This is a genomic window from Chitinophaga rupis (assembly GCF_900109685.1).
In the GTDB taxonomy this organism is placed as follows: Bacteria; Bacteroidota; Bacteroidia; order Chitinophagales; family Chitinophagaceae; genus Chitinophaga; species Chitinophaga rupis.
This window is the reverse complement of the sequence record NZ_FOBB01000002.1, coordinates 366,085-596,770: the sequence shown is the minus strand read 5'-3', so window position 1 is coordinate 596,770 and position 230,686 is coordinate 366,085. Positions and strand designations below refer to the sequence as shown.

General features: G+C 48.5%; 158 protein-coding genes, 1 tRNA gene and 1 pseudogene (1 of these 160 cut by a window edge). 69 read left to right on the top strand and 91 right to left on the bottom strand.

The features are described from left to right. Positions 1 to 706 carry the end of a TPM domain-containing protein gene (locus BMZ54_RS09530; protein WP_089909776.1) on the top strand. 800 nt of this gene lie to the left of the window's left edge, so only the last 706 of its 1,506 coding nucleotides appear in the window; the start codon falls outside the window, past its left edge; it ends in the stop codon at positions 704 to 706. 11 nt (positions 707 to 717) lie between these two features. Here the strand turns inward: BMZ54_RS09530 and BMZ54_RS09525 are convergent, their stop codons facing one another. Next, positions 718 to 2,250 carry a family 43 glycosylhydrolase gene (locus BMZ54_RS09525; protein ID WP_089909774.1) on the bottom strand — a complete coding sequence of 511 codons (1,533 nt, stop codon included), beginning with the start codon at positions 2,248 to 2,250 and terminating at the stop codon, positions 718 to 720. A 138-nt stretch (positions 2,251 to 2,388) separates the two neighbouring features. Here BMZ54_RS09525 and BMZ54_RS09520 point away from each other — a divergent pair, with 138 nt between their 5' ends. Both BMZ54_RS09520 and BMZ54_RS09515 read left to right on the top strand, forming a co-directional pair. Next, positions 2,389 to 7,260, top strand: a complete 4,872-nt coding sequence (locus BMZ54_RS09520; protein WP_089909770.1) for an Ig-like domain-containing protein — start codon at positions 2,389 to 2,391, stop codon at positions 7,258 to 7,260. Between the two features lie 12 nt (positions 7,261 to 7,272). Next, positions 7,273 to 8,331 carry a PorP/SprF family type IX secretion system membrane protein gene (locus BMZ54_RS09515; protein WP_089909767.1) on the top strand — a complete coding sequence of 353 codons (1,059 nt, stop codon included), beginning with the start codon at positions 7,273 to 7,275 and terminating at the stop codon, positions 8,329 to 8,331. Positions 8,332 to 8,394: 63 nt separating this feature from the next. On the opposite strand, the gene BMZ54_RS09510 is transcribed toward BMZ54_RS09515, so the two are convergent. Further along, complete coding sequence (locus BMZ54_RS09510; protein ID WP_238386538.1) at positions 8,395 to 9,180, bottom strand: alpha/beta fold hydrolase; 786 nt, start codon at positions 9,178 to 9,180, stop codon at positions 8,395 to 8,397. Between the two features lie 838 nt (positions 9,181 to 10,018). On the opposite strand from BMZ54_RS09510, the gene BMZ54_RS09500 reads away from it, so the two are divergent. Together BMZ54_RS09500 and BMZ54_RS09495 are read left to right on the top strand one after the other, a co-directional pair. Then, positions 10,019 to 10,846 (top strand): SAM hydrolase/SAM-dependent halogenase family protein, encoded by an 828-nt coding sequence (locus BMZ54_RS09500; RefSeq protein WP_089909759.1) that lies wholly within the window; start codon positions 10,019 to 10,021, stop codon positions 10,844 to 10,846. A 603-nt stretch (positions 10,847 to 11,449) separates the two neighbouring features. After that, on the top strand, positions 11,450 to 14,656 hold the full coding sequence (locus BMZ54_RS09495; protein WP_089909757.1) for a glycosyltransferase family 117 protein: 3,207 nt from the start codon (positions 11,450 to 11,452) through the stop codon (positions 14,654 to 14,656). A 191-nt stretch (positions 14,657 to 14,847) separates the two neighbouring features. On the opposite strand, the gene BMZ54_RS09490 is transcribed toward BMZ54_RS09495, so the two are convergent. The 3 genes from BMZ54_RS09490 to BMZ54_RS09480 form a co-directional block, all read right to left on the bottom strand. After that, positions 14,848 to 15,696, bottom strand: a complete 849-nt coding sequence (locus BMZ54_RS09490; RefSeq protein WP_089909753.1) for a sugar phosphate isomerase/epimerase family protein — start codon at positions 15,694 to 15,696, stop codon at positions 14,848 to 14,850. A gap of 392 nt (positions 15,697 to 16,088) precedes the next feature. After that, positions 16,089 to 16,895, bottom strand: coding sequence for an AraC family transcriptional regulator (locus BMZ54_RS09485; protein WP_089909750.1), 807 nt, complete (start codon positions 16,893 to 16,895; stop codon positions 16,089 to 16,091). Positions 16,896 to 16,962: 67 nt separating this feature from the next. Next, positions 16,963 to 17,991: an SDR family NAD(P)-dependent oxidoreductase gene (locus BMZ54_RS09480; protein ID WP_238386537.1), complete on the bottom strand. Its 1,029-nt coding sequence runs from the start codon at positions 17,989 to 17,991 to the stop codon at positions 16,963 to 16,965. A gap of 703 nt (positions 17,992 to 18,694) precedes the next feature. On the opposite strand from BMZ54_RS09480, the gene BMZ54_RS09470 reads away from it, so the two are divergent. The 5 genes from BMZ54_RS09470 to BMZ54_RS09445 all read left to right on the top strand — a co-directional run bounded on the left by BMZ54_RS09470 (position 18,695) and on the right by BMZ54_RS09445 (position 24,743). Then, positions 18,695 to 19,789: a vWA domain-containing protein gene (locus BMZ54_RS09470; protein ID WP_089909745.1), complete on the top strand. Its 1,095-nt coding sequence runs from the start codon at positions 18,695 to 18,697 to the stop codon at positions 19,787 to 19,789. A 100-nt stretch (positions 19,790 to 19,889) separates the two neighbouring features. Beyond that, the gene (locus BMZ54_RS09465) at positions 19,890 to 21,401 is read left to right on the top strand and encodes a magnesium chelatase ATPase subunit I (protein ID WP_089909742.1); all 1,512 of its coding nucleotides are present in this window, start codon (positions 19,890 to 19,892) and stop codon (positions 21,399 to 21,401) included. A gap of 210 nt (positions 21,402 to 21,611) precedes the next feature. Beyond that, positions 21,612 to 22,376, top strand: coding sequence for a MerR family transcriptional regulator (locus BMZ54_RS09460; RefSeq protein WP_089909739.1), 765 nt, complete (start codon positions 21,612 to 21,614; stop codon positions 22,374 to 22,376). Positions 22,377 to 22,608: 232 nt separating this feature from the next. Then, a complete protein-coding gene (locus BMZ54_RS09450) occupies positions 22,609 to 23,907 on the top strand; it encodes a Gfo/Idh/MocA family protein (RefSeq protein ID WP_089909732.1) in 1,299 nt (432 codons plus the stop codon). 98 nt (positions 23,908 to 24,005) lie between these two features. Next, positions 24,006 to 24,743: a 3-keto-disaccharide hydrolase gene (locus BMZ54_RS09445; protein WP_089909729.1), complete on the top strand. Its 738-nt coding sequence runs from the start codon at positions 24,006 to 24,008 to the stop codon at positions 24,741 to 24,743. On the opposite strand, the gene BMZ54_RS09440 is transcribed toward BMZ54_RS09445, so the two are convergent. Both BMZ54_RS09440 and BMZ54_RS09435 read right to left on the bottom strand, forming a co-directional pair. After that, a complete protein-coding gene (locus BMZ54_RS09440) occupies positions 24,738 to 25,232 on the bottom strand; it encodes a GNAT family N-acetyltransferase (protein ID WP_089909726.1) in 495 nt (164 codons plus the stop codon). The genes BMZ54_RS09445 and BMZ54_RS09440 overlap by 6 nt on opposite strands. Positions 25,233 to 25,307: 75 nt before the next feature. After that, a tRNA-Cys gene (locus tag BMZ54_RS09435) sits at positions 25,308 to 25,378 on the bottom strand. Between the two features lie 181 nt (positions 25,379 to 25,559). Here BMZ54_RS09435 and BMZ54_RS09430 point away from each other — a divergent pair. Both BMZ54_RS09430 and dapF read left to right on the top strand, forming a co-directional pair. After that, positions 25,560 to 26,438, top strand: coding sequence for a nucleoside phosphorylase (locus tag BMZ54_RS09430; RefSeq protein ID WP_089909722.1), 879 nt, complete (start codon positions 25,560 to 25,562; stop codon positions 26,436 to 26,438). 314 nt (positions 26,439 to 26,752) lie between these two features. Then, a complete protein-coding gene (gene dapF, locus BMZ54_RS09425; protein WP_089909719.1) occupies positions 26,753 to 27,535 on the top strand; it encodes a diaminopimelate epimerase in 783 nt (260 codons plus the stop codon). Positions 27,536 to 27,652: 117 nt separating this feature from the next. Here the strand turns inward: dapF and BMZ54_RS33545 are convergent. Continuing rightward, a pseudogene (locus tag BMZ54_RS33545) lies at positions 27,653 to 27,760 on the bottom strand (hypothetical protein); the annotation flags it as partial. Here BMZ54_RS33545 and BMZ54_RS09420 point away from each other — a divergent pair. From BMZ54_RS09420 to BMZ54_RS09405, 4 genes are all read left to right on the top strand, one after another. Further along, on the top strand, positions 27,711 to 28,607 hold the full coding sequence (locus tag BMZ54_RS09420; RefSeq protein ID WP_368669998.1) for a magnesium transporter CorA family protein: 897 nt from the start codon (positions 27,711 to 27,713) through the stop codon (positions 28,605 to 28,607). The pseudogene BMZ54_RS33545 and the gene BMZ54_RS09420 overlap by 50 nt on opposite strands. A gap of 34 nt (positions 28,608 to 28,641) precedes the next feature. Beyond that, positions 28,642 to 29,091, top strand: coding sequence for an NUDIX domain-containing protein (locus BMZ54_RS09415; protein WP_089909713.1), 450 nt, complete (start codon positions 28,642 to 28,644; stop codon positions 29,089 to 29,091). A gap of 368 nt (positions 29,092 to 29,459) precedes the next feature. Then, the gene (locus BMZ54_RS09410) at positions 29,460 to 32,624 is read left to right on the top strand and encodes a SusC/RagA family TonB-linked outer membrane protein (RefSeq protein WP_089909710.1); all 3,165 of its coding nucleotides are present in this window, start codon (positions 29,460 to 29,462) and stop codon (positions 32,622 to 32,624) included. A 24-nt stretch (positions 32,625 to 32,648) separates the two neighbouring features. Beyond that, entirely contained in the window at positions 32,649 to 34,325 is a 1,677-nt protein-coding gene (locus BMZ54_RS09405) for a RagB/SusD family nutrient uptake outer membrane protein (protein WP_089909707.1), read from the top strand. 165 nt (positions 34,326 to 34,490) lie between these two features. Here the strand turns inward: BMZ54_RS09405 and BMZ54_RS09400 are convergent, their stop codons facing one another. From BMZ54_RS09400 to BMZ54_RS09390, 3 genes are read right to left on the bottom strand one after another with little or no spacing between them, the layout of a single operon-like run. Further along, positions 34,491 to 35,234, bottom strand: coding sequence for a class I SAM-dependent methyltransferase (locus BMZ54_RS09400; protein ID WP_089909704.1), 744 nt, complete (start codon positions 35,232 to 35,234; stop codon positions 34,491 to 34,493). 51 nt (positions 35,235 to 35,285) lie between these two features. Then, positions 35,286 to 36,068, bottom strand: a complete 783-nt coding sequence (locus BMZ54_RS09395) for a queuosine precursor transporter (protein WP_089909700.1) — start codon at positions 36,066 to 36,068, stop codon at positions 35,286 to 35,288. Continuing rightward, positions 36,065 to 36,322 (bottom strand): hypothetical protein, encoded by a 258-nt coding sequence (locus tag BMZ54_RS09390; protein ID WP_143080949.1) that lies wholly within the window; start codon positions 36,320 to 36,322, stop codon positions 36,065 to 36,067. Before BMZ54_RS09390 ends, BMZ54_RS09395 begins: the two co-directional genes overlap by 4 nt. 259 nt (positions 36,323 to 36,581) lie before the next feature. Between BMZ54_RS09390 and BMZ54_RS09385 the strand changes: the two genes are divergently transcribed. Together BMZ54_RS09385 and BMZ54_RS09380 are read left to right on the top strand one after the other, a co-directional pair. Continuing rightward, on the top strand, positions 36,582 to 39,098 hold the full coding sequence (locus BMZ54_RS09385) for a YfhO family protein (RefSeq protein ID WP_089909692.1): 2,517 nt from the start codon (positions 36,582 to 36,584) through the stop codon (positions 39,096 to 39,098). After that, complete coding sequence (locus tag BMZ54_RS09380) at positions 39,095 to 40,225, top strand: glycosyltransferase (RefSeq protein WP_089909689.1); 1,131 nt, start codon at positions 39,095 to 39,097, stop codon at positions 40,223 to 40,225. Before BMZ54_RS09385 ends, BMZ54_RS09380 begins: the two co-directional genes overlap by 4 nt. Before the next feature lie 8 nt (positions 40,226 to 40,233). On the opposite strand, the gene BMZ54_RS09375 is transcribed toward BMZ54_RS09380, so the two are convergent. The 4 genes from BMZ54_RS09375 to BMZ54_RS09360 form a co-directional block, all read right to left on the bottom strand. Continuing rightward, positions 40,234 to 41,061 carry a class I SAM-dependent methyltransferase gene (locus tag BMZ54_RS09375; RefSeq protein WP_089909685.1) on the bottom strand — a complete coding sequence of 276 codons (828 nt, stop codon included), beginning with the start codon at positions 41,059 to 41,061 and terminating at the stop codon, positions 40,234 to 40,236. 90 nt (positions 41,062 to 41,151) lie between these two features. Continuing rightward, a complete protein-coding gene (locus tag BMZ54_RS09370; protein WP_089909683.1) occupies positions 41,152 to 42,156 on the bottom strand; it encodes a glycosyltransferase family 2 protein in 1,005 nt (334 codons plus the stop codon). Between the two features lie 5 nt (positions 42,157 to 42,161). Further along, positions 42,162 to 43,109, bottom strand: coding sequence for a glycosyltransferase family 2 protein (locus BMZ54_RS09365; protein ID WP_089909679.1), 948 nt, complete (start codon positions 43,107 to 43,109; stop codon positions 42,162 to 42,164). Further along, on the bottom strand, positions 43,106 to 43,999 hold the full coding sequence (locus BMZ54_RS09360) for a glycosyltransferase (protein ID WP_162277506.1): 894 nt from the start codon (positions 43,997 to 43,999) through the stop codon (positions 43,106 to 43,108). The genes BMZ54_RS09365 and BMZ54_RS09360 overlap by 4 nt, the downstream gene beginning before the upstream one ends. A gap of 92 nt (positions 44,000 to 44,091) precedes the next feature. Here BMZ54_RS09360 and BMZ54_RS09355 point away from each other — a divergent pair, with 92 nt between their 5' ends. After that, a complete protein-coding gene (locus tag BMZ54_RS09355; RefSeq protein WP_089909673.1) occupies positions 44,092 to 45,594 on the top strand; it encodes a lipopolysaccharide biosynthesis protein in 1,503 nt (500 codons plus the stop codon). Between the two features lie 2 nt (positions 45,595 to 45,596). Here BMZ54_RS09355 and BMZ54_RS09350 read toward each other — a convergent pair whose 3' ends face one another. From BMZ54_RS09350 to BMZ54_RS09335, 4 genes are all read right to left on the bottom strand, one after another. Then, entirely contained in the window at positions 45,597 to 46,328 is a 732-nt protein-coding gene (locus BMZ54_RS09350) for a class I SAM-dependent methyltransferase (RefSeq protein WP_089909670.1), read from the bottom strand. Next, a complete protein-coding gene (locus tag BMZ54_RS09345) occupies positions 46,318 to 47,079 on the bottom strand; it encodes a methyltransferase domain-containing protein (protein ID WP_089909667.1) in 762 nt (253 codons plus the stop codon). Before BMZ54_RS09345 ends, BMZ54_RS09350 begins: the two co-directional genes overlap by 11 nt. Beyond that, complete coding sequence (locus BMZ54_RS09340) at positions 47,072 to 47,914, bottom strand: glycosyltransferase family 2 protein (RefSeq protein ID WP_089909664.1); 843 nt, start codon at positions 47,912 to 47,914, stop codon at positions 47,072 to 47,074. Before BMZ54_RS09340 ends, BMZ54_RS09345 begins: the two co-directional genes overlap by 8 nt. A gap of 105 nt (positions 47,915 to 48,019) precedes the next feature. Next, entirely contained in the window at positions 48,020 to 48,691 is a 672-nt protein-coding gene (locus BMZ54_RS09335; RefSeq protein WP_089909661.1) for an NlpC/P60 family protein, read from the bottom strand. A 196-nt stretch (positions 48,692 to 48,887) separates the two neighbouring features. Here BMZ54_RS09335 and dnaE point away from each other — a divergent pair, with 196 nt between their 5' ends. The 3 genes from dnaE (at position 48,888) to BMZ54_RS09320 (ending at position 54,307) form a co-directional block, all read left to right on the top strand. Then, entirely contained in the window at positions 48,888 to 52,529 is a 3,642-nt protein-coding gene (gene dnaE, locus BMZ54_RS09330; RefSeq protein WP_089909658.1) for a DNA polymerase III subunit alpha, read from the top strand. Between the two features lie 256 nt (positions 52,530 to 52,785). Beyond that, the gene (gene trxA / locus BMZ54_RS09325) at positions 52,786 to 53,103 is read left to right on the top strand and encodes a thioredoxin (RefSeq protein WP_089909655.1); all 318 of its coding nucleotides are present in this window, start codon (positions 52,786 to 52,788) and stop codon (positions 53,101 to 53,103) included. 151 nt (positions 53,104 to 53,254) lie between these two features. Next, positions 53,255 to 54,307, top strand: coding sequence for a class I fructose-bisphosphate aldolase (locus BMZ54_RS09320; RefSeq protein ID WP_089909652.1), 1,053 nt, complete (start codon positions 53,255 to 53,257; stop codon positions 54,305 to 54,307). A 4-nt stretch (positions 54,308 to 54,311) separates the two neighbouring features. On the opposite strand, the gene BMZ54_RS09315 is transcribed toward BMZ54_RS09320, so the two are convergent. Both BMZ54_RS09315 and BMZ54_RS09310 read right to left on the bottom strand, forming a co-directional pair. Further along, positions 54,312 to 58,184 (bottom strand): T9SS type B sorting domain-containing protein, encoded by a 3,873-nt coding sequence (locus BMZ54_RS09315; protein ID WP_089909648.1) that lies wholly within the window; start codon positions 58,182 to 58,184, stop codon positions 54,312 to 54,314. An 87-nt stretch (positions 58,185 to 58,271) separates the two neighbouring features. Then, on the bottom strand, positions 58,272 to 59,360 hold the full coding sequence (locus tag BMZ54_RS09310; RefSeq protein ID WP_089909645.1) for a glycosyltransferase family protein: 1,089 nt from the start codon (positions 59,358 to 59,360) through the stop codon (positions 58,272 to 58,274). 164 nt (positions 59,361 to 59,524) lie between these two features. Here BMZ54_RS09310 and BMZ54_RS09305 point away from each other — a divergent pair, with 164 nt between their 5' ends. The 3 genes from BMZ54_RS09305 (at position 59,525) to mqnE (ending at position 64,656) form a co-directional block, all read left to right on the top strand. Then, positions 59,525 to 61,216: a nucleoside transporter C-terminal domain-containing protein gene (locus tag BMZ54_RS09305; protein WP_089909642.1), complete on the top strand. Its 1,692-nt coding sequence runs from the start codon at positions 59,525 to 59,527 to the stop codon at positions 61,214 to 61,216. 144 nt (positions 61,217 to 61,360) lie between these two features. Then, a complete protein-coding gene (locus BMZ54_RS09300; protein WP_089909639.1) occupies positions 61,361 to 63,475 on the top strand; it encodes a M43 family zinc metalloprotease in 2,115 nt (704 codons plus the stop codon). A gap of 2 nt (positions 63,476 to 63,477) precedes the next feature. Continuing rightward, positions 63,478 to 64,656 carry an aminofutalosine synthase MqnE gene (gene mqnE / locus BMZ54_RS09295; RefSeq protein WP_238386536.1) on the top strand — a complete coding sequence of 393 codons (1,179 nt, stop codon included), beginning with the start codon at positions 63,478 to 63,480 and terminating at the stop codon, positions 64,654 to 64,656. Positions 64,657 to 64,829: 173 nt separating this feature from the next. On the opposite strand, the gene BMZ54_RS09290 is transcribed toward mqnE, so the two are convergent. After that, entirely contained in the window at positions 64,830 to 66,119 is a 1,290-nt protein-coding gene (locus BMZ54_RS09290) for a Gfo/Idh/MocA family protein (protein ID WP_089909633.1), read from the bottom strand. Positions 66,120 to 66,242: 123 nt separating this feature from the next. Here BMZ54_RS09290 and BMZ54_RS09285 point away from each other — a divergent pair, with 123 nt between their 5' ends. Beyond that, complete coding sequence (locus BMZ54_RS09285; protein ID WP_089909628.1) at positions 66,243 to 66,791, top strand: DUF192 domain-containing protein; 549 nt, start codon at positions 66,243 to 66,245, stop codon at positions 66,789 to 66,791. 107 nt (positions 66,792 to 66,898) lie between these two features. On the opposite strand, the gene BMZ54_RS09280 is transcribed toward BMZ54_RS09285, so the two are convergent. From BMZ54_RS09280 to smc, 4 genes are all read right to left on the bottom strand, one after another. Beyond that, positions 66,899 to 69,202, bottom strand: coding sequence for a DUF7133 domain-containing protein (locus BMZ54_RS09280; RefSeq protein WP_089909623.1), 2,304 nt, complete (start codon positions 69,200 to 69,202; stop codon positions 66,899 to 66,901). Positions 69,203 to 69,325: 123 nt separating this feature from the next. After that, on the bottom strand, positions 69,326 to 69,790 hold the full coding sequence (locus BMZ54_RS09275) for an RES family NAD+ phosphorylase (RefSeq protein WP_089909620.1): 465 nt from the start codon (positions 69,788 to 69,790) through the stop codon (positions 69,326 to 69,328). Between the two features lie 8 nt (positions 69,791 to 69,798). Continuing rightward, positions 69,799 to 70,308, bottom strand: coding sequence for an antitoxin Xre-like helix-turn-helix domain-containing protein (locus BMZ54_RS09270; protein ID WP_089909617.1), 510 nt, complete (start codon positions 70,306 to 70,308; stop codon positions 69,799 to 69,801). A gap of 68 nt (positions 70,309 to 70,376) precedes the next feature. After that, on the bottom strand, positions 70,377 to 73,907 hold the full coding sequence (gene smc / locus BMZ54_RS09265) for a chromosome segregation protein SMC (protein WP_089909614.1): 3,531 nt from the start codon (positions 73,905 to 73,907) through the stop codon (positions 70,377 to 70,379). Positions 73,908 to 74,288: 381 nt separating this feature from the next. Between smc and BMZ54_RS09260 the strand changes: the two genes are divergently transcribed. From BMZ54_RS09260 to BMZ54_RS09250, 3 genes are all read left to right on the top strand, one after another. Then, positions 74,289 to 76,727 (top strand): TonB-dependent receptor domain-containing protein, encoded by a 2,439-nt coding sequence (locus tag BMZ54_RS09260; RefSeq protein WP_089909611.1) that lies wholly within the window; start codon positions 74,289 to 74,291, stop codon positions 76,725 to 76,727. A 428-nt stretch (positions 76,728 to 77,155) separates the two neighbouring features. Beyond that, complete coding sequence (locus BMZ54_RS09255) at positions 77,156 to 79,369, top strand: FUSC family protein (RefSeq protein ID WP_089909608.1); 2,214 nt, start codon at positions 77,156 to 77,158, stop codon at positions 79,367 to 79,369. Positions 79,370 to 79,443: 74 nt separating this feature from the next. Beyond that, entirely contained in the window at positions 79,444 to 79,623 is a 180-nt protein-coding gene (locus BMZ54_RS09250) for a DUF3606 domain-containing protein (protein WP_089909605.1), read from the top strand. Here the strand turns inward: BMZ54_RS09250 and bshC are convergent. Next, positions 79,612 to 81,231: a bacillithiol biosynthesis cysteine-adding enzyme BshC gene (gene bshC / locus BMZ54_RS09245; protein WP_089909602.1), complete on the bottom strand. Its 1,620-nt coding sequence runs from the start codon at positions 81,229 to 81,231 to the stop codon at positions 79,612 to 79,614. The genes BMZ54_RS09250 and bshC overlap by 12 nt on opposite strands. Positions 81,232 to 81,458: 227 nt before the next feature. Here bshC and BMZ54_RS09240 point away from each other — a divergent pair, with 227 nt between their 5' ends. Beyond that, complete coding sequence (locus BMZ54_RS09240) at positions 81,459 to 82,493, top strand: glycosyltransferase family 4 protein (RefSeq protein WP_089909599.1); 1,035 nt, start codon at positions 81,459 to 81,461, stop codon at positions 82,491 to 82,493. Positions 82,494 to 82,563: 70 nt separating this feature from the next. Here BMZ54_RS09240 and BMZ54_RS09235 read toward each other — a convergent pair whose 3' ends face one another. The 3 genes from BMZ54_RS09235 to BMZ54_RS09225 all read right to left on the bottom strand — a co-directional run bounded on the left by BMZ54_RS09235 (position 82,564) and on the right by BMZ54_RS09225 (position 87,046). Then, entirely contained in the window at positions 82,564 to 84,030 is a 1,467-nt protein-coding gene (locus BMZ54_RS09235) for a glycoside hydrolase family 130 protein (RefSeq protein ID WP_089909596.1), read from the bottom strand. Positions 84,031 to 84,178: 148 nt separating this feature from the next. Further along, on the bottom strand, positions 84,179 to 85,450 hold the full coding sequence (locus BMZ54_RS09230; RefSeq protein ID WP_089909593.1) for a glucose-1-phosphate adenylyltransferase: 1,272 nt from the start codon (positions 85,448 to 85,450) through the stop codon (positions 84,179 to 84,181). Positions 85,451 to 85,615: 165 nt separating this feature from the next. Further along, a complete protein-coding gene (locus tag BMZ54_RS09225) occupies positions 85,616 to 87,046 on the bottom strand; it encodes a glycogen synthase (RefSeq protein WP_089909590.1) in 1,431 nt (476 codons plus the stop codon). Between the two features lie 76 nt (positions 87,047 to 87,122). Here BMZ54_RS09225 and BMZ54_RS09220 point away from each other — a divergent pair, with 76 nt between their 5' ends. The 4 genes from BMZ54_RS09220 to idi all read left to right on the top strand — a co-directional run bounded on the left by BMZ54_RS09220 (position 87,123) and on the right by idi (position 93,229). Next, positions 87,123 to 88,028 (top strand): DUF72 domain-containing protein, encoded by a 906-nt coding sequence (locus tag BMZ54_RS09220; RefSeq protein ID WP_089909586.1) that lies wholly within the window; start codon positions 87,123 to 87,125, stop codon positions 88,026 to 88,028. A 262-nt stretch (positions 88,029 to 88,290) separates the two neighbouring features. Further along, entirely contained in the window at positions 88,291 to 91,221 is a 2,931-nt protein-coding gene (locus BMZ54_RS09215) for an FAD-binding and (Fe-S)-binding domain-containing protein (protein WP_089909583.1), read from the top strand. 134 nt (positions 91,222 to 91,355) lie between these two features. Further along, positions 91,356 to 92,675, top strand: a complete 1,320-nt coding sequence (locus tag BMZ54_RS09210; protein WP_089909580.1) for a PA2928 family protein — start codon at positions 91,356 to 91,358, stop codon at positions 92,673 to 92,675. 41 nt (positions 92,676 to 92,716) lie between these two features. After that, entirely contained in the window at positions 92,717 to 93,229 is a 513-nt protein-coding gene (idi, locus tag BMZ54_RS09205) for an isopentenyl-diphosphate Delta-isomerase (protein WP_089909577.1), read from the top strand. A gap of 74 nt (positions 93,230 to 93,303) precedes the next feature. Here idi and BMZ54_RS09200 read toward each other — a convergent pair whose 3' ends face one another. Together BMZ54_RS09200 and BMZ54_RS09195 are read right to left on the bottom strand one after the other, a co-directional pair. Then, entirely contained in the window at positions 93,304 to 94,185 is an 882-nt protein-coding gene (locus BMZ54_RS09200; RefSeq protein WP_089909574.1) for an inositol oxygenase family protein, read from the bottom strand. Between the two features lie 364 nt (positions 94,186 to 94,549). After that, the gene (locus BMZ54_RS09195) at positions 94,550 to 96,181 is read right to left on the bottom strand and encodes a sodium/sugar symporter (protein ID WP_089909571.1); all 1,632 of its coding nucleotides are present in this window, start codon (positions 96,179 to 96,181) and stop codon (positions 94,550 to 94,552) included. Between the two features lie 113 nt (positions 96,182 to 96,294). Between BMZ54_RS09195 and BMZ54_RS09190 the strand changes: the two genes are divergently transcribed. Then, entirely contained in the window at positions 96,295 to 97,332 is a 1,038-nt protein-coding gene (locus BMZ54_RS09190; protein WP_162277505.1) for a DUF2157 domain-containing protein, read from the top strand. Between the two features lie 188 nt (positions 97,333 to 97,520). Here the strand turns inward: BMZ54_RS09190 and BMZ54_RS09185 are convergent, their stop codons facing one another. Continuing rightward, complete coding sequence (locus tag BMZ54_RS09185) at positions 97,521 to 98,486, bottom strand: terpene synthase family protein (RefSeq protein WP_143080947.1); 966 nt, start codon at positions 98,484 to 98,486, stop codon at positions 97,521 to 97,523. Between the two features lie 654 nt (positions 98,487 to 99,140). Here BMZ54_RS09185 and BMZ54_RS09175 point away from each other — a divergent pair. Next, positions 99,141 to 99,614, top strand: a complete 474-nt coding sequence (locus BMZ54_RS09175) for a GAF domain-containing protein (RefSeq protein WP_089909559.1) — start codon at positions 99,141 to 99,143, stop codon at positions 99,612 to 99,614. 28 nt (positions 99,615 to 99,642) lie between these two features. Here BMZ54_RS09175 and BMZ54_RS09170 read toward each other — a convergent pair whose 3' ends face one another. Further along, the gene (locus BMZ54_RS09170) at positions 99,643 to 101,235 is read right to left on the bottom strand and encodes a T9SS type B sorting domain-containing protein (protein WP_089909556.1); all 1,593 of its coding nucleotides are present in this window, start codon (positions 101,233 to 101,235) and stop codon (positions 99,643 to 99,645) included. Between the two features lie 253 nt (positions 101,236 to 101,488). Between BMZ54_RS09170 and BMZ54_RS09165 the strand changes: the two genes are divergently transcribed. Then, positions 101,489 to 102,184, top strand: a complete 696-nt coding sequence (locus tag BMZ54_RS09165; protein WP_143080946.1) for a tyrosine-protein phosphatase — start codon at positions 101,489 to 101,491, stop codon at positions 102,182 to 102,184. Here the strand turns inward: BMZ54_RS09165 and BMZ54_RS09160 are convergent. The 17 genes from BMZ54_RS09160 to BMZ54_RS09080 all read right to left on the bottom strand — a co-directional run bounded on the left by BMZ54_RS09160 (position 102,181) and on the right by BMZ54_RS09080 (position 125,825). Further along, positions 102,181 to 103,743 carry an ArnT family glycosyltransferase gene (locus BMZ54_RS09160; RefSeq protein WP_162277504.1) on the bottom strand — a complete coding sequence of 521 codons (1,563 nt, stop codon included), beginning with the start codon at positions 103,741 to 103,743 and terminating at the stop codon, positions 102,181 to 102,183. The two genes, BMZ54_RS09165 and BMZ54_RS09160, sit on opposite strands and share 4 nt — an antisense overlap. Before the next feature lie 65 nt (positions 103,744 to 103,808). Next, positions 103,809 to 104,939 (bottom strand): DegT/DnrJ/EryC1/StrS family aminotransferase, encoded by a 1,131-nt coding sequence (locus tag BMZ54_RS09155; protein WP_089909546.1) that lies wholly within the window; start codon positions 104,937 to 104,939, stop codon positions 103,809 to 103,811. 28 nt (positions 104,940 to 104,967) lie between these two features. After that, positions 104,968 to 105,585 (bottom strand): acetyltransferase, encoded by a 618-nt coding sequence (locus BMZ54_RS09150; protein ID WP_202909192.1) that lies wholly within the window; start codon positions 105,583 to 105,585, stop codon positions 104,968 to 104,970. Beyond that, positions 105,582 to 106,196 (bottom strand): sugar transferase, encoded by a 615-nt coding sequence (locus tag BMZ54_RS09145; RefSeq protein WP_089909543.1) that lies wholly within the window; start codon positions 106,194 to 106,196, stop codon positions 105,582 to 105,584. The genes BMZ54_RS09150 and BMZ54_RS09145 overlap by 4 nt, the downstream gene beginning before the upstream one ends. Further along, the gene (locus BMZ54_RS09140) at positions 106,183 to 107,448 is read right to left on the bottom strand and encodes a glycosyltransferase family 4 protein (protein WP_089909535.1); all 1,266 of its coding nucleotides are present in this window, start codon (positions 107,446 to 107,448) and stop codon (positions 106,183 to 106,185) included. Before BMZ54_RS09140 ends, BMZ54_RS09145 begins: the two co-directional genes overlap by 14 nt. Next, complete coding sequence (locus BMZ54_RS09135; protein ID WP_089909532.1) at positions 107,445 to 109,340, bottom strand: alginate lyase family protein; 1,896 nt, start codon at positions 109,338 to 109,340, stop codon at positions 107,445 to 107,447. Before BMZ54_RS09135 ends, BMZ54_RS09140 begins: the two co-directional genes overlap by 4 nt. After that, on the bottom strand, positions 109,337 to 110,455 hold the full coding sequence (gene wecB, locus BMZ54_RS09130) for a non-hydrolyzing UDP-N-acetylglucosamine 2-epimerase (protein WP_089911846.1): 1,119 nt from the start codon (positions 110,453 to 110,455) through the stop codon (positions 109,337 to 109,339). Before wecB ends, BMZ54_RS09135 begins: the two co-directional genes overlap by 4 nt. 13 nt (positions 110,456 to 110,468) lie before the next feature. Continuing rightward, a complete protein-coding gene (locus BMZ54_RS09125) occupies positions 110,469 to 112,640 on the bottom strand; it encodes a bi-domain-containing oxidoreductase (RefSeq protein WP_089909529.1) in 2,172 nt (723 codons plus the stop codon). Next, complete coding sequence (locus BMZ54_RS09120) at positions 112,615 to 113,751, bottom strand: glycosyltransferase (protein WP_089909526.1); 1,137 nt, start codon at positions 113,749 to 113,751, stop codon at positions 112,615 to 112,617. The genes BMZ54_RS09125 and BMZ54_RS09120 overlap by 26 nt, the downstream gene beginning before the upstream one ends. Before the next feature lie 38 nt (positions 113,752 to 113,789). Next, positions 113,790 to 115,106 carry a chondroitinase-B domain-containing protein gene (locus BMZ54_RS09115; protein ID WP_162277503.1) on the bottom strand — a complete coding sequence of 439 codons (1,317 nt, stop codon included), beginning with the start codon at positions 115,104 to 115,106 and terminating at the stop codon, positions 113,790 to 113,792. A 91-nt stretch (positions 115,107 to 115,197) separates the two neighbouring features. Further along, entirely contained in the window at positions 115,198 to 116,274 is a 1,077-nt protein-coding gene (locus BMZ54_RS09110; protein ID WP_089909520.1) for a glycosyltransferase family 4 protein, read from the bottom strand. A gap of 2 nt (positions 116,275 to 116,276) precedes the next feature. Next, positions 116,277 to 117,545: a hypothetical protein gene (locus BMZ54_RS09105; RefSeq protein ID WP_143080945.1), complete on the bottom strand. Its 1,269-nt coding sequence runs from the start codon at positions 117,543 to 117,545 to the stop codon at positions 116,277 to 116,279. 154 nt (positions 117,546 to 117,699) lie between these two features. Further along, positions 117,700 to 119,265 carry an oligosaccharide flippase family protein gene (locus BMZ54_RS09100; protein ID WP_089909514.1) on the bottom strand — a complete coding sequence of 522 codons (1,566 nt, stop codon included), beginning with the start codon at positions 119,263 to 119,265 and terminating at the stop codon, positions 117,700 to 117,702. Between the two features lie 14 nt (positions 119,266 to 119,279). Then, positions 119,280 to 120,599, bottom strand: a complete 1,320-nt coding sequence (locus tag BMZ54_RS09095; RefSeq protein WP_089909511.1) for a nucleotide sugar dehydrogenase — start codon at positions 120,597 to 120,599, stop codon at positions 119,280 to 119,282. A gap of 21 nt (positions 120,600 to 120,620) precedes the next feature. After that, a complete protein-coding gene (locus tag BMZ54_RS09090; RefSeq protein WP_089909509.1) occupies positions 120,621 to 123,014 on the bottom strand; it encodes a GumC family protein in 2,394 nt (797 codons plus the stop codon). A 3-nt stretch (positions 123,015 to 123,017) separates the two neighbouring features. Then, positions 123,018 to 123,824 carry a polysaccharide biosynthesis/export family protein gene (locus BMZ54_RS09085; protein ID WP_238386535.1) on the bottom strand — a complete coding sequence of 269 codons (807 nt, stop codon included), beginning with the start codon at positions 123,822 to 123,824 and terminating at the stop codon, positions 123,018 to 123,020. A 75-nt stretch (positions 123,825 to 123,899) separates the two neighbouring features. Further along, the gene (locus tag BMZ54_RS09080) at positions 123,900 to 125,825 is read right to left on the bottom strand and encodes a polysaccharide biosynthesis protein (protein WP_089909502.1); all 1,926 of its coding nucleotides are present in this window, start codon (positions 125,823 to 125,825) and stop codon (positions 123,900 to 123,902) included. 1,063 nt (positions 125,826 to 126,888) lie between these two features. Here BMZ54_RS09080 and BMZ54_RS09075 point away from each other — a divergent pair. Beyond that, positions 126,889 to 127,911 (top strand): GntR family transcriptional regulator, encoded by a 1,023-nt coding sequence (locus BMZ54_RS09075; protein WP_089909499.1) that lies wholly within the window; start codon positions 126,889 to 126,891, stop codon positions 127,909 to 127,911. A 558-nt stretch (positions 127,912 to 128,469) separates the two neighbouring features. Here BMZ54_RS09075 and rhaM read toward each other — a convergent pair. The 10 genes from rhaM to BMZ54_RS33520 all read right to left on the bottom strand — a co-directional run bounded on the left by rhaM (position 128,470) and on the right by BMZ54_RS33520 (position 142,036). After that, positions 128,470 to 128,781 (bottom strand): L-rhamnose mutarotase, encoded by a 312-nt coding sequence (gene rhaM / locus BMZ54_RS09070; RefSeq protein WP_089909496.1) that lies wholly within the window; start codon positions 128,779 to 128,781, stop codon positions 128,470 to 128,472. A gap of 128 nt (positions 128,782 to 128,909) precedes the next feature. Further along, on the bottom strand, positions 128,910 to 129,500 hold the full coding sequence (locus BMZ54_RS09065; protein ID WP_089909493.1) for a LutC/YkgG family protein: 591 nt from the start codon (positions 129,498 to 129,500) through the stop codon (positions 128,910 to 128,912). Then, positions 129,497 to 130,867 carry a lactate utilization protein B gene (locus BMZ54_RS09060; protein ID WP_089909490.1) on the bottom strand — a complete coding sequence of 457 codons (1,371 nt, stop codon included), beginning with the start codon at positions 130,865 to 130,867 and terminating at the stop codon, positions 129,497 to 129,499. The genes BMZ54_RS09065 and BMZ54_RS09060 overlap by 4 nt, the downstream gene beginning before the upstream one ends. A 131-nt stretch (positions 130,868 to 130,998) precedes the next feature. Beyond that, the gene (locus BMZ54_RS09055) at positions 130,999 to 131,733 is read right to left on the bottom strand and encodes a (Fe-S)-binding protein (protein ID WP_089911843.1); all 735 of its coding nucleotides are present in this window, start codon (positions 131,731 to 131,733) and stop codon (positions 130,999 to 131,001) included. A 186-nt stretch (positions 131,734 to 131,919) separates the two neighbouring features. Further along, positions 131,920 to 133,296: an FGGY-family carbohydrate kinase gene (locus tag BMZ54_RS09050; RefSeq protein ID WP_089909487.1), complete on the bottom strand. Its 1,377-nt coding sequence runs from the start codon at positions 133,294 to 133,296 to the stop codon at positions 131,920 to 131,922. Between the two features lie 201 nt (positions 133,297 to 133,497). Beyond that, the gene (locus BMZ54_RS09045; protein ID WP_089909484.1) at positions 133,498 to 134,772 is read right to left on the bottom strand and encodes a sugar isomerase; all 1,275 of its coding nucleotides are present in this window, start codon (positions 134,770 to 134,772) and stop codon (positions 133,498 to 133,500) included. A gap of 114 nt (positions 134,773 to 134,886) precedes the next feature. Next, a complete protein-coding gene (locus tag BMZ54_RS09040; RefSeq protein ID WP_089909482.1) occupies positions 134,887 to 137,010 on the bottom strand; it encodes a bifunctional aldolase/short-chain dehydrogenase in 2,124 nt (707 codons plus the stop codon). A gap of 135 nt (positions 137,011 to 137,145) precedes the next feature. Next, complete coding sequence (gene rhaT, locus BMZ54_RS09035; protein ID WP_089909479.1) at positions 137,146 to 138,204, bottom strand: L-rhamnose/proton symporter RhaT; 1,059 nt, start codon at positions 138,202 to 138,204, stop codon at positions 137,146 to 137,148. A gap of 260 nt (positions 138,205 to 138,464) precedes the next feature. Then, the gene (locus tag BMZ54_RS09030) at positions 138,465 to 139,475 is read right to left on the bottom strand and encodes an LLM class flavin-dependent oxidoreductase (RefSeq protein WP_089909476.1); all 1,011 of its coding nucleotides are present in this window, start codon (positions 139,473 to 139,475) and stop codon (positions 138,465 to 138,467) included. A 362-nt stretch (positions 139,476 to 139,837) separates the two neighbouring features. Further along, positions 139,838 to 142,036 (bottom strand): helix-turn-helix domain-containing protein, encoded by a 2,199-nt coding sequence (locus BMZ54_RS33520; RefSeq protein WP_089909473.1) that lies wholly within the window; start codon positions 142,034 to 142,036, stop codon positions 139,838 to 139,840. Positions 142,037 to 142,423: 387 nt separating this feature from the next. On the opposite strand from BMZ54_RS33520, the gene BMZ54_RS09020 reads away from it, so the two are divergent. Further along, the gene (locus BMZ54_RS09020; protein WP_089909470.1) at positions 142,424 to 143,467 is read left to right on the top strand and encodes a helix-turn-helix transcriptional regulator; all 1,044 of its coding nucleotides are present in this window, start codon (positions 142,424 to 142,426) and stop codon (positions 143,465 to 143,467) included. A 251-nt stretch (positions 143,468 to 143,718) separates the two neighbouring features. Here the strand turns inward: BMZ54_RS09020 and BMZ54_RS09015 are convergent, their stop codons facing one another. The 6 genes from BMZ54_RS09015 to xylA form a co-directional block, all read right to left on the bottom strand. Further along, positions 143,719 to 145,617 carry an SPFH domain-containing protein gene (locus BMZ54_RS09015; protein WP_089911840.1) on the bottom strand — a complete coding sequence of 633 codons (1,899 nt, stop codon included), beginning with the start codon at positions 145,615 to 145,617 and terminating at the stop codon, positions 143,719 to 143,721. A gap of 455 nt (positions 145,618 to 146,072) precedes the next feature. Beyond that, positions 146,073 to 147,146 (bottom strand): hypothetical protein, encoded by a 1,074-nt coding sequence (locus tag BMZ54_RS09010; RefSeq protein WP_089909468.1) that lies wholly within the window; start codon positions 147,144 to 147,146, stop codon positions 146,073 to 146,075. Positions 147,147 to 147,211: 65 nt separating this feature from the next. Next, the gene (locus BMZ54_RS09005) at positions 147,212 to 147,469 is read right to left on the bottom strand and encodes a hypothetical protein (protein WP_089909465.1); all 258 of its coding nucleotides are present in this window, start codon (positions 147,467 to 147,469) and stop codon (positions 147,212 to 147,214) included. A 279-nt stretch (positions 147,470 to 147,748) separates the two neighbouring features. Beyond that, positions 147,749 to 149,194, bottom strand: a complete 1,446-nt coding sequence (locus tag BMZ54_RS09000) for a RagB/SusD family nutrient uptake outer membrane protein (protein ID WP_089909462.1) — start codon at positions 149,192 to 149,194, stop codon at positions 147,749 to 147,751. A gap of 12 nt (positions 149,195 to 149,206) precedes the next feature. Further along, entirely contained in the window at positions 149,207 to 152,470 is a 3,264-nt protein-coding gene (locus tag BMZ54_RS08995; RefSeq protein WP_162277502.1) for a SusC/RagA family TonB-linked outer membrane protein, read from the bottom strand. 443 nt (positions 152,471 to 152,913) lie between these two features. Beyond that, positions 152,914 to 154,245 carry a xylose isomerase gene (xylA, locus tag BMZ54_RS08990; protein WP_089909456.1) on the bottom strand — a complete coding sequence of 444 codons (1,332 nt, stop codon included), beginning with the start codon at positions 154,243 to 154,245 and terminating at the stop codon, positions 152,914 to 152,916. Between the two features lie 128 nt (positions 154,246 to 154,373). On the opposite strand from xylA, the gene BMZ54_RS08985 reads away from it, so the two are divergent. The 3 genes from BMZ54_RS08985 (at position 154,374) to BMZ54_RS08975 (ending at position 156,907) form a co-directional block, all read left to right on the top strand. Continuing rightward, the gene (locus BMZ54_RS08985; protein WP_089909452.1) at positions 154,374 to 155,396 is read left to right on the top strand and encodes a LacI family DNA-binding transcriptional regulator; all 1,023 of its coding nucleotides are present in this window, start codon (positions 154,374 to 154,376) and stop codon (positions 155,394 to 155,396) included. Between the two features lie 272 nt (positions 155,397 to 155,668). After that, the gene (locus BMZ54_RS08980; RefSeq protein ID WP_089909450.1) at positions 155,669 to 156,505 is read left to right on the top strand and encodes a sulfite exporter TauE/SafE family protein; all 837 of its coding nucleotides are present in this window, start codon (positions 155,669 to 155,671) and stop codon (positions 156,503 to 156,505) included. 3 nt (positions 156,506 to 156,508) lie between these two features. Beyond that, a complete protein-coding gene (locus BMZ54_RS08975) occupies positions 156,509 to 156,907 on the top strand; it encodes a DUF1634 domain-containing protein (protein WP_089909447.1) in 399 nt (132 codons plus the stop codon). A gap of 25 nt (positions 156,908 to 156,932) precedes the next feature. Here the strand turns inward: BMZ54_RS08975 and BMZ54_RS08970 are convergent, their stop codons facing one another. The 7 genes from BMZ54_RS08970 to BMZ54_RS08940 all read right to left on the bottom strand — a co-directional run bounded on the left by BMZ54_RS08970 (position 156,933) and on the right by BMZ54_RS08940 (position 167,501). Then, positions 156,933 to 159,152 (bottom strand): alpha-N-acetylglucosaminidase, encoded by a 2,220-nt coding sequence (locus tag BMZ54_RS08970; RefSeq protein ID WP_089909444.1) that lies wholly within the window; start codon positions 159,150 to 159,152, stop codon positions 156,933 to 156,935. A gap of 147 nt (positions 159,153 to 159,299) precedes the next feature. Further along, positions 159,300 to 160,880 carry a DHA2 family efflux MFS transporter permease subunit gene (locus tag BMZ54_RS08965; RefSeq protein WP_089909440.1) on the bottom strand — a complete coding sequence of 527 codons (1,581 nt, stop codon included), beginning with the start codon at positions 160,878 to 160,880 and terminating at the stop codon, positions 159,300 to 159,302. 19 nt (positions 160,881 to 160,899) lie between these two features. Further along, positions 160,900 to 162,039 carry an HlyD family secretion protein gene (locus BMZ54_RS08960; RefSeq protein ID WP_089909437.1) on the bottom strand — a complete coding sequence of 380 codons (1,140 nt, stop codon included), beginning with the start codon at positions 162,037 to 162,039 and terminating at the stop codon, positions 160,900 to 160,902. Between the two features lie 54 nt (positions 162,040 to 162,093). Beyond that, on the bottom strand, positions 162,094 to 163,434 hold the full coding sequence (locus BMZ54_RS08955; RefSeq protein ID WP_089909430.1) for a TolC family protein: 1,341 nt from the start codon (positions 163,432 to 163,434) through the stop codon (positions 162,094 to 162,096). Continuing rightward, positions 163,424 to 164,065, bottom strand: coding sequence for a TetR/AcrR family transcriptional regulator (locus BMZ54_RS08950; protein WP_089909427.1), 642 nt, complete (start codon positions 164,063 to 164,065; stop codon positions 163,424 to 163,426). The genes BMZ54_RS08955 and BMZ54_RS08950 overlap by 11 nt, the downstream gene beginning before the upstream one ends. 364 nt (positions 164,066 to 164,429) lie before the next feature. Beyond that, complete coding sequence (locus tag BMZ54_RS08945; protein WP_089909424.1) at positions 164,430 to 165,800, bottom strand: tryptophanase; 1,371 nt, start codon at positions 165,798 to 165,800, stop codon at positions 164,430 to 164,432. Between the two features lie 243 nt (positions 165,801 to 166,043). Further along, a complete protein-coding gene (locus BMZ54_RS08940; RefSeq protein ID WP_089909420.1) occupies positions 166,044 to 167,501 on the bottom strand; it encodes a baeRF7 domain-containing protein in 1,458 nt (485 codons plus the stop codon). 82 nt (positions 167,502 to 167,583) lie between these two features. Between BMZ54_RS08940 and BMZ54_RS08935 the strand changes: the two genes are divergently transcribed. After that, positions 167,584 to 168,669 (top strand): mechanosensitive ion channel family protein, encoded by a 1,086-nt coding sequence (locus BMZ54_RS08935; RefSeq protein WP_089909416.1) that lies wholly within the window; start codon positions 167,584 to 167,586, stop codon positions 168,667 to 168,669. Positions 168,670 to 168,855: 186 nt separating this feature from the next. Here BMZ54_RS08935 and BMZ54_RS08930 read toward each other — a convergent pair whose 3' ends face one another. The 9 genes from BMZ54_RS08930 to BMZ54_RS08890 form a co-directional block, all read right to left on the bottom strand. Further along, complete coding sequence (locus tag BMZ54_RS08930; RefSeq protein ID WP_089909413.1) at positions 168,856 to 169,383, bottom strand: DUF3347 domain-containing protein; 528 nt, start codon at positions 169,381 to 169,383, stop codon at positions 168,856 to 168,858. Positions 169,384 to 169,412: 29 nt separating this feature from the next. After that, positions 169,413 to 170,612: an efflux RND transporter periplasmic adaptor subunit gene (locus BMZ54_RS08925; RefSeq protein ID WP_089909410.1), complete on the bottom strand. Its 1,200-nt coding sequence runs from the start codon at positions 170,610 to 170,612 to the stop codon at positions 169,413 to 169,415. A 1-nt stretch (position 170,613) separates the two neighbouring features. Next, positions 170,614 to 171,807, bottom strand: a complete 1,194-nt coding sequence (locus BMZ54_RS08920) for an efflux RND transporter periplasmic adaptor subunit (RefSeq protein WP_089909407.1) — start codon at positions 171,805 to 171,807, stop codon at positions 170,614 to 170,616. Beyond that, positions 171,785 to 173,038: a TolC family protein gene (locus BMZ54_RS08915; RefSeq protein WP_202909191.1), complete on the bottom strand. Its 1,254-nt coding sequence runs from the start codon at positions 173,036 to 173,038 to the stop codon at positions 171,785 to 171,787. The genes BMZ54_RS08920 and BMZ54_RS08915 overlap by 23 nt, the downstream gene beginning before the upstream one ends. Next, positions 173,022 to 174,947 carry an efflux RND transporter permease subunit gene (locus BMZ54_RS33470; RefSeq protein WP_089909401.1) on the bottom strand — a complete coding sequence of 642 codons (1,926 nt, stop codon included), beginning with the start codon at positions 174,945 to 174,947 and terminating at the stop codon, positions 173,022 to 173,024. Before BMZ54_RS33470 ends, BMZ54_RS08915 begins: the two co-directional genes overlap by 17 nt. Positions 174,948 to 174,949: 2 nt before the next feature. Continuing rightward, positions 174,950 to 176,236: an efflux RND transporter permease subunit gene (locus tag BMZ54_RS33465; RefSeq protein ID WP_089909398.1), complete on the bottom strand. Its 1,287-nt coding sequence runs from the start codon at positions 176,234 to 176,236 to the stop codon at positions 174,950 to 174,952. Between the two features lie 87 nt (positions 176,237 to 176,323). After that, positions 176,324 to 176,728, bottom strand: a complete 405-nt coding sequence (locus tag BMZ54_RS08900; RefSeq protein ID WP_089909395.1) for an HYC_CC_PP family protein — start codon at positions 176,726 to 176,728, stop codon at positions 176,324 to 176,326. Between the two features lie 71 nt (positions 176,729 to 176,799). Further along, on the bottom strand, positions 176,800 to 177,012 hold the full coding sequence (locus tag BMZ54_RS08895; protein ID WP_089909392.1) for a heavy-metal-associated domain-containing protein: 213 nt from the start codon (positions 177,010 to 177,012) through the stop codon (positions 176,800 to 176,802). A 12-nt stretch (positions 177,013 to 177,024) separates the two neighbouring features. Then, positions 177,025 to 179,286, bottom strand: coding sequence for a heavy metal translocating P-type ATPase (locus tag BMZ54_RS08890; RefSeq protein WP_089909389.1), 2,262 nt, complete (start codon positions 179,284 to 179,286; stop codon positions 177,025 to 177,027). Between the two features lie 134 nt (positions 179,287 to 179,420). On the opposite strand from BMZ54_RS08890, the gene parS reads away from it, so the two are divergent. Together parS and BMZ54_RS08880 are read left to right on the top strand one after the other, a co-directional pair. Then, complete coding sequence (parS, locus tag BMZ54_RS08885) at positions 179,421 to 180,092, top strand: type II RES/Xre toxin-antitoxin system antitoxin (RefSeq protein WP_089909387.1); 672 nt, start codon at positions 179,421 to 179,423, stop codon at positions 180,090 to 180,092. A 57-nt stretch (positions 180,093 to 180,149) separates the two neighbouring features. Then, positions 180,150 to 180,629, top strand: coding sequence for an RES family NAD+ phosphorylase (locus BMZ54_RS08880; protein WP_089909384.1), 480 nt, complete (start codon positions 180,150 to 180,152; stop codon positions 180,627 to 180,629). Here BMZ54_RS08880 and BMZ54_RS08875 read toward each other — a convergent pair. Both BMZ54_RS08875 and BMZ54_RS08870 read right to left on the bottom strand, forming a co-directional pair. Beyond that, entirely contained in the window at positions 180,626 to 181,201 is a 576-nt protein-coding gene (locus BMZ54_RS08875) for an AraC family transcriptional regulator (protein ID WP_202909190.1), read from the bottom strand. The genes BMZ54_RS08880 and BMZ54_RS08875 overlap by 4 nt on opposite strands. A gap of 256 nt (positions 181,202 to 181,457) precedes the next feature. Then, positions 181,458 to 182,783 carry a sugar porter family MFS transporter gene (locus BMZ54_RS08870; RefSeq protein WP_089909378.1) on the bottom strand — a complete coding sequence of 442 codons (1,326 nt, stop codon included), beginning with the start codon at positions 182,781 to 182,783 and terminating at the stop codon, positions 181,458 to 181,460. 180 nt (positions 182,784 to 182,963) lie between these two features. Between BMZ54_RS08870 and BMZ54_RS08865 the strand changes: the two genes are divergently transcribed. The 22 genes from BMZ54_RS08865 to BMZ54_RS08760 all read left to right on the top strand — a co-directional run bounded on the left by BMZ54_RS08865 (position 182,964) and on the right by BMZ54_RS08760 (position 214,177). Further along, on the top strand, positions 182,964 to 183,518 hold the full coding sequence (locus BMZ54_RS08865) for a TetR/AcrR family transcriptional regulator (RefSeq protein ID WP_089909375.1): 555 nt from the start codon (positions 182,964 to 182,966) through the stop codon (positions 183,516 to 183,518). Between the two features lie 60 nt (positions 183,519 to 183,578). After that, positions 183,579 to 184,823 carry a beta-ketoacyl-ACP synthase II gene (gene fabF / locus BMZ54_RS08860; protein WP_089909372.1) on the top strand — a complete coding sequence of 415 codons (1,245 nt, stop codon included), beginning with the start codon at positions 183,579 to 183,581 and terminating at the stop codon, positions 184,821 to 184,823. A 664-nt stretch (positions 184,824 to 185,487) separates the two neighbouring features. Next, positions 185,488 to 186,102, top strand: coding sequence for a Pvc16 family protein (locus tag BMZ54_RS08855; RefSeq protein ID WP_089909369.1), 615 nt, complete (start codon positions 185,488 to 185,490; stop codon positions 186,100 to 186,102). A 12-nt stretch (positions 186,103 to 186,114) separates the two neighbouring features. Next, entirely contained in the window at positions 186,115 to 187,302 is a 1,188-nt protein-coding gene (locus tag BMZ54_RS08850; protein WP_089909367.1) for a hypothetical protein, read from the top strand. A gap of 11 nt (positions 187,303 to 187,313) precedes the next feature. After that, positions 187,314 to 188,756, top strand: a complete 1,443-nt coding sequence (locus BMZ54_RS08845) for a phage tail sheath family protein (RefSeq protein WP_089909364.1) — start codon at positions 187,314 to 187,316, stop codon at positions 188,754 to 188,756. Positions 188,757 to 188,812: 56 nt separating this feature from the next. Continuing rightward, the gene (locus tag BMZ54_RS08840) at positions 188,813 to 189,244 is read left to right on the top strand and encodes a phage tail protein (protein WP_089909360.1); all 432 of its coding nucleotides are present in this window, start codon (positions 188,813 to 188,815) and stop codon (positions 189,242 to 189,244) included. 3 nt (positions 189,245 to 189,247) lie between these two features. After that, positions 189,248 to 189,736 carry a phage tail protein gene (locus BMZ54_RS08835; protein WP_089909357.1) on the top strand — a complete coding sequence of 163 codons (489 nt, stop codon included), beginning with the start codon at positions 189,248 to 189,250 and terminating at the stop codon, positions 189,734 to 189,736. A 376-nt stretch (positions 189,737 to 190,112) separates the two neighbouring features. Next, on the top strand, positions 190,113 to 190,409 hold the full coding sequence (locus BMZ54_RS08830) for a DUF5908 family protein (RefSeq protein ID WP_089909354.1): 297 nt from the start codon (positions 190,113 to 190,115) through the stop codon (positions 190,407 to 190,409). Continuing rightward, positions 190,409 to 191,116, top strand: coding sequence for a CIS tube protein (locus BMZ54_RS08825; protein WP_089909351.1), 708 nt, complete (start codon positions 190,409 to 190,411; stop codon positions 191,114 to 191,116). The genes BMZ54_RS08830 and BMZ54_RS08825 overlap by 1 nt, the downstream gene beginning before the upstream one ends. Before the next feature lie 4 nt (positions 191,117 to 191,120). Beyond that, positions 191,121 to 192,764 carry a type VI secretion system tip protein VgrG gene (vgrG, locus tag BMZ54_RS08820; protein ID WP_089909347.1) on the top strand — a complete coding sequence of 548 codons (1,644 nt, stop codon included), beginning with the start codon at positions 191,121 to 191,123 and terminating at the stop codon, positions 192,762 to 192,764. 137 nt (positions 192,765 to 192,901) lie between these two features. Continuing rightward, complete coding sequence (locus BMZ54_RS08815; RefSeq protein ID WP_089909343.1) at positions 192,902 to 193,195, top strand: PAAR domain-containing protein; 294 nt, start codon at positions 192,902 to 192,904, stop codon at positions 193,193 to 193,195. Positions 193,196 to 193,227: 32 nt separating this feature from the next. Further along, a complete protein-coding gene (locus BMZ54_RS08810) occupies positions 193,228 to 193,656 on the top strand; it encodes a GPW/gp25 family protein (protein WP_089909340.1) in 429 nt (142 codons plus the stop codon). A gap of 59 nt (positions 193,657 to 193,715) precedes the next feature. Continuing rightward, entirely contained in the window at positions 193,716 to 198,548 is a 4,833-nt protein-coding gene (locus BMZ54_RS33150; RefSeq protein ID WP_202909189.1) for a histone H1-like repetitive region-containing protein, read from the top strand. Positions 198,549 to 198,568: 20 nt separating this feature from the next. After that, the gene (locus BMZ54_RS08800; RefSeq protein WP_089909338.1) at positions 198,569 to 202,108 is read left to right on the top strand and encodes a hypothetical protein; all 3,540 of its coding nucleotides are present in this window, start codon (positions 198,569 to 198,571) and stop codon (positions 202,106 to 202,108) included. A gap of 44 nt (positions 202,109 to 202,152) precedes the next feature. Beyond that, on the top strand, positions 202,153 to 203,547 hold the full coding sequence (locus tag BMZ54_RS08795; protein WP_089909335.1) for a contractile injection system tape measure protein: 1,395 nt from the start codon (positions 202,153 to 202,155) through the stop codon (positions 203,545 to 203,547). Between the two features lie 219 nt (positions 203,548 to 203,766). Continuing rightward, positions 203,767 to 205,155, top strand: a complete 1,389-nt coding sequence (locus BMZ54_RS08790; protein ID WP_202909188.1) for an ATP-binding protein — start codon at positions 203,767 to 203,769, stop codon at positions 205,153 to 205,155. 10 nt (positions 205,156 to 205,165) lie between these two features. Then, the gene (locus BMZ54_RS08785; RefSeq protein WP_162277501.1) at positions 205,166 to 206,536 is read left to right on the top strand and encodes an eCIS core domain-containing protein; all 1,371 of its coding nucleotides are present in this window, start codon (positions 205,166 to 205,168) and stop codon (positions 206,534 to 206,536) included. Positions 206,537 to 206,605: 69 nt separating this feature from the next. Beyond that, positions 206,606 to 206,884 (top strand): hypothetical protein, encoded by a 279-nt coding sequence (locus tag BMZ54_RS08780; protein WP_089909329.1) that lies wholly within the window; start codon positions 206,606 to 206,608, stop codon positions 206,882 to 206,884. A gap of 148 nt (positions 206,885 to 207,032) precedes the next feature. After that, a complete protein-coding gene (locus tag BMZ54_RS08775) occupies positions 207,033 to 207,977 on the top strand; it encodes an eCIS core domain-containing protein (RefSeq protein ID WP_089909325.1) in 945 nt (314 codons plus the stop codon). 16 nt (positions 207,978 to 207,993) lie between these two features. Beyond that, positions 207,994 to 209,943, top strand: coding sequence for an eCIS core domain-containing protein (locus BMZ54_RS08770; protein WP_089909323.1), 1,950 nt, complete (start codon positions 207,994 to 207,996; stop codon positions 209,941 to 209,943). Positions 209,944 to 209,955: 12 nt separating this feature from the next. Then, on the top strand, positions 209,956 to 212,535 hold the full coding sequence (locus BMZ54_RS08765; protein WP_089909320.1) for an eCIS core domain-containing protein: 2,580 nt from the start codon (positions 209,956 to 209,958) through the stop codon (positions 212,533 to 212,535). A 25-nt stretch (positions 212,536 to 212,560) separates the two neighbouring features. Continuing rightward, positions 212,561 to 214,177: a hypothetical protein gene (locus BMZ54_RS08760; protein WP_089909318.1), complete on the top strand. Its 1,617-nt coding sequence runs from the start codon at positions 212,561 to 212,563 to the stop codon at positions 214,175 to 214,177. A gap of 3 nt (positions 214,178 to 214,180) precedes the next feature. On the opposite strand, the gene BMZ54_RS08755 is transcribed toward BMZ54_RS08760, so the two are convergent. The 3 genes from BMZ54_RS08755 to fdhA all read right to left on the bottom strand — a co-directional run bounded on the left by BMZ54_RS08755 (position 214,181) and on the right by fdhA (position 217,201). After that, entirely contained in the window at positions 214,181 to 215,443 is a 1,263-nt protein-coding gene (locus BMZ54_RS08755) for a hypothetical protein (protein ID WP_143080944.1), read from the bottom strand. A 63-nt stretch (positions 215,444 to 215,506) separates the two neighbouring features. Then, positions 215,507 to 215,908 carry a GlcG/HbpS family heme-binding protein gene (locus BMZ54_RS08750; RefSeq protein WP_089909312.1) on the bottom strand — a complete coding sequence of 134 codons (402 nt, stop codon included), beginning with the start codon at positions 215,906 to 215,908 and terminating at the stop codon, positions 215,507 to 215,509. A gap of 102 nt (positions 215,909 to 216,010) precedes the next feature. Beyond that, complete coding sequence (gene fdhA / locus BMZ54_RS08745; RefSeq protein WP_089911830.1) at positions 216,011 to 217,201, bottom strand: formaldehyde dehydrogenase, glutathione-independent; 1,191 nt, start codon at positions 217,199 to 217,201, stop codon at positions 216,011 to 216,013. A gap of 152 nt (positions 217,202 to 217,353) precedes the next feature. On the opposite strand from fdhA, the gene BMZ54_RS08740 reads away from it, so the two are divergent. Beyond that, on the top strand, positions 217,354 to 218,286 hold the full coding sequence (locus BMZ54_RS08740) for a helix-turn-helix domain-containing protein (protein ID WP_089909309.1): 933 nt from the start codon (positions 217,354 to 217,356) through the stop codon (positions 218,284 to 218,286). A 155-nt stretch (positions 218,287 to 218,441) separates the two neighbouring features. Next, complete coding sequence (locus BMZ54_RS08735) at positions 218,442 to 219,434, top strand: zinc metalloprotease (protein WP_089909305.1); 993 nt, start codon at positions 218,442 to 218,444, stop codon at positions 219,432 to 219,434. Positions 219,435 to 219,465: 31 nt separating this feature from the next. Here BMZ54_RS08735 and BMZ54_RS08730 read toward each other — a convergent pair whose 3' ends face one another. Genes BMZ54_RS08730 through BMZ54_RS33145 form a run of 3 tightly spaced genes read right to left on the bottom strand, consistent with a single transcriptional unit; the run spans position 219,466 to position 230,686 of the window. Continuing rightward, positions 219,466 to 221,547 carry an OmpA family protein gene (locus tag BMZ54_RS08730; protein WP_162277500.1) on the bottom strand — a complete coding sequence of 694 codons (2,082 nt, stop codon included), beginning with the start codon at positions 221,545 to 221,547 and terminating at the stop codon, positions 219,466 to 219,468. A gap of 26 nt (positions 221,548 to 221,573) precedes the next feature. Beyond that, complete coding sequence (locus BMZ54_RS08725; RefSeq protein ID WP_089909300.1) at positions 221,574 to 222,542, bottom strand: PorP/SprF family type IX secretion system membrane protein; 969 nt, start codon at positions 222,540 to 222,542, stop codon at positions 221,574 to 221,576. 20 nt (positions 222,543 to 222,562) lie between these two features. Next, positions 222,563 to 230,686, bottom strand: a complete 8,124-nt coding sequence (locus BMZ54_RS33145; protein WP_262487580.1) for a tandem-95 repeat protein — start codon at positions 230,684 to 230,686, stop codon at positions 222,563 to 222,565.

The window sequence follows — 230,686 nt, the reverse complement described above, 5'->3', positions numbered from 1 at the left end:
TTTTGGGTTTCCCACAGTGGCGCTGATCCTTTATTTGGATTGGGTATTGTTCTTTTGTGCCTATGCGGTCATTGTGCGCCTTAAAGCGGCCCGCAGGCTTAAGAACAGCGACCGGCATGAAAGCTATCTTACCTGGAAAACAGCTGAAAAAAGCCTGCTGTTAAGCGTGCTTTTTCCGGTACCCATGTTCTTCTACTCCCGCTGGTTGCAGCGGCGCTTATACCAGCTGCGCTCCACACCGTATCAATGCAGCAGCTGCAATAAGGATATGAAGCGGCTGAGTGAAAAAGCAGATGACCAGTTCCTGGAAAAATACCAGGTAATAGAAGAAAAGCTCCACTCCGTTGATTATGATGTATGGCAGTGCAAAGACTGCCATACACAGCAAATACTGGCGTATGATATCGAATCCGCCAAAGCCACTGTCTGCCCGCAATGCCATCACAAAACGCTGACGGCCGGGAAAAGGGAAGTACAGCAGGCTGCCACCATTAACAACGCAGGCTGGGGCTTGCAGCTTTTTGCATGCGATGCTTGTGGTTATAAGAACAAAGAAAAGTATAACATCCCGGCCATCAGTACTTCCAGCAGCTCCTCATCGTCTTCCGGTATTTCATTCGGCTCTTCGTCGTCTGATTCTTCTTCTTCTTCAGGCAGCTGGGGTGGCGGCTCTTCCGGTGGCGGCGGCGCAGGCAGCAGCTGGTAAGGAAAAGCGCTTTAAGGAATGATCTGCCATAGCTCAGCATCATACTGGTTCTCATACCACTGTTCCAGCTTGGTACCCGGCGTTTGATTGCTGTAGGGAACATTCAATGCCATCAGGCTTCTGCGGTTTATGAGCTTAAAGTACCCGTTGCCCATATCCTGCACCCGCCAATGCTGCGCTATGTTGTTATTATCCGTCCACTGGATCAGGATATTCCCCGCGTTTAATGATCCTCCTGCATCATCCAGGCATAAATTGGAAGCAACGGATTTGATCTTATAATACCCGTTACCCAGGCTAATGAAGTTCCATTGCTGTGCAGTATTGCCATAGTCCGTCCACTGCTGTATCTGTGTGCCCGCAGTGGTAGTGCCGCTGGGTACATCTACACACTGGCTGGTAACTTTCGACTTAATTTTATAAACCCCGTTAGCAATAGGCATGGCATAGCTGCTGCCGATGGAAGGTGAAGGAATGGGGATGCCTTTTTCAATAGGGTATCCGAAATAAGGAATGTCGCCATCCCAGGAAAATTGCTGCGTCATTACTCTCCTGTCCCAGCCGGAACCATCACTGTTAGCGGAATGATATACGATCCAGGATTGAATACCATCCGGCGACTTTACAAAAGAAGCATGTCCCGGACCATACACATTACCGAACCTGGAAAATGCAGGCGTATTGGGTTTGTTCCAGGATGCTTTTGTTAGCAGATCGCCATTGGTGCAGGTAAGGCGCCCCAGGCAATAATCATTTGTCCAGCTGCCGCTTGCGGAGTAAATAATGTTTACCGTATTGCCGCTTATGAGCGGAGTAGGGCCTTCATTCACCGTAGGTGAGCCTACTTTTTCCCAGGCATAATCCGGTCTTGAGATCTCCACTCTTTCGCCGGAAATAGTGTATGGATTGCTCATGCGGGCAATGTATATCAGCTGCGAAACGTTATTAGTACCTTCCCAGCCCGACCATACAAAATATTGCTGGCCGTTGAAGTCAAAAGGCGATCCGTCTATAGCCCAGCGGTCTGTGGTGGCACTTAATTTGGCTTTAAAATTATAAGCGCCGTCCAGGGGATCATTAGCGTTCGAGCCGCCCTCTAATACATACATCCGGTGGTTGGCATTATTACCATCGTCCGCAGCAAAATACACATACCATCTTCCACTGCGGTAATGCAGCTCCGGCGCCCACAGGTTACCGGAATACATGGTACCGCCTGGCGGGGTGAAAATATATGTTTTTGCGGGCAGCAGAATATCCTGTAAGGTTGCGGATTTCGTGATCCATAAACGGCCGCCGTCAGATCCGCAATAGTAATAATAGCCGCCTACCCTGATCACCCAGGGATCGTAATAGCTGCCATTATCTATGGAAGGCAAGGCGTTGGTAAAAATGGGCGAAGCACTCAAGGCTGTATTAGCGCTTTCTATAGCCGCGGAGCCGGATAACTTTTCCAATGCCGGGTTGGATGGTTTTTCACAACGCTGGAATAATAATACGATGACGGGTAAAGCGCATAGGTGTAACAACTGAGTAGTTTTCATAGCGTGGGTTTTGTTGGGTTATAAAGATTGGGTTTTCCCAATATTACGCTATGTAGGCCAGAATAAGTAGGTTTAATCAATAAACAAAACCCTCTCCACTGTTGTTATTCTTTAACCCCTAACAGGCAACAGAGTACTATGCGTTCATTACTCCCCAACTTTTGTTTACGCTCCAACAAATTAGGTTTAATTGTTTTCTATAATATATATTTTTTACTAATTACAAACCTCACCCATGCCCAGGCGCCTACCATAACCTCCTTTTCACCTGCCACCATTTGTCCGGGCCAGCCGGTTACCATCACCGGAACAAATTTCACCGGCGCCACCCAGGTAAAATTCAGCACTACCAATGCCGTTAGTTTTACCGTAAACAGTGCTACCAGTATAACCGCTACTGTCTCAGACCAGGCTACCAATGGGCCCATAACCGTGACCGTTCCCCCCAATACAGCTACCAGCACCGGCACCTTAACCGTACTACCTGCACCTAAACCGGTTTTAAAAGACATCAGCACCGTAGATGATCCTTTTACCAATTGTGATGGCAATGCCACCTACAAGCTCACTGTAAGTAATAATTCTGTTGTCACAGGTACAGGCAACACTTATGAAATTAACTGGGGCGATAACACACCCGTTTTTACACAAACAGACTGGCCCACAGCAGCGCAAATTTCCCATACCTATACCACACAGGGTTTTTTCCCGTTAACGCTCACTATTACGCAGGCAAACGGCTGTACCCAAAGCGTTGTTTACCAGTTCTATAATGGCAAAAATCCACTAGCCAGCTTTACCACCACTTCCTCTACCACCGGCTTATGCGCGCCGGCCGATGTGGAATTCCAGATCGGTAACTGGTTTAATAATACACCCGGCACTACGTACGATATTGATTTTGGCGACGGTACGCCGCATGCTATTTTAACGCATCCATTGGAGGCCACAAACATTACGCATTTATTAACGCACAGGTACAATACATCCTCCTGCCCTTCTCCTGATTTTACAGCAACGTTAAAAGCCATCAACGGGTGTTTTACCACCACCTATACGCTTAACCAGATCATTATAAGGCTGAAGCCTGTTGCCGATTTTGATGCGCCACCTTCACCCGTATGTATTAATACGCCGGTTTGTTTTACCAATAAAACAGTGGGTGGCTATAACGGTAACGGCTGTAGCAGAATAAGCACTTTTCTATGGGATTTTGGAGATCATACTACTTCCACTTTAGAAGATCCGCCCTGCCATACCTACGCCACTCCCGGTACTTATACCGTTAAGCTAACGGCAGCCAATACCGGCTGTGGCGCCAGCACTAAAATAAAAACAGTAACCGTTAACCCCATTTCCCCGCCACCTACGGTTGCAGCTCCCTCCCCGGTTTACTGCCAGGGCCAGCCCGCAGCGCAGCTTAACGCCAATGGTACCGGCCTGTTATGGTATACCAGCGCTACAGGCGGTACAGGATCGGCTACCGCGCCTACACCATCCACCAATGTTCCCGGCACGCAAACCTGGTATGTAAGCCAAACACTTCCCGCTCATTGTGAAAGCGCGCGCGTGCCTGTTTCTGTGATTGTAAATGCAATGCCCGCCGCGCCGGGTGTAGCTACCCCCGTGCAGCTTTGTCTTAATCAAATAGCTACTCCGCTTACAGCCACAGGTACAGGTTTATTATGGTACACCGCCGCTACCGGTGGTACAGGTTCACCCACTGCTCCCACACCATCAACAGCTGCAGTGGGCAGCACCACTTACTACGTAAGCCAAACCATCAATAATTGTGAAGGTCCGCGTGCGGCCATTACTGTTACTGTTAACGCATTGGCCACAGCGCCGGGTGTTACCTCTCCTGTTACTTATTGTCAAAACCAAACGGCCGTTCCTTTAACTGCAAATGGAACCGGCTTGTTATGGTATACTACTCCTACTGGTGGCGTAGGCTCAGCTACTGCTCCCACACCTTCAACAGCCACTCCCGGTAGCACCACATGGTATGTAAGCCAGGTTACCGGCTGCGGTGAAGGGCCCAGGGCATCTATCACGGTAGTAGTGAATGTAAGTCCCACAGCAGCTATTTCCTATACCCCGTCCATATTCTGTAATATCAATACGCCACCGGTTGCAGTAACGCATACCGGTGCAGCCGGGGGCACGTATTCAGTAACACCCGCGGGGTTAACCATAGATCCAAGCACAGGTACCATCAGCCCTACCGGCGCTACCGCCGGCGTATATACAATCAGGTATACTATTCCCGGTACAGGAGGCTGCACGGATTATATTACCACGGCAACGGTTACGGTGAATGGCGCGCCGGCAGCCACTATCAGCTATCCGCCCATTTGTACGGCAGATGCAGCCACCCCTGTAACCCTTACCGGCAGTGCCGGCGGTACTTTCAGCTCCACCGCAGGGTTAACTATCAATGCAGCAACAGGTGTTATTACGCCCGCTACCAGTACACCCGGCAATTATACGGTAACCTATACCATTGCAGCGGCTGCGCCATGCCCGGGCCTTGTAACAACAACCCAGGTTACGGTTACCCGCGCACCGTCAGCTACCATTTCCTATACGCCGGCTACCCTGTGTAATGTGGCTAATACGCCCGCTACGCCTAACTTACCGGTAGCCGTAATACGTACCGGAACGCAGGGCGGTACTTATACCATTACACCGGCAATAGGTTTACCCATCATTTCAACATCAGGTATTATTAATCCTGCAGGGGCTATCGCAGGCGTATATACGATCAAATATACCGTAGCAGGTACCGGCGGCTGCGCAGATTTCAGCACCACAACAACGGTTACCGTAAACAATACACCAACGGCCACTATCAGCTATGCAGGCTCTCCGTATTGCGGCAGCATCGCTGTTCCACAACCGGTTTCACTATCAGGTACCGCGGGCGGCGTCTTTAGCTCCACTGCAGGCCTGTCCATTAATGTAGCCACCGGCGCTATTGATCCGTCTTTGAGCGCAGCAGGTACTTACACAGTAACGTATACCATTGCAGCTGCACCTCCCTGTCCGGGTTATGTTACCACCACCACAGTGCAGATAGAGGAAAGCCCGGTAATAACTTTTCCAACACCCGCGCAATCCATTTGCTCCGGTGAAACAGCCGTGTTTACACCTGCTTCCACCGTTGCCGGCACTACCTATACATGGGCCGTTGTAGGGCCATTGCCCACAAACGTGGCTGGTACCAGCGCAGGCACAGCATCCGGACCCAATCCTCTTATTACTTTATCATTTACAAATACCGGTGCTGCCAGCCAGGTGCTCACCGTGCGGGTAATACCTGTCAACCCCGCGCAAAAGCCCTGTGCCGGCGCACCTTACGACCTGCTGCTAACCGTAAAGCCGGCCACGCCTGCACCACTTACCGATACCGCGCATTTCTGCATGGCAGCTCCTCCGGCCGCTTTACACGTAAATGCCTTACCAGGCACCACGCTTAAATGGTATGATCAAAACGGGGGGCTGTTAAATGCGGCGCCGGTTATCAGCACAGCTGCAACTGCACAGTTCACATATTATGTAAGCCAAACAAACAGTTATGGATGCGAAAGTCCAAAGTCGAAGATCATAGCCATCGTGCATCCTACAGTTAAAATTGTAAGTACATCCTTTACCAATCCCACTGCCTGCGGCGTACCATCAGGCGCGGTTGTATTAAATATAAAGGATCTGAATAACGGCGCAGTACCCAATATTCCGGTAGTGGTTCATTACAACAAATTCCAGCTGGCGCAAACATTTACCGGCAGTACAGATGCCGCCGGCAACATTACCATCCCGTTAACAGCAGGTACTTATTCCAACATGTATGTGGAAACAACCGGCAGCTGCAACTCGCAAAAAATACCGGACGTATTTATCTTAAGGGATCCCTCCCCGCCTGCAGCGCCCGTGGCAGGTTATAACCCGCCCTTATGTACGGAAATGCCCTTAACGCTTACTGCGCTCTCTGCTACCAGTGAGCAGGCGGGCCCTATTGATTATGTTTGGGCAGGACCGGCCTTTGGCCCTTATGCAGATACGGTGCGCAATACCGTGGTCACCTTCCCTTCCGCCACGCAGGCAGATGCGGGCACGTATGCAGTATATGCCATGCAAAACAACTGTATCTCATCGGCGGCAAGCTTTGAGGTGCTTATTAAGCAATCACCTGCCAAACCGGTCATTACTACCAGAACACCCTTGTGTGTGGGCGATGATCTTGTGCTGCAGGCTTCCAGCTCCATTCCGGGTAATGCAGCGATTAATTATGTATGGAAAGGTCCGGGACGCGGATTCCCGGTTAATGGGCCCAATGCCGCCATTAACAGCGTAAAAGTTGAAGATGCAGGCATCTATACCATAACAGTCAGCTCCCCTGAAACAGGCTGCAGCGCAAGCACGGATACGCTGATACAAATAGGCGGCTACCCTGTTGTAAAATTTGCGCAGGATACGCTTACGCTGCCTACCGGCTACCGCTTACCACTGGATCCGGTAATTACCAACGCTACCGATCCCGGTATCCTGCCCATAAAATCCTACACCTGGACGCCCCTGCAGGACCTGGATTGTAATAATGACACCTGTTCCGCACCTATAGCCAATATAAAGAATGATGTTTGTTATAACGTAACGGTTACTAACGTATACGGCTGTACCGGAAGCGATAAGCTGTGCATAAAAGTATTTTGCCAAAGCTCGCAGGTGTTTATCCCCAATGCATTTGCACCGAATGGAAATGTGCCGGAAAACAGGAAGCTGATGGTAAGGGCCACCGGCATTAATGCGGTTAAATCATTCAGGATCTTTAACCGCTGGGGAAAGATGCTGTTTGAAAGAAGCAATTTTGCGCCCAACAGCGCGGACTTTGGATGGGATGGCCGGGTGAACGGAAAGCTGGCAGATACCGGTGTGTACATCTACACCGTAGAGGTGATCTGCGAAAACGGCGTCCCTTATACATTCAAAGGCAATGTTACATTACTCTAAAACAACTTATTTATGAAACGGTATTATAAAACAGGTTGTTTACTCCTTATAAGCTGCCGGCTTATTTTAACAGCAGCTGCGCAGGATGTTGGTTTCTCCCAGTTCTATGACCAACCCTTGCTACGCAACCCCGCATTAGCCGGCATCTTTGAAGGCGATGTAAGAATTACAGCATCTTACCGTAACCAGTGGCAAAGCGTTACCATCCCCTACCGCACGTTTGCATTAAGCTCGGAAGTTAAGTTCACGCCCGGATTTATGAGCGATGATAACCTTACCATTGGCCTGCAGCTTATGCGCGATGTGGCAGGCACTTCGGAGTTCAGCACCACGCAAATACTACCGGCAGTTAACTACAGCTTCCCGCTCAGCAGGGAACATAACTCCTATTTATCCGTAGCTTTTATGGGCGGGTTAATGCAGCAGCGGTTTGATCCCAGTAAGCTGGTAATGAACGACCAGTTTGTGGCCGGCAGCAATGGCACCTTCAGTATTCTGCCATCTTCCCGCCAGGTCTTTAACAATACCAGCGTTAACTATTTCGATTTCTCCACCGGCATAAGCTATAATGGTGTTATAAAAGAGCAAACAGATTATTTTGCCGGCATCGGTTTATTCCATCTTAAAAGGCCACAGGTAGGCTTTTACGACGGCCACACCATTACCCTGAACAGGAAGCTGGCCCTTAATGCCGGCCTTTCAACCCCCACCGGCGAAAAAGACCGGTTCATTATTTATGCAGATTATTTCAAACAATTTGGCGAACGTTTTGCGCCCGTAGGCATCAGCTCCATGCAGGCAGGGGTAATGTTAAGTCATGATTTTTTTGGAGATGAGCAGCAGATCATTACCGGCGGTATACTTTATCGTATGAGCGATGCCGTTATACCCGTGATACAGCTGCAGCTGTTCAATTTTATGGTAGGTATGAGCTACGATGTGAACATCGATAAGCTGGCCACCGCATCAAAATACCGCGGTGGATTGGAGCTGGTATTATCCTACCGCGGTTTCCTGAACACGCGGCAAAGCGAGCGCCGGCAAACCCTCTGTCCTAACTTCCGCCGGTAAAAAAAGAAGCGCATCACCACAGTTTCCTGTCGTAATGCGCTTTTTATTGCAGGATGTTATGCATCATTTTTTCAGGAACTCCACGATCATACCCGTTACCAGTGCCGGTATTGCGCTATTTGGGTCCGGTGCGCAGATCTCTCCTATATACTCTCCATGCCCGCCGGGCAGTATGGCCAGCTGCGCATGCGTTAGCAAACGGGATAATGCCAGCGCAGATTCAGGAAGTATTACATCGGCATCAGCATTCAGCACTAACGTTGGCGCCTGTATGGCTTTTATATCTGCATCGCTGATGTCTTTAAAGGTCAGCATCCGGTTACGGTCCCGCTCAAACATGGCCTGTAATCCTTTGGGGTCCGGGTTGGCTTTCAGGTAAGCTTCTTTCAGCAAAGGAGGCATATTATCCAGCGTAGCATGTTGCATACCGTCAAAAAAGCCAGGCACTAAACCGGCGCGATTATAAGCGGCAGAAGCCAGCACCAGTTTGTTCACCACTTCCGGGTGACGTATAGCCAGCTCCAGGGCCGATGTGCCCCCATTGCTAAAGCCCATAACATCCGCCTTCGGTATCTGCAGCTGCTTCAGTAACACCGCTACATCATCCGCATCCTCTGCAAAACCAAACGGGCGGTCAGCATCCAGTGTATGTCCATGCGCCTGCAGCTCTATAGCAATTACCTGCTGGGTTTTAGCCAGCTCCGGCAATATTCTGCCAAAGGTTGATTCAATGGTAGATCCGCCGCCATGTAATAAAACCAGCGGTTTACCGCTGCCATGGATCTCGTAATACATCTGTAACCCGTTCACTGCTGCGTAACGGCCTGTAGGTTGCTGCTGTGCGTTCATTTGTAAATGTGTTATGATCAGTAAAAATAGAGTTATTATTCTTGGCATTGTTATAGCGTTTTCGATAGCACAAACTTACACCGGGGCGCTTAATAATGCAGGTCGCAGGTACGTCAATTTACAGGGTGAATTGCGTCAGGCATGCGTTAAACACTGTTAATGTTTGCCTGCCCTTAACAATAAATAACACTCCCAATGCCGGTCTGGCACAGTTTTGTCATTTACTATAGCGAAACCAAAAAGTAGAAACCGCCTGCAGACGTTCCACTTTGAGCTATTCATCACATTCAAAACTTATAAGCATGAAACCATTAAAATATTTCATCATCGCCGTAGTACTTATTGCAGGATTCAGCAGCTGCATGATTGAAAGCAGAGGACCGGGTTATTATCATCCCCGTCCGCATTATCATCACCATTATCACGGGCACGGATATTACCGGTAGGCACCATTAATAAAAAAAGCCGGGATGCTATCGCATTCCGGCTTTTTACAATCATTACAGGATGGTAGGATGAAAATAAAAAGAAACCAGCAGAAGAAGCTTCCACCTTCCACTGCTAACAGCTAACTGCCAACAGCTAATTACATACATCCGTTCACGTAATACCATATATCCGGCACATTCCTTGCTACTTCCATCCCTCACTTTCATCAGCAGGCGGGCGCCAGCAAGGGCCGGCGACCGCACCTAAATACCCACAGTGCATTACTTACCGCTAATTGCAATTGGTAATCACCATTTTTTACCTTTCTTTGCACTTAGTTTTGAGTAAACCCCGGCCTGGCCGGGGAAAAGCTGGGAATTATAAGAACAGGAATACGGATTGATTGTACATGTCCATTATCACGCTCACATCAGACATCGGTTATCAGGATTACCTCGTAGGTGCCATCAAAGGGCAGCTGTGGCAGGACTGTCCGGGTTGTCACGTGGCGGATATCACCCATCACATCTCCCCCTTTAACTTACCGCAGGCCACCTATATCTGCAAAAGCGCCTTTGCCTGGTACCCGCCCGCTACCTTTCATATTGTGCTCATTAACCTGTTTGACCGTAAGGCAGATCATGTGTTGCTGGCTGAATGGAACGGGCAATACATTGGATGCGCGGATAACGGCCTGATCTCCATGATCACCGGCGGCCAGGCCATTAAAGTGCTGAAGCTGCAGCTGGACAGCACCAAACCAAAGAACACCTTTACCATTATACAGCGTTTTACCCAGGCATTAAAGGGTATTCAGAACGGGCAGCCCTGGGAGCAGCTGGGCACACCCGCTACGGATGTTACCATTAAGAACAACCTGCAGCCCCTTACCGGCGATGATTATATTGAAGGACAGATTATTCACATCGACAATTTCGAGAATGTAGTAGTGAACATTACACGCCAGCAGTTTGAAGAACAACGCAGGCAGCGTAAGTTCAAGATCTTCTTCCGCCGGGATGAGGTCATTAACCAGCTCTCCGAAACCTATGCCGATGTAGCGGAAGGCCAGAAGCTGGCCCTGTTCAATGCCGCCGGTTACCTGGAAATTGCCATCAATAAAGGCAATGCCGCCGGCCTGTTTGGACTGCAAAGCTTTGGCCGTGACCAGCTTACGCAATCCGGCGGTTACCAGCACCTCTCTTTTTACCAAACGGTACGTATTATTTTTGAATGATCCGGTACTTAGCGCTAACTGATCTTCACCAGCCTTAACACAAAAACAATACAGGCTACTTTCCCTAACGGCCGCTATACTTCAAACCACACTCACTTCATTTAACCTCCATGCCCAATTTCACAGATCCAGCTTTCTGCCCCAAAAATCACGTTTTCAGTACTACCCACTGATTACCAACCATTTCCCTGCTTTCAAAACCCCGTAATGGCGCTGCAACCCGTGCGCAACCCGTGCGCAATTCGGGTGCAACTAGGGTCCTTCCCTCCTAAAACACCCCTTTTTCCCTACTGACATCCCTGTGCAACTCCTCCCCCCTACATAAAACCCTACCCATTCCCCACCCCATCTCTTACTTTACCTTTCTTTTCCAACAAAACATCATCCTCCTACCCCCTGACTGCCCACTGCCCACTGCCCACTGCCAACTACCTCCCACCCCTGACTGCCAACTGCAAACTGCCAGCTGCCAACTTTCCCCGACCATGGTTCGTCGACTATTTTTCATACATAAAAAGATATTATATAAAAAGTTAAATCTGTTTCGCTAAATACCATAATTTGCTACTTTTTCTATTTTTGTCGGAATTTAAACCCAACGTAATGAATTTTAAACGGACGAATAACATTGTAGGCTGGGTAATTTGTATAATAGCCTGCACTGTGTATATCATGACAATGGAAGCTACCGGCAGTTTATGGGACTGCGGTGAGTTCATTTCCAGCGCTTACAAAGTGCAGGTGCCTCACCCTCCCGGAGCCCCGTTGTTCGTGTTGCTGGGAAGATTGTTCACTATGTTCCTGAAACCCTCTGAAGCTGCCCTGGGCGTAAACCTCATGTCGGCCCTTTCCAGCGGTTTCACTATCCTTTTCCTTTTCTGGACCATCACCCACTTTGCCCGCCGTTTAATGGTAGCTCCCGGTGAAGTGATCAGCAGCGAAAAAATGATCGCTATCATGGGCGCCGGCATCGTTGGCGCTTTAGCTTATACCTTCTCAGATTCTTTCTGGTTCTCCGCCGTTGAAGGCGAAGTATATGCCATGTCATCCCTGTTCACCGCCCTGGTATTCTGGGCCATCCTGAAATGGGAGCATGAAGCAGATGAACTCTATGCCGATCGCTGGATCGTGTTCATCGCCTTTATGATGGGCCTTTCCATTGGCGTACACTTACTGAACCTGTTAACCATTCCGGCCATCGTAATGGTATACTACTTTAAACGTTACAAGGTAACCGCCTGGGGCACTTTCTGGGCCTTCATAGTAGGTTGCGCCGTAACCGGCCTGGTACAGAAGTTCATTATCCAGGATACCATCAAGGCATCCGGCTATATGGATGTATTCTTTGTAAATACCCTGGGCATGCCCTTCTTCACGGGTTTTGCCTTTTATTTTATAGCGCTGGTAGTGGTGCTGCTGTTAGGTTACCGCAATGCAAAGCTGGGCCTCTATGCCCCGCTTATCCTGGTAGCCTCCGTGATCATCATCCCAGCATTTAATACTACCGATGGTGGTGGCGTTATCCTGGTAAAGCTGGTGGTAGCCGCCGCTGTGCTGCTGATACCGTATTTCCTGAAGCTGGCAGGCGTAAAAACAAACGCCCCATCCACCCTGCATTTCAGCAAGCTCACTATTTCGTGTATCCTCTTCCTGTTACTGGGTTACTCCACTTACATTACTACTATGGTGCGCTCAACCGCCAACCCGTCTGTAGATATGTATAATGTGGACAATCCCATTTCCCTGGTAGGTTACCTGGGCCGCGAGCAGTATGGCGATTTCCCGCTGGTATATGGACAGGTGTTCACCGCCCGCCCCACCGAGTACAAAGAAACCGGTAACGTATATGCCCGTGGAAAAGATAAATATGAAATAGCCGGCAAAAAGGTAGAACCTGTATATGCCGCCGATGATAAAATGCTGTTCCCCCGCGTATGGGACGGCAGCAACGACCAGGGCCACGCGGATTACTACCGCACTTACCTGGGCCTGCAGCAGGGCGAAAAACCCTCCTTTGCAGATAACATTAAGTTCTTCCTGGGATACCAGGTGAATTTCATGTACTTCCGCTACTTCATGTGGAACTTTGCAGGAAAACAGAACGATACCCAGGGTTATGGCAACGTGCGCGATGGCAACTGGATCTCCGGTATCCCCTTCCTGGACAACTTCCTCTATGGCGATCAGTCCAACATGCCGGACAGCTTAAAGGATAACAAGGCCCACAACCGCCTGTTCTTCCTGCCGCTGATCCTGGGCATTATTGGCTTATTATACCATTATAAGAAACACCGCAGGGATAGCCTGATCGTAGGCCTGCTCTTTTTCTTTACCGGTTTTGCAATTGTTATTTACCTGAACCAGGCTGGTAACCAGCCCCGCGAACGTGATTACGCTTACGTAGGCTCCTTCTATGCCTTTGCAATATGGATAGGGCTGGGCGTATTATCTGTATATGAGTTCTTTAAGGAAAAGCTTAAACAGCCAAAGATCTCCGCACCGCTGGCATCTGCCCTGTGTATACTGGCCGTACCGGTATTAATGGGCAGCCAGGAATGGAATGACCACGACCGCTCTACCAAAACCGTAGCCCGCGACGTGGCCAAAGATTACCTGGAATCCTGCGCACCCAACGCCATCCTGTTCACCGTAGGTGATAACGATACTTATCCTTTATGGTATGCCCAGGAAGTGGAAAATATCCGCCCTGATGTACGCGTGATCAACCTGAGCCTGTTGGGCGTAGACTGGTACATAGATCAGCAGCGCCAGAAAGTGAACCAGAGCGATCCCGTGCCCATGACCTGGAGCGCCGACAAATACCGCGGCGAGAACCGCAACTACATCCGCTTCTACGATGCAGGTGTGTTCCCGCAGGATAAATTCTACAACCTGAAAGAAGTAATGGCCTTCATGGCATCCGATGATCCCCGCGCTAAGCTCAGCACCACAGATGGCAGCCAGGAAAACTTCCTGCCCACTCAAAAGTTGTTCATACCGGTGAATGTAGCCGCCGTGATCAAATCCGGTGTAGTGGATATTAAGGATAGCGCCAAAGTACAACCGCAGCTGCCCTTCCAGGTATCTAAAAGCTACCTGCTGAAGAACGACCTGGCTGTATACGATATCATTGCCGCTAACGACTGGAAACGCCCCATCTATTTCACCAGCCCCACAGACCTGGGCCTGAATGATTATTTGCAGATGGATGGTTTAACCTACCGCCTGGTGCCCATGCATAAGGAGCCTAACAACGATATGCTGGGCGCGGATTTCAATGTAAATTCACCGGTGATGTACAAGAACCTGATGACGAAGTTTGACTTCGGCGGCGCCAACACCAGCACCACTTACTTTGACGAGCCTAACCGCAAGCTGCTGCAGTACCTCCGCAACGCCTATACGCGTTTAGGAACCGTACTGGCGCAGGATGGTGCAAAAGACTCTGCGCTCACCGTGCTGAATAAGGCAGACAAGAACCTGCTGGAAAGTACTTTCCCGTATGCCATGACAGCCCCCAACAACATGCATAACTATAGCTCTCTGCAAACAGCATATGCATATTACCTGGCCGGCGATGCGAAGAAAGCCAATGAAATTGCAGCTAAGATCACCCGCGATTGTCAGCAGCAGCTGCAGTACTACCGCTCCCTGCCCTCCGGCAAGTTAAGCAACGATCTGCAGCACGATGGCCAGCTCGCCGAACAGTTCATTTCCCTGCTGCAACGCATGAAGAACGACTTTGGCGACAGCACCAAACAACGTGAGCTACCCGGCAGTATCAATACTGTACCGGATAGCGGGAAGTAGTTAATTCGTAATACACACAAATACAAAAGCGGAAGGTTTGAAGCAGGCATCAATCGCCTTTAACTTCAAACCTTCCGCTTTTTATGTAATTATCAACTATTTACCTTACCTGATTACAACCCAATCATTCCCTTCTCTCCAATCTCCGCTGCATTCAATTCGTAATTCGTAATTGAATAATTCGTAATTGGCTACAACCTCGCCACCTGCGCCTTCCAAAACTCCGCGCTTGCCTTCACTTCTGGTACACTATTCTCCCAGTGGTATTCATACTCCGCAGACATATTCCCTTTAAAATGCTGCTTTTTCAGCTCTTTCAGCACACCAACAATATTGCTGTGTCCCTGTCCCCAGATCACATCATGGGCTTTGGGTGATTTTTCGCTCATATCTTTCAGGTGCAGGCTCAGTACATGGCCTTGTAGTTTTTTAATACACTCAACGGGGTCCAGGCCGGAGCGTACCCAGTGGCCAATATCAGCACAGGCGCCAAACAGCGGGCTTCTGCCCTGTATAGCTGCCAGCACGCTGTCGGGGGTCCAGTAATGGGCCGGTTTCGGGTGGTCGTGGATCGCTACTTTGATCTTGTATTGATCGCACAGTTTGGAGATCAGGTCCCAGTGCTCATTCTTGGGTTCAGCAGTGATCACCTTTATGCCCATATCTTTGGCGAAGTCAAACATCTGCTGCCATTCTGCTTCATTCTGGGGCGATACCACGCCGTATGCCACCAGGGTTTTATGTTTCTTTTTAAATAATGCTTTCAGTTGCTCGCGGCGGGAAGCCGGCATTTTAAAATCTGTGGTACCTTCAATACCATCGCCGATCTGCTGGCTGGAGTAACATTCTACATACTGTATACCGCAGCTGTCCATTTTGTCCAGCGCTTCTGCCAGGGTAAAACGGTTAAAGGTATAGGCCTGTGCGCTCAGCTGCCATCCCATATCATCTGCTTTAGCCTGTGCATGGGCCGGTTGCCAGGCTGCTCCTGTGGTGGTGAGGGCCCCCGCCAGCAGGAACACGTTCATCAGTTTTTTCATGCTTTTTAAATATTTGTTTAGTTAGATAGTTGAAAAATAATGGCTTTTGCCCAACAATGCAAGGGAATTAATTCACGCCCCCCTCGCAAAACCCTCTCACCCACCTACTTCCAATCAATCCCCTTCCAATCAATCCCCCTCCAATCCCCTTCATCTCTTTCCATCTCCTTCCATCCCCCACCGCTCAAATCTTCGCTGCATTATAATTCGCTGCATTATAATTCGTAATTATTCATAGTCTTAATTATTTTCAATGGCATTCCCCGCTAGGCGGGGCAGGCTATGCCCCGCTTTGGCGGTGTCGTAATTGACAATTCGTAATTTAACCCATCTCCCCAAACCGCCAACCGCCAACCGCCAACTGCCAACTGCCAACTGCCAAAAGCTAACAGCTAACTCCCAACCACCTCCGTAGGCGAATACCCAAAATGCTTCTTGAATGCAAAGGAAAAATGCGAGAGGTTTTCAAATCCTGCTTCCAGGTAAATATCCGCCGGTTTGCGGGCTTTCTCGCTCAGCTGATAGTGGGCCAGCTCCAGCCGCTTTTGCGTTAGCCACCGCTGCGGGCTTACAGCGAACGCCTTTTTGAAGTCCGTTTTAAAAGTAGTGAGACTGCGGCCGGTAAAGTAGGCGAACTTCAGCAGCGGCATGTTAAACATAAAGTTCTTCTCCATAAAATCAACCAGGTCTATCTTACCAGGCAAAGAAAAATTTGCCAGGCACCGGTCTATGGTATTGTCCAGCGTACGCAGAATGGTGATCGCTTCTTCCAGTTTCACAGATACGATCGCCGGCGGAATCCCTTCTTCCAGCTCAAAGTACGGGAGCAGTGAGCCGAAAAAACTTTCCAGCAAAGGGTGCGTCCCATAGCTCCTGATACCATGGCCCTGGCAGGGCGTTAGCACAGGCTCATGGCGGGTATAGTAGGCTTTCAGGCGTTCTTCCCGGAGGCTGATAGTGATCGATTTGTAAGGTTGGCCGTCTTTAGAATATTTGATGAACGTTGCCAGCTGGTTACGGGGACAGAACCAGGTATCCCCCGGCTTTAAAATATAGGTTTGATCGGCAATAATAACCTTTACCTCACCGGATATGAGGTGGCCAAACGAGTGGTCACCCGAAAGCAGGTCGAGCTTGAGATACTTATCCTGGATACAGGGCAGCATAATCTCTTCTGAAGCAGTCCAGTATATAGACATGATATAGCTTTTGATATTACAAAGGAACGCATCAATCCTCATTGAAAGATGCGTTCCTTAAAGTAGTTTATTCCGCAGCGAATTTAATGCCGGTTAATTGCTCGCTCAGCGCCCAGAGCTTTTGGGCTTTTTCCGCATCAACGGCTTCCGGTAGTACGCCTTTCGTCAATACGAATTTTTCCGGATTGTAGCCTTTCCATTCCTTATCCAGCAGCGCTACCTCAGTATCTTCACAATAAACACCGCCAATGTTCGCCAGCTGAGGGCTGGTGGCGCACCAAATGGTAGTAGAGGCGCCCTCTTCCATGTTTTTGTAACCGTTATAAGGATCGTGCCGGAAACTGCCATCTTCATTATAGATCCCGAAAGCGCTTAATGTTTCATGGGATAGGTCACGGCCCAGGTCAGTTCCTGGTATGTTGCCCGGATGCAGGCTATAGGACCTTATTCCAGCGGACTGCGCACGTTTATCCAGTTCTACCGTAAAAAGGATATTCGCTGTTTTTGCACGGGCATAGGAAGCTGAAGGGTCGTAAGGCTGATGCTCAAAATTAGGATCATCCAGGTCAAGGGACGCCATATGATGCCCCCAGGACGAAACATTCACCACCCGGGCTCCGTTTGCGTTCTTTAAAGCCGGCCACAGGCGGGCTGTAAACTGAAAATGTCCCAGGTGATTGGTGGAGAACTGTGATTCATAACCACGGGCATCGCGGCGCAAAGGCGTTAACATAACACCCGCATTGTTGATCAGCAGCTGTAATGGTTTATGCAGCGCCAGGAACTGATCCGCAAAGGCATTGATCGAGGCCGGATCCATCAGGTCCATTTCCAATATGGTCACATTAGGTATTCCGGCAAGGTTCTTCGCAGCCTTTTCAGGGCTCCGGGCCGGTACATACACCGCTGCCCCGGCTGCAACCAGGGCCTTTACCGTTTCTACGCCAATACCCGCATAGCCGCCTGTTACAATAGCTGTTTTTCCGCTAAGGTCTATACCTTTGATAACGTCCATGGCAGTGGATGCCGCGTCAAATCCCGAACCTATGGGCTGTTGTAAAGTGCCGTAATAATTATTTGCTTTAGTTTCCATCATTTTAATGATTTTATAAAAGCAAAGTTCACACATTAATGTGCCGGGCTGGTTTGTTCAAAAGGCGAAATTTACTTTGTTCAAAAGGCCGCCGCGGTCATATCCCTATTCTATCATTCATATCCCTATTCTATCATAAAGGTCAAACTTTAACTTAGCTATCCAGTCCCGCCCCAATCACAAAAGCCTGGCTTAACTGCCAGCTATTCTAACCATTCGCTTCAATCTTCCCAAACTGCCAACTGCTAACTGCCAACCGCTAACTGCTTCTCTATCCCACCTTCCCTTCCCTCCACTCCAATCTTCCCCCGACTGCCCACTGCCAACTGCCAACTGCCAACTTCTCCGCCACTCTCAATCTCCGCCACGCCACTCTCAATCTCCACCACATTAATTATTAATTCATCATCCCCCAGACTGCCAACTGCCAACTGCCCACTGCCAACTGCTATCTCCCAACTGACTCTTTTTTTCCGTAATTTTAGAAAATGAAAACGGAGATGCATTAAAAACGGAAAAAAGACACTACACGAAGGCAACCAAAGCGCCTTCTCTTACGAAATCATTAAAAATTCAATTTACACGATCGTCTTCACGCTCTAAAAAGAACGGAACCCACAGATCTCACGAAAGCACTTCGATCTATGGATCTCCCTGAAGACCAATCACTACGGTGCATTAATCATAGGATGAAATCAAAATTCAGATGAGAGGATTACAATTTTCCAGGTTTGTGCCTGGTGAAGATGACAAATCGCCCTTTGAGAAGCTCCTGAACCTTTTTACACAGTTGCTTACTTATACCAGCGGCGATGTTACGGAAGCCCTCCAATGGCTTACAGAGCTGGATAAAGAATATAACCTGACCAACGAAGAATATGGTATAGGCGATTTTATACAGGAGCTGAAAGACAAAGGCTATATCCGTGAAAATGAAGAGAGCGGTCAGATCAGCATTACCGCCAAAACCGAACAGGATATCCGCAAAAAAGCCCTGGAAGAGATCTTCGGCAAGCTGAAGAAATCTACCATGGGGGATCATAATATCCGTAAATCCGGCCAGGGCGATGAGCTGAATGCAGACACCCGCTCCTACCAGTTCGGCGATCCGCTGGAACAGATAGATGTTACGGACTCCCTCCGCAATGCGCAGATCAACCACGGCATTGAAGCCTTTTCCATTAACCAGGATGACCTGGTGATAAAGGAAACCGACTTCAAAACACAAACCAGCACCGCGCTTATGATCGATATCTCACACTCCATGATCCTGTACGGCGAGGACCGCATTACCCCCGCCAAAAAAGTGGCCATGGCGCTGAGTGAGCTGATCACCACCCGCTATCCCAAGGATACGCTGGATATTATTGTGTTTGGGAACGATGCCTGGCAAATAGAGATCAAAGACCTGCCTTACCTGCAGGTAGGCCCTTACCATACCAATACAGTAGCCGGCCTGGAGCTGGCCATGGACATCCTGCGCCGCCGCCGCAACCCGAACAAGCAGATCTTTATGATCACAGATGGTAAGCCCACCTGCCTGAAGAACGGGAAGCAGTACTATAAGAACAGCTTTGGCCTGGACCGCAAGATCCTGAACCGTACGCTGAACCTGGCCGCACAATGTAAAAAGCTGAAAATACCCATCACCACCTTCATGGTAGCCTCCGATCCCTGGCTGCAGAAATTTGTGACGGAATTTACAGAAACCAACAACGGTAAGGCCTTTTTCTCCGGCCTCGACAAACTGGGACAGTTCCTGTTCTACGACTTTGAAAGCGGGAAAAAGAAAATGCTGTAATTAGCACACATCAATTTTAACACACCATTAATACCGGGATACACTATTATTGTAGCAGTACCCGACTATTAATTATTAATTCTTCATTATTAATTATTGTATGAATACGAACATAAGAACGCTGGGAGAACTGAAAAAGAGCGGCTATAAACCTAAGACAGTAAAGGAAGAGATCAGGCAAAACCTCATTCGTAAACTGCAACAGAAAGAAAATACCTTCCCCGGCATCATCGGTTATGATGATACGGTAATACCCGATACGGAAAGAGCCCTGCTATCACGCCACAACATTTTATTCCTGGGACTGCGCGGCCAGGCCAAAACAAGGATGGCCCGCCAGATGATAGAGCTGCTGGATGAATACATTCCCATTATAGCAGGATCAGAAGTGAATGATAATCCTTTCGAGCCCCTGTCACGCTACGGCCGCGACCTGGTAGCGGAAAAAGGCGATCAAACGCCTATTGAATGGCTCTCCCGCGATGCCCGCTACGGCGAAAAGCTGGCCACGCCGGATGTATCCGTAGCAGACCTTATCGGCGATATAGATCCCATTAAAGCAGCTAACCTGAAGCTGAGCTATGCAGATGAGCGCGTGATCCACTTCGGCATCATTCCCCGCTCCAACCGCGGCATCTTTGTGATCAACGAGCTGCCCGATCTGCAGGCCCGCATACAGGTAGCCCTGTTCAACATTCTCCAGGAAGGCGATATACAGATCAGGGGCTTCAAAGTGCGCATGCCGCTGGATATCCTGTTCGTATTCACCGCTAACCCGGAAGATTATACGAACCGCGGCGCCATCGTAACACCGCTGAAAGACCGTATAGAAAGCCAGATCGTAACCCACTATCCAAAAACAGTGGAAAACTCCTTGCTGATCACGGAACAGGAAGCCGATGTGCACGACGAGCAGAAAGGAAAAGTACATCTATCCGACCTGGTAAAACGCCTCATAGAGCAGGTAGCATTTGAAGCCCGCAACAGTGAGTACGTGGATAAAAAGAGCGGCGTATCCGCCCGCTTAACCATTGCCGCATATGAAAATGCAGTAAGCGCCGGCGAACGCAGGGCCATCATCAATAAAGAAAAGGAAACGCACGTTCGTATAGCCGACCTGCAGGGCATTGTACCTGCCATTACCGGCAAAATAGAGCTGGTGTATGAAGGGGAGCAGGAAGGCCCGCTGCAGGTAGCATTTAACCTGCTGGACAAAGCCATGCGTACCTTGTTCTCCAACTACTTCCCGAACCCGGATTCATTTAAAAAGCGTAGCAAACAGGCAGCCGCAGCCCAGGAAAACCCTTACCGCACCGTTATTCAATGGTTCGATAAAGGAAATACGGTGAACCTGCTGCAGGATGTAAGCGATAAGCAATATGAAACTGCGCTCCAGAAAGTAGATGGCCTGAAAGATCTTATCAAGACCAAGTTCCCGCACACCAATGGCAAAGAGCAGCTGCTGCTCATGGAATTTGTGCTGCATGGTCTGGCCGCCTACTCTCTCATCAGCAAAAAGATGGTGGAGAACGAAACCCGCTTCAGCGACCTGCTTGGCACCATGATGAACTTCACCATGGGCAACGAAGAACAGGAAGAAGATACTTTTTAACATGTGCCACATAAATCAAATGTCCTGCACCAACCCTGCAGGACATTTTTTTTACCCCATCCCCATCCGCCCCAATCTCCGCCGCATTCCCCTTTTTACCTTTTACTTTTTTACTTTTTACTTCCATTCCCAAAAAAAGTACCCCCTCCCTCTTGACCCTTACCTTACGTCATACCCTACCTTTGTTCCGGAAAGGTATAAATCCAAACGATGGACAACTATTCTGTAAAAAAGCTCTCTAAGCTGGCAGGTGTCAGCGTGCGCACCTTACACCTGTACGATAAGATGGGCCTGTTAAAACCTTCTGTCCGTACCGAGGCCAGGTACCGGCTCTATGGCGAAAAAGAATTGCTGCGTTTGCAGCAGATCCTCTTTTACAGGGAACTTGATTTTCCTTTAAAAGACATCTTAACCCTTCTCGATGATCCTGCATTTGATCTGGTGCAGGCTTTGGAAGGGCACAGGAAAGCGCTGTTAGCGAGGAAGGAAAGGATAAACACATTGGTTGGTACCATAGAAAAAACATTGGTAACACTAAAAAACAACACTATGTTACAGGTAGAAGATCTATACGAAGGAATACCCCGGGAAAAAATGATGGCCTATAGAACAGAAGCCATGTCTAAATGGGGTGAGGGTACCATTTTAGAGGTAGAAGACACATTGCGCAGCTTCAGTAAGCAGGAGATGGAAACATTGAAAACGGAGCTGAATGACATCACCACCCGCTTGGCCGCCCTCATGTCCGGCGACCCTGAAAGTGATGAAGTGCAGCAATGCATTGCCCGGCGCTACCAGATCATACTCCGGCTCACCGGCGGAAAAATAGCCCTGGGCAAGCTGGAATACTTCAGAAAACTGGCTGAGCTCTATGTAGCAGATAACCGCTATACGCCCGTAGATGGCTTACCCAGTAAGGAGCTGGCCCTCTTTCTGCAAAAAGCTACAGAGCATTACATTAAAAATCAAAAGTAAAAGGTAAAAAGTAAAAACAATAAAGAGGCCCTCCTCCCGCTAATGCGAATGTCCTGCACTAACCCTGCAGGACATTTTTTTTCCCCCACCCTTAAAGGAGGGTATTCATTTGTTTCATTCAGGTTCTTATTTCTTGCATTTTTACTTTTTACGTTCTCCCTTTTTGCTTTTTGCTGTTGCATTTGCTATCTTGTCTTGCTAACCTTTCCACGAACTAACACAACACACCGTTATGAACAATTCCCGACGAGATTTCATCCGCTCCGCCTCCACCATGATGGCCGCGGCAGCCATGCCATCCGCATTAAATGCATTTCCGAAATTAGTGGCCCCCAGCGACCGCCTGAATGTAGCCGCTATCGGCATCAATGGCATGGGCTGGGCCGACCTCACTGCCATGCTCAAAAACCCGGCAGCACAGTGTGTAGCCCTCTGCGATGTAGATAAGAATGTGCTGGACAAACGCGCCGCTGAGCTGGCCCAGAAAGGCATTAAGGTAAAAACGTATAGTGATTACCGTAAGCTGCTGGAAAGTAAGGATATTGATGCCGTTATCATTGGCACACCAGACCATTGGCACGCCCTGCAAATGACAGAGGCCTGCGCCGCAGGAAAAGACGTGTATGTGGAAAAGCCAATCGGCAACTCCATAGCCGAATGTAATGCCATGGTAGCCGCGCAGGAGCGCCACCAGCGCGTTGTACAGGTAGGCCAGTGGCAACGCAGCCAGCAGCACTTTAAAGATGCCATTGACTTTGTGTACTCCGGCAAGCTGGGCCAGGTACGCCTGGTAAAAGCCTGGGCATATATGGGCTGGATGAAGTCCATTCCCAAAAAGCCCGACGGTACCCCACCCGCTGGTGTAGACTATGCCATGTGGCTGGGCCCTGCGCTGAAACGGCCTTTTAACCCTAACCGCTTTCACTTCAACTTCCGCTGGTACTGGGATTATGCCGGTGGCCTCATGACTGACTGGGGCGTGCACCTGCTGGATTATGCGTTCTTAGGCATGAAAGCACAGCGTCCGAAATCTATCATGGCCGCAGGCGGTAAGTTCGCTTACCCGGATGATGCAGCCGAAACACCGGACACCCTCACTACCGTATATGAATTTGATGGGTTCAACATTCAGTGGGAACACGCCATTGGTATTGATGGTGGCCCCTATGGCCGCGATCATGGTATAGCCTTCATTGGCAATAACGGTACCCTGGTGCTGGACCGCGGCGGCTGGGAAGTGATCCCTGAAAAGGATAAGATGGAAGCCGTGCCACGCAAACCCAAGGTAGATGATGGTTTGGACCTTCACACCAAAAACTTTGTAGAGGTAATTAAATCGCGCAAGTTCAGCGATTTGCATACTCCTATACAAGCTGGTGCCAACGTTGCCATTAATGCCCAGATGGGTAACATTGCCTTTAAAACCGGCAAAAAGATCTATTGGGATGCCGCCAATAACCGCTTTAAAGATGAAGAAGCCAACAAGTTCCTGGCTGCACAGTATCACAACGGTTATAACATTCCGAAATAATATACAAATGTGCAGATGTGCAGCGGTGCAATAGAGCCGGCTGCATGTCTGCACATTAACCCATCATCTGCATATCTGCACATCAAAAAATTGATTCCATGTTCCGCACAATTCTTGCACTCACTACCTTATTTGCTATCAGCGCACACGCACAAAACAATACGCAAATGAAGCCTGAAGAAACCGAAGTATGGGAGCCCGTGCCCAAAGTAGTTACACCCGGTACTTCCACCAATACCGCCCCCGGCGATGCTATCATCCTGTTCGATGGTAAGAACCTGGATCAATGGACAAACGATAAAGGCGGCCCAGCTGCCTGGGAATTAAAGAACGGTATAGTAACCGTAGTAAAAGGCGCCGGCACCATTCAAACCAAAGAAAAGTTTGAAGATTTTCAGCTGCATATAGAATGGCGTACACCCGAAAAAGTAGTAGGCGAAAGCCAGGGCCGTGGCAACAGCGGCATTTTTATGCAGGGCTTATATGAGCTGCAGGTATTGGATAACTATAATAACCGTACCTACTCCAACGGGCAGGCCGGCAGCTTTTATAAACAAAAAATTCCTTTGGTAAATGTGTGTAAGAAACCCGGTGAATGGCAAACCTATGATGTAATATGGACTGCACCGCGCTTTAACAGCGATGGCTCATTGAAATCGCCTGCACGTGCTACCGTATTGCAGAATGGAGTGTTGGTACAGAATAATGTGGAGCTGGAGGGAGGAACATTATATATCGGGAAGCCGGCTTATAAACAACATGGTCCCGGCCCCATCATCCTGCAGGATCATGGTAACCCGGTAAGCTACCGGAATATCTGGATCAGAACCTTATAACGCCGCAGTATCCCCTTCCAGCGGCATAGACAGGTATACGGCGTTGCTGATAGGATTGTCGTAATAAGCGGCAATAGGCTGAAATCCCAGGGAGGTGTACAGGTCAATGGCAGGCCGCATATGCGCCAGTGTGTCCAGCAGCATACGGTGGTAACCCAGCGCTTTACCTGCTTCCACTGCTTTTGCGGCCAGCTGTTTACCAATACCGCGTCCTTTATAGGCATCGCGTACGAATAAACGCTTCATTTCGCAGGTAGTGTTATCAAAACGGCGTACCGCCACACAACCCGCTGCATGGCCGTCAACCTTGGCCATAAACAAAGCTCCGATAGGTGCGGCGTAATTATCAGGAAGCGCCAGCAATTCCTCCTCAAAACGCTGAAAGCTCAGGTCCACGCTTAACCACGATGCATACTCGCGGAAAAGGGATTTCACCTGCTCCAGTTCTTCAGCGCTGCTTTTCTCAGTTATTTGAATAATTTCCAGCATACTGATTTTTAAGTTTGTAATATTCCGTAAACGCAAAAAGCCTCCTGAGTTTCAGAAGGCTTTTTATCCGGAGTGAGGTACCGAGCAGATTCGAACTGCTGTAAAAGGTTTTGCAGACCTCTGCCTAGCCACTCGGCCACGGTACCATTTTCCTTTTATCTTAGTCCTCTCCGCCTCAGGCGAACGCGGAACCGTCGATTTTTGTAGGACTGCAAAGGTAGTGTTTTTTATATATTAATCAAATAAAAATTGACAAATATGTACCGTCCCATCATCCCCCGCAACTAGCAGCAGATCACTTACATTTGCAGCATAATTCAGTAACCCATGCAAGATCGTATAGCAGAATCAGAGTTCATCCTCAACAGCCGCGGCGCCGTGTACCACCTGGATGTAAGGCCCGAAGAACTGGCCACCACCATCATTACCGTAGGAGACCCGGACCGGGTGCAGCAGGTAAGCCAGCACTTTGATAAGGTAGAGCACAGGTCTAACCACCGCGAGTTTGTAACCCATACCGGCTATATCGGCAGCAAACGCCTCAGCGTAGTATCTACCGGCATTGGTACGGATAATATTGATATTGTGCTCAATGAGCTGGATGCGCTGGCCAACATTGACTTTAACACCCGCTTTATAAAACAAACACCGGTACGCCTGCAGATCATTCGCCTGGGTACCTCCGGTGCATTAAATGAGCATATACCCGTAGATGCTTATGTGGTATCTTCTTTTGGTTTAGGGCTCGATAATCTGCTGCCCTGGTATGAGCTGGAAAATACGGCCGATGAAAAGGCCATGCTGGTAGCTTTCAGCCAACAGGTAACTTTACGGCCCGGCAGCGCTAATCCGTACCTGGCAGCAGCATCCACAGACCTGTCCAAGCATTTCCAGGAAGGTTATCATACAGGCATTACCGTTACCTGCCCGGGATTTTATGCACCCCAGGGCCGTGCGCTCAGGGGCCGCCTCTCCCACCCGCAGCTGCTTGAACAGCTTACCGGTTTCGGGTTTGAATCACACCGCATTACCAACTTTGAAATGGAAACCGCCGGCATCTACGGCCTGGGGCGTGTTTTAGGGCATGATTGTTTATCCATCAGTACCATTGTAGCCAACCGTATCCGCCAGGAATTCAGCAAAGACGGCGCTGCAGCGGTACAGCGGATGATTGAGAAGTCAGTGGAGATTATTGCGGAGATTTAATTACGAATTATTTAATTACGACACCACCAAAGCTGGGCATAGCCTGCCCCGCCCAGCGGGGAATGCCATTGAAAATAATTAAGACTATGAATAATTACGAATTATGGAAGTACTTCATTATCAGCAGTAGGTCGTAATACTCATTAACACAAAGCGGAAAGTTTGAAGCAGTCTACCCACGCAGCTTCAAACTTTCCGCTTTCATTATCATTTAATCATCCGCTTTCCCTTCTCCTCCCCAATCTCCGCTGCATTCAATTCGTAATTGAATAATTCGTAATTCTTACCCGGGCAATTCGTAATTTTGCTCCGCTATGACTCTCCACTTCTACAAATACCAGGGCACCGGCAATGATTTCGTGATCATGGACAACCGCGACGGCCGTTATGATGCGCTCACTAACCAGCAGGTTCACGACCTGTGCCACCGGCGTTTTGGTATTGGCGCTGATGGCCTGATGCTGCTCAACACCCAGCCCGGCTACGACTTTGGCATGAAGTATTACAATGCCGACGGTAATGAAAGCAGCATGTGCGGCAACGGTGGCCGCTGCCTCACCGCATTTGCCCGTAAAATGGGCCTTACGCAGGAAAAGCTACGCTTCCTGGCCGTTGATGGCCCGCATGAAGCCACTATGACCGGCGATAGCTGGGTGAACCTGAAAATGCAGGATGTGGATTCTGTAGAACATGGCCCCCTTTATTTTTACCTCAATACCGGCTCACCCCACTTTGTAAAGTTCGTGAACGATGTGCAGTCCCTGGACGTATTTACAGAAGGCCGCCAGATCCGGTATAACGACCGCTTTGCCGCGGAAGGCACCAATGTGAACTTTGTACAGGAACAGGATAAAGGCATTTTTGTACGCACCTACGAACGCGGGGTGGAAGATGAAACCTACTCCTGCGGCACCGGGGTTACCGCCGCCGCCCTTACCGCCGCCGGACCGGAAACAAAGGAATACCGCATACCCGTACAAACCCTGGGTGGCAGCCTGGAAGTACGGTTCACCAAAACCGGCGAACGCACTTTTAAGGATATCTGGCTCTGCGGCCCCGCTACCCTCGTATTTGAAGGCGACATAACAATAAGTTAGTTGGCAGCCTGCAGCTGGCAGTCACGAAATAATCCCAGACTGCCCACTGCCAACTCTTTACTGCCCACGCCCAGCTGCAGGCCATAATTTCATAACTTCCGCCTTATAATATTTATACTACCTTTGCGCCCGGATGATCCAATACTTCATAAATAAGGACGGTAAAACTATCGAGATCAATGATGCCGAAAACGGCGCCTGGGTGAATATTGCCCCGCCTTTGAAGCAGGCAGAATTTGAGCAGCTGTCCGAAGAGCTGGATATTCCGCTGGACTTCCTCACGGATTCACTGGATATAGATGAAAAGTCCCGCTTTGAGCTGGAGGATGATGTAAAGCTGATCGTGATCAAAACCCCTACGGAAAACAATTCTATCAACGAAAGCGATGCCTATTACATCACCATCCCCATTGTGATCATCCTTACCCATAACCAGATCCTTACCGTAAACTCTTTCGATAATGCCGCCATTAAAAAGTTCCTGAACACCTTCCATAACCGCCATCCTGAAAAACGGAACATGATGGTGTTAAAGATCTTTGAAAAGGTGGTAATGAACTTCCTGGATTACCTGAAGGAGATTAACCAGCGGCGCAACCAGCTGGAACAAAAGCTGTACGACAGTAACCGTAATGAGGAGCTGCTATACCTGATGCGGATCCAGAAAAGCCTGGTATACTTTGTAACAGCCCTGCGCAGCAATGAGCTGGTGTTAATGAAGCTGGCACGCACCAATTTCCTGGGCCTGAATGATGATGAGAAGGAATTTCTGAATGACCTGATCGTAGATACTTCCCAGGCATTGGAAATGGCCAACGTATATACCAACATCTTAAGCAGTACTATGGATGCTTTTGCCAGCATCATTTCCAATAACCTGAACCTGGTAATGAAACGTTTAACCTCCATTACCATTGTGCTTACCTTTCCCGTATTGGTATCCAGCATTTATGGCATGAACGTGGATATCCCCTACCAGCACTCCCCGCATGCATTCTACATCCCCGTAATACTCTCCATCGTGATCTCCGTGATCATGAGCTGGTATTTCATGAAGAAGAAGTGGTTTTAATTATATTTACGGGAACAAAACACAAGTATTAATTATGAGCTGTTTCAACGTGCGCGTGTACGGTATTATGATCAATGAACAAAAGCAGGTGCTGGTAAGCGATGAATACATCCGCGGTGGCTATTACACCAAGTTTCCCGGTGGTGGGCTTGAGTTTGGCGAAGGCACGCTGGAATGCATCATCCGCGAATGGCAGGAAGAGCTGAGCCAGCAGGTGGAAGTAGTAGAACATATCTACACTACAGACTTTTTCCAGATCTCCGCATTCGACGGCACTACGCAGATCATCTCTATCTATTATCTTGTAAAACCTATCTCCCCCTTTACCGCACCTATTTTAAACCAGCCCTTTGACTTTGAGATCCCCGAAGGCGTTACAGAAGTAGAAGGCGTACGCTGGATCAACTGGGATGAATTTAATGCCGCCACCGTAACCCTGCCCATCGATAAAGTAGTGGCCGACCTGGTAAAAGTTAAATATTAATATAGGCGTTCCGGTAAATCTTTACTTCCATCTCCCATTCTCTTTTCCCTTCCATCCGGCCGCATTCAATTCCCGGTTCTCCCAACCTTTGCAATACCTCCTCCCCGGAGCACCCAATTCGTAATTCGTAATTGATAATTCGTAATTATTTCGTGTAGCACTAGCTGTTACCCGGCATCCTTCCGGTCCCCTATCCTCCTTTGTTCTAACCTTTTTCTATCCCTGCTCCTAACATATTAATAAAAATAATATTAATACTTCACCAATAAATTAACTACTTTTCAATAGAAGACACACTAGAAAACTATATTCTCGTAAACCGTTCTATGTCAATCTAATCAACCAAAATCCAACTAAAATTCTATCACATGCTGAAAACTCTAATGTTATCCTTTTTAGCGTTATTGTGGGGCGGAATTAACTCTTATGGACAAAAAACCACCATTTCCGGGAAAGTTATCGATGAATCAGGAGCCGCAGTTATTGGGGCCACCATCGTCGAAAAAGGTACCAAAACAGGTACCATCACCATGCCCGATGGCACATTTAAAATTTCCGCCAGGCCAGCCACAAAACTAATCGTATCAGCTATCGGTTTCACCTCCCAGGAGGTAACAGCAACCGGCAACCTCACCGTACAGCTGCACCTGGATACCAAATCCCTGGGTGAAATTGTAGTTACCGGTGTAGGCGTAGCCACCAGCAAAAAGAAGCTGGCATTTGCCGTGGAATCCGTAACAGCCGACAAGCTGCCACAGGCCCCTACCGCGTCGGTAGACCAGGCCCTGGTAGGTAAGATCGCCGGCGCACAGATCTCCAGCACCAGCGGGGTGCCCGGCGCACAAACCAACATCCTGCTGCGCGGTATCAACACCATTAATGCATTGGGCCGCGGCACCACTCCCATGATCCTGCTGGATGGTATTCAGCTGAGCGCCACCAGCTTAAACAGCATTGACCTCAACGCCATAGAGCGGGTGGAAGTGGTGCAGGGCGCCGCCGCCGCCACCATTTATGGCGCACAGGGCGCCAATGGCGTAATACAGCTGTTCTCTAAAAAAGGCAAGGCCGGGAAAATGAACGTTGACGTATCTTCCAGCGTATCCCGCAACGAAGTGCTGAATGTTGGCGATCTGCGTAAATCCAGGTTCAATAACTTTAAAACCAATGCAGCCGGTGAAGTAGTAGGCTCCTCCGGAACGCCGCTCAGCTGGGATCCTAACACCGGCATTTACAAGGAGAACATCATCTACAATTCACTGGACCCTAACGGCAAGGCAGATAAGCCTTATGACAAGAACCTGAAGTATTATGACCATTTCAAAATGTTCTTCAAGCCCACTACAACCTACAACACCTCCGTAGTAGTATCCGGCGGCAGTGAAAAAATGGATTACGCCTTTGCCGTATCCAACAATCACCAGGAAAGTATTTTCAAAAATAACGGCGCCTACGACCGCAGTAATTTTTCCGTGAACGTAGGCACAGAACTGTATAAGGGATTGAAGTTCCGCAGCGTTACCCAGCTCATTTACACCAAGAACACCATAGAGAACCAGAACGTGATCTATGCCATCAACAACGCCCGTCCCTTTGCTAATTATGACGATGTAATGAGCGATGGCAACTACTCCTATTATTATGGAGATGCCGTTGGGGTAAATGCAAATAACCCCAACTATAACGCCCAGTACACGGATGCTACGGGCAATAAGGTAGACATCATACAAACATTTAACCTGAACTATAAGCTGCCGAAGTTCCTGGAGCTGGATGCCAAATACGGCATTAACTACCAGCGTAACGACTCTACCTTTATTTACGGCGATCAGTCGGATAACCTGAACGTCATCAATCAGCGGGGCTGGTTATCCAACTATAATAATACCGATGCTACCGGGGAAATGACGAAATATAATGTAAGTGTGTTCTTCCAGCATTTCACCGGCACCGCTACTTTTAACACCGATTTCCAGAAGGATTTTAACCTGGGCCTCCCCATAAGAACCTCCACTACAGCAGCTTTCGACTGGCGTTATAATACCTTCAAACAATACATCACGCACGGAGAAGGCACGCCCTCCTTTGCACCGCATACCTTAAAGGATTACGCCACCCGTAATATTGATATGGACCTGAAAGAGCCGTTTGTAACCTTCGGCTACCTCGTGAACCAGCGTATTGAATGGGGTGATATTGCCGGTATTTCCGGGGGCTTCAGAAGCGATTATTCCTCCGCCTTCGGTAAAGGTTCTAAACCCTTTACCTTCCCCCGTGGCGATGCTTATGTAAGATTATCGTCTATGAACTTCTGGCAGGATGGCGGCGTAGGCGGCATTATCACAGAGTTTAAGCTGCGCGCCGCCTATGGCGAAGCCGGCATACAACCCGGGCCTTTTCAGCGCTATACAGTGCTAACACCCCGCAGTGTAGGCGCCGGCAGCGTGCTGTATCCCGGTACTGCACAACGCAATCCTAACCTGGATGTGGAAGTATCCAAAGAATTTGAAGCCGGTACAGACCTGTCTTTCAACATCCTGAAAGGCAGCTGGCTGCAGAATGCAGGCCTCTCCGTTACTTACTGGAAACGCAGCACCAACAACGCCATTTATGATACAGATGCACCCGCATCATCCGGTACAGGAACATTGGTAGATAATGCCTTTTCCCTGGAATCCAAAGGCTGGCAGGCATCCCTGAACATCGGTGTATTATCCACCCAGAATTTCTCCTGGGATTTCACTACCAATTTCAGCAGGCAGTCATCTGAAATAACAGCAGTAAGCGGCAACCCGGTAGTGATCATTTCCTCAGCAGGCAGCACCAACTATGTGCTGGCGCCGGGTTTAAAGGTGGGGCAGATCTTTGGCAACAAAGCCCTCCACTCCCTGGAAGACAGAGATGCCAGCGGCAACCTTTATATAGCTGAAGCAGATAAAGGCAGCTACGAAGTAGCCAGCAATGGGTATGTAGTAAACAAGGCCACCAAACAGCCCGTATTCTCACCGGAAAAAGTAAGCTTTGGTGATCCTAACCCTAAGTTCAACACCTCATTCATCAACTACTTTTCCTTTAAAGACTTTGTAACCTTCTCCATGCAATGGGACTGGATCAATGGCAGCCACCTGTATAACCAGACCAAGGAATGGATGTACCGTGATGGTATTCACAGCGATTACGAGAAGCCCATTACCATTAATGGTGAAACCGGCGCCTGGACAGCCTTTTACCGTGGCGTATACCAGGCCCAGGGGAACAACGGCACCAAGGATTATTTCTATGAGGACGCCTCTTTTATGCGTTTACGGAACCTGTCCGTAGGCTTTGACTTTGCCCGGTTCTTTAAAATAAAAGGTATCCGGAAAATACAGCTGGTATTAACCGGCCGCAACCTGGTTACCTTCACTGATTACACGGGTATGGACCCGGAGATCAGCTCCGGCAATGCCAACTCACCCTGGGACCGCGGTACAGACCACAACACCATGCCTAACTATAAGTCTTACCAGGTAGGCCTGAATCTTGGTTTCTAACGTCAACACCTAAACGCAAAAATTATGACTATCAATAAACAAACAAAATATATACCGCTGGTAATATCCCTGTGCTGCATGCTGGCCTGTAAAAGTCAGCTGGATATCAATGATCCTAACCAGCCCTCACCGGGAAGCGCCGCCACAGAAAAGGGCATTGTAGCCCTGGGCCAGGGCATTTATGTAAGCGGGTTTTATGATCTTAAGTATTATGATGCGGTAATAGGCCGCTTCTGGTCAGGCGCCATAGGCTTTCAGGAGCAAATGGGCGATGTAATAGGCATGGAATCCGCCAACGAATACATGAACCAGTTAGGCTGCCCGGATAAGGTTACGCTGGACGATGGCACCGTAGTACCCAGCCCCGGCTTTCCCTCCAAACAGCTGCAGCTCATACGCGCCATCAACAGTAATGCTGAAGCAGGCTCCAACCCGCTCTTTTACGAATGGGCTTACATGTACCAGCTCAATAAGAACTGTAACCTGGTGCTGGCCGCGCTGGATGAGGTGGAGTTCAGCGGCGATGCAGCCACCAAAAAGAATGTGGTAAAAGCCTGGGCCTACTGGTGGAAAGGGTATGTGTATTCCCGCATTGGCTCCCTTTATTACGCCGGCATCATTAACGACAACCTGGGTGTTGCAGATGATCCTAAAACCACTAACAACAACTACGTATCCAAAGAAACCATGATAGCCGCAGCCAACGCTAAGCTGGATACGGCCGCACAATTACTGACCGGCCTTTCTGCCGGGGCAGATTATAATGCCGTGCTCAGTAAGCTGATCCCGGCGTTTTACCAGGTAGGTAAAGGCGGCGTGCTTACCCCGGATATGTGGATCCGTAACATTAATACCCTCAAAGCCCGCAACCTGCTGGTAAATACCACGGTAGATGCCATGCCCGCCACCCGCTGGGACAGCATTCTTACCCTTACCAACAATGGCATACAGCAGAATGATTTTGTATTCACCGGCCGCTCAGACCAGCTGGGCGATATTATTGCCGCATCAGATGGCACCGTAGCAGCCAGGGTTACCAGCACAGATCCGGGTGGCAATGGCTACAGCATCAGCGAGCGCTTAATACAGGATTTTAAACCCGGCGACAAACGCCTGGATAACAATTTTGAAACCGGCACCACCTGGATCGGTAATGCTGACCGTGGTAACTCCTTTAACACCAACCACGCGCTGATCGATGGTGGTAAAAAAATGAGCGGTGTAATTGTATATAGCAATACCGGCGTAGGTGCAACAGAAATGTACCTGGCCGGCAGCTGGGAAGAAAATGAGCTGATGAAAGCAGAAGCCACTATGTACAAAGATAATTTCAGCCCCGCCGCTATTATATCAGGCATGGCGTTGATTGATGCAGTACGGAATGCACAGGGCGCCGGCTTAGCGCCCACCGTGGCCGCTACCGCAGCTGCTGCCAAAGAGGAGCTGCGTAAGGAAAGAAGGATAGGCCTGTTGTTCCGCGCCCTCTCCTTCTACGACGCCCGCCGCTGGAAAGTGATCGATCCCGTATCCAAAGGCGGGGGCCGTACCGGCTGTGTGGTGATAGACCGCTCCGGCAACATTAACACCAATGCAACTATAGATTACAGCTTCCTGGATTACTGGGATGTTCCGGATAATGAAGTAGCTAACAACCCGCCGGGCCCCGGCGCCGCACCGGTAAAAAATCCCCGTACGGAGTGAGGAATTAATAATTAAGCATGAATAATTAATAATAAAGAGGGCGATACTTCAATTGAAATATCGCCCTCTTTATTATGCTGGTTGCAGAAAATGCATTTCAACAGTGTACCAGCCCTGCGGCATAACACCAAACATCCGCTGCATTCCATTATTAATTATTCATTCTTAATTTTTCTGCGCCACCGTGATCAAATGGAACGGCGCTCCATCCTGCTGGTGCAGCGTGGTAAAGCCGCATACCTCCAGCATTTGTTTCATCAGCTCCAGGCTGAATACATGATGATGCGCGCGGCGGTACCGGATGTTTTGCTGTATCTGGCTGGCCAGCTCTTCACGCGTGCCTTCCTTTTCATCCATTACATGCAGGCGTATAATCTCGTCAAAATGCGTGGTATCATCTTCACCTACATTGTTTTTATAATCCTGCTGCAAATGTTCCAGTGTAGTATAGGGCCGGTTAATATCAAAGGTATGGCGCTTATCCGGCAGCACCAGCACCAGCTGCCCGCCGGGCTTTAGTACCCGCTTCCATTCATACAGGGCTTTCAGCGGGTTAGCCACATGTTCCAGGCAATGGCAGGATAGTACAAAGTCGTAGCTGTTATCTGCAATGCCCTGCAGGTCTGTGGCCTCGCGTATGAACTGGTAGCCGGTTTTGTTATAGTAGTGAAAGTTGTTGCCCTCCTGTATCTGCCCTTCCCAAATAGTATTGGTGCTGAAGTTAGCACCGTCTATCTGCGCTGCAAACAGGTATACCGGAAAATATCCCTTTACTGCAAACAGCGCACTGGGCCCGCCAATTTCAATCCCCTTCTTACCGCGCAGCTGCGCACTGTAATTGATCAGCTTTCGCTTGGCCGGTCTTTTGATGTAAGATACCCAGGTGGTGATTGCATCTTTTAATTGCATGTTGTTGTGTTATGTCTTAAATATATATTACACGCCTGCAAAAATTATTCCTTACTCCTCGCTAAGCCCCATGGCGCTGGCTTTCATCTTAGCGGTGGTTTCCTTGCCCAGGTAATGTTCTATCCGTTTTTCCAGTAAATAGATCAGAGGTGTAAGTACAATAGCCATGGTGAATTTGTATATATAGTTCACCAGGCAAATGGCCAGCACCTGCTGCCATGTCCAGTTATTCCCCAGTTTAAACGCAATGTACAGCACAATAAAGCTATCCACCAGCTGCGATACAATGGTAGACCCGGTGGCCCGCAGCCAGATATGTTTATCGCCCGTGCGTTTTTTAATACGGTGAAATACGGTAACATCCACTATCTGGCTTACCAGAAAGGCAATAACGCTGCCCGCAATGATCCACATACCCTGCCCAAAGATCCCGGTAAAGGCCGTTTGCATATTCGGCAGGCCATCAGCCGTTTTGCTGCCTATCCAGAAATCAGCCGGGGGCACTTCAATAGCCAGGAAAAACATCAGGAAAGCATACAGGATCAGCGCTACAGCCGTATAGGAAATGCGGCGCACCGCTTTAGGACCGTAATATTCATTCACCACATCCGTCATTACAAACTCCAGCGGCCATAACAATACCCCACAGGTAAGGTTAAACGATAATCCGCTTTGCCCGAAAATGGTAAAAGTATGTACCGGCAGGCCCAGTAAGCGTTCCAGGGAAAAGATCTTACCGCCTATACATTCCGCTATCAGCGCGTTGGCCACAAAAAAACAGGAGAAAATGACAAACAGCTTGGTGGGCCGGTCTTTCAGAAGATGATTGATCATACCAGTATTTGAACTAATAATATTGACAGGTTAAGGATCAGCAGGTAACCGGGTAGCTCCCCCCAGCTTATCTTGCGCAGCAGCAGTAATACAATGGCCAGCACACTGCTCAGCATATTGGCCCAGGGCGCCACCAGGATCCCCAGTACAATCACGGAATTGAAAAGCCACGCAAAGCGCTCCCCATGCTCTGTAATACGCAACAGCCACACTGCGAGGTAGCAAAGATTGCATATAAAAACGAATTTCAACAAAATTTTAACGAAGCGCATGCAGCGAAAATAGTAATATTAGTGAATAGTCGATAGCCGACGGTCCATAGTCCATGGCATAGTACGTATATCAGGGCTGCGTGCAATGATAATACAATAGCCCACAGTCCATTACTCGAACAACTTTAGGCCACGCACTATGCAATGGACCATGGACTATGGACCATGGACCATTGACTAACAACTATGAACTTTAAATAATATATTTGCTACTTATCTGTTTTAAAAGATTACCATAAATATGAAGAATAACTGGCTGAAAACGCTTTTGCCGCACATTATAGTAGTGGTGGCATTTCTGGTACTGGCAGTGCTGTATTGCAAACCCGCCCTGGATGGCAAAGTATTAGGCCAAAGCGATGTAATTCAATGGAAAGGCATGGCCAAAGAATCATTGGATTACAAGGAAAAACATGGTATTACCCCCCTGTGGACAACCAGCATGTTCGGTGGTATGCCCACTTACCAGATCTCTTCTGAAAGCCCTTACAACTATGGGCAGATCATCCCTATGATATTAACACTCAACCTGCCTAAACCTATTAACGTATTGTTCCTGGCAGCGTTAACTTTTTATATTTTATGCATTGTGCTGAGGGTAAATCCCTGGATAGGTTTCATTGGCGCAGTAGCGTATGCCTATTCCAGTTATATGCCCATCATCCTCTCAGCAGGGCATGATACCAAATCCGTTGCACTGGCCTATTTACCGGGCGTAATAGCCGGTATAATGCTGGTGCTCAGGCGGCAATACCTCTTAGGCGCCGGCCTCACCGCATTATTTTTAGGTTATTTTATAGAAGCCAATCACCTGCAGATCACCTATTACTTCTTTTTACTACTGGCCGTTATTGCCATCGTATTTGCAGTGATCACCATCCGTGAAAAAGATTATAAGCACCTGTTCATCTCCTCCGGAGTAGTGCTGGCAGCCGTATTGGTAGGTATGAGCTATAACGCCATGCGTTTGTGGACCACCTACGAATATTCGCATGCCAGTAACCGGGGCGGTAAGTCGGAATTGTCGCCGCTGCCCGGGCAGGAAGGAAATAAAACAGCCGGCGGGCTGGATAAAGACTATGCCTTCCAGTGGAGCTATGGCAAGTTTGAAACCTTTACCCTGATAGCGCCTAATATTTACGGCGGCAGCTCCGGCGGCGAATTAAGTACCAGCTCAGAAACTTATAAGCAGCTTACCGGCATTGGCGTACCCGCCGTGCAGGCCGAAAATATGATCAAACACTACCCTTTATACTGGGGCGATCAGTCCCTTTTGGGCACCAGCGGCCCCGTATACCTGGGTATTGTGGTGTGCTTCCTGGCCATACTGGCGCTGTTCCTCATAAAATCCTGGCATAAGTGGTGGCTGGTAGCAGTAACCGTGTTTGGTATTTTCCTGGCCTGGGGCAGCAACTTTGCTGCTTTCAACTATTTCCTGTTTGATCATTTACCTTTTTACAGCAAGTTCCGCGCACCTTCACAGGCGCTCATTTTCCCGCAGCTCACTTTTGCAGTGCTGGCAGTAATGGGGTTAAATGAGCTCATCACCAGTCAGCTGCCTAAAGCAGAGCTGTTGAAAAAACTGAAGTTCACCGGTATGATCACCGGCGGCATACTGGTATTATTGCTGCTGGCATCCACCTCCCTGTCTTACACCAACTTTTCCAATAATCCCGAAACACCCGGTACAGATAACCAGTTCCAGTCACAGCTTGCACAAATGGCGCGGGGCGATAATGCGATCGTGGAAAGTATGATGAAAGCCCTCCGTGAAGACCGTGCTACCCTGTACCGCAATGATGTGATCCGCTCCCTGGTCCTGACCGGCCTCATATTCGGCCTGTTATGGCTTTTCCTGTCAGGTAAGCTGAATAAGAATTTACTCATAGGCGGCGCAGTAGTGTTAGTGCTGTTTGACCTGTTGCAGGTAGATAAGCGTTACCTGAGCAGTGATGATTTTATGGATGAAGCCAGCTATGGCGATCCATTCCAGCCCACAGCAGCCGACCAGCAAATATTACAGGATAAAGATCCCTACTACCGGGTATTTAACCTTACCTCTCCCAATGGTCCGTTTAACGATGCCATGACCTCCTACTTCCATAAAAGCATAGGCGGTTATCACGCAGCCAAGCTGCAGCTGTACTTGGACCTGATCGAACGCCAGATCAGCAAGAACAACATACAGGTGCTGAACATGCTCAATACCAAGTACGTAATTCAGGCCGGCCAGAACGGGCAGCCAACCGCAGCCCGCAACCCGGATGCGCTGGGCAATGCCTGGTTTGTAAAACATATTCAATGGGTGCCGAATGCAGATGCTGAAATGAGTGCAATGGACCACTTTGATCCGAAAGATACCGTGATAATAGACCAGCGTTATAAAGCAAATGTGAAAGGCGAACCGGTGTATGATTCCGCCGCCAGCATTCATTTAATTGCCAATAACCTGAACACCATCTCTTATGAATACAACGCGGCCACACCACAGTTTGCCGTGTTCTCTGAAGTGTATTATGAAAAAGGCTGGAACGCCTTTATAGACGGCCAGAAGGTGCCCTATGCCCGCGTGAACTACGCGCTGCGTGGAATGCTGGTACCTGCCGGTAAGCACACCATTGAGTTTAGGTTTGAACCGGTATCTTATTACGCAGGTATTAAAATATCCCTGGTCAGCTTTGTAGTGATGATGGTGCTTATTATCGGCTCGTTTGCATTGTACATAATACAGCAGCGCAAAAAAGCGGTTCCGGCATGATGCATGTATTGAGTATCGCGCCGTACCCATACCTGCCAGCCAGGCAAGGGGGCGAGTTATTCATAGCCGGTTATTATGCAGCCCTGGCGCACTATTGCCGGCTTACCGTGGTATCTGTGCAGGCCAACCAGGCCGAAGGACCTTTGCCTTATGCACTATGGCCGCTGTTTACCAATAGCCGTACCCGTTATCTTAATGTTTTCTATGCAGGTCAGCTGGCAAAAGCCATCCGGCAAAAAAATGTGCAGCTGCTGCAAATAGAGCATCCTTATATGGGATGGATGGCAGTATGGCTGCAGGCCCGCACCGGCCGCAGGTTTGTAGTACACTCCCACAATATAGAGGCAGCCCGTTTCCGCAGCATGGGCAAAAAGTGGTGGTCACTGTTATGGGCCTACGAAAAATGGGTACACCGCAAAGCAGCCCACAGCTTTTTCATTAGCCGGGAAGATGCTGATACCGCCATTCGTGAATATGGCCTGGATCCGCAAAAGGTAAGCGTAGCCCCTTACGGCATTACAGCGCCACCGGCCGTTACAGACCACACTGCCTTGCGCGAACAGGTTTGCAGCCGCCATAATATACCATCCAACAGCACTATTTTTTACTTTAACGGGGCGCTGGGCTACCAGCCTAACCAGCAGGCCGTGCGCAAAATATTAACGGATATAGACCCCTTGCTGCAAAAAACAGCAGCTTCCCCTTATGTAATACTCATTAGCGGCAAAGGTTTACCAGCTGAGCTGATAGCCCAGGTAAAGGCTACCAATGGCCGTATTATTTACACCGGTTTTGTAAATGATATCGGGGAGTACTTTGCGGCAGCAGATGTATTTATTAACCCGGTATTGGAAGGTGGCGGCGTAAAAACCAAGGTGCTGGAAGCATTGGCGTACCACAAAACCGTAGTATCTACCGCCAGCGGGGCCATAGGCGTAAATACAAACGTATGTGGCAATAAGCTGCAGGTAGCGGCAGATAATGACTGGCAGCAGTTCATAACGCTTATGCTGCAGCAAAATAATACAGCGGAAGCTACTCCCCCTTCATTCTTTGAATATTACAGCAATACTAATATTGCAGGGGATGCTTCCGCTGTGATGCAGGCCCTTATAGCCCGCCCTTAATAATATGTTTAGTGTTTTATAGCTACGAACATGGTACGGTTGTAATACTGCGTATAGTTTTCGCGGAACAGGTCACCGGTGTAGTCAAATTGCTCAAATACACTGTTAAACCCGGCGGCGTGCATTGCTTTGGTAAGCTCTTTTTTCGTTAACCAGAAAGAGCGGTGGTTGTTATAGGAAGCCCACAGCAGCTTTTCGATCTTCTCTTTTTTAGTGCCCGGGGTCCATTCCTTAAACCAGCGGCCCTTATAACCTTCATTCTCTGTAATAGGCGACAGGCGGTAGTTATACTGGTGTTCAAATAAGCTGGTACGTTTCTGGATAGGCGCTATAAAATATTTGTTTAAAGGTCCCAGCCGGTAACGTACATCCCTTTCCGGTGCAAAATGCGTATTTAACAGCAGCATTTTGGTGGTACACTCGCTGATCAGCTTCAGGAACGCTGCCGGATCGTTCAGGTGGTATAGCAGGCCATAACAAAGTGTAATATCAAACTTACCGTAGTTAGCCATGTTCCGCACATCATCCTGCGCAAAGTTTAAGTTGGGAAGGCCCAGGTTATCCTTTACATAGTTGCAATTCTCTATGTTCTCAGCTCTTGCTTCAATACCCAGGCTGTCAAAACCCATTCTCGCAAATTCAGCAGCATAGCCGCCTTCCAGGCAGCCCAGGTCTACCACGCGCATCTTGCTTCTGTCGCCTGCTGTTGGGGGAATAAAGAGATCAACGGTCTTTTTTATGGATGACCAAACAGCGCTGTCCGACAATAAAATGGAATCATCTCCCATGGTTTTTTGGCCGTTGTTCAGCAAAATGTTGTGTGCGGTGAATTTCATAGATGTTTTAAATGGATTATTGTTGGCTACTATTAAATGTTATTACTAACTACATATAAATCAAAGATACAATATTTACTAAATACTCAATTACAACACTTTATAAAAGTGCGGCTTATTGCGTATAATAGTGGGAGCCATGGCCCACAGCCGGCCTACGTTCCCTGCCAGCTGCCCTGTTTTGGGCCATAGCTTAAACGGGTTGCGTAACCTGGCTGCATTGGCTATAAAGCTGCATATAAAGGCCACCGGCACGGCAAAAGTATAATTAAATAACAGTATAAAGAACCATAATACCCCGTACTGCTTGCGCACCCGCAGGTGGTTGGAGAGCATCAGCTGAAAACCTTTACGGCTATACAGGTCATAATAACCTTTATCATTGGTTTCAAAAGCAGCATTGGCGCTTTCACCCTGCAGGTGTATCACATGCAGGTCGCCATACACCACCAGCTGCCCCACCTTTTTAATACGGCTGCACCATTCCGTTTCCTCCGCATACAAAAAAAAGTCTTCATCCATCAGTCCCGCTTTTTCAACGGTGCTTTTTTTCACCATCAGGTAAGCGCCATTGATCCAGTCCACCACCTGCTCTGTTTCAGCAACGCGTACATTGGGTACTTTGGTTTGCAGCGCATAGCCCAGCCAGCGCAGAAACCCGCCCCAGTAAGGCAATGGCAGCAGGTGATTTAATCCCCCTTTCATAAAGTAATTACCGGTTATCTGCGGGCTGCCGTCAGGGTTTAACAGCTGCACCGCGCAGGCAGCGTAGTCGGAAGCGCGGAAGCGGCTTACACAACCATCCAGCGCATGATCCAGTACAATAGTATCAGGGTTCAGCAGCAGCAGCATATCGCCATGGGCTATACGTAAACCGGCATTATTGCCCCGGGAAAACCCGGCGTTGTAGCCCATTTGCAGCCAGCGTACCTGCGGGTATTGCTGCAGTATCACCTGCTCGCTGTTATCCTGCGAATCATTATCCACCACAATAATTTCGTAGCTGATAGCGGTAGTTTGCTGTATAATGGATTGTATGCAGTCCAGTATCAGGGCGGCGCTTTTATAATTAACAATTATAATTGAAAGGTCCATACTGGTTATAGCCTTTTACGGAATAAATAGGAGAAGGTCATCAGCAGCTTGGATATAACGCCTATCCGCAGCACACGCAGGGGAAACTGCCTTTGTAAAGTGATCATTTGCCGCACGGGAGAGGGAATATCCCCTTCCAGGCCGGATGAGCGCAGGTCTGCCACCTGCCTTATTTCCAGGTTGCGCAGCATACGCCAGAAAAAATCATACACGTAAATATTATTCAGCGCCTTTAAAGAGAATTTACGCAGTAAATAAAAGTTCTCCGGTATCTCCACCTCCCGCACCCGAAAGCAGTCGCGCGTGATCTGCTCCCCGCTGATGCCTACATTCACCAGCACTTCATCTATATACACAAACTTCGGGTTGGCCTGTAATACCTGCATATAAAAATCAATATCCACCACCCAGCGGGTCTTTACATCATACCGGTAGGCCGGTTTGTTGCGGTGCATAATAACGCTGGGCGGTCCTATAAAATTGCGTTGGAACAGGTTCACCGGCGATTGCTGTAACAGCCGCTGGTAAAAGGCATTACAATGCACATCCTCAATATCACCGGTTTGCAGGTAATGGTTGCTGTAGGCGGTATATACAAAATCGCAGTCAGGGTTGGCATCCAGCGCAGCAGCCATTTTTTCCAGGGCCTGCGGGTGCGCCAGCCAGTCGTCATCATGTAATATCTTTATATAGGCGCCGCGGGCTTTATCGTAGCAGGTATTCCAGTTGGCCGGCATGCCATGCGCGGGGGTATTCTTATAATACTGTATGGGCAGCTGCTGCTGGAACTGTTGCACCACCTGGTGCACACTTTCATCCGGGCTGTCGTCCGTAATAATTACTTCCCAGCTGCTGCACTGCTGCGTAGCCAGCGATGCCAGCGCCCGCAGCAGGAACTCGGGGTTCTTATATGCCGGTATGCAAACAGATATTTTAATATTGCTATTGGTCATGATCTCCTTTCCAGTGTTTTTTTAATCGGGTACAACAGCAGCTTGGCTACATCTGTCCAGCGGCCCGGTTGTTTCCAGGCGCCTGCAGCCAGTATCCACTTGCAGCGTACCGCTTCGCTTATCGGCTCTTTCATTAAACGGTTTAACCAGTAGCTGGTTACTTTTTTTTCTGCGGTGGCTACAGCCGCCTCCCCCGCTGCGCCCGGCGCCAGGGCCGGTAAAGGCACCTGGTTAATATGGCGGTGAAAATGTATGGCATGATTGATCCAGGCTTCGCCAAAGCTGCCCATAGAATCATGCAACAGGTCTATATCAAACACCACGCCTGTCATATAACGCTGGGATACGCGCAGGCTGATGTCCAGGTCATAAAAATGAAACCCCGGCAGCTTTTCCTCGTTAAAAGGGTATTGCTGCCACACAGTTTTACGCATGCACAGCCACACGCCGTCCAGGGTACGCACACTTACCAGGTTATCCGGCTGCCCTGCCGGGTGCAGGTATACCCGCTGCGGTGCGCCGCTTTTGCCTGCCTGGAAAATATTGCAGCAGTCAAATGCCGGCTGCCCCGTAGCCCAGCCGGAAATGGCCGCGCTTTTATACCGGCTGCCGGCCAGCCCTATAAGGCCCAGGGCCTCCTGCTGCGCAAAATGTGCGGCCGTTCTTACTCCCCACTCTGGGGTTAAAAAGGTCACATCATCATGCACAAAGCACAAAATATCATACGCTGCCACCGCAGCCCCGGTATTATAACCTTTACAAATGCCCCCCAATTCCTTCGCATTGGTGATCACCAGTATTTCATACGGCACACCAATGGTGGCCGCTATATTGGCTTTTACCTTTTCAATGCGGCCATTGTCGGCAGAACAGATGATAACAGAGATCATAATAACAGTACAATAAATTCCAAAAAGCTTAAAAATACAAACTTTCCTATAATGCATGATTTTTGCCATCTTTACAACCAAGCAACAGGAAAATGGGCATAATCAGGAAACAAAGTATTACTTCCTCCTTTATTATATACACCGGCTTTTTTATAGGCGCAATTAATACCTGGCTTTTTACAACCGGCCACTATTTTACCGCGGCAGAATACGGCTTAATAGGCATTCTGCTGAATATAGCACAATACTTCTTTGCGTTGGCCAACCTGGGCACCATTCCTGTATTATACCGCTTTTATCCTTATTACCGCGATAATCTTCCCCTGGAAAAGCGCGACCTGTTTGGCAAAGCTGTCATTATAGCCATTGTTGGTTTTGTAGCGGTATGCCTGTGCTCTTTCCTGTTTAAAGACCTGGTAGTAACCAAGTTCGGTACAAACTCCCCCCTGCTCATAAAATATTTTTATACCATTTATCCCCTCAGCTTATTCCTGTTACTATTTTCCTTGCTGGAAGCACAGGCCTGGAACCACTTTGCATCCGTAGCTGCTAACTTTCAGAAAGAGCTGGTGATGCGGCTGTTCACCTCTTTCCTTATTATCCTGTTCCTGTTCAAGGTATTGAACTACGAAGGTTTTATAAACCTGTTCTCATTCGTATATGCATTTATTTTCCTGGGGCTGCTGATCTACCTGTACCGCAAAGGACAGATCTCCTTTACGCTGAAAACCAGCGTGGTTACCCGCCGCCTGCGTAAAAAAATGCTTTCCCTGGGCACTTTCGTTTATATCGTGGCTTTATTTACCATACTGGCTAAGAACTTCGACAACTTTATTATCAGTAGCGTGCTGGGACTTGCACAAAACGGCATCTTTACGTTTGCCTCTTACATTACCTCTACCATGGAAGGGCCGCAGCGTGGCCTCATAGCGGTTTCTGTGCCTGTTATTGCACAGGCCTGGAAGGATAAGGACATGAAACGGATAGAAAGCATTTACCGCAAAACCGCATTGAACATGCTCCTGTTCTCCTGCTTCCTGTTTGGCTTAATATGGCTCAACTATCACAATGCTTTCGAGATCCTGAATATTAACCGCTCTTACCTGGAAGGACAAAACGTATTGCTCTTACTTGGCCTTACCAAAATAGTGGAGCTGGGCACCGGCGTAAATGCACAGATCATTGTAACCTCCCGCTACTGGAAAGTAGACCTGGTTACCACCGCTGCGCTGCTTTGTATCTTAATACCGCTCAATTACCTGCTCATTAAAAGATATGGTATTGACGGTTCTGCAGCTGCTTCGCTGATAGCCTACATCATCTTTAACCTCATACGCTATGTATTCATATGGGTGAAGTTTAAGATGCAGCCTTTTACCTGGCGCAATGCCGCAGTGATCGTTATTACTGTAATTGGTTATTGGGCGGCACATTCCCTTATAAAAATGCCGTCTGTCCTGCTGGATGCAATTGTGCAATCCACCGTGTATGTGGTTGTTTGCGCAGCCCTCATCATCCCCTTAAGGGTATCAGATGATCTGAACCGCCTGTATGCACTGGGCCTGGAACGTGTGAAAAGAGTATTGGGAAGATAAGCCTACAGCGGCTTACGCGCCACTATAATATAATTCAGCGTAAACACATCATCGAAATAACGCTTATCCAGCCAGATGAAGAAACGGTTATAGGGCACGATGAGCTTTAAACGGAGGAACAGCAGCTTAATAATGCGGGACCTTAAGGTGCGGTATTTGCGGGTAGAGAGTAATACATTTAACCATAGCTGGCTGATAGCCGCCCATTTACCCCCATTGGATTTGATCTTTATAACCTCAAACCCGTATTTTTCAAAAAGGAATTTAAGGCCATGTTTGGAGAACCGGAAAAAGTCGTACGGCTCTTCATGCAGCTCCCAGTTAAAAGGAGCCGTGAAAATAGCATGTCCGCCTGGTTTTAATACCCGGAAAGATTCCTTTACCATTCCATGATGGTCGGCCACATGCTCTATTACCTGGGTTGAAAAAACGGTATCAAAAGCCTGGTCCCCATAACATAATTCATTAGCCGGGCACAGGTTATCTACTACATTTAAGCTGCTTTGCACAATATCACAGCCTATGTAGCTGCTTACACTGTTTTTGAACAGCTCTTCATAGGGTTTGTTGCCGCAGCCTATATCCAGCAGCTGCCCGCTGGCGTATTGAGTGGCCGCTTCCGCAATATCATGGCGTATAAAATGAAGCACCAGGTGGTACGGATTGGTAACGGATGATATGCTGGTGCTGGAGAGCCGCTCTATGCCTGCTTCCCGGGAAGTATCAGTCTGCATTTTTCTTCAGATATTTACGTTTGAACATATACCACTTCCAGTTCAGGAATCCCCAGGTGCTGCGCGTTAGGTTTATATGGCGGGTTTTCTTATCCAGTAATGCGGGATGTATACGGGTCAGGTACTGCGGGTTCGTGATCTCCGCTGTTTGCTGCAGCGCAGGGTAGCGGCTTAAAGCCTCCTTTTTTACATACAGCAGGGTGTTTTGCTGGTACCAGTATTCAACGCCTTCCTTTTTCCATAATAAGGGGCGCATAATATCAACCGGCACATAGCCCTGTTCTACAAAAAGCTGCGCCCAGTATTCAGGATATTGCTCGTTAATATGATAAGTACCTTCCTGCCCCGGTATGGCTGCAGAGAACAGCACCACATCGCTGAGAGAAGTAAGCGTGCCTACAAACTGCCGCGCGCAGCTATCCGGTAAATGCTCTCCCACTTCCATGGAAATAGCCAGGTCGTACCGCCGCCCTAAGGATAGCGGCTGCTTCAGGTCTTTGAATAAAACCTTATCTGCCGGCACTTTCAGCGTTTCCGGCTTTACATAGGGGCCTTCCACACCCTGGTAATCCTGTATGTGCAGCTCCTCGCTCACTACTTTCAGCCATACGCCGCTGCCGCAGCCCACATCTATTATGCTTTGCGGATGAATAAAACCGTTTACGATCGGTAATACACGCTGTGCTGAGGAATAGGAGTTCTTTTCCAGCAGATCAAAAAAACGGTCATCATATTTTTGTGCCTCAATCATAGAGAAATCCTTTATACATTTTGTTATCCCTCAGTAATCGGTTATAGTAAGCAGGAAAGAATTTCTGCAAAAAGAACCGTTTTGCATATCTCCAGGGCTTTTTCTTAATGCGGTATAATAACAGCTGCTGGCCAAATGCAAAATCCAGCTGCTCCGGGTATTTTTTAATGAAATATTCCTCAATAGCATTTTGCTTGGCAATGTTGGCATTCAGTGTTCTGATCATAGACTGCTGGTTCACACGATAGTCAAACAGCACTTCCTCCACATAATGAAAACGGTACCCCTTAAAAGCTATCCGCAGCCACAGGTCCCAATCCTCGCAGCCCATTATCTTCATATTATCATAATAGCCCACTTCTTCCACAACAGACCGGCGTACTACGGCACAGGCATCAATAAAATTTCCTAACATTAAGCGCTGCAGGTTAAAAGGCCCCGGTTTCCAAATGCCCTTTCTGTCCCCAAAATATTGCGCATCTCCATACACCACCGCCACATCAGGATGCTGATCTAAAATGTTAATGCCGTGAGTAAGGTAAGCGGGATAAATGCAGTTGTCGGCATCCAGCGGTAAAAGGTAACGGCCTTTGGAAGCGCGTATGCCCGTGTTACGGGCAGCGCCCAGGCCCTGGTTTTCCTGGAATATCACATGGTACCCCTGGTTGCTGAGCTCCCGCAGGTAGGTATTGGTAGCAGCGTCTGTAGATCCATCATTGACAATGATCAGCTCATACAGGTCAGCATCACAGGCAACCAGGCTTTTAAGCGCGTCTTGTAAAAAATGCCCCTGGTTATAGCAGGGTATAATAATCGATACTATTGGATTGCCCATGTTTGCTAGCACGGTTTTATACAGCAGTCCCGCTGTTCTGCCACAGTTCCGGATTTCAAAAGTAAAAGTTAAAAGCAGACTATACAAATTTCCGGCCAGTTAGCCCTACTCCACCCTGCCTCCGCCTGTATAATACTTTGTCCAATACGTTTCATTCAGGTCGCTGATCATTACACCCGCGCTGGTAGAAGCATGTACAAAACGGTCATGATCCAGGTACACGCCTACATGCGATACCCGCTTCTTTTGCCCGATGCTGAAGAACACCAGGTCACCCTCCTGCAGCTCACTGCGGGAGCGCAGCTTTTTTGTTTGCTCATACATTTGCTGGGAAGTGCCGGTAAAGCTTTCGCGGAAAACAACAGATAGCAGCGTGCTTACAAAAGCAGAACAATCCACCCCGTCCTTGTCCTTACCACCCAGGCGATATGGCGTGCCCCACCAGTCTTCAATAAAACCGTACAGGCGGTAATTATTCACCGTTTCCACCGCTACATCCAGCAGCTGGGCATATTTGAACTGCCAGGCCTGCGCATTTTCAATATAGGTGCTGCCCGCAGTGAAAGCGCTGCTGTTTAAGCTAGCATACCCGCCGCCTTTAGCGTAAGTGGAGCTGCCGCCCCGGTTCATGCTAATGCCATCCAGGAACTGCACATTTTGCTTATTGGCCGTGGTAGCGGATTTACCGCCGGCCGGTTTTCGTAAAGAGGAACAGGAACTTAATACCCCTACACCCATGAACAACATTACCCAAAAAGTTCCTTTGCTAAAACCCATAAGCCTTTATTAAAAATTTTCGCCAAGTTAATGATAAAATCCTAATATGTTAATACCTATGCCATACTGCCGGCAGGCAGCATACATTCTCAACTCCGCTAAACGCAGGTTTGTGGAAAAACATTTCATGCCGTGACAATTTTTTATAGGAATTTTACACCCAGGAGTAACAAACCAGGACAGACCAGATTAGCACATGCAATTCTCTCACTTACACGTACATACGCAATATTCCCTGTTGGATGGGGCCGCAGATATTAAATCACTGTATAAGAAAGCAATGGCCGGCAATATGCCCGCCCTGGCCATTACAGACCATGGTAACATGTTTGGCGTATTCCAGTTTGTGGCAGAGGCATATAACAATAAGCTGAACCCGGCAGACCCAAAGGATAAACGCCTGAAAGTAAAGCCCATTGTAGGCTGCGAGTTTTACGTAGTAGACCATCGCCACAAACGCGCCTTTACCCGGGAAGAAAAAGATATCCGCTACCACCAGGTGCTGCTGGCCAAAAATGAGCAGGGCTACCGCAACCTCATTAAACTATGCTCTTTAGGTTATATTGAAGGGCTGTACGGTAAATATCCCCGTATTGATAAAGAGCTGATCCTGCAGTACCACGAAGGGCTGATAGCCACCACCTGCTGCCTGGGCGCCTCCGTACCTAAAACCATCCTCAAAAAAGGGGAAGAAGCCGGCGAAGAGGAATTTAAATGGTGGCTGAATATTTTCGGAGAGGATTTCTACGTGGAAATGCAGCGCCACGGCATCCCGGAGCAGGAGAAAGTGAACGAGGTGCTGCTGCGCTACGCCAAAAAGCACAACGTAAAGATCATTGCCTCCAACGATTCCCATTACGTAGACCAGGAAGATGCCAATGCGCACGACATCCTGCTGTGTATAAACACTGGCGAAAAGAAAGCCACTCCTACCATGAAGGAGTTTTCTGATGATGATGTATCTGTAAAGAACAAACGCTTCGCATTCTATAACGATCAGTTCTATTTCAAGACCACGGAAGAGATGAGTAAGCTCTTTCATGATCTGCCACAGGCCATTGACAATACCAATGAAATAGTAGATAAGGTAGAGCTGCTGGACCTGAAAAAAGATATCCTGCTGCCCAACTTTCCCATACCCAAGGAGTTTTTTACGCAGGATCAGTACCTGCGCCACATTACCATGGAAGGCGCCCGCCAGCGTTACCAGGAGTGGACGCCGGAAATTGAGGAACGCATCAACTTTGAGCTGCAGGTAATTGAGAACATGGGTTTTGCCGGTTACTTCCTCATTGTATCCGACTTTATTAAAGCCGGCCGCGACCTCGGAGTGTTCATAGGCCCGGGCCGCGGTTCTGCCGCCGGTTCCGCAGTAGCCTATTGCATTGGCATTACCAATATAGATCCCATTAAGTATAACCTCCTGTTCGAACGTTTCCTGAACCCGGAACGTAAGAGCATGCCCGATATTGATACGGACTTTGACGATGAAGGCCGGCAAAAGGTAATTGACTACGTAGTACAGAAATACGGCCGTAACCAGGTAGCGCAGATCATTACCTACGGTACCATGGCCGCTAAAATGAGTATCAAGGACGTAGCCCGCGTAATGGACCTGCCACTGCCGGAAAGTAACGCCCTGGCCAAGCTGGTGCCGGAAAAACCGGGTATTCAGCTGGACCGTATCTTCAATGCTCCCATTGACGGCAGTGAAAAAAGCCTGTCAGAAAAAGAAGGCCTGGGCGGCGAAGAGCTGGAAAATGTGAAAAAGCTGCGGGAGCTGATCAAAGGCGATGACCTGGCCGGCGAAGTGCTGCGCGAAGCCTGCGTGCTGGAAGGTTCTGTACGTAACACGGGTATCCATGCCGCCGGTATTATCATTGCCCCCAGGGACCTGTCAGAGCTGATACCCGTATCCACCGCCAAGGATTCTGACCTGCTGGTAACCCAATTTGAAGGCAGCATTATTGAAAGCGCCGGCGTAATTAAAATGGACTTCCTGGGGCTGAAAACCCTTACCATTATTAAGGGTGCGCTGGAAATGATCAAACAGAACCATGGAGTTGAAATAGATATTGATAGCATTCCGCTGGACGATCAAAAAACCTATGAGCTGTACCAAAAGGGTGAAACCAACGGTACATTCCAGTTTGAGTCGCCCGGCATGCAAAAATACCTCCGCGAGCTGAAGCCCGATAGGTTTGATGACCTGATAGCCATGAACGCCCTGTACCGCCCGGGGCCGCTGGAGTACATTCCTACCTTTATACGCCGTAAGCACGGCCTGGAGCCCGTGCAGTACGATCTGGCGGATATGGAGGAATATCTGAACGATACCTACGGTATTACCGTGTACCAGGAACAGGTGATGCTGCTGAGCCAGAAGCTGGCCGGCTTCTCCAAAGGAGATGCGGACATACTGCGTAAGGCCATGGGTAAAAAGCAAAAGGCTGTGCTGGATAAAATGAAATCCCAGTTCATGGCCGGCTGTGCGGAAAGGGGCCACGATCCCAAGATGTGCGATAAGGTATGGACGGACTGGGAAGCATTTGCCTCTTACGCATTCAACAAATCCCACTCCACCTGTTACGCCTTTGTGGCTTACCAGACCGCTTACCTGAAAGCTCACTACCCTGCGGAATATATGTCGGCGGTGCTGAACAACGCCAGCAACATTGAAAAGATCACCTTCTTTATGGAAGAGTGTAAACGTATGGGCCTGGATGTATTGCCGCCGGATGTGAACGAATCCTTCAAAGGTTTTGCAGTAAATAAAAAAGGGCAGGTACGCTTTGGCCTGGCCGGCTTAAAAGGCGTAGGTGAAAATGCTATTGAGAACCTGCTGGAAGAACGCAGGCAGAACGGCCCCTACACCAGCGTATTTGATATGATCAAGCGGGTGAACCAGCGGGCGGTGAACAAAAAATCACTGGAAGCCCTGGCCATGTCAGGCGCCCTGGACTGCTTCCCGGCCCTGCACCGTGCGCAGTATTTCCATAAGCTGGAAAATGAAACCATGACCGGCCTGGATAAGATCATAAAATTCGGTAACCAGGTATCTGCCGGCTCATCATCCGCAGGCAGCCTGTTTGGCGATGAGGATATGCCGGATGTGGAACCACCTAAGATCCCACCCTGCGATCCCTGGCCGCTGATCCTGAAGCTGAATAATGAGCGGGATGTAACAGGCATTTACATATCCGGCCATCCGCTGGATGATTACCGCTTTGAAAGCAAATACTACCACATGAATGCCGTATCGGAGCTGGTGGAGTACCAGTCGGAGCTTACCATGCCCGGCGGCGGTGGTAAAGGCAAGGAACGCAATTTCCGCCTGGCAGTATATGTAACCAATGCGCAGGAAAGGATCTCCCGTAATAACCGCCAGTTTGGTATTATGACCATTGAGGATTATAGCGGTAAGTTTGAATTTGCCTTGTGGAGCGAGGATTTTATCCGGTTTGCGCCTTACCTCAAAAGCGGCCTGTGCTTATTCATAAACGGGGGCTTTAAAGCAAAACGCTTTAATGATGCAGAGTACGAGTTTAAGGTAACCAGCATGCAGCTGCTGCAGGAAGTAAAGAAAACGCATACTAAACAGGTATACCTTACCACCATGCCCAAGTTCATAACGCGGGAAGTAGTGGATTTCCTGTGCGATAATGCCGCTAAATACCCCGGTAACAGCGAGTTATACCTGCAGCTGATAGACCGGGATAATGAGTGGGCCGTAAAGCTGCACACCTTTAACCGGCATATTGAGATGAATGACGAGTTGGCGCAGTTTTTGGCCAAACAACCTGACATTGAGATCTATATAGAAACGCCCGGTAGATAGTTACTAATGTTACAACCATTAGGTTATCACCTGGTTAAGTAAACAGGCAGCTGATAAGCAATACCGGCATAGATACAATCAATAAGTAGGGTGTCAAAAATGCAGTAACTTGCGCCTTGGATTGAAAATTGAAGTAGTAGAATACTGTAAAGATGAGGCAATGGAACACGGGAAAGGGTATCATTCAAACACTGAACATTAGACTTCTTGCTTCAATCCTTTAATTTGAAATCATATAACTTTAAATATATCAAATATGGCTTTAGAATTCACTGATTCAAACTTTCAGACAGAAGTACTGACCTCCGATAAATTAAGTGTAGTTGATTTTTGGGCTGAATGGTGTGGTCCTTGTCGCGCTATAGGTCCGGTTATTGAAGATCTGTCTAAAGATTACGCCGGTAAGGTAAATGTAGGTAAGGTAAATGTGGACCACAATCCGCAGTTATCTATCAACTACGGTATTACCAGCATACCTGCCATCCTGTTCATTAAAGACGGTCAGGTAGTAGACAAGCAGGTAGGCGCGGCTCCCCGCTCAGTACTGGAAAAGAAAATACAGTCACACCTGTAATAGTTTATTCTATATAAACGCATAAGAAAGCGCTCCGGTTATCCGGGGCGCTTTTGTTTTTTACGGGTGCCGCCCCTTCAGAGCGTAGCACACATCCTTTGGGGAAACGGATCAATTTTTGCGGCCTTCTCCCCTGTAAAACAATCTCCCCATGCAACTCACCCAACATTTCCCCGAACAGGAATTAAAAGACCTGCTGGAACATACCTGCCAGGCCATTCCCAGAGATCAGCTGCACCTTCCCGGCCCGGATGCTGTAGAGCGGCTGTTCCTGCCCAGCAACCGCCCCCCGCAGGTATTACGTAACCTGGCAGCCCTGTACGGCCATGGGCGCCTGGCCGGCACCGGCTATGCCTCCATACTCCCGGTTGACCAGGATATTGAACACAGCGCAGGCAGCGCCTTTGCCCCCAATCCCATTTACTTTGACCCGGAAAACATTCTGAAGCTGGCGGTAGAAGGCGGCTGCAATGCTGTAGCCACCACCTTTGGACACCTGGCTTTATTTTCCCGCACCTATGCGCATAAAATACCCTTTATTGTAAAGCTCAATCATAACGAGCTGCTCTCCTACCCCAATAAATACGACCAGGTATTGTTTGGCACCGTAAAAGATGCCTGGAACCTGGGCGCAGCTGCCGTAGGCGCTACCATTTACTTTGGCAGCCAGGAATCTACCCGGCAGATCGTGGAAATAGCGCAGGCCTTTGAAGAAGCGCACAGCCTGGGGCTGCCGACCATTTTATGGTGCTACCTGCGTAATAAGGCCTTTGTAAAAGATGGTAAGGACTATCATACCGCCGCCGACCTCACGGGCCAGGCCATCCACATTGGCGCCACCATACAGGCGGATCTGGTAAAGCAAAAGCTCCCGGATCTGAACGGCGGTTTTACCGCTTTGCAGTTTGGCAAATCGCACCCGGCTATGTACGATAAGCTTACTACCAGCCATCCCATTGACCTGTGCCGCTACCAGGTGCTGAACGGGTATGCAGGCCGTATTGGCCTCATTAATTCCGGTGGGGAATCCAAAGGGGAAAAGGATCTTACGGAAGCCCTGCGCGCTGCCATCATCAACAAACGCGCCGGCGGCACAGGGCTTATCTTAGGCCGCAAAGCATTTCAGTGCCCGTTCAAAGAAGGGGTTGAGCTGCTGAATGCTGTGCAGGATGTGTATTTGAATAAGGAGGTTACGGTTGCGTGAAAAATTATCGTATAAGCGTAAACGTGCCCTTCTGCATCAGCACATTTTTCTCACTCCCGTAATACGCATACTGCACCATATACACATAAGCGCCCATTGGCTGCAGAACGTCCCTGTAGCGGCCATCCCAGCCGGTTTTCATATCAAAGGTATCATACAGCAGCTGCCCCCAGCGGTTATAGATCTGCAGGTGGTAGCTGCTCGCACCTTTTACTTTAGGGCGGAACACATCGTTCTTACCATCCCCGTTCGGGGTAAAGGCATTAGGCACATACACGGAAAGGTTGTAAGACAATAATATATTCACGGTATCTGCCGGTACACAGTTCTTACCGGTTACCGTACTCACAATATACCTGGTGGGATGCATGGGCTGTGCAACCGGCGCAGCGCAGTTGGTGCAGCTCAGTCCTTCAGCGGGCGTCCATATGTAATCCGGTGCATTCACCGCCACCAGCTGTATGGATTCACCGATATTAATGGTAATATCCTTGTTCAGGATAGTTACCGGCGGCAGGTCCAGGTTATTGATCCGTATAGTAGTATCAGCGGTACAGCCACGGGCATCTGTAACCTGCAGCGTATAATCCCCTTCACCCAGGTTATTCATTAAAGTGCTGTTAACCGGCGCGCTGTTCCAATACACGTCATAAGGCGGAGTACCGCCGTTCAGGCGTATATCGGCGCTACCATTCTGCCGCCTGCACAGCTCATCTTCTTTTGTTACCTGCAGGGCTACCGCAACAGGATCAATAAGCGTTACCAGGAAGCTATCTATACAAACCCCGTTATTGGTATACACCGTATAAGCGCCGCCACCCAGGTTGTTAAAGGTATTACCCGTTTGGTAAGGTGCTCCATTAATGGCGTATTCAAACGGCGGCACTCCCTGCTGCACCTGCACACTGATCATACCATCTGCCACGCCCGCACAGCTGGGCATCATCATGCTGCCGGTAGTATTTAAAATACGGTTAGGGTCTACACTTACGGTTACCGGCTGCGATACTTCACAGCCCAGCTGATCCTGCACCCGTACCGTATAATTGCCGGCCTGCAGGTTATCAAAAGTATTGCTGCTTACAGGGCCGCTTGCATCCAGGTAATAGCTGTACGGCTGCGTACCCCCGGTAGGCGTTAGTACAATGCTGCCGGTAGGCCGGTTACAGTCAATAGCTGTTACTACCGGGTTTAATTGCATTACCTTGCTCATATTCACCACTATATCATCCTGCGTGGTACAGCCGCCGTTATTCACGGTTACACTATAGGTGCCGGATTGGTTAACGGTAATTTTTTGCGTGCCTGCGCCGGTGCTCCACTGGTAGCGCAAACCTGCGCCTGCACCGGCATCCAGCTCTACATCCGTACCATCGCACACGGTTTGGTCAGTACCCAGGTTCACTACCGGCGGCGCCATTACCACAATGGTTTTACAGAACACGCTTGGGGAAGGCAGCAGCTCATCCGCAAGCAGGTTAATGGTATAAGTGCCCGGTGTATTATAGCTGATCGCCGGGGGCTGTTGTAATGTGGATGATGGAATGCTGGCATTATTACAACCGCTGAACACCAGCCTTGAAATGGTATTGTTATCTACATTGGTAACAAAGGCATACAGGCCGTTGCCTTCACGGAACAAGGTGGAAATACTATGCGGAAAGCTCATGCCTCCACTGCTGCCTAATGATACGCCGGATACTGCACCGGTAATACTTCCCTGGAAATCTATCCTCAGCAGGTCACTGGTCACTTCATTTACAGCCAGGGCATAGGTTCTGCCACAATCATGCAGTACACACAGGTCGCGCGGTTGGTTCAGCACCCCGTCCGGGTTACCCAGGTTCACCGCAGCAGGTGTATTCAGTAACGATGCGCCAAAATCCAGGCGGGTAAGCGAATTATTATTGCGGTTAGTGATCAGCACATACCAGTTGCCGCTTTCCTGCAGGGTAAAAATACCGGTGGGAAAATCCAGGTTGCCCAGGTTACCCAGGTTAGTGCCTGCCGGCGGGTTCTGGAAGCTGGTACCAAAATCAAAACGGGTAATAGTATTGTTATAGGCATTCACGGTAAGCCCATACCAGTGGCTGCCTTCCTGGAAAGTGTACAGGTCTGCAGGGTAGTTCAGGTTGCCGATATTGCCCCAGTCAGTGGCTGTAGGCGAAGGGTTAGCCAGCGAAGTGCCAAGGTCCACTTTCACAATCTTCGCATTGCTATTTATTCCACCCAGAATAATAATATGCCAGCCATCTGCATCCTGCACAATCTGCACCCCTTCTGTATTAATAGGGATGATATTACCAAAGTTGCCCAGGTTGGTAGGGGTAGGCGTGTTTAACAGGCTGGTGCCAAAATCAAGTCTGATAAGATTATTGAGCCCATTGTTGGTTACAAAGCCGTAATAGTTATTGCCTTCTTTGGCAGTTGCAATAAATACCGGCCTGTCAAGGTTACCACCCATGCCACCCAGGTTGGTGATCTGCGGCGCATTATACAGGCTGCCGGAGCAAAAGTTCCAGTAATAGGTGCTGGCGTTAGTGGAGGTATTGGTAATATTCACCGGCGCATTTACACACACGGTATCCGGCGCTGTAAAGCTGGCAGCAGCGGGCGTTATAGGCCGGGGCAGCACTTCAATGGTTTTACAGAAGGCGCCCTGTGTGGCTAAGCCCTCATCTGTAATGAGGTTAATTGTATAGGTACCCGGGGCGTTGTAAGAATAGGATAGCGGCTGTTGCAGCGTGGACGACGGCACACTGGCATTGGTACAGCTGGCGAACACTATGCGCGATAGACTGTTTGCATAGGCATCTAGCACAAACGCATACAGATTATTATTTTCCCGGAAAGCGCTGGAAATGGAGTGCAGGAACTGGAAGCCGTTCACACCCGTACCGGTAGCTGTTGGTGTACCGGTAATACCGGTATTAAAATCTATACGCACCACTTCTGCACGCCCGGCATCCATCACCAGCCCAAATGCTTTTCCGCAATCATGTATAACGGAAATATCCCGGGGGGCCTGCAGAAAGTTTAACCCGCCTATGTTTACGCCGGTAGGCGTATTACTAAAAGAGGCGCCAAAATCCAGGCGGCTAAGGCTACCGGTTTGATTGGTTACAAAAATATAGCGGTTACCGTTATCCTGTATGGCGCATACCCCGGTTGGCTGCGACAGGTTACCTACATTACCCAGGTTTACACCCACAGGCGCAGCGGTAAAGGAAGTACCAAAATCAAAACGGGTGATAGTGTGATCGCCCGCATTCACCGTAAAGCCGTACCAGGTGCTGCCTTCCTGTATCATAAACAGGTCATGCGGTACATTCATGGCGCCTATATTTCCAAAATTAATACCAGTGGGGCTGGCGTTGGATAAGGAAGGGCCAAAATCTATGCGGGCAATGGTAGAGTTGGCAGGATCGCCCCCCACTATAACCACATGCCAGCCGCTGGCGTCCTGCGCTATCTGCACCCCTTCTGTAAAGGTGGGCACCGTACCGCCTACAGTACCTAAATTTTGTATAGTGGGCGTATTCAGTAAGCTGCTACCAAACATATATTTCAGCAGGGTACCGTTATGGTTAGCTACAAACGCATAATAATCAGTTCCGTCTTTGGCCGTAGCTAAAAATACCGGGGTAGATAGCTGCCCGCCCGGGTTACCAAAATTGGTTACCTGTGGCGCATTGTACAAACTGCCGGAGCAAAAGTTCCAGAAATAAGTAGTGGCACCGGTGGTGGTATTGGTGATGTTAACAGGGTCGTTTACATAAACCGTATTAGGGGCTGTAAAAGAGGTTTGGGCCTGTACATACGTATGGGTTAATAGGCAGCACAATACAGTGCTGACCAAGGCAAGGGATATTCGCATTTCTAATTAAATGACTACGTGTACTCTATAGCTTACAAAAGTAACGTTTTCAGTCATACAGCGCAAATATCACATATATTATATGCATTATGCCTTCTCCACCAAGGCCAGGTAACGCCTCTGTTGCTCGTCCAGCGTAAATTTAGGATCAGCGCTTATACCGGCGCGTTTATCCTTCAGCAGGTCCGGGTTGGCGGCAATAGCCTTCAGCATACCAGCCAGGTCCGGCACCTGGTAGAACAGCGCATGCTGCGCCAGATCACCCCAGCTGCTAAAGGATTGCTCCATTAACAGGGGTATGCCGTATCCGAAAGAGAGGTTATAGGCGCCGGAAATACGTGTAGTTAAATACTCCCCGAACTTATGCACACCCGGGTGCAGCAGCGGCAGTATAAGGTCTGTTTGCTGCATCCAGGCATCAAATACTGTCTGCGGTACCAGCTCCGGCCCAAAGGTAACCAGCTGCTTCCGCTGCTGTGGCGGCAAGGCGGCCAGCTGCGCTGCAATGTCCGGGTCGCGCTCCGGATAAAAGCCGCCCAGGAAAATGATCTTCATATTGGCCGGCAGCCCGTTCTGCTTAACCTGTTCCAGCAGGCCGGTATAGTTCCGGCGGCTGCTTTCAATACTGCCCGGTACACTTACCCAGCATTCCCCGGGCTGTTTGGATACAGGCGTGCCCGTATGAGGAAAAAATACCGGGTAAAAGCTGCCTACTGTAGTGCCTTTTCTCGCATGTATATGGGGCAGCAGCGCATCATTCAGCACAAAGAACTTTTTCACTTTCAAACCCACTATCTGCCGCATGGTAAAGCTGTTATTGAGCTTGCGGGCATTATGCACCACCCCGGTAATATTAATACGGGTAAATAATAAGCGCAGCACCAGATCGCGCACCAGGGATATTTCCGTGGTATTGATCACCAGTTGGCTGATATTATGCTCCTTTAAATATTTTTTAACCTGGGGCACTACCTGTCCGCGGGCATGGGTAGTATCATGCAGCTGGTGCCCGCTAATGCCTTCCATTTTCTCCAGTTCCGGCCACAGGTGCCGGTTACAGATCACATGCACTTCATAGGCCGGCTGCAGGAAAAGCACCTGCGCATACAGGCATTCTACATGCGATCCGCCCAGTTCCAGTAATACGATCTTCTTTTTTCCCGTTTGATGGTGCATATGGTTCCCCTGAAATAGTTAGTCCCGCAAAGGTGAAGAAAATATGTAAAAAAACGTCCATACCTACACTTTTATGTAAAAACTTTATTCCCGGCAATAACTTAATTGCTGAAACACGTATTTTCCCTTTTATTTGCTGCTTATTTGCTTAACTCTATCTAAATATGTCTTTTCACTGGTATAATCTGATGCGCGGCGGCATAGGCATGCTTTTCCTGGTTGTTGTGTGTTTTCTGCTTAGTAATAACAAACGGGCTATTGACTGGAAGCTGGTAGGCATGGGCATTTTTGCCCAGGTAATGTTTGCCATGGGCGTGCTCAACACCCGTATTGGCGATCAGCCGGTGTTCTGGCTGGCCTTCGGGATCATTGTGATCTATATGATCGTGAACCGCATCAGGAAGATGAAAGAGCCGGTGGAAGCTGAAAATGCGGTAGATGATCATGGAAACCCTGTGGTGGTGAACAGCAAACGCCTGGAGGCCGATGCTGCCAGCATTGCGCTGTCCCTGGCCTGCCTGGTAGTGTTCTTTTTCGGCATTATCCGCTGCACGCAATTTAAGCTCCCTAATTTATCCATCACCCTCAGCATTGGTATTTTGTGGGCGCTCATCTGGCTGCTGTACAAAAAGAACAAGATAGAGCTGATCAAATGGACCATTCTGGCCGTTTGCCTGCTGCTTACCATATCCGTGTATACTAAATTATGTGCGCCGGATATCTTTAAGATCATCCTGGAAAAAGTATCCGGCTCTTTCGTGGACCTCATTAACCTGAGCCACAAAGGCACGGAGTTCATTTTCGGTAACCTGGCCGATCCCAATGGCAGCTGGGCCTACGTATTTGCCGTACAGGTGCTGCCTAACATTATTTTCTTTGCCGCATTATCCTCCATCCTGTATTACCTGGGCGTTTTACAGAAGATCGTATATGTGTTCGCGTACCTGCTTAATAAGCTGAAAATTTCCGGGGCGGAAAGCTTATCCACCGCCGCTAATATCTTCCTGGGGCAAACAGAAGCCCCGCTGATGATACGCCCTTACCTGGAAGCTATGAACCGCTCAGAGATACTCTGTATCATGATCGGGGGTATGGCCAACACCGCCGGCAGTGTGCTGGCAGCCTATGTAGGCATGTTAGGCGGTACGGATATTGATCAGCAGCACTACTTTGCCCTGCACATGCTTAGCCAGTCTATCATGAGCGCACCGGCCGCCATTGTGGTATCCAAAATATTATTCCCGCAAACGCATGATGATGAAATATCCAAAGAGTTAAAGATCCCCAAGGAAAAACTGGGAGATAACTTTCTGGATGCCCTTTCACTGGGTACTACCGATGGCCTGAAGCTGGCCGTGAACGTGGGCGCCATGCTGCTGGTATTTACTGCCATGATGTATGTAGCCAATGCCCTTATGGGATGGGTAGGTAATATTACCAGCCTGAATACGCAGGTAGCCGCCGCCACCCATGGCCGTTACCAGGAGCTGTCCCTGCAAATGATACTGGGTTATGTGTTTGCGCCGGTGGCATGGTTAATTGGCGTGGCGCAGCAGGACATGGTTTCCATTGGGCAGCTGCTGGGCGAAAAAACCATTCTGAACGAGTTTGTAGCCTATATATCATTGGGCAACATGAAGGCAGCCAATGCCATTCATGACCCCAAATCCTTGCTCATAGCCACTTATGCGCTATGTGGCTTTGCAAACTTTGCATCTATAGGCATCCAGATCGGCGGCATTAGCCAGCTGGCGCCTAACCAGCGCAGGAACCTTACGGAGCTGGGTGTGAAATCACTCATAGGCGGTACCATTGCCTGCCTGATGTGCGGTTGTATTGCGGGTGCATTAATTTAATCTCGGACAACTGTCGTTTCATCGATTCTTGCAGTAAGGTTCACATTTAAGATTGTATATTGCTGTAAAGCAAATCACCAAAAATAGCAACAATTGCGCACGCCGGCCCTCCTACTCCTATGCTTATTAGTGTATCTGTTACCGTTGCAGGCACAACGTACCTGCGCTACGGAAGATGCTATCCGTAATAAGATCCAGCAATATCCTTACCTACAGCAGCAGCACGATGCTATGGAACAGCGCCTGATTAAGGCAGTGAGCCTGAAAAAACAACAGGCCATCCTGCTCAAAGGCACGGCAGAACCGGTGGTGAACATCCCCGTAGTAGTGCATGTAGTGCTCTCTAACCCCGCCCTGGTTACCGATGCGCAGATCGCTACACAAATACAGGTCTTAAACGAAGATTATACCGGCGCCAACGCGGATACCAGCGCAGTACCCGCTGCATGGAAAGCCATTATCGGTAATTCCGCCATCAATTTTTGTTTGGCGCAGCGCACGCCGGATGGGGACCCCTCCAACGGCATTGTGCGTGTAACCACTACCCATGGCCCGTTTGATGCAGGCTCCAACTCCGCCTACGAAGTAAAATACAGCGCCACCGGCGGCTCTGATGCCTGGGACGCAGACCGTTACCTGAACATCTGGGTATGTAATTTGGGCAATGGCTACCTGGGCGTAGCCACCCCGCCGGACAATACCTTCCCGGCTGCAGAACAGGGCGTGGTGGTCTTATACACCGCTTTTGGCACCACCGGCAGCGCTACCGGCGCCTTTGCCGGCGGCCGCACCGCCACACATGAAATAGGCCACTACTTTGGCTTACGCCATATCTGGGGAGATGATGATGGCGATGGCGTAGCCCGCTGCACCGATGATGATGGTATTGACGACACGCCCAAGCAGGCCAAACGCACCTACGGCTGCCCCGGTTTCCCGCAAACAGATATTTGCAGCAGCACCGCACCGGGCTTCATGTTCATGAACTATATGGACTATACGGACGATGCCTGCATGCACCTGTTCACCGCCGACCAGGCCACCCGTATGCGCTATGTGCTGGACAACGTCCGCACTTCCCTGCTTACCTCCGATGGCTGTACGCCGGTGAACCTGAAAGGCAATGATGCAGGGGTAACTACCATCAACTCACCCTTAGGACAAATATGCAGCACTGGTTTTACACCGGCAGTAATGCTGAAGAACAGGGGCTCCCAAACACTTACCAGCGTACAGATCACGTACCGGGTAGATGGCGGCGCCCCGCAAACCTTTAACTGGACCGGCAGCCTGCCCCTGTTACAACAGGTAAGGGTACAATTACCTGCCGGTACTGCCGGTACAGGCTCCCATATCATTACCGCCTATACCTCCCTGCCTAATGGCGTGGCAGATGAAGCGCCGGAAAATGACACCGCAGCCGCCAGCTTCCGGTATTTTACGCCGGCCAGCCTACCCTTGTCAGAAGGATTTGAAACCGCCACCTTCCCACCCGCCAACGGCTGGGACCTGTGGAACCCTGATAATGGTTTTACCTGGGAACTTACCCGCGATGCGGCAAAGGCTGGCAGTCAATCCATTGTAATGCGTAACCTGGGTTATAACACCAATGGCGCCATAGATGACCTGTATACACCGGTGATCAATGCACAGGGTTTTGATTCCGTATTCCTGTTCTTTGACGTAGCCGCTGCCGTGCAAACCAGCCTGAATGCAGTAAATAATCCCTGGGATTCCCTGCAGGTGCTGGTAACTACGGATTGCGGGCAAACGTTGAATAGTGTATATAGCAAATGGGGGCCTAACCTGGTAACCCACACCACGCCTATCTCTACCGAGTTTATACCCACAGCAGCCGAGTGGCGCAGGGATTCGGTGAACCTTACCTCCTTTATCCCGGCCGGCCAGTTCCGGGTGGTATTCCGCAACATTTCCAATTTCGAGAATAATATTTACCTGGATAATATCAACATCGTCACTAAAGCCACCAATACCTTCCTGAAGGAACAGGGCTTTACCGTAACCCCCAATCCCTTTAATACACAGGTATTTGTAACGTTCCTGGAAGCGCCTGACGACCTGGATGCCATTGCTATTTACAATACCCAGGGGCAGCTGGTTACCCGGCAGCAGGGTACAGCCATCAATAGCAGCAACCGCTTCACCTTCGATTTGGTAAATGAGCCAAATGGTGTTTATTTTGTAAAATTAATTTACAGGAATAGGACCAAGACCGTTAAAATAATTAAAGCTAGATGACGATGAGAACGACAGAATATCCTGCTGTAAGTATGCTGCTGCAGCAACCCAACCTGGATACAGACCTGAAAAAGATAGGAGAAAAAGTGCTGGCCCAGCAGCGGATCACACCGGAAGAGGGCATTATCCTGTTTGAAAAAGGGGACGTAACATTTTTAGGCGCCCTGGCCAACCAGATGAGGGAACGCCTGCACGGGCACAAAACCTACTTTAACCGCAACTTTCATATAGAGCCTACCAACGTTTGCATTTTCACCTGCAAGTTCTGCGCATACTCCCGCTCCTACAAACACAAGGAAGAAGGCTGGGAGCTCAGCACAGAACAAATGCTGGACATAGTAAAAGGCTATGATGGCAAACCCGTAACAGAAGTACATATTGTAGGTGGGGTACATCCTAAAATGAATATGGATTTCTTCTGTGACCTGATGCGCAAAATAAAGGCCCACCGCCCGGATCTGCACATTAAAGGTTTTACCGCCGTGGAGCTGGATTATATGTTCCGCAAGGCAAAGGTAAGCGTAGAAGAAGGCATGCGTATTATGAACGAAGCCGGCCTGCAATCCATGCCAGGCGGCGGTGCAGAGATCTTTGCACCGGAGATCCGTTCACAGATCTGCCATGATAAGGTAGACGCAGAAGGCTGGCTAAACATTCACCGCACTGCACACAATTTAGGCATGCACACCAATGCCACTATGCTGTATGGCCACATAGAACAATACCACCACCGCATAGATCATATGGAACGCCTGCGCCAGCTGCAGGATGAGACCCATGGCTTCAACACCTTCATACCGCTGAAGTTCCGTAACAAGGATAATGAAATGTCGCATGTAAGGGAATCCGGTATTATTGAGGATCTGAAGATGTATGCCGTAGCGCGTTTGTATATGGATAACTTCCCCCACCTGAAAGCCTACTGGCCTATGCTGGGCAGAAGCACTTCACAGCTCACCTTATCTTTTGGGGTAAATGACCTGGACGGCACTATTGACGATACTACCAAGATATACTCTATGGCCGGTGCGGAAGAACAAAACCCTTCCCTGAACACCGCGCAGCTGGCCATGCTTATTAAACAGGCCGGCCGCCGCCCCGTAGAACGCGATACCGTGTACAACGAGATCAAAGACTACACGGATGAGGTATTTACAGAAGAAGAGCTGGCGAAGAATTAATTATTAATTACGAATTGTCAATTACGAATTAAGTACTCCGCATAGAGAAATCAACCGGAAAAGCAAATTATACAAAACGCTTAATGTTCAACGTGAAGGCATACATTCCTCGTTCAACATTAAGCGTTTTACATTTGGCCCAATTCGTAATTCGTAATTGAATAATTCGTAATTCACACCGGGTATTCCCACTCTCCCCTGTATTTCCTTTGCAACAGCTTATTCGCTTCTTCATCATTTTTAATCAGCTGCTGTTCCCCGTCCCACTCAATACTACGGCCTAATTTATAAGACAGCATACCCAGCAGGCTCATATTGGTAGAGCGTTGCCCAATGGCAATATCACATACCGGTGAATGGTTTTGCTGAACAGATTGCATAAAATCAGCCCAAAGCTCCGGGATGTTCTGATCATCAGGCTTATGCAGCACCGGCGCTTCGTGAATAATGGATTTGTTCTTGTCAGATGGGTAGAACGTCCAGCCATCCAGCCAGCCCATATGAAAAGTGCCCTCTGTGCCGTAAAAATAACAGCCTACATTGCTCTTTTCCGCTTCATTGCCGGCATACATGCGGTGCTCCCAGGTAGCGGTAAAGGATTCAAATTCAAAGATCACATTCTGCGTATCCGGTGCATCGGTATTATCTTTTTTAATGAACCGGTTGGCGGAGGAGAACACTTTGCGCGGATACTTTTCCTCTGTCCACCACAGGATCTGATCCATCCAGTGGATGCCCCAGTCGCCTAGCTGCCCGTTGGCATAATCCAGGTATTGCCGGAAACCTTTGGGGTGAATGGTAGGGTTGTAGGGATGTAAAGGGGCCGGTCCGCACCACATATCCCAGTTCAGGCCCTGCGGCACGCTTTCATCTGCCACTTTTTTACCTTCTTCCCCGCCGTAATGCACAAAAGCCCGTACCATGCCTATTTTCCCGGCTTTGCCGGATTTCAGAAAGTTAATACCGGAAATATTATGCGGCGATACCCGGCGGTGCGTGCCCACCTGTACCACCCGGTTATATTGGCGTGCCGCTTTAACCATAGCCTTCCCTTCGTTAATGGTATGGCAGATGGGCTTTTCCACGTACACATGCGCCCCCTGCTGCATGGCTGCAATGGCAATAAGCGGGTGCCAGTGGTCGGGCGTAGCCACGATCACAACTTCTGGTTTTTCTTTATGCAGCAGCTCACGGTAATCCCTATACGTTTTAGGTCTATCAGACGTAAGGGTATTAATAACTGTGAGCGCAGCATTGGCCTGCCGTTCATCCACATCGCAGATGGCTGTCAGCTTACAGCCGCCATGCTGCAGGGCGCTGCGTAAAATATTCATGCCCCACCAGCCGGAGCCAATGAGCGCCAGCTTATAGGGCGCTGTACGTTGTAAGGATGATAACAAGGGTAATGCGGAGTAAGCAACTCCTGCCTGTGCAGTGTTTTTGAGGAATGATCTGCGATGCATATGTGTGGAATTTTAGTAAGCAGAAGGCTTAAAGCATAAAGCTAAAAGCAGGGATCCAGGGCTTTCTGCTTTGCGCTTTTAGCTTTCAGCTTAAAAATAAAAAACTTTCCTAACTTCAGGGTCATGAGACCTGTAAAAATGCTGATAACTACTTCTAAATGGATCTTCAACGTGGCTTTTTGCCTGTACATTGCCGGATGTGGCAACCGTACCGCCAATAACACAGCCACCACTACTACCACCGATACATCCACGGTGGCTGCTCCCACAGATAATGGACCCCAGTTCAAAAAAGAGGGCGAGCTGTATTTTATTGGTAAGGCCAAGAACGATACCCTCCACAAGATAGATATGGAGGTAGCCGAAACAGACGATGAAAGAGCCCAGGGCCTGATGCGCCGCAGATCCATGACCGACGGGCAGGGTATGCTGTTCATTTTTACCGAAGCTGCCGAACAATCTTTTTGGATGAAGGATACCTACATTTCCCTGGATATTATTTATGTAGATGATAAAAAGGAGATCGTATCCATCCAGAAATACACGACTCCGCAGTCAGAAGAAAGCCTGCCTTCCTTCAAAAAGGCGCAGTACGTAGTAGAAGTAAATGCTGGTTTCTGCGATAAGTACCATATAGGCTTTGGAGATAAGATCGCATTCAGCAAAAACTAATTATGCTGAACGCTGAACGCCGAACGCATAATGCATTTGGCGGCAAGCCTGCACTAAACATAACATAATCGGCGTTCAGCGTTTTGCATTAAGCGTTCAGCGTAAAACTACTTCAGCTCCTCCGCCGTAAACCCTTTCTCCCGGCCCTTATACTGCTGCCGTACTTTCTGTATATCCTGCGCTGTTAACGGCTCCGCTTTATTACTCCAGGCATTACGGATAAAGCTGATCACTTCCGCAATATCACTATCAGAAAATTCATCGTTGCTGCCAATACCCGGCATTTCCCCGCTTACTTCCGGCGCTTTGTACACTTTGCCATTTACATTCACGGGACCACTCAGGCCAAACAATACAATCGCGGCTACCTTATGCTTATCACCCTTTACCCATTGCGATTCATTTAATGGTGGCGCCAGGGATTGAATACCGTTACCATCATCCCCATGGCAGGTTTGACAAACTGTTTTAAAGATCTTGGCCCCTCTGGGGTAGGCTTTCACTAAACCTTCATTCAGCTTGGCTTTACGCTTGTTATCAATATCCTTTAATACCTTTTGCAGGCGTTTGTGTATCAATAAGGTAGTATCTGCATTCCAGCTGCTCACCTGCTCCAGCAGCTGCTGTTCATGGCCGGCATTGTTCCCGATCAGCGCATCTGCTACATAACGGTCATTGGCATAAGCGTGTAAGAGCTGTGTTTGCAGCTGGCCTGCTGCCGCAGCATTCAGGCGTTGTATGTAAGGCAGCAGCATAGCCACAGAAGGCGCCTGTAATACGCTTTGCTGTAAAGGAGTGATCAGCTGTAATACCCGGTTCACCTGTTGTGGTGTAATAACAGCCGGCATCGCGGCCAGCGCCTGCACGCGCAGGTAAGGGTTCTTATTCTTTAATACTGCTGCTACATCTTCTACCTGCAGCTGGCCTAAACCTTCCAGGGTCCACATAGCATGCAGCAGGCCCCAGGGCTGTTTAATGGTATCCTGCTGTAAGCGGGCCCGCAGCTGCGGTACCAGCGTGGTATAGTGGTGGTCTATGATCATTTGCTGCGCACGGTCACGCACCCAGCCATTCGGATGGTCTAACAGTTCCAGTAGCTTCGCCGGATCATCTGGTAACGTTACCGGCTGTACGTTATTAGCCTTGGCGGGTATTACCCGGTAAATACGGCCGCAGTTCAGCGGTTGTGTAAGGTTGCGGCTCTTGATCTCGTTCTTCAGGTAAGGCGTAAGGTAAGTTTTGTGCTGTATAATACCGCGGTACATATCCAGTATATACATTGCCCCATCCGGACCTGTGTACAGGCTCACGGGCCTGAAACGCTCGTCTGTGCTGGCCAGGAACTCATGCCCGGCATAGGCCTGCTTACCGGTAACAATATATCCGCTATCCTGCAGCAGGTTACGTTTAATAAGGTTGGCAGAAGGTTCTGCTACAAAAGCATTGCCATCATAAGCCTCGCCAAACAATCCGCCGCGGTATACCAGGGGGCCGCAGGCAGCAGTAAAATTCACCAGTCGCAGGCTGTCATCCAGCACGCCCTTCATGTAGCCGCGGTTCACACCTGGTGTAGGACGTATGGGGTACACCCGGTTATCTGGTACAATATGTTCATCAAAACCAGCCACGGTACGCTGTGCAGTGTTATTGGCGCCCAGGCCCGGACTAAAATAATCCCCCAGTAAATTCTCAGAATTGTTGTTGTAAAACAAGCGGCCGTAGTTATCCTGCGTAATGCCCCACTGCCCGCGGAAGTGGGTGTGCTCTATCAGCCATTTATTTCCGGCCTTACGGTAACGCTTATCTGATTTTGCGTTGTAGATCCAGTTGTCCATGGCCCGTAAAAGCCCGTTGGGCTGGTGTTCTACGTTACCGCCTTCAGTATACTTATCATCCACCAGTATTTTTTTACCGGCATGGTCTCCATTGTTCTCAACATACCACAGCTTGGGCGGCTCTGCTATCAGTACGCCATTTTCTATCAGGCAAATAGCACGGGGCAGCACCAGTGAATCCATGAACTCTTTACGGCTATCCACTACCCCATCTTTATTAGTATCTTCCAGTATCACCACTTTACCATTACGCATATCTTCGCCGGTGCCTGAGGTGTCCGGCATGTATCCCATCATTTCCAGCACCCACATACGGCCCTTTTCGTCAAAGGTCATGGCCACAGGCACGGATACCTGTGGTTCTGCTGCTACCAGCTGCACTTTAAAGCCCTCTTCCACCTGGATATGTTCCAGGGAAGCTTTGGCGTCCAGTACAGGCGATTCCGCAAACTTTTCCCGCATGGCCAGGGAATCCGTTTGGTGCTTATCTTTTTTTTCTGAAGTGTTAGGCTGACAAGAAATAATACATATTGCCCCAGCGGCTAATAAGCTGTAAGAGAGTAACCAGTTTTTCATTCCGCGCTGCTATTTATTTACATCGATTGCAAAAAACTAAAATAAGGTACGTCGGAGGAATATGCAAATTTAGGGGTTGGGAAAATGATGGGAGGTAGAATGGCGGGATATAGGCAGGAGGATCTATGCTCCCTTTAATATTTCTTCAATCCTTGGGTCCGGGATATAACCGGTTACTTCAACCAGCTTTATTTTATTATAGTCCGGGTGATTGGCGTTGAGCACATAATTAAATTCCTGGGGTATGATGGCAGAAGGCACTTTCAATACAGGATACTTCGCCTCATCATACCAGCGGTTACCCAGGGGCTGGCATTTCGAGTAGTCCAGTACATCATTCCAGCCTGCTGCTAATTCTGCAGCGGTAATAGTTTGAATTTTAAGGGAAGATGGAATATCAATGACCATAATGCGGTAATCATCATTAAACCCCTCTCCCTGCCTTCTGACAAGGTTTTCCAGTACAGCCAGCGCCACAGAGCCGGCGGCATATATCACTGCTTTACCAGCCGCTGCCCAGCGGCCATTTGCTTTGGAAGGATTCAGATCTTTGGAGAACTCTTTATAAGCAATTCTAAATACTCTCATTACCCGGGTTAAATAACATCACCGTATGCCAGGCGTTTTAGCTCATCCATGATCAGCTCTACACCTCCGGTAGTTTTCAGGAAATCTTCCGGCTTTTGTGGTTTGCCGAAAAAAGGTTTTTCTAACCAGCGTTTAAAGGGTTCTAAGCCACCAAATATTTTTTCTCCCAACTCAAAAAGTGAAATGATCTTTAACAGATGCTCACCCTGATTAGGGTCTAGTGGCTCCTTATCGGCCAGTTTATTTTTTATGGTTTTGGTAGATATATTCATGGCTGCTGCCAATTCATTCCTGGAAATATTAGCCAGGTCAACAAACTTAATAAAGGTATCTGCATAAACGCCGCTAAGCGCAGCAGTAACTAACTGATAATTGTTTCTCAGGTCAATATCCTGGAAGGCTTGCTGGATCCTGGAAACATCAGTAGCCGGCAAAGCCCCTTCCCCACTTTCTTTTATGCTTGCAACAGGCGGCATTTTGGTATGCGTGGTGCTGCTTGCTTTCATTGCTTTTGCCATAACCTTTTAATTCCCTTCAAAGATAGGAATTTTTTCCTGTCCTCCAAAGAATTTTTTCCACTTTCCTGCTAATTCAAGCTCCTGAAATCCACCGGCACCAGCTTACTTACTCCTGGCTCCTGCATGGTTACCCCATAAATAACATCCACTGCTGCCATTGTTTGCTTGTTATGCGTAACAATAATGAACTGTGAGTTATCAGAGAACTTGCGGATCATGTTGGTGAACTTGCCTACGTTGGCATCATCCAGCGGGGCGTCCACCTCATCCAGGATACAGAATGGTGCGGGTTTGATCAGGTAAATGGCAAACAGCAGCGCGGTAGCCGTCAGGGTTTTTTCACCACCGGAAAGCTGGGTAATGGCGGCCGGGCGTTTACCTTTCGGTTTGGCAATGATCTCAATACCGGTTTCGGCCAGGTTCTCCGGCTCATTCAGGATCAGATCGCACTGGTCTTCTTCGGTGAACAGGGCCTTGAATACGCGGATGAAGTTTTCCTTCACGGTATTAAAAGTATCCAGGAACTTCTGGTTGGCGGTTGATTCTACTTCCTGGATCGTAGCCATCAGGGATTCCTTGGCAGCCACCAGGTCGTTCTTTTGTTCCAGGATGAACTCATAGCGCTTTTTCATTTCCTGGAAAGCCTCAATGGCCGTGGGATTTATCTCACCCATATTTTCCAGGCGCTTTTTCAAACGTTCTGCGCTGCCCTGCAGCTCTTCTACAGGCAGGGTGCTGCTGCGTGCATCATCCAGGATCTCGTCCAGGTTCACTTTAAACTCCACGCTCAGCCTTTCCTTCATGGAGGCCAGCTGCAGCTTCAGCTCATTCACTTTATCCTTAATGGTGTTCAGCATCTGCTCCAGCTGCTCTTTGGCACGCTGGCGGGCACGCAGGGCGCTTTCCTTTTCCTGCAGCTGGTTACGGAAGTTGTAGTACTCCTGGTCTTTTTCGTTCAGGGCCTTTTCTTCTTCTTCCTTCTTGCGGAACAGCTCTACCAGTCCGTCATCTGCAACACTCAGCTTATCTTCTGCTGCGGCAATGTTAGCCACAGCATCTTCAAGCTGTGATTTATTATTGGTGATCTGCACATGCAGGTCGCTCAATTGTTTGCGTTTAAAGTCCAGCTCCTGCTTCAGCCCCTGTACCTTGCTCTGCTGGCGGGTGTGCTGCAGGTTCTGGTTGTTGAACTGTACATTCGCCTGGTTGTACTGTTGCTCTGCTTCCTGGGAAGCCCGGTCGGCAGCTACAATACTGTCGTGCAGGGCATGTACCCTTTCGTTCAGACCTTCCAGTTCGTCCTTCACACCGGCAATGCTTTGCTGGTTGGTTTCCAGCGACTGCTGCATTTCTGCCAGGCGTTTGTCGCCGGATTCTATCAGGTGATGGAAGTTCTCAATACGGTTCTGCAGGCCAAACAGCTGGTTATTCAGCTGGTTGATCTTTTCACGGGCCGCATTAATATTATTTTCATTCAGCTGGCTGTTATAGCCTAATACTTCATTGTGTTTGTCCTGCAGCTGCTGGCGCAGATTGCTCACCACTATTTCCAGCGCTTTGATCTCCGCATCCAGCTTTTCCAGGTTTTTGGCGCGGCCCAGCTTCTTACCTTCAAACAAACCTACAGAACCACCGCTGAAGCTATATTTGCCGCGGTACATACGGCCGCTCTTTTCCACGATCAGCACATCCTGATCCGGCATCTGGCCAAAATCCAGCGCAGCCACATCATCCGCCACAAATACTTTACCCAGCAGGTAATTACCTAAGCCTTTATAACGTTCGTCTATTTCCACTACTTCCAGCGCCGGTATGGTGCCGGGAGGGGTGAACAGCTGTCCGCCCTGGTGGTGGAACTGGTCCAGTATAAAGAAGTTGGCCTTTCCTTTTTTGTTGAGGTCCAGCAGGCGTATGGCCTGTATGGCTTCCTCCGCGTTATTCACTACGTAGTAGTTCAGGTAAGGCTCCAGCAGGTTTTCTATACAGGTGCGGTAATCTTCCTTACAGAAAAATATATCACTCAGAATGGGCGCCTTATTATTCCAGTCGCTGTTCTTTTTCAGGAACTTAATACTTTCCGGGTAACCTTCCAGGCTGTCTACCAGGGATTTTAACAGGTCGTATTCGTTCTTCTTGGAGTCCAGGGTACGGTTCTCATCCGTCAGCTTATCACGCAGGCCTTCAATATCAGACTGGGTGGCCAGGATCTTGCCTTTGGTCTCTTCCTGGAAACGGATCATATCTTCCAGGTTGGCTTTGCCATCTTCCAGGGTTTCCTGCAGGCCGCTCTTTTCTTCTTCCAGCTGTTGTATCTGCGCCTGCCGGTTCGTTTTTTCTTCCTGCAGCTGCTGTATGCTGCGCTGCAGGTTCTGTACGGAGGTATCGGCTACAGCTACTTTCTTTTCTGCTTCAAACTGCTGGCGTTGCCATTGCTGCTGGTCGCGGCGCAGGGTTTCCAGGCTTTGTTTTTTCTGGTTGAAAAGCTCTTTCTTTTCATCTACCATTTCGTGCAGGGTTTCCAGTTCATCCTGCATGGTGTCAAATACTTCCTGCTCTTCTTCCGCCTGCTTTTCCGTACGTTCAATGGATTCTGATAATCCCTGCAGCTGCCCTTCGGCATTGTTCAGGAAATCGCTCAGGTTCTTTTCACGTTCCCGCAGGTAGGTCAGTTGCTGGGTGGCCAGGTTCTTATCATTTTCCCGGGTACGTACGGTGGCCAGTACTTCATTAAATGATTTCTGCAATACCTGCAGCTCCCGCTCTTTGGCTACAAAGTGCAGCTTATCTTCTTCAACGGCCGCTTCTTCGGTAGCAATTTCTGCTTCCAGCGCCATTTTACGGTCTGTTTCTGTTTGCTGTTGTTCGGAAAGGTCTTTAAAGGTGATGTTGAACCCTTCCAGGGCGGCTTTGGCCAGCTCTATGCTGATCTCCCGGTACTCTTTCTTTACCTCGTAATAACGTTCTGCTTTTTTAGCCTGGCTTTCCAGCGTTTTTAGGTTGTTGTTGATCTCAAACAACAGGTCTTCAATACGGTTCAGGTCACCCTCCGTAGCATCCAGCTTTGTTTTGGCTTCTTTTTTACGGGTTTTGTAGATGGAGATGCCCGCTGCCTGTTCCAGCATGCGGCGGCGGCTGTTTTCCTTGTCCTTGATAATATCATCCACCATGCCCAGCTCAATAATGGCGTAAGAATCGGTGCTTACGCCGGTATCCATGAACAGGTTGTGGATGTCTTTCAAACGGCAGGCTACATCATTGAGCCTGTACTCACTATCGCCGTTCTTATAAAATTTACGTGTAATGGTAACCGTGGTAAATTCGGTGGGCAGCACATTTCGTGTATTCTCAAAGGTGAGGCTCACTTCGGCCATACCACTGGCGGAGCGGCTTTTGGAACCGTTAAATACCAGGCCGGCCTGGTTCTCTGAACGCAGGTTACTGATCTTGTGTTCCCCTATCACCCACCGGATGGAGTCAATGATATTACTTTTGCCGCAGCCGTTCGGTCCTATTACACCTGTGATCCCCTCGTCAAAATTTAAAACGGTTTTGTCGGCAAAACTTTTGAAGCCTTTGATTTCTAATGTTTTTAAACGCACAGTTGCTCCGGGTTTATTTTTTTAAAGCTGTCAAAGATAACTACGATTCACATATTGCCTACACGTAATTTGTGCAAATGAATTAGTAATTTAACAGCGTAAGCCGGATTAAACCGTTTTTTTTATACACAGTTGTGTATAAATCCTTTGAAAATCAATCAAAATACACTGGTTTACAATTTATTATAATGGAATGCTCGACTTTTACTTAAACCCTTGACCAACGGCCTGGCTGAGTAACTGGTTAACAATTGAACGATTATTTTTAATTTGCCGGTGCTTATACTGTAGAAAGATTGTAGACCCGATGAAAAACCTGAGAAAGACCCTTGCATAACCGAAATCTAAACGGAACATGTACGCCAACATGCAACACCCATTATGAAAAATGGTACCCTAACCCTGCTGACCGCAATACTGTCATGCCCTTTGCTTGTCCATGCCCAAAAACCCGCATCCCTGCACATTACCGGCCAGGTGGCGGATAGCGCTTCCCGCAAACCCATTGGTTACGCCACCGTTACCTTATTAAAAGCTGCCAGCCTGCAGCCGGTACTGAATACCCTTACGGATGAACAGGGGCGTTTTACCATTTCCCGCCTCAGCGCCGGCCGTTACCAGCTGGGTATCAGCAGCACCGGGTATGCCGCCCGCATCCTGGAAGCTTTTACACTGGATTCCCTGCACCCGTATTATGCCTCGCCGCCCCTGTACCTGCCTGCCGCCCCACAGCAGCTAAAGGCCGTAACAGTAGCGGGGCAAAAACCCTTGCTGGAAGTAAAGGACGACCGGCTGGTATATAACGTGGAAAATGACCTGAACAAAGACCAGCTAACCGCTGCTGAAATGCTGCGCCGCGTACCTATAGTAACAGTAGACCCGGAAGGCAACGTACAGCTTAAAGGCAGCAGCAGCTTTAAAATACTGCTGAACGGTAAAAGCACCGCTATGCTGGCCAAAAATCCTAAAGAGGCCTTGCGCGCTTTTCCGGCCAGTGTGATCAAAAGTATAGAGGTGATTTCCCAGCCCTCTGCAAAATATGATGCAGAAGGCGCAGCCGGTATCATTAATATTATTACCAGGCATACTATTAATGGCTACAATGGTAACCTGTATGCCAATGATAACAGCCGTGGGTTTGCAGGCGCAGGCGGCTCCCTGAATGCCCGCATAGGCCAGGTAGGCGTGGCAGCCTACGCAGGCGCCAGCTACTTCCGCAACAAAGGCCGCTCAGAAGGCTTGCGGGAAAACTACCTGTATGGCAACCAAAGCACGCTGATACAGAACGGCAACAGCATCTTTGACGGCACCTATTACTTTGGTAACCTGGAGCTGAGCTATGACCTGGACAGCACCAGCAGCCTGAGTGTGTATGGCAATGTGAACATCAGCTACAACAGCAACAATGCCCCGCAGCAGGTGAAGCTCTATGACGAAAGGCAAAAGCTGGAACAAACCGGCAGCTACACCAGCTATACAAACTATAAAAGCCAGAGCTATGACCTGGGGCTGGATTATCAGAAAAGGTTCCGGCAGCCGGACCAAACCCTGAGCCTGTCCTTAAACCGGAATAACGGCAATAATGACCAGCAATCTGATAACCAACAGCTGAATGTGCCGGGCGGTTATACAGGTTTCAGCAATACCAATGATGAGCGTAATACTGAAACCACCCTTCAGCTGGACTATTCCCAGCCACTACCCCATGGTCAAAAACTGGAAACCGGGGCCAAAGCTATTTTACGCACTATTGAAAGCAGCTACCAGCAGCAGGGTGAAATGAGCATTACCCGTGATCCTGCGAACCCTGACCGGAATAATACTTTTAACTACCGGCAAAATGTGCTGGCAGCGTATACCACCTATGCCTTCAAAATAAAGAACCGGGTGAATGTGCTGCTAGGCGCCCGCCTGGAACACACGCATATTAATGCACATTTTATTGCTAATGACACTTCCTTACGTACTGATTATCTGAATTTTATACCAACAGCCAATATTACCCTTCCTTTACCCTACATGCAGGCTGTAAGCCTTTCTTACAGCCGCCGCCTGCAACGCCCCTGGGTATGGAACCTGAACCCCTATGTAAATGATAATGACCCGAATAACATTACTTATGGTAACCCCGGCCTGCAACCGGAGCTGAACCACTCCTTTGGATTGAACTATAATATCCTCTTTAAGGGCATACGCCTGCTGGCCGGTATGGATTACACCTTTACCCATAAAGCCATGGAAAGTTACGTAGCCATAGATACCGCAAGCGGCATTACTGCTACCACTTATGCCAACATAGGCCGGCGCAGCGCTACAGGTTTTAACCTGAATGTAAGCGTTCAGCCCCTGCCACGCCTGAGCCTGAGCGGCAATATACGCATCCAGTATACCAGCCTGCAAAGCCGTAATGGTACAGGCCTGCATAATACGGGGTGGAGCGCTAACAGCTTTGTTAACCTTGACTATGACCTGGGTAAAGGATTTAAAACAGAGGCCTCCTTTTACCTGAACAGCAGCCAGCCCGTTTTGCAGGGCCGTACCCCTGGTTATATTACCAATAGCTTTACCCTGCGTAAAAGCCTGTTTCACCAGCGGGCCGCCGTAAACCTTACGCTGGACCAACCCTTCCAGAAAGAAATAGCCTGGAGGAACGTGATCCATGATCCATCCTTTTACCGTTCCAACACCTTTTACTACCCCGTACGCGCCATCCGTATTGGTTTTGGCTGGAAGTTCGGCCAGCTGAAGGAGTCGGTGACACGTAAAAAAGGTGTGAAGAATGATGATGTGAAACAACAGGAAAGCGGCAGCAAGCCCTAGGCTTGCTGTAATTACGAATCATCAATTACAAATTACGACTCCGCAAGATGGGGTACAGCCTGCCCCGCCCAGCGGGGATGCCAGATTATAAGAGAATGCTGAATGCTTAACGCCGAACGCTAAACGCTTAATGCAGCGTATAGTGGAAATATATCCGGGCTTTGTGGTTATATTTTATATCAATCCTTTAATGTTCAATATATTGTGAACTTCATCAGGCGCTGGCTTTGAGCATTCGGCGATAAGCGTTAAGCATCCAGCATTAAGCCTTCAGCGTTCCGCATTAACTCCTACCTTTGCATATCGAATTAAAATAGGGGGACAGCAAATCGCGGTACTCAATTCGTAATTATTCATAATCATAATTATTTTCAATGGCATTCATGCCCCGCTTTGGCGGGGTCGTAATTGACAATCCGTAATTACCCATGCGTTGGCTTACAGAAATTAAGAGTTTTATATTAAGCTACCATTTCAGCAATGGGCTTCGTACAACCATCAGCGTAGTAGTGCCTTCGCTGGTATGCCTGAGTATGGGCCAGCTGATAATGGGTATTGCCATTTCTACGGGTGCATTATGCGCCGCCCTGTCAGACCAGCCGGGCACCTTTATCCATAAACGGAACGGCGCATTCATCAGCATTGCCTTAATTTTCCTGACAGCCCTGGGCACGGGGCTGGCATCGCCCTACCCTTATATTATGGCCCCCTGGATCATTGTCTGCTGTTTTTTCTTCAGCATGCTGCTGGTCTATGGCAACCGGGGCGGCAATATAGGCATAGCCTGTTTGCTGGTAATGATCATTATGCTGGGCGATCCACAGGAAAACCTCACGGAAACCCTGCACTACAGCGGGCTGGTGCTGCTGGGCGGCCTGTGGCACGGGCTGCTGGCGCTGGTGCTTTGGCAAATACGCCCTTACCTGAATGTACAGCAAACGTTAGGGGAATGCATACTGGAAACAGCCCGCTACCTGGAGCTGCGCGCCGGTTTTTATGTAAAGGATGCGGATATTGATGAAACCTATAAATCCGTACTGGAACAACAGGTGCTGGTTAATGAGAAACAGGAAGCAGTGCGTGAGCTGCTGCTCAAAAGGCGCTCCGCCCAGCAGGGTACCAGCAGCATCAGCAAAAGCATGGTGCTCATTTTCCTGGACCTGGTAGACCTGCAGGAGCAGATCATGGCTTCGCAGATCGATTATAAAGCGCTGCAACAGAACTTCGGGGAACAAAATATCCTGGAAAAATTCCATCACCTTATCCTGGAATATGCACAGGAGCTGAAAGATATAGGCCTTGCCGTTATGGCCGGGCAGCGTTCCATGCCCCACGCCAACCTGCGGCACGATATTGAAAAGGTACAGCAGGCCGTTGGGGAGATCCGTAAAACCCTGCCCACCCTGCGGGAGCGCACCCGCCTTATTACCCTCACCAACATTCTGGGCAACCTGCAGGATATGGCAGAGCGCATGTATAACCTGCACCGCCTTACCCGCCTAGAACGACTGAAAGATACTACCATTGACCCGCGGTTAGAGCTATCCCGCTTTACCACCAGCAACCGGTACGATTTTGAGACCTTCCGTGATAACCTTACTTTTCAATCGCACATTTTCCGGCATGCCGTACGCGTAAGCCTGGCTACTGTAACAGGCTATATACTGGGGCTGCTGTTACACCTGGACCGCGTGTACTGGATCCTGCTCACCATAGTGGTGATCCTGAAGCCAGGTTTCGGATTAACGAAGTCACGTAGCTACCAGCGTATAATCGGCACCGTTATAGGCGCTTTGTTTGCCATAACCGTATTATTGCTTACCAGCAATCCCACCACCATTTTTATTATTATGCTGGTGTGCATACTGGGCGCTTATACGTTTATGACGTACCAGTACACCATCAGCGTGATCTTTACCACACCCTTTGTTATTTTCCTGCTGCATTTCCTGCACCCGGCCGACTTGCGGTATGCCACCCAGCGGGTGCTGGATACCTTTATTGGCGGCAGCCTGGCTTTTGTGGCCAACCTTATCCTGTGGCCCAGCTGGGAGCATAAGTACCTGCCCAGCTACATGGAGAAAATGATAACGGCCAACAAACAATATTTTGAGCAGGTTATAAAGCTTTACACCAACCTGCAAATGTCCGTTACGGAATACAAGCTGGCCCGTAAAGACACCTATGTACATACCGCCAACCTCATGGCGGCCTTTCAGCGTATGTTAAGCGAACCTAAGAGCCAGCAGAAAAATACTTCCAAACTGTACCACTTTGTGGTATTGAACCACACCCTTACCTCCCGTATTGCTGCGCTGGCAGCCTATGGCCTGGGCCAAAGCGTGCGTTTTCCGCGACCGGAGTACCAGCTGATAGCCCATTACCTGCTGCAGTACATGGACCAGATCATACAGCTTACTCAGCAACCCGGCGCAGCCCTGCCGGAACTACCCGGCAATATTGAAGCTTTTGAAACACTGGATATTCATGTGGAAAGTCTTATCCAGCAACGGCAAACAGAGATCAACCAGGGAAAGGGGGAAACGCCGGTACGGGATGAGATGCTGGAAACCAAGCAGGTGCGCGACCAGCTGCACGGTATCCTGGTAGTGCTGAAAGATATGAAGAAAGCTATGAGCTAAGCGTTGTCATCCGCAACCCGCAGGCATTGTATTTGTACGCATACAGGTATTCAACAACCTAAAAAGAACTGATCATGCCTGACAATAATGCCACAAGCTTCCAGGATCTTAAAATTATTGATCCGTTGAGGGATGACCATGTAGAGTACCTTTCAGAAGAGCTGAAGGTTACCAAGGAAGAGATCCTGAAAACAATAAACGAGGTAGGAGAAAAAAGGGAGGATATTGAGAATGCCATCCGGTCAAGGCAATAGCTCCTTATTATCCTGCTCATAAATGATCTGCAGCTGGTCGGATAAAGGCTGCATATTAGCCAGTATCCTGTCAAACAGTGCGCTGCCTTCATGAATATACCAGGGCATAAAGTTCTCTTTGCGCTCCTGCAGGGAGTTAGCGGGAAATAATTTATCGCGCAGCTGCCTGATCTGGTCTGTTTGCCAGGCAAACTTTTTCTTCTCTGCCCGCAGGAATTTATGTTCCAGGCGTCCAATGCTTTTAATAGCTTTTTGCCTTTCAGCGCCCACGCTGGATACCAGTGTTACATCTATACTGCGCGCTTTAGCTTCCAGCTCATCAAACAGCTGTTCCAGCGCATCATATTCCTTTTTCAATACCAGCGAGGCATTGGTACGCTGCAGCACAAAATTATTTACCAGCTCATTTACATTGCCAAACAGGTCTTTAATACATAAGCCCAGGTTCTGCAGCCATTTTCGTGACACCGCATCTACCAGTAAAAAGGAATTGCGCATCACCAGCATAGGGTACGGCACACGGTAATGGGCAAATAAAGCCTGCAGCTCAAGCCAGTAAGCAATTTCACCGCCACCGCCAATAAAGGCAATATTGGGTAAAATGGTTTCCTGCAACATCCCGCGCAGGATCACATTAGGGCTAAAACGCTCCGGGTGGTTGTACAGCTCTTCTTCCAGCTGCGTAGCAGTGAATGCAATATTGGAGTGTAAAACCTTCCACTGCTCCCCTTCTTTTACAATCCGTTCCCGGCTGTTATCCGTAAGGTAGAACAGGTTTATTTCCCGGGGATTGGCCTGTACTTTATAATGTTGTGATATTTTCTCAATGGTATCGCTTACCAGCTTATAGGAGGTTTGGTGTAACAGCTCCTCTTTCATAACCGGTATGTACTGTTTTTTAAACAGCGGGGTATCGGGTATCAGCACTACCAGTCCAAAGCGGCCAAATAAGGCATTTACCAGGTACAGGGTAGCCTTCTGAATGTCATCATGCTGCCCGTAGGCATTTCGTAACAGCTGCACCAGCTCTTCTGCATGTTTACCATAGCCCAGCAGGGACTCTATCTGCACAATCAGCTCCTCCAGCCCTTCGGGACGCATACGCCCTACGGCGCCGGCCTGCGTGGTAGGCCAGGTAAGCGTTTTACCGTTCAGGTAAATGCTGCCCAGTTCATCCAGGTCATTATCCTCACTCCCCATGTAATACACCGGCACAAAATTGTACTGGGGGCGTTGCTGTTTAAAATCAGCCGCCAGCTTTACGGTTTGTAAGATCTTATAAACAAAATAAAGGTAACCGGTAAAAATATTGGGTTGGTGGGCCGTACAAATGCTAAAGGTGCCTGGCTGCTCCAGCAGGCGAATGTTTTCTTTTACTGCGTCATGCACCTCTAAACCGGCATATTGCGCCTGCAGGGCCATCACCAGCACATCCCTTTGCAGGGGCTGCGCTTTTTTAGCGTGTATCAGCGCATCCAGGTCGGCATGCAGTGGCGGGTGCGTATAAAAAGATCGGATATGCGGATGTTCTGCCAAAAAATCGAGTACCAGTTGGCTGAAATAGCCGGTTTCACTGTAGGGTACACTGTTGCATACTGATTGATCCATGCTCCTTACTTCCTTTGAAGGCACGAAGGTATAATAAATTACGAATTAGGAATTACGAATTACGATGAACGGTGAGAGGCGGGGACAAAATGATGAATAATTGCGCTTATATTGAGAGTTGGTACGAAACGTGCTAAACCTAATTCATATTTTCTTAGTCAATTTCTTACTCGTAGTCCTCATTCGTAATTCGTAATTGAATAATTCGTAATTGAAATCTGTAATTCATGAAAATTGCAATACTCTCTCCCGTGGCCTGGCGTACACCTCCCCAACATTACGGCCCCTGGGAACAAATGGCTTCTAACCTGGCAGAAGGGTTAGTAGCTAAAGGTCAGGAAGTTACTTTGTTTGCCACCGCCAATTCCGTTACCGGCGGTACCCTGGCTGCTATTTGCCCGCAGGGCTATGAAGAGGATAAAACGCTGGACGCCAAAGTACAGGAGTGTATGCATATCAGTTACTTAATGGAGCAGGCCGGGGAATTTGACATTATCCATAACCACTTTGATTTTTTGCCCCTTACCTGGTCGCGGTTAATACCTACGCCTATGGTTACCACTATCCATGGCTTTTCCTCTCCCAGGATCATTCCCGTATATGCCCGGTTTAACGATGTAAACCATTATGTATCCATCAGCTATGCCAACCGCAGCCCGGAGCTGCAATACGCCGCCAATATATATAATGGTATACGCACCGCGGAATTTTCACTGGAAACCCAACCGGAGGACTATCTGCTGTATTTTGGGCGCATTCATCCTGATAAAGGCACGTTTGACGCGATACAGATTGCCCTGGCTACCAACCACCGCCTGGTAATTGCCGGTATTATACAGGATGAAGGATATTACCGGGAAAAGGTGCAGCCATTCATTGACGGGAAAGAAGTGGTATTTGTAGGCGCAGTGGGCGGGGAAGAACGCAACCGGGTATTAGGCCGCGCCAAAGCCCTGCTGCACCCTATTTATTTTGAAGAGCCTTTTGGCCTCAGCGTAGCAGAAGCCATGTTATGCGGCACGCCTGTAATTGCCTACCAGCGCGGTTCTATGCCGGAGCTTATCCAGCATGGCAAAACAGGTTTCCTGGTAAATAATATGCAGCAGGCTATTAACAGCATAAAATCGCTGCATACTATTGACCGTACCTATTGCCATACCTACGCCAAAGCGCAGTTCAGCCAGGAAAAAATGGTGGAAGCTTATCTTGCCTTATATGAACAGATCCTTAATGGTAAAACACCCGCTTCAACCCCACAGTAGCGCCACCAGGCGCGCCCTTCATCCCACAATCCCATCTCCACATCCAAAACCCACCGGCATATCCGCACATTTATCCATCCTGTTTAATCCTGTTCAGCAAATGCTCCAGGTTTACCGTGGCAAAACCGGTGGCATAATCAGAAAGGCCGTAAGGGATGATCAGCTCCTGGTTATGGATCATAGATCCGCAGGAGTATAATACATTGGGCACATAGCCTTCTCTTTCTTCCTTGGTTGGCACCAGCAGCGGTTCTTTCAGGCGGCCTATTTCTTCTTTAGGATCATTGAGGTCCAGCAGGCTGGCGCCTATACAATAGGTACGCATAGGCCCTACCCCATGGGTGATCAGCAGCCACCCTTCTGAGGTTTCAATGGGCGATCCGCAGTTGCCGATCTGTACAAACTCCCAGGGATACTTCGGTGTTTGCAGGATCTCCGGATTTTCCCAGATGTTGATCTTATCGGAGTACATGATATAGTTATTAATACCGTCAATACGGGATAACATCACATACTTACCATTGATCCTGCGGGGAAACAGCGCCAGGTTCTTGTTCTGCGCACCCTCGCCATACAGCGGCAATATTTTAAAGTTGTAAAAATCTTTGGTTTGCAGCAGCTTGGGCTGAATGGTGATACCATCATACGCTGTGTAAGTGGCGTAATAGATAATATCGCCATTGTTATCGGCAAACTTTACAAAGCGGGCATCTTCAATGCCACGCGTTTCAGACTCTGAATAAGGAAATATGATACGGTCAGAGATATCTGTATCCAGTGAAAAGTTCACTTCGTAGTAAGAATCTGCCAGCCATAACAGCCTTTCCAATGCCTTTTTGATCAGGTGATCTACCTGGTAACGCTGCTGCATATCACGGATCACGCGTTTCAGCGACAGGTATTCAAATGTATCTGACAGGCTGCTCTGCACTTCCCGCATCACGGAGTCCGGCAGGCGAATGGATACCGCATTCTGGAAAAAGCCCTGTTTCTGGTAAAGGGAGTTACGGATGATATCTGCCTCCTCTACATAGTTACCCGGTGGGGTCAGAAAGATCTCGTTGTCCCGGTTAATAACCCCATGGCGGAACGCAATGGAGGAAATATGGCCCTCACCTACTGCGCGGAAGCTGATGATCACGCGTTTTTCTCCTTCTTCCAGCCCGCTCTGGTCCAGGTCTTCGATCAGGGAAGGATTAAAGAACGCAGCCGATTCAATGGAATATTCATTGGTAAAATAAGAGCCGATCAGCAGTCGCTTTTTGTAATCCACCTCATCATAGTTGATGCCCTGGGAGGTGAACAGGTGTTTTACCCGGTCGCAATGCTTTTCAAAGATCCGGGTTACGTTACGGTGGCGGCGGGAGAACTCGCGGAGCAAAGGTGTGAGCGTGGCGGCAACTTCTACGTCTGTCATACCGCCTACCTGGCTTATAATGGCTTTGGCCCGGGCATCGCCGTTAAAGAAAAAGCGTGCTACTACTCTCTTTAGATCAGGATAGATTTTCGTGTTTTGTCGTTCTATGGTCAGTCGCATACTTCGCTTTTATTGCTGCAATTTTTTATAATGAAGGTGTAAAGGTACTAATACAAAAATGTGCAAATAAATATGCGCGTAATTATATTATCAATTCCGCGCAAATTCATTTGCACAACACATAAGCAAAGATGGCCCTATCGGCCGCCTAGATCACAAATCCATCCTCCAATACCATACCCTTTTTTATTACCACGATCCCATCCTTCACGGTATATTTTTCAAACTCGCCATCCGGCAGGCGGTCTCCCACATTGATCTTCACCCCGTTGCCAATGCTGCAGTTCTTATCTATAATAGCGTTATTGATATGACAATCATCTCCAATGCCCATGGGTGGATGGCCTTTTGCCCTGGCTCTCTCCAGCTCTTCCAGCGTTTGGTAGTAATCGCTCCCCATTATGTAACAGTTTGTGATCACAGATCCACGCCCTATACGGTTACGGATTCCTACTACACAACGTTCCAGCGTACTGTCCAATATAATACAACCGTCTGAAATAACGGTTTTATTCAGCCTGGCAGATATCTTGGCCGGCGGCAGCATACGTGCCCTGGAATATATAGTATGTGATTCATCAAACAGGTTAAACTTGGGGATGTCATCCGTTAACCCGATGTTGGCTTCCCAGAAAGAGCAAATGTTACCAATGTCTGTCCAGTACCCGGTGTATTGATAGCTTATTACTTTATAGTCCGCATTAATGGCATACGGGATCAGCTCTTTACCAAAGTCGGTGGAGGTTTCCTGCCCGTTCAGCAGATCGTACAGCACCTGCCGGCTGAACAGGTAAATACCCATACTAGCCAGGTAAATGCGGCCTTCTGCCTGCATTTCCTCGCTCACAGGCGATGACCAGGGGCCTAACACATCCTGCTTGGGCTTTTCTGTAAAGGAAGTGATCAATCCCTTGGGGTCTGTTTTTAAGATCCCAAAGTCGGAGGCATCCTTGGCGCTTACCGGTATGGTGGCAATGGTGATCTCCGAGCCGGATTCTACGTGAAACTGCAGCATGTCCCGGAAATCCATCTGGTACAGCTGGTCACCGGAGAGGATGAGCACATATTCAAATTCAAAATTATCAATATGGTGCAGGCACTGCCTTACCGCATCTGCCGTACCCTGATACCAGGTGGGGTTATCAGGGGTTTGCTCTGCGGCCAGTATATCCACAAAAGCCTTGCTGAAATGGCTGAAGTGATAGGTATTTTTAATATGCTTGTTTAAAGAAGCAGAGTTATACTGCGTCAGCACAAAAATACGGTTCATATCAGCATTCAGGCAGTTGGAAATAGGTATATCCACCAGCCGGTACTTACCGGCCAGGGGTACTGCCGGCTTTGAACGGCGGCGTGTAAGGGGATACAGCCTTGTTCCGGCTCCTCCGCCCAATATCAGGGAAATGATTGCGTTAGACATATATTATGTTCAATTTTTCATTGTAAGCAAGTGGCTGGCGGTCAACGGTTCAAAGGTAATGCTTAATGCTGAACGCTTATACTTCGATAGCTAAACTGATCAATAAAGGCTTATGCATTGAACATATAATCGCTTCAATCAGCGTTAAGCCTTCTGCATTAGGCGTTAAGCTTTCTGCGTTAGGCTTAAATAAACATCCAGATATTCCTGTGCTGCGCTGTCCCATGAATGATCCAGCTGCATGCTGTATTGTCGTATATGCTGCAGGGTTATAACCTCCTGATCTTCGTACAAGGATACTGCCCGGCCTATTGCCCTGCATACATCCCATACTGCTGCATGTATAAAACGTATGCCAAAACCGTTTTTATCGCCAATATCCGTAACCGTATCCTTTAATCCGCCTACACTTCTTACAATGGGTACTGTGCCATAACGCAGGGCATAGAGCTGGTTAAGCCCGCAGGGCTCTACACGGGAGGGCATCAGCAGAAAATCGCTGCCGGCATAAATACGGTGTGATAAAGATTCGCTATAACCGATATATACATTAAGGTGATCTTCTACATATTGCCGGGTTTGCTGTAGAGACCATTCCACATGGGGGTCCCCGCTTCCCAGTACCAGGAAATTCACCCGGCCCGTCAGCTCATACAGGGAACGGCCAATAATATCCGGTAACAGGTCGGCGCCCTTTTCCCCCACCAGCCTTCCAATAAAGGAGATCAGCGGCAAAGAAGGGTCTAATCCAAACTCACGGCACAGGGCCTGCTTATTTTCCTCTTTACCGGTTACCAGCGTAGAGGCGTCATAGTTAGCCGTTAACATAGGGTCTGTTGCAGGGTCCCATACCTTGGTATCAATACCGTTCAAAATACCTATACACTTGCCGCGCTCATAGTTAAAAAGGCTTTCCAGGCCCGCGGCGGAGTTAAACATCTCTTCCAGGTAATTGGGCGATACGGTGGTTACCCGCCAGGCGCATTTAATAGCTGCTGCCAGGGGGTTAATGGCGCCGGCCCAATCCAGCAGGCCGCCTTTCCAGGAATCAAAGGAAGGCAGCAGGTATTGCCGGTCCCAGCCAAACTGGCCCTGGTACTGTGCATTATGAATTGTTATAACTGAAGGCACATTTTTAAGCCGGGCATACTTATACCCATTGCTCATCAGAAAGGGAATTAACCCGGTATGGTGGTCATGGCAATGTATCACATCGGGGCTATGCCGCCACTCGTTGATCCAGTCCAGCGTAGCTATCTGAAAAGCTAAAAAACGTTCTGTATCGTTGTAATACCCGTACACACCGGTTGTATCCAGCAGGCCGGGAACGTCTACCAGGTAAAGGTCAAAACCTAAAGTGTTGTGCTTTTCTTTCCAGACATTAAAGTGGTACCAGTAAGGCCCCAGGAACATGCCGGCCTGGTGTACGATCTCTAATTCGTGGGTTTCAAAAAAACGGGTTCTATATGCGGGCATCACTACTTTTGCATAACAGCCCGCCTCAAACTGATATTTGGGCAGGGCGCCCACCACATCCCCCAATCCTCCAACCTTGGCTACCGGGTAACATTCCGCGCTAACGTGTATAACTTCCATGCTATTTATTTATTGATACATACTTTTAAGTTACCTTAGAAAAACTATAAAAACAAAGAACTCTCAAAATTAATTTATGGACTTTGGACGTGTAGACGAGGCCCTGCTGAACGACCTGGATTTCAAGTTGGCCGCAGAGCCTGTTTTTAACAAAAAAGTACTGAAAGGCCAGCCGGCAAAGAAGCCGCAAATATATGTAGGCTGCGCCAAATGGGGCCGTAAAGAATGGATCGGTAAGATCTATCCCAAAGGCACCAAGGAGGCTAACTTCCTGGATGAATATGTGCACCACTACAACAGCATTGAGCTAAATGCTACCCATTACAAGATCTATGAACCGGATGCCATCCGCAAATGGGATGCAAAGGCCAGTGGGCATAAATTCAAGTTCTGCCCTAAAGTGCCGCAGGCTATTAGCCATTACAGCCAGCTAACCAATGCCGGCCCGCAAACCACCGCTTTCCTGGAAGGGGTGCTGGCGTTTGAAGAACACCTGGGGCCTATTTTTTTGCAGGTAAGCGATAAGTTCTCCCCCAACCGGAAAGACCAGCTTTTTCAATACCTGGACTCGCTTCCCAAGGACCTGCAATGGTTCGTGGAAGTGCGGCACCCGCAATGGTTCAGTGATGAAGGCATTTGGATGGAGCTGCTGCAAACCCTGCAGAAGCTAAAGGTAGGCCTGCTGATCACCGATACCTCCGGCCGGCGCGACTGTGCGCATATGCACCTGACCGTACCCAGCGCATTTATCCGTTTTGTGGGCAACAGCCTGCACCCCACGGATTACACCCGTATTGATGACTGGGTGAACCGTATCCGCTACTGGCTGGAGCATGGACTGAAGGAGCTGTACTTTTTTATGCATATGCACGATGAAGCCTACTCCCCGGAACTAAGCGTGTACCTGGCGGATAAGATGAAGGAGGTATGCGGGATTGAGATTATAAGGCCGAAGTTTGTGAATGATAATAAACTGTTTTAAATACGAATTGTCAATTACGAATTACGATCCCGTCGAAGCGGGACATGAATGCCATTGAAAGTAATTATGATATGAATAATTACGAATTGGGTGGGAAATATTAGAGTGCCGGTTTTTACATGGTAAGTAAAGAAGCGTTAGATATTTTTTATTTCCATTTGCATTTTTTTGAAAAAATTCTATCATGTTGTGTACCTCATTCGTAATTCGTAATTGATAATTCGTAATTATTCATAATTTCGCGGCGGAATAATGGTCTGATATGCGAGATAAGCTCCGGCAACTGGCCCTGGAACTGGAGGGCGCCCTTTATGATGATGATACGATGCGTACCTTATATGCCACGGATGCTTCGGCATACCGTGAGCTGCCCCTGGCAGTAGCCATTCCGGCGCATGAAAAAGATATAAAACGCCTGATCACCTTTGCCCGTGAAAACAAAACCTCCCTGATACCCCGTACAGCCGGTACTTCGCTGGCAGGCCAGGTGGTAGGCAACGGTATTATAGTAGATGTATCCAAGAATTTTACCCGCATACTGGAAATAAACCCGGAGGAAAAATGGGTGCGCGTGCAGCCCGGCGTGGTGCGCGATGAGCTGAACATGTTCCTGAAACCTTACGGCTTTTATTTCGGACCCGAAACCTCTACTGCCAACCGCGCCATGATAGGCGGTATGGTGGGCAATAACTCCTGCGGCTCCAACTCCGTAGTATATGGCAGCACCCGCGAGCATTTGCTGGAAGTAAAGGCTTTGCTGAGCGATGGTTCTGAAGCAGTGTTCAACACCATTTCCCCGGATGAATTTCATGCCCGCTGTGAACGCGGCGATGGTTCCCTGGAAACCAAAGTTTACCAGCAGATCCGCTCCATCTTAGGCAACCACTCTAACCAGGAGGAGATCCGCCGGCAGTTCCCCAAGAAAAGCATTACCCGCCGTAATACCGGCTATGCGGTAGACCTGCTGCTGGAAACAGCACCTTTTACCGCCGGCACAGAAGATTTTAACTTTTGTAAGCTCATTGCCGGTTCAGAAGGCACGCTGGCCTTTTTAACAGAAATAAAGCTCAACATCTCTCCCCTGCCGCCTAAAGAAACCGGGCTGCTGTGCGTACATTTTAATACCATCGACGAATCACTGCGGGCTAATATTATTGCCATGCAATACAAGCCCAGCGCCAGTGAGCTGATAGACCATTATATACTGGAGTGTACCAAGGATAATATTGAACAAAGCAAGAACCGCTTTTTTGTACAGGGCGATCCCGGCGCCATCCTGGTAGTAGAGTTCCTCCGCAACACCCGCGAGGAAATAACGGAAATAGCTACACGCTTACAGCAGGAGCTGCAGGCGGCCGGTTTAGGTTACCACTTTCCGCTGCTGTTCGGGGAGGATACCAAAAAGATCTGGACCCTGCGCAAAGCCGGCCTGGGCCTGCTCAGCAACCTGCCGGGCGATGAAAAGGCCGTGCCGGTGATAGAGGATACCGCCATTGCCATTGAGGACCTGCCGGAATATATTCGCCAATTCAATGAGATCTTAAAAAAATACAACCTCTACGCCGTGCATTATGCACATGCCGGCAGCGGGGAAATACATTTACGCCCTATCATTAACCTGAAAACGGAAGAAGGCAACTTACTGTTCCGTAAAATAGCAGAGGAAATTGCTACGCTGGTAAAGCAGTTCCAGGGCTCCCTGAGCGGGGAGCATGGGGATGGCCGCCTGCGCGGGGAATTCATCCGCCAGATGATAGGCGATAAAAACTATGAGCTGTTACGCCAGCTGAAATACACCTGGGACCCGGAGAACATTTTTAATCCGCACAAGATCGTAGACACACCTTCTATGAACAGTATGCTGCGGTATGAGCCGGGCCAGCAGGTACCAGCGCTGCAAACCATTTTCCACTTCCCGGAACAAACCGTGCTGCAGCATGCGGAGCAGTGCAATGGATCAGGCGACTGCCGTAAAACGCAGCTGAGCGGCGGCACCATGTGCCCCAGCTACATGGCTACCCGTAATGAAAAGGATACTACCCGTGCAAGGGCCAACATCCTGCGTGAGTTCCTGACGCATTCCAACAAGGAGAACCGCTTTGACCATAAGGAGATCTATGATGTGCTGGACCTGTGCCTGGCCTGCAAGGGCTGTAAATCGGAATGCCCCAGCAACGTGGATATGGCCAAACTGAAGATGGAATTTTTGCAGCATTATCACGATGCCAATGGCGTGCCTTTCCGCGCTAAAATGATCGGCAATTATACCAGCCTGAATGGCCTGGCAGCCATCACACCCGGCATTTATAACTGGCTGGTGAAAAATAAAGCTACCAGCAGCCTTATTAAAAAGGTATCCGGTTTTGCATTAGACCGCTCCTTACCAGGCCTGCATACCACTACTTTAAAAAGCTGGTTCAAACGGCAATGGCCTAAGGAAAGAACAGCCCTCCCTGCCAATGCGCCGGCCGTGTACCTGTTCTGCGACGAATTTACCAACTACAACGATACCGGCATTGGCATTAAAACCGTGCAGCTGCTGCATAAATTAGGGTACGAGGTGCGCATGACCGATCATCCCCAAAGCGCCCGTGCTTTAATGTCAAAAGGTTTGCTGCGTAAAGCGCGTACAATTGCGGAACAGCAGGTACGTATATTCAAAGACGTTATTACGGAAGATACGCCCCTGCTGGGCATAGAGCCCTCTGCCATCCTGAGCTTCCGGGATGAGTATCCTGACCTGGTACAGGAACCCTACCGTGAAGCAGCTAAACAGCTGGCAAAGAATGTGTTCCTGGTAGATGAGTTCCTGTCACTGGCCGCAGAGCGTGGCGCATTCCACCCCGAGCAGTTCACGCAGGAAAAAAGGCATATTAAGCTGCATGGGCATTGCCAGCAGAAAGCCTTATCTACTCCCCTGCACAGTAAAAAAATACTCTCTCTGCCTGCTAATTACAGCGTGGAAATTATTCCTTCCGGCTGCTGCGGCATGGCGGGTTCTTTCGGGTATGAGAAAGAACACTATGACCTGTCTATGCAAATAGGTGAGCTGGTATTGTTCCCGGCGGTACGCAATGCGACGGATGATACGCTCATAGCCGCTCCCGGCACCAGCTGCCGGCACCAGGTAAAAGATGGTACGGGCAAAATAGCGCTGCACCCGGTGGAAATATTGCATGCGGCCCTGGTATAAGCCAGCTGTTACTACTGCAATAGTTTCCGCAGTTTGGTGCGAAAGCCGTTGAACAGCGAAATATCTAAAATATTTAAACGCCTGCAAATTGCGCTCAGGGGTGCAAGCCTTCATAATTTTCATTAAATTGTTATATGATCAGGCTCTATGTCCTCCCTATTGCATTCCTGTTTTTGCTTAGCGGCTGCTTTTTCAAATCAGATAAAACCGGCTCCGCAGATGGTATTATCTGTGAGTACCTGTATACGGATAGTGCCGGCCAGGTGCTGATAACACACGAAAAAGTATTTCATGCCACTTCCAAAAGCTCCGGCCGCGGCTACATGCGCATAAGCGGTTTTACCAATACCCGTCTTTCTGCCTATGATGTAAAGGATGGCCATCTCCTGGCCCGCACCATTTTTGGCGGAGAATCAGAGGATGCCTGCCTGCTGCTGGCCCTTACGGGCAACCAGCTGTGGTGCGTGAGAAAAAATGAAAATGGGCAGGTAACCCTGCAAACCTATGACCCGCGTACACTGAAAGTAAAAGCCAGCGCCGATCAATTGCTGCTGCAGGCCTCTTTCCTGAAAGAGCACCTGGCTAACCCGGAATGGTACCAGCTGCCGCAGTTCTATGGTTATGATGCCGGCCGCGGTATTATACTCAGTGACGATCAGGGTTTTCATTATGCGCTGAACCCCGTTACCCTGAAAGTGGAAAAGATCACGGATGTAAGCTACCAGCTGCCCCCGCTCAATGACCCCGATATTACCGGATCGCACACCGCCTATAATGATTCTGTTATACTGCGCCTGGATGGCAGCCCGCGGAATTACCTGGTAATAGAAAATGGTAGCCGGCGCCTGGAAAATGATCCCGGTTTTCTGAAAGGCAGCTTCCTGGTAGATAAGAACCTGAGCCGTTTGCAGCAAATGCAGTCGGGGCAAATGCAGGAGGTAAGATCGCTCATCAGCCAGCAAAAAAGCATGGTAGATTCCCTGCAAATGCTGGCCGACAGCCTGCGGCGTAATAAAACGGGCGCGAATATACGCAGTATGGAAACTGCCATACACGATATGCAGGATCGTATAGACAACCTGGTTAGAAAAGCTGCTACCTCCGGCAGCTTGCACGGCGGTACCAACCGGCTGCTGCTTGCCGGATCTGATAACTTTTTTGTGCTGCAGGCATCCTCTACCAATAAAGATGCAGGCCTGCTGCTTTCTTCCCTGCAATGGGCGCCGGGACAACCCTTACGGCTACACTGGCAAAGCAACCTCACCGGGCTATTTTTTGATGCATCCAATGCCAGAGAAACCAATGCTTTTAAAGAAGTATTTTCCAGCGGCAATCCGGAGTTCACCTTCCGCTGGGCCAATATTAGCCAGCAACAGCTGCTGCTTACCTGGATGCTGCACACTACCTGCATTGATGTAAGAACAGGGAAAGTGGTTTGGCAGATAAAACATTAATCCCTACCTTACCTCACATTTTCCCTCAAACCCTTTGGCATATGAGATCTAACCATATAATCCTGGTCAACGAACAAGACGAAGCCCTGGCTACCATGGAAAAGCTGGAGGCACATCAGAAAGGGCTATTACACAGGGCTTTTTCTGTATTCATTGTGAATAGCAAAAATGAAATGCTGCTGCAGCAACGCGCCAGCGGCAAGTACCACTCAGCTGGTTTATGGACCAATGCCTGCTGCAGCCATCCTATGCCGGGCGAAGAAGTAGAGCAGGCCGCACACCGCCGCCTGCAGGAAGAAATGGGATTTGATTGCCCGGTTAAAAAACTGTTCACCTTTACTTACCAGGCATCCTTTGATAATGGCTTAACAGAGCATGAATATGATCATGTGTTCCTGGGTACTTTTGATGGCGTCGTAATCCCGGATGAGGAAGAGGTGGCAGCATACGCGTTCTATCCTTTGGCTGAAATAACCCGCCAGATCAGGGATACGCCGGACCGTTTCACCTACTGGTTTAAAGTGGCTTTCCCAATGGTAACAGAATTATTATAACGCTGAAACTAATCAGCCATAAAAAAAGCAGCGGCAATTGGCCGCTGCTTTTTTAGTTGCGTTATATAACAAACCTACAAACGGATAGTATCCGGCAGGTATTTAGCGATCAGGTCTTCGTAGTAAGACTTTAGCTCTGATACCACAGGCGGTTTCGGACTTTTGGAATACAGATCGTACGGGTTAAATTTCTTTACCCATTCAAACATTTCCCGGTCATGATCATCCATCAGGTGCTCATAAGCGCCTTCCCTGTGCTGTGCGTAAAAGGAGTGATAGCGGATCATATACAAAGCCGGCTCCGGCAAATAATCTTTAGTAATGTGGTACAGGTATTCATCATGCCCCCATGACATATGCACGTTCTTTAAACCGCAATTAGGGGAATATACACCGTACTTGGTATTGTAACGCTCATCGTTAATGTCCGGGTTGTTGGCAAAAAATTCCGGATACACGATCTTATCAGAGAACTGGCAGCCTACCGGGAAGGTATCGCCAACCACAGCCCATTGCGCTTCGCCAAACAGGCATAACACTTTGCCCATGTCGTGGATAAAACCGGTCAGCACAAACCAATCAGGATGGCCATCTGCACGGATAGCTTCTGCCGTTTGCAGCAAGTGCTGCAGCTGGTCCAGGTCTATATCCGGGTCAGAATCATCCACCAGGGTGTTCAGAAATTCCATTGCACTCCAAACCGGCATTTCCTTGCGGTTGAACTGCAGGAACTCTTTTTTCTTTTCCTGTACAAAATCGTATGTCTGGTATTTGTGGTTCAGGCGGTAAAACTCCCGCACGGTGTCCCGTTGAGGATTATCGTAATTGCGGTATTCTTCTTTGGCTTTGGAAGGCTCTACTCCTTCCGGATAACGTTGCAGCACATCATCTTCCCATTGTTCAATGCTGTTGAGTGGCTGTAGCTCTTTTTCGGAGAATTGATCTTGCACTTTCATACGTGAGCGTTTAATTTTTTACGGGTCATATGGAACCTTACGGTTTCATACGTGAGCGTTTAATTTTTTCATTGGCCGTATGGAATCTTCGATTCATACGTGATGATTAATCTTTTACCTGAGTAGTTTAATTTTCATTGTTCGTATGAAACCTCACGATCTCACACCTGAGTACTTATTTACAGGGCAGTTGGTCTTACCCCGTTAATTACGTGAATTGTGTACTCTAAATTAAACTTTTAAATTGGCTTTTCCAGCTTTTTTTGCAATCGATTAGCAAATTCATAAAGCACTTATAATGAACAAGTTGCAACCAGCACTCAAAACGCCTTATCCGGCCAGGTTAATCCCTTTCCCGGAATGCCTACCAGAAAACAGTATATAACGCCGTCAGGATCCCTACAATAATAACCGATCCTACAATGAACGCCGGGTTGGTGCGGAACATTGTCTTATCAATTTGTATAATGCGCGGCATGTACTTACTGCTGCGGTCCAACAGGGTGATCAGGATCATCAACCCTATCAGCACCACAAATACAATGCTCATACGGTCCAGGAAAGCATAGTCCGGGAACACGCCATTGGTCCATACCGGCAGGAACTTAAGAACAGTGGACAGTGGAATGGTTAGCACGGCAGCCACCAGTGCCGCGGTGGAGGTAGTGCGTTTCCATAAAAAGCCCAACAGGAAAATGGCCAGCACACCAGGGGCAATAAAGCCCACATACTCCTGGATAAACTGATAGGCCTGATCCAGGGAACGCAGGGCCGGCGCTACCAGGCAGGCTATGCCCATTGCAATGATCACGGTATAACGGCCGGCACGCACCAGCTGTTTTTCCGTAGCCTCTTTATGAAAGTAACGTTTGTAAATATCCAGGGAAAAAATGGTGGAAATACTATTGGCCTTACCTGCCAGCGACGCTACTATAGCTGCTGTAAGGGCTGCAAAGGCTAGCCCCTTCAGGCCCGGGGGCAACAGGTTCATGAGCGTGGGATAGGCCTGGTCCGGTCTTACCGCTCCGGCTGCATCCGTCATTTCATGGGTAAATACCCCGTTCTTGTACAATACATAAGCTGTAATACCCGGCAGCACGGCAATTACCGGTACCAGCAGCTTTAAGAAGGCCGCAAACAAAATACCTTCCCGCGCTGTCTTCAGATCAGCTCCCAGGGCGCGCTGTATAATATATTGGTTACAGCCCCAGTAGTTCAGGTTATTGATCCACATACCGCCTATAAGCACGGAAAGGCCCGGCAGGTCTTTATAATAGGGGTGCGACTTATCAAAGATCATGTGAAAATGCGTCGGCGCCTGGTCTTTGATAATGGCCAGTCCTTTCCAGATGTTCTTACCAAAACCAAAGTGTTCGGATACCAGGTTCAGTGCCAGGTAAGTGGTTACCAATCCACCCAGCACCAGTACAAACACCTGCACTACATCTGTATACCCGATCACCTTCATGCCACCCAGTGTTACAAAAACCGCAAACACCGCCAGTCCTCCTATGCACCAGAAAAAGTTGATACCCGAAATGGCATTTATCGCTAATGCACCCAGGTAAATAATGGAGGTAAGGTTCACCAGCACATATACCAGCAGCCAGAAAATAGCCATGACAGTACTTACCGTACCGTTATACCGGTTCAGCAGGAACTGAGGCATGGTATAGATCTTATTTTTCAGGTACACGGGTATAAAGAACACCGCTACAATAATGAGCGTGGCGGCCGACATCCACTCATAGGTTGAAATGGCCAGCCCCAGCGCAAAGCCGGAACCCGACATACCAATGAAATGCTCCGCAGAAATGTTGGAAGCGATCAGGGAAGCCCCGATGGCCCACCAGGTCAGCGATCCCTCTGCCAGGAAAAAATCTTTGGTGCTGGTAACATTCGCACGCTTACGGCGGTAAATGTAATAGCCATAACCCGCTACCACAATGAAATAGACCAGAAATACCAAGTAATCGGATAAACGAAGATGATTCATAACGGGTGTGCTAAGTGTACAAATGTGCAGATAAATGTGCATATATGCAAATGGCCCGGAGAATGGGCCTTATTTTTGAGTACCTTGCCATACATCAGCTTTTATACCTCCTTATGCTGGAATTAGATAAAAGGGAAGCCCGTTTGCTGCAAAAAGCCATTGACCAATGGCAGCAGGATCAGCTCATAAACCCGGAACAGGCGCAGCAAATGCAGCAAAGCTACCAGGTACGGGAAACTAATATTGAATGGCAAACCATTACCCTGTATATTTTCATTGCGGCTATTTCCTGCGCGCTCATGGCTTTTGGCTCCCTGGTGCTGGATGAAAAGTGGATTGAGGTGATCCGTAAAAAGCTCTCGCTTACAGATGGTATTATAGCATTGCTGTTTGCCCTGCTCACCGTATTCCTGTGTTATAGTGGTTTCCGCCGGCAGCAGCAACAACGCTCCTTTTCCCTGAACCAGGAGCTGTTTTGGCTGCTTCCCATACTCAGTACAGGCGTTACCGTGGTATATTTTGGTAAAAGCCTGCAATACCTCAATGGTAACTATGGTTTGTTCTGGTTGCTGGCTACCCTTACCTATGGCGTACTTGCATTTATGTTATCCTCCCGCCTGTTATGGACCGCTACCCTGTTATGTTTAATACCTGCTTATGTAAAGCTTACTTACTACGTTAGCCACGATGCTTCGTGGTTCCTGGGAATGAACCTGCCCTGCCGTTTGTTTGTGCTGGCAGTAGTTATGCTGCTGTTACACCGGCTGGCGCTGCGCAATAAAAAATATCATGCCTTACAGCATATTACCTGGGGCGGTGGCTGGCTGTTATTATTGCTATCTGCCTGGCTGATCTCTGTTTTTGGTAACAGCGGCACCTGGAGCGAGTGGCAGCTGCTGCGCCAATACCAGCTGTTATGGTGGGTGGCTATCTATACTCTCTTATGCGCCGCTGTGATATGGCTGGGCATTAAGCTCCGCGATCCGCTGGTGCGGGATTTTGGCGTATTATTCCTGTTGCTGGATATGTACACCCGCTATTTTGAATATCTGTGGGATCGTACGCACAAAGGTATTTTCTTCAGCATTTTAGCGCTGTCATTTTGGTGGGTGGGGAAGAGGATGGAGAAGTGGAGCAAAGCCCGGAAATAATTACGAATTATTCAATTACGAATTACGAATTGAGTAGTACGATCAGGTAGTTCCTTCAAGGAAATACAGCTCACACACTATAAGCTATTCATAATCCGGCGCCATAATGATCGAGACACCTATCCATTCGCTTCAAACTTCGCTGCATTCCATTCGTAATTCGTAATTGAATAATTCGTAATTGACAACTATTCTACGGTCACACTCTCTACCCTATACCTTCCTGTATCCTGCACGCTCCAGTCATAATTACCGGTCATCCAGGTACGTAATACGGCTACATACTTGGTGAGCTCGCGGTCTGTTACACCATCAAAGGAAGGTAGCAGGTTTTCCAATGCAGCAAACAGTCTTACTTCCTCATTATGCATGCGGTGCGCTTCATCAACAGCAGCCTGGAAAGAGAGGCCGCGTTCCTTTATCAGGGCTAATACCAGGTTATGTACATCGCCCTGCTCCGCTTCTTTTGCACAGGAAATAATGTCGTTAGTCCAGCATACCACGTTATTACAGGCCAGGGCTAAACGCTGTACCATGGAATGCTGCAGCACTTCGTCCGGCAGATCTGTTTTTTCACTGATGGCAATAAGCTCCAGATCAACAAATAGCGCACCGGTGTAAGGCCGCATAATCACGTAATCCGCTACCGGCGGTGCTTTGTGGCTAGCCCTGTTATTGGCTTCCCAATGGCAGGCCCTGAAATATTCCTGCATGGTACGTATAAAACGCAGGCGCCAGGCAGGATGGCTCAGGGGTAATAAACGCTGCCATACATCTGCCAGGGCCATTGCAAAAGCGCCGCCCTTTTCCGGTTCGGCGATCTGCTGGTGCAGGATCTCTAAAAAATAATCGGTCACTTCCTGCAGGCTGCTGGCTTGTTGCCCCAGCTGTGCTTCATCGCACAGGTCATCATGCAGGAATAACCAGGTGTTAAAATTGGCAAGAATGCATAGCTCTTCATAACCCGCATTGGGAAAAGTGCGGGCTACCAGCCAGGCAAACTTTGACCTTTTAAAGCGCGCCAGCGCCACTTCTGTTTTAAGAAGGCCAAAGGTTTGAGCCCATAGTACATTCTGCTGCTCGGCTAACTCTGCAAATTTGTTTACAAGAGAGGGAAACGGATACGACATCCGTGGGAGATGGATCTGTTGCATAAACAATCAGGGATTTAATGGTTAAGAGAAAAAAATCGGTTTAGTACATATGAATGCAATACCAACGTGCGCTCCAAAGGGCGGTGGGTTGCAGATAAAGGCTATTTACCCCGGGCAAGCCGGAGGCGCTCCTCCCTGGATAGTGGGAGGGTCAGCAGGTTATCGTCGTGTAGGAAACGCCGTTATAACGGGCACGGTTGGCACAATAAACGTTGAACATAAGATATAGCCATACCGCCTACTCCCATACTGTTGACATACAGATATACGGGTATACAGCAGGCGGGCCACTCATGCCCGGGTTGGCACCTGTGGTGTTTCCATATTTTAATGACATAATAATAGCTGTGAAGCCGGGGCATATTAACAACGAAACAGTATCCTTGAATATTACAGCCGGATAGGTGGCGCATGAATAGGAGGCATATAAGTCGTGTGTCTTTTAAAGAATAAAAATAAAAGGGGAAGCTAAAATAGGGTTAATTGCCTTACGGTAGAAGGTGCTTCTGATACTGCTCTAAAAACATTCTTCTGCTAAATCAGACCATTTCCCCCCTGGGCATACGTTATAAATTTACAAAACTTTTAGTTGATTTTAGCTGACGGCCTTAAATTAGCTGTCCATAATCGCTATTTCCAATTTAACTTTGCGGCATGGCAGAAGACCTTCACATAGTAAGCGGCGATAAAACAGAAAAGTACCATTCCCTGTTACCGCAGATCCAAGGCCTCCTGGATGGAGAACCTGACCTGGTGGCTAACCTGGCCAATGTGGCTGCAGCATTGAAAGAGCAATTCGGCTGGTTTTGGGTAGGCTTTTATTTAGTAAAACAAAATGAGCTGGTGTTAGGCCCCTTCCAGGGACCCGTAGCGTGTACCCGTATACAACATGGGCGCGGTGTATGCGGCAGCAGCTGGGCACAGGCCAAAACGCTCATTGTGCCGGATGTTGAAAAATTCCCGGGCCATATTGCCTGCAGCAGCTTATCCCGCTCAGAAATTGTAATACCCATTATACGTAACAGTGTGGTGATTGGCGTGCTGGATGTGGATAGTGAGCACCTGGATCACTTTGATGACATTGATGCAAAATACCTGGAAGAAATAATTGCCCTGATAACAATATAGGTACTCACGCTTACCACTATACGAAGCGTTAATGCACCAGGGTAACATTACCCGACATTTGCTGCGGTACGTTGTTCCGGTCGGTAAAGGTACAAATGTACAGGTAACCCTGCGCCTGCTGTAAAATGCCTTTATACATACCATCCCAGCCCTTTTCAGGATCATTGGTCTGGAATATTAACGCACCCCAGCGGTTATATACACGCAGGCTGTAGTTACGTACATCATCGTATATTTTAGCACGGAAAAGATCATTGCTGCCATCTCCGTTAGGACTAAACGCCGTTGGCAGCACTACTATACAATTCTTAAAAGGCGATGTGATTTCCCCTGAGCCGCTTACACTGCAGCCATTGTGGTCCTGGATCTCATACTGGTAAAAACCCGGCTGCAGCTGTCCCATTAAGCTATCCGGCTGCCACATACCGCCATTTATCCGGTAGGCATAAGGCGGCGTACCACCCTGCATTAATGGAATGATCTTGCCATTCTGCGTTTCACTGCAGCTGCAGGGTTTAATGATGGCTTCCCGGATCTTTAAAGGCGGCGGTTCTGTAAGGGCTATTGGCGGCAGCACGGCCATGCATCCCTGCTCATCTTTCACTATCACCTGGTATGCTGCCGGCGGCAAATGTTCCAGCACCGGCGTGTAGCTGGCATTGTTATTATTCACGTAATAGCGGTAAGGTGGTAAGCCACCGCTGGCATTGATGGCTATCTGGCCATTCTGCTCCCCGCTGCAGCGGGATGGTGTAACAGTGGCATCAGCTGCCAGGTCAGATGTTTGTACGGTGGTGCTGCCTTCAGCAGTAATACCCTTGCTGTCTGTAACAGTAACGGTGTAGGTACCGGCCGGCAGCTGCCTTAATTGATTATTATCAGGTGCGCCATGTCCCCAGCTGTAGTTAAAAGGCGGCGTACCACCGGCCACGGTGAGCAATATTGCGCCGGTATTGCTGTTGGCGCAGGTAGTGGTAGTGCTGAATGAAAGCTTCAGCTGCTCATAAATAAAGTTGGAAATATTGTCCAGCAGCACGGCTACGCCATAATCGCTTTTAGAACAGGGGCTGGCATGGTAAGCGCAAAGGGTAATATAAGTATAGTCGGCAGAGGGGCTGAACAAGGGGCTGTACCGCTGCCAGGTGGTGTGGATAAACTCCCCGGAGCTCCAGAGTAGTTCAGCCGTATCGCCCGGTGCATGGCCACCGTAAATAGCCAGGTTACCATAACAGGTGCTATAGGCGTAAAAAGCAGCGTACGCAAGGTCAAAGTACATGCTGTAAATGTGATCTTTACGTAATACTCCGTTCAGCTGCTGGGAAATACCTTCTGTATACTGATTGCCACTGTGCAGGCCCACATAACTGTTGCCTTCTGCGGCAGCCAGGCGCACGCCGTAAATGCCGGGCTGTACATCTGCGGTATTCATCCCCACCCATCCGGCAGGCGTAGCATCCATTTGCGGCGTACCGCTCAGGGTTGGGTTGGTAACCGGTATATGTTGTGCAAACAGCTGAATATGAAGGCATGCGCATACCAGGTACGTGCATATAAAGGTTATGCAGTAGCGTGTATTCGTAGTTCCGGACAGCCTCAAAAGCTTTTCAGCCGATGTGCTCATAGGATAATGGTATGGTCGGTTTCGTAGGATAGCAGCTAATTTCGGGCCATTTCACCGTTCATTAGTCAGGTGTGATAAGATTACTTTCTAAAGGTATATATATTTTGATTTTCGTAATAATATTATTTTTTTATGAAATTCAGTTAAAAGGAATAAAATTTGCAAATACTTTGGGGTTTAAAACAAGCAGCAAACAATGTTCTTTTTCAAGAAGCGAGCGTCCGAGGCATCCCATACTGGCATCCTGGAATTTATGGAAACAGATATTCATTCACACCTGGTACCTGGTATAGATGATGGCGTGAAAGACCTGGAAACCTCCCTGACCTTTATTGAGCAGTTACAGGAAATGGGTATTAAAAAAATTATTACTACCCCGCATATTATTCTGGACCGTTATCCTAATTCTGTTGATACTATTACCCCACCTTTCTCCGGTGTAAAAGCAGCTTTACGGGAAAAAGGCAATGACATTGCCATTTCCTTTGCAGCCGAATATTATATGGATGAGCAGTTTGAAGAGCTGATCCCCTCCACTCCCCTGCTTACCCTGCAGGATAAGCTGATACTGGTTGAAATGTCGTTCATGCAGGCGCCGCCCCAGCTGCATCAATGGCTGTTTAAGCTGGCCTCCCATGGTTACCAGCCGGTGCTGGCCCACCCCGAACGGTATAACCACTATCATGACCAATATGATCAATATGAACAGCTGCGGGAATGGGGCTGCCTGTTGCAGGTGAACTTATTATCCATAACCGGCTATTACGGCAAACAGATCCAGAAGGTGGCAGAGAAGCTGCTGGCCGATAAAATGATCACCTTTATTGGTACAGACCTGCACCATCACAAACATATGCAGGCCATACAAAGTATTGGCAAGGATAAGAAGCTGATGAAATTGCTGGATCAGTATGGGTTTAAGAACCGGGAGCTAACACAAATAAGCTAATTTATTTTGTACACAGCTGCGTCAGCAGACAGGTAGATCAGCTGGAAATTACGGGGAATGCGGGAATCGCCAGGCTGCATCAGGAAAGAATACTGCGGCAAACAGCCGGCCGCTACCCGGTCATATACCAGGTAATTGGCCTTTACATTATTTGCATCAATATTACAGGGAAAACGGGGCGCCTGCTGCCTTGCCCTGGCGTTCAGATCCCTGTATGTTACCAGCCCATTCACATCCCCGTTATAATAAAGCGGCAGCATCAGGAATTTAGATCCCAGATGATAAGCCCTGCCGGGATGGTAGCACATCAATAGCTTTTCACCAATATCAGGGTCATGCTGTTTTAAAACCGCCATTATTCTTGCATTATCTTCTATGCCATTGTTATTGTGCAAATAAGCCCTTAGCTGCCAGGAGGCATAAGCAAGATCAAAACAAACAGCAAACAGCAGGATCATCATCAGCGAGCGTTTACGCGCCGACCTGAATTGGTAAAACAAAACCCGCAGCTTATAACCTGCAACTGTTCCGTAAATGATCAGCAGCAACAACCAGCTTAAGAATACCTCGCTAAAAACAAAAGCCTGGCAAACCAATAGCAGGTAACAAGCAAAGGCTATAACCAGTGGCAGCACCCTGCGGCTGCGCAGCACTAACTGGTTGCGGCTGTAATGCTGGGCAAGGTAAAGTAATATGGCTGCGGCACAAAGCGTGCCTGCGACCTGTCCTCGGTAAATGATCAGCCCAAAGCTTTTTATTACATTATAAAAGAAATTGCCAATGTATTTTCCCGGTGCCTGCAAAAATATATCGCCTACAGAATTGAACCGGTTAATGGCAGACCATGACCAGGACCACCTTGTCTCTGAATTTGAAAATACCCCCAGGCCTATATTCATATATTGCCAGGTGGCAACCGGGGAGCCATTCCGCAGGTAATTGATCCACCACCAGGGGCAGGATACCAATACAAAACCTGCCAGTATGCAACCTGCATATACTGCTGCACGCCTGAAGGGGTAAAAGCAGAACATGGTAAGCATAAAAGCCGGCAATAATGAATAGCTGGTATACCTGGTAAGCCCTGCCAGCCCGCAAACAAGGCCAATGAGAAAAAAACGGTAGCCATTCCCGTTATTCAGATACCGCAGCAGTAAAAGTATAGCCAGCAGGTAAAATAATGTGTCCAGCATATGATTTTCCACCTGCACGCTTAGCTGCAGGAACATAAAGTTGGTAACTACCAGTAATTGCGCCAGGCAGGCTACCAGCCTGTTTGCCACCAGCCTGTAAACAAATTGATATACTATTAGCAGCAATAGTACGGCTGCCACTACGGAAACCAGCCGGCTTACTTCAAATCCAGGGCTTACCTGGGCCAGCAACCCCAGTAACACCGGGTATAAGGGCGGCCAGAAGTGGGATGCCCAACCATTGTAACCATTTCCCCGGAAAATATCTATGCCGGAAAAGTAGTGCATGGTAGCATCACAGTCTGCCAATAAGTGATTGCTGCCGGCAATAATGACCATGGGCAGCAGGTATACAGCGGGGATCAAAAAACCGCTGTATAGCCAACTTTTTAACCGTCGCCCTAAAGCGTACATGAACGATGGGTTTAAACTTAGTTCCATAATCCGCGGATCAATGCCGTTATGCGATGCAGCTGTTCTGTTATAAGGTTAGAGCCGCTGGGTAAGCAAAGCCCCCGGTTGAACAGGTCTTCCGACACACTATTTACATATGCCGGGGCATCTGCAAATACCGGTTGTAAATGCATGGGCTTCCATAAAGGCCTTGAATCTATGTTCTCTTTTTCCAGTACCAGTCTTATATCTTCACGGCTAACGCCCCCGTTTTCCCGGGGATCAATAAGTATAGTGGTCAGCCAGCGGTTGCTGTAGCTGCCTGCCGGCTCCTGTGAAAATTGTATGCCTGGCAGGCCCGCTAAGGCCTTTACGTAGTAATCAAATGCAGCGCGGCGCTGGGTTATACGGCAGGGCAATACCTGCATTTGCCCGCGGCCTATGCCTGCACATACATTGCTCATACGGTAATTGAAACCAATATGCGTGTGCTGGTAATGCGGGGCAGGGTCACGGGCCTGGGTGGCCAGGAAGCGGGCATCCTGTATAAGCGTTTCATCGTCGCTGATAAGGGCGCCACCGCCACTGGTGGTAATGATCTTGTTGCCATTAAAGCTTAAAATGCCCAACGTACCCAAGGTGCCGCAGGCTTTACTGTTATAAACAGATCCCAGCGCTTCCGCCGCATCTTCCACTACCGGTATGTTGTACCTGGCGGCTATGTGCAGTATCTCTTTCATTTTTGCAGGCATACCGTACAGGTGTACGGGAATAATAGCTTTCAGCTTTTTGCCTTTGGCCAGCCGGTCCTTAATGGCGGTTTCCAGCAATGCGGGGTCCATGTTCCAGGTATCGGGCTCACTATCTACAAACACTGGCGTTGCGCCCTGGTATACAATAGGGTTGGCTGAAGCGGAGAAGGTCATGCTCTGGCAGATCACTTCATCCCCTCTTTCCACTCCCAGTAATATCAGCGCCAGGTGCAGCGCAGCTGTACCGGATGATAAGGCGGCTACATGCCCTGCGCCGGTGAACTGTGCCAGGTCTTTTTCAAAACCATCTACCAGCGGGCCCTGGGGCGCTATCCAGTTAGTATCAAATGCTTCCTTAACAAATTCAAATTCCTGGGCTCCCATATGTGGGGAGGACAACCATATTTTTTCTCGCATACGCGTTTGGGATTAGAGCTAAGATCAATTACTTTTTAGTGTACCTGATTATTTTACCGGGGTTACCTACTACTACAGCATGGTCCGGCACATCTGTGATCACTACCGTACCTGCGCCAATAATAGCCCAGCTGCCAATATTCATACCCTGTATCACACAAGCACCTATACCCACGTGCGTGCCCTCCCCTACCTTTACATTGCCCGCCAGCGCTGCGTTTGGGGATATATGTACGAAATCGCCCAGCTCACAATCATGATCTACAGAGCAGTTGGTGTTCAGGATCACATGCTGCCCCATTGCCACGCTGCTGTTCACACTTACACCTGCCATGATTACGGTGCCAGCGCCAATGCTGCTTCTTGCGGATATACTGGCAGCAGGATGTACGGCTGTGGCAAATTGCACACCTGATAATTGCTGCGCTATTTTTTTCCGGATGCTGTTGTTGCCAATGGTAATGATCAGCTGCGCATCGCCCGGAAAACTATCCGGGGCAAATGGCCTCTGCACCGGGTAATCCAGTAGGTGAGTACCGGCAGGGTTATCATCAAACACTGCGGGTATGCTGCTGTTATTTTTTTCCAGTATTTCAGCCACTACTTTCCCGTGGCCGCTGGCGCCATATAAGTACACTTTGTTCATACAGTAGTTCCTTCAAATTTTTGTGCAGTTGCCTGCCCCTGCTGGCTAATACCTTCTGAGCGGGCAGCTTTTAAAATAGTAAGCCATATAATTTTCAGATCCAGCTGCAGGCTTACATGATCTGCGTACCACACATCATACTTAAACTTTTGCTCCCAGGTAATGGCATTACGCCCATTCACCTGCGCCCAGCCGGTAATGCCGGGGCGCACGCTGTGCCGCCGCTGCTGCTCTGAGTTATATAAGGGTAAATACTCCACCAGCAAGGGGCGTGGCCCTATCAGGCTCATATCGCCCTTCAGTACATTTATTAACTGCGGTATTTCATCCAGCGATGTTTTGCGCACCAGCTTTCCCACAGCCGTTAAACGTTGTGCATCCGGCAGCAGGCTGCCATTAACATCCCGTTTGTTGTTCATGGTGCGGAACTTAATGATGCAGAATATTTTCCCGTATAGCCCTGGCCGTTGTTGCAGAAAGAACGGGCGCCCGTTATTGGCTATTCCCAATAACAGCACCAGCAGCAACCCAACAGGCAGCAATAGCAGCAGCAGTATAAAAGCCGCTATCCTGTCCAGCAGTGGTTTTATGTTATGCTTATACCCAGGCATTTCCAGGCACCCTGTTCTTAATTAATTTTTGCTGTATATGTTCCAGGTAGCGCAGGGCCAGCACCTGCCGGTCAAAATTGGCTTTTGCATACCGGAAACCATTTTCACCTTCCTGTTCCAAACGTGCAGGATCATTCATGTACTGGCGGATAATGCGGCTATACTCCGCCGCATTTTCCGGCTCCACGTAACAGCCGGCTGCAGCGGTTTCCACCAGCTCGCGCGAAACTCCGTCTATAGCCATCAGGATAGGCTTTTTGCAGGCCATATAGTCAAATGTTTTGTTGGAGTATACTGTTTTAAAAGTATCTACCTTCTTTAACACAGAAGCACCCATATCTGACGATAGTATATATTTAAAAACCTCCTGCTTGGGTACCGGGTCCAGGAACACCACATTAGTTACCTGGCGTTCTTTAGCCAGCTGCTGCAGGCGGTTCTTTTCCATCCCCTGCCCTATCAGCTGAAAAAGCACGGGCGTATCTTCCAGCAGCTTACCTGCATCCAGTACCTGTTCCAGGTGGTTAGCCACGCCATGCGCACCTACATAGGTGATCACAAAACGGTCCTCCAGGCCGCGCATGCGGCGAAAACGCACGGGGTCAAAGGTGTGCAGCAGGTGGTCTGACAAAGAGAAATCTGCGGCGTTGGGAATAAATATCAGCTTGTTTTCCGGCACCTGCTTCTGATCACGCAGGGTATTATAAAAGGCCGGTGTTAATACATTAATAAGCGCAGCCTTGCGGTAAATGAACTTTTCAAACCAATATGCCAGCCGGATAATAGAACGGTTCTTCAGCACCCCGGTATCTATTGCCGATTCCGGCCACAGGTCCCGTACCTCAAACACCAGCGGCAGGCGTTTTAAACGGGAAATAAGATAACCGGAAAACCCTACGAACAAAGGGGGCGAGGTTACGATCACCACATCATGCTTACCGTTTACTTTAAACAAGCCGGCCCACAGGGAAGCAAACATAAAAGAAAAGTAGCCCCATAAGCGGCCTATAAAATTTTTGTTGTAGGATTCCGATACATGACAGCGCCATACTATTACAGCGCCCTGCTGCTTTTGTTTAAAATACCGGCCTTTGTACTCTGCTCTTTTTTCCGAAGCATTGGCGTGTATCATACCTGCAAGTACAGTTACCGAATGGCCGGCTGCTGTCCAGGAGCGGGTGATCTCATTCCAGCGGGAACCTCCCGCATCATCTTCTTCCAGAAAATACTGGTGCACTAAAAGAATATTCATAGTACCGTTATTTCAGTGATGATCTTATTATGCGGAGTTGTAAATACAATCTCGCTGCTTTCTTCCATTATACCGTATAAGGCGGCATGGCGGCCGGGCTGCTGCCTTGGCAGCAGTATATTCCCTGCACCATCATGCGCCCGCCATTGCAAACGTTGTGGTGAAAGGGTATGCCAGCGCTGATGCATTTGTACAGCAGCGGGCTTGCGCCGTACCTCATCTTCAATGATCCATACGGGCCGGCCTTTTTGCTTGCATATGCGGCGGTAATGCTGTATGCCTTTTCCTACATGGTGAAAAGCTGTGATCAGGCCTTCCCAGATGTATTCATATGTTGATTCATATAAAACGGCATGCTCACACTGTGTCCAGTTGTACCAGATAAAGCGTGGGCCTTTTTCCATCTGATCATAGTTATCCAGCATTACGGTATTGTGTGAGGCGGTGCCCATAAAATACCGCAGGGTATCTTCATCTGTATTGTATTTATAGCTGCCTGCATCCAGCAATATATTCTCGCCCTGGTACCAGATATCCAGGTGCAGGTTATCGGCCTGTGATGGGCGGTCTTTATGTACACCGCATCTTAAAAAAGTAAGTGTATCCGGCTCCCGGCATATATAATACCCGCCTGCCGGAAACTGATAGCAGGCATCGCCGGGGCGTAATACCGGTGTTTGCTGTGCAGCAGGCGCTTTCCCGTACCAATACACATCTTCATAAATATCTGTAAAACCCGCATCCTGCTCCAGAATGGCTGCCAGTGCCTGCAGCTGTGGGCGGTAGTCGCGGTAATGCTGCTCATTCAACCGGAAAAACAGTGCGCCATCGTTAGCGCCGTAATTAGGCAGCCAGCCATTGCTATCGTTCATGCATATACGCAGAAACTGCAGTGAGCTGCTGGCTTGCCCGTTCACCCGGCTGCTCCAGGTTTCCCCGTTCAATGCAGCCAGCCGTAAGGCCCAGGTAAGCAGCTGTATCACCACCCGGTTGTAGTTCATGGAAAATTGCAGAAAGGTGCCATCGCTGTATACCTGGTAAGCCATCTCCTGTTCAAACCACTGTTTGCCAGCTGCCTTCCATTGGGCTGCACCGGGCAGGGATGGGTATAACAGGCCGCCCAGGTACAGGGCCAGGGTTTCTGTTAGCGCATGATTGTTACGTACTGCTATGCGCGAAAAATGTATGTTGTTGTATACATGATGCAGCTGCCAGTAAATGGCATACTGGATCTTATCAAAAACGGCAGTGGTTAATGCGGGTGAGTTGCGGTAATAGAACAGCGCAAAGGTCCAGTTCAGCACCCGCAGGCTTATTTCCTGGCTGCACTTGTAGTGCGGGCCGCAATTAACCTTATTGGTATTGATCCAGGAAAGTATTTCCTCCAGCGCATAGGCGGCGCAGTCTTCCCCGAAATGATAATCATAGCGGATAATATCATACAGGTAGGCAAAGCGCGCCTTTTCCCATACAAACTTAATATCCCCGGCCTGGCTGGAATAATCGTTCACAATGGTCCAGTGCCGGCTGCCGTCATAAACATGCCCGGAATCCGGGTTCTGTAGCCAGTTAGGGGCGGTGCCCAGGTTACGCAGCGGGCCGCTGAAAAAAGATAGCTGTCCGTTACGCAGCTGCCGGTAACGCTCCTGCAGCGCAGGCTGCGGCTGCCGGGGAAAGGTGATCTGCTCCCGGCTTTGAAAAAAGAACTGTACAGGCTGCGCCTTCCATTCTTCCAGCGAAAGATATTGCCGGAAAGGGGGCGCCTGCGGAAAACGTTTTTTAAGCCAGCCGCTTTTCCGCTGCAGCTCGTAGGCAGAGCGGAAGGCAATATAACGCCAGCCCATATTACGTGCTACGTGCAGCCCTTTACGTAATGTATGCAATGTGCTCATGCTACCTGTGCGGGTTGGGTTTGTATGCTGAGCAGCGCTAGCAGCGCATCTGCAATACGTTCTGCCGTATGCCCGTCCCATAAAGGCGGTATGCCGCCCTGCTTCCATTTACCGGCAAACAGCAGCTCCATGGCCGGCTCCAGGGCCGCAGGATCTGTGCCTAATAATACATTGGTGCCTATTGTACAGGTTTCCGGCCTTTCCGTACTATCCCGCAGGGTCATACAGGGCACGCCCATTACCGTTGTTTCTTCCGTAATGCCGCCGGAGTCGGTGATCACTGCTTTTGCATTTGCTACCAGGTAATTAAATTCCAGGTAGCCCAAAGGCGTGGTGAAATATAAATTGGGATGCGCCAGCGCTATACGTTCCAGGTGTTTGGCCGTACGCGGATGTACGGGGAATATTACCGGCAGCTGCCGGCTGTTATGCATAATTTCATTGATCAGTATTGCCAGGTGATCCTCCTCATCTACATTCGCCGGGCGGTGCAGGGTCATCACCAGGTATTGCTGCGGTTGTAAGCCGGCCTGCTCCCAAACCGGAGGTGCATAAAAGCGGGACCGATTCTTTAACAAGGTATCTATCATTGTATTACCTACAAAGAACAGCTGCTCCGCTGTTTTACCTTCCCTGCGCAGGTTTTCATTGGCTATTTCCGAGGTAGTGAAAAAATAATCTGCAATAGCATCTGTTACCATGCGGTTTATTTCTTCCGGCATGGTGATGTCACCGGAGCGGATGCCCGCTTCCACATGCGCTACCTTTACGTGCATTTTTTTTGCTACGATAGAACAGGCCAGGGTGGAGGTTACATCGCCCACCACCAATACCAGGCTGCTGGGATGCGCCATCAGCTCCTTTTCAAAACGTACCATAATGTTGGCGGTTTGCTCCGCCTGCGTGCCGCCGCCTGCTTCCAGGTTGGCATGCGGTTCCGGTATGCCCAGCTGCTCAAAGAAAGACTGGCTCATGTTGGCATCATAATGCTGACCAGTGTGCACCAGCCGGTAGCTGATGTTATATCCTTGTTGCTGTTTGTTATGAAGGGCGGCTATAACCGGGGCTATTTTCATAAAATTGGGCCGCGCCCCTGCAATAATGGTGATCTGCATATACACAAACATTTTATATTACATCAATATGGTTTAATACCGCCTGCGGCTGCAGCTCAGGCTGCGCCTGAGCCTGCAGGGAGATCCATTTGCCCTGCTGCATACTTTCTATGGCGGCAAAACTGGCCAGGGTGGTATTTACTATCTCCTCAAATGGTATAAGCGCCGGGCCTCCTTTACAAATGCGTTCATTGAATAGCTTGCACTGGTTGGCATGGCCTTTATTCAGCGGTGTTTTTAATTTTGAAAACCCTTTAAAGCCGTATGCACGGGTAATGCGGAAGTTATCTATGATGGCGGTACGCTCCTGCGTATATACCTCTATTCTTTCTTTTGCATAAGCTTTGGAACCGTTGGAAAAATAGTTGATCACTCCTGTGGAACCATTCTCATACTTTAACAGGATGGTAGCATTATCCGTTTGTGCAGTGGGCTGGCTGCCCATGGCATTCATACATACAGCCGTTACTTTGCTGCCGGTAAAATAGGTGATCAGGTCTATAAAATGGCAGGCCTCACCTATAATACGGCCGCCTCCTGTTTTACTGTCATGCACCCATACATTCAACGGGATAAAGCCGGCATTCATGGTTGCAATTATATTCATAGGCGCATCGCCTACCAGCTGCTTTACTTTTTGCGCATGGGGCGAATGCCGGCGGTTAAACCCTACGGTAAGGGTTACACTGCCATCGTAGGCCTGCTGTATAGCTTCCAGCTCATCCCGGTTCAGGGCTAAAGGTTTTTCTACAAACACATGCTTGCCTGCCTGCATGGCCTGTAATACCATAGCGGCATGGGTATTATGCCGGGTAGTGATCAGCACTGCATCTACCTCCGGGTCGCTCAGTATTTCCTGGTGAGTAGTCGTGCTGATGGGAATATGATGTTTACGTGCCAGCGTGGTACCGGTAACCCCGCTGTTGCTGGCAATATATTTAATGTGGGCACTGGCTTTTTGTAAAGCAGGCAGCAGGGTCATTTTAGTAAAGTTACCGGCGCCAATAATGCCCATTACCCCATTTGCGCCTGCAAATGAAGCAACAGGCATTATTTGTACGGAGGACCGGTGTACGGTATTAAGAGGATAAATAAGAACAGACGCTATAGAACGGCTTTGCCCAATGCGTGCATAGATCTCCTGGTAGTCCTGCAGCGGCACGCGTTCCGTAATTAACGGTAATACCTGCAGGTGGCCGGCGGCCATGGCCTGCAGTACGGCTTCAAAGTTGCGCTGCTCCGTCCACCTTACAAACGGTAACGGATAATCGTAGCCTTTCTGCTCATACTGCTCATCATACCTGCCGGGGCCATAGGAGCAGGACACCTGGAAGCTGAGCTCTTTTTCATAAAAGGCTGCACGGTTTATCTGCAGCCCTACTACGCCTACCAGTATAATACGGCCACGTTTACGGCTCATATGGGCGGCCTGTGTAATGATCTCATCTGACTTTGCAGAAGCGGTGATAATAACACCGTCTGCACCGGTACCATTGGTAAGGGTGGTTACGTATTTAACCACATCCGTACCTTCTGAAGGGTTAATGCCGGTAATGCCTTGCTGCCGGGCCAGCGCTATTTTTGCGGGGTCAAGATCCACCCCAATTACCCGGCAGCCATTGGCCTGTAATAATTGCGCGGTCAGTAATCCTATCAGGCCCAAACCTATTACTACAATGGTTTCTCCAAAGGTGGGGTTACAAAGGCGTATGCCCTGCAGCCCAATGGAGCCTATTACGGTAAATGCCGCTTCTTCATCTGTTACATTATCCGGCACCCGGGCAGCCAGGTGTTTAGGCACACATACAAACTCCGCATGCGGCCCGTTAGAGGCTACGCGGTCGCCTATCTTAAATTCGCTCACCCCTTCCCCTACTGCTATCACATTGCCCACATTACAATACCCCAGCGGCAAGGGCTGTTCCAGCTTATTAAAAACAGCTTCCAGGGTAGGCATCAATCCATCTGTTTTAATTTTATCCAGCACCTGCCGTACTTTATCCGGCTGCTGCCGCGCCTTTTGCACCAGGTTGGCTTTGCCGAATTCTACCAGCATACGCTCTGTACCCAGTGATACCAGGCTGCGGGTGGTTTGAATAAGGATGCTGCCCCTGCCTACCTGCGGCGCCGGCACTTCTTCCAGGATGGTGGCCCCTGTTTTAAACGATTGAATAAGCTGTTTCATGGCATTCTTCTATTATTTTCAAGTAGGCTGCTGCCCGCTCTTTTGCTGATAAAAATTGGCGTAAGCGCTGCCGCCCGTTATGCAGCAATTGCTCCTTTGACTGTACATCACCAGCTGCCTTATAAATAGTGTCCCCTATGCTTTGGGGCGATAAGGGATCAAAGTACAAAGCTGCATCCCTGCAAATGTTCCTGGCAAATGACAGGTCGGAGGTTAATACCATGCGGTCCATTTTCATGGCCTCTGCATAGGAAACAGAAAAACATTCCAATAAGGTGGGCAGGAACATAGCATCCGCCTGCCGGTACAATGCGGGGCAATCGGCAATATCCACCTTACCCGTAAAATGTAAATAGGGTAAATGCATAGCAGTAATGCCCGGCAGCTGCTGCGCATTAAAGGTGAGCACAAAGCGGAATGAAAAATCCGGATACTGTTTTACCAGGTACTCAATAACCGCGGGAATAATGGAAAGGTTCTTATGAATATAGTAGGCGGAAACGGTTAACAGAGTAAATGCATTGGATGCGGGCAGCCTTACGGCATAAGACCATTTACTTTCATCATCAAACACCTGATGGCAGGTATTGCTTACCGTATGCACCGGCTTGCCGGGCAGCCGCTGCATCAGCAGCTTTTGTACATCCTCTGTTTCCACTACCAGCACATCGCAATCGTTCTTAAAGCTGCTTATGTGAAAGTGCTCTTTTAATTTCAATAACAGCGATTGCTTCAGTGTTATTATTTTGAAGAAGGGTGAATCTTTATAGAGGTATTGCGCTTTGGCAAAACCACAAATATGTGTGGCCTGCGGCCGCCAGTAAGGCGGGCCAAAAACGGTGAACACTACATCCGGCCGGATGCGGCGCTCCAGGACCGATAATTCGCTGCGCAGCTGCCTGCGCCCCTTCAAGGTGGCGGATCCGGCTTTTATATCATAGAACGTAAAATTTCCCGGGTACAGGGAACGGTCTATCAGCCCCGCCATTTTTGCTGACAGGAACACATGAAAAGTATTTCCGCTCAAAACCCTACACTCGCTTAGAAAGGAGTGCGTGGCCTGCAGCCCGCCACCAATACGTACTGTTGATGCATTGATCACTACTTTCATTTGACCGTTTTTATTTTAATAAGCTGGCATTGTACAAACTATTTTTTTGGATCCTGTGCACGTATATCGTTCAATTTTTGCTGTATCTCATTATAACGCCCGTCCCCATTGGCGTTATTAGCGGCTTTTAACTTAGGGCTGAAAAAACCAGGGCCAAAGTCACAATTACTAAACATGACTGCCCCATTTTTATGCACCCCTATTTTTAACCGGTCATCTGCCGGCTGTATTTTTCCTGCCGCTGCTTTATTAAAGCCAACAGCGGCTGCCGCAGGACCTTTAACCAAAGCCGGTTCTATACTTGATCTGAATTCAGCTACCGTTGTATCGTTCAGGTCATATGCCTGTTTACCTTTCATAAAGGTGTTGTGCCGGAATATAATATTACTGGGGTAGTCATCACATTGATCGCCGGGTTTTAAAACCCTTAATCCCAGGTAATTCAAAAAAATATTGGATTCAATGGTGATATTTTTCACCACTTCATAATTACAATCCGGCAAGGGCCCGCCAACCATCAGTACCAAAGCGCCACCATTATCGGTAGCAATAGGATTATTGAAAAAGTAATTATTATCCACCTGGTGCCCGCTCCCTGACATGCGGAGCGCATTTTTAGTATTATAAAAAACATTGCCGGACACACTATTGTTATTGCCTCCCCTAAGCGAGATGCCTGCACGGCACTCAAAAAAATAGTTCCCCGTCATTTTATTGCCGCTGGATTTGCTGCTAAGCGTTTCCGAATCCCCAAAACATCTTTTAAATACATTATCCTTCACCAGCGTACCGGAAATGCCTTTTCCTAAACCAATACGTATACATTCCAGTGCCTCTCCGGGATGCACAGGTATATCGGTGAATGTGTTACCGGAAATAACGTGGTTGTCCGGCTGGTCATCATCCACATCTATGTGCATAATAGGATTGCGGGTAGTTTTGCCTTTAAAAAGGCATCCTGTTACCGTATTATTCTGGCCAAATACTTCAAGCCAGGAATAGGTTGTTATTGAGACCTGCCCGGGTTCCTGTATAAACTGAAAATTTTTGATCGTACTATTCATCCCTGTTTCCTTTTTGTACCTGAAAGAGACAACAGAGCGTATGCCCTTTATGAGATCAGGGTTCAGTATTTTAACATTCTGCACTATAATGTACTTTCCAATAACATATAACTGATTGTTCCCAGTTAATACGGTAATTCCCCGCCCATCTACTATTGCCGGCCTTTTTTCAGTTCCTTCTCCCCTGATCAGAAGAATGCCATCCTGGTAGGTGGGTTGCAGGTTGATGGTTTGCCCTGCTTTAGCCGTTATAGTAATTTCATTCTGCCGGGCATATACGGTTGATACCATGCAACACATTGTCCAGGCAATATTTATCAAGGTGCGCCTTATACTATTTTCACAATTCCTCATATTATATCTTTTGAGTTACCAATTACGATCACTTTATAACCAGGTCTATAAATGATTGCGCCATTTGCTCTATGCTCCGCTCCTTATGATAGAAATCATATGCATTATGTGCGATCTGCTGGTTAGTTTTTTCATCCCTGATTATGTTCAGCAGCTTTTGCTCCAGGTCGCTTACCTGGCCGTTATAATAATACCCGGTGTAATTCTCTTTTATATTGAACTTCTCTCCTCCTGTTATTGCATTAACAGAAGTTAAGAACGGACAGCCCAAAGCCATGGCATGCAACACGCTTAATCCCGCCTGTGTGGGGGATACGGATACAATGGCATTTCTTATAATAGCGTAGATCTTTTCATCATCCTCTATTCTTCCCCAGAAATTCACCCTTCCGGATAAGCCATTTTGCTCCACTAATTGCTGCAGAATGGCGCCTTCTTCACCATCGCCAATAAAGTCCAGCGTTATATTTTCCGGGATACGGTCTATGATATTCCCGAATGCAATTACCAGGTCTGATAAACGCTTATTTTTCTTAAAGGTCCCTATTGAAAGCACTTTTGTTCTTTTTTCTTCAGACAAAGGAAATTTCTTTACCCGGATAGAGTTATGTGCGACAAATACTTTACCAGGCTTCAGCACCTTTTTCCGGTAGATCTCTGCCACATGTGAAGAATAAAGGATGGTACCATCAGACAGGTCTGTTAACAGGAACCTGATCTTATCTTTCAGGAAACTTTCGCGCAAACTATTCTCTGAAGAAAGGCCAATACCCCAGAAGTAGATCCTGCGCCTTTTCCTTTGCAACAACAGCGATATAATGGGTAATATAAGATGCAGATCACCCGGGAAAATAACTACATCGTACCCGCTGACTAACCGGCGTAAATGCTTTATTTTCTTCAGGGAACCTAAAACCCTTTTATTCTCATAACTGACAACATTAAAATCCAGCCCTTCCAAGTGCAGCTTTCCGTTCCTGGCTTCCATTCCCTTTTCATAAGCCACCGTTAATTTAACTCCCGGATGTTGACCGATAAGATTAAAAACGGGAATGCGGTAATGCATTATGGCCGTTTGCAGTATCAACACTTTCCTGTCAGACATAACTATGTATTTAATAATAAATTACTTTCATTAAACCGGGTCTCTTTTTGCACATGAAAATATTTTGCCTTTAACAGGTATTCCAATATTAACAATGAGGGGATAGATAAAAGGTAGTATAACAACCACATATCCATTCCTGAGCCTCTTACAAACTGAATGAAAGTAACATATAGGAATACTATGCTCATATTCCTAAAAGACAACATGCCATTTTTAAGCTGCAAAAAAGCAGCGCTACATAACTTATTAAAATATCTATAGAAGAAAAAAAGCAGTGGTAATCCCAGGAAATGAAAGTTCCATAATAGCTCCGTGTATAGTATTACCGGCAATGAACCTCCATCCCGTCTTAATGCCGGCATAAACCTGGCGGTATAGATATCAACCATGCTTTTGGGTTTTTCAGGGAAAGCGGACCTTGGCACCGGTATAAACAGTACCTTCAGAAAGGTGCTGCCATTCAGCAGGTCTGTTTTCCCGGCAAATACATAATTTGCCGCATTAGCAGAGTTACCATAAACCGCATTTACCTCCAGGTTGCTAACCAGGGCATCCATAAAATAATCCTCGCGCATATAAACGGAAACATAATCATTGGCGTCAAAGATGTTCTTTACATTATAATTTCCATACCCGCGTAATATGGAAGAGATGATAATTATATAGAAGATCACAGCTCCTAAAACCGAAAACAGGATTATTCTCCTAACCGAAAAATTTAAGCGGATATTACCCATAATAACCTCTGCAAGCAGGATCAGTAAAAAAATATACAGGATCTCCCGTTTAGAACCAAAGTGGCCAGCCATAAAGAAGGCCAGGATCAGTACAAAAAGCGGCCAGCGGTAACTCCTTTTCTCTATAGACAGTATAAAACATAATGGTATTGCAATGGCTACCTGGAAAACATAACTAAAATTGCCGCTTCCTCCCAGAACAGACAGGTCAATAGATATAAAACCCAGGATCAATAAAGCAATACAGCTTATAATAAGGTAGGCGCCTGTATTATTAACCAGCACCCATTTAGCAGCAGCAGGTACGGCTGTTGCTTTCACCGTCATTCTTCCTTCCCTTAAATGCACCGGAATCGCCAGGTAAACAACAATATTACACAACAGGAAATATGCGGTTACCCAGTTTAAGTTCTTGCTGTCCTGGATGGCTTTATAGTATAGATCAGAGAAGCCATAATGCCTGGACACCATATATTCACCTAATGCAAAATTCAGGCACAGGTATACAAGGGTTAAAAATGAGGGACTCAAAAAAAGTGACGATTTACTGACCGCATGCCGGGAGTTTAAAAAGAAAAGAATGAGTTGTATAATATAAAACACAAAAGAATACTGAAAAACAAATTGATGATCACTTGACAGGCTTACCGCGATCAGAAAAACATTAATGATATAAAATAACAAGTTATTCATACGCTTCCTGTTTATTCAGAACGGCCTTCACTTTTGTTTGCAACACATACTTTTTATAATACCTGATAAATAACATCAGGATGATCGTTAATGTTACCATTAACATAACTCCGCGCGCAAGCAAGCTTCCCATATGCATAAAGTATAACAGACCAAAGGAGAAAAAAACCAGCAGCCATATCATTATGGATTCAGGAGATGCAATGAAATGATGGTCGCACAGCTTCTTTTGATAGTAAAACGGAATAAAGATCACAGTGCTGCACACATAGGCTATCCCAAATGCAGCCGCCCTGCCCTCAGCGCCTTTATTTCTCAGCAGATACATTACCGCCAGCGCAATAATGCCCCAGCAGCAATTATTCAACACATTCCACCACATATAACTGCCGGCGGCAATATTCCTGACTATTCCCTGCCGGTGTGAAATAATAATAGTGCTGATCATAATGATCATGATGGTTGCTCTTAATTCACTCCCCGAAAAATTCTTACCAAACAGCATATCCCCAATTTCGGGAACAAACATACAGGGCAGAGAGATCAGGATACCGATTGCCCAGGGCATCATGCTATTCAGCATTTCAAACTTCTTACTCCTGGTTTTGAAGTTCAGCACTGCATAAGGCATTAATACCTGCCCCAGCATGTTATTCACAACATTTGCCATTAACATAATGCTTAAGCCGGCATTATATATTCCCAGATCTTCAAAGCCATTAGGCTGTTTAACCAGGATGGCGTTACAAAACCAGGTTACAGGCAGGATAAGTATATTACCTAACACGGCGGGCAAACTGAAATGGGTAAGCACTTTATATTCTTTTAATGCGCCATTCTCGTTTACATTTATATCATACTTCCTTGCTGCTTTCCGCACTTCAAAGAAGCCTAATATTGCTATGATCACCGCATTAGTAGCAAGGCCTATTACGGCCCCTTCTATTCCAAAATACCAGACCAGCAGAATGGATATGGGAAAGTTTACTGACCCGGCGATCATATTTATCTTTGCAATGCTTTTAAACGCTTCAAACCCTGCCAGGGTTCCATTTTGTGCGGTGTTAATGGAATAAAAAAGGATGGCCACTGCACCATATTTAATATCATTTGCAAGATCCGGCGCATGCAATGAGCGGGTGGCCAGCGCATTCGCGCTACTTATTAATATCAGCCCTACCGCGGAACCTATTATCCAGGACACCACTGCAGACAGCCTGATAATACGCCCCGTTTTGACTTTATCGCTAAGCTTATATTCTGCTACAAATCTGGTAGTGGTCATTCCAAGCCCGAATCCAGCAAAGGCAACAAACATATCTACCGTTGCCCGCACCATGCCAAACTCGCCAAAACCTTCCCGGTTTAATATCCTGGCCACGCAAACGGATGTTAAAAAAATAATGCTTCTGAATACTATGGTGCTAAAGAAGGTCCATATAATGCCTTGTGAGATCTTTTTAGCCATTCCGGCTTTCGTATCCACCCTAAAAATGGCATGTATCTTCCTGGAAAAAAAAGGACCTATTCTTGCTTGCACGCCCTCTATGTTCAGCATATCGTATGGTTTATTTATAACCGGGCATCCACCAGCCGCCGGTCCAGGCAGGCTTTTGTATCAAATATTACCCCGTTATTGCGTTTCACCTTTTCATAATCAAAATTCAGGAACTCATTGTGCGCCACAGCTACTACAATGGCATCATATACGGTATTACAATCCAGCTTGCTCAATACATCCAGGCCATATTCATGTTTTACCTCAGCAGCATCTGCCCAGGGATCATAAATATCTACCTGCAGGCCAAACTGCTTCAGCTCATAATATATATCCACTACCCTGGTATTGCGCACATCCGGGCAATTCTCCTTAAAGGTTATGCCCATGATCAGCGCCCGGGAGCCTTTTATTTTATGATCTTTTTCAATCATCAGCTTTACTACCTTATTGGCTACAAAGTGCCCTACATGGTCATTTACCCTTCTGCCGGAAAGTATTACCTGCGGGTTATACCCCAGGGCTTCTGCCTTATGCGCCAGGTAATAGGGGTCTACGCCTATGCAATGACCGCCCACCAGGCCTGGTTTGTATTTCAGAAAATTCCATTTGGTGCCGGCAGCTTCGATCACATCATTGGTATCAATACCAATACGGTCAAAGATCAGCGCCAGCTCATTTACAAAAGAGATGTTCAGATCCCGCTGGGCATTTTCAATGGCTTTGGATGCTTCGGCCACTTTTATGCTGGATGCCTTATGCGTACCCGCTTCAATAACGGAAGCATACAAGCCATCTACCCGGCAGGCTATATCCGGTGTGGAACCGCTGGTTACTTTTTTTATTTTCGTAAGGGTATTGATCTTATCGCCAGGGTTAATACGCTCGGGGGAGTATCCCACAAAAAAATCCTTATTGAATTTTAACCCCGATACTTTTTCCAGCACGGGTATGCATTCTTCTTCCGTACATCCGGGGTATACAGTAGATTCATAAATAACAATATCACCGGTTTTAAGGATGGAGCCCAGCATTTCAGATGCCTTTAATAAGGGCCGCAGGTCGGGCGCCTTGAACTGGTCAATGGGCGTAGGCACTGTAACAATAAAGGTATTATAGCGGCTAAGATCATTCTTATCAAAAGACAATGTTAGCCCTACCTGTTTTTTACCTTCATGTTTTAGTGCCAGCACTTTTTTCAGGTCCGTTATGCTGGCTTCCTGTGTGCGGTCTTTTCCCTTCTGCAGTTCCTCTACCCGGTCCTGGTTAATATCAAACCCCAGTGTATCATATTTTTTGGCAAACTCTAAAGCCAGCGGCAGACCAACGTATCCCAGGCCTATAATGGCAATCCTGGCGTTCTCCACCTTATTAAATTTTCCGTTGTTGTGCATATTATAAGGGGGTATTTATTGTTATTTCCGTACCAGCGTATTCCTTATTCTTGTGAATACATTCACAGTGCCCGTTTCTTCGTAACCGTAGCCATATCCGTAACCGTAGCCGTATCCATATCCATAACCATCCTTTGCTTTTATGTCATTCACTACTAAGTTGATCTTAGGCAGCTTCCGCTGTTGGTATAGTTCTTTGGTTAACTGCACCTGTTGTTTAAATGTGTATCCCTGCCTGATCAGGTAAAGCGTCGCATCTGCAAAGCGTCCCAGGATCTGTGCATCGGTCACCAGACCAATAGGGGCTGTATCTATGATCACGTAATCAAACTGCTCTTTCAGCTCCGCAAAAAGCTGCTCTGTGCGTTCCAGCAACAAGAGTTCTACCGGGTTAGGCGGAATGGGGCCGGAAGGTATTAACCAGAAATTGTCGTGGATACCGGAAGGTTTTATCAGCTCATCCAGCGATACCTTTCCAATAGCATAGGTGCTGAACCCTACCTGGTTGGGAAGCCCCAGCATCTGGGATATTTTAGGCTTGCGCAGGTCCATTTCCATTAATACCACACTTTTGCCCGACAGGGCCAGTACGGCCGCCAGGTTGGTGGCTACAAAGGATTTACCTTCCCCGCTCATGCTGGAGGTAAGCAGTATCACCTTCTCTTTTTTACCGGAGAGTATGAACTGCAGGTTGGTGCGCATGGCCCTGAACTGCTCTGCAACCGGGCTGCGGGATTCTTTTTCCACCACTACCCTTTCATGGTGGGCATTATGCCCAATCTCTGCCAGGATGGGTGCGGGGGTATTTTTAGTAATATCTTCCTTATCAGTGACACGGCGGTTTAAAAGCTCGCGCAAATACAGCCAGGCAGACAATAACAGGATACCTCCAATAAGGCCCAGCAAATAGGTTAATGCGCGCCGTGGCTTAAACGGCAGCGGTTCACTTTTCCCACGATCTATGATCCTTGCAATGGCTATATTGGATGATTTGGAGATGGCGGATTCTTCCCGCTTTTTTAGCAGGAATAAATACAGCTCCTGCTTTACGGTTTGCTGCCGGGAGTAATCCAGGAAAATGCGTTCCTTACCGGGTACGCTGCGGATCTCACTGCTAACTACATTTGCATTATGCTGCAGTCCTGCAAGCCCCGCCTGAATGCCCTGCTTCAGAGATGCCAGGTTATTCTGCAGGTCTGTGCGCAGCCCTTTCAGCTGCTGGTTTAAATTCTGTACAAACGGGTTCATTTCCGTGTTGGACAACAACGCTCTTTCCCGTTCCAGCTGAAGGGAATTATACTTTTCCACCAGGGCTATAAAAGTAGGATCCTGTATAATTAAAGAGGAAGGTACTACCCGCTTATTATTTTGTTCATCCCGGATATATTGTTCCAGCGTTTCTACTATACTTAAACGCACCTGCTGCTCTGTAAGCTGTTTGGAAAGGTCGCCGGTGGTAGCTACCAGCAGCTTGGACTGCTCTTCCAGATTAGCCAGCTGGTTGGATTGTTTGAACTGCTGAATGTCTTTTTCCACGCCGGCCAGTTCTGCGCTTACTATTACCAGGCGGTTATCTATAAAGGAAATAGTGCTGTCTGCTATGCGGTTCTTATCTTCTACACTGGCCTGCAGGTATGCATCCAGCAGCTTGTTCAGCACCTTCTCCCCCTTATCGGGAATGGTGGCGGTTAGCGCCAGGTCAATGGTGCTTACCTGTTTGTTGGGTATATCAATATCCAGCAGCAGCTGATAATCGCTCACGGTGTTATCTATTGACTGCATTTTTATCAGGTATTCATCATTCTGCAGCGGAAAAAGATCGTTCCGGCGGATCCATACAATGCCTTCCGGCAGATGCAGGGTATCGTTCCAGGCGGCTTTCCGGGAAACATCCTTATAGTTGAGGGTGAATTCTTTTTCATTGAGTGGTTTCAGCACATACTTTACTTCATCCAGCGTATCCTTCAGGGTAAGCCAGTGAAAGGTGAACGGCAGCTTTACAAACTGCTCTGTTTTTTTCACCCGGCCTTCTACAAAGTAAGTGGTGTTCAGCTCCATATCCCTTACCACTTTTTCCATCAGCGAGCGGGATTTCAGGATCTCCACTTCATTATCCACGCTGCTTTTATTGTTAAACATCTGCAGCTGGTTCAGGATCTCTTCGCCGGGCAGGTCGCTGCCCTTTTGATCGTCCTGCACCAATATCTTTCCCTTTATTTTATAGCTGGGTGTTGCATAGCGCAGGTATAGCCAGGAAAGGAAAAGCCCCAGGATAGCGCAAAGCACAAACCAATACCAATGCCGCATCAGCCGGTCCAGGGTTTTTCTAAGGTCCCCTGCCGCGTTCTGTCTTTCATCAGTTTGAAATACGGCATCCATGCCATTCATCCCATTAACCTGTGTTTTCTCATTCATAAATTAAAACTTAACTCTTGATGCAACTACAATTAAGAGGGTTAATACGGTAGCCATAATGGAAATCCTTCTTACCTGAGCTACATCAGTAGATACAACTTTGGATTTATTCGGTTCTACATACACCACATCGCCCTGCCGCAAATAGAAGTAAGGTGAGCTGAATATTTTACTATCGTTCAGATTAAAGCGTATGAACTCCTTGTTACCATTATTATCCCTTATCAGCAATATATTTTCACGCCGGCCGTAGATGGTAAGATCTCCCGCGGCGCCGATGGCATCCAGCAGCGTTATTTTTTCATTTGGCATTACGTAAGAGGCGGGCCGGGTTACCTCACCCAGCACCGTGATCTTAAAGTTTGCAAAACGTACATTCACTACCGGGTCTTTATAAAATTCAGCGGCTTTGGTACGTACGGTATCCCGTACCTGGTCCGTGGTTTTATTTTTCACCATTACCTTCCCGATCAGGGGAAGTATTACATATCCTTCCTTATCCACCAGGTAGCCTGCAATAACACCGGCGCCCGTGCTGCTACTGGGGCTTGTTGCCGACACAGGCCAGTTGGCGGTATTCTGCTGGTTTAACAGCGCTGTTGCATTAGGATCGAGGGTTTGTATGGATACCTGTAGTATGTCATCCGGCTGTATAACCGGGGTATTAAAGGCGGCCATGGCTACCATCCTATATCTTGCGGTATCCGGCATATCCTGGAAGTAAGTAATGTTCTTGGGCGCCGAACAGGATGAACAATACAAGTAAAAAATTCCTCCAATAAAACACTGCAGCCATTTTTTTACGCTCATGCATACGCGTTTCTCCGGTCTAATCATGCCTTATTCTAATTAACTTCTTTTGATGGGTTAGTATTAATAGTTCACTTATAATTTCATTTTGTCCAGCTGCTCAAAGGTGGAATTGCGGCTTATGAACTCCGGCACCAGCTTTTTCATGAGGGTTACCGTAGGTGTTATATAATGTTCATGTGCAGTATTCAGCAATTCTTTGATCAGCTCCGATACTTCCACAAAATCATATTCCCGTACACTGGCTATCATTATTTTGTCGTGATAGGTAGGCCGGGTATTTTCTGCTGTATTTAACAGCTCTTCGTACAGCTTTTCACCGGGGCGTAAACCGGTGAAAAGGATCTTGATGTCTTTATCAGGTTCACGTCCGCTCATGCGGATCATTTTTGCTGCCAGGTCGGCAATCTTAACGGGCTTGCCCATATCAAAAACAAAGATCTCCCCGCCCTCTCCCATGGCACCGGCCTCCAGCACCAGCTGGCAGGCTTCGGGAATGGTCATGAAGTAACGGGTTATTTCAGGGTGTGTAACCGTAAGTGGGCCGCCATTTTCCAGCTGCTTCTTAAAGCGCGGAATAACAGAACCGTTAGAGCCCAGCACATTGCCAAAGCGTGTAGTAATAAAACGGGTAGGCGGTGCAACGCCTAAGCTGCCATTCTTCTGAAAGGTATCGTGCAGGTAGCGGTTGTAGGATTGTATAAAGATCTCAGCTATTCTTTTAGAGGCGCCCATTACGTTGGTTGGGTTCACTGCTTTGTCTGTAGATACCATGATGAACTTTTCCACTTCATATTCTACAGACAGCTCTGCCAGTATTTTCGTACCTCTTACATTGTTAGTAACGGCAATGGATGGATTTTTTTCCATCATGGGCACATGCTTATAGGCGGCGGCATGGTATACCACTGTAGGCGCATACACTTCAAACAGCTGCTGCATGCGGTTACGGTCACATACATCTCCAATAAAGGGAACCACCGGTATGTCCGGCGCAGTTTCTGCTACTTCCAGCTCCAGCTCATGCAAGGCTGATTCTGCGTTATCGCACATGATAATAGCGGCAGGCGTATTCTTGATCAGCTGGCGAACCAGCTCACTGCCAATAGAGCCCGCAGCACCGGTTACCAATACATACCGGCCTTTTAAACTACGGCTAACCTGCTGGTTCTGTATATTGATAACAGAACGTTCCAGCAGGTCTTCGATATTGATGTCTTTTAATTGCGTATTGTTCCAGCCGCCACTGATCCACTGATCTACCGGTAATACCTTTTGCACGCGTATGTTCAGCGCTGCGCACTGGTCTACCAGCTCATTCAGCAATGCCGGTTCTATCTGCTCATCTGCTATAATAAGCAGCTTAATACGCTCCTGTGTTACCAGCTTTTGTAAAGAGGCGCTGCAGGCTGCATAAATAGGTAATCCTTCCAACCGCCTCCCGGTAAGCACGCTGGTATTTTCAAGAAAGGCTACTACCCGTATGTTTGCATTATTATCTTCATTGATCATTTTGCGCACCATTACACCGGAATGACTGGTGTTATAGATGGCCGCCCTGAGCTTATTTTCATTACGCTCCCGCCAGTAGAACCGGAAGAACCATTTAACTATTAAACGATAAGATAACCAGGTAAAAATGCTGATAAAGAAGTTAATGACAATCACAGACAAGGGGAAGATCATAGCTCCTTCATTCAATAGCTTAATGTTCTCTATATTATAATACACTAATGAACACACGAAACTTAAACCGGAGATGCGGCCTATATCTGCTACGCTGGTGTAACGCACTACGCCCTTGTAGGTACGTAACAACAGGGAAAAAACAAATGTAACGCCAACGACTATACTGAAAATATCCTTTAAGGGATAGTTCCTGAACGCATCCAGGTCAAAGTTTAATCTTAACAGCAAAGCGAATAACATTGCTGCGCCTGCGTACATAAGATCCAATAACAGTATAAGCCATGAAGGGGTGATCCAAGACTTTTTTACCATTTTTAAATAGATGAGGTTAGAAACTAGATTTTGATCATAGCCATTTCTTATTGGTATACATAGAGCGATTGTGACATACCCCATGTTATATCAATAGTATTTCAATAATCAAGATTTAGTTAACGAAACTTTTTTGCTTGCCAACATTGTAACAGTATCTTATCCCTTTTTCATAACCAGGGCCCCATGCTAAACTCTCTTAATGCCCTGTAAACGTGGATTGGGGCCAGTATTCCTGTTTGCAATACTACGTATTAAAGTTAAAAGTTTCGTTAATGAAATTGATCACTGATAAATCTTTTAATTTAAAATATCTATTAAATCTAATATCAATGTTAGAGCAAGAGGCATTCTCTTTACCAAGGTGCATCATTACTTACTTTGCGCATTATGTACACTAAGGCGCAAATTGCCTGATAGCCCTTTTAACATTTTTGAACAGTAAGTATAATCGGTAGGGAAATGGACAATAGGTTGTTGGGCAGAAGAGCGTCATCTTGCTAAAACAACGCCCATCAGCTTTTCACGTGGCTTAAACTTGTACTCGGTAGTTAGCGTATCGGTAGTTATAACAATACTAATTTACTTATTGTTTAAAATAATAACAACAAAAAAAATTTAAAGCTATCACTACCCGGCACCTTTATAGCTATTAGGAATATAAGTCTGTTGTTGGGTTATCAAAGGAATGCCTACCAGTTGTTATAACATGGTTGCACAAGCTGTTTATATTCAATTGTCAGCTTATTAAAGTACCTTATCCGGTGTTATAACATAGATCATGCTACTGCAATCTATCTGCACTAAACTGCTTTTAACAACCCGGTTGTTCTGCTAGCCGTTAACAACTGATTATGATCTTTGCAGGATCTGATTTTCACCTTCACTGTAAAACGGTCTGTTTCTTTAGAAAAACATTCCTAATCCTTATCACCGGTTATTCTTAACTGCTGATCCAAGGCTTAATCATCATAATGATAATTTTAATTATATTAAGGCCATAGAAGAACCGAAAAGTGAAAGGTGGCTTTTCCCCTTTGGCGCTTTTCACTATATTTCAACCATGAAACCGCTGCATATAGATACCAACAGCAAAGTTCCGGTGTACCTGCAAATTGTAGATTCCATTATGGCTGCGGTACGGGACGGCGATCTGCGGAGAGATGAACAGATCCCCTCCATCAATGAGTTCAGCGAACAATACCTGCTGTCACGGGGTACGGTGGAAAAGGCCTATAAAGAGCTACGCGATAAAAAAGTGATCCTGTCCGTAAAGGGTAAAGGCTATTTTATATACCGTACGGATGTAAATATGCCCTTACGGGTACTGCTGCTGTTTAATAAGATCAGCAACTATAAAAAACAGATCTACAATGCCTTTGTAAAAACCCTGGGCGAAGGGGTGTTCGTAGACCTGCACATACACCACAGCAACGTACAGCTATTTGATAGCCTGATCAGCAACCACCTGGGGGATTATGACCATTATGTGATCATGCCGCATTTTTATGAGCAGCCGGAAAGGGTGCTGCAGATCATCCGGCAGATCCCGGAGCAGCAGCTGGTACTGCTGGATAAAGACCTGCCGGAGCTGGGCGGCAGGTATGCCGGGGTATTCCAGAACTTTGAAAAGGATATTTACGAAGCTTTATACGAGGCCCTGCCTTCCCTGAAAAAATATAACAGCCTGGTATTTGTGAACCCCGGTAACATTATGCCTTACCCGCCGGAGATCCGCAAAGGGTTCCAGTACTTTTGCCGCATGCATGATTTCAATTTTTCCGTAATGGAAGATGGCCTGGAAATGACCGCTCCCGTTAAAGCCGGGCAGGCTTTTATTGTGATAGAGGAAACCGACCTGGTGAACCTGGTGAAAATATGCCGGAATAATGCCTTAGCGATCGGTAAGGATGTAGGGATTGTATCCTATAATGAAACGCTACTGAAAGAGGTGCTGCTGGATGGCATTACCGTGATCTCTACCGATCATGAGCAAATGGGCATCACTGCGGCGCAGATGATATTGGAGAAGGGTACAGAGCGGGTAAAGAACCCGTTTAAGCTGATATTGCGGAATTCTCTTTGAAGATTATGGTTTAAAGCGAAGCTTTGTGTATGATAGACGCACTGGCTATCGCTTTCCGGAAGTTATCATCCTGCATGTATGGCTCCGCAGGATATCATTTCTGCAATTATCACCTCCGTGTGGTTGGCTCCCGCAGGCCCAAACGAACTGCGCCCGCCTGTTTTGGGATGCCATGGGGCTTTAGAGATCGTGTCAGGGGGTAAGGTCTATTGGACATTTTCAAGCGTGTGACGCCGGCCAAAGGTTCTTTTTGGCCCTGGCGGGAGCCCCCGCGTTATGCTGAAGGCCCGTATGTTTCCCGGTTGGTTTGGTGGTTGGGTTGGCTATTGTGCTGCATTGGTGTGCGTTCCCTGATCTATTTCATTGCTTTTTCCTTACTTCTTTATTCTACTCTTTATTCTAGCCTTTATGTTACCTTCTATGTTTACCCCTTGTAGTTATGATCTATGTTAGCTACTCTTTATTGTATGAAATGACAATTGACAATGCCCGCACGAAAACATAATGTATCCCGAAGTAGTGCATAACGATTATTAATTCTTAATTATTCATTATTAATTACTCCATATGGAACATCTCTGTTAAGGGAGTGCTGATGGGCGAATTATCCGGATGGGTCTCCATAATGTCGGCCATGTAGGCCCACCAGCGTTGTACGATGGGATTGACGCCCAGGTCCTGGGAAGAGCCGGTACCGGATTGTTGCTGAACGGCGAAGAGCGTATGGGTAGCCTCATCCAGGAAAATGGTGTAATCGTGGATACCGCTATGTTTCAGGAGTTGTTGCAGCTCCGGCCAGATGGCAGCGTGGCGTTTGCGGTATTCCTCGGCAAAGCCGGGTTTAAGCTGCATTTTGAAGGCTGTTTTCATAAACGTATGGAATGAAAAGTGAAGCATAGAAAACTGTAACAGAAAAAATAGCCAGTGGCCCGTTGCTCCTGCCCTTTTGCTTTTTAAGCGTCCTGCAATTACTGCTACTGCTTACTATAATTTCTTTACTATTTCTTTATAATGATCGTCAGGCTTTTGGCGCCATGTGCGCCCAGCACCAATGATTGTTCGATATCGGCTGTTTTGGAAGGGCCGGCAATAAATACCCCGAAGCCGGTTTGCGGGCCGCCTATTTTTTCATAGGCATGGTGCATAGTGGGTACAATGGTATTTATATCCAGCACTACGGCCAGGTGCTGCGCAATAAAAGGCAGCACACGCACCTGCAGCTCCTTTTCCGTGAGCCATAAGGCCCCATTCTCTGCTACGCCCAGCTGCGCTCTTACAATGGCCAGATCGGCCTGCTGCAGCTGGCGGCCATCGCCGGTTAGCCAGTCAAAGGTGGCGGCGCGTGCATGTAATAAGGGATCGGTGGTGATCACCTGCTCCATATCCGGGTAATGTTCATGCAGTAAAGCCGGGATCTCTGCTTCATCAGTAACTTCCAGCAGGTGGCTGCCCATGCCTTCCGCTACTTTACGAAAAGCTTCCAGGCTGGCTGGCGCACCGCTTATAAAAGGCGCCAGGTCAGGCAGCTGGCTGGCTGGTGGCTGATTTTGTTTTACGGCGGCCAGTATCTTATCTCTGCTGTTACTCATCGGTTCTTTTTATACCACGTTTCAAATGATTCTGCGGGCGGTGGCGGCAGCTCACGCTGTTTGTACCAGGGATTAAAACGGTTGCTCACCACACCAGGAGCAACACGCATTACCCAGCGCGCCATTTTACCTGCAAACCTATACAGGCCGGGGCGGGAAAGCACGGTGGTCATCATTTTCATGCCCGCGGTCTTTGCCGCGTTGGTTTGCCCATCCTGCACCAATACCTGCCTCCATTTATACAGCTGCTGATGAATATCTATTTTCACCGGGCATACATTGGAGCAGGAGCCGCATAAGGTAGATGCAAAAGGCAGATCGGCATACTCCTTCATATCCAGGTTGGGCGCCAGTATAGCCCCGATAGGACCGGCTATAGCATTATGGTAGCTATGCCCGCCGCTACGGCGGTATACAGGACAGGTGTTCATACAGGCCCCACAGCGGATGCACTTCAGGGAGTTGCGGAAATCCTCGCGCCCCAGCTGCCGGCTGCGGCCATTATCTACCAATACAATATGTAATTGCTGCCCTGGTTTGGGTGTGCGGAAATGACTGCTGTAAGTGGTAATGGGCTGGCCGGTGGCACTGCGGGCCAGCAGCCGCAGAAATACGCCCAGGTGTTTGCGCTGCGGTATCAGCTTTTCAATACCCATGCAGGCAATATGTACATCGGCCAGGTGAGCGCCCATATCCGCATTCCCTTCATTGGTGCATACCACCATCTCCCCTGTTTCTGCTACTGCAAAATTAACCCCGGTAATAGCTACGCGGGATTGTATGAATTCTGAGCGCAGGTGTAAACGGGCAGCAGCAGTCAGGAACTGCGGATCGGCATTACCGGCCGGTGTGCCCAGGTGAATATGGAACAGGTCCCCTATCTCCTCCTTCTTTTTATGGATACATGGCAGCACAATATGGCTGGGTGGTTCCTTGGCCAGCTGCACAATACGTTCGCCCAGGTCCGTATCAATTACTTCTATGCCATGATCGGCGAGGTAGTGATTTAAATGACATTCTTCCGTAAGCATGGATTTGCTTTTCACCATGCGTTTTACGCCCTGCTGCTGTAACAGCTCCAGCACAATACGGTTATGCTCCTCTGCATCTGCGGCCCAGTGTACAATGGCGCCGTTCTGCTGCGCATTGCGCTCAAACTCTTCCAGGTAAGCATGCAGGTTGCCCAGCACATTGTGTTTAATGAGGGAAGCGGTTTCCCGCAGGGTTTCCCATTCCGGTATGCTCCAGGCCATTTTGTCGCGCTTCTGGCGTACCCACCACAACGTTTCATCATGCCAGTTCACCCGGGGCTCATTGGCATTAAATGCTTCGGCCAGCTCAGCGTGATCTTTTATAGCGGTGTTCATAATTTCTAATGTGCTAATATGCTAATGTGCTGAATTTTATTGATCCCGTAATATGCTATTATGCTGATTGATGGTACATTCTTAACAAATACCAGCACATCAGCATATTGGCACATCAGCACATTAAAAAACTATTCATTATTCAGGATCTCTGCAAGGTGTAATACTTTCACCGGGCTTTGCTGCCGGCGTAAAATGCCTTCCAGGTGCATCAGGCAGCTTACATCATTACCCGTAATGTATTCGGCGCCATGATGCACGTGATCGGCTACACGGTCTTTACCCATCTTTACCGATACCGCTTCTTCAAACACACAAAAGGTGCCGCCAAAGCCGCAGCACTCATCTTTACGGCTCAGCTCTATCAGCTCAAGACCATCTACCATATTTAACAGCTGTAAAGGTTTGGAAAAGGCCGGACCTACCAGCTCCGTCATTTGCGATACGTGCAGTCCGCGCTGCCCATGGCAGCTTTGGTGCACGCCTACTTTATGCGGGAACCTGGCACGCAGGCTTTTTACCTGCAATACATCTGTGAGGAATTCTGAAAGCTCGTAGATGTTTTGCCGTATATGCGTAGCCGCGGTTTCATTATCCGCTACATGCAGGTGGTCTTTAATATGCAGCACACAGCTGCCGGATGGCGCCACAATGTAGTCGTATGATTTGAAATTATCGGTGAACAGCCGGTTGCAGCCGTCCGTAAGATGCTCATACCCGGAATTAGCCATGGGCTGTCCGCAGCAGGTTTGACCGGAAGGGTACCCTACCTCGCATCCCAGCTTTTCCAGTAACTGTAATGTAGCAATGCCCACCTGCGGGTAAAACTGATCTATGTAACAGGGAATGAATAATCCTACTTTCATCTTTTTTATTTGAGCATAAAGCATAAAGCGAAAAGCATAAAGCTGATTGTTTTGTAGCAGAAAGCGTAAAGCTCAAAGCACAAAGATGATTGCCGGGTATTTTTGAGCGGAAAGCTAAAAGCTGATTGCCTTATATCCTTTGCATTCTGCTTTCTGCTTTAAGCTTTTTGCTTTGAGCCTTAAGCTTTATGCTTTCTGCTTTGGGCTTTCTGCTTTAAAATACTTCAGCTCTACCAGATCCCCCGGTAAATTGCGGGTGTTCCAGTGGTGGTGAATGGCCAGCGCTGCCCCTACGGCCGTAGCCTGCGCTACGGATGCTGCATACACTTCCTGCTCTGGAAATGCTGCGGCCAGCAAATGCATGTATAATGGGTTTTTGCTGAAGCCACCGTCTACAAAAATACGCTTCACAGCCGTATTGTCAATAACCAGTTGTGTGGATTGTTGCTGAGCAGCCATCAGATCCAGCATAAGCTGGTGATACGCTGTTTCATAATCAGGGAAAGCGGCCAGGGAACGGCCGGCAAAAGAAGTTAATACAGGCGCCCCAGGTGCTTGCAGACGGCGTATGATCAGCGGATCAAATTCCACCTGCCGGTAATAATCCGGCGCTACCTGAAAATGGGTAGCCAGCCGTTGGGTTTGAAGCTCATGCTCATTACCGGCAAACAGGCGCGAGGCCTTTACCGGCGCGCCCTGGTAAGCCAGGTAACAAAGGCAGTCCTGCTGCAGCTCTTCAGAAGTAAGCGGGCTATCATTGAACGGGTTCAGGGTAATACACCAGGTACCTGTAGATATTAATGCAAAGGGTTCTGTAAAACTAGCCAGGTATGGAATAAGCGCAGCGGAGCTGTCGTGCAGACCCGCTCCCACCTGATAAGCGCCGCCATGCAGCTTTACCTCCATCACTTCGTCTGAAGGGCACAGGGGCGGCAGCTTATCCGCAATACCTTCCTGCTGCACCCATTGATGGTACTGCTGCTCCCGGAAGTTCCATAACATAGTATGGCAGCCAATGCTGGTAATATCCGTACAGGCATGGCCGGTTACCAGGAAGCTCACATACTGCGGCAAATGCAGCGCATACCGGATGTTCCTGAACAGCTCCGGTTGTTTATACTTTAGCCGGTACAACTGCAGGCCAGAATTCAGGCTGCCCAGTATAGGCGATGCCGTTATACCGGGCAGCTCCTGCTGCTGGTTATATTGCGCAAAAAACTTATTTTGCAGATCGCCGGGAAAAGGTTTGAGGTAGTTGTATAGCGGCGCTATTACTTTGCCCTGTTCATTGATCAGCACAAAGCTGGCGCCATAAGTGGAGAAATTGATGGCCTTTACCCGGTACTGCGGCATAGCCAGCATTTCCTGCAAGCTACTGTGCACCCATTGAGTAAGGGCCTGCACATCTTCGCAGGCATCCCCATCCTCATCAGTTATTTCAGGGAAACGGCAGTTATTTTCCCATACAATGCGGTAATGCTCGTCTATGAGGAACAGTTTTTTATTGGTCTTGCCAATATCTAATATTGCTATTACAGGTAGCCTTTCTGGTCCCTTTTCCATGCCAATTACATTAAATTACCCTAAGTTGATATGCTTTTCACACGGGTGGAGAACGCTTTTACCTACGCTCTAACTATGCTGTTACCCCGGGCTTCTCCCGGGTCTCTCCCGTGCCGCACTCATGCTGCTCCCTGGTGACACTCTAGTCTCTTTCTAGTGATACCCTGGTTGCTTCCGAATGTCGCCCGGGTTATACCCCAATTACAGCCCCGTGGCTACCGTCTTGGCTCCTCTTTCCTTCACCAGCTGGTCGCGCACTTTTAAGCTGCGGTAAAGCTGTACCGGCTGTAAGGCGCCACCATTCAGCAGGCGGGCCTGCGCTATCAGCGGGCGCACATCCGTACGGTAAGCTTCCTGCAGAATATCCTGGGCTGTTACCACATCATTTGACTGGCGGGCAGCTTCCAGGGCTTTGGTATCTACCAGCAAGGCTTGTGCATAAGCGATCATAATAGCTTCTACCGATTGCAGCAGGTCTTCCAGCGGGTCTTTTACGTTGTGGGAGGCATCGATCATCCAGCCCAGGTCTGAAGCATGGTTCATGCTGCGGGCATCCATTCCTTCTACCAGCTCATTGAAAATGAGGAACAGCTGGTAAGGGTTAATGCTGCCCACAGTCAGGTCATCATCCCCATACTTGGAATCATTAAAGTGGAAACCGGCCAGCTTGCCTTCCATCAGTAACAGCGCTACGATCTGCTCAATATTGGCATTGGGCAAATGGTGGCCCAGATCAACCAGGGTAAGCGCTTTGCTGCCCAGCTTATTGGCCAGCATCAGGGATTGGCCCCAGTCGGCAATGGTGGTGGAGTAAAAATTGGGTTCGGAACATTTGTATTCTATGTACAGTTTCCATTGGTCCGGCAATGCGGCATAAATTTCCTGCAGGCTTTCCAGGGTACGCTGAAAGGCATGGCGGAAATTGAGCTGTCCCGGGAAGTTGGAACCATCTGACAGCCAGAGGCTCAGCGCATCGGAGCCCAGCTCAATACCGTATTTTATCACTTCAATGTTATGCTCAATAGCTTGTTTGCGCACGGCTTTATCCGTATGGTGCAGTGAACCGAATTTATAGCTATGTTTTTGCCCCGGTTGGTCCTGGAAGGTGTTGGAATTCACCGCATCAAAACGCAATCCGTGCTGGGCTGCCAGCGCTTTAATGGAAGGGGCATTCTCCGGGATATCCCAGGGAATATGCAGGGAAATGGCGCCGCTGGCGCGGTTCAGCGTGTGCAGCAGACCTACATCTTCTATCTTTTCTTCCAGGTTACGCGGCTCGCCTCCGCCCGAAAAACGGCCAAAGCGGGTACCACCTGTGCCCAGCGCCCAGCTGGGAATGGCTACCTGGAATTCCTGCAAACGTTGCAGCACATATTGTATATCGGAAACTTTTTCTGCAGTATAAGCAAAAGCTTTGGCGTGATCTTTCAAAAGATCATCATTAAATGAAGATATCTGGTGCTGGGAGAGTTTCATAACGAAGAGTTTTTATTAAGTTAACCATTAAACAACGAATAATGAAGACTTAATAATACTGGAAGTACTTATTCGCGTGATTATTAATTCTTCATTATTCATTATTAATTAAAGCTAGCGCACAAAGGCGGTAGCTACGCCACCATCCACATTGAGCACATTGCCGGTGGATTTATTCAGCAGGCCGCCTACAAAGGCAAAACAAGCGCTGGCAATATCTTCCGGCAGGATCACTTCATTGAGCAGGGTGCGTTTGGCATAGAAGCCGGGCAGCTCCTCTACCTTAATGCCATAGGCTTTGGCGCGGCCTTCGGCCCAGGCGCCTTCCCATATTTTACTGTCGGCAATAACAGCATCCGGGTTCACTACGTTTACGCGTATACGATCTTTACCCAGCTCCGCTGCATTCAAACGGCTCAGGTGCAGCTGCGCTGCCTTGGCAGAACCATAACCGGCATTGTTAGGGCCCGACATTAATGCGTTCTTACTTACAATGTTCAGCACATCGCCACCAATATCTTGCTTACGCATGATCTCAACGCCGGCCTGTGTTACCAGGAACTGACCTTTTACCAGCACATCATATAACAGGTCCCAATCTTTCTCCGTATGTTCTTCAATGGGTTTGGATATTGAAAGGCCTGCGCAGTTCACCACCAGGTCTACCCCACCAAAGGCCAGGGCAGCGGTTTTAAAGGCATTGCGGATATCTGCGCTGCTGGTTACATCCAGTACAGCGGTAGCAAATACATCGCTGCTGTAGCCTTTGCCAAAATCGGCTTTCGCAGCTTCCAGGCGGCCTGCATCATTATCGTTGATCACTACACAGGCGCCTTCATCTGCAAATCTTTTAGCGATAGCTTTACCAATACCACCGGCGCTGCCTGTGATCAGGGCTATACGGCCTGACAGTGGTTTGGGCTTGGGCATACGCTGCAGCTTGGCTTCTTCCAGCAACCAGTATTCAATATTGAACGCCTCCTGACGGGGCAGGGATGTATATTCCGATACCGCTTCTGCACCTTTCATTACATTAATAGCATTAATATAAAATTCAGCGGCTACGCGGGCGGTTTGTTTATCTTTTGAAAAGGTGAACATGCCAATACCAGGATACAGGATCACCACGGGATTGGCATCGCGCATAGCGGGTGAGTTAGGATGTTTGCAGGTGTTATAATAGTCTGCATACATTTTACGGTACGCATCGAACTGCGGGGCCAGCTTTTCCTTCAGCTTCGCTACATCCGACAGGTCTTCCGTTGGCTGCAGGTTCAGCACCAGCGGGCTTATTTTTGTACGTAAAAAGTGGTCGGGGCAGCTGGTACCCATAGGCGCCAGGCGATCCAGGTCGTTGGAGTTGATGAACTGCAATACGCGATCATCATCTGTAAAATGACCTACCATGCGGGTATAGCCGGAGCATAAGCCACGCAGCACCGGCGCGAGTGCGGCGGCCTGCTGCAGGCGGATTTCTTTGGGAGCAGGCTGTGAACGTGCACCGCCAAATACCGGCCTCTTTTTACCATAATTCTCTTCCAGGTAAGCAGCACAGCGCTCTATTACTTCCAGGGTGTTGATGTAGCTTTCATAAGCAGTATCGCCCCAGGTGAACAGGCCGTGTGAGCCCAGCATAATACCGCGGATGCCCGGATTTTCGTTGAGGCATTGGCGTAATTTCAGGCCCAGGTCAAAACCGGGGCGCTGCCATTCCACCCAGCCAATGGTGCCGTTAAACAGCTCCTGCGTGATCTTTTTACCATCTTTGGCTGCTGCTATAGCAATGGCAGCATCCGGGTGCAGGTGATCAATATGTTTAAAAGGAAGGAATCCGTGTAAAGGCGTATCAATAGAGGGGGCTTTGGAGCTGAGGTCAAAAATGCAGTGGTTAAAAAGCTCCACCATTTCATCTTCAAACTCAATGCCACGGTAAATATTTTCCAGTGCGCGCAGGCGCTCTACATACAATGCTGCCAGCCCGCTTTTTTTCAGTGTACCCAAGTCGCCGCCGGAGCCTTTCACCCACATTACTTCTGTTTGCTTACCGGTTAGCGGGTCGGTAGACATTACCTTGCACGACGTATTACCGCCACCGTAGTTGGTAAGCCGCAGATCGGCGCCCAGCAGGTTAGAACGGTAAATTAGCAAAGCCACTTCATCACCGGCCAGGGATGCGGCTTTGGCTTCGTCCCATAAATAACTTACATGTTTGAAATTAGTAGATGCAGAAACTGACATATTGTGTGTACTTTATTTTTTGATTGAGCTGAAAACGTTTTAGCTGAAAGCATAAAGCCGAAAGCATAAAGCTTCCTGTGTTTTGCTTTCTCTGTTTTGCTTTATGCTTTGCGCTTTATGCTTTTTGCTTTTCGCTTACTCCAGCGAATTACCATATCCCACTAACAACACAGATATCATAATAGTAATGATCCCCGCGATGATGGTGCCGTATGTTTTTGAGCTTACTCCTTTCCACTCTCTTAACGTAATGCCCCACAGGCTGGATACCATGATGATAAACGCCATGTGCAGGATCCAGGAGCTGGCGCCGTTACCCAGCTTACTTTCGCCCATCCCGTAAAAGAAGAATTGCAGGAACCAGGTGGTGCCGGCAATAGCGGCAAACAGATAATTACTGGCCAGCGGTGTGGATCTATCCGTGTAATTACCAAAGGTCTTATTACGTGCGTTTAACAGCATGCACCAGCATAAGTTGGTGGTAAGCCCGCCCCAGAGCAGCACTACAAAGATCACGTTATTCTGGAACAGCGGGTTGCTGCCCTGCTGTACGGCTATCTCCGCCATGGGTTTACCAGCTTCAATACCAAAGTTGAAACAGGCGCTTAAGATGCCCGATACCGTGGCTACCAGCAGGCCTTTACGCAGATTAAACTCCTGTATGCTCTCTTTCTTCTGATCTTCAGGCAATTCCCTTTCTTTCATTACCCCCGCCTTACCGCAAATAGCAATACCTAATAAACATACTACTACCCCGGCCAGCACCAGCAAACCGCTGTTGCTGTGCAGCATGGAGGAAAAGGTTACAGCGCCTGCCTCATGCCCGAACAGATCACGGTAAATAGGCGGTATCAATGAACCAAATGCAGAAGTATAGCCCAGCGCTACAGACATCCCCAATGACAAACCCAGGTAGCGCATGGCCAGGCCAAATGTTAACCCGCCAATGCCCCAGAGCACGCCCATGAAATAGGTCCAGAAAAGTGTGGTGCTGCTGGTGTTGCGGATAATGGCCAGGAAATCCGGCACCGTGATCCAGGCCGCCAGGAAAGGCACTATTAGCCAGGAAAAGAAACCGCCTACGATCCAATAACTTTCCCAGGCCCAGTTCTTTACTTTCTTGTATGGAATATAGAAACTACCGGAAGCAAACCCTCCGATGAAATGAAAAAAAACGCCTAAAATAGCTTGCATAAATGTGGAATTGTATTTTATATCAGTCCTTTTTAGCGCTTAACGCTAAAAGCTTAATGCTTAGTGCATTTGCCAGGATGACTAAAAATAAAGAAAGGTGGAGAAGGAACTATCCTATACATACCTAGTGGGGAATTACGCTGAATGCAAAACGCTTAACGCCGAATGCTGATTATGTTAGGTTGAGCACAGGCATACCGCCGGCTGCATTAGCGTTCGGCATTAAGCATTAAGCATTCAGCATTTTGCATTAAGCGTAATTATAAAAAGAGTTCCGCTAATAGCTCATATGACCGGAGGCGGTCTTCGAAATGATCAGTGATGGTGGCAATTACAATTTCATCTACTTCATAATCATCGGCCAGCTGCAGCAGCTGTTCCTTTACCTGCGGCGGGGTACCAGTGATCATGCGGCCACGGTTATGCAGCACCCGCTCCCACTCTGCCGGGGAATATTGGTAATCCTTGATCTCGTCGTAAGAAGGTACTACATCTATCCGCCCTTTTTCCAGGTTCAACAGGCGATGGTCCATTACAGATTGCAGCTGCTGCGCCTTTTCCTCCGTATCTGCACAAAAAACAAAAATACCTACACTGGCCTGCGGCTCTTTCAGCCAGGGCGAGGGACGAAACTGCTCCCGGTAATTTTGCAGCGCCTGTGGGCCGCCTACCGGGTAAATGAAATGGGCAAAGGAAAGGGCTATGCCATAATGGGCCGCCAGTAAACCGCTTTCCCCGCTGGAGGTAAGCATCCAGAGGTCGGGCATGGTATCTATATGCGGAATGGCTTTTACCTTTTCATGTACAGAGCCGGTATTGGCATTCTCACTCAGGTAAGCCTGCAGATCAGCCACCTGCTGCACAAATTCCCGCGGGTTAAAGCTGTTGGATGGGTTGAGCAAATGCGCTGTAATACGGTCGCCGCCCGGGGCCCGGCCTATGCCAAGGTCAATACGCTCCGGGTACAGGGCTTCCAGCAAACGGAAGTTCTCCGCTACTTTTAAGGTGCTGTGATTAGGCAGCATTACGCCGCCGGAACCTACCCGGATGCGCTCAGAAGCTGCTGCCAGGCGGGCAATCAATATTTCCGGGGCAGAGCCGGCTAGTGTAGCGGTATTGTGATGTTCCGATACCCAGTAACGGGTAAACCCTAAACGGTCTGCTAACTGCACCAGTTGAACGCTTTCCTGGAGTGCTTCCACGGCATTGCTGCCTTTGCGGATGGGAGATTGGTCTAAAACGCTGAGCTTAAGCTTCTTTTGTCGTGCCATAGTAATTGAAATGTGGCAACGGTTGCAGGCAGGAACAGTGGGTAATTACGAATTGTCAATTACAAATTACGGATTGCGAGGAGCAAATATAACGATTGTTGGTGGATTTGGGTGATGGGCAGTTATCTGCGGTTGGATTAGCCAGCGAGCGCTCTGTGAATCATAGTTTTAGAGGCCGGTTGCTTTTAATTAGCCAGCATCATAAATACGGCATATTTATAATCACCTGAACACAAGCCATACGAAGTACCAATTCGTAATTACTCCTCTCATAATTACTTTCAATGGCATTCCCCACTGGGCGGGGCAGGCTGTGCTCCGCTTTGGGCGGGGCCGCCGTAATTGACAATTCGTAATTCCCCTCAGCCTTTGGCTGAGGACAACCTGCTATATCCCTGCACAGCCCTGATCTCCGCATAGCTCACCTCATCGCCTAAACGCTGACGGATAGCGCCGGCTGCAGCGGCTCCCATAGAGGCCAGAAGCGGCATGATCTTATCTATTTTTTCCCTGGATACAAAACTTTCCAGCGCCAGCTCCCCTGCCCCTACGCATTGGGCCAGGTGCCCCTCTACGGTCCCAATGGTAAGCTGCCTCATATCCGCTATCTCCGCAATGCTTTTACCACCCAGGTACAACTCCAGGCTGCCGCGGCGGCTGCTGCCCACCTCTGCCTTCTGTTTTCCCGGTTTGGCAGCAGTGGTTTGGTTGCGCAGCTGGCTATAGTCTGTTAAGCCGGCATTAAAGGTAGTATCGCAATAACTGGCCTGCCATATCTGCTGCAGCTTTAACCACAGCGCGGCTTCCAGGGTTTCCAGTTGGTCCTGGTACTTACGTTGTTTGGCGCCTTTCACCGTTGCCTTATGTTCCTGCAGAGGTTTGATCAGCTCATCATACACTGCCTGCGTAAAATAACCTATGGCTTTATTCATCCGCTCCTGTATAGGCGATGGATCGGCCGTTTGCACTACCACATCCAGCAGGCTGCCTAGCTGCTGCCGGAACTTCTGGGCTACCTCCTGCTGGCGTACGGCCTTTTGCTGCAGAGTATTATTCAGCAACAGGGCGGCTTCCATATCCGGCAGTTTTTTACCCGGCAGCCAGGCGGCATGCGCCTGTAAAGCCAGCAGCAATTTTTGCCAGTTAAATACCTGCTTCAGACTGTTTGACCAGAATACACGCCGTTCCATATCCAGCAGCACTTCCAGCTCGTTGGCCGCATTTTCCTTAGCGGCAAAAGCTATTACCTGCTCATCATTACGGATAGCGGCGGCATGAATGCGGGAATGCAGCACCAGCCCTTCCAGCGAGGTACAGCGGCTTAGGGCCACGTATACCTGCCCGGGCGCAAAGGCGCTGCCGGCATCAATAATGGCCCTTTCAAACGTAAGGCCCTGGCTTTTATGGATGGTAATGGCCCAGGCCAGGCGAATAGGATACTGCGTAAAGCTGCCCAGCTCCTCTTCTTCTATACGGTTATCGGTTTTATTATGCGTGTAGCGGATGTTGCGCCAGGTTTCCTTTTCCAGCTGCAGGTCTTCCCCGCTGCCGGCCAGCGTAACAATAATGCGATCTTTATCAATAGATTTTACCGTGGCTATTTTACCGTTGTAATAACGTTTTACTTCTGCCAGGTCGTTCTTAATGAACATTACCTGTGCCCCGGGTTTCAGCTGCAGCACCAGCTCTGTGGGCAGGGCTTTATCACTGAAATCGCCTTCTACAGTGCCCTCAAAACGGTGAATAGGCCCGGGCACGGCGGCCAGGCGGCTGGCATTGATCTCATCGGCCCGGCGGTTATGCGTGGTCAATACAATATACTGCTGCTCCTGGCCGGTAAAGGATGGCTGGTAGCGCTGGTTCAGCAGTTCAAGCTGTGCGGCGGTGGCATTATTATTACGGATACCATTCAGCAGATCAATAAAAGCGGCTTCATTTTGCCGGTAGATCTTTTTCAGCTCCACATATAAAGGCGGCGCTTCTTCCAGCACCTTGGCATGAAAGAAGAATACACCGGCATAATGTTCTTTTAAGATCTGCCATTCAGAATCCGGCACTACGGGCGGCAGCTGGAACAGGTCGCCAATGAACAGCACCTGCACCCCGCCAAAAGGCAACAGGGGCTGGTTGCGGAAATGGCGTAAAATAGCGTCTATAGCGTCCAGCGAGTCTGCCCGCACCATGCTCACTTCGTCAATGATCAGCAGCTCCAGGTCGCGCAGGATCTCTTTCTTATCGTGGTTAAAACGAATGCTGCGGAATAGCGCATGCCGGTCCATGCTTACATCATCATCCTGCCCAAAACCTCTTTTGGTTCCGGGTATGAAGGGCCCAAAGGGCAGCTGGAAAAATGAGTGCATGGTAACGCCGCCGGCATTAATGGCGGCTACACCTGTAGGGGCTATCACTACCGTATTTTTGGCAGTGTATTCCCTGATATGTTTCAGGAAAGTGGTTTTACCGGTACCGGCTTTACCGGTTAAAAAGATATGGCGGTTGGTTTGCTGTATAAAATCTGCCGCCAGTTGAAACATGGTGTTGCTGCTATCTGTTGGGGGCATAAATTAAAATGTAAAGCGGCGAAGATAGCGAAAAAAATAAAAAGCCCGCTGCGGCTGGTTAGGCTATTCAATATTAAACCAGGCAACGGGCAAAGCTTCTTGGGTGTTATCAACTTTCTGAAACTCATCACAAAGGAAAAAAAGGCGCTCCGGTAATTATTATCTAAAAGGTCATAATAACAGTGCAAAACGTTTGGCAGGCTGTTCAGACTTTGGCATGATTTTTTGTTATGAGGGTTGTAATTTGCAATTGTAATCCAACTATTTACGGGCACAACAACCTTTTCCCGCCTATAACCATTTCACCCTCTTTGTAATTATTTAACATGCCGGCCATTTAGCCGGTGATGCCAACTTGTATTTTGTTAATTGTTGTAATGACGGTGCATGAAGGATAAACTTTTCACCATATCTTTTTCACCCGGACCTGTAAAACGCCTGCTGGCACAGCTGGCAGCGGCTTTTGAACCTTACGGCAAAAGCACAGTGAAGGCGGAGCATAACCGTATTTACCTGCCGCGGGCACTGGGGAACGGTTTTATTGAATGCCGGGAGCTGTTTAACGGCCTCTTCTGCCTGTTATGTGATGTAACCTGGCAGCAGCAGACATTACTGGTATGCCCGGTGCAAAAAAAAGAGCATTACTATATGAGCGGCTGCCGCTACGGCTTTCAGCAGCCTTATTTTACAGATGCCAACCATACGGACCAGGATCTTTCCATTTACAGCGATTGTCTTTTTGTATACAGCACACAGCTAAGCAGCAGCTTTCTTTTCCCGGCAGGCCAACGGCAACGGATATATGTAATGATGATGACGCGCAGCTTTGCCATGGAGGAACTACGCCTTGTCACTGACACGCCCAGGCACGGGCTGATACAGGATTTTATTCAGCAGCGGCCCTTTAGCAGCATTATACCGCTGCCATTAAGCGTACAGCACCGTATGGATCAAACCTTTGAGCAGCTAAGCGAAGGGCCCAACGCTACTTTCATTCACCGCCCTGCGCTGATCAGCGCAGCCTATAACCTGCTGCACCAATGGTACCTGCACTTTTTTACGATGGAAGAACAGCAGGAAGCTTATTACGATACCAACCTGCAGGATGTAATAAGGGTGAAAGACCTTTATGTGAGCGACTTTGGCTCCCCTCCCCTTACGGTGGAAGAGCTGGCGCGCATGTGCAACATGAGCGTTACAAAATTCAAGAGTGTGTTTAAATCCATGTTCGGGATGAGCTGTTACCAGTATTACCAGGCGCAGCGCATGGAGTATGCCAAACAGCTGCTGGGCAGGCAACAGCACCCTATCAAGGAAATTTCCTACATGACTGGTTTTCAGAACACTGCCAACTTTACCCGTTCTTTTAAAAAAGCATTTGACATATTGCCCAGGGATTTTCAGAAAGTAGTACGGAATATGGAACAGTAAAAAAAATGGAGGTAATAAAGATTACCTCCCGTACATTTTCAGTTCTAATCTGTAATAACAATTAAACACCTGCAAAGCAGGGTCGCTTTGGCCTAAAAGTAGACAACCCGGCTCTTTCCAAATTGCCTATTCAGGCATAATTACAGTTCATTCAGTCAATAATTAATAGTGAAGAATGAATAATTAATAATCGCAGGGCTGGTCCTTCAGGCAACAACCGGCCTCCATAATTATTAATTATTCATTATTAATTATTCATTCGCTTTTTTACGTAGCTGCTCAAGTAGCTGCAGCCCAAGCAGGCCGCTGATAGGGCCGCCGCCGTTATCACTACCATTGATCAGCACATCCGGCATAATGCGCACGTGCTGCTCACCAATGGATTCCATTACTTTCAGCTGCGTAAAGTTATCGCCGCCCATGGCTTCTACGGCCAGGCGGTATGCTTCTGCGCTGGATTTACCAATGGCCAGGATCTTTTCTGCCTCTGCATTACCGGTACGGGATATTTTTTCTGCATCGGCCACGGCTATCCATTCTGTACGTTCTGCTTCTGCCTTAGCCAGCAGCCTTACCTTTTCCGCTTCACCACCGGCCAGCAGCTTTAAACGGTCGGCTTCTGCATTGGCCTGCAAGCGCACACTGTTGGCATCACCGGTGGCTTTCTTTACAGAAGCATCGGCTATTCTTTCCGCGATCAATACACCCTGGTCGGCCTTCACAATTTCTTTCTGCATTTCAGCAATGGCGGTTTCTTTTTCCAGGGTCTGGCGGGTTTCCTGCGCCTTCATCTGTGTTTCGTAAGTAACCTTCTGCTCTTCAGCCAGCTTACGGTCTGTTAAGGTTTTCATCAGGCTTTCCGGCGGCACAATGTCGCCTATCAGGGTATCTACACCATGCACATTATATTGTTCCAATACGCGGCCAATATGGCTTCTGGCGCTCTCCTGCCGTTCCTTACGGCTTTTCAGGAAGTCGATGGCATCTGCATCCTGTGCGGAGTTACGGAAATAGTTACCAATAGTAGGTTCCAGCACCTGTGTTACCAGGTTGCTCATGTTACCGAAACGCGCAATCACCTTAGGCGCTTCTGTGGTGGGTATGTGAATGATCTGGGCTACGTCCAGGTTAAAGGTAAAACCGTCTTTACTACGCACGGTAATAGTAGAAAGGTTTTTATCCAGCTGATGCGCTTCACTGCGGGCAGAGGCCCAGTTCAGTACCAGGTTGGTAGTAGGCACCATTTCAATTTTCATGATGTACGGGTTAATGGGATATTTACCAGGGCCTAACGGTTCCGCCCATACGCCTTTACTGCCTTTGGCTACAATGTTACCGTGTTTGAACTCCACGCCGCTCAGGTCTTCGCCATCCTGGCCCACGAAAGAGATCACCACGCCTACATGCCCGATGGAAATTTCCGTCATGCGCACCATTTCCACTTTAGCAAACCAGGGGTTCAGGAAATAAGAACCAGCCAGCATTACCTGCTCCTGCAGGCCTTTGTAGCCGCCGTTCTGCAGGAAGGTATCCACATCCTGGAACTTGTTATGCGCTGCAATAGACTTACCTGCTATCTGCCCTTCTTCAATAGCCTTACCTTCCAGCGTGGTTACAATGCCTACGGCATTTTCAGGTATGCTTACCATATCGGTCATTTCCAGCTCAAACAAAAAGGTGTTGATGCGGTAAGAGCCGGGCGTGATGATAGCTGTTTGCCGGCCTTTGCGGCCGCCGTTCTCCAGGAAAGCGCGCGCATCCTGAAAAGCATCGCAGGGTACCTTGCGGGCCAGTATGGAGCCGGTTTCCAGTTCAGCGCCGTCTTTTGCCAGCACCAGTCCAATTTTACCGGTGGGTATTATAGTAAAGGGTTGAAAAGTAACGGCATACTGCCAGATCCATTTCCAGAAGTATACGCCGGGTGCCAGTGTTTGCGCCTGGAAACCGGCTTCGCCATTCAGCGCAATAATGCGGCCTTCCGGCAGCTCCTGCTTACCGAACAGTACAAACTTTTTAGTGACCAGGCCTATACGGTCTTCCGGTACTATTACCACGCCAAAGAATACCCGCAAAATAAGGCGGTAAAAAACAAGGCATAGTAAGGGTATGCCGATGAGCATCACCCATCTGATGATTTCTGCGTTTTGCATTTTGATTAGGGATTTATGATAATTGTGATGTTGGCCACCAGCCGCCGCAAAGCGGTAGTTGAGGCAGTAAAAGGTACAGGTACTGGTACGTGCAAGCACACGATGCCTGATATACGGTACGGGGGCCTTTGCTGTTTATTAAACGATAGCCGGGGGCGGTGAGGTATTGAAGTGGGAGGCAACAAAAACTTTAAAGAAGTTGATCGAATGATCGTCCGTTTTCATTTCAGGTTGTAATTATTATTACAACACAAAGTTTATACTTTTTTTTGATCTGCCCAAGAATTTAACAGAAATAATATTTTGAAAAATATTAATTTACATACAGCCTGCAAGCAGCACAACAGTTACTATCACAATACGTTAGATAAAAGGGAGGCATAAAAAAGCCGGATAAAAATCCGGTTTCTTATCTACGCTACTTCAGCTTAGATCCGCTCTGTTCAAGCCGGGACCTAAAAATTTAGCCTGAACGTATACACGTAGTGGTCATATAACGCGACCAATGTTTTATTGAACACCCGGAAGCTGCGTATTTTCTTTTCTCCCAGGTTTGGCAGGTAAAAGCTGAAATGATAAGTACCATCTTTCAATGAATACACATCTATTACGGACACCTTATCAAATTCCTCTTTACGTTCATTGTTGGCCATCAATTTCGAATTTACATACAGCCACTGGGTGTCCATACAGCTTAAGCGGTTTACCACGCCGGAAGGCGAGGAAACGGTGCTTTTGCCAATGTCTTCCATGGAGGCTACCTTAATGTGGGCATGGGCGGTAGTGTCAATAGTGCGGCCTTTGTATAGTACGTTCAGGTTAGTGTCCATACACAAAAACTGGTTACGGTAGTAGTACACGTACATGAGTTTTGCCGTATTAGGCTCGTAGCTCAGTACACCGTCTGTGCAGAACACACCGTCTATCTGCTTCTCCAGCAACGGCGGAGATGGCCGCAGGTAGGCCGTTTCCGAGGTACGTTTTACCAGTATGTTCTGTTGCCAGGCACTGTCATAGGTCCGCATGATAAAAGAGGCGGGAGATACCGGCCGGGCATTAAAGAACTGGCGGCGCCCTTCGGGCAGACGGCTGAGGAGCGTGTCTGGCAGCAACGTATGCAATAAAGTGCCTTGCAGGCCAGCCATCATATAGAGGTGCGGGGAGTCGATCTCGATGGTAACCGGTCCGGCCAGCCTTGTTTCCGGCGGCAATGTTAACCACATATGCCCTGTATCTGACAACGCATAATCGGTGGTCAGGATAAAAGTGGCAGCGGTAGCATTGCCCAGGAAAATACGGGTAGGTGTAGCTCCTGCAATGTAGAAGGAGTTATACTTAACATCCAGTATTTTTTCCGGAATGGCACGGTGCGGCGGAATGAGCCGGATGAAACCATTGGGCCGGTGGTTAATTTTATCTGATGCGATGTACAACACCCATATAGCTGCAATGCTTAGCAGAAAACAGGCAATAGCAATTCCTATCCTTCCCCGGCGGCGCCGGAGTAAGCGAAATAGACGTTTGAACATAAATACCTTAGTTTATTAACCGCACTATTGCCATAGCTGGTTACCTATTTGCCCATGCTGATCAGTTACAACCGGTAGAACGGCGTAACACAGGTGGTACCCTGGTAATAGGTAACTGTACGGCTGCCTATGATGGAAGAGCAGATAGTACCTGTATTTTCGGTACTACAGTCTGCCGGCAGGGTTTGCGGATAAAGGCATTGTGCCCCTGATGCTGTGTCCGTGTAACGTACACTAATTCTGCGGGCGTTGGCTTTTGTAACAAATGCACCAATAGCTACCAGCGCTAATGTGCAGGCGGTTAAAATTACTTTCTTTTTCATGCTGAAGGACCTTGGTTGAAAAAGTTTGTTTGTTGTTCCCAAATTTTCGCAGGTTTTCGGATGTTCCTGTTTCTTTGATTTATTAAATGAGATGTAAAATGCTTAGTGGCATATAAGCAAAAGAAGTGGCAAGGCTGTGTCTCCCCAACGATTAATTTTTTCACCTAACAATCTGTATTTTGTGTGTCTTTTTTATACCCCGCTTCCCCCCGGGACTGGTTATACCAGCAATATTTTTATAATATATCGGCTAATCTACAAGTATTCTTCGATTTTTTCCTAATTGTACCCCTGATTTTGGGTTAAATTTTTGTTTAGCCTAAGCTCATTTTGTGGGATGGGATAAAGTGTGTCCATTGGCTGCCAGCCCGGCCCCTTTTCATTGTTCAGTATTTTATTGGCCTGGCCGGTGCGTTTCAGATCCAGCCAGCGGTGTCCCCATTCTGTAAATAATTCTACCTGCCGCTCATGGGCAATAGCGCTTAATAGGTCCGGCTCATTGTTGGCAGTAGTGCCCGGCAGGCCGGCCCGCCTGCGGATAAGGTTAACATCTTCTTTTGCACCATCGAGTTCCCCCAGGTGTACACGGGCTTCTGCCCTTACCAGGTATTGTTCTGCCAGGCGGAGCACCATAGATGCTTCACTAATGGCGGTATCGCTCTTTATTTTATATTTATAAGGGAAAAAATACTTCCCGGCAGTGCCCACTGTAATACTATCTACCCAGCTGCTCCTACGCTGGTCGCCATTTTCAAACGCGTTTAATAAAGAGCTGCTTAAAACCGAAGAATTGGTTTCCCCGGTTGCCGGCGCCCTTGTAAGTATAAAGTTTTTACCTTCCCAGGTATTTACGCCTGCACTGTTGGATAACAATTGAAAGATGGCCTCATTGCTCTTTATAAGAAATACCTTATCCAACGATTCCTCCAGTTGATAGGTACTTGTATTATTGATCACTTTTCCTGCCTGCGTTGCCGCTGCCTCCCATTTGCCGGCATATAAATAAACCCTGGCCAGGAAAGCGGTGGCAGCCCATTTATTCGGGCGCACTCTTTCTGCATTATCGGGTAATAATGACTGCGCTTCCACCAGGTCCGCGGTAATATGATCATAAACCGTTGTTCTCAGCTGCCGGTAACTAGTTATATTTTTGGTGTAATCTGTTACTTCCAGGTAGGGTATATCTCCAAATAAGTTAACCAGGTAAAAATGGCAAAAAGCCCTTATAAATAAGGCTTCTCCCTTCAGTTGTGCCTTTGTTTCAGCGCTTACCCCCTGGGATTTTTCCAGCCCTTCCAGCAATAAATTGGCGGCGTAAATGTAGTGATAGCCTTCATCCCACAACTGGTTTTCCACTACCGAATTATTACTGTTCAGGCTATTTTCATAAAACTCCCGGGGCGCTGTTAAGCTGGAATAATTTTGCAGCTCATCGGCAGACAGTGCACCTAAAAAGGTAATACTCCTGGAATTACCACTGGCAAAGCCCTTACTGCTGATCATATCGCCATAAATGCCAATTACTGCGGATGTTGCATTTGCGTCACTGGTAAATACAGTAGTTGGTGTTGTTTCCGTAGGCGGCACCGGTACTTCTATCAATTTTTTACAGCCGCTTATAACAACTACCAATGCCCCCATCATAACACCTGCAACAGCGCTGCTTCTCCTGGCTTTTCCTGCAAAAAGTGGCCGCAATGTTATATGCTGTTTTTTTTGCTGCATTATTTAATGCTATTAAAGTACTAATTGTAAACCTAACGTCCATATCCTTAAAGGCGGATATATTTCATGGTCTCCGGCAACTTCCGGATCCCTTCCTTTATAACGGGTAATGGTAAACAGGTTTTGCCCCTGTAAATAGACCCGCGTGCTTTGCAAATGAGCGCTATGCATCCATTTTTCCGGTAAGTGGTAGCTAAGGCTCAGGTTCTTTAGCCGGGCATAGGAAGCATCTGCGATTACAGCATCGCTCCTTTGCATATTCAAATAGGCGGTATAAGCATTCTCCAGCATTTGAGAAAACTGCTGCATGCCATTATGATTACCGGCTGCCTGCCAGCGGCCCAGTACTTCTACCGGTTGGTTATCTACCATACCCGGCATCAGGTGGGTATACAGAAAATTATACCGGTTCTGCTTTACAAACTGGAACAGCGCATCCAGCTGCCAGCCTTTATAGTGCAGGCTGTTTTGCACCCCCCCATAAAAAATGCTACCAGTCCTCTTTGTATAATTATAATCCTTTGTATACGCTATTATTTTGCCGTCTCCATCCACATCTTCAAATTCATAAAAACCCGTTTTATCATTCACGCCTTTATAATGAAATCCTTTGATGATGTTTAGTGGCTGCCCTACCGTGAAGTAGTTATTATAAGGTGAGTTTTCAAGATTAGGGAATGCAAGCAGCTTATTATTAGGAATGCTGATATTAAAATTAGTATTCCAGCTGAAATGTTTATGCTTCACATTCACGGTATTCAGCTCAAACTCCCAACCTGTATTTTGTACAACAGCCGGGTAATTATCAATAATAAAATCAAAACCGCTTAAACCCGACAAGGGATATCTTACCAGCTGATTAGAAGAACGGTTATGATAGTAGCTGGCCCTGAAAAGCACCTGGTCCTGCCGGAAGCCCAGCTCCAGCCCTACTTCTGCCTTGTTGCTCAATTCCCATCCGTAATTGGGATTGTATAAACGGGTAGGCGACAACCCTCCCAGGCCCGCATAAGGCGGAGAAGTGGAATAGCTGGCATAATAGCCATAATCTGCTATCTGGTCGTTACCGGTACGGCCATAGCTGGCGCGCAGCTTACCAAAGCTCAGGAAAGGCAGTGTATTTTCCACCCAGTGTTCCCTGGAAAAGATCCAGGCAGCACCTACTGATCCGAAATTGGCCAGCTGTCTGCCGGGGCCAAAGCGGCTGGAACCATCCCTCCTGCCGGTAAGGTTAATAATATATTTGCCCTCCCAGTTATAATTAATACGCCCGAACAATGCGTTATAATGGTACTTGTAATAGGATTCTCCCAACTTTTGAATACTGGAAGCAGCCGTCATAGTTTCTAACAGGTCATCATTGGCGTATCCAAAGGCATAGAAACCATCCTGGCTGCGTATTTCCTGCTGATAGGTTGTACCCACCAGTATCTCAAGCTCACCCTTTGCTACGGATCTTTTATAAATAAGCTGTGGCTCTATGCTCAGGCTCTTACTGCTGCCATTACCAAAGAATGAATATCCTAATTGATTATAGGCAGGATTGAAAGCTGCTATAGGATTGGGCTGTACCTCATGCATTTCCATCAGGTTATACCCTATGTTTGCCTTTACCTGTAAGCCCGGCAGTATGTTATAACTTAGTACCGCATTGGTCAGGAGGTTACTGGTCTTTGCGTTATACGTTTTTAAAAAGGAAGCCATCGGGTTCTCAAAAGTGCCATCCTCCCAATTCAGCTGCCCATCTTTATAGATAGCAGGCGCTGTTGGCGGCGTTCCTATAAATTCAGACATATCCCTAGCTGGCAAGAAATTCTTATCCGCCACATAACTGGCGCCTAAGGTCAGCTTAAAACGTTTATCACGGGAAAGCATATTCAGGTTAATACGGCCGGATGCTTTCTGGTAATTAAAATTGCCCGGGTAAATCGTACTTTCCCTGCGGTAACCGCCGCTGATCCGGGCCTGTATGGTAGAGTCACCACCGGAAAAGGCAATTTGTCCATCCGTGATTTTTGCTGTTTTACCCAACAGCTCTTTTTGCCAGTCGGTATAATGGGTGGTATCCCATAATGCTATATCATAATCAGAGGGTTGCGGGGTGGTTTTATCATTCTTAAATGCCTCCCGGCGCATTTGCAGGTATTGCTGTGTATTCAGATAGCTGGCGCTATGCCCCATGGCGCCTACACCACTGTAAATGTTGGCATCCACTTTCATCCGTCCCTGCTTAGCGGTTTTGGTAGTGATAAGGATCACACCGTTAGCGCCGCGTGATCCGTAAATAGCGGTGGCATCTGCATCCTTCAGCACATCAATGCTGGCAATGTCCGCTATGTTGATCATATTGAGCGGGTTGGAGGCGCCCAATGCACTAATGGGGCCACCTTCTGTGGCTATATTATTAAACGTGAGCGCCGTACCCGGAAAAGGTATGCCATCTACAATATATAACGGGTTATTACCGGCGGCAATACTGTTACGGCCGCGCAGCTCCACCTTTACTTCCGCTCCAGGCAGGCCGGATGTTTGGGTAATACTAAGCCCCGGTATGCGGCCCTGCATAGCCAGCAAGGGATCGGACACGGGCTGCTGGGCAATATCTTTTGAAGTAACCTCGCTTACTGCGCCGGTAAGGTTACGGCGGGTGCTGGTACCATAGGCAATTACCAGTACTTCATCCAGGCCGGTTACAGCAGGGGTTAGCTGTACTTTTAAAGTATCATCATCAAATACCTGTACGTCTTTAGGAGCATATCCTATACAGCTGATACTCAGGAATGTTTTTTTACGGATGCCGGAAAGCAGGAATTTCCCGGCTTCTGAGGTGGAGGCGCCTCTGCGGCCGCCTTTTACAACAACAGTAGCGTTCTGCAGGGGAATGCCACTTTTATCTGTTACCACCCCGGGAATGCTCATGGTAGCTTCATCCGGCATCTGGCCCAGGTCAGGCTCTCCGGGCTTTTTGGGCAGTATCACAAAAGTTTCTTCCCGGTAGTACCAGGTAAGCTGTTTTTTACGCAGCAGAAAGGCCAGCACATTGTCCAGCGGCTCCCGTCTGAATTCTACAGTGATCCTTTCTTCACTGCTCAGCTGCTCATCATTATAGAAAGCCTGCATATGGGTTTGGTCCCATACCACATTGAAAAAATCGGCCAGGCGCACATTTTTCCCAACAAAGGAAATGCGCTTACCCACCGGTTTATATTGTGCTTTTAAACCTGGCGACAGTACTGCTAATGCAAAAAATAATGAAAACAAGAATTTATAAGACATAAGCAGGGATCGGCAGTCGTACTTTTGCATATTTGGGATATGACAACTATTATTGGAAATATATACGAAGCTCGCGGCCCTACCTATTTTAAGGTGAGAACGGCCAATGCCCCTGATTAGAAAAATGTGCAGTAAGGACACCTTTTAACAGCTAAATGGTCTACTTTGAAAGAAAAATATTCGATTTTTTTAATATACAACCTTATTATTTAGCAAAAAAATTTTCAGTAACAACGATGGTTGATTCCGGTGGTTGATTACTTCTTACCGCGAGATCCAAACTGATATTCAGGCCTTTGCGCCGGCTGCGGTGGTTCTATTCGTGTATAGGGTATGGTACTATGAGGAATGAACGGAGCCGGTTGTCAATACAAAGAAAGCAAAAAAAATTGGTCCGGTAAGAAAATGCTTACCGGACCAGGGAAATTGATAGTTGTGTCGTGTTAAATGTATCTGTTAATGAGGTTTTCCAGGTACTCCTGCCTGCCGCTGATGGATGCCGGCTCGCCCTTTTCAATAGCATAGGCGCGCAGGTCTTCCAGTGACAGCTTCCCGGCTTCAAAATCCTTTCCTTTACCGCTGTCAAAAGAGGCATAACGGTCCTGGCGGATCTTGCGGTATTCTGACTTTTGCAGCACATTATCAGCCACTACCAGCGCACGGGCAAAGGTATCAATGCCACCAATATGAGCATGGAACAGATCTGCCGGATCTGTGGAGTTACGGCGGATCTTGGCATCGAAATTAATACCACCGCCTTTGAAGCCACCGGCTTCCAGGATAATGAGCATATATTCCGTTACCTCGTTGATATTGTTGGGGAACTGGTCGGTATCCCAGCCGTTCTGCTGATCGCCCCTGTTGGCATCAATAGAACCGAGCAAACCTGCATCTGCTGCTATCTGCAGCTCATGCTGGAAGGTATGGCCGGCCAGGGTGGCGTGGTTCACTTCCAGGTTCAGCTTAAAGTCGTTCAGCAGATCGTACTGGCGTAAAAAGCTGATCACGGTTGCCGCATCATAATCATATTGATGTTTGGTAGGCTCACAGGGCTTAGGCTCTATAAAGAAGGTGCCTTTAAAGCCCTGCTGGCGGGCGTAGTCCTTCGCGGTATGTAAGAAACGGGCCAGGTGCTCCTGCTCCCGCTTTACATTAGTGTTCAGCAGGCTCATATAACCTTCCCTGCCGCCCCAGAACACATAGTTTTCGCCGCCCAGCGCAATGGTAGCATCCAGCGCTGCTTTTACCTGTGCTGCCGCGTGGCTTAGCACATGAAAATCAGGATTGGTGGCAGCGCCATTCATATAACGGCGGTGTGAGAACAGGTTGGCGGTCCCCCACAGCAGCTTTACGCCACTATCGGACTGTTTGGTCTTGGCATAATCTACCAGGGCCTGCAGCCTTTTATCGTTCTCCGCTACATCGTTCCCATAATCTACTACATCCACATCGTGAAAGCAGTAATAAGGCATACCCAGCTTGGTGATGAACTCAAAAGCAGCGTCCATCTTGTCTTTAGCTCTTTCTACTGCGTCGCCTTTTTCATCCCAGGGGAAAATATGGGTAGGGCCGCCAAAAGGATCAGCGCCGTTACCACAGAAGGAATGCCAGTAGGCCACTGCAAAACGCAGGTGCTCTTTCATGGTTTTACCGGCTACTACTTTATTCTCATCGTACCAGCGGTATGCCAGCGGGTTGTCGGTAGCAGGCCCCTCATACTTGATGGCGCCTATACCTTTGAAAAATTCTTTGCTGCCTGTGACAATGTTTGCCATAGAGAAGGTATCAGTTTTAAAAATGGTGAAAGTGGAAAAGCCGTTTCGACAACTTTATGCCAACGTTGGCATAAAAATAAAATAAACCATGAAAAAACAAAAGCCTATTCTTAAAATTGTAGTACAAAATGAAAAAAACTACCATTCACGACATAGCCCGCGAGCTAAATATCACCTTTTCTACCGTGGCCCGGGCCCTGCGCAATAACCCGGCCATTAGCGAGGCTACCCGGGTGGCCGTGCACCAAACAGCGGAGCGGCTCAACTACCGGCAGAACAAGCTGGCCAGCTCCCTGCGCTCCGGCAGCACGCATGTTATAGGGGTGATTGTACCCAGCCTGCATGTAAGCTTTTTCAGCTCTGTAGTACACGGTATTGAAAAAGTGATGAATGAGAACGGCTACAGCATACTCCTGTACCAGAGCAATGAAATGCTGCGGCATGAAGTGAAGGGGATTGAAACGTTCCTGCAGTCGCGGGTGGATGGGATCATTTCTTCCGTGACGCTGGAAACGGAGCAATATGGGCATTACGAGGAAATTAAAAAGCGGAACATTCCCCTTATTTTCTTTGACCGTACCCTGGATGCGCTGAACACTCCTTCCGTAACTATTGACGATCACCAGGGTGGCTTTATGGCTACTGAACACCTGATACAGCAGGGCTACCGGCGCATTGTGCATATTACCGCCGCGCAGAACATGCCCATTTTTAAGGAACGGCTGCGCGGTTATAAGGATGCCTTACAACGTTACGGCATACCCCTGCAGGAAGAGCTGATATTGCAGGGGCAATTCTCCATTGAATACGGCCGCTCCTGCATACGGCAGCTACGGGAGCGGGGCATTCCCTTCGACGCCGTATTTGCGCTGGAAGATTATACTGCCATGGGCGTAATACAGCAGCTGCAGACCTATAACATACAGATACCGCAGGAAACCGGCGTAATAGGCTTTGCCAATGAAGCTTTTGGAGAGCTGGTGCATCCCGGCCTTTCCACTGTAGACCAGCAAACCGTAAAAATGGGTGAAGAAGCAGCCCGCTTATTCCTGAAAACAGTACTTAATAAAGAACCCGACGAAGGCCGGCCGGCAGAAAAGGTAGTGCTGGAACCGGTGCTGATTGTGAGGGAGTCTTCGCGGAGGAAGTAGTCGGGGTTAATTACGAATTGTCAATTACGACCCCGCCCAAGGCGGTACACAGCCTGCCTCGCCCAGCGGGGAATGCCATTAAAAGTAATTATGATATGAGTAGTTACGAATGAAATGCAGCGGAGACAGCGTTTTGCATTTTCTGTTTGATCTTTAATACAACAGTTTTTCATCACCCGCACATTACCCTTAGTCCATCGGAATACAAGACAGCTTTGCATTCTGGCCACATTTACTGACCTTTGTGCCCACCAACAACTGATGGACCAACCATGACCATTTTAACCTTTACGCTAATACTCCTGGGTGGGGCTTTCCTGGCGGGCTTGCTGGGCTCTCTTACCGGCCTGGGTGGCGGCGTAGTGATCATCCCTCTGCTGACGCTTGTATTCCATACCGACATCCGTTATGCAATTGGCACCGCCCTTATTGCGGCCATTGCTACCTCCTCCGGTTCTGCATCTGCCTACGTAAAAGAAGGTATTACCAATATACGCCTGGGTATGTTCCTGGAAATTGCCACCACCACCGGCGCAGTGGCCGGGGCTTTACTGGCGGTGTATATGCCCACCAACATAGTGGCAATTATTTTTGGCCTGGTGCTCATTATTTCTGCTGTCTTATCCATCCGCCCCAAAGGCAATCACCTGGAAACAGCTGATAAAAGCCAGCTGGCGCAAAAGCTGCGCCTCAACGGCCAGTACCCTACCCCTGAAGGTATGGTGCACTATAAAGTGCGGCATGTGCCCGGCGGTTACCTGATGATGACGCTGGCCGGCGTACTATCCGGCTTACTGGGCATTGGCTCCGGCGCTTTAAAGGTGCTGGCTATGGATAATATGATGAAGGTGCCTTTTAAAGTATCCACCACTACCAGCAACTTCATGATAGGCGTAACAGCTGCTGCCAGCGCTGTAGTGTATTTACAGCGGGGTTACATTGATCCCGGGTTGTGCCTGCCGGTGGTGCTGGGTGTGCTGGCAGGGGCATTGGGCGGCACTAAGATATTAGCAAAGGCAAATACCAAATTGCTGCGTGTTGTGTTTGGCGTGGTGATAGCGCTGCTAGCATTACAAATGATCTATAACGGGGTTACCGGAAAATTATAACGCATGAAGCGATTGTTATCCCGAAAATACTGGGAAGATAAAGATGTGGAAATTTTACTGGGCACGCTGCTGCGCTATGGCGTAATACTATCCAGCATAGTAGTACTGGCTGGCGGTATCATTTACATTATGCGGCATGGGCATGAAATGCCGGAATACCGTGATTTTGCCGGCCCTAACAACCGCTGGGATAACCTGCCTGCCATTATGCGCGGCGTATTCCTGGGCCATGGGCGTGAAATTATTCAGCTGGGCGTAGTGCTGCTGATTGCCACTCCTATTGCCCGCATCCTGTTCTCCGTATTTGCATTCACGGTTGAAAAAGACTACCTGTATATTGTAATTACCCTTATTGTGCTGGGCGTTATTTTATTCAGCATGCTGGGGGGCCTGGGCGGATAGACCGCCCAGACCTTGGAATGAATAATTAATTGTAGGTAGCTTTTATTACCCCGCTGTATTTCGTGTACAGCTCTTTTGCGGTGGCTACTGCGTTGCCTTTGGGCGTTGCAGTATATAGCTCATGCGCATTTACCCATTGCCATTCCCAATCCTTCATTTTTTCATCAAAATACTTTTCATCAACAGGCTTGTGCTGCTGCATGCAGGTATTTACATACGTGAAGAACTGCGCCCAGCGGGCTTTATAAAAGTTATTGATCAAGCCTGACCATTGGCGGCTGGAGTATTCATGCAGCTCGCTGTTCTTATCACCCCAAAGGGTTACCAGGTCGCGGGCATTCTTTTCAAACAGCGCTTTTTCCGCCGGCGTAGTACCCCAGCCCTTAGCATCTTCCAGCCACCTGCCTAACAGGAAATCCTTACGGGTAGCCAGTAAGCGGTCCATATCAGTTAGCAGTACAATGAACTGCCCGCTATATTTTTTAAAGGCCGCCGCATCGTTATGCTGATAAGCCCTGGCAAACTGCTGTTGCAGGGAATCCGCATAGTTAGCCAGCACCTGCCGGGTTACATCCACCACATCATACTGGAAACCATCGCTGCTTTTAAGAGCTGCTGCTGCCTGTATCATATTGTCCCAGGCAGGTATCAGCGCACCGGGATCATAGGCCAGCATAGTTTTAGTGCGGGTAGTTTCTGTTTTAAAACCAGGCCGGCCGGTTAAAATACTTTCCGGGCCGCCTTCTGTAAGGCGGCCACTGTAAACGGTTTTATGTAAAATATCCCAGGCCTTTTCCGCGGCATCATTTTGCCGGCCATAACGGCGAAGGGCATACGCTTTTAGCCAGGTATTAAGGTCAATGGGCTGATCGCGCCACACGTTTTCCAGCATCAGCGCGTACATTACCGGGTTCTGTTCTATGCCTTCCGGCGTTACGCCAATGCCTACCAGGTTCCTGGCGGACGGATCGTGCAGCGCATTAGCCGGATCATTGGCCACATTATCCATACGGCCATACATGCTGATGTTGCCGCCAAAGTTCTGCAGCATACACCAGATCCATTGTTTGCCGTAATAAGCTTCGGTGCGGTTCCAAACGGGATAATTTTCACTAAACAGGTCCAGTACCACCATTTTATCATCCGGCGCCGCGGTCATCAAAGCCTGGATCTGCGCAGGATGCCAAAAGTCTTTCTGGTAGTGGAACATCCAGCCCTGCATTACCCAAATGGCAGCCGTATCCACCGCAGCCATAGACTGGTATATTTTTTTACTGATCTGGTGCAGAAACACGGAATCATTGGTGGGCGGCAGGTTTTCATTAAAGGTATCGGAAGAGTACAGGTGATCTGTACCAAAAGTGCGGATCTCCTCTTCCATAAACCGGCGGCCTATTTCCGCAAACATCGGATCGCCGGGGTCCAGGATGTATACATCATCAAAACCGGCATCCCAGTTGGTGCGTTTTACTTTGGCATTGGGAAACTTATCTTTAAATGCAGGTGGCACATGACCGGTAAAAGCCGGCAGCACGGGCGTCATGCCCAGTGACCTCTCCCTTTCCAGGATCTGCTTTTGCAGCGCTTCGTGGCCTTTCATGAAGCTTTGGGGTAACGGGCCTCCCCAGCCATCCAGGTTACCCATCCAGAACCAGTTAAAATAGGTAGGGCCGCTGTAAAAGTTGCTCAGGTCCTTGTCTGTAAAACCCAGGCTTTTATACACGCGGTCCCAGATGGAGTTTTGCCCCGTAAGCGCCAGGGGCATGTTAATGCCGTTCAGCGCCATCCAGTCTATTTCCCATTGCCAGCGGTCCCATTTCCACCAGCTGATGGTATAGTTAAAGGTGCAGTAGTTCAGGTAATAGCGATACTTGTAAGGAGTGGTTTTATGCACTCTGGCATCCACTACCGGCAAGGGTTGCGGCAGCTGCAGATTGGTGCCGTTCCAGCTTACATCGCAATGCGCATAGTGATGTAAATAGTAATTGAGCGCGCTGGCTATGCTAAGGCCATTGCTGCCTTTGAGCAGTATTTTACCCTTGCTGCTTTCCAGCTCAAATACATCCTTTCCATTTTCCTGCGGGATGAAGGCTGTTTCAAAATGCGCGGCCTGCTCTTTTAATACCCGTTTCACCAGGCCGTCAATAGCGGTTTTGTCCGGCGGGGCGGCGGCATGTATTTGCAGGACGGCGCCTAACAGGCATAGCAGGCCTGTATAAAAGACTTTTAGAAATGATGATTGCATATCTCTCTGTTGTACAATTTAGTTCACTGTTATTACTGGCGGGGTAAAAGTAAAAAAAAGAAAACCGGAACAAGAATATTCCGGCTTTTACCTAAACCTACAACTGTTACACTGTTAGTAACATAACTTTATAATGAGTTTAATTAATTAGTGCATTGCAGATGCGTCTAATTTTCCTGCTTTTTTATTGCTCTTCACCAGCAGTACAATCGGCACAAAGATCAGGAATAATATACCCAGGTACAGGAACACATCCATATAAGACAACACGGTCTGCTGCTTAATAACAGTGTATTCCAGCGACTGGTAGGCACTTTTCAGCGCGGTTGATGCATCCATACCCTTGTGTATAAAATTGGCCTGCATACTGTGCACCCGGTCCATTACAACCGGGTTATTGGTATCCAGCTTACTTACCAGGTCCATGCGGTGCAGCTCATTGCGGCGGGATACGAAAGTAGTGATCAATGCAATCCCGAATGAACCGCCCAGCTGCCGCATCATACCCGTGAATGCTGCTCCCTGGCCTATCTGCACTCCTTTCAGTGAGGAGAGTGACATGGCCGTGATAGGTATGAACAGCAGGCCTAAACCTACCCCACGTACGATCAGCATCCAGAAAAAGTCCGGCTTACCGGTATCCGGGGAAATGATCTTATAACCCCAGAAGCTGTAAACGAAGAACGAGATCATGCCAGCGGCAATCAGGTAGGGCTGCGGTATTCCTTTTTCCAGCATTTTACCGATCAGCGGCATCATAAAGGCCGTCATGAGCGCAGCGGGCAGCATCAGCAAACCGGACTGCGTGGCGGTCCACCCCATTAACCCTTGTGTATACAGAGGTAAAACGAAGGTGGACCCGTATAAGCCAAATCCCATGATAAACGATAAAATTGTTCCGATCCGTAAATTCCCATTCTTTAGTACACGCAGCTCTACTATTGGATTTTTGTACACCAATTCCCGCCAAACGAAAAAGAAAAATCCTAATACCGACACCACTGTTAAGATAGTGATGGTTGAATCATTGAACCAGTCGTCTTCCTGTCCGCGCTCCAGCACATATTGCAACGCTCCTACTGCGGCTGCCAGGAAAGCAATACCCCACCAATCAATTTCATTCGCTGCTTTCTTCTCTGCATATTTGGGACTACGCACAAACTGCAGTGTTAACAAGGTGGCTATAATTCCTATGGGTATATTGATGTAAAAGATATTTGGCCATGAAGAGTGATCAATGATATAACCGCCTAAGGGGGGGCCCAGGGTTGGACCTATGATCACCCCTAAACCGTAGATGGCCTGGGCCATACCACGTTTTTCGGGCGGGTAACTTTCTGTGATAATGGTTTGCGATGTTACCAGCAGGGCGCCACCGCCTACCCCCTGTATAAAGCGGAACAATACCAGCTCCCACAGAGTGGATGCGTTACCGCACAAAAAGGAGGCAACCGTAAACATGATGATCGATACGGCAAAATAGTTCCGGCGGCCAAATTGTTGCGCCAGCCAGCTGGTCATGGGTATGATAATTACGTTACCAATGGCATACGCTGTTACCACCCATCCTATTTCACTCATGGTTGCGCCCAGGTTACCACGCATATCATTCAGGGCTACGTTTACAATAGTGGTATCCACTATTTCCAGCAGCGCGCAGAATATAGCCGTGATGGTGATGATCACCCGGCGGGCGCCGTATTCTACCAATGATGCCTGTTGTGTCATAAAATTAATCTAATGATTATTAGTCAAGGTGTACGTCCACATCAACGTTCAGGCCTGCGCGCAGCTGTTTTACCACCGGATCGTTCGGGTTATCGAACTCGATCTTCACGGGCAGACGTTGTACCACTTTCACGAAGTTACCGGTAGCATTGTCCGGGGGCAGCAGCGCAAAACGGGCGCCGGTGGCCGGTGAGAAAGAGGATACATGTGCATCCAGGCTCTTTTCCGGGAAAGCATCCACATGCACGCTTACCTTTTGTCCTACCTTCATTTTATCCAGCTGGGTTTCTTTAAAGTTGGCTACTACCCATACGGAGTTATCTGTTACAATGCTGAACAGTGACTGTCCGGCCTGTAAATACTGCCCGGGTTGTACGTATACTTTAGATACACGGCCGGCTTCCGGTGCAGTGATCACGGTGTAAGAAAGGTTCAGCTTTGCGTTGTTCACATCTGCTTCCTTTTCTTTAATCACTGCCTGTACAGCGGCTATCTGGCGGGCGGTAGCATTACTCTGGGAGGCTACACCGTTGGTTTGCTGTGCGGCATATGCCTTCTGTTCCTGCAGCACCTGCAATTGCCTTTCTGCGGTTTGTTTAGCAGCCAGGGCCTGCTCATATTGCTGTTGGGTAATAGAATGGTCCTTGATAAGGTTTGCGTAACGTTCATAATCCTGGGAAGTACGCCATACTTCTACTTTGGCAGCTTCTATCTGCGCATTTACCGTTGCTACATTTGCACGGGAAGTTGTAACGCTTACCTGTGAAGCTTCCGTATTGGCCTGCGCAACACCTACATTAGCCTGTGCAGCTACCAGGGCGGCTTCTGCCTGCTGCAGCTTGATCTGCAGATCACGATCGTCCAGCACTATCAGGGTATCACCCTTCTTTACATCCTGGTTATCCTTTACCCTTATGGAGGTTACATAACCGCTTACACGGGGTATTACCGGGCTCACATTTGCATCGATCTGCGCATTGTCTGTTTCTTCATGATGCAATGCATGAACATACTTACTGATACCAAATATGGCACCGCCGATCACCAGTACTGCAAGAATAATGATGAAACGCATATTCCTTTTAGGAGGTTGCTCCTGGGGGGCAGCGTTTCCTGTTTTATTGCTGGTAGATCTTACTTCATTTACTTGTGTTTCCATAAAGACCTTAAATTGAAATTGATGGTTGTGTTTTAATTACTTTTTGTTTTGCGCTCATTTATTCTCTCCCAGTAAACCGGCTGATTGTAACAGCTTGTTGTAGGCCACTACAGCGTCTGCGCGGGCAGAGGTGTAGTTGAGTTTTGCCTGCAGCTCTGCAACATCTGCTTCCAGCAGGTCTGTAGTAGTTGCCAGGGCGTTGGTATGTTTGTTCTTAGTGATGCGGTAGTTTTCGTCTGCCTGCTCAATTGCTTTTTCATACATGCCGATCTTCTTCATACTTACTATATAGTTCTCGTATGCCTGGTTCACCTGAATATGGATCTGATCGTTCAGCATTTCTTCGTTGATCTTTACTGCATTCAGCTCGTTCTTGGCGTCATCTACCTTGGAACCTGTTTTCCATAAGGAGGCCAGGTTGTACTTCAGCCCTACTCCTACGTTCACCGCATTGGTTACGGTTATTACGTTGGGGATGTAGGCGGCTACATAACCACCGGTGAGCGCCAGGGAGGGGTAATAATCTCCCTTGGCTGATTTAATGCCTGCATAAGCGGCTTTTTCATGGGCCTGCAGGGAGGCGGCGTCCTTACGTTTTTGCTGTGCGACTTGTTCCCAATCTGTTACTGCTTTTTCCTCGCCACCTGCCTGTGCCAAAAAGGTTGTATCCAGGTCCATGTTAGTATTTTCCGGTAAGCCCAGCATAATGTTCATATTGATGCGGGCTATTTTCAGATCGCTTTCTGCCTGTGTTAAGGCTACTTCTATATTTGACTGCTGCAGCTGGGCCTTTAACAGATCGTTGCGGGCCATGATGCCATTCTTTTCCATGTTGGAAAAGTCGGTGGTGCGCTGCTCCTGCTGTTTCAGGTTTTCCCTTACCAGGTTCACAGCTACCGTTGCTTTATATAAGTTGCTGTAGGCTGCTACCGTGTTCTGGATCACATCTTCACGGTCCAGGTCTGCATCCAGCTTAGCGGCTTCCGCCAGGTAACGGGCAGATTCTTTTGCTGCCTGGATCTTAAAGCCGGAAAACAACGGTACGGAAATGGTAGCCATTCCATAAGCTACCTGGTTTACATCTGCAAAGCTGCTACCGCCGCCGCTACTGTCGCCGCTTGATTTCAGGTCAATATTCGGCTTGTTCACCCGGAGGTAAGAGCCGGAGATGTTTGCATCCGGCAGCTGCCTGGCTTTAGCGTCCTTTACGGCGTTGAGCGCAGAGGTAATTTTTGTTTGGTTTAATCGTAACTGCTTACTGTTTTTGATACTCAGATCAATGGCATCTTTTAACGTCAGCACTTTGCCATCCTGCGCCCGGCCGGGTATACTAAAGGCCAGTAACAGCGGCAGCACCAACATCCATAACGATCTGTATTTGCTCTTAGCGTTCATCTGTTAATACTACTTTAAATAATTTTTTCAAATGGTTGCTTACTCTTTCTTTTAACTGTTGACGGAACTTCTCTTCCGATATTGCTTCCTGGTTCCATACTTTTTTCAGGAAGTTCTGGGAAATGATCACATGGTTACTGGTGCCTACCAGGGTGTTCACCATCATCATGGTATCAATATCCCCTAAAAACGCGCCTTTCTTCTGGCCTTCCGTGATGAGCTTTTTCACCAGGTCATACATCTGCTTCTTTACCTCATGGATCAGCTCTGTGGGTACGCCTTCCTGGGTGGCCTGTGCGCGTACCATAATACGGCAGAAATAGGGGCGGTCGGATATTTTAGCAACAAACAGCTCTATCAGCTTGTTGATCTTTTCCAGCGGAGCCAGGTCTTTATTCTTTACCAGCTCATCCAAACCATTCTTTACATCCATTACCCTTTTTAGGAAAATTGCTTCTATCAGCCGTTCTTTTGATCCAAAGTAATAAGAAATCATCGCGATGTTCACATCAGCCTCTTGCGCAATATCTCTTACAGAAGCGCCATGGAAACCATGCATTGCGAATAAACGCTCTGCGGTGTCCAGTATTTGCAACTGTTTTTGATTATAGTCCATTATCGCTTCCTCCATTATTTCACTATTTAAACACTCATTTAAACAGATGCAAAGTTAAACGTTTGTTTAAGTTAAACAAATGTTTAATTGAATTTTATTTAAAACAATGTGTAATAATTTGATTTAAAATAAGTTAAAACGTTAACCAAGTTGTCTTTTTTTGTAAAAATGAGAAATCAGGGAAAACTAACTTATCCTGTAGATATTTTTAAATACGTAATAGCGTTTTTTTATAAGGCGGTTTTAGCGGATATATCCTTGTGCCATCAAAAAGTGATCCTTTTATTTTTAGGGTACGGAAAAGAGCGATTGGGGTGTATTGGGGAAGAAGCTCCTTTATAAAGAAGGCGGCCCATGTGGACCGCCTTTTATTAACAAGCTACAATTGTTCAAAATGCGCTATAAAGTGCCGCAGCAGCGGCGTTTCATAGGTGATCCTGTAACCTTTAATGCTATTCCGCTGTTTAAATACTTCCAGGATCACTTCTGCCACATAATCAATATGGCTTTGGGTGTATACCCGGCGCGGAATAGCCAACCGCACCAATTCCATAGCAGCGGGCAGCAGGGAACCATCTTCCGCATATTTACCAAACATTACGGAGCCTATTTCCACACCCCGCACCCCTCCTTCTGTATATAAGGCGCCGCATAAGGCCTGGCCCGGGTATTCATGTACCGGAATATGGGGCAGGAAGGCCTTTGCATCCAGGTACACTGCGTGGCCCCCGGTTGGTTTTATATATGGCACACCAACTGCATCCAGCTTCTCTCCTATGTATTCAATGCTGCGGATGCGGTACTGCAGGTAATCTTCTTTCAGCACCTCTTCCAGCCCAATGGCAATGGCTTCCAGGTCGCGGCCGGCCAGCCCGCCATAGGTGGGAAAACCTTCTGTAATGATCAGCAGGTTGCGGCATTCCATGGCCAGCTGCTCATCATGCATGGCCAGGAAACCTCCAATGTTGGCAAAGGCATCTTTCTTGGCGCTCATCGTACAGCCATCTGCGTAGGAGAACAGCTCCTGCGCAATAGCCAGTATGGACTGATCCGCATAGCCTGGCTCCCGCTTTTTTATGAAGTAACAATTCTCTGCAAAACGGCAGGCATCAATGAACAGGCGAATCCCATATTTTTTGCAGACGGCTTTTACGGCTTTCACATTTTCCATGCTTACCGGCTGGCCGCCGCCGGAGTTATTAGTTACGGTAATAATTACCAGGGGAATATTTTCCGCGCCTTTTTCCTGTATAAACTGTTCCAGGGCAGCTACATTCATATTGCCTTTAAAAGGCGCTACCAGTGCGGGCTGCTTACCTTCGTCGCACAACAGGTCTACGCCGGTGGCGCCGGAAAACTCAATATTGGCCCGGGTAGTGTCAAACAAAGTATTGCTCACAAAATATTTACCCTTACCGCCCGTAATGCTGAACAGTATTTTTTCTGCAGCGCGGCCCTGGTGGGTAGGTATAATGTAGGGCATACCGGTAATATTACGTACGGAGCTTTCAAAGCGGAAAAAGCTTTCGCTGCCTGCATAGCTTTCATCGCCCCGCATTACGCCGGCCCATTGCTCGCTGCTCATGGCGCTGGTGCCACTGTCGGTAAGCAGGTCTATGATCACATCGCGGGCATGGATGAGAAAGGGGTTGTAATGCGCTTCTTTTAAGATGCGGAGGCGTTCTTCACGGGTAGTGAAATAAATAGGCTCAACGGATTTGATCCGGAACGGCTCTATAATTGTTTTCATTGGGTTGTTAAGATTTTGTTGTGAATACCAGTTTGCATAAGCATATGCCAGCTACTCCATAACGGAGCGCTCTTATGCTGATAATAAAAAAGGGAGGCTGCAGAACCGGGCGGGATCAGGTAGGGCTTTTGATGATATTTTTCCAGAGGTTCATACTGCTGCGAAAATAGCTAATAATTAATTATAAAAAAAAGGCCGGCGCTCACTATGTAACGCCGGCCATCCCTAATCTATATGCATGTACTAAAATCGCATAATGGCTGCCAGGGCGCTATCGGCCGGCATTTCTTCCTTATCCAGGATAAATACCTCGGCGCCGGTTTCCACGGCTTTAGCGGCAGCGGCATTTACCAGGCATTCATCGCCCGGCTGTTCGGTATCATGCAGGGTTAACTGGTTTTCCTGTTCATTAAACGTTCCCCATAGCTGCGCACCTTTTTCTACAAACAGCACATCGGCCTGGGAATAATAACAGGCGGGGATCACATCTGCCACAATAGAGGAGGTATTACCGTTGGCGCTGTTATTAGCATAACGCTCTAATACCTGCTGCTGATGCTGTTTAAAATGAGGCTGCATTTTCTCCCGGGCTTTTTCATATAGCACCGGTATGCTTTCATGCTCATAATTGCCAATGAGCGCTTCTTCAACAATATGCCTATACTTTGTGCGCTTTTTGAAAATGGGAATAATATAATCCACTGCTGCCAGCATCAGGGGTATATGTTTGGTAGATAATACTTCTTTCCAGATGGTTTCATCCACCTCATCCAGGTACATGGAAATGTTGGCCTTATCATCCGGCGTACCGGAACCCATACCATGATAGTTTGCGCCATGTCCTGCTCCCGAGCCACCGGTGCGGAACAGCTGCTGATCATCTTTTTCCTCAAAGTGTATCACATCAGACATACCATCCGGCATACCTTCTACTTCTACTTTATGCATACCAAAAGCATCTGCCTCATATAAGGTGGCTTTATGCTTGCTCAGTACCAGCAGGTAAAACTGTTCTTTGCTGTTTAACAGCGGTAATAATGCGCTGGTATGAAAAGAGTGGTTTATATAACATTGCTGCGCCACGTCAAAAGGTAGCTGGATATACTTAAAATAGTTATCTGCAATGAATACACCTAAGCCAAGTTGCTGGCTCCGCCAAAAAGTTTCATCATGGTACAGGTCAAAACCCGGCTTTAATAAAGATTCTATTTTGTCAGATGATAAACCTTTTTGCCCCAGCTGCTGCTGTACCTGCTGTAGTAATTGTTTAAACAAAATAGCATCCTGCTGTTCATTTACTTCTACACCGGAACGGTGGGTAGGCATATATAAGGTAATACAAGGATCCGCCCTGTATTGAGCCAGATCTTTAAAGCCATTCCTATCCAGGGTTGCCGGTAATGGTTCAGCCTGAATTACTATGGCAGATCTGGTATCATACCGGTTCTTATAGGTATTCTGCGGTTTCTGCTGTGCGGCATATTCTTCCTGCTCTCCTTTTGCCGTATTACGGTTGGGGTGGCGCATGTGTACATTGGGGGCCAGGGTATCTTCATCCGTAGTATATTTCTCCGTCATCTCCTCATCACGTTTCAACCCTTCTTCATCAATGGTGGGTCTGAGGCCCAGGTTGCCTTCTTTGCCGGAACCGGAGGGTTTGCCTTTTTGCGGAATAAATCTTCCTTCTCTATCTTTTCCCATAGTGCTACATTTTATGAATGCGGCACAAACACTATACCATCAATTGTTTTGAAAAAAGAAGATCGTTTGTTACTTTAGAAACATGCTTGAATTAATAGAACGTCAACTCAGCCATTTACCACCTTTAATTGGAAATATTATACTGGCGGCCTGTGCGCTTATTACCGGCTATATTATCAAATGGTTACTGGCGCTATTCATACACAAGTCTACCAAAACGCCTGTGGAAGATTATTCCATGATGCGCTCCATTGTAAAACGTTTAGGCAGGCCCGTTAACTTCTTTTTACCGGTACTTGTTTTAAACATGATGATACCGCTGATGGACCTGCATCCCAAACAGCTAAAGTTATTGAGCTCCACGGTAGAGGTGCTGCTGATCATCACGTTCGGGTATGTGCTGATAGGAATTGTTAAAGTTTTTGAAGATTACATTGTACATGCCTATGACCTGCGCAAGGCGGATAATCTGCGGGAACGCAAGATCCGTACGCAGCTACAGTTCATACGCAAAATAGCAGTGACTATTATTACAATATTAGTGTTGTGCGCAGTATTACTGAGTTTTGACAGCCTGCGTAAAATTGGCACCGGCCTGCTAACCGGTGTGGGTGTGGGTGGTATTATTGTAGGCTTTGCCGCGCAGCGGTCGCTGGGTAATTTCTTGGCAGGATTGCAGATCGCTTTTACACAGCCCCTTCGCATTGATGATGTACTGATCGTGGAAAATGAATGGGGACGTGTAGAAGAAATTACGCTCACCTATGTAGTACTGGGGATATGGGATCAGCGTAAGCTGATATTACCTATTAACTATTTTATTGAAAAACCTTTCCAGAACTGGACCCGTACGGGATCGGCCATATTAGGCACGGTGTTCCTATACCTGGATTATTCTGCACCAGTGGATGTTTTGCGGGAAGAATTTTTCCGGCTGGTGGAAGATCATCCCCTATGGGATAAGCGGGTAAAGGTTATGCAGGTAACCAATGCTACAGACCGTACCATGGAAATACGTTTGCTGATCAGCGCCGTAAACTCCGGGCAGGCGTTTGACCTGCGCTGTTTTTTAAGAGAGCGTATGATTGCTTTTGTGCAGGAAAAATACCCGGAGAGCCTGCCGAAGACAAGGGCGGAGATCTCGAAAGAGATTACGAAAGATATTTAGATATGGAGCCGGCCTAAAAAGAATGTAAAATTTTAAACCGAGGAAGGAGGTTCATAGAGACCATCTAAAAGACTTTATGAACGAGATAAATCATAAATGTAAAAGTTGAATACCGCGAATATTAGTCTGTACCTGGTATTGCGGCATCCAACTTTTACATTTTAAATTTTATATTCTATCAGCACATTATTTAATCGTTTCCTTCACCTCTCCACAGGTAAGCATTTCATCACCGAAATAGGGATTTTTAATGTCTTTATTAGATGATAGCCAGCTGGCGCCTTTTTCATTGTTAGCCATAGGACAATAATCCACATATAATTCCCCGCTGCTTACACCGGTTGACCGTACCAGTGCAATTACGGCTGTACTTAAACTGATGTATTGCTGCCGCTGGTCTTCCAGGGAAGATGACTGCGCTATTTTTTTCGCGTTGGCGATGATACTATCTGCGCCGGGTAATTCATTAGCGCCCGCTTCAATGGCCGCGCCGGCGTTCTTAGCTTCGGTGCTGTCGCTGTTCACCAGGGCGGTGGTGAGGTGCACGTAATGCTGGTACACGTTATTTACTTTTTCATCTTTTAATTTTACGGGCGCAGCTGCTACTGTTACGGTAGATTGCTCTTCCGCATTATCCGCTGTTTTGTTTTCCGCATTATTACCGCAGGCGGCCAGTAAGGTAAAGGCCAGTACTGTCAAAGTTTGTTTAAGCATAAAATCAAATGGTTTATCTGTTAAAAAAATTAGTGTTTGTGTGTATTATGTGATAGTGGATCTGCGCCTTTTTTCAGCACGTACTCACTGTACAGCAGGTAGGCGCCGGTTACCACTACCGCATCGCCGGCCTGTAAGCCTTCTGTGATCTCTACCTGGTCAGCGTTCTCTGTTCCGGTTTTTATAATACGCGGTACAAAACGGTTGCCGCCTTTTTTAAGCCATACGTGCGTGCCTTTCTGGTCGCGGATCACGGCATTTACCGGTAAGGTGAGCACGTTGCTGCTGCTGGCAGCAGGCAGGTAAATATTGGCCTGCATACCGGGCTGCCATTGATGGTTTGTATTGGGAATTGTGCCCCTTACCTGTGCCAGCTGTGTGCCGGTTTGCAGGGCCGGTGTAATGAAATCAACCTGCATTTCCAGGGGCTGGTTTTCCCAACCGCTGACCGCTACTTTTACCTTTTTACCGATGCTCACCTGGCTCAGCTCTGCGGGGTATACATCTGCTTCTACCCACAAGGCATCATAATTTTCCAGCTGCATAACCGTGTTGCCTTCTGCTACATACTGGCCCTCGCTTACCGGTAAGGCAGCTACTACCCCATCTATGGCGGCAGTGTAGGTAATGTAGGGATCTGTTTTCTTTTGCTGCTTCAGCTGGTCAAGCGTATGTGCAGATACATCGTATAACAACAGCTTTTGGCGGGCGGCTGCTTCAATCTGCTTAAAACGGGCATTGTCCGGGAAGGCCGCGGTTTGTGCGGCGGCAATCAGGTACTCCTGCTGCAAGCCGGCTAATTGTTCAGAATATATTTTGTACAGGGGCTGGCCTTTACGCACCGGTACGCCGGTTTCCTTTACATACAGCTGTTCTATACGGCCCCCTACCCGGCTGCTGATGTATACCGTGCGCTGCGGGTCTATAGCCAGCTTGCCATTCAAACGCTTGTAATTATCCAGGTTGCTGTTACCAATTTCCAGGGTAGTAATATTGGCTAATGCAATCTGGCTTTCATTCAGCATCAGCTCCTGCTTATTATTCATTTCACTTACCGGCACCAGGTCCATGCCGCAAATGGGGCAGGCGCCCGGCCCGTGCTGCACAATCTGCGGATGCATGGGGCAGGTGTAAACCTGTGCCTTACCGGCATCGGCCGATTTTTTGGTACCGCAGGCTGTGAAGAGCAGCAGGAGCGCTATTAAACTGATAAAATGTTTCCTTTTCATATTATTTGTTTGTAGCAGCTGCTTTAATAAAACTTTCACTATCTACCAGGTAATAAGCATTGCGGGCTATGTTCCAGCCGGCAATACTATCGGGCACCTGTATACGCCCATTGGCTTTAACGCCGGTAGTAATGGGAATAGGCTTATACACCGTTCCCTCCTTTTTAAATACTACGGATTGCTGGCCCAGCTGCAGTACCGCTGCTTCCGGCAGCCACCAGGCTTTTTTTACTGGCAGGGGAATACTGGCTTTCAGTAAGGCGCCGGCACTAAAGGGCTGTCCCTGCAGGTATACCCGTACGAGCGTAAAATTTTCCCCGTTACGGAAAACAGGTTGCACCAGGCCAATGGCACCGGTAATAGTCTGATTGTTATTGCCCTGTATGGATAAGGACTGTCCTTTCCGTACCAGCGCCGCGGTGGCGGGCTCCAGGGCAAACTCGCCTACCAGCTTATCTGCTTTGTAAATGGTAAATAAATTTTCGCCGGCGCTTACATATTGCCCTTCTCTCAATAGCACCGGTGTGGTGGTGGTGCTGGCAGCGGGTGCGGCAGGTGTTGTATTCATTCCCCCCATGCCATCACCACCTGCTGGTGCGGATGCGGTTGCGGCTGCAATAACCGGTGTGGGCGCAGCTTTATCTATAATATACCCGTTAGCGTTACTATATACTGAAACCCGGTACAGCGGCTGTTTGGTACGGATCACCTGCTCTATTTGCTGTGCTGTCATGCCCAGGAGCAATAAACGTTGCCGGGCGCTATTCAGCAAAGCAGGATTATCACCCGCATCCTGAATAAACAGCAATTCCCGTTGTGCAGCTACCAGGTCAGGCGAATATACCTGCATAATCAGCTGGCCTTTTTTTACCGGCTGGTAATTGTATTTGATGTACAGCTTTTCTATACGGCCTGCTACGCGGCTGGCAATGCTGGTTTCACTGCGCGTATCATAGGTTACAACACCCTGGATCTCTTTGGTAATGCTTCCCTCCCGCTGTTCCGGCTGTATGGTGCTGATCTGCGCTACCACCTGCTCATTCACCGGCTGCAGCAACGGCGCCAGGCTGCTATCTATAGTAGCGCTGTGCTCCATGGCAGCATGGTCATGGACCGGCTGCGGCTTATGCTGTTTGCAGGCCGCTAACAGCAGCGTTATACCAAAGGATATGTTAACGATATAATTCTTTTTCATATGCTACTATCATTTCATAGTACTTCAATTTTTCATTCAGCAGGTCGGATTGGGCCATGGTAAGTGCTTCCCAGGCATCAATGATCACCGGCAGCTCCAGCTTGTTTTCCTGGTAAGTTTGAAAATCAGCGTCCAGCGTACGTTGTAAGGTGGGCAGTATTTTACTTTCCGTGGCATGGATGTGCTCCTGCATGGATACAATTTCGGCTTCCATACCGTACAGCATACCCTGTGTTTCCTGCAGCATGCCTACCTTTTCCTTTTGCATAGATTGTACGTTCAGCTCCATGGCCTTTACTTCATTCTTATACATTTTGGAAGCCCAGGGTGCAATGGGAATGCTTACCATGCCCATTACGCTGTAAGCCCTTGGCATACCGGTACCCAGCGGCTGCATATGATCAAAGCGGAACCTGAAATCAGGGCGTTTGCCCAGCTTCATGGCGTCAATATTCAGTTGCATGGACTGTATGCCGGCATCCATTTTCTGTACATCTTTACGGGAGGCGGCCAGCGTGGCAGTGTCATAAGTAACAGCCGGTACAAAGGCCGGCGCCAGGGTAGTATCAATATCAAAAGCCTCTGTGCCGGGCCGGTTCATTAAAGCGTTAAGCCATGCCCGTGCTTTATCTATCAGGCCTTCCTGCATATGGATCATGTTATGGTTCTCTGCCACGCGGCCCTCTGCTTTATAAATGCTGCCCAGCTGTGATTGATTGTAGGGGTAGCGTACCTCTGCTATCTTTTTCATGGTTTCCATGATCTGCTGGTTCTGCTCCAGCACCCGTATGCGGGCAGTGGCTATCATCCAGGTGTAGTACAGGCGTTTGGCTTCTGCCTTCAGCTCATTTAAGGTTACTTCGCGGCTGGCTTTTTCAATATTCCCCTGTGATTCGATATAACGTTTTTTTGCCTGCAGCTTGGAGGTGTTAGGAATATCCTGCTCCAGCTGGAACATGAGCGAGCCTTTTTCCGCAGGGCTCATGGTCTTTGCACCGGGGTAAGGCGTCATGAACGTACCTACGCCTACCATAGGCGCCATCCAGGCCGTAGCGGCTTTGGCGCTGTATTCATAAGAGGCAGCCCTGAGCGCATACACATCAAGCTTTACGTTATTACGTTCTATGCGCTGCAAAATGGTATCCAGTGTTAACACCGGCGGCTGCTGTGCTGCTACTGCTAACGGCAACCCACACACGAATAACAGTGCTGTTCTAATGTTGCGTAGCATATACTTCCAGTTTACCGTATTTGCGTAATTCATATTCTTTTGTCATTAAAAAAATGAGGGGTGTTACCAGCAAAATGTGTGTAGAAGATGTAAGCACCCCGCCTATCATAGGCAGCACAATAGGCTGCATTACATCTGTACCCACACCGGAGGCCCACAATACCGGTACCAGCCCAAACAGGGATACGCATACCGTCATTAGCTTAGGCCGTAAACGTTTGGCTGCACCGGCTATTACATATTCCCTCAGGTCTTCCCTGGTAATATTATTGCCTTTTAGTTTTACCAGCTGCTGCATGGCATCGTTCAGGTAAATAACCATTACAATACCGGTTTCCACTGCAATGCCGAACAAGGCGATAAAGCCTACTGCCACTGCTACTGAAAGATTTACTCCCCAGGCATAAATAATATAAGCGCCGCCTACCAGTGCAAAAGGCACGGTGATAAGGCTCAGGAAAGCTTCGCGGATGGAGTGGAAAGCGAAATACAGTGAGAAGAAAATGATGACGAGCACCACCGGCGCTATCCACATCAGGGTTTGCTTACCGCGGATAAGGTTTTCATACTGCCCGCTCCATTCCAGGAAATAACCGGCCGGTAAGATCTTCTTTTCACTGTTGATCTTATCAATGGCTTCCTGCACTGTGCTGCCCAGGTCGCGCCCGCGTACATTGAACATTACGGCCCCGCGCAGGATGGCATTTTCAGAAGTGATCATGGGCGGACCATCTTCAAACTGCACATCTGCTACCTCGCTTAACGGAATTTCACCAAAGGCCGGAGAGCGTAATGGAATACGCTGGATCTGCGCTACGCTGTTCCTGAAATCCTGCGCCAGGCGAACGCTGATGGAGAAACGGCGGCGGCCTTCAATGGTGTTGCCAATGGGTGCGCCGCCCAGGGCTACTTCTACCGTTTGGTTCACATCATCCACACTTAAGCCATAGCGGGACAGGGCATCCCTTTTTACGTTAATGGCTAAATATTTACCGCCGGTAACGGGTTCCACATACAGATCCTGCACACCGGGTGTACCTTCCAGCGCCTGTTTTACCTTTGCGGATACTGCTGCAATGGTATCCAGGTTTTGCCCGAACACTTTAATGCCTACATCTGTACGCACGCCGGTGGCCAGCATGTTAATGCGGTTAATGATGGGCTGCGTCCAGCCATTTACCACGCCGGGGATCTGCAGCTTGTTATCCAGCTCGCTGATGATATCTTTTTTAGTAAGCCCTTTGCGCCACTGTGATTTAGGTTTAAGCATGATGATGGTTTCTATCATGCTGATGGGCGCATTGTCTGTGGCTGTGCTGGCGCGGCCGGCCTTTCCCAGTACTTTATCCACTTCCGGCACCGTGCGTATGATCTTATCCTGCACCTGCAGCAAACGTTTGGCTTCTGCATTACTTACATCCGGTAAGGTTACGGGCATAAACAGGATGCTTTGCTCATCCAACGGCGGCATAAATTCCGTACCCAAACTTTTTAATAAGGGAATGGAAACGATCAACGCCAGGATGTTAATGGCCAGCGTGGTTTTACGCCAGCGCAGCACCCAACGGATCACCGGCTCGTAGATCCTTTCCAGCAAGCGGTTTACAGGGTTGGCATGGTCCGGCCGGAACTTTCCCTTCATGAAAAAGGAGATGAGCACAGGCGCCAGGGTAATCACCAGCACCGCATCTACCAGCATAATAAACGTTTTGGTAAAGGCCAGTGGGTGAAACAGCTTGCCTTCCTGCCCGGTGAGCATAAACACCGGCAAAAAAGAGGTGATGATGATCACGGTTGCAAAGAACACGCCCCGTGATACCTGCTTGCTGGATTGTTCTATCACTGCCAGGCGCTCCTCCTCACTGATCCAGTCGGGTGTTTTGCGAAATATTTTTTTGAATAAGCTCATAGTTAATTTTTTGTTTGCTTCAGATACTCCGCATACCGCTCTGCCAAGTGCTTATAGGCATTCTCGCTCATAATGATCCCATTGTCCACTATTACGCCAATAGCCAGCGCAATACCGGTTAAGGACATGATGTTGGAAGAAATACCAAAAGCATTCAGCAGAATAAAACTGGCTGCCAGTGTAATGGGGATCTGGATAATGATACTGAGCGCGCTGCGCCAGTGGAAGAGGAAAATGATCACCACGGCTGATACCACGATCATTTCTTCTATCAACGTGCGTTTAATAGAGCTCACGGATTCTTTAATGAGCGTACCACGATCGTACACAATATCAAACTTCACCCCTGCGGGCAGGCCTTTAGCCACTTCCTTCATTTTGGCTTTTACGCGGTCAATAACGGCATCTGCATTTTCGCCATACCGCATTACTACAATGCCGCCTACCCGCTCGCCTTTACCATCCTGGTCAAAAATACCCAGGCGGGTTTCACCGGTCATTTGTACACTGGCAATATCTGCTACACGAATGGGAATGGAGTTCTGGTTCTTTACCGGTATGTTGCGGATCTGCTCTATAGATTGCAGGTAACCGCTGGTTTTAATGATGTAGCCAATACCGCTCATTTCAAATTTGCGGCCGCCGGATTCATTGTTATTGGTGCGTATGGCGTTGATCACATCTGTTACACCCAGCTTATAATAAAGCAGCTTATTAGGATCTACCGTAACCTGGTATTGCTGCTGTGCGCCGCCAAAAGAAGCTATCTCACTTACGCCGGGTACATTTTGCAGGGCAAATTTCACATACCAGTCCTGGATAGCACGCTGCTCGCCCAGGTCCACATCCGGCGCATCCAGCGTGTACCAGAGGATATGGCCTACACCGGTACCATCCGGCCCTAGCGTGGGCGCTACGCCCTGCGGTAACTGCCGGGTAATGGTGCTTAGCTTTTCGAGTACGCGTTCCCGTGCCCAATAGATGTCGGCATCATCTTCAAAGATCACGAAGATGAAGCTCATGCCAAACATGGAGGAACCGCGCACATATTTTACTTTGGAAATACCCTGCAGGCTGGTTACCAGCGGGTAGGTGATCTGGTCTTCCACCAGCTGGGGACCACGGCCCATCCATTCCGTAAATACGATTACCTGGTTTTCTGACAGGTCGGGAATGGCATCGATAGGATTTTTGTTGACGGCAAAAAATCCCCAGGCGAATAATGCAGCTGCCAGTACAAGCACTATAAAACGGTTACGTAACGACCATGCAATGATCTTATGTACCATAGAATTAAGTAAAAAAGTAAAAGGGAAAAATTAAAAAAAGAGAACTCCGTTATGGAATGTTAACGGTGTTAGGGGGTGGGGGTTATATCAGATGCGGAAATTACAGTTAAGCAGGAAAACAGGTGTGTTGCCAGTGTCCGGCGGCGCCTGCGCTACGGGAAAAGTAACTGCCAGGGAAGCTACCGGCATAGCCTGTAAAGTATACATTGTTACCGGGGTGGCTTCTAGGGCCAGGGGAACCATAGCCCCTGCAGTTGCCGGGTTATGATAGTCTTTTTTCAGCTTTATCTCCTTGTACTCATCCTGACAGCATTTCTTTTTGCTGGTATTTTTGGCGGGCAGCTCCATACCGCAGCCCTTACAGTGATCCTTTTTGCTGCTACCCAGCTCCCATGCCACCAGTTTGCCCATGCAGTAATGTAACTGCACAGTGGCGCCCATGGCGGTGCTCATGTAAAGGATGGTTAATATAACAGCAATGAATCGCTTCATAAGAGAACAAAGATACTATTTTTTAATACTTACAGGCCTCCCGAAAAATAACGGGAGCGCCTGTAAGCTACTTATATATTTTCTGCCTTATAACCGGCCTGCTGTAAAGCATTGATCACATCGGCCCCGGTGATGGTTTTATCTGTAGTGATCACCAGTGTTTTGTCGGGATTTTGTGTATCCACGCTCCAGCTATCTTTACCTGCTACTGTGTCCAGGAAGGGTGTCACGGTTGTTATACAACCGGCACATTTAATGTTTGTCTTGAATTTTAACGTTTCCATGCTATTATGCTTTTATAATGTTGACAATTTTAACCGCAGGCTATTGCTGACCACTGACACGGAACTTAATGCCATGGCCGCGCCGGCAATCATAGGGTCTAATAAAAACCCGTTGAAAGGATATAAGATACCTGCTGCCAGCGGAATACCGATGATATTGTAAATAAAGGCCCAGAAAAGGTTTTGCCGGATAGTGCGTACCGTTTTACGGGACAGGCGCAATACTTTGGGCAGCGTATTCAGATCGGAGGTAATGAGGGTGATCTTAGCTACATCCATGGCAATGTCTGATCCTTTGCCCATGGCAATGCTTACGTCCGCCTGGGCCAGCGCGTGGCTGTCGTTAATACCATCGCCCACCATAGCCACTATTTTACCCTGCTGCTGCAGCTCTTTTACAAAGGCGGCTTTTTCTGCAGGCATTACACCGGCTCTATAATGCTTCACATTTACCTGCTTAGCTACGGCGGCGGCAGTTTGCTCCTGGTCGCCGGTGAGCATGTACACCGCTATACCCTGTTGCTGTAAGGCGGTAATGGCTGCTTTGGAGGTATCCTTTATTTTATCTGCAATGGCCAATACAGCTACCACTTCCGCGTTAGCGGCAAAAGCAATAACGGTTTTAGCGGATGCTTGCCAGGCCTGCGCTTTGGCTGCCAGGGCTGCATTCATCTGAATGTTATTATCCTTCATGAAACGGAGATTACCTATACGATAGGTAGACCCCTCATACACGGCAGCTATTCCTTTACCTGTAATGCTGGTAATGTTCTTTATGCTTACCGGCTGTATACCCTGCTGCTGCAAACCGTTTACAATGGCGGTTGCCAGCGGGTGCTCTGATTGCAGCTCCATGGCCAGCAATACCTGTTTCCAGGCTGCAGTATCGTTTATGAAATGAGTGTCTGTGAGCGCGGGCCGGCCTTCTGTAATGGTGCCGGTTTTATCCAGGATGATGGCATTTACCCGGTGGGCCAGCTCCAGGCTCTCTGCATCACGGATAAGCATATGATGGCTGGCGCCTTTACCCACCCCCACCATAATGGCGGTTGGAGTAGCCAGCCCCAACGCACAGGGACAGGCAATTACCAGCACAGTTACTGCGGCCAGCAAGCCATGCGTAAAAGCATGTGCGCCACCGGCTACCATCCACACACCAAAGGCCAGGATGGCAATGCCTATTACTACGGGTACAAAAATGCCTGCTATTTTATCTACCAGCTTTTGCACCGGGGCTTTGCTGCCCTGCGCTTCCTGTACCATTTTTATAATGCGGGCCAATACAGTATCCCCTCCTACTTTTTCTGCACGGAACTGGAAGCTGCCCTGCTGGTTAATCGTGCCTGCAAAAATATTATCGCCGGCTGTTTTGCTTACAGGCAGCGGCTCTCCGCTGATCATGCTTTCATCTATATAAGATCCGCCGCTGATCACTATACCATCTACCGGAATTTTTTCACCGGGTTTTACCAGCAGTACATCCTGCACTTTTACCTGTGCAATTGGCATTTGCTGCATATGGCCACCCGGATGTACTACGGTTACGGTTTGCGGCTGTAAGCCCATCAGCTTTTTAATGGCGGAAGAAGTGTTGGACTTTGCTTTTTCTTCCAGCAGCTTGCCTAATGAAATGAATGCAATGACCACTGCGGCGGCCTCAAAATATACATGTGCATGCAAGCCGCGCTGGTGCCAGAAAGCGGGGTATATGGTATTAAATACGCTGAATACCCAGGCAATACCGGTGCTGAGCGCTACCAGCGTATCCATATTGGCTTTGCGGAAGCGGGCCTGTTTCCAGGCATTGATAAAGAAACTACGGCCAAAGTAAAATACTACCGGCGTAGCCAATACCAGCATGATCCAGTTGGCATAAGGCATGTTCATAAAGAACATACCGATCACCACTACCGGCAGCGCCAGCAGCGATGACCATATCGTTCTTATTTTTAGCTTTTGATAGTATTGCTGCTGGGCGGTTTCTTTTATTTCCTGCTGGTTAGCTGTATCAATTACCAGGTCGTAGCCAATGGAGCGAACAGTATTTTGTAAGGATTCCGGGGTAGCTATGCCGGGATCATATAATACCCAGGCGCTTTGGTTGGCAAAATTTACGCCGGCGTCCTGCACACCTGCGGCTGTTTTCAGCATAGATTCCACGCTGATGGCGCAGGCCGCACAGGTCATTTCCAGTACCGGAAAGGTCTCTTTTTTGAGCGCCGCGTTAGCCGCTGCGCTGCTTTCTTTCTGCCTGCCTGTTGTTACGGTTGTCATCTTACCTTCTTTTATTTAAAGCAAAGTTACCGCCGCCTATGGGCAGGCCTCTTATACTATAAGGGGGAAAAATTTTAAGATTAGTTGTTGGAGGAGCGACAAAAAAGGGGTACATTTGGGTAAAATGTACGTTTATGAAGGCGGAGGGTGATACATCTAAAGCAGGGAATACCTCTAAACCAAGGGGTAGTATGGGTGATGCCTCAAAAACAGGTAAAGGGGAGGATGCTATTCCCAAAGCAGGCAAAACTAATCCGGTAGCGCCTATTGAGCTAAATTTATCCGGCCAGGGGCGCCTGCACGTTTACGCAAAAGCCAAAAACAGCCCTATAGCCATTAAAGGAGGAGATACCAGCGGTATGTGGGATGATCAGGATAGAGTTACATGGTATATACTAGGCGGAAATTTTGAGGCGGATGAAGCTCTGATTCCTAAAAATGACATGGATTATGTAGAACTTAGCTTCCTGGGTTTGCCTAAGGTTTGCCTTATAAACATTGCCAGGTTTATGAATATCCCGATGAGGGAAATGGCGGATCTGGTAGATCTGTCCACCAAAACACTAGAACGTAAAAAAAATGACGACCCCATGGATAAAGTAGTCTCCTCACAAGCCATTGAAATGGCGAGCACATTAGCCCACGGTATGAAGGTGTTTGAAGATCAAAACAAACTGAACCGCTGGCTTTCTAAAGATAACCGCGCCTTAGGCGATAAAAAGCCGCTTGAGCTGATGGGTACCCCTACAGGTATTAAGCTGGTCAACAATATTTTAACCCGTATTGAAGAAGGTATTTTCTCCTAAACAAAACACATCTCTCTCTCTTATTAACCATATTCTCATGATCGAAGTTGTATTGTCATGATTGTTTACCGCATTGTAAAAACCGCAGAGAGAGCACAAGACCTTTCCGGCAAAGGTGCTTACCTGGCCGGAGGCCGCTGGAACTCAACCGGAACCTTTATGCTGTATACCAGTGAAAGCCGGTCGCTGGCATTGCTGGAAAACCTGGTACATTATGACCAATCGGAGCTGCCACCCCGCCTATATACTATGGAAATTGAGATTGCAGATAATGCTCCCATCTACACGCTTTCTGACGATAAATTAATTGAAGACTGGCGGCTGCCGGAAACCCTGGCCCTGCGCAAGATCGGGGACCAATTATTCAAAGAGAAGAAATACCTGGGTTTTAAAGTACGTTCTGCTGTGTTGCCAGGTGAGTTCAACTACCTGCTGGACCCGCTTTTTCCCCGTTATTATGACCTGGTGAATGTTGTGAATTATGAGCCCTTAGAACTAGACCGCAGACTTTTTAAACCTTCTGAAAAAGATAATTAGACTTTACCGCCTCTTCTCTCTTTACGGATCTTTATGAAATAAGATGGGGTAAGACCAGTTAATGCTTTGAACTGGCGGGATAGATGCGCCTCACTGCTAAAGCCTAAACGAAAAGCAATATCGGCCAGCGTGGCGGGGGTATATATTAAGAGTTCCTTTACCTTTTCAACCCGGTAGGCCAGTATGTATTTTTCCAGCGTGCTGCCTTCTGCTGCTGAAAAAACAGCGCTCAGCAGATCATAAGGCCGTGAGAGTTTTTCTGCTACCCATTTTGAAAAGCGGAACTGCGGCGGAAAATCAAATTCCCCGGAATATACCTGCGCAACGGCTTCTTTTACCTGTTTCACCAGCTGCTGGTTTTTATCTTCCAGCAGGCTAAAACCCAATGACTGCAGTAGTGCTGCAATGGCATTCAGATCGGGTGGTGTAGCGGATTGTATGGTGGCGCTGCCCAGTTCAACATGGGATACCTGCAGGCCAGATGCTGTAAGCTCCTGTTGCACGGTAGAAATACAACGCGGGCAAACCATTCCTTTGATATGTAGTGTATAAGCCGGCATAATAGTATACAAAGATCCGGTGTTCAGCTTGTATAATTGTTACATAATTACGGGGAAAGATTACATAATCATTGGCATAAAAAAATGACCTGTAGGTGTATTTACCAACAGGTCATTTTTAATTACGAATTATCAATTACGCCCCGCCTCAAGCAGGGCATAGTCTGTCCCGTCCAGCGGGGAATGCCATTGAAAGTAAGTATGGATATGAGTAATTACGAATTGGTTTTACGTTTGGAATGCTACCCATGTAAGTGCTTATAGCTATCTACCGCAATACTATTTTCTCCAGCTCTTCCAGTGATTTACCTCTTGTTTCCGGCAGCATTTTTACGGCAAACAACAGGTGTAATACCATTGCTACGCAAAAGAAACTGAATGCCAGGGTACCGCCAAAAGGCAGCTCTGCTACAATAGGAAATAACCAGGTCATTACAGCAGCCCAGAACCAGTGCGTAAAGCTGCCCAATGCCTGCCCTTTGGCACGCACGGAGTTCGGGAAGATCTCTGCCAGGAATACCCATATTACAGCGCCCTGTGAAAATGCAAAGCTGGCAATAAAGCCTACCAGGTAAACGAGCACCAGGTAGCCGCCAAAATCATGCAGGTAAAAGGCACGGGCAGTTAAGCCCAGGAAGAGGATCATACCTATGGAGCCGGCTATCAACAATGTTTTTCTGCCAAATTTATCGATCACAAACATGGCAATGATGGTGAACACCATGTTGGTAACGCCTATGAGCACCGCCTGCAACAGGGCCGTATCGCGGGCCAGGCCTGTCATTGAAAAAATACGGGGTGCATAATACATGATGGCGTTAATACCTGAAAACTGGTTGAAGGTGGCTAACAGGATAGCGCACATTACCGGGAAGGAAAATTTGCGCGTGAATAATTTCTCTGTATGCCCGCTATTCTCTGCTTTCAGTGATTCTGCAATATCTGTTACAATTACATCTGCATCCGTATTACCTAATGAAAGCAATACCGCACGCGCCTCCGCAGTACGCTGGCGTTTCATAAGCCAGCGCGGGCTTTCCGGTATCAGGTATAATAATACCAGGAACAATAAAGACGGAACGGCCTGCACGCCTAACATCCAGCGCCATGCATCGGTAGCTACCCATTTGTTAATAAAATAATTGGAAAAGTAGGCGAGCAATATACCCAGCACAATGTTAAACTGGAACAATGCTACCAGCCTGCCACGCAGCCTGGGCGGCGCTATTTCTGAAATATACATAGGCCCTGCTACAGAGGAGGCGCCAATACCTAAGCCGCCAATAAAACGATAGATCAGGAATGCCGGCCAGGAGTGCGACAGGCCGCAGCCTAATGCAGATATAATATAAAAGATGCCTACCAGGATCAATACTTTTTTACGGCCGTATTTGTCCAACGGAATACCGCAGCCAATAGCGCCAACAATGGTACCTATTAAAGCTATGGAATTGGTAAAGCCGTGCCAGAAACCATCTAATTGAAACACTTCTTTAATCGCCTGTTCTGCACCGGAGATCACCGCGGTATCTGCCCCGAATAATAGTCCGCCTAAAGCGGCTACCAGGCAGCCGGTAAATAATTTTTTGTTCATGTGTGGGTTGATTGATTAACGTTGATCCGTTCCTGTTGTACAGTGGAATTTTATGGGATAAGATACACATTATTTTATCATTTTCTTATATATAGATGGGAGCCCTGAAACCGGGTTGAAGGCCCGGACATTTGCTTACTTACTAATTAGTCAGTATATTTGCGGCCTGAATGTTACTTTATGGCTGACACCACTAAAGAAAAGATCATTGACCTGGCCGATCACCTGATCCGCACCAAAGGTTTTAATGCCTTTAGCTATGCTGATATTTCGGCACCCCTGGCCATTAAGAACGCGGCTGTTCATTACCACTTCCCTACCAAGGGCGACCTGGGGATCAGCGTAATTGAGCGGGAGCTGAAAAACCTTGCCCTGCACATACGCAAATGGGAAAAAATGCCGGAAGACCAGCAGCTTAAAAAGCTTATAGATATATTTCAGCAGCGCAGTAAGCTGGGCACCATTTGCCTGGTAGGTTCCTTAACACCGGATTATGATACGCTGCCGGCGCCTATGCAGGCCAAGGTACAGGAAATGTGCACCGGTATATTACAGTGGATGACGCAATGCCTGGAAAAAGGCAGAGCGCAGCAGCGCTTACATTTTGAAGGCGAAGCATATGACCGGGCCCTGATGGTGCTTTCCAACCTGTTATCATCACTATTATTTTCACGGGTATTGGGCGGCAGCACTTTTCAGCGTATGAGCAAACAGCTGGCTAAAGACCTGATATAACAATACCTTACAATTATACAGGCAAGCCTGTACAAATCATAAACCATCAAACCACTTCAGATGAAAAGAGCAGTTATTACCGGATTAGGAGCTTTAACACCTATCGGCAACAATACAGCTACGTTCTGGGAACAGCTCAGCGCCGGCAAAAGCGGTGCGGCCACGATCACCAAGTTTGATCCCAGCCGCTTCCGCACGCAATTTGCCGGGGAAATAAAGAGTTTTAATGCGCAGGAATTGCTGGATAAAGGAGACATCCGCAAAAGCGATCCCTTTACACAATATGCCATGGTGGCAGCAGATGAAGCTATTAAAGATTCCGGCCTCGACTTCAGCAGCATGGACCCTTTTGATACCGGCGTGATCTTCGGCTCCGGGCAGGGTGGTATGCAAACTTTTGAAGAGCAGGTTAAAGAATATACGCAAGGCGGTTTTAACCCACGCTTCAGCCCCTACTTTGTACCTAAGCTGATTGCCAACATGGCGGCAGGCATGATCTCTATTAAATACGGCTTAATGGGTATTAACTATACTACAGTTTCTGCCTGCTCTACTTCCAACACCGCTATTATGGATGCGCTGAACTACATCCGTTTGGGAAAAGCCAAGGTGATCATCACCGGTGGTGCTGAAGCGCCCATAACAGAAGCATCTGTAGGCGGCTTCTGTGCTATGAAGGCAATGTCTACCCGCAACGATGATCCGGCTACTGCTTCACGGCCCTTTGATGTGGAGCGCGATGGTTTTGTGATGGGTGAAGGCGCGGGTGCATTAGTGCTGGAAGAATATGAACATGCCAAAGCAAGAGGCGCACATATTTATGCGGAGGTAGTAGGCGCTTCCATGACGGCAGATGCGTATCACATGACGGCTACGCACCCGGAAGGCTTAGGCGCTTTACGCGCTATGCAGCTGGCGTTGGATGATGCGGGACTAAATGCTGAACAGGTAGATTACCTGAATGCGCACGCCACCTCTACCCCTGTTGGCGACCTGAGTGAAATAGCCGCTATTACAAAACTGTTTGGCAGCGATCCTTCCCACTTACACATCAGCGCTACCAAATCCATGACCGGGCATTTATTAGGTGCAGCCGGCGCAATAGAAGCTATTGCCTGCATCCTGAGTATAAAATACGGCGTAGTACCGCCTACCATTAACACTACAACATTAGACCCGACTATACCTGCAGGCGTGCAAATTATTACCGGGCAGGCCATCGAGAAAAAAGTAAAAGTAGCTATGAGCAATACCTTTGGATTTGGCGGCCATAACGGCATTGTGGTGTTCAGGGAAGTGGTGTGAGTTATGACTTTATACCCGTCATTGCGAAGCATAGCGCGGGTTTGTGCGAAGCATGCTGAAGCAATCTCCCACCATTCATTCGGGGGATTGCTTCGTTGCCCTACGCACAATAGCTTTATACTGCGCCTCGCAATGACGGCAATGTGCTTATGCAACAGCCTTATTTGTTTAGTGGCATCGTACAGGAAGCGCCAGGGTAGCGGGTATCACGGGAATAGGCAACGGTACCCGCTTAACAGAGTAAAATAAATTTTGTAGTAAAACAAAACCATATATTGTACGCATTCACTTTCATAGCGTGCAACTTTCATTCAACTTTTCCATAGCGGAAAAATTTTTCATCAAAAATTGGAGAATTAAAAAATTGTCGTAATATTGCCTCTGTGCTGTTGACATTGGCGCTGTAACGGTTGACCTCCAAAAATCAGATTGTTTACTTCAAAACAGATTGTTTACTCCAAATCACTTGTCAGGTTTTTAAATATCAGCTAGGTTTTACTGGTTCCCCAAAGTTGTATAGCTAAAGCTATATGATAATTTATTGTTGTTATTGCTATGTCCTGCCCAAAGGGATATATGTGATATCGTGTGCACCACAGATCAATCCATTCTTTTTATCCAATTAATTTATTGGTATCACTTGACTATTAATCCCAATTGATAGATGATTCGCACCTCACTGGAATTTATTAAAAAAGAGCTGGAAGCTTATATAGTAGAGCGTGAGCAGGACCCTGCAAACTACAGCGCCGGCAACGTTGTGGAACTGAAGCCGCTCATAAAGCCCACCGGTGAATTAAATGTTACCGACACCACGCATGTTACCATTATGATGGCCGGCGTGGAAGAAGAGCGCCGTGAAGGCAAACGCCCCTACTATGTACCCACGGACGATAAACAGTTCATGCGCCTGAATCCCCCGGTGGAGCTGGACCTGCTGATATTGTTCATTGCACACAACGGCCACTATGAAACAGCGCTGCGCGACCTTTCAGATGTAGCCAGCTTTTTCCAGGCTAATCCCGTATTTGATCAACAACGTTACCCCGCATTGAACGCAAGCGTTACAGATCCTGTGAACAAGCCCTGGCAGCTGATTGAGCGGCTCACCTTTAAGCTCTACAATCTTTCCTTTGAACAGCAGAATAATTTATGGGCTATGCTGGGCGGTAAATACTTTCCCAGCCTGGTGTATAAAATGAATATGCTTACCGTATTTGATACCAAAGGCAAGGATAAAACACCCGGCATCAAAGAACTCAACTTTAAAGAAAACTAACGCTTGTTATGTATGAATGGCATGCAGGTTAAATATACCGAACTGTTTACTTTATCCGTGGAACAATTGTTTTACACCAATAAAGTATGTAAGCAATACAAAGCAGATCCTGTTACGGATATAACGTTTGTGCCTACACCGGAAAGCCGTGGCATCATGAGCAGCATGGACCTGCTGTTTAAACCCACCCCTGTTAACGGCGGCTTTACCATACTGGCCAATATATCTGGCCAAACAACCGGTGGCAACGACCTGCTGCGCTTTGCCGCTAAAAAGGGCAACAAGCTCACCTTCCTGGTATTGCTTAAAAATCCGGAGCTGTTAAACTTCAATGAGCTACCGGTACAAACCGCCGCAGATCATCTCTACTACTTCAGCAACAGCGTAGTGGATGCTGCTGCCACGCGCAATAATTTACACCTGAGCAAAGCAGCCACGGGCGCAGCAGAACCGGATACCATTAAAACCAGCAATGCGGCTTATAAATTCCACAGCGCTACACCGGTAGCACCGGGTACGGCCATCATCAAACATTTACTGAGCGGCGCCAACCTGGGTGAAAAGAATATTATTACGCAAGGCGGCGCTTCTGATGTGCTGTTTGACCTTACACCTTTGCCTTCCGGTATTTGCCAGCTATGGATCAATCATGTGCAGGAAGATGAATTTTATTTTCCCGGCAACATCAGTACCGGCCCGCTGTTCGGCGTGGTGGAAATTTCACTGTCCGCTTTACTGGATGCTAATTACCGCATCATTGAAGCCGACCGCTCCTTAACGCCGGAACGCCCGCAGTATAAGATCCGCCTGGTGAACCGCCCCACCATCTGGCGGTATACTCTTAGCCTGCAGCCTAACAGCCCTTTGTTCCTGGAAATGGCCGGCATGAGCCCTGCCGACAAAGCGGCTTTCCTGAACCAGCTAAACATTGTAAGCAATGATACCAATATCCATTTCCACCGGACCACCACTACCGATACTGCTATTGAGATGGTATCGGACAACGCGCTGGCCCTGCAGGAAAATTATTACTCCGCCTCCAGCGCTACCCATGATACCTTAAGCCTTACGCTTAAAAAATATATTGGCGATCCGGCCAAAGAGGCAGTGGTAAGGGCTAGCCTGCCCTACCCTGCTACCGGTGCCATTGATACCGCTAACGCCCCATTCATTTACTCTGACATTTTTCTAACACTTTAACTTTTAAAAAAATGGCAACTTACCGTTCCCCTGGTGTTTATGTAGAAGAAATAGCCTCCTTTCCACCATCCATTGCAGAAGTAGAATCTGCAGTCCCCGCATTTGTTGGTTACACGCAAAAAGCTGATGCGCTGGGAACCGGCGACCTGCTGAAAGTACCTACCCCCATTAGCAGCTGGGGCGAATATGTAACTTACTTTGGCGGCCCTGAAAAGGAAGATGGCGCGAATATTACGATAGCTGTGAATGAACTACGCACCGGCACTGTGACCACCGGTTACAAGGTAACTGTTACCCCCAATGCAGCTAACCTGCGCAAACACATTCTTTTCCATGCCGTAAAGCTGTTCTTCGCCAACGGCGGTGGCAAATGTTACATTGTATCTGTAGGCGATTACAGCACGGCGCCAACCAAAGCAGACCTGGAAGCAGGCCTTGACCTGGTAGCGCTGGAAGATGTACCTACCATACTGGTGGTGCCCGAAGCCGTGTACCTGGCTTCTGACGGGGAATTCCAGAGCATTAATTCAAAAATGATCGACCAGGCATCTACCCTGAAAGACCGTTTTGCCGTGCTGGATACCAAGGCTACTACGGTTCCAAAAACACCATCGTCTGTACAGGCAGATGTAGACGTTGCCATTTCCACCATCCCGGTAGGTGATACTACCCGTTATGCAGCGGTATACTATCCCTGGGTGCGTACTGCCTACACCTACGCATTTGATTTTGACAACCTGCAGCTGAATGATCATAAGATAAATGGTGTGGATGCTACCGGTGCAGATAATAAAGAAGGTTTACTCTCTGCCCTGAAAGCAACTGCCTCTACTCTGTATAATGCTATCCAGGCAGAATACAGCAAGTACACTATTGCGCTACCGCCATCTGCTGCTATTGCCGGTGTGTACGCCAGAACAGACCGTGACCGCGGCGTATGGAAAGCCCCTGCCAACGTAGGTTTGGTGGATGTAATAAAACCACTGGTGAACATTTCCCGTGGTGAGCAGGACTCCCTGAACATTAATACTACCAGCGGCAAATCCGTGAATGCTATTTTAAGCATGCCCGGTTTTGGCACCGTGGTAATGGGCGGCCGAACCCTGGATGGTAACAGCAATGACTGGAAGTATATTAACGTACGCCGCTTCTTCAGCGTAGTGGAAGAATCCATCAAGAAATCCACCAACTGGGTAGTATTTGAACCTAATACCGCCAGCACCTGGACCAAGGTACAGGCCATGATAGAAAACTACCTGTTCCTGAAATGGAGGGATGGTGCACTGGCCGGCGCTAAACCGGAACAGGCATTCCAGGTAAATGTAGGCCTGGGCAAAACCATGAACTCTGTGGATATACTGGAAGGGCGCATGATCGTGGAAATTAAGATGGCTGTTGCAAGACCGGGTGAATTTATAATCCTCCAGTTTGTGCAGATCATGCAAGCCTCCTGATAAAACGGTTCACAGCACTTTATTCAACAATTACTAAAAATTAAATTCTTTATACAATGGCGTATCCATTAACGGTTTTCCATTTCAGCGTATCCTGGGGTGGAGATAATATAGGTTTCTCCGAAGTAAGCGGCTTATCACAGGAAGTGCAGGCAATTGAGTACCGCGACGGTTTAATGTCGGGTACTACCCTGCCGCTGAAAAGGCCGGGGCTGAAAAAAGCGGGCAACATTACCTTGAAAAAGGGAATGGTAACCGCTAACCTTGACCTGTACAACTGGCTTAATAACAGTGGCCAGCCTAACGTAGAGCGCCGCGACCTGGTAATTACCCTACTGAATGATGAAGGCGCGCCCGTATTTATATGGAGCATAGCGCAGGCATGGCCGGTGAAATGTGAAGGCCCGGGCTTAAAAGCTTCCGGCAACGATATTGCCATAGAGTCAGTAGATCTGGCGCACGAAGGCATTACATTAAAAACCGCCTAAGCAATGTCGGCTTATTATCCACCAACGGGGTTTCATTTCCGCGTTGAATTTATGGGCGTCAGCGGAGCGGATAGCGATACAGAACAGCGCTTCCAGGAGGTCAGCGGCCTTTCTTTTGAAGTAGAAACAGAGGAGCTGCGGGAAGGCGGTGAGAACCGCTTTACCTACAAGCTGCCCAAGAGGGCCAAGTATCCTAACCTGATCCTGAAGCGCGGACTGCTTACCAACACTGCGCTGCTGGATTGGTTAAAGGATGCGCTCAAAACCTACTTCACTGTAGTGATCTATGACTTTAAGCCGGCAGATCTGATAATAACCTTACTGGACGAAGCCGATGCGCAGGTAGCCGTATGGAAAGTAGTACAGGCTTACCCGGTGAAATGGAGCACTGCAGATCTGAAGGCTACGGAGAATGCCATCCTGGTGGAAACAATAGAGCTGGCGTACCAGTATTTTGAGCGGCTGCCTGTTGAGAATACGGTTTTTAAGTAAAAAAGCAAAAAGTAAAAAGCAAAAAGACGTTTGTTGTTAAGCATTTTACTGGTTGTGTTATGCTGAAAGCACAAAGCTGAAAGCCGAAAGCAAAAAGCAAGAGCCGTTTGCCGCAAAGCATTTTACCAACAGGCAGTAATGCGGAACGCTAAACGCTTAATGCGTGAGTGAAAAGCAAAAAGCAAGAGCCGTTTGCCGCAAAGCATTTTACAGCAGGCAGTAATGCGGAACGCTAAACGCCGAACGCTTTATGTGTGAGTGAAAAGCAGAAAGCAAAAGCCGTTTGTGTAAAGCATTTTACCAGCAGGCAGTAATGCGAAAACAGAAAGCCTATAGCATTTTTTAATAGTTGAAAGCGTATTCAAAATGAATACTGATGTCAAAATTGAAAAGTGTAACGCCAAAGCAAAACACCTTCAGTAAAACACAATCAGCTTTGTGCTTTAAGCTTTATGCTTTAAGCTCATTCTATATGCTTTCACCTTTAAGCTCAAAAAAAATGGCCGTACAAATCAATGAAGTCATCATTAAAGCGGTAGTAGATCCGCGGCCGGACACCCGCAGCACGGGAAGTACCAATCCGCCGGAATGCCCGCCTGCTGCTGCCGGTAACAGCGAGAACGAACTGGCTGAAAAAATTCTGGAAATCCTTCGGGAGAAAAAAGAAAGATAATGGACGATCAAAGCCTGGCAAAACTGCCCTTTAATCTCAAGATCATTCCAATAAATGATACGGGTTTCCCAATTGGTATCCCCTTTATTGCCATGTTCAATCCTGAGAATTTTACCATTCATGAGGATATTGACTGGCTGGCCAACTGCCCGCCCGGCGCACAGGGAGCCAACCTGAAATATAAAGGTACCAAACCCCGCACTTTTACCCTGGAATTTACTATTGACGGTACCGGCGTAAACACCAATGGTGTAAAGATACCGGTCACTGCGCAGGTAGCGCTGTTCCGCGCCGCCACTACAGGTGTGAGAGGCGCCCTGCACAAACCGGCTTTCCTGCTGGTGCAGTATGGCCTCTTTATCTGCACCTGTGCGTTAAACAGCTCCAACGTTACCTACAGCCTGTTTGACTTTACCGGCCTGCCTATCCGCGCCAAGATCAGCGCATCCTTTACAGAGCACACGGTACCCACCCTGAGCGATATACTGGGCATGCTATCATCACCCGACCTTACGCATTACAAAACCGTAAAGGAAGGCGAGCTGTTGCCGGTGCTCACAAACGAGATCTATAATAACCAGCTTTATTACCTGCAGGTAGCCAAGGTCAATAAGCTGAAGAACTTCCGTAAGCTGCAGGCAGGCACGAAATTAAAGTTCCCGCCAATAGACAGTAACAACGGTTCCAGTAAAACTCAAACATCGTAAACATATGGGCGTATTAGACAGTTTACCGCCCGGCACGCAAACCCCGCGGCATGTAATTACCAAAAAAGTGTTTATTAACGGCACCGTGTTAAGCAATGAGATCCAGCTGGCACAGATCACCGTCAATAAATCTTTTAACAAAATTGCCTATGCTCGTTTGGTGTTTGCAGACGGCTCTGCCAGCGACCGCAACTTTCCGCTCAGCAACGACGATAAGTTTAAACCGGGCAGCGAGATCCGCGTGCAGCTGGGCTATGAAGGCGAGGCAGACACCGTGTTTGAAGGCATTATTATAAAACATGCCATCAAGGTAAGCCAGCAGGGCTCTTTGTTATTGATAGAAGCAAAAGACAAAGCCATTAAGCTAGCAGCTGCCCGTAAAAACGCTTACTACATTAATAAACCGGATAGTGAGGTAATAACCACGCTGGCCCGGCCTGTTGACGGGAATGCGGTTGTAGACCCTACCGGCGACCCGCTCAAACAGCTGGTACAGTTTGACGCATCTGACTGGGACTTTATGGTTACCCGGGCAGAAGCCAATGGCATGCTAGTGCTTACGGATGATGGAAAGATCATTGTAAAAAAACCTTCCACCACCTCTGCTCCTGTGCTTACCGCCACTTACGGCGATAACCTCTGGGAGTTTGAAGGCGAGATGGATGCACGCCGCCAGCTGCAAAGCGTAACCAGCCAGTCATGGGATTATACCACGCAGCAACCTGAAACTTCTAATGCAGGCAGCGCCACCTTTACGGAGAACGGCAATGTAGCCTCCACAGAATTAGGAGCTGTATTAGGCGCGGAAATAAAGCTTACGCACAATGGGCATCTTACCCAACCACAATTACAGAGCTGGTCAGATGCCTATGCCATGCGCAGCCATCTTTCCAAAGCCATAGGCCGTGTACGGGTGGAAGGCAATGCTGCGGTAAAACCCGGCACCATGATCACCCTGGCCGGCGTAGGCGACCGTTTTAACGGCAATGTGTTCGTAACCGGCGTGCTGCATCACTTTGAAGGCAACTGGCAAACCGATATACAGTTTGGCTGGCGCGAGGAATGGTTCTACAAAAAAGAGGATGTGATGGACAAACCGGCCGCCGGTTTATTACCTGGTGTAAATGGTTTGCAGATAGGCACCGTGTTAGACCTGGATGATACGGAAGGCGGCGGCCAGTACCGCGTAAAAGTACATATCCCTTCCATTACCAGCAGCCAGGAAGGCATTTGGGCAAGGGTAGCCACACTGGATGCCGGCGCTAACCGCGGCGTATATTTCCGCCCGCAGGTAACGGATGAAGTGGTGTTAGGCTTCCTGAACGATGACCCCCGCGAGCCGGTAATAGTAGGTTACCTGCATAGCAAAGACAGCAAAAAATCAGCATTGCCGGAGCAGGATGGCTCCCTGCAATATGGCTTTGTAACCCAGGAAGGTATTAAGCTCATCTTCGATGATACCAACAAACGTATGACCTTACTGGTGCCCACTGCCAGCGGCGAAAAATCATTGATCATTAACAATGACGCCAGCGCCATTGAGCTGAAGGATGATAACCAGAACAGTATTAAGATGGATTCTTCCGGCATTACCATCAACGCTGTAAAAGATGTAACGATCAGGGGAGCGAAAGTGCTTATTAATTAATAATGAAAAATGAATAATTAATAATCATGGATGAGATGCCCCAAGTAAAACAGGATGTAAGTGCTTACAGGCAAAGTCTCTGAATAACGCAGTACATAATTCGTAATCCGTAATTGATAATTCGTAATTAAAATAATATGCCCGCAGCAGCCAGAGTAACCGACAACCACACCTGCCCCATGGCAAACCCCAACGGCAGTCCGCATACCGGCGGGCCCATTATGCCGGCCGGTGTGCCTACAGTGCTCATTGGCGGACAGCCGGCCGCTGTAGTCGGCGGACAGTGTGTATGCGCCGGCCCGCCGGATAGCATTACGGCGGGATCCAGCACAGTGCTGATTGGCGGACAACAAGCCGCGCGCCAGGGCGATATGACCTCGCATGGCGGACAAATAGCCGCCGGCTTTCCCACAGTGGTGATAGGCGGCTGATCTTTTTTATAACAACTACTAACCACAACATCATGGAAAATACAGACAGATCTTTTTTAGGAACGGGCTGGAGCTTTCCGCCCACTTTCCGCAGGGAATGGAACGGCCCTGAAATGCTGGTTGAAGAAGCAGATGTGCGCAGCAGCATACAGATCATCCTTTCCACCATTACCGGTGAGCGGGTAATGCTGCCCACCTTTGGCTGCAACCTGCAACCCCACGTATTTGATCCGCTGAACGTACCCACCATTGCCATGATAGAAAAAATAGTACGGGAAGCGCTCATTTACCATGAGCCCAGGATCATTGTGGAGAACCTTACCTCTACCGCCTTCCAGGCAGAAGGACGGCTGGAGATCGACATTGAATACAGTATTATCACTACCAATACCCGTTACAATTACGTATTCCCCTTCTACATCAACGAAGCTACGAACATTGAAACGGCAAAGCCTGTATAACGCAGGGCCAGACACTGTTTGGCTACGCTATTCATCAATAAATTAATTATGACGTTCCGATGAGTAATTGTCATTGTCATACCACTATTAACCGCGACGGGTCGGGCCAATTGGGCCGCTACCTGAAAGCGCTGGACCCCGGTTATGCACCGGTGGATGGCCGCAGTTTTGAAGACCTGCTGGTATTTGCAAAAAGATATGCCGCACAGATCCGGTTCTATGATATTCCCGGAAGTCAGGTTGAAGATGATACACCGCCCGCACAGGTGAGCTGGCGTGAATTTTTCCGGCGCGATATGGCGGTGATTGCCGCCTCCATTGGCACCATAGACCTGGCGCAGATCAAAAAGGATTACGAGGAGAACCGCGCTAAGCTGGATCTGAAGCCTACCGGGCAAACCTATGCGAATTTGTTTGACCCCATACTGGGCATGCTGGCAAGGCTGGACCGCTGGTATTCACTGGCCATTCCGCAAAACCCGCTGTATGTGGATCTGAACCTGGCCATTCAATCCAGCCTGCAGGAGCAGGTGAAGAAGATGATAGCCTATGAAGAAGGTTTTAAGCTGGTAGATGCCAAGAATGCTTTTACGCTGGACTTTACTCCCATTGAAAATGATGATGTGTGGAAGGTGAATGACCCGGTGGATGCAGATATCAGCATTTATGAAGGCGCTACGCCGGAAGATAAGATCCGCTTTGCCGCCCTGTTCGTAGATTCCATTTTCCTGAGCTTTTATGGTGTAATGAACCAGCTGGTAGAGAGCTCTGAAAGCTACCTGCAATATGCTATGGAGCAATACCCGGCCCACCAGCCGCATATGGCACTGTTCATTGCATTCCTGCAGCTGTTCCGTTTAGCGCAGGACCAGATGAACACCCTCACCGGCCGTGTGCTGGATTTCTATTACCGCGAGGTATTACAGCTCACGGAAAAACCGGCTATCCCGGACCGTGCCTTTATAGTATTTGAGCTGGCCAAAGATGTAGCTGCCTATGACCTGGCGCCAGGCACCGCCCTGGATGCAGGTAAGGATGTTTGGGGTAAAGACCAGGTATATAAAACAGACGGTGCCCTGGTAGTGAATCAGGCCAAGGTGAAAGAGTTGAAAACGCTGTTCATTGAAAAGCTGCCGCTGGAAGCAGCCGAAGAAAGCAAGAATATAGCCACCCTGTATGCGCGCCCGGTAGCCAATTCACTGGATGGATACGGTACTCCATTCACAGACCCCTATCCTAAGTGGAGCACTTTTGGCAAAGGCAGCAATCATCCCGGTGCAGCCGCTAATATCTGCGAAGCGCTGGATATTATTAACGATGAAATAAACACCCGCAATGAAACCGCTATTGGTTTTGCCATTGCATCGCCGCAGCTGCTGCTGCAGGGCGGTAACCGGCTGATAACCCTGCAAAGCAACGGCATTAAAGAGCTGTTTGATGCAGGCCAGGCGGAGATATGGCTTACCGGTGAAGAAGGCTGGTTAAAAATAACTCAAACTATCACGGCAGCACAATTTGCCAAATTGTATTCCGATGATATGTTTAATAATGAGGATGAATTAGGCTCCTGCATCTATAGCGGGTCAAGCGAACCAAACCGCATTTATATTTTCCTGCCCATTGCAGAAAAAGGCGTGATACCTTTTGATGCCAAGCTGCACGCAGGCCGTACCTATAACACGGCTTACCCGGTAATGCAGCTGATGGTAGGACCGGATATAGGCATAACCGCCGACCGCTTTAAACATCTTTCCTACACTGACCTGTCTATTAATGTACGGGTAGGGTCCATCAACCATATACCTGTCATAGGCATTGCCGCTGCCAATACAGCTGCAACGAGTGTTACAGCCGCTGCTTTTGCAAAGGACACCTTTGCCAATTTTGACGGGTTAAAAGTGCTGACGCTGCAAAATGATGATGGCCTGCTTACACCCGGCAAACCGTTTGATCCCTTCACCGCTTATCCTAAAACGGGCAGCACCTTTTATGTTGGCAGCAATGAAGTGTTTAACAAACCGCTGGAAAAGCTCTCGCTGAACATCCGCCATGTGAACGACAGCAACGCTTTGGATATAAATGAAAACATGGTAAAATACAGGGTAAGCCTGCTGCAGAGCAAACAGTGGCTGTATTTATCCGGTGAAAGTTTCATCGGTCCGCGGTTTGATGAAAACGAGCTGACGTATAATATCCTGAACACAGGCGGTGATCTGCAGGGCAGCCAGCCTTCTACACCCATTACTACGGTACGGGCCCCCCTGGTGTACCCCACTATTTTTGAAAATGGGAAAACACCCAAAGGGTTTTTGCAGGTAGAAAATACTTTTTTCATTGATCCTAACAGCGATAACTTTTTCCAGCGATCAGCCGCCTACGCAGCCTTCTTTAAGATCAAAGAAGTTTCGCTGAGCTATTACTCAGAGCTGGCAGCGCTGGAAGCTGGCACCGACCAGTTCTTCCACGTATATCCTTTTGGTGCAGTGGAAATAGATCTCACCGCAAACAATAATAGTGGTATAAAATCTTTCACCCAGCTTAATGATGTGGTGATCCCCATTAAGCAGCTGCCTTCCCGTTTTGGCCGTAAAACAGCCGATCTGCTGGTAGATGCAAAAGGATCCTTACTGCCGCAGTTCACCTGGACAAGCCCCTACAGCCAATACGATCAGCAAACGGATAGTAATGGCACAATAGATACCTCAGCCGGCTTAGCCACCAAACCCACGCTGAATGCAGATGGCAAGCCACAGCCGGCAGGTGCTGCCATCACAAAAGCCAAATCCAAAGCTTTGGCCCGCAGCGCCAGCGACCGGTACTTAGCGCAATTATTACTGAGCGCCAGCGGTATTGATACCGGCACACAGCTGAACCAATACTCCGGCGATATCCAGGAAGAAGGCATGTTATTCATAGGGCTGGAAAAATTACAACCCCTGCAAACGCTGTCCCTCCTGTTCCAGTTTGCAGAAGGCACGGCTAAGGATGAAGAAAATGATCCGCCGCCGGTGCACTGGTCATACCTGAGCAACAATGAATGGCGCCCGCTGAGAGGCGAAGCCATTGTGTTTGACGGTACTTTCGATTTTCAGACCACCGGCATTATTAAAATAGATGTACCGGAAGATGCTACCAATAACAACACCATTATTACCGGCGGTCTGCACTGGTTTTGCGCCAGCGTAACCGCGCATGCCGACCGCTTCCCCATGCTGGTGGACGTAGTGGCACAGGCCGTAGAAGTAGTATTTGATGATAACGGGAACGCCCCTTCGCATTTCGACAATGCGCTGCCTGCAGGCAGCATCAGCAAGCTGTCGGTAAAGGTGGCAGAAGTAAGTAAAGTATCACAGCCCTTTGCCTCTTTTGATGGAAAGCATGCAGAGGTAGGCAAGGAATTTTATACCCGCGTAAGTGAACGCCTGCGTCATAAGGCACGCGCCATTAATGCCTGGGATTATGAGCACCTGGTGCTGGACCGTTTCCCCAGCATTTACAAAGTGAAATGTATTCCGCATACAGATCCTAATTGCCTGTGCAGGGAACATACGGAAGTAAATTCAGACGGTAATGGAGAAACTACCTGCTGCGGTCCGCAGATAGCGCCGGGCCACGTGCTGCTGGTGGCAATAGCAAACCTGAAGAACCGGAATGCCATTAACCCGCTGCAGCCTAAAACAAGCCGCCGCACCCTGCTGGATATTGAAGCCTACCTGAAAAAGCGCAGCTCGCCCTTTGTACAGATCAGGGCACGTAACCCGCTGTATGAGCAGGTGCTCACCTTTTTCCGTGTAAAATTTGTATCCGGTACAGATAAAGGCTATTTCCTGAAAAAGCTGAATGAGGAGCTGGTGCAGTTCCTGACCCCCTGGGCCTTTGATGAAAACGCAGATGTGAAGTTCGGGCAAAAGATCTACGCATCTTCCATTGTAAATTTCATTGAAGAAAGGCCGTATGTAGATTTCATTACCGACTTCCTGCTGTTTGTATGTAAGGATGAATGCTGCCCTCCGAAAACAGATGATGAGAATGACAATGACGATCAGGGAGATAACGACATGCCGGAAGTGCTGAACCAGCTAACTGGCTGTGATGATGTAGAACGCCTGCTGCAGGACCAGCTGAACTTTATCGGCGTGGTAGTAGCGCAGCCCTCTACCCCGCGCTCCATACTGGTATCAGTACCCAAACATATTATTATACCTTACGAAGAGCCGGTTAAACCATCGCGCTGCGAGCAAAGAGTGGCCACAAGAACGCCGGTCCCCGGCCCCGTAGCCAATGTTCCGCGCACGCCCCAGGCTACAGACCCGGTACCGCCCAAACCTGCAACAGATACCAAACCACCGGTAAGCACCGCCCCGGGTAAAGCAACGGTGACCGAAAAAACCGCAGCGGAGAAAGCAGCCGCTGATAAAATCGCTGCCGATAAATTGGCTGCAGACAAGTTAGCTGTAGAAAAAGCAACTGCTGAAAAAGCTGCGGCAGATAAACTTGCTACGGAGAAAGCAACTGCAGAAAAAGCAATCGCTGATAAAGCTGCAGCCGAAAAGCTGGCCGCCGGGAAAGTTGCTGCTGAAAAAACGACCGCAGATAAACTTGCCGCGGAGAAAGCAGCAGCAGAAAAAGCCACCGCTGATAAAGCTGCAGCCGATAAGTTAGCCGCGGAGAAAGCAGCCGCTGTAAAAGCAGCTGCCACCAAGCCGGCGGTGGATACCCCTGTAACAGATAAAACAGCACCGGCCAGTCCAACGGTAAATCCAGCAGCAAAAGATACCATTCCCCCAGCTAAACCAGCTACCGATAAACCGGCTGCGCCTGAAAAAGCGCCTGCAGCGCCGCTGAAGCTAACCGGCACTAAAAAGAAAACAGACAAGAAGAACCCCAAATGATCCCCATAAAATAAGCTGACATGCAAGAGCCAGTTAATTTAATAAAATCCAATCCGCTGCTGCCCGCAGAAGATTATCCAGCGTTACGCGACAAAGGCATACAATACATTTCAAAACTGGGCAGCGATATCTGGACGGATTATAATAATTCAGACCCCGGCATCTCAATACTGGAAGCAGTTTGCTACGCCATTACGGACCTCTCTTACCGCACGGACTTTGATATTAAAGACCTGCTGGCGCCGGAGCAGCTGAATAACGATACCTGGAAGCAGATCTTTTACACCGCCCGGCAAATACTGCATAACAACGCGCTTACTATTAACGATTACCGCAAGCTGGTGATCGACATTAAAGGCGTGCGCAATGCCTGGATAGAAACCAGCAAAGATTATGAAGTACCGGTGTGGATAGATTATAATGATGCAGAGATCCGGGAGGAAGCCGGCTGCAGCTGCGATGATGCGGATGAAAAAATCTGCTATGGCAGGCTGGGCCTGGAATCACTTACCACTGACCAGGTGGGCGCTTACCGTAACACCAAAACACAGGACATTAATGCCCTGCTGCAAAAGTTAACCGCCGCAAGAACAGCTGCTGAAACAAAGATCGCCGACCTGACCACGCAGATAGACATGCCGGACATTGATCCCACCAAAAGGGCCGCGCTTATTGCAGAACGGGAACAGCTGCAGGACCAGGTAAAACATATTGACAAAAAAACAACGGCGCTCAATACGCTGCTGGAATATCTTTCCCCTAACAACAACGTACTCCCCTCCAAGATCATTGAGTTTGAAGGGCTGTACAATGTAATGGTAGAGTATGAAGAAGATGTGCTGCAGGCCGACCAGCGGGAAGAAGTACGGCAGCTGGTGCTGGACCGCCTTAGCCGCCACCGCAATTTATGCGAAGATTTTCTGAGCATTAATGGCGTGGAGTACGAGGATTTTGGCATCATGGCATCCGTAGCATTAGAGGAATATGCCGATCCTGACCAGGTGCTGGCCCAAATGTTCTTCATCATTTACAAATACTTCACCCCATCCGTACCCTTTCATACCATCCCGCAAATGCAGGAAAGAGGTTACCTGATAGATGAAATATTTGAAGGCCCGGCCCTTAAGCACGGGTTTATAGACGATGTAGAGCTGGAAGCAACAGATTTTTTCCGCGACATCCGGCTGTCGGACATTATCAACGAAATAGCCGACATCAAAGGCATTAAAGCCATTACCTACCTGCACCTTTCCAGTGGCAGCGGAACCGGTGATGCAGACCCCGATAAGAACTTCTTCTACCAGTGGCTGAACTTCCTGCGGGAACAGCGCAAGGTAGCCCGGATACAACCAAACATGTCGCAGATCATTTTCTGCAAGGAAAGGGAGCTGCTTACCTATTATACCGGGCGCCCTGCTGACCGCCGGCCGGAAAGAATGCTGAAGCTGTTCAACGACCTGAAAGTGCTGGAACGCAAGTACAAGCTGGAAGGCCATACCGTAGACCTGCCCATACCGCTTGGCGAGAACATGGAGCTGGAAGATTATTACCCGGTAACCTACTCCCTGCCCATGTGCTACGGTGTAAGCGACCGCGCAGGACTGCCTAATGACGCTGATGAAAAGCGCCGCACCCAAGCCCTGCAGCTGAAAGGTTATTTGATGTTCTTTGAGCAGATCCTGGCAGATTACCTGGTGCAGCTGAACCATCTCCGCGACCTGTTCACTTTTGACGATACCATTAAGTACACCTATTTTACCCGTGCCCTCACGGAAATAGAGGACCTTAAAGACCTGGTGGTAGATCACGGCGCACCCAATCCCTGGGAACAGGTGCTGAAAGAATTTACCCACGTCATCCAAAGCCTGGTGGAAACACCTAAAATTTTCCAGGATCGCCGCAATCATTTCCTGGATCATATGCTGGCCCGCTTCAGTGAAGACTTAAGTGAGTATGAGAACATCAGCACCTGGCTTACGCCCTATAAAATAAAGGAGCGCATGATCCAGGACAAGATCCGCATCCTAAAGGATGGCGAGTACTACCAGATCAGCACCAACCGTGGCAAAGGTTATAACTACGCACAAAACGATATCTGGGATACCCCTAATGTTTCCGGAACAGAGAGAAGGGTAAGCCGCCTCTTAGGTTTCCGTAATGCCATGCGCAGAACGCTGGCGCCGGATTACATCATAGTAGAGCCGGTGATGGAAACCGACGAAAAAACCAAAACACAGGTCTGGAAAAAGAATAAAAAAGGCCAGAATGTGAATGTGATCAAGCTGGTGGACCCAGACAATAAAGAAACCGTGCTGCTTACCAGTATTGAAGTAGCAGACGGCTGCTGCACAGAGTCCCTTATCAGCGAGCTGCTGGAGTTTGCAGACGACCGGCACAGCTTCCATTTCCATGATGAGCTGCGCCAGCGCAGCCGCAAATCTGCCGGGCAGATAGGCACCTTCTGGTATGAGCTGTGGGATGGAACAGACCCTGAGATAGCGCTTGCCATTGCCACCGGCGAAAAATTTGATAAGAGCGAAGACCGTGATAAAGCCTTTAAACGCCTGCAGCATGTAATGGACACGCTGAATAACGACGAAGGCATGCACCTGGTAGAGCACCTGCTGCTACGCCCCCGTTTTGATGGCGCACTGGATGAAGTGGGCAACCCCATACTACCCGGCATGCTGGATATTTGCCTGGACACCTGTGACCTGGGCATTGGCCTGGGACAAAACACAGAGGTGCCGCCTTACCGTAAAAGATTGTACCACATACCCGCTGAAAAATGTTTTGATAACCTGCCCTGGGTGCTGGAATACATCCGCAAAAATGTGAACCCCAGCATAGGCGATCAGTCGTTCCTGTTCCAGGAGGCATTTGCAGATGGTACTGCACCCGTTCCATTAAAGTTCCGCCGGTATGAGAACCTGGCAAAACGCGTAAAGGACCTGCAGGAGTATGGATCAGAAAGGGTGAACTATACCATTGTATCCAATGGTGAAGAAGACCCGGCCAAGCTGAAATACAGTTTCATTATTCATGGCGATAAGGACATAGTGCTGGCGCAAAGCAGCTTTATCTTCAATCAAAAATCCAAACAACCCGGTGCGCCGGATGTAGCGGATGATATTGAAAAAGAAATAGCGCAGCTCATCATCTACTTCAGCTTCCAGCTGGACCTGTACTGCGCTGCAGACCCCTGTGATAATAACGAGGATCCTTACTCCTTCCGCACCACGGTAGTATTCCCCTGCTGGCCCAAACGTTTCCGCGATGCTACTTTCCGCAACCTGGTGGAAAAAACAGTGCAAACGGAATCACCCGCACATGTATATACCCGCGTGGTATGGATAGGCATCAATGAAATGCAGCGCTTTGAAAAAGTGTATTATGACTGGCTGCAGGAAATGGCGCAAACAGAGCTGCCCAGCTATGAAAAGGTAAATCCTTTGGTAGATGTGCTCAATACCCTGCAACCCTGCGGTGTATGTAAAGATGATTGCAGCAAAGGGCTGGCGGATGATGTAAGAATTAGAAAAACAGATGTAAAAAGTTAAACGAAGTTAAAGTCCCGGACCTCCGGTTCGGAACATAAAAAATCATGTCGCACCTGATCAATAAACTGCAATTTGAAGTTAGCTGCCCGGATGAAGAGCTGGCGCTGAACCTGCGCTATAACTTCTCCCTTACTTACCAGGAGCAGATCATGGAAGTGGTGGACCGGGTATGCTCCAAATATGTAGATGATAAGGAATGGCTGCGCATTGATAAGCTGGAAATAGACTTAGGCAAGTTTAGTCCGCAGGGTTTCAATACCCGGTTCAGCGAAGTGTTCCTGGCAAAGTTTGAGCAGGCCTTTCAGCAAAAGCTGGCCGGCATATCGCTGGTGCAGCGGCAGCAGGCCAGGCAGCTTTCCTATGCGGAAATGTGGCAGCACTTTCTGCTAAAAGGCAGCCTGCCCTGGTGGGTTGATGAAACAGAGCTGAACCTGCAGGAAGTTACCGCGCAGCTGTTACAGCAGCAGCCTGCAGCAATGCTGGATTTTTTTCAAGCGCAGCGCGCGCACCCGCACCTGTGGCAACGCCTGGCATTACAGTTCAGTAATGACATTAAAGCGCAGATCATTACCCTGTTCCCTGCGCTGGCAAATGCGCAGGGCTTATTACAGGAATGGCAGCAAACCATTCGTGCCCGGGCAGTACCGGCACTGGCAGCTGCTTCACCGGAAAAGATCGTAAACCTGATACTTGAAAGCGCGCCCCTGCTGTTACAGGCCACGGCAGACAAAAATGTTGTATGGCAGGTGTTCGCTGATCACCTGCCGAACCTGTTCATCATTACACCCGAACAGGAAAGCAGTGTAGTGGAACCACTATTGGTAACACTGGCTATAGAAAAAGGCCTGCAATTACCAGACGCTACTCCCACTGCAGTTAAAAAAGAAGCGTTGTTACCCGGATCGCTTTTTCAAACGGACTATAACACACATGCTGAAGAAGAACAATACACTGTTCGCCATGCCGGGGTAATCCTGCTCGCGGCATTCCTCCGTCCCTTCTTTACCACATTGGAATTATGGGATGGTAAGGAATGGAAAAGTAAAGATGCCTGTTACCGGGCAGTGCATCTGTTAAAATATTTGTGCACCGGGCAGCAGCAGGCGCCGGAGTATAGCCTGGTAATGGAAAAAATCTGTTGCGGCCTGCCCTTGGATGAGCCGGTGCCGCTGGATCTGGAGCTTACAGAAAAAGAAATAGCAGAATCTACCCTGTTGCTGGAATCTATTATCGGGCATTGGAAAATGCTTAAAAACACTTCGGTGAACGGGCTGCGGGAAACTTTCCTGAAAAGGGACGGTATCCTGAGCCGCCAGGAAAAGAACTGGCGTTTGCAGGTGGAGCAAAAAACCCTGGATGTGCTGCTGGACAGTATTCCCTGGGGCTTTTCTACCATCAGCCTGCCCTGGAACGGTTATCTGATCTTTGTAGAATGGTGAACAAAGCTATTAGCTGTTGGCTTTTAGCCTTTAGTGCTTGCATTATACTTATGGTGAAGATCATCTATTAACGTTAATCACTAAAAGCGAGCTAATTGCTAACAGCTAAGTGATTGCATTATACTTATGGTGAAGATCATCTGTTAACGCTAATCACTAAAAGCTAAAAGCTAATTGCTAGCAGCTAATTATTAACAGCTAATTACTAATTGCTTTTTTATGAACAACGGCGCAACCGTGATGGAAGGACCGGTAACTACCGTAAACCGGTTAGATCAAAATGCAGCCAGCCTCTCCGCAGAGATCACCTGGTTTGCCGGGGTGGTGAATGCCCGTTTAAGCGAGTATTTTAATAAAGAAACAGCAGACGATAACCCTGCTGACACTACCGCGCCGGACCTCAGCAACGACCGCTCTGTATACGCGGAGTTTGTGAACTATTATCACCTGAGCCGGGATGAACGGCTGCTGTTAATGCTTACCCTTATTCCACATGTGCAGCCCCACCTGCTGGATATTTTCTTTAGCATCAACAAAGCATCCGGCCGGGGGCATACGGAGTTTGGCGGCATCAAAGGCACGCGGCACAGCGGCTTTTTACCTACTATTGAAACTGCGCTGTTCCTGCTGGCCGGCAATGACCTGGCACACCGCTTCCGCCTGTACAAGCTCTTTGAGCCGGAACATATTTTCTCCGGCCACCAGATCATTACCATCGATCCTGCACCGGGCAATGAACCCTTTTACAGCAGCCCGGTGAGCATTTCAGAAGAGTACGTTGATTTTTTTACCACAGGTCAGTTCCGCAAACCCAACTTCAGTATGGAGTTTCCGGCCAGGCGCTTAAGCACTTCCCTGAACTGGACCGACCTGGTGGTAGATGACTATACTGCACAGCAGCTGGATGAGCTGCGTATATGGGTACAGCATGGCGCTACCTTATATGAAAGCTGGGGCATGAGCAAAAAGCTGAAACCCGGCTACAAAGCGCTGTTCCATGGCCCTCCCGGCACCGGCAAAACCTTAACTGCCGCCCTGCTGGGCAAGCTCTATAACCTGGAAGTGTACCGGGTGGATCTTTCCATGGTTGTTTCCAAATACATTGGTGAAACGGAAAAGAACCTGGAAAAAGTTTTTAAGAAAGCAGAGAACAAGAACTGGATCTTATTCTTTGATGAAGCAGATGCGCTGTTCGGCAAACGCACCAGCATTTCCGACTCCCACGATAAATATGCAAATCAGGAAATAGCCTACCTGTTACAAAGGCTGGAAGATTACCGCGGGCTGGTAATACTGGCTTCCAATATGCGTAATAACGTAGATGAAGCTTTTACCCGCCGCCTGCAGGCCATCATCCACTTCCAGGCGCCCCGCACCAGGGAAAGGCTGCGGCTCTGGAACAATGCATTCAGCAAACAATGCCAGCCTCCCAGGCCGGATGAGCTGGAACGTATTGCACAACAATATGAGCTGTCAGGCGGTTCTATCATGAACGTGGTGCAATATGCATCACTGATGGCATTGAACCGCAACGACAGCCACATACTAGTAGATGACCTGTTACAGGGCATCCGCAAGGAGTTTAAAAAAGAAGGCAAAACCATTTAAACAGGTAGTTATGCACACCAATAAAACCGGTCCCAATGAAGGCAAGGCAGCGGCAACACCCGCTGCAGCTGCACATACGCCGCTAACAGTAGGTGATGTAAATGACCCGCTGGAAGCCGAAGCAGAAGCCCTGGCCGATAAGGTGACACAAATGACCGATCCGCAAACCGCGCAGCGGAAATGTGCCGCCTGTGAAGCGGAAGACGAGGTACAGCGCAAGCCCCTGCCCTCTTTTATACAGAAGAAAGAAGCTGAAGGCGGTACTGCTGCAAGCGATACTGTCAGCGCGCAAATTAACAGCTCAAGAGGCAGTGGCGATAAAATGGCTGAGCCTACCCGTGCATTTATGGAAAGCCGCTTTGGTGCAGATTTTTCTTCGGTAAATATTCACCAGGGAAATGAGGCCGCGCAGCTCTCAAATGAACTGAATGCACAGGCATTTACCGTAGGTACCGATATTTATTTTAACAGCGGCAGGTATGCGCCGCAAACGCAGGAAGGCAACCATTTGCTGGCGCATGAGCTTACCCATGTGCTGCAGCAGGGCAATGGCCTGCAGGTGCAGCGCGCACCCATCAAAGACGCCGGTAAATCCAAAACAGCAGGCGGCCAGTTTGATCCCTTAATAGGGATGTACACCGTAGCTGCCGGCGATACGCTGGGCACTATTGCCACGCGTTTTGGCACCACCACAGCCGCTATACAAAAGAATAACCCGGAGATCAAGAACATTAATAAAATATCCGTAGGGCAAAAGATCTTTCTGCCGGACCTGATCATACCCAACGATCCCACCGGCATGAAGCACAATGAAATATCCCTGGATGATTATGTAAAACGCTGGGAAGCGGAAAAAGGCCGGCCCATTACTTCATCTGAAAGAACAGAGCTGGAAAGGGGCTGCGTAGGCATCAGCGGCGCCAATACCGGTATGGATCCCCTGAGTAACCTGAATAACTGTTTCCACACATTTGAACAATCCCTCAAATTTGCCCGCGCTAAAAATGAAGCCATTAAAGCAGCCGGGGACAGCAAGAAAAAGAAAGCCGTTATATTCTCCATGCGCTTCTGGTCAGGCGGCAAGCCTTATGCCCCGGACGCCACCGGAAAGGTAGATATGACGGATTACGATAGCCGGTTAACCAGCGGCGACGCCTGGCGGCCGGATGATGCTTCCGGCTCAGATTATATTAACTTTGATTTTGGTTATTATGACGTAGATTCCGGTATGTGGTGGCACGCCAATCATGCACATGACCCTGGCGCTGCGCCCGCTCATATGGGCGATATGAGAGCATATGAAAGCTCACTGGACTACTATTCCAAACCCCTGCTCGATTTTGACAGGCAGATCTTTTGCGTAGTGGTGAAAACACTTTAACTTATGTATAGATGGTATGTTGCACTGCTTGTGCTTTGTTCATGCACTCCATCCCAAAAACAACAGCAAATGAACCAGGATAAAATAATTACAGTGACCGGTACTGCATTAAATGCAAAAGCAGGCGCCGTTGTAAGAACGGAAAAAGGCAATTATTACATTCACGAGCTATCCAGCTGGCCGGATAGCATATACGAGAAAACCGTGGAAGTAACCGGCGAGCTCTCTGTAATTGACCACTCACAGCAAAGCGGTAAAAATGCAGAAGGTAAATGGGTACAATCCATGAGAGGCATCCAGCAGATCATACAGCATGCACAGTGGAAGGTAGTGCCGGCAGCACAATAATAACCGCTGTTGTTTGATAAAACCTTGAATATGCCCCAACGTACATCTACCGCCATTGCTTTCAATGCTATCCCTGCTGCACAGGCACGGAAGCGGCGGCGAAGTAATGGATATAAAATAACATCCATTAAATACACAACGTAACCTCATGCCGGAACATACTATCATTAACTTCCAAAAACAGCATACGCCCGCAGCGCATAACCCTATGCATAATCACCAAATGCGCATGCAGCAACCCAACTTTATCCAGCGCAAATGCGCGCAATGCGATGCGGAAGAAAAAGCGCAGCGCAAACCCTCCGCTTCTTTCATACAAAAGAAAGAAGCCGGCAGCGCCTCCACCGCCCCTGCAGCCGTAAGTAGCCAGATAGAATCCAGCAAAGGCAGCGGGCAGCCTATGAACGGTAATACCCGCAGCTTTATGGAAAGCCGCTTTGGGACCGACTTCTCTGATGTACGCATCCACACCGGTAATGACGCCGCCCATTTATCAGCGCAGCTGAATGCGCAGGCATTTACCGTAGGCAACGATATTTATTTCAATAACGGGCAGTATGCGCCGGAATCAACACAGGGCAAACACCTGTTAGCGCATGAGCTTACGCATACCTTACAGCAAAATGAAGGCATAGGCCGTAAAATGATACAGCGTATGGCCCCCTGCCCTGCGCACCTGAATGATGCTGACCCCGTGCCTCCCGGCTGGGTACCTTACCATGGCAACAGCTACTGGTTCCATTGCGGTTTCCGCGGCATACTGGAAGACAGGCGCCCTTCACCGCAAGATCCCATGAACGAATGTTTTTATGATCACAGCGGGGTGCTGGTAGACAGGAACCATGCCTACCCCGACTGCGCCGGTACACCAGATGATTACGATTCATCAACCAACGCATGGGATCATACCTGGAACGACCGTGGCGGCATCTGGCAAAAAGGCTGGGGTGCTTTCTGGGAAAGCAGGCGTTATAACAGCGACCGGGAAGGAGAAAGAATGATGGCATGCTATCACGCCTGCGATGCAGAACCCTGGTACCTGAGAGGTTTCTGCTACCAGGGATGTAATCCACAGAGTATGATGATGTATTAACGGATAATAAAAAGTAATGTCTGCACAAACACACCAGTCAACTACAAACCCCGCTACTGCCGCCGCTGCAGCGCCTGTTACTGCAATGATAAGTGACACCGCACTGCCGGAGCAAAGTATGGAACCCTTGCAATGGTTGCCCGTTCAGCGCCAGCTAACAGTTGGCGCAGCAGATGATCCGCTGGAAAAAGAAGCCGATGATATGGCCGGCCGTGTAATGCGCATGCCGGAACCATCGTTTATTCAGCGTAAATGTGCGCATTGCGAAGCAGAGGAAAAAGCACAGCGCAAACCGCTGGCCTCCTTTATTCAAAAGAAAGCAGGCAGCAGTGGTAATACCTCCGTTAGTCAACAAGTTAGTAACCAGATAAGCGCTACGCAGGGCGGCGGGCAAACCATGCCTTCCACTACGCGCAGCTTTATGGAAAGCCGTTTTGAAACAGATTTCTCCTCCGTGCGGATCCATACCGGGGATTATGCATCACAATTATCCAATGAGCTATCCGCACAGGCATTTACCGTAGGCAATGATATTTATTTCAACAGCGGCAAATTCTCACCGGAAACCAGCGATGGGCAACATTTACTGGCGCATGAGCTTACCCATACTATACAACAGCAGGGCGCTACTATCCGCAGGTTCGGGTCAGATGAGCACCGGCGGATAGGCGATAGCGCAGTGAGCGACCGTGCGCTCATCACCTCTTATGGAACGGTAACTTTTGGGGAGATGATAGCCATGGCCGGTGACTATTTTGAAAGCATTGAGGAAATAGCCACGCTGGCAGAAAGCTACGGCACCTTTGGCCGTGAGCAGATCGATTATGTATTGTGGAAGGTGAACCCTACCCGCACCCGGCCTACCGTATCGCGGTCCGCCATTGATGCCGTAGAGGAGCGGTACAACCGGCTGGCCGCACGTAATGAAACTCACTTCTCCACCGGCAGCTCAGCCGGTAACAGTAACCGGGAGCGTTATGCGGATATACATGCGCAGGCTATGATAGATGCTTTTTCAGAAGGCCTTAACCCGCTGGTAGTAAGAAGATGGACCTGGCAGGCGCGCGAAGGTTTTGCACAGCACTTTTTAACAGATGCATTCTCTGCAGGGCATGTGCGCACGCAGCGCGGTAACATACAACGGCACTGGAATGGCATGTACCCGGGCTTTGTAGATAACATGATCCGCATGATCAGCTGTTACATGGCCAGCCATATTAATGAAAGGGACCGTATAGGCTACGTGATGACGGTAGATATGTTAACAAATGAGATCAGCCCCGTAGTACGCTCTATGGGCGGCACCACCCTCACCTCTTTTTCTATTGGCGATCTTATTTCCAAAGTGCTGCATGATGCAGATAATGCCGGGCTGGATGTTGTGAGCAGCCGCGGGCCCGCCGGCTCCACTACCGGATCGCCTTTTCACTGGCGTGCAGTAGGCGATGGATTTTTATTCCCTGCAAGCGGCGCAACGGCCACTACGCCGCAGCAACAAACGCAGCAAATGCTTACAGAAGCCATTACGCTTAGCTTCCAGGAGGGGCGGCAGGCTTACAGCGCAGGCGTTTCGGGCGATTTTACCAGGGGAAGGCAGCTGGCAGATCCTGCTAACTTCCGTGCACCGGCATTATTCCCGGCAGAGGATACAACCTCCACTACCAATCCTACGTATGCATGGCGCGCAGCTGATCTGCCCTCTCTTCCTGCCAATATACAAACACTGATCACCAACGCATTTTTACCCGGTGCAGAGATCCGCAATGGTCTGGATGCATTAACAGTACCCTGTATTACCACGCGCATGAACTTTGACCTGCATACCGGCGATGCTTTTGAATGTTTCAGGCGCAGGCTCATAGCACACCCCTGGGATGTTATTTTAGAAATTGCAGCAGGCGGCACGGCGTTATGCCCGCCAGGTCAGAATGATCCCTGTCCTACACTCCGTAATGCTTGTCCATGATAACAGTATAGTATGTCAGCAAATACGTCCATATTATCCGCTCCACAAGCTACACCGGCTGCTGTTCCCGCAGCAGCTGCTATGGAACCCATGCAGGATACAGCGGAACCCTTGCTGCTGCCTATCCAATGCCGGCTCACCGTTGGCGCAGTAGATGATCCTTTGGAACAGGAAGCGGATAGTATAGCCGATACCGTTATGCGCATGCCGGAACCTTCTTTTATACAACGTAAATGCGCGCATTGTGAGGAAGAGGAAAAAGCGCAGCGCAAACCATTGACATCCTTCATTCAAAAAAAAGCAACGGAAAGTAACAGCAGCCCGGTTAGTGAAGCGGTAAGCAGCGGCATACAGGCAAGCCAGGGTAGCGGAAGCGCCATGTCCGCGCCTACGCAGCATTTCATGGAAAGCCGCTTTGGCGCAGATTTTTCGGGCGTACGCATTCATACCGGCAATGATGCAGCTCAATTATCAGCGCAGCTGAATGCACAGGCATTTACCGTAGGCAACGATATTTATTTCAACAACGGGCAGTATACGCCGGAATCAGCACAGGGCAAACACCTGTTAGCGCATGAGCTAACCCATACCTTACAGCAAAGCGATATAGCCCGCAAACCACTTATACAGCGGCGTTTCAGGCCCAGTGAGCTAATGCCTCCCGGCGGCACATCGCCGGGCAATCCTATTACCTCTTCACCGGATTCATACTTCTTCCGTGGCAGCAGCACCAACACCGGCCAGCGCAGGGCCCTGGTGATTGCAGGCATTCACCAGGGAGAACGCAGCGCAGGACACCTGGGACAGGAAGCGCTGGCAGAATTAAACAGCAGCTTTCACCCGGACTTTCATACTTTATTTATAACAGCCAACCCCATTCCTGCCAGCGCGGGATATAACCGTACCGGCGGCAGCGGCGCTACTCGTGTGAATGATCTGAACCGGGAATTCGGTACCGGTTATGTAAGCCGCAATCCCATTGCAACGCTGATCACAGAGGCGGTGAATGAATTTGATCCGGAGCGTATACTCAGCATACATGCCATCAGCACTACCTCTCAGGGCGGTGTTTTCCTGGATCCTATTCATAACAGAACGGTTTCCGGTACCGGCACAGGCGTAGCAGATGATATACGCTCCTACCCACCGGTTGCCACCAGCGGACAAAGAAGCCGCGCCTTCACCTGCGACAGCCGCAACCTGGCAGCCATGGACCTAACAGAACGTATGATCAGGGCTACTATTGGCCGCGGCGGCGCAGGCAGCTCACCGGGTAATACACCCACCAGGAGCTTGCCCGCCAGCATGTACCCGCCGGCCAGCGCTGGCGGCACATCTACGGGCAGCTCTCCCTTCAGCTTAATATATCCTATTCAAAGTGAGGCTACCAGCGTAGTAGCCGGCAGGGGTACCTCACTGGGTACCTGGGCCTCCGGTTATGGCAGAACAGTAGTGACCATTGAGGTACCAGGCTATGAAGCTGATGCCTCCGTATACCGGCCTTACCTGGAAGGCATACACCAGTTCCTGCTGATGCCCGCACCTGCTGCAGCTACCGGCGCTGCCACCACAACGGATAATGATTTTACCATAGGAGACCTCATTGATGGCATTGTGTATGTGATCCGCGAATTCATACGCGTAATAGGGCAGGCAAGCCTTACCCCGGCCCCTATGGAAAGAGAAGCGCCGCCGGAAGGTCTGCCACGCCGCTGCACTACTTTTGCCGACCAGGCAGCGCTGGATGTGCGGAAAGCCTTCTGGGCATCGCAGATTGCAGCCTTACCGGTACCGGATACCATTGGCTGGATCATTGGCACCGGTACACCGCCGCGCGCTGCCATGCAGGAAGCGCGCAGGCAGGTGGAGTGTATGACACGGGCACTGGAGCTGGCAGCCGCACGCCCTGGCTCCGGCATTACATTACCACGCGGCGGCGCTTCTATAGAATCGCCCCGCAGGAGCTTCAGCGAACAGCAGGATATCTGGAACAGTAAGTTCAACTTTACCCGCAGAAGGCCCTTTGACCGCATTACCGATCACGCACGCACTGTTTGCGGCACATTGATATTACCCGCTGAAACCCGCTGGGATACCCGCAATCTCAGGCACCGAGTAGCCTGGGGGATAGATGCACCCAGCACCACCACGCCCATGCCTACAGGCGCACGTGCCTTAACCGTAGATGAACGGCAGCAGGAAATATTACAGGCTTCTTCTGCGCCGGGCATATCCCGCCACCACTGGGGTACCGACTTTGATATTATTGACCCTGATATGAACCCTGCAGAATGGGAAGGCACCGGCAGCTTTACGGATGAATACAGCTGGCTGCAGCGCAATGCATCTACCTACGGTTTCCTGCAATCATTTACCATGGGCTCTGCCTTTTTACGCAACGGTTATATAGAAGAACGCTGGCACTGGTCTTACTATCCCATATCACAGGCGCTGCTGGAATTTGCCAGTGGCCATCAAACGGAAATAGAAAGCAGCCTGTGTTCATTATGGGCCATGGAACCCCAGTTCAGCTTTATTCGCGGACACTGGCGGGAATTTATGTTTAATGTGAACAGCAGGCCTGTTTTCTGATAATGTTTTAACAGATCATTTACCAATGGCAACACACAGCACCATAACACCTCAGCCACAACAGGCGCCGGCCGCAGAAGCGCCTGCAATGCTTACGCAGCCGCTTGCTGCCGGTAGTGCTTTTGAGCCGCTGCAACGGCTGCCCATCCAATGCCGGCTAAATGTAGGCGCGGTAGATGATCCCCTGGAAAAGGAAGCGGATAATATAGCCGATACCGTTATGCGCATGCCTGAACCTTCTTTCATTCAACGTAAATGTGCGCATTGCGAGGAAGAAGAAAAAGTGCAGCGCAAACCGCTAACACCCTTTATACAAAAACAGGAAGCACCTTCACCGGCCGCACCTGCCACACCGCATGATGAATTTATGCGGATGATAGAAGGCGTTATCAGCGCAGATAACCAGGCCAGGCTGGAAAGAACGCGCATAATACGCGAGCGGGTGCTGGAACCTTTAACCGGCGCACGGGCAGATGGGATTACCTTTCTGAACCGCTTACGCAGCCTTACACCGGATGAAGCCGACCTGCTGATCCATGATACGGTATTCTTTGGCACCATACGCCGGTATTTCCGCGGCCGTACTTTATGGACGGTGTACACCATTCTCCAGTTCCATAATCATACCCCTGAGCCGCATCTGCATTTAACCATGGCCGTATCTAACCACGATGCACGCCTGCTGGCAGATATGCTGAGCATTGTAGTATTACAGAGCGCCCCTGATTATGACCGCGATATTTATTTCACCATGCTGCGCGAAGTAGTGACCGTAGAGTTCAGCGGCGATCCTTTGCAGAATGAGCTGCTTCGTTTGATCGATCACCGGGACGATGCCAACATCAGCCAGCGGCATAGTACCACCTATGAAGAAGCGCATTATGAGCAGCCGGTGGGTGGTGGTAATTATGCTATGCAAAAGTTTACAGGAAATATTTCAGCCAACAGCTATATCTCCGGTACAGAGCTGCGGGTAATAGTACGCATGCGGTTTGTGGACGGAAATAATACCGCGGCCTGTCCCACTGCCGGCGCTGCCGGCTGCAGCGGTTTTTATTTCCTGGGTGCTAACGCCGGTGTATATACGCGCTGGATGAATGCTATTACCAGCGTATGGAACGGTCATTTCCATATCAGTAACGGTACGCAGGCTTATAATGTGGTATTTGTGCCGTTGTTCCTTTCTGAAGCTGATCCGGATGCAGTTTCCATCCGCGTAATGACTAATAATACGCTTAGCTGCGACCCCAGCCTGGGTCCCGGCCGTTCCGAGCAAACCTGCTGGTTCCTGAACGTGCCCAATGGCACGGTAGCACATGAATTCGGGCATATCATCGGTGCTTCGGATGAATACCAGCTGCCGGGCAGTAATGCAGAAATAGCAGCTGCGTTCCCCACTATGAGCGCGCAGGACCGCTCCCTTTCCAGTATGGAGGGCATGACCGGCACTCCGCAGGCCGCACCGGCGCTAAACAGCGCAGCTGCAGTAACAGCAAACCGTACAGATACTATTATGGGTAATTCTTACAACTCGACCAATGTAAATACACGGCACCTCACCAGATTGCTGGGATTACTGAATGCAGGCCTGCCTGCAGGCGCAACACCGTTTGCACTGAGAACAGGGAACAGGCCCCGGTAGCGGTTATGGAATATTGGCAGTAAAGCTGCTATAACTGCCATCCTGCATTTTCTTTACAATGGTATAATTGCCTTTGTATAACAATAAGGGCGGCGCAGCATTTACATTCTTCACACAAATAACATCTTTAGCGATCGTATTACTGCCTTCTGCTGCATATTCTGCAGCATCATAAGCACTGTATATGCAAGGGCCGTCTTTTAACTGGCTGGCCGGAATGTAATAAGGGAAACGCTTTTCCACATCCATCCATAAATAACCCGGCCGGTTCAGTGAATCTTTTAATTGTGCATTAAAAACATTCAGATCAACTGCACCACCCTCCGCATTCCGGTAAAATTTATGCTGATCCTTATATTTCAGCAGGTAAAAGAACGGACGGCTAACAATATCACCGGTGGCAGTATCTAAGATGGTTCGTCTTTCATCGAGATTGGTTTGATTAATGGTGAATACATCTTCCTGGTTCAGTAGCGTTTTCAGCTGGCTGGTCATCATGTAACAGCATTCCTGCAAATGGGCGTATCCTACGTGAATAACGAAACGGGCGCCAGGGTTCTCCTTCATTACCTTTACAATATTGGCAGCTTGTTGTTCCTCTCTTACGGATGTGTAATGCAGCCAGGTTATTTCTCCATTTTTATTACGTATTACACTCATGGAATCCTTTGGCTCATAGCTGAGGTATTTCATGGAGCCGTATTGATCCAGCTTAATACTATCATCCCAGGTTTGTTTTGGAGGCTCATACTCATAAGCATAGATCTTATAACCCAATTTCCGCGCGTATCTCAGGAGGGATGCATAATTAGGTTCATTGAGCAGGCGGCCGTCTGTTGACACCGGGTAACCTTTTGCGGACAGGGTATTGCCCTGCTGGATGCCTTCCGCCATAAATACGCGGTATCCTTTCGCATACAGCTCCTTTAATAAAGATTTGGTGAACAAACGGTGCTGGGGCCTGTTATGCGCTTCGTTGATCAGTAAAAAACGGTATTTCCCGGCTTCATTAATGATCACCGGTTTTGCAGCGGTTACTTTGTAGCTGGCTAATGAAAGCTTTACCGCCCCTAAACTATCCTCATACTGCATGCTCTCCCGGTAATAACCGCAAATGGCTAACAGCTGGCTTAATGTGCCGTTTTTTATATTGTCCTGGCTATGTGCGATGATCGTCTCCGGGAAATCATAATAAGGATTACCGGCAGGCGCATGATCAGCAATGAGTGTAAGCAATAGTAAGCAACAGATAATAAGGGATTTCATATAAAAAGGTTAATGCAGCAAAACAATGAACTGTTCTGCTGCATTAACTAACGTCCGAACAGATCAGCTTATTGCTTTTAACCCTGCTTCTGCAACGGCATGATCATTTTCTACGGTGCTGCCCGAAACGCCAATAGCGCCTATCACCATTCCCTTACTGTCTTTAACAGGGATACCACCGGGAAAGGTGATCAACCCGCCATTGGAATGCTCAATATTATACAGCGGGCCACCGGGTTGTGACAGCTGGCCAATATCGCCGGTGTTCATGTTAAAGAAACGGGCCGTTCGGGCTTTGCGCATGGATATGTCAATGGAGCCCAGCCAGGCCCCATCCATATGTACAAATGCGATCAGGTTGGCGCCGGCATCTACTACCGCAATGTTCATTAAAGTGTTTAAGGCAGCAGCTTTTTCTTTAGCCGCTTTTACAGCCGCTTCGGCTTGTGCTAAGGTGAGGTTCATGATTACGATATTAGATTACAAAATAAATAAGGGTACTACCGGTTGTAAGCGCTGTTGCTTACAACCGGCAGGTTATTGTTATGTTCACGGTTCGTTAAGTACTTAATTTTTGATCAGGCCACCAGGGTCCAGCACAAACTTTTTAGCAGCGCCCTTATCAAAATCACTATACCCCCGGGGCGCATCATCCAGCGTTATTACTTCTACATTCACGGCTTTGGCAATCTTTATCTTATCATACAAAATAGCATTCATCAGCTGCCGGTGGTATTTCATTACCGGGCACTGGCCCGTAGCAAAAGACAATGATTTAGCCCAGCCCAATCCCAGGCGCAGGCTCAGGTTGCCATGTTTGGCGGCATCTTCCTTGGCGCCCGGATCTTCCGTTACATATAAGCCGGGAATGCCAATGGCGCCGCCTGCACGGGTAATTTGCATAGCGGCATTTAATACCGTGGCCGGCTGTTCCGAATGGGAGTGGCTGCCATGGCCCCGTGCTTCAAAACCTACACAGTCCACTGCAGCATCTACTTCCGGTGTGCCAATGATAGCTGCAATCTGGTCCGGCAAGGGTGTATCGCTGCGCAGGTCCACTGTTTCACAGCCAAAGCTTTTAGCTTGCTGCAATCTTTCAGGGATCATATCCCCCACTATCACCACTGCTGCACCTAATAAATGGCAGGAGGCTGCGCAAGCCAGGCCCACAGGCCCTGCTCCTGCTACATATACAATGGAGCCCGGGCCTACGCCTGCGGTAACAGCACCGTGGTAGCCGGTGGGAAAAATATCGGATAATAAAGTAAGGTCACGGATCTTGGCCATGCCCTGGTCCTTATCCGGGAACTTCAACAGGTTAAAATCAGCATAAGGTACCATTACGTATTCGGCCTGGCCGCCTACCCAGCCGCCCATATCTACATACCCATATGCAGCGCCTGGGCGGGCAGGATTTACATTTAAACAAATACCGGTTTGCCCGGCCTTGCAGTTACGGCAGCGGCCACAGGCAATATTAAAAGGTACGGATACCAGGTCGCCCTTTTTTATGAACTCCACATCCCGGCCGGTTTCCAGCACCAGCCCGGTGATCTCATGCCCCAGCACCAGCCCTGCAGGCGCAGTGGTACGGCCTCTTACCATATGCTGATCGCTGCCGCAGATGTTGGTTGAAACAATCTGCAGTATGACACCGTGCTCACATTTGCGGTTGCCCAGCGCCAGCTTGGGAAAATCAATAGACTGCACTTCCACAACCCCTGGTTTGATGTATACGACACCTCTGTTGCTACTCATAAGTTCAGATAATTTAAAAGTGAAGAAAACGCGGAATATTTGCATTCAAACTTCCTGCATTCCTGCTCCTTTACATAACACTATAATACATTTCCGGTTACACTATCGTACAAATGTGCGCTGTGAGTGCCTGAAATGCACTAAATTGAACTATGGCACAACCGACCCCCACTATACAGCCAGCCGTAGAGCAACGCCGCGTGTACAGCTACGCCCATTGTGAGCTGAACCTTTTTGAAACTACCCAGCAGGCACAGGCGGTACCATTACAGTTCAATCATCTTACCATTATGTCGATGATGCGGGGTAAAAAAGTGATCCGCATGGACCGTTCAGCGCCTTTTGATTACCTGCCCGGCGAATCGCTGATCATACCGGCGCAGCGTGCTATGCTGATCGATTACCCGGAGGCCGGCATCTCCTCTCCTACCCAATGCACGGCTTTAATGATGGAAGAAAATTTTATTCAAAAGAACCTGGATCAGCTGGATGAGGAATATAATACAATGGACAACAGCCACCACTGGGCCTTACCCATGGACAGCTGTTTTTTTCTGCATAACCCGGAGATCACCGCCACTATAAATAAGATCGTACATTTAAGCCTGGATCATAAACCTATGAATGAGCTGCGGGTGGAGCTTTCCCTGAAAGAGCTGCTGGTATTGATAGCGCAGCAGCAACATCTTTCACAAACAGAGCAGGCCAGCGAATATGCCCATAACAGCAATCACTTTGCACACGTGCTGCATTTTATAAAACAGCATATCACAGAAAAGATCAGCATAGAACAACTGAGCCGGGTAGCCTGCATGAGCCGCACCAATTTCTTTAAGGCATTTAAAAGTTACCTGGGACTTTCACCTGCAGATTATATTGTGCGCGAACGTATTGCCCTGGCCAGGCAGCTGCTGCAGGAGGCTGACATAAGCATTGCTGAAATAGCCTACCAGAGCGGCTTTAACAACATCCCTTATTTTATACGGCAGTTCAGGAAACAGGAGCAGGTTACGCCGGGCGAGTACCGCGCCGCACTGCAGCCTGATAATAGCCCGCTGCGTCATCACGCAAATACCCCCTCATAATTACACGGGCAGGTCCCGTTGTTCACCCCGGCATGCGCAAAAGTATTTTAGTTACTTTAGCGAGGAGAACCCGTTTTAACTCTCCTGCTATCGGCTCCCCCCAAGGTATTTCTTACCTGATAGCTGTATGAGCAAACAACAAAACCGCAATCTGTATGAAAAAGCAACTAAGTATCCTATTTGGTATAACCCTTATGCTGGCCGCCTGTACCAAGCAGGAACGCCCTGCAGGCAACCCGGAAAAAGATCCGGCGCCCATGGCAGCAACCGCACGTGCCTGCGCCAGTATGGACATACTGAAAGACCAGATCTTAAAAGACCCGGCCCGTGGCCAACGCCTGCAGTCTATTGAAAACCTTACGCAGCGTATTGCTAAAGACAAATCTTTAGGCCGCCTGCTGCCCGATGGCAGCGTGCAGATACCGGTAGTGGTAAATGTACTGTATCGCACCACAACGGAAAATATTTCCCAGGCGCAGATCCAGTCACAGATCGATGTGCTGGAAAGGGACTACAATGCCGCCAACAGCGAGTATGGCAGCGTACCTGCGCTGTTTGCCGGTGTAAAGGCAAATGTGGGTATTCACTTTACATTAAAAAGTGTGGTACGCAAATCCTCCACTAAAACCAGCTGGTCTGCCAGTACCGAGAACATGAAGAAAAGTTCTTTAGGTGGTATTAATCCTACTACGCCGGATTCTGTGCTGAACATCTGGGTGGTGAATTATATTAACTATGGCGGGCAGGAAGTGCTGGGGTATGCACAGTTCCCCGGTGGCAGCGCCGCTACAGATGGTGTGGTGATAGGTTACCGTTATTTTGGTAATACCGGAACGGCAACATCGCCGTTTAATCTTGGCAGAACTGCCACGCATGAAATAGGTCATTTCCTGAACCTGTATCATATCTGGGGTGATGCTCTTTGCGGCAGCGACCTGGTAAGCGATACACCACAGCATAACGACGCTAATTTCGGATGCCCCTCTTACCCGCACCTGAGCACCTGCTCCGGATCGCCGGTTGAAATGACTATGAACTACATGGACTATACAGATGATGCCTGTATGTATATGTTCAGCGCTGGTCAGAAAGCCCGCATGCTGGCTACTTTTACCAGTGGCGGCGGCCGTAACGGCTTTGCGCACTAAAATTAAATGAGTTCCCTGGGGGGAGCTTTTTTTAGTCTTTCAGGATCATAAACTCTGTTCTCCTGTTCACCTGGTGCTCCTCTTCACTGCACTCCACACCATTCTTACAGCGGTTCAGCAATTTGGTTTCGCCATAGCCTTTTGCTACCAGTCTTTTCTTTACAATGCCTTTGCTGATAAGATATTTCACCACTGCTTCAGAGCGTTTCTGCGACAGCTTCAGGTTATAGGTATCATTACCGCGGCTATCCGTATGTGTGCGCAGCTCAATTTTCATGTGTGGATGCTGCTGTAATAATTTAACTAAGGTATTCAGCTCAACGGCTGCTTCAGGCCGTATATCTGCCTTATCAAAATCAAAGTATACATTCAGCACCTGTAACCTGGGTCTTACCGGCAATATAGGCAGGTAAAGGCTTTGATGCAGCACGGTTGTTTTTTTCAGACCATGGGTGCTCACGGTTTTCTCATCCCACGTATAATTTTCCTTTTGCCCGTGCAGCATATAAACGGTACCGGTATCCAGGTCGAAGCGATAGTAACCGGCATCATTTGTTTGAACCGTTGCTATCGGTTTTTGGGAAACGAACAGCGTTACTTCTGCATTTTCCAGCGGCTCCTTTGTTTCACTGTCGTACACTGTACCATCTATTGAGAATTGGAGCAGGGTGGCTAATTGCGTCAATGCAGGCTTTTTAGGCGGCTCTACCGGCTCTTTGGCAATGGGTACTATTTCCTGTGTGGTGTCTGCCGGTTTCTTCACGGTATCTATCAGCGGCTCATCTTCCGGCGTGCCTACCGGCATTACGGGCTTCACATGCGGGTACACGCGGTAAATATCATCTGCCCCTTTTCCGCCACTGCGGTCCGATGACAGGTATAACATATTCCCATACTGGTCCAGCGTAAACGAAAGATCATCCTGCGGTGAGTTAACGGGTGACTGCATATTTACAATAGCGCCTACACCGGTAATGGGTCCGCGGAAAATATCCAGGCCGCCCATACCAATACCGCCATCGCTGGAAAAGAACAGGTGGCCCTGCCGGTCAATAATGGGGCAACGCTCATTACCTTCTGTATTTAACCAGGCCAGGTTTTGCGGTTTTGTCCAGCCTTTATCTGTACGGAAACAGCGGTACAGATCTGTACCGCCATCACCGCCCGGCATGTTGGATGAAAAATATAAGGTATCACCCGTGGGTGTAATAAAAGGATCACCTACCGAGTATGCGTCCACGTTATTATACATAAAAGGCACGGGAGCCTGCCAGCGGCCACGATCGTCTTTCTGGCTGCTGTATATTTCTACGTTAATAGTTTTGAGTGTTCCTTTTCCCCTAGCTGTTTTGCGCGGTATTTCGGTGAGCGAAAAAAACATCTGCCGTTCATCTTCCGTAAAGGTAGCGGCGCCCACATGGTATCGCGTACCTGCATTAAAGGGGTAAACGGTCACGCTATCCTGCCCGTTTCTGTAATACAGGCGCAGGTATTGGTTGCCTGTCCAGCCGTAGATGGCTTCATCCGGAAGCTTCTCTGTATCAAAGCGCAGGAATGGCTTATCTGCTTTTGAAGGCGGTGCAATGATCCTGTCGGATGTGAATACAACCCCGCCCTGGTAAGGCACTGCTGCCCAGTCGGACTGTGCAGAGTTCAGCGCCTCTATATTCTCTACCGTAATAATGCTGGAGGTATTCATCCAGCTGATGGCGGAATCACAGGAGGCCAGCCAGTTATGCTTTTGCCGGTCCGACAGTTTGCGGGCGGTATCAGTAGCTATATACTTCTGGTATTGTTCTTTTGCTGCAGCATAACGGGCATTGCTCTGTAAGGCTTTTGCGTAATATAACAGGTTCTCCGGCTTACTGCCCTTCATACTCACTGCAATGGCGCACCATTTTTCTGCCTGGGGGTAGTTGTTCGTCTGACGGTAAATATCAGCCAGTCTTTCCGCAGCGTGCAGCGTGCGTTTTTTCTCATAGGCTTTTTCATACAGTGTTATTGCCTTACTGAAGTTATAAAGCACATACTGATGATCTGCTTCCTTTATTATATACTGCGCCTGCGTTGTAAGGCTCAGCAACAGTAATAACCCTGTTATGCATTTACTCATCTGAAAAAGCTGTTTCATTGAATCGTTTAAAACACCCGCGGGGTGGCCATCCGCATATCCGGACCGGCAAATGAAAAACCAATAGAGATCTCGTGCGAACCGCTGCTATAGCTTTGCAGCGGGCCTACTGAGAAATCATATGCGTACCCTACACGCAGGTTGCTGACTGGAAAAAACTCTATGGCCGCTACTGCGGCATTACGTTTTATCAATACCTTTTGCAGGTAATTCTTATCATACAGCTTTAAACCCGTACGGTAAGAACCTCCCACCCAGATCTTTTCCTTAAAGAGCAGGAAGGCGTTCAGATCCAGGCTGGAAGGGCCACCCCGGTCATCCTTCAGTAAAAAGGAAGGCTTCAGCTGGATGCTTTCACTTAACGGCAGCAGCATGCCCGCGGTAAGGTAATAGTGCGGCCTGGGCTGCGGAATATAGATGTAGCGCGATTTATTCATGTGCGGCGCAATGAGGTTATCTACTGAAAAACCTGCAAATACACGGTCGTTTGAAAAGAACACCCCTGCCCTCGCATCCGGTACCAGCGTGGTTTGCGTACCACCTGGCATATCCAGCTCAGGATCATTGGTGGTAAGCAGCGAGCCGTTAATACCCAGCTGCAGCAGCCCCCCGCTGATGCCGAAGGCCAGGCGCGAGCTGCCATCTTCATTTAGCCGTATACGGTAGGCATAGTTAGCATACACGCCCTGCGTGCTTTGCGCGCCCAGCTTATCGCTGAAGAGCTGTAAGGCCAGGCCTACATTGCCTTCATTAGCAATGGCATCCACCGCTACGGAAAAGCTGCGGGGTGCGCCTTCAATACCCGTCCACTGAGCGCGGTAAAAGCTGTGCACATTCAGCACCTCTTTATAACCGGCGTAGGCGGGGTTGATGTAGATCCCGTTAAACATATACTGGCTATACTGTGCATCCTGCTGGGCAAGCGCGAACCTGCCAATCAGCAACAGCAAACCTGTGAATATGATGCCTTTTCTCATAACGACAATTTATAAGAACATTAATGTTTGAATGCGCGGATCAGCGTTGTATATCCTTTCAGTACTTCCCATCCGGAACCATTTGTTTTCTTTATGCGTAACAGATAATAGTAGGTGCCTTCATTCAGCCCTTCGCCAAACCAGTTATTCTGGTAGCCCTTCTGGCGGAACACTTCATTACCCCAGCGGTTAATAATCACCAGCTCATTTTCTGCATACTGGTTCAGACCGCGTATTTCAAAGGCATCGTTCTTACCGTCGCCATTCGGTGTGAACAGCGTTGGTACTTTAAGATCTGAGAAAGAAATGCCCAGCTTCACAGTAGCTACGTTGGTAATGTAGCCATCTGCATCCCGTACCTGGTAGGTAAAGCTGTCATCACCCTTATAGCTCAGATCCGGTGTGTAGGTAATGGTGCCATCCTCATTAACATTCGCGCGGCCATGCTGCGGCTGTGTAATAACCGCCACCGTGCCGGTGTTGAATGTAGAATGACCTGCATCATCATTATCCAGTACCGGGATAGTTACCGGCACATTCACCTTCGTTGACATTTCATCATCCACAGCTACCGGCGATCTGGCCACCACGGTTACAGTAGGCGCATCGTTATTACCTCCTGTACCGGAGATGTCTGTAATAGTTGTGTTAGCCGGTGTTTGTGCGCTTACGGAAGCGGTGTTGCTTACGCTGCCATTATCACGATCTGCCTGTGTAAGCATGTACACGGTTGTTTCCGTGATCGAGGCGCCAGGCAGGAAGTTGCCGGTAATGGTTTTATTTAATCCCAGCATAGGGTCTGATACCGTTACGTTATGTAAGGTTACATTGCCGGTGTTGGTGATGGTGAATGTATAGGTGATGCTGATACTGTCTGCACGTACCACGCCTGTTTTTACCAGGGTAATGGCCGGGTTGTTAGCCATGCCTACCGTGATGTTTACCGGAACCGTAGTGGTGCCGCCTTTACCGTCGCTGATGATGATGGTAAAGCTATCCGGGCCGGTGTAACCAGGCGCTGGTGTATAGGTATAAGTGCCGTCAGGATTTACTACTACCGTACCATGCGCAGGATCGCTGCCTTTCGTGAATGTCAGCGGATCTCCGTCTACATCTGTACCGGTTACCGCGCCGCTTACCGGCGTTCCTTCCTGGGTAGTTTTGCTGTCGCCGGCGCTCGTGGGCGCATCATTTACCGGTGTTATGGTAATGTTTACCGTTGCCGTTGTGTTGCCGCCCTTACCATCGCTGATAATGATGGTAAAGCTATCCGGACCGTTATAGTTGGCAGCCGGTGTGTAGGTATAAGTTCCGTCAGGATTTACCACTACTGCACCATGTAACGGGTTGTTGCCTTTGGTATAGGTGAGCGGATCTCCATCTGTATCGGTACCGGTAATGGCCCCGCTTACAGGGATATCTTCATTAGTGGTTTTGGTATCATTATTACCGGTAGGCGCATCGTTTGCCGGAGTAACAGTGATGTTTACAGCGGCTGGTGTGGCGGCGTAGGCGGTACCATCGGAAGCGTTCCAGTTGAAACTATCGGAGCCGGTAAAATTAGCGGCTGGTGTGTAGGTGATGTTGGCTAGATCGGCAGCTAATATTTCCTGGCCAGCGGTAATGTTGATACCGTTTAGTTTCAGCGTGCCATGCGTGGGCAGGGTGACGATCTGGATTTTTACTAACGGATCAGTGTCTGTGTCGGTGAACTTGCCGGTAAAATCTGTGTTTGCGAAGGATAATGTGTTATCCTCTACTACCGTTTTTATTATATCTGCTACTGCCGGTGCATCATTGGCTGGTGTTACGGTGATGTTTACTGCGGCTGGTGTGGCGGCATAGGCGGTGCCATCGGAGCCATTCCATGTAAAGTTGTCGGAGCCGGTGAAGTCAGCGGCTGGTGTATAAGTAATGTTGGTCAGATCTGCTGCAACAATCTCCTGACCAGCGGTGATGTTAGTACCATTCAGTTTCAAAGTGCCGTGTGTAGGCAGTGTTACGATCTGAATTTTCACTAACGGATCGCTGTCAGTATCAGTAAACTTGCTGGTAAAGTCCGTACCCGTAAAGGCCAGCACATTATCCTCTACTACCGTTTTCGGAACATCAGCTACTACTGGTGCATCGTTTGCCGGAGTAACAGTAATATTTACAGCAGCCGGTATAGCAGCATAAGCCGTACCATCAGAGCCATTCCAGTTGAAGTTATCAGAGCCATTGAAGTCCGCATCAGGCGTATAAGTGATATTAGCCAGATCAGCAGCCACAATTTCTTGCCCTGCAGTGATGTTGGTACCGTTCAGTTTCAGCGTACCATGTGTAGGCAGGGTGACGATCTGGATTTTCACTAACGGATCGCTATCGGTATCCGTAAACTTGTTGGTGAAGTCTGTACCGGTGAAGGCCAGTAGGTCATCTTCCACTACTGTTTTTGGAACATCGGCTACTACCGGTACATCATTGGCTGGTGTTACAGTAATATTGACAGCAGCCGGTGTGGCAGCATAGGCTGTGCCATCGGAGCCGTTCCAATTAAAGCTATCAGAACCGTTGAAGTCAGCGTCTGGTGTATAAGTAATATTAGCCAGATCAGCCGCAACAATCTCCTGGCCAGCAGTGATATTAGTACCATTCAGTTTCAGTGTGCCATGTGTAGGCAGGGTGACGATCTGGATTTTCACTAACGGATCGCTATCGGTATCAGTGAACTTGCTTGTAAAGTCCGTACCAACAAAAGTCAGCACATTATCTTCTACTACGGTTTTAGGAACATCAGCTACTGCTGGTACATCATTGGCTGGCGTAACGGTAATATTTACAGCAGCCGGTGTGGCAGCGTAGGCCGTACCATCAGAACCATTCCAGTTGAAACTGTCAGCACCATTAAAATCAGCATCAGGTGTGTAAGTGATATTAGCCAGGTCGGCGGCCAGGATTTCCTGACCTGCGGTGATGTTGGTGCCGTTTAGTTTTAAAGTACCATGCGTGGGCAGTGTAACGATCTGGATTTTTACTAATGGATCGCTATCAGTATCGGTGAACTTGCCAGTAAAATCAGCACCTGTGAAGGACAGTACATTATCTTCCACTACCGTTTTAGGAACGCCAGCTACTGCTGGTGCGTCATTTGCTGGTGTTACAGCGATATTTACTGCAGCTGGCGTAACAGCGTAAGCTGTACCATCAGAGCCGTTCCAATTAAAGTTATCGGAGCCATTGAAGTCTGCATCTGGTGTGTAGGTGATATTTGCCAGGTCTGTGGCCAGGATTTCTTGTCCAGCAGTAATATTAGTGCCATTCAGTTTTAAAGTACCGTGAGTAGGCAGCGTTACAATTTGAATTTTCACTAACGGATCACTATCGGTATCCGTAAACTTGGTGGTGAAGTCGGTACCGGTGAAGGCGAGTACATTATCTTCTACTACTGTTTTCGGTACGTCTGCTATCACAGGTGCATCATTGGCTGGTGTTACGATGATGTTTACTGCGGCTGGTGTAACAGCGTAAGCTGTGCCGTCGGAGCCGTTCCATGTAAAGTTGTCGGAGCCGGTGAAATCGGCAGCTGGTGTGTATGTGATGTTAGCCAGATCGGCTGCAACAATCTCCTGACCAGCGATGATGTTAGTACCAGTCAGTTTCAGTGTACCATGTGTAGGTAACGTTACGATCTGAATTTTCACTAACGGATCACTATCGGTATCTGTAAACTTGCTAGTAAAGTCGGTACCAGTGAAGGACAGTACATTATCTTCTACCACCGTTTTCGGAACATCAGCTATCACCGGTGCATCATTGGCTGGCGTAACTGTAATATTCACAGCGGCTGGTGTGGCTGCGTAAGCTGTGCCATCGGAGCCATTCCAGGTAAAGTTATCAGAGCCGTTAAAATCCGCATCCGGCGTATAAGTGATGTTAGCCAGATCGGCTGCAACAATCTCCTGACCTGCAGTAATGTTAGTACTATTCAGCTTCAGCGTACCGTGCGTAGGCAAGGTTATCACCTGAATTTTCACTAACGGATCGCTATCGGCATCAGTAAACTTGCTGGTAAAGTCGGTGCCAGTAAATGCCAGTACGTTATCTTCTACCAGCGTTTTCGGGACATCAGTTACTACCGGTACATCATTAGCTGGCGTAACGGCAATATTTACAGCAGCTGGTGTGGCAGCATAAGCTGTGCCATCGGAACCATTCCAATTAAAGCTATCGGAGCCGTTGAAGTCAGCATCTGGTGTATAAGTAATGTTGGTCAAATCTGCTGCAACAATCTCCTGACCAGCGGTGATGTTAGTACCATTCAACTTCAACGTGCCGTGTGTAGGCAGCGTTACTATCTGAATTTTCACTAATGGATCACTATCAGTATCCGTCAACTTGCTCGTAAAGTCCGTACCCGTAAAGGCTAGCACATTATCCTCTACTACTGTTTTCGGAACGGCAGCTACTACTGGTGCATCATTGGCTGGCGTGACGGTAATATTTACAGCAGCCGGTGTGGCAGCGTAGGCCGTACCATCAGAACCGTTCCAGTTAAAACTATCAGCACCATTGAAGTTTGCATCTGGTGTATATGTGATATTAGCTAGGTCTGTTGTCAGGATTTCCTGACCAGCAGTGATGTTGGTACCGTTTAATTTTAAAGTGCCATGTGCGGGCAGGGTGACGATCTGAATTTTTACTAACGGATCGTTATCGGTGTCGGTGAACTTGCTGGTAAAGTCGGTACCAGTGAAGGCCAGTACGTTATCTTCTACTACTGTTTTCGGCACATTAGTTACTAACGGTGCATCGTTTGCCGGAGTAATAGTAATATTTACAGCAGCCGGTATAGCAGCATAAGCCGTGCCATCAGAACCATTCCAGGTAAAGTTATCAGAGCCGTTAAAATCAGCATCCGGCGTATAAGTGATGTTAGCCAGGTCGGCTGCAACAATCTCCTGGCCAGCGGTGATGTTAGTACCATTCAGTTTCAGTGTACCATGTGTAGGTAACGTTGCAATCTGAATTTTCACTAACGGATCATTATCGGTGTCCGTAAACTTGCTGGTAAAGTCGGTACCAGTGAAGGCTAGTACATTATCTTCTACTACTGTTTTCGGCACGTCAGCTACCACTGGTGCATCATTAGCTGGTGTAACGGTAATATTTACAGCGGCCGGTGTGGTAGCATAAGCGGTACCATCGGAGCCATTCCAGTTAAAGCTGTCGGAACCATTAAAGTCTGCATCAGGTGTGTAGGTGATGTTAGCCAGATCAGCGGCTAAGATTTCTTGACCTGCAGTAATGTTAGTACCATTAATCTTAAGTGTACCGTGCGTGGGCAGGGTCACGATCTGGATTTTTGCGAACGGATCGCTATCTGTATCAGTGAACTTGCTGGTGAAGTCTGTTCCAGTAAAAGCCAGTACATTATCTTCTACTACTGTTTTCGGAACATCAGCTACTACTGGTGCGTCATTGGCTGGCGTAACGGTAATATTTACAGCGGCCGGTGTAGCAGCATAAGCCGTACCATCAAAGCCGTTCAAATTAAAGTTGTCAGCACCATTGAAGTCAGCATCTGGTGTATAAGTGATATTAGCTAGGTCGGCTGCCAGAATTTCCTGACCAGCAGTGATATTAGTACCATTCAGCTTCAGTGTGCCATGTGTAGGCAGGGTGACGATCTGGATTTTCACTAACGGGTCGCTGTCGGTATCGGTGAACTTGCTGGTAAAGTCGGTACCGGTGAAGGTCAGCACATTGTCTTCTACCACTGTTTTCGGAACATCAGCTATCACCGGTGCATCATTAGCCGGTGTAACAGTAATATTTACTGCGGCCGGTGTAGCAGCATAGGCCGTACCATCGGAACCGTTCCAGTTAAAGCTATCAGAGCCGTTGAAATCAGCATCAGGCGTATAAGTGATGTTTACCAGATCGGAAGCTAGGATTTCCTGACCAGCAGTGATATTAGTACCATTCAGCTTCAGTGTGCCATGTGTAGGTAACGTTACGATCTGAATTTTCACTGATGGATCACTATCGGTATCCGTGAACTTGCTAGTGAAGTCGGTACCGGTGAAGGACAGTACATTATCTTCCACTACTGTTTTCGGCACATCTGCTACCACCGGTGCATCATTGGCCGGTGTAACGGTGATATTCACTGTAGCAGGTGTTACAGCGTAAGCTGTTCCATCAGAGCCATTCCAGTTGAAACTATCAGCACCATTAAAGTCAGCATCTGGCGTGTAGGTGATATTAGCCAGGTCTGTGGCCAGGATTTCTTGGCCAGCGGTGATATTAGTACCATTTAGCTTCAGCGTACCGTGCGAAGGCAACGTAACAACCTGAATTTTCACTAATGGATCATTATCGGTATCAGTGAACTTACTTGTAAAGTCAGTACCAGTAAAAGCCAGCACATTATCTTCTACTACCGTTTTCGGCACATCCGCTACTACCGGTGCATCATTTGCCGGTGTAACAGTAATATTAACCTGTGCCACAACAGCAGCATAAGCCGTACCGTCGGAGCCGTTCCAATTAAAGTTATCGGAACCATTGAAGTTTGCATCTGGCGTATAAGTGATGTTTGCCAAATCAGCGGCTAAGATTTCCTGACCTGCGGTAATATTGGTGCCGTTCAATTTTAAAGTACCATGCGTAGGCAAGGTTACCACCTGTATTTTTACTAATGGATCACTGTCGGTATCCGTAAACTTACTGGTAAAGTCCGTACCCGTAAAGGTCAGCACATTATCTTCTACTACTGTCTTAGGCACATCAGCGACTACCGGTGCGTCATTCGCTGGTGTAACCGTAATATTTACAGCGGCCGATGTCGCAGCATAGGCTGTGCCATCAGAGCCGTTCCAGGTAAAGCTATCAGAGCCGTTAAAGTCAGCATCCGGTGTATAGGTAATATTGGCTAAATCAGCCGCTACAATTTCCTGACCTGCAGTAATGGTAGTACCATTCAGCTTCAGCGTGCCATGCGTAGGCAGGGTTACCACCTGTATCTTTACTAACGGGTTACTATCTGTATCAGTAAACTTGCTGGTGAAGTCTGTACCGGTGAAGGCCAGCACATTATCTTCTACTACTGTTTTCGGAACATCAGCTACCACCGGCGCGTCATTCGCCGGAGTAACAGTAATGTTTACAGCGGCTGGTGTAGCAGCGTAATCCGTGCCATCAGAGCCATTCCAGTTGAAACTATCTGCACCATTAAAATCTGCATCTGGTGTATACGTGATATTCGCCAGGTCTGTGGCCAGGATTTCTTGTCCGGCAGTAATATTAGTGCTATTCAGTTTTAAAGTGCCGTGAGTAGGCAGTGTTACGATCTGGATTTTTACTAACGGATCGCTATCGGTATCAGTGAACTTGTTGGTGAAGTCTGTACCGGTGAAGGCCAGTACATTATCTTCTACAACTGTTTTCGGCACATCGGCTATTACCGGCGCATCATTGGCTGGTGTCACAGTGATATTTACAGCGGCCGGAGTTACAGCATAAGCCGTACCATCAGAACCGTTCCAGGTAAAGTTATCGGAGCCGTTGAAGTCTGCATCTGGCGTATAGGTGATGTTAGCCAAGTCGGTGGCAGGGACTTCCTGACCAGCAGTAATATTAACACCATTCAGCTTCAGTGTACCATGTGTGGGTAGAGTAACAATCTGAATCTTAACTAACGGATCAGTATCGGTATCCGTGAACTTGCTAGTAAAATCTGTACCGGTGAAGGCCAGTACATTATCTTCTACTACTGTTTTCAGCACATCGGCTACTACCGGTGCATCATTAGCTGGTGTAACGGTGATATTCACAGCAGCTGGTGTTACAGCGTAAGCTGTGCCATCAGAACCATTCCAGCTGAAACTATCTGCACCATTAAAGTCTGCATCTGGTATATATGTGATATTCGCTAGGTCTGTGGCCAGGATTTCTTGTCCAGCAGTAATATTAGTGCCATTCAGTTTTAAAGTACCGTGAGTAGGCAACGTTACAATTTGAATTTTCACTAACGGATCACTATCGGTATCCGTAAACTTGCTAGTAAAGTCTGTACCAGTGAAGGACAGCACATTATCTTCTACTACTGTTTTCGGAACATCAGCTACCACCGGCGCGTCATTCGCCGGAGTAACAGTAAT

Coding starts and splice junctions, on each gene's coding strand:
- BMZ54_RS09350 (WP_089909670.1), bottom strand. CDS start 46,328: ATGCAGACTGATACTTCCCGGGAAGCAGGCATAGAGCGGCTCTCCAGC.
- BMZ54_RS08915 (WP_202909191.1), bottom strand. CDS start 173,038: ATGCTACGCAACATTAGAACAGCACTGTTATTCGTGTGTGGGTTGCCG.
- BMZ54_RS08755 (WP_143080944.1), bottom strand. CDS start 215,443: ATGAAATCCCTTATTATCTGTTGCTTACTATTGCTTACACTCATTGCT.
- BMZ54_RS09520 (WP_089909770.1), top strand. CDS start 2,389: ATGCGTTCATTACTCCCCAACTTTTGTTTACGCTCCAACAAATTAGGT.
- bshC (WP_089909602.1), bottom strand. CDS start 81,231: ATGGATCAATCAGTATGCAACAGTGTACCCTACAGTGAAACCGGCTAT.
- BMZ54_RS08980 (WP_089909450.1), top strand. CDS start 155,669: ATGACCATTTTAACCTTTACGCTAATACTCCTGGGTGGGGCTTTCCTG.
- BMZ54_RS08995 (WP_162277502.1), bottom strand. CDS start 152,470: ATGTCTTATAAATTCTTGTTTTCATTATTTTTTGCATTAGCAGTACTG.
- idi (WP_089909577.1), top strand. CDS start 92,717: ATGAGATCTAACCATATAATCCTGGTCAACGAACAAGACGAAGCCCTG.
- BMZ54_RS09095 (WP_089909511.1), bottom strand. CDS start 120,599: ATGCACAACAACGGAAAATTTAATAAGGTGGAGAACGCCAGGATTGCC.
- BMZ54_RS09260 (WP_089909611.1), top strand. CDS start 74,289: ATGAAAAATGGTACCCTAACCCTGCTGACCGCAATACTGTCATGCCCT.
- BMZ54_RS08840 (WP_089909360.1), top strand. CDS start 188,813: ATGGCGTATCCATTAACGGTTTTCCATTTCAGCGTATCCTGGGGTGGA.
- BMZ54_RS09050 (WP_089909487.1), bottom strand. CDS start 133,296: ATGGAAAAGGGACCAGAAAGGCTACCTGTAATAGCAATATTAGATATT.
- BMZ54_RS09135 (WP_089909532.1), bottom strand. CDS start 109,340: ATGAGCACATTGCATACATTACGTAAAGGGCTGCACGTAGCACGTAAT.
- BMZ54_RS09250 (WP_089909605.1), top strand. CDS start 79,444: ATGCCTGACAATAATGCCACAAGCTTCCAGGATCTTAAAATTATTGAT.
- BMZ54_RS09525 (WP_089909774.1), bottom strand. CDS start 2,250: ATGAAAACTACTCAGTTGTTACACCTATGCGCTTTACCCGTCATCGTA.
- BMZ54_RS09440 (WP_089909726.1), bottom strand. CDS start 25,232: ATGCTGGAAATTATTCAAATAACTGAGAAAAGCAGCGCTGAAGAACTG.
- BMZ54_RS08975 (WP_089909447.1), top strand. CDS start 156,509: ATGAAGCGATTGTTATCCCGAAAATACTGGGAAGATAAAGATGTGGAA.
- BMZ54_RS08850 (WP_089909367.1), top strand. CDS start 186,115: ATGAATGGCATGCAGGTTAAATATACCGAACTGTTTACTTTATCCGTG.
- BMZ54_RS08940 (WP_089909420.1), bottom strand. CDS start 167,501: ATGGGAAAAGATAGAGAAGGAAGATTTATTCCGCAAAAAGGCAAACCC.
- BMZ54_RS33150 (WP_202909189.1), top strand. CDS start 193,716: ATGAGTAATTGTCATTGTCATACCACTATTAACCGCGACGGGTCGGGC.
- BMZ54_RS09155 (WP_089909546.1), bottom strand. CDS start 104,939: ATGCGAGAAAAAATATGGTTGTCCTCCCCACATATGGGAGCCCAGGAA.
- BMZ54_RS09380 (WP_089909689.1), top strand. CDS start 39,095: ATGATGCATGTATTGAGTATCGCGCCGTACCCATACCTGCCAGCCAGG.
- dapF (WP_089909719.1), top strand. CDS start 26,753: ATGACTCTCCACTTCTACAAATACCAGGGCACCGGCAATGATTTCGTG.
- BMZ54_RS09195 (WP_089909571.1), bottom strand. CDS start 96,181: ATGAATCATCTTCGTTTATCCGATTACTTGGTATTTCTGGTCTATTTC.
- BMZ54_RS08920 (WP_089909407.1), bottom strand. CDS start 171,807: ATGAAAAAGAATTATATCGTTAACATATCCTTTGGTATAACGCTGCTG.
- mqnE (WP_238386536.1), top strand. CDS start 63,478: ATGAGAACGACAGAATATCCTGCTGTAAGTATGCTGCTGCAGCAACCC.
- trxA (WP_089909655.1), top strand. CDS start 52,786: ATGGCTTTAGAATTCACTGATTCAAACTTTCAGACAGAAGTACTGACC.
- BMZ54_RS09040 (WP_089909482.1), bottom strand. CDS start 137,010: ATGTCAGTTTCTGCATCTACTAATTTCAAACATGTAAGTTATTTATGG.
- BMZ54_RS08835 (WP_089909357.1), top strand. CDS start 189,248: ATGTCGGCTTATTATCCACCAACGGGGTTTCATTTCCGCGTTGAATTT.
- BMZ54_RS09240 (WP_089909599.1), top strand. CDS start 81,459: ATGAAAATTGCAATACTCTCTCCCGTGGCCTGGCGTACACCTCCCCAA.
- BMZ54_RS09510 (WP_238386538.1), bottom strand. CDS start 9,180: ATGAACGCACAGCAGCAACCTACAGGCCGTTACGCAGCAGTGAACGGG.
- BMZ54_RS08830 (WP_089909354.1), top strand. CDS start 190,113: ATGTCAAAATTGAAAAGTGTAACGCCAAAGCAAAACACCTTCAGTAAA.
- vgrG (WP_089909347.1), top strand. CDS start 191,121: ATGGGCGTATTAGACAGTTTACCGCCCGGCACGCAAACCCCGCGGCAT.
- BMZ54_RS09485 (WP_089909750.1), bottom strand. CDS start 16,895: ATGTCTATATACTGGACTGCTTCAGAAGAGATTATGCTGCCCTGTATC.
- BMZ54_RS08960 (WP_089909437.1), bottom strand. CDS start 162,039: ATGGAAACACAAGTAAATGAAGTAAGATCTACCAGCAATAAAACAGGA.
- BMZ54_RS08985 (WP_089909452.1), top strand. CDS start 154,374: ATGAAAAAAACTACCATTCACGACATAGCCCGCGAGCTAAATATCACC.
- BMZ54_RS09085 (WP_238386535.1), bottom strand. CDS start 123,824: ATGAGCGTAAAAAAATGGCTGCAGTGTTTTATTGGAGGAATTTTTTAC.
- BMZ54_RS08880 (WP_089909384.1), top strand. CDS start 180,150: ATGATTGTTTACCGCATTGTAAAAACCGCAGAGAGAGCACAAGACCTT.
- BMZ54_RS08955 (WP_089909430.1), bottom strand. CDS start 163,434: ATGAACGCTAAGAGCAAATACAGATCGTTATGGATGTTGGTGCTGCCG.
- BMZ54_RS08945 (WP_089909424.1), bottom strand. CDS start 165,800: ATGAAAACAATTATAGAGCCGTTCCGGATCAAATCCGTTGAGCCTATT.
- BMZ54_RS08890 (WP_089909389.1), bottom strand. CDS start 179,286: ATGACAACCGTAACAACAGGCAGGCAGAAAGAAAGCAGCGCAGCGGCT.
- BMZ54_RS08815 (WP_089909343.1), top strand. CDS start 192,902: ATGCCCGCAGCAGCCAGAGTAACCGACAACCACACCTGCCCCATGGCA.
- BMZ54_RS09190 (WP_162277505.1), top strand. CDS start 96,295: ATGCTGGAATTAGATAAAAGGGAAGCCCGTTTGCTGCAAAAAGCCATT.
- BMZ54_RS09480 (WP_238386537.1), bottom strand. CDS start 17,991: ATGATGGAAACTAAAGCAAATAATTATTACGGCACTTTACAACAGCCC.
- BMZ54_RS09225 (WP_089909590.1), bottom strand. CDS start 87,046: ATGGAAGTTATACACGTTAGCGCGGAATGTTACCCGGTAGCCAAGGTT.
- BMZ54_RS09355 (WP_089909673.1), top strand. CDS start 44,092: ATGGGCATAATCAGGAAACAAAGTATTACTTCCTCCTTTATTATATAC.
- BMZ54_RS08765 (WP_089909320.1), top strand. CDS start 209,956: ATGTCAGCAAATACGTCCATATTATCCGCTCCACAAGCTACACCGGCT.
- BMZ54_RS09185 (WP_143080947.1), bottom strand. CDS start 98,486: ATGCAACAGATCCATCTCCCACGGATGTCGTATCCGTTTCCCTCTCTT.
- BMZ54_RS09175 (WP_089909559.1), top strand. CDS start 99,141: ATGGCAGAAGACCTTCACATAGTAAGCGGCGATAAAACAGAAAAGTAC.
- BMZ54_RS09215 (WP_089909583.1), top strand. CDS start 88,291: ATGCGAGATAAGCTCCGGCAACTGGCCCTGGAACTGGAGGGCGCCCTT.
- BMZ54_RS08900 (WP_089909395.1), bottom strand. CDS start 176,728: ATGAAGCGATTCATTGCTGTTATATTAACCATCCTTTACATGAGCACC.
- BMZ54_RS08735 (WP_089909305.1), top strand. CDS start 218,442: ATGAAAAAGCAACTAAGTATCCTATTTGGTATAACCCTTATGCTGGCC.
- BMZ54_RS09370 (WP_089909683.1), bottom strand. CDS start 42,156: ATGGACCTTTCAATTATAATTGTTAATTATAAAAGCGCCGCCCTGATA.
- BMZ54_RS09110 (WP_089909520.1), bottom strand. CDS start 116,274: ATGTCTGACAGGAAAGTGTTGATACTGCAAACGGCCATAATGCATTAC.
- BMZ54_RS08965 (WP_089909440.1), bottom strand. CDS start 160,880: ATGACACAACAGGCATCATTGGTAGAATACGGCGCCCGCCGGGTGATC.
- BMZ54_RS09200 (WP_089909574.1), bottom strand. CDS start 94,185: ATGAAAGTGCAAGATCAATTCTCCGAAAAAGAGCTACAGCCACTCAAC.
- BMZ54_RS09210 (WP_089909580.1), top strand. CDS start 91,356: ATGATCAGGCTCTATGTCCTCCCTATTGCATTCCTGTTTTTGCTTAGC.
- BMZ54_RS09230 (WP_089909593.1), bottom strand. CDS start 85,450: ATGTCTAACGCAATCATTTCCCTGATATTGGGCGGAGGAGCCGGAACA.
- parS (WP_089909387.1), top strand. CDS start 179,421: ATGAAGGCGGAGGGTGATACATCTAAAGCAGGGAATACCTCTAAACCA.
- BMZ54_RS09415 (WP_089909713.1), top strand. CDS start 28,642: ATGAGCTGTTTCAACGTGCGCGTGTACGGTATTATGATCAATGAACAA.
- BMZ54_RS09405 (WP_089909707.1), top strand. CDS start 32,649: ATGACTATCAATAAACAAACAAAATATATACCGCTGGTAATATCCCTG.
- BMZ54_RS09005 (WP_089909465.1), bottom strand. CDS start 147,469: ATGAAAAAGAAAGTAATTTTAACCGCCTGCACATTAGCGCTGGTAGCT.
- BMZ54_RS09280 (WP_089909623.1), bottom strand. CDS start 69,202: ATGAAAAACTGGTTACTCTCTTACAGCTTATTAGCCGCTGGGGCAATA.
- BMZ54_RS09290 (WP_089909633.1), bottom strand. CDS start 66,119: ATGCATCGCAGATCATTCCTCAAAAACACTGCACAGGCAGGAGTTGCT.
- BMZ54_RS09470 (WP_089909745.1), top strand. CDS start 18,695: ATGAGAGGATTACAATTTTCCAGGTTTGTGCCTGGTGAAGATGACAAA.
- BMZ54_RS08725 (WP_089909300.1), bottom strand. CDS start 222,542: ATGAGAAAAGGCATCATATTCACAGGTTTGCTGTTGCTGATTGGCAGG.
- BMZ54_RS09385 (WP_089909692.1), top strand. CDS start 36,582: ATGAAGAATAACTGGCTGAAAACGCTTTTGCCGCACATTATAGTAGTG.
- BMZ54_RS09145 (WP_089909543.1), bottom strand. CDS start 106,196: ATGCCTGGGTATAAGCATAACATAAAACCACTGCTGGACAGGATAGCG.
- BMZ54_RS08785 (WP_162277501.1), top strand. CDS start 205,166: ATGCACACCAATAAAACCGGTCCCAATGAAGGCAAGGCAGCGGCAACA.
- dnaE (WP_089909658.1), top strand. CDS start 48,888: ATGCAATTCTCTCACTTACACGTACATACGCAATATTCCCTGTTGGAT.
- BMZ54_RS08855 (WP_089909369.1), top strand. CDS start 185,488: ATGATTCGCACCTCACTGGAATTTATTAAAAAAGAGCTGGAAGCTTAT.
- BMZ54_RS09165 (WP_143080946.1), top strand. CDS start 101,489: ATGGAAACAGATATTCATTCACACCTGGTACCTGGTATAGATGATGGC.
- BMZ54_RS08865 (WP_089909375.1), top strand. CDS start 182,964: ATGGCTGACACCACTAAAGAAAAGATCATTGACCTGGCCGATCACCTG.
- BMZ54_RS08970 (WP_089909444.1), bottom strand. CDS start 159,152: ATGCAATCATCATTTCTAAAAGTCTTTTATACAGGCCTGCTATGCCTG.
- fdhA (WP_089911830.1), bottom strand. CDS start 217,201: ATGAGTAGCAACAGAGGTGTCGTATACATCAAACCAGGGGTTGTGGAA.
- BMZ54_RS09340 (WP_089909664.1), bottom strand. CDS start 47,914: ATGGGCAATCCAATAGTATCGATTATTATACCCTGCTATAACCAGGGG.
- xylA (WP_089909456.1), bottom strand. CDS start 154,245: ATGGCAAACATTGTCACAGGCAGCAAAGAATTTTTCAAAGGTATAGGC.
- fabF (WP_089909372.1), top strand. CDS start 183,579: ATGAAAAGAGCAGTTATTACCGGATTAGGAGCTTTAACACCTATCGGC.
- BMZ54_RS09100 (WP_089909514.1), bottom strand. CDS start 119,265: ATGCTGAACATAGAGGGCGTGCAAGCAAGAATAGGTCCTTTTTTTTCC.
- BMZ54_RS09020 (WP_089909470.1), top strand. CDS start 142,424: ATGAAGGATAAACTTTTCACCATATCTTTTTCACCCGGACCTGTAAAA.
- BMZ54_RS08750 (WP_089909312.1), bottom strand. CDS start 215,908: ATGAACCTCACCTTAGCACAAGCCGAAGCGGCTGTAAAAGCGGCTAAA.
- BMZ54_RS09465 (WP_089909742.1), top strand. CDS start 19,890: ATGAATACGAACATAAGAACGCTGGGAGAACTGAAAAAGAGCGGCTAT.
- BMZ54_RS09315 (WP_089909648.1), bottom strand. CDS start 58,184: ATGCGAATATCCCTTGCCTTGGTCAGCACTGTATTGTGCTGCCTATTA.
- BMZ54_RS09140 (WP_089909535.1), bottom strand. CDS start 107,448: ATGAATATTCTTTTAGTGCACCAGTATTTTCTGGAAGAAGATGATGCG.
- rhaM (WP_089909496.1), bottom strand. CDS start 128,781: ATGAAAACAGCCTTCAAAATGCAGCTTAAACCCGGCTTTGCCGAGGAA.
- wecB (WP_089911846.1), bottom strand. CDS start 110,455: ATGCAGATCACCATTATTGCAGGGGCGCGGCCCAATTTTATGAAAATA.
- BMZ54_RS09235 (WP_089909596.1), bottom strand. CDS start 84,030: ATGCGACTGACCATAGAACGACAAAACACGAAAATCTATCCTGATCTA.
- BMZ54_RS09375 (WP_089909685.1), bottom strand. CDS start 41,061: ATGAAATTCACCGCACACAACATTTTGCTGAACAACGGCCAAAAAACC.
- BMZ54_RS09060 (WP_089909490.1), bottom strand. CDS start 130,867: ATGAACACCGCTATAAAAGATCACGCTGAGCTGGCCGAAGCATTTAAT.
- BMZ54_RS08895 (WP_089909392.1), bottom strand. CDS start 177,012: ATGGAAACGTTAAAATTCAAGACAAACATTAAATGTGCCGGTTGTATA.
- BMZ54_RS09090 (WP_089909509.1), bottom strand. CDS start 123,014: ATGAATGAGAAAACACAGGTTAATGGGATGAATGGCATGGATGCCGTA.
- BMZ54_RS08800 (WP_089909338.1), top strand. CDS start 198,569: ATGCAAGAGCCAGTTAATTTAATAAAATCCAATCCGCTGCTGCCCGCA.
- BMZ54_RS08795 (WP_089909335.1), top strand. CDS start 202,153: ATGTCGCACCTGATCAATAAACTGCAATTTGAAGTTAGCTGCCCGGAT.
- BMZ54_RS08760 (WP_089909318.1), top strand. CDS start 212,561: ATGGCAACACACAGCACCATAACACCTCAGCCACAACAGGCGCCGGCC.
- BMZ54_RS08780 (WP_089909329.1), top strand. CDS start 206,606: ATGAACCAGGATAAAATAATTACAGTGACCGGTACTGCATTAAATGCA.
- BMZ54_RS09495 (WP_089909757.1), top strand. CDS start 11,450: ATGAATTTTAAACGGACGAATAACATTGTAGGCTGGGTAATTTGTATA.
- BMZ54_RS09010 (WP_089909468.1), bottom strand. CDS start 147,146: ATGTTCAAACGTCTATTTCGCTTACTCCGGCGCCGCCGGGGAAGGATA.
- BMZ54_RS09030 (WP_089909476.1), bottom strand. CDS start 139,475: ATGGCACGACAAAAGAAGCTTAAGCTCAGCGTTTTAGACCAATCTCCC.
- BMZ54_RS09275 (WP_089909620.1), bottom strand. CDS start 69,790: ATGAGAGTATTTAGAATTGCTTATAAAGAGTTCTCCAAAGATCTGAAT.
- BMZ54_RS08930 (WP_089909413.1), bottom strand. CDS start 169,383: ATGCTTAAACAAACTTTGACAGTACTGGCCTTTACCTTACTGGCCGCC.
- BMZ54_RS08845 (WP_089909364.1), top strand. CDS start 187,314: ATGGCAACTTACCGTTCCCCTGGTGTTTATGTAGAAGAAATAGCCTCC.
- BMZ54_RS09220 (WP_089909586.1), top strand. CDS start 87,123: ATGGACTTTGGACGTGTAGACGAGGCCCTGCTGAACGACCTGGATTTC.
- BMZ54_RS09345 (WP_089909667.1), bottom strand. CDS start 47,079: ATGATTGAGGCACAAAAATATGATGACCGTTTTTTTGATCTGCTGGAA.
- BMZ54_RS33470 (WP_089909401.1), bottom strand. CDS start 174,947: ATGAGCTTATTCAAAAAAATATTTCGCAAAACACCCGACTGGATCAGT.
- BMZ54_RS08770 (WP_089909323.1), top strand. CDS start 207,994: ATGTCTGCACAAACACACCAGTCAACTACAAACCCCGCTACTGCCGCC.
- BMZ54_RS33520 (WP_089909473.1), bottom strand. CDS start 142,036: ATGCCCCCAACAGATAGCAGCAACACCATGTTTCAACTGGCGGCAGAT.
- BMZ54_RS09000 (WP_089909462.1), bottom strand. CDS start 149,194: ATGCAGCAAAAAAAACAGCATATAACATTGCGGCCACTTTTTGCAGGA.
- BMZ54_RS08740 (WP_089909309.1), top strand. CDS start 217,354: ATGGCACAACCGACCCCCACTATACAGCCAGCCGTAGAGCAACGCCGC.
- BMZ54_RS09170 (WP_089909556.1), bottom strand. CDS start 101,235: ATGAGCACATCGGCTGAAAAGCTTTTGAGGCTGTCCGGAACTACGAAT.
- BMZ54_RS08810 (WP_089909340.1), top strand. CDS start 193,228: ATGGAAAATACAGACAGATCTTTTTTAGGAACGGGCTGGAGCTTTCCG.
- BMZ54_RS08925 (WP_089909410.1), bottom strand. CDS start 170,612: ATGAAAAGGAAACATTTTATCAGTTTAATAGCGCTCCTGCTGCTCTTC.
- BMZ54_RS09410 (WP_089909710.1), top strand. CDS start 29,460: ATGCTGAAAACTCTAATGTTATCCTTTTTAGCGTTATTGTGGGGCGGA.
- BMZ54_RS09055 (WP_089911843.1), bottom strand. CDS start 131,733: ATGAAAGTAGGATTATTCATTCCCTGTTACATAGATCAGTTTTACCCG.
- BMZ54_RS08950 (WP_089909427.1), bottom strand. CDS start 164,065: ATGGAGGAAGCGATAATGGACTATAATCAAAAACAGTTGCAAATACTG.
- BMZ54_RS08790 (WP_202909188.1), top strand. CDS start 203,767: ATGAACAACGGCGCAACCGTGATGGAAGGACCGGTAACTACCGTAAAC.
- BMZ54_RS33465 (WP_089909398.1), bottom strand. CDS start 176,236: ATGGTACATAAGATCATTGCATGGTCGTTACGTAACCGTTTTATAGTG.
- BMZ54_RS08775 (WP_089909325.1), top strand. CDS start 207,033: ATGCCGGAACATACTATCATTAACTTCCAAAAACAGCATACGCCCGCA.
- BMZ54_RS09430 (WP_089909722.1), top strand. CDS start 25,560: ATGCAAGATCGTATAGCAGAATCAGAGTTCATCCTCAACAGCCGCGGC.
- BMZ54_RS09395 (WP_089909700.1), bottom strand. CDS start 36,068: ATGATCAATCATCTTCTGAAAGACCGGCCCACCAAGCTGTTTGTCATT.
- BMZ54_RS08825 (WP_089909351.1), top strand. CDS start 190,409: ATGGACGATCAAAGCCTGGCAAAACTGCCCTTTAATCTCAAGATCATT.
- BMZ54_RS09320 (WP_089909652.1), top strand. CDS start 53,255: ATGCAACTCACCCAACATTTCCCCGAACAGGAATTAAAAGACCTGCTG.
- BMZ54_RS09515 (WP_089909767.1), top strand. CDS start 7,273: ATGAAACGGTATTATAAAACAGGTTGTTTACTCCTTATAAGCTGCCGG.
- BMZ54_RS09120 (WP_089909526.1), bottom strand. CDS start 113,751: ATGAAAGTAGTGATCAATGCATCAACAGTACGTATTGGTGGCGGGCTG.
- BMZ54_RS09335 (WP_089909661.1), bottom strand. CDS start 48,691: ATGGGTTTTAGCAAAGGAACTTTTTGGGTAATGTTGTTCATGGGTGTA.
- BMZ54_RS09080 (WP_089909502.1), bottom strand. CDS start 125,825: ATGGTAAAAAAGTCTTGGATCACCCCTTCATGGCTTATACTGTTATTG.
- BMZ54_RS09150 (WP_202909192.1), bottom strand. CDS start 105,585: ATGAACAAAGTGTACTTATATGGCGCCAGCGGCCACGGGAAAGTAGTG.
- BMZ54_RS09115 (WP_162277503.1), bottom strand. CDS start 115,106: ATGGTATCAACCGTATATGCCCGGCAGAATGAAATTACTATAACGGCT.
- rhaT (WP_089909479.1), bottom strand. CDS start 138,204: ATGCAAGCTATTTTAGGCGTTTTTTTTCATTTCATCGGAGGGTTTGCT.
- BMZ54_RS08730 (WP_162277500.1), bottom strand. CDS start 221,547: ATGAGTAAATGCATAACAGGGTTATTACTGTTGCTGAGCCTTACAACG.
- BMZ54_RS09360 (WP_162277506.1), bottom strand. CDS start 43,999: ATGATCTCTGTTATCATCTGTTCTGCCGACAATGGCCGCATTGAAAAG.
- BMZ54_RS09075 (WP_089909499.1), top strand. CDS start 126,889: ATGAAACCGCTGCATATAGATACCAACAGCAAAGTTCCGGTGTACCTG.
- BMZ54_RS09400 (WP_089909704.1), bottom strand. CDS start 35,234: ATGCAATTAAAAGATGCAATCACCACCTGGGTATCTTACATCAAAAGA.
- BMZ54_RS09500 (WP_089909759.1), top strand. CDS start 10,019: ATGTCCATTATCACGCTCACATCAGACATCGGTTATCAGGATTACCTC.
- BMZ54_RS09460 (WP_089909739.1), top strand. CDS start 21,612: ATGGACAACTATTCTGTAAAAAAGCTCTCTAAGCTGGCAGGTGTCAGC.
- BMZ54_RS09445 (WP_089909729.1), top strand. CDS start 24,006: ATGTTCCGCACAATTCTTGCACTCACTACCTTATTTGCTATCAGCGCA.
- BMZ54_RS09365 (WP_089909679.1), bottom strand. CDS start 43,109: ATGACCAATAGCAATATTAAAATATCTGTTTGCATACCGGCATATAAG.
- BMZ54_RS08870 (WP_089909378.1), bottom strand. CDS start 182,783: ATGAACAAAAAATTATTTACCGGCTGCCTGGTAGCCGCTTTAGGCGGA.
- BMZ54_RS09285 (WP_089909628.1), top strand. CDS start 66,243: ATGAGACCTGTAAAAATGCTGATAACTACTTCTAAATGGATCTTCAAC.
- BMZ54_RS09450 (WP_089909732.1), top strand. CDS start 22,609: ATGAACAATTCCCGACGAGATTTCATCCGCTCCGCCTCCACCATGATG.
- BMZ54_RS09125 (WP_089909529.1), bottom strand. CDS start 112,640: ATGAAACAGCTTATTCAATCGTTTAAAACAGGGGCCACCATCCTGGAA.
- BMZ54_RS09045 (WP_089909484.1), bottom strand. CDS start 134,772: ATGAAACTCTCCCAGCACCAGATATCTTCATTTAATGATGATCTTTTG.
- BMZ54_RS09065 (WP_089909493.1), bottom strand. CDS start 129,500: ATGAGTAACAGCAGAGATAAGATACTGGCCGCCGTAAAACAAAATCAG.
- BMZ54_RS09490 (WP_089909753.1), bottom strand. CDS start 15,696: ATGAAAAAACTGATGAACGTGTTCCTGCTGGCGGGGGCCCTCACCACC.
- BMZ54_RS09255 (WP_089909608.1), top strand. CDS start 77,156: ATGCGTTGGCTTACAGAAATTAAGAGTTTTATATTAAGCTACCATTTC.
- BMZ54_RS08935 (WP_089909416.1), top strand. CDS start 167,584: ATGCTTGAATTAATAGAACGTCAACTCAGCCATTTACCACCTTTAATT.
- BMZ54_RS09015 (WP_089911840.1), bottom strand. CDS start 145,617: ATGCAAAACGCAGAAATCATCAGATGGGTGATGCTCATCGGCATACCC.
- BMZ54_RS09310 (WP_089909645.1), bottom strand. CDS start 59,360: ATGCACCATCAAACGGGAAAAAAGAAGATCGTATTACTGGAACTGGGC.
- BMZ54_RS09305 (WP_089909642.1), top strand. CDS start 59,525: ATGTCTTTTCACTGGTATAATCTGATGCGCGGCGGCATAGGCATGCTT.
- BMZ54_RS09270 (WP_089909617.1), bottom strand. CDS start 70,308: ATGGCAAAAGCAATGAAAGCAAGCAGCACCACGCATACCAAAATGCCG.